Origin of the sequence: Aeromonas enteropelogenes (genome assembly GCF_020097295.1) — a bacterium.
GTDB classification, from domain to species: domain Bacteria; phylum Pseudomonadota; class Gammaproteobacteria; order Enterobacterales; family Aeromonadaceae; genus Aeromonas; species Aeromonas enteropelogenes.
The window spans coordinates 2532618-2763303 of record NZ_CP083625.1; the positions used below are offsets into that span (position 1 = coordinate 2532618).

The following is a 230686-nucleotide window of genomic DNA, read 5'->3' on the forward strand; positions in this document are numbered from 1 at the left end:
GTTTCAAAGCGTTCGTGGCCGAGCACAGACCCGCGCTCGAGATCGACAAGGTCACTACGGGCGAGCACTGGCTGGCGAGCCAGGCCAAGGGGCTGGGACTGGTGGATTCCCTCTGCACCAGCGATGACTATCTGCTGGCGCAGGCCGGTCACCACAAGGTGGTGGGCATTCGCTATCGCAAGCCCAAGAGCCTGACACAGAAACTGGGTCAGCAAGGCGCGCAGGCGCTGGAAGCGGGCCTCGGCCGCCTCTGGCAGCAGAGTCCCTGGCGCTAGATCGGGTGCTTTGCGTGTGCGTCTGAGGGGCGGACACGCGGGCCAACCAGCAGGCCAGTCGGAGAGATCCGGCTGGCCTCTCTTTTTATTGAGGGAAAGCTGGGAATGAAGTTGCCTCCATTGAATCCCCTTGCTACAACTGAACGCTTTCCCCTCTTCATCGTTGCCCCCGTGGGGCAGGGAGCATAGGCCATGCAATGGAGCACCTTAAGGCAATTTACCCCTCTGGTCTGGATCGTCATCCTGGGTACCTTCATGGTGCGTACCAGCTACTACATGGTGTGGCCGTTTCTCTCCATCCTGCTCTATCGGGACTATGGGTTGTCGGCCACCCTGATAGGTTTGCTGCTGGGGGGCTCGATGGCGCTTTCGACCTTGGTCAGCTTCTACGGCGGCTGGCTCTCTGATCGCTTCGGGCGGCGCAACATTTTACTGGCGGGCTGTCTGGTAGCGATGAGCTGCTTCGGGTTGCTCGGCTTCTCTCACGTCGTCTTCTGGCTCGGTATCGGGGTGATGGGCAGTGGTCTGGCGTCAGGGCTCATTGATGCCCCCGGCAAGGCGTTGATGGCCGACAGCCTGGCCTCGGCCAAGGCGCGGGAGCTGGCGCTGCATCTGCGCTACTTCCTGCTGAACCTGGGGGCGGCACTGGGGCCGCTCCTGGGGGTGACTCTTGGCATCAATGCTCAGCAGGAGACCTTCGTGGTGCTGTCGCTCAGTTATCTGCTGCTGGGGCTGGCCTTTGTCTGGGGCTTTCGTCAGGTGGCCGCCACCGGCAAACGCAGCACCAGTGGTCCGGGTTTGCGCGATGCCATCAGGGTCTTGCTGGCGGATCGGGCCTTTTTGCTGCTGGTGATGGCCAACCTCCTGATGGTGCTCGTCTACTCCCAGTTTCACTCGCCACTGGTGCAGTATCTGACCCGCGCCGGCATGCCCGAGGTGGCGGAGCTGGTGGCCCTGCTGGTGACCACCAATGCCTTGACCGTGGTGCTGCTGCAGTTCCCGCTGCTGCGGCTGCTCTCGCGCTGGCCAGTGCGGGTTCGGTTGCATATCGGCATGGCCCTGTTTCTCGCGGCCCAGCTGTTGTTTGCCATGGGGGATCCCCTGGTGCGCAGCCACTGGTTTGCGGCCGTGCTGCTGCTCAGTCTCGGTGAAACCATCCTCTTTCCGCTGCTCAACGTGCTGATCGATCAAATGGCGCCCGGCCACCTCAAGGGGAGCTACTTCGGGGCCAGTGCCCTGGCGGGTCTGGGCGGTGCGGCGGGAGCCTTGCTGGGGGGCTGGATCATCGAGCGGTGGAGTGGGCAATGGCTCTACCTGCTGATGACCCTGCTCTGTGTCGTGACCTTCATGCTCTATGAATGGGGAGCCAGGTTGCAGGGGCGCAGGCCGTCGTCCCCCGTGCTGGAGCAGGGTTAAGAGATCAGTGGGTGTTGCCCGGGGTGACCTCCTTGAGCGCCTTCTTGGCGGCATACATGCGTTCGTCGGCAAGGCGGATGAGACTCAGGCCATCGTCGTAGCGCTCCGGGCCTGTCTGCACTATGCCGATGCTGAGGGTGATGTCTTCCAGCTGTTCCTTGAGAGTCTTGGTGAGCCGCTTGAGGTAGATGTCGCGAGCCTGTGATTCGCTGCAGTTGGGCAGGATCAGGCAGAATTCGTCCCCGCCATAGCGAAAACAGCTGTCTTCGGTACGAGAGACTTTGCGAATGCAGTTGCCCACGACCCGCAGGATCTCGTCCCCCCGCTGGTGCCCCTCCGTGTCATTGATTTGCTTGAAGTTGTCTATGTCGAGATAGGCGATGGCCACGGGCTCGGCACGGCGCTGGCAGGTGCGCAGGGTCAGCAGCAAGCGCTCCTGCAGATGGCGCACATTGAGCAATCCGGTCAAGGCATCGGTGCGATTGAGCTCCTCCAGCTGCTGGGTACGCTCGCGCACCTTCTCCTCCAGCAGTCTGGCGTAGTTGTCCGATTTCTCCTTGGAGGATTCGATCTCCGATACCAGGCTGCGGATATAGGTCTCGAATACCAGGGTGATGTCGAACAGAAACAACTTGTCGAGAGCGGTCAGCATGGCGACGCGATCCGCCTCTTCGCCTATCTGGTCGAAGATGTCTTCAATGAGCAGCGCCTTGAGGGTGTTGATGGCGGCAAGATAGAGCTTGGGTTCCACCCCTATCCGCTTGTGTACCAGCCCGATCCGCAGCCGGTTGTTGACGTACTCCAGATCGTAGAGACCGCTGAACAGGTCGAGGATGTAGCGACGCTGGGCCGTGCGCAGCCGGGTCAGGGTATCGGCGTCGCCGATCAGCAGAGCAATCTCGGTGATGGCGGTCTGTTGCTGGTAGAACTGATCCACCAGAGTATCGATACGGGGTTCTATATTGCCGTGATAGCTGCCGAGCAGGTTGGCATCCCGTTCGGTGAACAGCAACAGCGCTTTGCGATGGGCAATTTCGAATTCGGTGATGCGCATCTGTTCGAGCAGGGTCTGTTCGGTTGGATTCATTGTTATCCTCTGTCCATGGCGACGCCGTCGTCCGGCGGGGAATGCGGTGCAGATAAAGCTGTGATGACAATTGATATTGTAGTCAGTTGAATGAGAAGGGGCCTTAATGACCCCCAAACTATGAGGGCCATGGTGTGGACTATGAGTCGATGGAGGATAAAAAGTAATTAAAAACAGAGCATTAGAAAGTAAGGACCTTGTCGGCGGCGAGCGTCCACTGGGCCAGCATCGGCAGGGTGCCCACCTCGATCCCTTCGATGAGCGGCAGCGCCGTAATGCCGCGCGCATCGGTACAGGTTTTGCACAGCCGTATAATCACCCCCTGGGCCAGCAGGATCTCCAGCATCTGGCGTAGATTGTACCCCTCGGCCGGGGCCTGACCCGCCAAGGCTGCGCTCACCGCGTCCGACATCAGAAACAGTTTCAATGTGGCGCCACCCTGTTCATTCAGGGCGATGGCCAGTCGCAGGGCATTGAACAGGGATTCACTGCCGTAGGGGGCACCGTTGGCGATTACGACAATATCTTGCTTCATAACAGACTCCAGCTTGCAAAAGCGACATTGTAGAACCAACGGGAGAGGGATGGCGTGACTCAGTACAACTTCTGTCGCACCTGTTTCCCGTCGTCTTGACCCGGCCCCGGATCGAGGTTTTTATGGGCAGCTCGAAAAGCAGATATAACCGGGTGGATCCTGATGTGGAAGATGATAGGTGCGAGCCTGCTGTTGCTGGCGGGCCAGGCCTATGGCAGCCAGGCTGTCGGCTGCAAGGCTCGTTTGAAGGCAGTCGATGAACAACTGGTTGAGGCTAAAGTTCAAAAAAATGGCGACAGAGTAGCTGGGCTGGAGCGGGCAAAACGCAATATTCAGGCCTACTGTAGCGACGAAGGGCTTTACCGGGAGCAGCAACAACGGGTGGCAAAGATGCAGCAAGAGGTGGATGCGTATCTGAGTGAATTGCAACAAGCGCGTGTTGCCGGCAGACCGGACAGGGTAGCCGACAAGCAAGGCAAGCTCGATGCCTCCCAGCTTCGCCTGCTGGAGGCCGAACGCGAGCTGCTGGCGCTGCAGCAGCTGATTGGAAAGTCCTGAGCAGTAGCCGAAAGACACAATGAACAAGGCCGGGATATCCCCGGCCTTGTTGCATTCTATTGCCTGTGCATCCGCACGAACTTTTCCATCAGCTGTTCTTCCGTTTCCACATGGACGGGGTCCCGGAGGATGCAGTCCATGTGGCGCAGATGCTGATGCCGGTGCTACTGCCGGTGCATCCGCACGAACTTCTCCATCAACTGATCTTCGGTTTCCACATGAGCGGGATCCCAGATGATGCAGTCGATAGGGCAGACGCTGATGCAGGTCGGCTTCTCGTAGTGACCGACGCACTCGGTGCAGCGACTGGGGTCGATCTCGTAGATCTCCTCACCCAGGCTGATGGCCTGGTTCGGACACTCGGGATCGCACATGTCACAGTTGATGCACTTGTCGGTGATGAGCAGGGACATCTCAGGCGGCCGAGTGGGGCTGACGGGTGTCCTCGCGCTCGCCGAGGTTGCGCAGCAGGATGCCGTAGTCAACGTCCACTTCCTTCGGTACCGGCACGTAGACCACGTGGCCGTTGCCCGGCGCGGTGTCGATGAGTTCGCCCTTGCGGTTTTGCATCTGCTCCAGATTGAAGCTGAGGTTGCCCTGCGGGGTCATCAGCTCCAGGCTGTTGCCCACCAGGAACTTGTTCTTCACCTCAACCTCGACCATGTCGCCGTTGCGACCTGTGATCTCGCCGACGAACTGCTGGGTGTCGGAGACCGAGTAGCCATAGTCATAGTTCTGGTATTCGCTGTGGTTGTGACGGCGCAGGAAGCCCTCGGTATAGCCGCGGTGGGCCAGGTTCTCGAGGGTGCCCATCAGGCTGCGGTCAAACGGACGGCCGGCTACCGCATCGTCGATGGCCTTGCGATAGACCTGGGCGGTGCGCGCGCAGTAGTAGAAGGACTTGGTGCGCCCTTCGATTTTCAGCGAGTGCACGCCCATCCTGGTCAGGCGCTCCACGTGCTCGACGGCGCGCAGATCCTTGGAGTTCATGATGTAGGTGCCGTGCTCGTCCTCGAACGCGCTCATGTACTCGCCCGGACGGTTGGACTCTTCCAGCAGCACCAGGGCATCGGTCGGTTTGCCGGCGCCCAGGGTCGGGTCGACCTTCTGCACGGCAATGGGCTCCTGGCGGTGGACGATTTGGCCCACCTCGTCCTCCTTGCCCTCATGCACCTTGTACTCCCAGCGGCAGGAGTTGGTGCAGGTGCCCTGGTTGGGGTCACGCTTGTTGATGTAGCCGGAGAGCAGGCAGCGGCCGGAGTAGGCCATGCACAGCGCCCCATGGACGAACACTTCCAGCTCCATCTCCGGCACCTGCATGCGGATCTCTTCGATCTCGTCCAGCGACAGCTCGCGGGAGAGGATGGCACGGGTCAGGCCCATCTGATGCCAGAACTTCACCGTGGCCCAGTTGACCGCGTTGGCCTGCACCGAGAGGTGAATGGGCATATCGGGGAAGGCTTCACGCATCATCATGATGAGACCGGGGTCGGACATGATCAGCGCATCCGGGTTCATCTCCACCACAGGGCGCATGTCGCGGATGAAGGTCTTGAGCTTGGAGTTGTGGGGCTGGATGTTGGCCACCACATAGAACTGCTTGCCGAGGGCATGGGCTTCGTTGATGCCGAGCTGCAGGTTCTCGTGATCGAATTCGTTGTTGCGCACCCGCAGGCTGTATCGGGGCTGGCCGGCATAGACGGCATCGGCGCCATAGGCGTAGGCGTAACGCATGTTCTTGAGGGAACCTGCGGGAGAGAGCAATTCTGGTTTAAACATGTCGGACTCTTATGTCTGATTGCAAATCAGGACGGCGCCACCTGATGGCGTCGTATGGGTTGAGCGGGGCTCGAGCAGCTTCTCGATGCGCCACGACCCGGCGGTGTCTCCATGCTGCACGTTCACAGGGGAGGCACCGGAAACACGGGGTGCGAGATTGTACTCGTCCCTACGTCATCATGCAATTTAGCAGGGGACGCCGGGAAGGCGCGAGCTGGCATGCTTGCCGCGTTCTGGGGATAGATCCTGGGGGCAGATCAGTGAGCGAGGTGCACTCGGGGAAAGTGGCTGTTCATGAAGTGGCGGGGGACGCGGCCATTGCCGGCCTTGGCCAACCATTCCCAGTTCAGCTTCGGGGAGCCTGCCTTGAAGCGCTGGTAGGCAACCCCCTGATGCACCGTCAGGAACAGGGTGGTAGGCAGCCCCAGCTTGTTGCTGTAACGCACCATCAGATCCCCCTGATAGCGGCTGACCCTGAGCTTGAGTGCCTGCAATGTGAGTCCGTTGGCATGACCATCCTGGTCCCAGACTTCAAACATGATATGAAGACTCCAATGAAGATGTATCCACGATGCGCAATAGCCAGGGTTTTGACAAGTGTCAGATCTGACAGCAAGCAGAGGATAGGCGAGGAGCCAAAAAGCGAAAACCCGGCGCAGGGCCGGGTTTTCTTGAATGATGGTGGAGGGAGAAGGATTCGAACCTTCGAAGGCAGAGCCGTCAGATTTACAGTCTGATCCCTTTGGCCGCTCGGGAACCCCTCCACAGGGGCACTACACAAATTGTTCAGGAAGATGGTGGAGGGAGAAGGATTCGAACCTTCGAAGGCAGAGCCGTCAGATTTACAGTCTGATCCCTTTGGCCGCTCGGGAACCCCTCCACGGGGTATTTTCCTGATTGTTGCACTTGAATGGTGGAGGGAGAAGGATTCGAACCTTCGAAGGCAGAGCCGTCAGATTTACAGTCTGATCCCTTTGGCCGCTCGGGAACCCCTCCCCAAGTGCGAGGCGCATACTAACAGATCCTTGGGCTTTGTGAACCCCTTGCGCACCCTTCTGGCAGTAAAAAGTGACTGTTCGTCGATTTTTTGATACATCCCGCTCAAATTTCATGCTTATCAGCAAGTTGTGTGCTGTTTTTCTGCACAATATGCATCGGTTGCCTGTTCTGCGGGAATGAAAAACAGCATAAAAAAACAAGGCCGCCCTTAATCGGCGGCCTTGTGCTGCAAGGCAGGCTCAGCGCTGGAACGGGTAGACGGAGCCGAGTTTGAGGATCTGGGTCAGCTCGTCCAGTGCATTGCGGGACTCCAGCACCAGGGCCGGATCCCGCAGATCGTCCAGGGTCAGGCGATCGCGGTAGTGACGTTCCACCCAGGCGTCCAGACGGGCGAACTGGGCATCGTTGATGAGGCAGGCCGGATTGACGGCGGCCAGCTCCTCGTCATTCATGGCGACCCGCAGTCGCAGGCAGGCGGGTCCGCCGCCGTTGCGCATGCTCTGCTTCACGTCCATGTAGTGCACCTGCTTGATCGGGGTGCCCTGAGTCAGCAGCTTGTCCAGATAGGCTGACACAGCCGGGTTGTCGCGACACTCGGTGGGGGCGATGATGGCCATTTCGCCCGAGGGCAGGGTCAGGATCTGGGTGTTGAACAGATAGGATTTCACCGCATCCAGCACGGAAACTTCCGCCGTCGGCACCTCGATGAAGTGCAGGTCCCCTTCGCCAAACTTGGTGCGCACCTCGGCCAGCGCCGACTCGGTATTGAGGAACGCCTGCTGGTGGAAGAAGAGCACGTTCTGGTTGCCCACCGCGATCACGTCGTTGTGGAACACCCCCTGATCGATCACATCCGGGTTTTGCTGGATGAACACCACGCTCTCGTCACCAAGGCCATGGAGACGGGCGATGGCCTGGCTCGCTTCCAGGGTCTGACGGGCCGGGTAGCGCTTGGGCGCGGGGTGGGAGAGATCAAAGGCGCTGCGACCGTAGACGAACAGCTCGACCCCCGCCTCGCCATAGGCGCGGCACAACCGGGTGTGATTGGCGGCCCCTTCATCGCCGAAGTGATCGTTTTCCGGCAGGTGGAGGTGGTGGCTGAAGTGGCGCTCGTTGTTGAACACGGCGCGCAGGATCCGGCCGGTAACCTCGGGCTCCAGGGAGCGGTGGAATTTGTTGGTCAGGTTGGCAGGGGTGAAGTGGATGCGGCCATCCTGGGTGTCGGCACTCGGTGATACGGTGGCGGCGTTGGCTGTCCACATGCTGGAGGCCGAATAGCAGGCCGCCAGTACGGCAGGGGCCTGTTTGGCAGCCTGTTCCAGCACCCTGGCATCGTTGCCGGTAAAACCGAGGCGGCGCAGGGTGGCGAGATCCGGCCGCTCCTGCGGGGCCAGCACCCCCTGGGTCATGCCAAGTTCGGTCAATGCCTTCATCTTGCGCAGCCCCTGTTTGGCCGCCTCCTTGGGATTGGAGGCTTCCTGGGCATTGCTTTGGGAGGCGACGTTGCCGTAGGAGAGGCCGGCGTAGTTGTGGGTCGGGCCGACCAGACCGTCGAAATTGACCTCGAAGTGCTTCATTGAGTACATCCTTTCGATTTTTATGATGGGTAGCGGTTCCTTCCGCGCGCAATGCGTCGGGGTGGGGCCATTATAAAGAGATTTTATGTTTTTGTAACAACCCGATAACCATCCTCTGTTTTTATGTCGTTTCAGATATAAAAAGAGGAGCGGTATGGCAGAAAATTGAAAAAGCGGTTGCGTCTGGCCCGCACCCTTCGCATTAATAAATAAAGAAGCATGGTAGTTCGGGCTGGTCTGGCAAATTTGTTCACAAGATTGCTTTTTCTCGTCAAATCTCTTATACAGCCCCACAAAACCGCACACCAACCCCGTCGGGTGCAATGAGGATAATAGTTACAGCATGGGCAAATCACTGGTCATAGTGGAGTCTCCGGCCAAGGCCAAGACGATCAACAAATATCTGGGCAAGGACTACGTGGTGAAATCCAGCGTCGGTCATGTTCGCGATCTGCCTACCAGCGGCAGTGCCAGCACCGAGCCCAAGAAACCTGTCATTCGCGGCATCAAGTTGAGCGAATCCGAGAAGGCGGCCAAGGAGCGCAAGGCCCTGTTCGCCCGTATGGGTATCAATCCGACCGCGGGCTGGCAGGCCAACTACCAGATTTTGCCCGGCAAGGAGAAGGTGGTCAGCGAGTTGCAGAGTCTGGCCGAGAAGGCCGACACCATCTATCTCGCAACCGACTTGGATAGAGAGGGGGAAGCGATCGCCTGGCACCTGCGCGAGATCATCGGTGGCGATGACAGCCGCTACAAGCGCGTGGTGTTCAACGAGATCACCAAGAGTGCCATCCAGGAGGCCTTTGCCCAGCCGTCCGAGCTCAACATCGATCGCGTCAACGCCCAGCAGGCCCGTCGTTTCCTCGACCGGGTAGTGGGTTACATGGTCTCTCCGCTCTTGTGGAAGAAGCTGGCTCGCGGCCTCTCCGCCGGCCGGGTGCAGTCGGTCGCGGTGCGTCTCATCGTCGATAAAGAGCGCGAGATCAAGGCGTTCGTGCCGGTGGAGTTCTGGGATCTCAACGCCGATCTGCTGACCGGTGATAAAGCCGATCTGCGGATGGAAGTGGTCAGCCGCAATGGCGCCGACTTCAAGCCGGTGACCCAGGCCGAGACCTTCGCCGCCGTGGCGGCCCTGGAAGGGGTCGACTACAAGGTGGTGAACCGGGAAGACAAGCCGACCGGCTCCAAGCCGTCCGCTCCCTTCATCACCTCTACCCTGCAGCAGGCGGCCTCCACCCGTCTGAGCTTCGGGGTGAAGAAGACCATGATGATGGCCCAGCGTCTCTATGAGGCGGGTTACATCACCTATATGCGTACCGACTCCACCAACCTCAGCAAAGAGGCGGTCGACGCGGTGCGTGAATACATCGGCGGGCAGTATGGCGCCGCCTATCTGCCGGCCGAGCCGAATCTTTACGGCGCCAAGGCCAATGCCCAGGAGGCCCACGAGGCGATCCGCCCCTCCAGCGTGCAGGTGACTGCCGAGATGCTGGAAGGGATGGAGCCGGACGCCATGCGCCTCTACGACCTCATCTGGCGCCAGTTTGTCGCCTGCCAGATGACACCGGCCCAGTACGACTCCTCGACCCTGACCGTCAAGGCGGGCGAGTTCGAGCTCAAGGCCCGTGGTCGCACCCTGCGTTTCGCCGGGTGGACCAAGGCTCTGCCCCCCATGGGTCGCAAGGGCGAAGACAGCCAGCTGCCGGCGGTGACTGTGGGTGAGGTGCTGAAACTGGTCAAGCTGGATCCGCGCCAGCACTTCACCAAGCCGCCCGCACGCTTTACCGAAGCGGCGCTGGTGCGCGAGCTGGAGAAGCGCGGCATCGGCCGTCCGTCCACTTACGCTTCCATCATCTCCACCATCGTTGATCGCGGTTATGTGCGGGTCGAGAGTCGCCGTTTCTTCGCCGAGAAGATGGGGGAAATCGTCACCGACCGTCTGGTTGAGAACTTCGTCGAGCTGATGAACTACGAGTTCACCGCCAAGATGGAAGACAAGCTCGATGGCATCGCCGAAGGGAGCCTGGAGTGGAAGAAGGTGCTGGATGCCTTCTACGCAGAATTTACCCAGGAGCTGGCGCAGGCTGACAAGGCACCGGAAGAGGGGGGCATGCGTGCCAACCAGATGGTGCTGACCGACATCGATTGCCCGGATTGCGGTCGCAAGATGGGGATTCGCACCGCCACCACCGGCGTCTTCCTCGGCTGCTCCGGTTATGCCCTGCCGCCCAAAGAGCGCTGCAAGAAGACCATCAACCTGGTCTCCGCCGACGAGTTCGTCTCCGCTACCGATGGTGACGAGGCGGAAACCGACGCCCTGCGCGCCAAGCACCGCTGCGGCGTTTGCGGCACGGCGATGGATGCCTACATCATCGACGACAGCCGCAAGCTGCACGTCTGTGGCCGTAACCCTGATTGCGACGGCTACGAGATCGAGAAGGGCCAGTTCAAGCTCAAGGGCTACGAAGGGCCGAGCATCGAGTGCGATCGCTGTGGTTCCGAGATGCAGCTCAAGAACGGCCGCTTTGGCAAGTACATGGGCTGCACCAACGAGACCTGCAAGAATACTCGCAAGATCCTGAAAAATGGCGATATCGCACCGCCGAAAGAGGATCCGGTGCCGCTGCCCGAACTGAAATGCACCCAGTCCGACGCCCACTTCGTGCTGCGTGACGGGGCGGCCGGTCTGTTCCTGGCGGCCAGCAATTTCCCCAAATCCCGCGAAACCCGCGCTCCCTTGGTGGAAGAGCTCAAGCGCTTCAAGGATCGCATCTCGGCCAAGCACAAGTACCTGGCTGAAGCACCGCAGACCGACCCGGACGGCAACCCCGCCATCGTGCGCTTCAGTCGCAAGACCAAGGAGCAATACGTGATGAGCGAGGTCAACGGCAAGGCAACTGGCTGGACCGCCCACTACGACAACGGCACCTGGCAACAGAGCTTGCCAAAAGCGAAGAAAGCCTGATGAGCAAGAGGCCCCGATACGGGGCCTCTTTGTTTATTGGAGGCGATATACTGAGAGCCGGCTGCAAGGAGTGCAGCGTTGGAACAAGGAGGTTGTGATGGAGATTAGCGAGATCCGTCCGGGCATGAATTATCTGACCCGGGAAGGAACCGCCTATGTGCTGGAAGTAGACAGGCAGAGCCTGCTGGTGCTGGTGCAGCGTGAGGATGAAACCATTCCGGTGCAAGTGCGCAGCGATGCCATCCTGGCCCTGCTGGAGTAGCGTCGCCCCGTCGTCTCGTCAAAACGGTAACAGAAAGAGCAGCTCGGCGAGATCGGGCTGCCACTGCCACTCCCGCATCCTGACTCGCCCGCCTATCACCACGACGCCCTCCTCTTGCAGGCGCCCGGTCTGCTCTGCAAATCCGTTCGATCCTTTTGGCAGCGAAATGGTGCCGCCGGCCCCTATCACCCTGTGCCAGGGCAACACCTTGTCGGTTTCCCGCAGCACCTTGCCCACCAACCTGGCGCGCCCTGGCAGGCCGGCCAGATCGGCGACCTGACCGTAGCTCGCCACCTTTCCCGGCGGGATCAGGGCGATGATGGCCTCGATACGGGCGACCTTGTTGGTGGGCAAAGGGGCGGTCATGGACATGGTGTCAGGTTCCCAAAAAGCAGAAGCGCCATTGTGGCGCTTCTGCTGCTTGCCTGACAAGCCGCTCAACCAAAGGTCTGGCTGATCCGCTTGAGCTGCTTGGCCCGTTCCAGCAGTTGTTGGCTCGACGCATCCACGCACTGGATCTGCTCGCTATTGGCCCGGGAGTACTGGGAGATCTGGTTGATGCTGCGGCTGATATCTTCCGCCACCGCCTGCTGCTGTTCGGCGGCGGCGGCGATCTGGGCCGAAAACTCCGATACCTGCTCAATTTCATCGAGCACGTCGTGCAGGCTGCTGGAGCCCTGGCGGGTCATCTCGGCGCAGCGACGAGTCTGTTCCAGATTGCTCTGCATCATGACTTTCCACTGTCCCAAGGTTTGCTGGATCTGGGTGATGCTGCCCTGGATCTGCTCGGTCGCCTTGTGAGTGCGGGTCGAGAGGGTGCGTACCTCGTCGGCGACCACCGCAAACCCGCGCCCCTGCTCGCCGGCGCGTGCCGCCTCGATGGCGGCGTTGAGGGCCAGCAGATTGGTCTGATCGGCGATGCCCTGGATCTCCACCATCACGGTACCGATCCGCTCAGACTCGCTGGCCAGCTCCACGGCGGAGTGGAAGGCCTGCTCGGCCTGGCGGGTGAGCTGCTCAATCTGCTGTTCGGTCTGGCCGAGCTGTCGATCGGTATCCATGCAGTGGTTGCGGGCCTCGCTCACCTGCTGATTGGTATCCTGGATGTTGCGGGCGATCTCCTGGGCTGTGCTGGCCATCTGGGTCATGGCGGTGGCCATCTGCTGAGTCTGGGCATCCTGCTCCGTGATGTCGTGATAGGCCTGGTGGGAAGCCTGTTGCAGGTTGGTTGCCAGGGTCTGCAGCGGATGAGTGGCATCATTGACCCGCCCCAGCACGGTCCGGATGCGGGCCTGCCACATCTTGAGGTGGAAGTCGGCGATGGCGCCGGGTTTGTCCCCCGAGTAGATGAGCCGGGTCAGGCTGTCATATTCGTGCTCCAGCTGACGCAGGTAGCGGGGCAGGGCGAACAGCTCGCGCCAGTAGGCGACGGAGAGGAGAAGCAGGGGCAACAACATCCACAAAGCACCCAGCCAGCCATGCCAGTGGACGGCCGCCGCCAGGATGGCCAGCAGCAGGGCGGGCACCAGCAGATGACGCACCCTGGTCAGCGAGACGTTCAATCTGGCATGACCCTGCTCGCTTCTGAGCAGGTTGCGATAGGTGAGGGTGGCAATCTCCTTGTGACGGGGATCCGGCCGGGTGCGTACCGACTGGTAGCCGCAGATCTGATCCCCTTCATAGATGGGAGTGACATAGGCATCGACCCAGTAGTAGCGGCCATCTTTGCAGCGATTTTTCACCATACCACGCCAGGGTTTGCCCTCCTTGAGACGCAGCCACAGATCGGCAAACGCGACCTTGGGCATATCGGGATGACGCACCATATTGTGGTTCTGGCCCAGCAACTCTTCGCTGCTGTAGCCGGCGATCTCGCAAAAAGCGGGGTTGGCGTAGGTGATCACGCCGCGGAGATCGGTCGTGGAGACGAGCTGCACATCGGCAGGAACGTCCACTTCGCTATCCACAGTGTGGACCTCTCGGTTAGTCATGATCATGCGCCCCTTTTGTTATTGATAATGAAGTTTTTAAGTGTGGCATATCCGACCCGGAGTGCTTCTTTTCCATATGAAGGGTAGGGTGGTTTCGTTGGGCGCCGAATTTTGTCAGGATATGGTGAGAAAAGGTAGAGGAAAGTTGTATTTTTGTTGGTGGTTTATAAAAAAAGGCGGCCAGCAGGCCGCCCAAAAAGAGACAACATTACCTCTGTGGCATCCGGTAGCGCACCTGCTGCTGGTCAAGGATCTGCAACTGTCCCGGCAGACGGGCAGCGAAATGATCCCATGCCTTGTGGACCGGATTGCTCCAGGCCACTTCGGCAGTCGCCAGCATACGCGGAAACAGCATGTAGTCGAGGCGATCACGGGAGGTGATCAATTCTGACCACAGGGGGCTCAATACCCCGAGGATGTTATCGTTGGCATGGAAATCTGCCGGAGCCGGGTCGCATGCGTAGACCTGCTCCAGGTTGAGGGTGCCCGCCCAGTAGAGGCCAGGCTCGTGAATGTCCTGGCTCCAGGCAAGATCGAGATAGAGATACTGGGCCGGCGCCATGACCACCGGATAACCGGCGGTGGCGGCATCGAGCCCTGCCTGGAAGCTGGTCCAGGCGAACACGGCGGCATCCCGGCTCACCTTGTCGCCATGCAGTATCTCCTCCCAACCCAGCATCTGCTTACCCTTGCCGGCCAGATAGCGCTGGCAGTGGCGCAGCAGATGGCCCTGCAGCTCGCGGCACTCCTGGTATCCCTGTTGTGCCATCAGTCGCTGGCAGGCCGGGCTGTCGGTCCAGACGCCGGTTGGCACCTCGTCTCCGCCCATGTGTACCTGGGGGCCCGGGAACAGCTCGCACACCTCGTCGATCACCGTCTCCAGGAACTGGTAGGTACCCGGCAGCGCCGGGTTGAGCACGTTGTCGTCGAAATGCTGTACCGACAGGTAGCGGGAGCGATCTTCTTCCTCAGTCAGCAACTCGGGCAGCGCCTTGATGGCCGCATGGCAATGACCCGGAATGTCGATCTCCGGGATGATGGTGATGCCGAGCCCGGCGCCGTAGGCCACCAGTTCGCGCACTTCGCTCTGGGTGTAGTAGCCACCGTAAGGTTCGGGGCCGCCGCTCAGCTGGGGATCCACCGCCAGCCCATGGCCCCGCCAGGCTCCTTGCTCGGTGAGCGCCGGGAAGGCCTTGATCTCGAGGCGCCACCCCTCGTCATCGGTGAGATGCCAGTGGAAGCGGTTGAACTTGTAAAGGCTCATCAGCTTGAGCAGACGCTTGATGGTCTCGGTGCTGTGAAAGTGACGGGCGCAGTCGAGAAAGATGCCGCGAAAGCCAAAACGGGGGGCATCCTCCAGCTTGACGCAGGGCAGGCTCTCGCCGTGTTGCAGGTACCACTGGGCCAGGCTGACCAGACCGTGGCGCCAGCCCGCCTCGCCCGCTGCACTGATCACTATCTCCTCTGGCGTGATGGTTAGGTGATAGGCCTCGGGCGCAAGAGGGGCCTCGATGAGGCGGATCCCGGCATCGTGATCCTGATCCAGGGCCAGCCCGGTGAGCTCGTTGAAGTGGGCCAGCAGGGCGCTCAGGTTGCCCGGTCCGCTGACGTGGGCACGCTCCGCCAGCCTGAAATTCCCCTCCAGCAGGGCGAGCTGGGCCGGTTGCGGTACTATGCCGCATAGGGGCTCCACCGGTGGCAGGTCGGGTTCACTGACGGCGGGGGCATCCAGCGCAATATCCTGCCCGGCCAGGGTGACAGGCTGCAGGCTGGCGCCCGTGGCGGCCTCCGGCAGGCTCAGGAAAAATCCCTGCGGCATGTCGGAGAGCCGCTTGATGGGGGTATTGCGGCAACAAAAAGTCAGCTCGCTGTTGCCCCCTTGGGGCGCCAGCACCTTGTAACTGCCGCTCTGGCGCTCAAGCCGGCCCCCCTGTACCGACGCGGGGTCGATGTGACGCGCCAGGCAGAAGTGGAGCTTCCACTGGGCGTCCGGCAAGTGGGACAGATTGAACCGGAACCAGACATCTTCGCCATCACGTCGGACGACCTGGGTGTGGATCAGGGGTGTAGACATGGATATTCCTCCGATTGGGCAAACAGGATGGCGCCGTCAAGGGCATCGGCCTTGGGGGGCGCAAGGTTGAAACGGGCGAGGCGGGGGGCGAGACGCATGCCGATGCCACCAAGCAGGGCGATCCGGTGCGCGCCAAGCTGCTGCATGCCATCCAGCAGCTGCGCCAGCTGGGTACAGGTTTCGTCAAGCAGCTGGCAGGCGAGCTCGTCGCCATCGCTGGCGGCATCGAATACCCAGGGGGCGAAGTGGCCATACTCGGCCGGGATGGCGCGAGCCGCCCAGCGCACCACCTGGGCCTGATCCCGCTTGAAGTGATCCATCAGTCGCACGGCCAGGGTGCTGGGGGGCAGAATGCCGTCGTGGCAGAGCAGGGATTGCTGGAGGGCGCGCAGCCCCAGCCAGGCGCCGCTGCCTAAGTCAGAGATGGGAAAACCCCGCCCCGAGCAGGTGCGGATCTGCCTGCCCTGATAAATGAGGCCGGCCGAGCCGGTACCGGCGATGAGGATGGCCCCCTCCTGGCCGCCGAAGGCACCGAGACAGGCACCGAAGGCATCGGAAGTCAGCTTGACGCTGGCAAAGGGAAAGGGCATGGCCAGCATGGCGTGATAGCAATCTGCCAGCTCGGCGGAGGCGAGCGCGAGGCCCACTCCCATCTGCTGTTCGCACTCGGGGCCAAGTCCGGCCGCCTGCCGGGCGCTGGCGATGGCCGCCAGCACGTTGGCGTGGGCATGCAGGATGCCGAGCTCCAGATTGGAACCGGCGGCCCGTCCCTCGCCCAGGAGTTTGCCCGCCCGGTTGCGAATACGGGCGCGGGTGTGGGTGCCACCGCCATCTACCCCGACCCAGTACTCAATCATGGTGACCTCCCAGCGCGCTTTGCCAGCTAATAGCCAGGGCAAACCAGGCTGGCTGTATGGAGGAACCACGGCTCTCCCCAGTGTCAATGATGCTTGAGCCGATCTCAATCATGGTGGCCTCCCTGCACGCTCTGCCAAGTGATGGCCAGGACGAACCAGGCGGAATGTATGGAGGATCCACTGTTCTCCCCACTGCCAATGATGCTTGAGCCGATCTCAATCATGGTGGCCTCCCTGCACGCTTTGCCAAGTGATGGCCAGGGCAAACCAGGCGGCGTGGGGGATCCACTGCTCGCCCCAGCGCCAGTTTTGATCGAGCCGCTCCTTGTACTCTTGCGGAATAAAGGCGACATCAGCCTCGTCATCGAAGCCGGCAGTGATGCCGTTGCAGATCCCGCCCTGTGCATTGGGGTAGCCGGCGGTGTAGCTCGGGTTGTTGATACCGTGGCCCGCCAGCATGCAGGCATTGAAGGGGTTTTGTCCCAGGATCCAGTCGAGCTGGTGCTGACCGAAATTGAGCAGGAGCTTGCGCTGGCGAGGCAACTGGGTGGCGGCGGAAAAGGCCATGGTCGCAAGGGAAGCCAGTCGGGCGTTCTCCCCCTGCCACCAGTAACCGGATTCGTTGTGGTGGGGCATAAAGAAGCTGATACGCGGCGCTTCGCCAACCCCTTTCACATACTGGCGAGCGAGGGAGAAGGGGTTGCCCGCCCGGGCGCACAGCGCCAGCTCGGCGGCCAGTGCCTGCTCGATCACGCTCTGTACCGCGGCCTTGCGCTCCCGATCCGGTTCTACCCCCAAATATTCAAGCAGCGCCAGCACCGGCAAGCCCGCTTCGGCGGCGTGGTAGTAGGGGCGCGAGCCATTCTGGTTGGCGGACCAGTAGTGGCCAAGATCCGGGTGGCTGTGCTGGCGGGCGCACAGCTTGCCGGCCCGATCCCGCGCCTCGCCGAGCCACTCTGGCCCCAGCGTTTTGGTCAGCTCGACCGCCGCCAGCAGGGCGCAGTAGTCGTCGATGATGTTCTCGCAGCCATCGTCCAGATAGGCGTGGTTGTGCTCGCGCAGGTGCAGGTAGCCGCGCCGCGCCGCCTCGGCATAGCCGCTTGCATCGATATCGCCGCTGATGCTCTCGCGCGCGGCCCGGGCCAGTGCGGCGATGGCCATGCCCCCGCCCTGACGAAAGCCCGCCTGCCAGTCGGCGGATTTGATCCCCTGCTGGGTGGCGTAGGCACACAGTTCCCGCTGCTCGGGATCCTTGCTCCACTTGTCGAACAGGGTCATGTAGAAAAAGCCGCTCTCATCCTGCATGCGGCAGAGGAAATCGGCACCGTGCAGCGCTTCGTCATTGAGTCGCTTGCACAGGTTGATGCCGTCGATGTCGCGACGTGTCGCCAGCAGCTCGCGGCACTTGAGCAGGGCCCACACCACCATGGGGGTCTGCTGGGGATTGAGGTAGTTTGCGTAGGAGAGGTGGCTCAGATACTTGCTCATGTCACCGCTGGCGTCGAACCAGCCGCCGTGCACATCCCGGCACTGGTCAGTGCCAAACAGGCGGGCGTTGCGGTCGGCCCGATCGAAGGTGCCGCTGGCGCGCTGTCCCTTGAAATAGTGAATGACATCGGAGAGGCAGCGGCTCGCCAGCAGGTCGGGGCCGATGGCAAAGCGGGCGGAGCGCACTATGCCCTGAGCGGTGATCGCCTCCAGCCGGTAGTGGCCGGGCTCCTTGCAGGGGGAGAAATCGGCTTTCCAGTAGGCCCGCCCCTGCCACCCATCCACCCGACCGGCCGGTTGCAACGGGGTTTCAAACAGCGTCTGGCCATCATCGAGGCGCTGCAGCCGGACATAGCCGCCGAGATCGTGGGGGGAGCTGGTTTGCAGCAGGGCGATTTTCTGGGCGTCGCAGTCGTAACCCACCTGATTGATCAAAAGTTCCATCAAGGTTTACTCCAAAGGTTCTGCGGTCGGGGGGATGCATGGCCCAGGGCCAGAGTCCCCGAATCGAGGCAGGCCGGGCAAGGCTGCCCGGCCAGGGTGTGGCACATCACTCGTACAGGTAGCAGCGGACAAAATGGTTGCTGGCAAGTTGGGTGATGGGGGGCAGGCTCTCCTTGCAACGGGGCATGGCCTGGTTGCAGCGCCCGGCGAACGGGCAGCCGCAGGATTCCGGCGTCCAGAGCGGGATCTCCCCCTTGCGACCCCCCTCCAGCTCGGCGTGGATGCTCTTCTCGGGATCCGGCACCGCCGAGATGAGCAGCTGGGTGTAGGGGTGCTGGGGGTGGTGCAAAATTTCGTCCACCTCACCCCACTCCACCATGTGGCCCACATACATCACCGCCAGATCCTCGGCCACGTAGCGAGCGGTGGCGATATCGTGGGTGATATAGAGCATGGAGACGCCGAGCTCGTTCTTCATCTGCTCCATCAGGTTGAGGATGCCGATGCGAATGGAGACGTCGAGCATGGAGGTGGGCTCGTCCGCCAGCACCACTTCCGCCTCCACCGCCAGGTTGCGGGCGATGTTGACCCGCTGGCGCTGGCCGCCGGAGAGCTGGTGCGGGTACTTGGCCGCCGTCGCCTTGGCCGGGGTCAGCCCCACTTTTTCCAGCAGGGTGTAGACCATCTCCGGCAGATCTTTTTTGTCGATCACCTTGCTGTGCAGCAGCAGGGGACGGGCGATGTGGTGGTAGATGGTGTGGGTCGGGTTCAGTGAACCGAACGGGTCTTGCCATACCATCTGCACACTCTGGCGATAGTCGAGCAGGGCGGTGCCCTTGTTGAATTCCTCCAGATCCCGGCCGCGATAGAGGATGCGACCGGCGCTCAGCTTGTACATCTTGGCGATGATCTTGGCGATGGTGCTCTTGCCGGAACCCGATTCACCCACCACCGCCAGGGCACGACCTCGGTGCAGGTTGAAGGTGATGTCGGAGAGGGCCCGCATCTTGCCACTCTTGATGGCATTGGAGTTGATGGGGAAGTCCTTGTAGAGGTGCTGGACTTCGATGATGGGGGCATCGGTGTTGGCGATTTGCATGACAGACATCCTTAACAGCCAGCGGCCTTGTCCAGATAGAACACGGGCTCTTGTTGTTCATCCTGCGCCTCATGGAGGTGGCAGGCAGTTTGTTGACCGGGGCGGATCTCGGCCAGCCGGGTGTACTCCTGGCGGCAGCGATCGTGCACCTTGCTGCAACGGGCCTGGAAGCGACAACCCACCGGCACCTCAAGCAGGTTGAGCGGGGTGCCCGGGATCCCCTCCAGCACCTTCTTCGGCCCGTGCAGGGGCGGGAAGGAGTTGCCGAGCCCCTTGGTGTAGGGGTGCAGCGGCGCGGTCAGGATTGCCTTGGACGGGGCCACTTCCACCAGCTCGCCGGCGTACATGATGCCGATGCGATCGCAGAACTCGACCATGAGTGAGAGGTCATGGGTGATGAACAGGATGGAGAAGTTGAACTTCTCTTTCAGGGCATAAACCTTCTGCAGGATCTCCCGCTGCACCACCACGTCCAGCGCCGTGGTCGGCTCGTCCATGATGAGCAGCTCGGGATTGAGGGCCATGGCGATGGCGATCACCAGTCGCTGGCGCATGCCGCCGGAGAACTGGTGCGGGTAGTCCTTGAGCCGGCTCGGGTGGATGTCGACTATGGTGAGCAGCTCCTGGGCGCGCTTGATCGCCTCGTAGCGGGTCATGCCCCGGTTGTGGGCCAGCAAGACGTCGCAGAACTGCTCCTCCATGCGTAGCACGGGGTTGAGCGCGTTCATGGCGGACTGGAACACCACAGAGACCTGGCGCCAGCGGTAGGAGCGCAGCCGCTCGTCACCGTAGTGGAGGATGTTCTCCCCCTTGAACAGGATCTCGCCGCCACTGATGTAGGCGGGCGGCTTGTGCAGCCGGGCCACCGAGAAGGCGACGGTGGACTTGCCGCAGCCCGACTCGCCGGCGAGACCGAAGATCTCGCCCTGCTTGATATCGAAGCTCACCGAGTTGACGGCGCGCACGTCGCCGTTTTCGGTGATGTAGTCGACGCAGAGATTGCGTACCGACAGCAGGGGTTGCTGGTTCATGCTGTCTTCTCCTGTGCTGTGGCAACCGGCGTGGTGACCGGGGCCGCGAGTTTCTTCCAGCGGCTCAGTCCTTTGTGGGAGCGCAGCTGCGGGTTGGCGATTTCATCGATGGCGAAGTTGAGCATGGCCAGTCCCGCGCCCAGGGTGGCGATGGCAAAGCAGGGGGCCAGGATCTCCCACCAGGCGCCGATCAGGATGGCGCTCGAGGTCTGGGCGTTGTAGAGCATGATGCCCCAGCTCACCACGGTGGGGTCGCCCAGACCCAGGAACTCCAGGGTCGCTTCGGTGACGATGGCGTAGATGATGGAGCCGATGAAGCTCACCCCGATGATGGAGATGAGGTTGGGCAGAATTTCCACCAGGATGATGCGCCAGGCCGGCTCCCCCAGCACTTCGGCGGCGATGACGAACTCTTTCTCCCGCAGGGCCAGGGTCTGGGCCCGGATGACCCGCGCGCCATAGGCCCAGGAGGTTAATCCTATGATGACGGCAATTACCGTCGGCGACGCCTCCCCGATAAAGCTCGCCAGCACCAGTAGCAAGGGGAGGTTGGGGATCACCAGCACCACGTTCATCAGGAAGGTGAGGCACTCGTCCACCAGGCCGCCGAAGTAGCCGGCGGTGATGCCGATGGCGACCGCCAGGGCGCAGACCAGCAGACCCGCGCTAAAGCCCACCATCAGGGAGACGCGCGCCCCGTTGGTGAACTGGGCCCAGATGTCGTGGCCCATGCGGGTGCTGCCCATCACGAACTCGGCACTGGGGGGCTGGTGGGGGCGTGCAACCCGCTTGGTCGGCTCGTTGCTGGCCAGCAGGGGAGCAAAGATGGCCATCAGCACGAAGGTGACGACGATGGCGAGGCCGAAGGCTGCCTTCTTGTTGCCCAGTAAAATCTTGAGAATGGTCGGCATACGCATCTTATTTGCCTCCTGTACGCAGACGGGGATCCAGGAAGACGTAGAGCACGTCGGCCAGGAAGTTGAAGCTGAGCATGGTGATGGTCATGATGAGCAGCTGCCCCTGAATGAGCGGGTAGTCGCGAGCCAGAATGCCCTGATAGAGGGTCAGGCCCAGCCCCGGGTAGTTGAAGATCACCTCGGTGATGAGGGAGCCACCGATGACGAAACCGAGTGCCATGGAGAGGGCGGTGACGCTGGGCAGGATGGCGTTGCGGGCGCCGTAGTTGAAGATCACCCGGTTGCTGGAGAGCCCCTTGGCCTTGGCCATGGTGATGTAGTCTTCGCCCAGCAGGTTGATCATGTTGTTGCGCATGGTGATGAGGAAGCCCCCCACCTGCACCATGGCCAGGGTACCGACCGGCATGATGGCGTGGAGCAATATGCTCTTGATGTGCTCCCAACCCCAGTCAGGCTTGATCTCCGGACTGTAGGCGTAGCCGATGGGCAGCCACTCCAGGCTCACCCCGAACAGGAAGAGGGCGAGCAGGGAGACCACTACCGGGGGGATGGCCTGCATCACCAGGGTGAGTGGCGAGAGGATGCTGTCCATCCGGCCACCGCGATACCAGGCGGCGAAGATGCCGACGATGGAGCCGATGGAGAAGCTCAGAATGGTGGAGGTGCCCACCAGAAACAGGGTCCAGCCGATGGCGCGACCCAGCACGTCAGAGACCTGCTGCGGGTAGAAGCGCACCGAGGTGCCGAGATCCCAGGTGAAGACGCTCTTCACATAGGTCAGAAATTGGGTGCCGATGGGGCCATCCACGAAGCCAAAGGTGGCTTTGAGGGCCTCCAGGGCGGCCGGTTCCATCATGGCGCCGGCGCGGGCAAACATCACGGAGACAGGATCGCCTGGCATGGCGCGGGGTAGCAGGAAGTTGATGGTGGCGGCTACCAGGAAGGCAACCAGATAGAAGGAGAAACGTCTCAGTATGAATCCCATGATAGTACCTTTTACTGCAAGCCTGCCCCGCATCGGGTATAGCTACCCCAACCCCGGCAGAACCGGGATAAAGGGGGATGAACGGGGAAGATGGCCCCCCGCAGGGGGCCGGGATTGATTAGCTGTTTGGCTTGAGGGACAACACGTGCAGCAGACGCTCGGGTGTGTCCGGGTGGAGCTGGGGTTTGGCAACCGGGTTGTCGGCACTGAACCAGCCATTGAAGCGCTTGGTGCTGTACTCGTACCAGGTCGGGTTGTTGAACACAGGGATGATGGTCTGGTTGGCACCGACCTTCTCCTGGATGGCGAACATGATCTCCTTCTGCTTGGCCGCATCGGCGGTCTGGGTGAAGTCGTCGATCAGCTTGTCCAGTGCCGGATCCTTGTAGCGGGGGGCCGCGAAGCGGTTGCCACGCTCACCCATGTTGCGGGAGTGGAACGCGGTCTCGAAGTACTTGTGCGGGTTGGCACCGGCAAAGTAACCCTGCAGCGCCACGTCGAAGTCGCCGGTGATCAGGTTCTCGGTCCACACGGTGGCTTCCGGGGTGGCAGTCTTGGCATTCAGGCCCAGTGCCTGCAGCCCTTCCACGCCGATCTGGACGGTATTGACCCAGTCGGTCCAGCCGTTCGGTACCAGCACCTTGAACTCGATCTTCTTGCAGCTCGGGGTGTCGAGGAACTTGTCGCCGTCACAATCCTTGTAACCTGCTTCCTTCAGCAGTGCCTTGGCCCCTTCCAGATCGAACTTGTTGAACTTGCCGTACTTCTTGTCCACTTCCGGGTTGTTCCAGGAGTCGAATGCCTTGCCAAGGCCGGACGGATATTCGTTGACGGTCGGGTAGCCGTAGCCCGCGATGTCCACCATGGACTGGCGGTCCATCGCCATGGAGAAGGCACGGCGGAAGTTGATGTCGTTGAAGGCTTCGTGGTTGCCCGGGTTCTTGGTCTGGAAGTTGACGTTGAACGCCACTGTGCCGGAGGCCGGGAACCAGTACTTGTTGTTCTTCGGATCGTTGCCGACGTAGAGACGCTCGATATCCGGCACGAAGGAGCCGAACCAGTCGATGTCGCCCTTCATGACGGCGGCCAGCACCTGGTCGTTGGTGGCCATCTGCGGCATGCGGATACAGTCGATGGCGAGGTTGTCGTTATCCCAGTAGTGCGGGTTGCGGCACTGGGTGTAGAGCTGGGCGGAGAAGTTGTCCACCTCGGTGAACGGGCCGGTACCGACCGGCTTGTCGTTGGTGAAGGCGACCGGGTCTTTCACCGACTTCCACTGGTGCTCGGGCACGATGGGCACCAGCACTATGTCGTTCACCACGTTGGTGTTGACCTCGGTCAGGTCGAAACGGACCTTGTTGGGGGCCAGCTTCTCGACATTCTTGATCTGGGTCCAGATAGAGCGCTCATCCAGGGCCTTGTTGGCCTTCACCAGGTTGAAGGAGAAGAGGATGTCGTCTGCATCAAAGGCTTCGCCGTCAGACCATTTCACCCCGTCACGCAGATCGAAGGTGACGGATTTGAGGTCATCGCTGAACGCATAGTTGGTGGCCAGACGATAGACGGGTTTGCCACCCTGCATATCGTTGAAGATCACCAGCGGCTCATAGATGAAGTGACGGGTGGTGTGCAGCAAGCCCGCTTGCAGGAAGGGGTTGAAGTTCTTGACCCAGGCGGTTTCCTGTTGCGCGACCATGGTCAGCACGGTTTTGTTTTCTGCGGCCATGGCGTTGCCGGCGGCACCGGCGAGCATCATGGTGCCCAGCATTACAGCGGTAGAGATTTTGGATACTTTGGCAAGCATATGTTTTCCTTTCTTATTTTTTGGCATTCCTGAGGGATTCGCCTTGTTTTGTGTGAGCACCGGCTTCGCATGCTGAGGAAGTCGGCCCTCCATGTTGGTCGGGCTGTGCACCCTTGTCGTTCTGTTTTCCAACGCTCTTAGCAAAACAGAGTTAACAGGAAAACAACAACTATTGATTTCGTCGTTTTCGTAAAAATTGACGGGGTTACGTCAATTTCGTCAAAACACGTTTTTATCTGATTAATATCATATGGTTATGTTATTTGGTTTCGCGTAAAAAGTGCCCGTTGCCAGACCAGTTATGACAATTTTGTGAATTGGATCCGCTCGCTGTGGCGGCGTGGGCAGAACCTTTAATTTGTGCAAAAAAGAAACGGGATGGGCCGGTGTGAGCCGGCTCACATCCCGTCTTCCATCACTGCTTGCGATTGGCCAGCTGGCGCAGGGTCTGGGCGCTGTGCTGCAGCTGCTGGCGCTGCTGTTCGTTCAGCGGGCAGTGCCCCAGCACGAATTCCGTGGTGGCGACCACCGTCTTCCAGCGCGGGGATTTGGGCAGGGTATCCAGGCTCAGATACTTGTCGAGGGTACGGGTCTGCGGGCTGGATCTGTCCATGTAGACTCGCCACAGCTTGCTCTTCTCCGCCAGCACTATCTTGCCCTTGCCGGTGCCCTGCTGCCAGGCGTCCAGCGTCAGCTGCATGGTCTCGACCAGGGCGCGGCGCAGGGGTTCGTCATCCTGCTGACGAATGAGATTGTCAGCCAGGGAGCGGAACTCGCCGCCGAGCCGGCTCAGCTCGCCGAGCAGTTGATCGTCCTCGATGATGGCCTGGCGTGACAGGTTCTTGAGGGCGTTTTCCAGCGCCATCACCCGGTTGTCATCCTGGCGCTGGCCTGTGCTGAGGGTGAGGGCGATGGCCGCCTGTCCTCCCAGACTGATGGGCAGGGCGCGGGCGTTGAGCCTGTCCTCGACCCCCGCCACCAGGAAGGTCAGGTCCCGCTCGCCGGCCGGTTCCGGCCACTGCTGCTTGAGCGGGCTGGCGAGCCACTCGTCGAGGGCGTGCCCCTCCATGGCCTCGGGCTCCTGGCCCAGCAAGCCGGCCAGCACCCGTGAGGCAAACAGCACTATGCCTTGCTGGTCGATGAAGATCATGGGGTCGGCCCCTTCCCCGAGCAGGGTCAGCAGCCGTTGCTGATCCTGATGGAGCCGCTCCTGCAGGGTGAGGCGGTGCTCTATCTCCTGCTTGAGCAGGCGGTTCTCCACCAGGGAGGCGCGCCCCGCCTTGGCCTCCAGCAGCGCCTTGACCCGGGCGAACAGCTCCTCCTTGCAGAAGGGTTTGACCAGATAGTCGTTGGCCCCGGCGCCAAACCCCTCTTCGATATCCTTGGGCTGGTTGAGGGCGGTGAGCAGCAGCACCGGCAGCTTGTCCTTCGGGTGCTGCTCGCGCAGCCGGCGGCAGACATCGAAGCCGGAGAGGGTGGGCATCATCACATCAAGCAGCACCAGATCGACGGGCTCCCGGGCCAGCTTGGCCAGCGCGTCGTGGCCATCGCTGCTGGGCAGGATGCGATAGCCGCAGGGCTGCAGCAGGTGGCGCAGGATGTGCAGGTTGATGGGCTCGTCGTCCACCACCAGGATGAGGGGAGCATCCTGCGGGGGCGGGGGCAGATCCTCGCTACCCCACTCCGGCAGGATCAGGGGCTGCTGGCGCACCAGCTGGTGCTCAATCTGGCGATTGCCCTGCAGCTGGCCTGCTGTCTGGCCGATGGCGAGCGGCAGGGTAAAGGAGAAGGTGGAGCCGACGCTTGGCTCGCTTTCTACCAACAGTTCTCCGCCCATCAAATGCACCAGCTGGCGGGTGATGGAGAGGCCAAGGCCGGCCCCCTGCTTGCCCGCCTCCGGGCTCATCTGCACCAGCGGCTCGAAGATGTGTTCCAGATGTTCCGGTGCGATGCCGATGCCGGTATCGGTCACCTTGATGCGCAGCATCTGCTCCTCGACGACCGCACTCAGCACCACCTTGCCCTGAGGCGTGTATTTGATGGCGTTGCCCACCAGGTTGTAGAGCACCTGTTCGAGGCGCTGCTCGTCGGCCAGCACCGGCGGCAGCTCGGCGGGGCTGATGTCCACCAGGGTAAGGGGCTTGGCCTGCACCAGATGCTGGCAGAGATCCAGCACCAGCCGGATGACCCCTTTCGAGGAGACGGGCTGGGGGTGGATCTCCAGCTGGCCGTAGCGCATCTGGTGGTAGTCGAGCAGATCATCCACCAGTCGGGCCAGACCGTCGGCACTCTTGATTATGAGGCCAAGCTGTTTCTGCTGGCCTTCGGTCAAATCCTGCTGGCTGGCGAGCATGGATTCCGCCATCCCCTTGATGCCGTGAATGGGAGTGCGCAGCTCATGGGAGGTGTTGGCCAGCAGCTCATCCTTCAGCTTGTCGGCCTGCTGCAGGCTGAGGTTCTGCCTGTGGGTCAGCTTGACCTGCTGTTGCAACTCCTGGGTTTGCCGCTCGATGAGCTCGATCTTCTCCTTGACCGAACGCTGCATATGGCGAAACGACTGGGCCAGCCGGTCGATGTCGTCGTCGGTGCGGGCGATGGTGATGGGGTGATCCAGGGCGCCATCGGCCACCTGCTCCGCCGCCGCAGTGAGAGAGCGCAGCGGCGCCGTGATGGAGTGGGAGAGCCAGCGGGAGAAGAGGATGAGCAGCAGCAGGGAGCCAGCTCCCAACAGGACCACCAGTGCTTCGAGCTGGCGGATGGGGGCATAGGCTTCCCGGGTCGAAATCTCGGCGATAAAGGCCCACTCGGTATCGAATACCTTCACCTGGGTGTAGGCGGCCAGCACCTCGTCTTCATGGTAGGAGAGAAACTGGCCAACTCCCTGCTCGCCGGAAAGGGCCTTGGTGACGAGGGGGGTCTGCAGCGGCCGGAAGTGGGGGCTGAAGCTGTTCTCGACGCTGAACTCGGGGGCCAGCCAGGCATCGGCGCGCATCCGCTTGTCGGGGCCGATGAGGATGGTTTCACCGGTCTCCCCCAGCCCTTCCCGCTCCGCCATGATCTGGTTGAGCTTGTCCGGCAGCAACTCGAAGATCACCACGCCGCGCACATAGTCGTACTGCATCACGGGGGCGGCCAGGTAGGCGACCACCTGGCCGGTCAGCTCGTTGCGACCAAAATCGGTGAACTCGAAGATCTGCTGCGGCTTCTGGCCGCCGTCGAGGCGACGCTTGATCTTGGCGAAGGTCTGGCCGAGGCCGCTGCCCTGATAGGGACCGGAGAGCAGATTGGTGGCGAAGTTGACCTGTTTGGTGACCGAATAGACCACATCACCATTGAGGTCCACCAGAAAGATGTCGCTGTAGTCGGACTTGCGCACCATGTCGGCATAGCCGCGGTGAAAGCGCTGGTGGACCCGGCCATACATCTCGTCGGCCAGGATCAGGGCGCTGATGGAGGGCTCGGTATTGACCTTGGGATCCGGTTTTTGCAGTTGATCCCAGGATCCGGGCACATAGCGGGACTGGGCCCGGGTACGTGCCTCCTGGGAGCTGGTGCCCAGCTTTTCGAAAGCGCCGGTAAAGCCGTAGAAGCGGCCGATACTGTTGCCCGCGAAGTCCTGCTGGGAGAAGTTGATGATCTGCTCTTTGAGGTTTTTGAAGTAATCCTCGAGCTGACTCTTCTTGATGTTGCGAACGGAGACCAGATGGTTGGAGGTCTGGGTGGTGAGATCCTTGCCGTGGCTGTAGAGGAAGAAGAGAGTGATGACCAGGAAGGGCACCATGCCCAACATGAAAAAAGCCAGCATTAACCGCGGTCTGAGTCCACGCAGCGTGAAGATCCATTTCATCTTGTGATTTTCAATTGAGAATCCGGTTACTAAGCTGTGCCAGTCTCGAATGAAAGCATAATCATTTCAATGGCTTTATCCCAAATTCGCTTGTCTGGTCACAGCCTGACGGGGAAAATTTCAGCAACCCGTTTAAACCCTGAGCAAACAGTCGCGGGCGGGGTTAAAAGTGCGAAAAAAGGGTTGTGCTGACGCTCGGGGTACGTATAATGCGCCTCGTTGTCAGGCAACTGGCAAGAAAGCAGTGACGCGGGAATAGCTCAGTTGGTAGAGCACGACCTTGCCAAGGTCGGGGTCGCGAGTTCGAGTCTCGTTTCCCGCTCCAATCTTCCATCGCACCAACGATGGATATCACTCTCAAGACAACCAGTCTTGTCAGCATGGCGCGTTAGCAAAGCGGTTATGCAGCGGATTGCAAATCCGTTTAGTCCGGTTCGACTCCGGAACGTGCCTCCATCTTCTTCCTGTCTTATCTTTATCGCACCATGCCGCGATAATCGATCCAAGCTCAATACCCTTGTTGCATCAGCAGCTGTTCGCAGCCCATCTGCTTCCACTCGCGCTGCAGGTAGTGAGTCACCTCCGTCATATCCTGTCCCCGATATTGAAACTGTATGTCTGCCCTGTGCGCATCTATATCCGCCATTCGCTGTTTCAGGGTGCCGCATTGCCATACGCTGACGGCGGGAGCGCCCTTGTAGGCGAGCTCGATGGCGTCATCCCGGTTCAGCTGCCAGTCCTGCCACTCTGACCAGAGCAAGATGCCCATGATCCCAATCATCACCACTTCTGCGGGTTTCATCGTACCAACTCCATTTTGACGACCAGCATATTAACTCTGGTCAAGAGGGGCCGTTTTGTCAGCTTTTGTTGCTTTTAGGTTAAGCAATGTAACTTAATTCCAATTTGTCATTTATGGTGCATTAATTGAGAAAAAATGAACAAATTGATGTAGTAATCCTACAAATTGTGGAGTAATCTTTACCCAGTGGTCTTACCAGTGAGGCGTCATATCATGTTTCATCCTTATTCCCTGACTCAGATTATTCTTCGTCGCACCTTTGTGCTGCTGGTTGGCATCCTGGCATTTCCCGTGATGTTGTTTCGTCGCGATCGTGCGCGCTTTTACAGCTATCTGCACCGGATTTGGAGCAAAACCAGCACCAAGCCGGTGTGGCTCAAGATGAGTGAGCGGGGCAACCGGATCTTCTACTAAGGCCCCACCTTGATGACAAAAGAGACAGCTTCGGCTGTCTTTTTTGCATTTATTGCCTCTGGAAGCGCAAATAGCCTCCAAAAGGGTAAAATGAGGTCTATATGGCGCCCTTGAAGCGTTTGGATCTATGTCTGGTAGAGGAGGGCGAGTGGCGCAGCGGTACAATCCGGCCTGCGGGATCCTGGGTAGAGTGGTGACTCATTCATCCGAGGAGCTTTTTATATGTCCGATATTTTCAAGGCCGCATTCATCTTTGTCGCCCCGGGGGCAGATCCTGCCGAGCACGCTTCCTGGGTCCAGACAGAGAAAGTCCATGTGAAGACGATCGCCGTGCCCGATTACCAACGAGGCTGTGAACTGCTCGATGAGCTCTATCGGGAGGGGATCCGGGCGGTGGAGCTGTGCGCCGGGTTCGGCCACCAGGGGGTTGCCGCCATGGTCGAGGCGGCGGCAGGGCGCATGGAGATCGGCGTGGTGCGCTTCGATCGCCATCCCTGTCTCAATCATGTCAGCGGTGATACCCTCTTCCTGTCCGCGTCTGAACCGAGCCAGTGAGAAACATCGCCTTCCATCATGCAGTGCCGTAAATTTCAGCCCGCTCCCGATCTGGCCCCCTGGTTGGCGCAAGGTTGGGAGTGGCGCCTTGACCAACACCAGCCGATGCCGGAGATCTTCCCCGGCACCGGAGCCGAGATCCTGTTCAATCTGGGGGATCCCCTTACCATCACGAGCCTCTCTCCATCAAGTTTGCCCCGCACCGTTGTCGTGGCCACGGGGGCGGCCGTGTTGCTCTGCCCACGGCATGTGCGCCTGCGCTTTGCCGCCCACGGTCAAATTCATCTGCTGGGGTTGCGGCTGCGCTCTTCGGCCTGCTTCGACCTGTTTGGCGTGCCTATGGAGCATCTTTGCGATCAGGTGCTGTCGCTCGATGAGCTGGGGATTGATGTCCCTGAGGTTGAGCCCTTGGTGGAGCAGGGGCATGGGGCTCTGGGCCACTGGCTACGCCAGCGAGTCGCAAGGCGCTTGGAGCGGGATCTTGCGTTGGTGCGAGCCATAGAGCGGCTCTATTACGGCACGCCGGCGACCGAGTTGCAGCAGCAACTGGGGATGAGTCCGCGCACCTTTCAGCGGCGCTTGCGCAACCATGTCGGGGTGGATGCCCGCTATTTTCTGCGCACCGCCCGCTTTCAAAGAGCGCTGCGCCAGCTGCTATCGGGCGCTCCGTCGCTCGATACCCTGCTGGAGCAGGGGTATTGCGATCAGCCCCATTTCATCAAGAGCTGTCACTTCTTTACCGGTCGCTCGCCCGGGCAATTGCTCACCCCGGAGCACAAGCGCCTCAACCACTACAACCCGCAAGTAAACCGGCTGGCCGGTTATCTTTGAAAGCGCTGATCGTTCGGCGCTTTCCCGTATGTTTCATCTTGCCCGTTCGTTTTACCTTGTGACCTTGTCGCCTCTTTTTTCATTGTGCTTGCCAGGATGTGCTGGCAGACCCGTTTTGGGATGGCCGGGCATGACGCCCTATTTACCTTCCCGGTGGTAATGCCTGCACCTCGGGCGCCGCCTTCTTGTTAACGGCCCGGAGCAATGAAAAATCAGCATATTCCTTTTAAAACAGTGTGTTGCTTATTGTGTTTTTTGTAGATGTCTCTGTTTTGTATTTTTTTTGAAATCTTTTGCTCGCCACGCCGGTTCTATTGCAGGTAACCGGTCACGACAGGCTGGAGACATCACACTCAACAACAAGGAATAGCAACATGAACGTTAAAAAAAGCACTGCCATTGCCTCTGCCATGACTGGCTTGCTGGTACTCGGAACCCAGTTCATCGCGGCCCCGGCGATGGCGGCCGAGGCAAAGGAGAAATGCTACGGCGTGGTCAAGGCCAGCAAGAATGATTGCGCCACCAAGACCAGCTCCTGCGCCGGTACGGCCAAGGAAGACGCCATGGGTGATGCCTTCGTGGTGATGCCAAAAGGGCTGTGCGAGAAGCTGGTCGGTGGTTCGCTGCAACCCAAGTAAGTGCCATGCGGCAGGGGGCTTCGGCCCCCTGTGTTCTCTCTGGCAGGTGAAAGCGAGTGTTGCCATGAATCCTTTGATTGGAATCGGATTGAGAACCCCCCATTACGACGGGATCCGGCAGACATTGCCGACAGTCGGCTGGCTGGAGGTTCACAGTGAAAACTACTTCGAGCGCCACAGCCACGGCTTTCAGGTACTAAGCGAGCTGGCCAGGCACTATCCCGTCAGTCTGCATGGGGTCGGCATGTCCCTGGGCTCGGCCGACCCGCTCGACCGGCGCCACCTTCAGCAGCTTGCGGAGCTGGTTGCGGCCATCAAGCCGGTCAGGGTGTCCGAGCATCTGAGCTGGGGCAGCATAGACGGGCGTTATTTCAATGATTTGCTGCCAGTACCCTATACTCGGGAGGCACTGGCCAGGATGAGTGACAAGATCCAGCAGGTGCAGCAGACCCTGGGTTGCCAGCTGCTCATCGAAAACCCTTCTTCCTACCTGCAATTGGCGGGCGAGATGAGCGAATGGACGTTTCTGGCCGAGCTGCAGCGGCGTAGCGGCTGCGGCATCCTGCTCGATCTCAACAATCTCTACGTCAGTGCCTTCAACCACGGCTTTTCCTGTGACGACTACCTGGCGGCCATCGACCTCGACACAGTGGGCGAGATCCACCTGGCCGGGTTTACCGAGAAAAAGCTGCCCGAGGGTTCTCTTTACATAGATACCCATAGCGCCCCCGTGGTAGCCCCGGTCTGGGAACTTTACCGCGATATTTGCCGCCAGCGGGCCATTCCTACTCTGATCGAATGGGATCTGGCGATCCCGCCGTTGCCGCAATTGCTGGCAGAGGCGCAATTAGCCAGCGACATACTGGCGCAAACCGTGACGGCCGCCCGGGAGGTGTGCCATGGCTGAGCTGGCGCAGGTGCAACAGTTGTTCGCCGAGGGCCTGCTGGGGGAGGCGGAGGGGATTGCGCCCCATATCTCGTCGCGGCTCTTTTCGGCCGAGTCGGTGCTGCAGGTTTATCGCAACCACTTCATCCTGAGCCTCGGCGAGGTGCTCGCCAGCAGCTACCCCGCGGTCAAGGCCATGGTAGGGGAGGAGTTCTTTGCCGCCGCAGCCCGCGGCTTCGTGCTGGCCGAGCCGCTGGAGGAGGGAAGCGTGATGCACTATGGCGCCGGTTTTGCCGACTGGCTGGCCGCCCTGCCGACCACAGCGGCCCTGCCCTGGCTCGGGGAACTGGCCCGTTTCGAGTGGTTGCTGGAGCGGGGAAGTCTGCTCCCGCTCGACTCCCGCAGCTGGCCCGCCGACCGTATCGCCAGTCTGAGTGAGCACGACTGGGAGAGGCTGGTGTGCCTGCCCGCCAGTGATCTGCTGCTGATGGCGAGCGATTATCCGGTGCTGGATCTCTGGCAGATGGCCATTCATGAGGGGGCCGAGGTGACGGCGCTCGATGCGCCGGCCTGGCTGGCGCTCAAGAAGCAGCCTGACTGCCGGGTGATGCCACTGTCGCTGGCTGCTGGCGAGTGGGCCCTGTTGCAGGGGTGCCTCACGGGCCGGCGGCTGATTGAACTGCTCGAAGAGGATCCCGGGGCGAGCGAGCATCTGGCTCGCCTGATCACCCTTGGTCTGCTGGTCGATGTGGAGGTGTTGCCATGATGGCAAACAAATGGATGCCGATCGCGCTGGGCGATCGGGAGTTACCCGGCTGGCTGACCGGTGTCGTGCTGTTGCTGGCCAGATGCTGGGTGGCCCTGGTGTTTTTCAACGCCGGCTGGCTCAAGCTGACGAGCTGGGACTCCACCCTCTATCTGTTCGAGTTCGAGTACCAGGTGCCCCTGCTGCCCTGGTTGTGGGCGGCCTTGCTGGGCACGGCGGCGGAGCTGGTGCTGCCGCTGTTTCTGCTGGCCGGCCTGCTGACCCGTCCGGTCGCCCTGCTGCTGTCTGGCTTCAACATCATGGCGGTGATCTCCTATCCGGCATTGTGGGCCGGGGGCTTTCACGATCACCAGTTGTGGGGCTGGATGTTGCTGACGCTGGTGATCTGGGGGGGCGGCAGCCTGAGCCTGGATAGCTGGCTGAGCAGACGCAGGGGGTGACCCTTCTCACACTTCTGCCATGACAAAGGGCGCCATCAGGCGCTCTTTGTCATGATGGCGCGGGCGCAAGAGGCGCCAGGCAAGATCGGGTGGCAAGGAGAAAGAGATGAACATTCGTCAGGCAAGAGCGGCGGACATTCCCGCTTTGGTGAGGCTGCGCATGGCGCTGTTTTGCGAGGTGGGGGAGCTCATCTCACCCGACGCGGATCCTTCTCTCTTTCACGCCACCCTGGATTATTTCACCCGTGCCAGTGAGGAGGGGAGCGCCCTCTCCTGGGTAGCTGAGTTCGATCATCAGATAGTGGCCGCCGGCACCCTGGTGTTGTTCGTGCGCCCGCCCTATCCCGGCAATCTGGTGGGCAGGGAGGCTTATCTGCTCAACATGTACACCCTGCCAGCGTGGCGAGCGCGGGGGATCGCCACCGCTCTGCTCGACGCCATAACGGCCCATGCCCGGGCCATGGGACTTGGCAAGGTGTGGCTGCATGCCAGCGATGCCGGGCGTCCTCTCTACGAGCGGATCGGTTTTGTTGCCAATCCGGCCTATATGGAGTGGCAATCGCCCGCAATATGAGGTATCAAGCTCCCCCCTTGTTTCCCGTGGCGCTGGCGGTTGGCACGACCTCGCAGGCAAGGTACCGGGGTGAGGGGGCAACTATGCTCATGGAACAAATTGCCACCCTCTTCTCTATCCATTGCGATATCCACTGAGTGGTTTGGCCGGGTGGGGCCAGTCTGGAGGATAATTTTCGATGTTCAATAGCAAACTGAAAGCCGAGCTGCAGCAGTGCCGGGAGCAGCTGCTGGAGCAGCAGGGATTTTTCGAGGCGGTGCATGGCAGCGTGGCCACCATCACCTTCACGCCGGAGGGCACTGTGCTGGCGGCCAACGATCTCTTCCTCGACGTAATGGGTTTTGCCGAGTCAGAAGTGGTCGGTCAGCATCACAAGATGTTTTGCGACAAGCAATATGCCCAGAGTACCGAATACCAGCAGTTCTGGGCCGAGCTCAAGCAGGGTCGCACCCGTTCCGGGGTATTTATGCGCCTCAACCGGCGGGGTGAGCCGGTGTGGCTGGAGGCGACCTATTTTCCGGTCAAACTGCGGGGTGTCGTGACCCGGGTGATCAAGATCGCCAGTGACGTGACCGAGCAGCAACTGAAGTTGCAGAGCCAACAGGCGGTGGCATCGGCCCTCGAGCGCTCCCTGGCTGTCATCGAGTTCTCCCCGCAAGGGGAGGTGCTGACTGCCAACAGCAACTTCCTGCACACCATGGGCTATACCCTGGCGCAGCTCAAGGGCAAGCATCACAGCCTCTTCTGTGACGATACGTTCTTGCGCGAGCAGCCCCACTTCTGGGATGAGCTGGGCCGTGGCCAGTTCAAGTCCGGCCTCTTCTGCCGCCTGAACAGCCAGGGTGACAAGGTGTGGCTGGAGGCAACCTACAACCCGATCCTGGACGAGCGGCGCAAGGTGGTGAAAGTGATCAAGTTTGCCAGCGACATCACGGAGCGGATCAACAAGAGCCACGCCGTGCGCGAGGCCACCATGCTGGCCCATGATGCGGCGCACGAGACCCTGAGCTGTGCCGAGCGGGGAGCGAGCCTGCTCTGTGGGGTAGTCGATACCTCCAACCTGATTGCCAGCCAGCTGGCCCACAGCATAGAGCTCATCAACCGGCTCAACGAGCAGTCACGCAGCATAGAGGCCATCGTCGCCACCATCAGCAGCATTGCCGATCAGACCAATCTGCTGGCCCTCAACGCGGCCATCGAGGCGGCCCGTGCCGGGGATCAGGGGCGAGGCTTTGCCGTGGTGGCCGACGAGGTTCGCCAGTTGGCGGCGCGCACCTCCCTCTCGACCGACGAGATTGCCAAGGTAGTGCAGAACAACCGCGATCTGACCAGCCGGGTCACCGCCGAGATGAGCGGGGTGGCCGATAGCGCCGAACTTGGCAAGCAGCAGGTCGGCGAGGTCAACCAGGTGATGAGCGAGATCCGCCGGGAGGCGAACAACGTCTCCCGCACCGTCTCGGATCTCGCCATCTGATCCCGTCTCCGGATTAAGGGCTGACCAAAAAAACATCGGTCAGCCCCTCAATCTGAACGCCTCCTGTATCGCCTCCTGATTGAGAATTGTCCTCCTGTCATGGCTTGATTAGGCTTGCGCCCTCATTAATCCGGAGCAGGAGAAGCACAAGATGGCGTTACAACGCAAAGGGCGGGCAATGGCCCTGTTGGCAGTGGTTGCAACCATGGGGCTGAGTGGCTGCATGGGGCAGATGGGTCTGTCCAGCATGGTGACCAAGGGCAACCTGAGTGTGGTGGATAACCGCTACGGCCGTGCCGGCGTCTTCATCCTGCTCTCCCCTGTCTATGGTCTGGCGGCCACCGCCGATCTGTTCGTATTCAACACCATCGAATTCTGGACCGGCAAGAACCCCATCACCGGCAAGTCGCCGGCCCTGGTGGATCAGAAGCTGGATGCGGTGATCAAGGTGAACCAGCATCTGGACTCCTCCCTCAAGACAGTGCCGCTGGCCATGCTGCCGCAAGGGGTGAGCGAGGTGGAGATAAGCTATCTGGACGAGACCACCGCCCAGATGGAGGTGCACTATCTGGATGGTCGCAGCAGCATGATGCGCGGTGAAAAGCGCGGCGAGCAGCTGGATATCTACTTCGATGGCCGCCTGGTGTCGACCCTGAACCAGGCCGAGCTGGAGAAGATGAGCGCCGCCCAGAAAGCCGCCGTCTGATCCCGGCGCGAGCCGACAAGCGGGCACCTGGCCCGACAAAAAAACGCCCCGCTGTTGCGGGGCGTTTTGCATGGTGACTAGCGGGTCTGCTTGCGGTGGGGCGGGGTGAGGATCAGCCCCAGCAGGCGGCGCAGATGGGTGAGCTGTTCGGTCAGCTGGACATTGAGCCAGAGGTAGCCATTGATGGCCGCCTCGTCGTTGGCGGGCAGGGCTATCTCGCGAGCCACCTGGTGCAACCGGGCGATGGCGGCCTCGGCGCCGCGGCCATCGCCGCTTTTCACCATCAGGGAGAGCTGGTGGAGCACCTCCTCGGTGGCCTGGTGACAGGCCTGCAGCTGGGCCGTGCTCTGCATCAGAAAGTGGCTCTGGCGATCGTTCCAGTAGGTGTTGGCCAGCATCTCCAGGGTGCAGAGCAGGTTGCGCATGCTGGTCTGCACCGCCTCGAACAGCGGGGCACCGAGGCGGGTCTCCTTGGCCGCCGGAGCCAGCAGGGGGCGCAGCCCGACCATGGTGGCCAGCAGCTTGGAGTGACTCTGCTTGAGCCTGGGTCGTTCCAGCACGTTGGGGGAGAGGTGGGTGTGATAGAGGCGACCGGATTGCTGCAGGATCTGGTGCATCTGCAGTCGCCAGTGGCTGTAGGCGCGCTGGGGGTAGATGCTGCAAAACAGCAGCGCCAGCAGGGAGCCGAGCACCACGTCGCCGCTGCGCCACAGGGCGGTCTGGATCTCCCCCGGCTGGGCCCCGATGGTGACCGCCAGGGTGATGCCGATGAGCAGCCCCACATAGGGGCGCTTGCCCAGCGCCAGATAACCGCACAGGAACATGATGGCACCGCACCAGGCCAGGGTCAGCGGCAGGGAGTAGATCTCCAGATAGAGCGCCACCACCCCGCAGCTGGCGCCGAAGATGGTGCCGATAACCCGCTGCAGAGCGCGGGCCAGTACATTGCCCCAAAAGGAGATGGGTCCCATCACCACCACCAGGGTGATGAGGGGCCAGGTGCTTTCGGGTAGTTCCAGCTCGCGGGTCAGCAGGAAGGTGAGCATGAAGGCGAGCGCGATGCGCAGGCCGTGGACGATGCGATAGTGGCCATAGACCAGGATGTCGAGGCGGGAGAGGGGAGTATCAAGACGCACTGTCAGTCTCGTATCAGGTTGATGGCGGGGCCCGGCTCCTCCCTGCTGCGGGCCCCGCGCTTTCTCAGGCCAGTCGGCCCTGGAGCGGGTGGATCCAGACCCGCTCCCCGATGGCGATCCCGGGTTGGGAAGGCACGATTTCGATGAGGCAGTTGGCATCGCTCATGGAACTCAGGATGCCTGAGCCCTGGGGGCCTGTGGTGCGCACCCGAAGCTCTCCATTGCCATCCTGATGGAAGACGCCGCGCAGAAACTCGGTGCGCCCCGGTCGGCTCTTCATCCGCTCGCTCGCCAGGGCCGACAGGCGCAGCGGTTGCCAGCTGCGCCCCTGCAGGCGGGCGATGGCGGGCTCGACAAACTGCAGGAAGCAGATCATGGCGGCTACCGGGTTGCCCGGCAGGCCGAAGAAGGGGGTATCCCCCAGCTTGCCAAAGGCCAGCGGGCGGCCGGGGCGCATCTGGATGCGCCAAAAATCAATGTGGCCCAGCTCTGCCAGCACCCCCTTGATGTAGTCGGCGTTGCCCACCGAGACGCCCCCCGAGCTCAGCACCAGATCGGCACTGGCGGCCGCCTCGGCGAGGCGCTGGCGCAGCACGGCCTGATCATCGGGGATGATGCCAAGATCCATCACCTCGCAGCCGGCGCCGCGAATGAGCGCCATCAGGGTGAAGCGGTTGCTGTCAAAGATGTGGCCGGGGGCGAGCGTTTCGCCCGGGGCCTGCACCTCGTCCCCGGTACTGAACAGGGCGACCTTGAGGGGCGTGCGCACCGGCAGGGCAGCCTGACCCAGGGAGGCCGCGAGCCCGAGCTGGGGGGCGCCGAGGCGGGTACCGGCCGGAATGGCGACGGCCCCTTTGGCCAGATCCTCTCCGGCCTGGCGTACGTTCTGCCCAGCCTTGATGGGGGCCTGAATGGTGACCCAGCCATCGGCCATCACCGTCTCTTCGCGCATCACCACGGTGTCGACCCCGGGAGGCACGGGGGCGCCGGTCATGATCTGCACCGCCTGACCTGCCAACACAGGTTCGTGGCGCTGCTGGCCTGCCAGCACTTCCCCCACCAGTTGCCAGCGGCCGGCGGCGAGATCGTCACTGCGCAGCCCCACCCCGTCCATCGCCGAGTTGGCGTGGGGTGGCACATTGATGGGGCTCACCAGATCGGCAGCCAGCACGGCACCGTGGCACTGCGTCAGCGGCGTGAGGGTGCTGCCACTGCTCGGCGTCAGGGCCGCCAGTATGGTGTCGCGGGCGGCCTCGACCGACAGGAAGCCGTTGCCGGCACCCTGCTCCCGGGTCTGGCAGCCTGCCAGGTAGTCGCAGACGAAGTCGGCGATGGCATCGAGATCATTGATGTCGAGCCTGGGCAGGGTGGTGTCTGTCGGTTGATCGCTTGCCACGGCGATGATGTCCCTGTCGTCGGGGAACAGCAGAGGCTTGCCGATTGCCGCCCGATGCAGCTCTATCTTGGGGAAGTGCTCGTGTTTGAACCCTTCCACCAGCAGCAGATCGAGGCAGGTCTGGTCGAAGCTGGCCAGCAGCTCGCGAAAATCGGCCTCTGCCAGCTCGGTCTCAATGATGCGTGCATGACGGCGGCGGGAGGCGACCATCATCTGGTTGGCCCCTGCCTTGCGCAGGCGGTGGCTGTCCTTGCCCGGCTGATCGATATCGAAGTCGTGGTGGGCGTGCTTGAGCACCCCGAGGCGCAGGCCCCGTGCCACCAGCAGGGGGATCAGCTGTTCCAGCAAGGTGGTCTTGCCGGTCCCGCTCCAGGCGGCGAAGCCGAGCAGGGGGAGGGTCGGGGCTGGGGTCATTGGGCGGCTCCTTGTTGGGATTCGGTGGCCGGGGTCAGCAGGCGCGTCTCGTAGGCGGCCAGTTCGGCCGGGCTGTTGAGGTTGATGAAGGCATCCGGCTGATCGGCAAAGCTCACCACTGCCATCTGGTGGCGAGCGAACCAGATATCTATCTTGCGCTCCCCCTCGGCCAGGGCCTGGCTGAGGGAGGGGAGCAGGGATTTGTGCAGCAGGGCCACCACGGGTTGCAGCCAGTCGCCGTCATGGGCCACCACCAGTTCGGTGGTCGGGGTGAGGGCGGCGCGAAAGCGGCTCATCAGATCAAGGGGCAGGGCGGGACCATCGCAGGGGACGAACAGCACCCAGTCGTGGCGGGCGGCGGCAAGGCCCACCTGCATGCCCGCCAGCGGGCCCAGATAGTCGTCGCTGTCATCACTGATGACGGGGGCCAGCGCCTGGTAGCGGGGCTGGTTGCGGTTGGCGTTGATCAGGATCTCGTCGACCTGGGGGCGCAGCCGGCACAACACGTGGTCGATGAGGGGACGGCCCGCCAGCTGGACCCATCCCTTGTCTTCGCCCCCCATGCGGGTGGCGCGGCCACCGGCCAGGATCACGGCCGAAACGGGGAAGGGGTCAGAGTGGGGTTCGCTTCTTGAAGTCATGTCGCTCGATGATTTTTAAAGGGGTGGTCTCTTGCAGTTGACCGCGAGCGAGAGTCCACTCTCGCTCGCACAGATCGGTCAGGGCGTTGCTCTGGTGGCTGATGACCACCAGGCCGCAGCCATGTTCCCGCAGATCTTGCGCCAATGCGGCCATCAGGGCAACCGAATGTGTGTCCAGGTTGGCGGTGGGTTCATCCATCAGCAAAAAGGCGGGCTGCAGCGCCCAGGCTCGGGCCATGGCCAGACGCTGGCGCTCGCCGCCGGAGAGGATGCTGATGTGCTCACGGGCCAGCCCTTCCAGCTCGACCCGGCGCAGCGCCTCGAACACCCGGATCTCGCTCTCCGCCTGCTTGCCAAGCGCCCATGCGATGTTGTCGTGCACGCTGCGATCGAACATGTAGGGGGTCTGGTGCAGATAGGTGACCCGGCCGGGGCCCACGTCCCGCTTGAGCAGCTGGTTGAGCCGGCGCTGCCAGCGGCCGGGCAGGTTGGTGTGGCCCCGGGTGGGGCGCAGCAGGCCGGCCAGGATCTTGAGCAAGGTGGTCTTGCCCACGCCGTTGGCGCCGTGCAGCCAGATGGTGTCCCCGCGGGCGATGGAAAGCCGCTCGATCTCGAACAGCTGGCGTTCGCCAAAGCACATGGAAAGGTGATGGGCGGTCAGGGCCATGGGCGGGCTCCGTCAGCGGTCAGCAACAAGGGGAACCTCTTTCTCAATTCTTCAGATAGCTGTGGCCGCGGCAGGCGGTCAGCAGCAGGTTGAGCAACAGCGCCAGACTGAGCAGCACTATGCCGAGCGCCACCCCCTGGGTAAAGGCGCCCTTCTGGGTCTCCAGCGCGATGGCGGTGGGGATGTTGCGGGTAAAGTGGAGAATATTGCCCCCCACCATCATGGAGCAGCCCACCTCGGTGACGATGCGGCTGAAGGCGCCGATCACCGCCGCCAGCAGGCCAAAGCGGCACTCGTGCATCAGGCCGAGCAGCGCCTTGGGCCAGGAAACCCCCAGGGTGAGGGCTGTTTCCCAGGCGCGGCGATCGCTCTGGATAAAGGCGGCGTGGGCCATGGTGGCGATGACGGGGAAGGCGATCAGCATCTGTCCCACCACCATCGCCTGCTGGGTGAACAGCATCTTCCAGTCGCCGAAGGGGCCGGCCCGCGACAGCAGCATGTAGAGCAGGAGGCCTATCACCACGGTCGGTACCGATTGCAGGGTATTGATGCAGGAGAGCCAGAGCCAGCGGCCGGGCAGCGGCAGGTAGGCCAGCGCGAAGCCCAGCAGCAGGGCCGGCAGCAGCACCAGCAGCAGGGCTAGCCCGGAGACGGAAAACGAGACCCCCACCACCTGCCACAGTTCGCTATCACCGCTGAACAGCAGGGCGAGGGCCGCCAGAGTCGTGTCGAGGAGTGTCGGCATCAGCGCGCTCCCTGACAGGGGGGCTGTGCCCCCCTCATATCACACAGGGAGGTCATCACTTCCCGTTGGCATCGGCCACGAACAGGGCCTGACCGGCCACCTTGAAGTCACCGATCAGCTTCTGGCCGTGGTCGGAGACCAGCCAGTTTTGCAGGGCGCGGGCGCCGTCGGTGTTGAGGTCGGGATAACGGGTCGGGTTGACCAGGATCACCTGATAGGGGTTGAACAGACGCTTGTCCCCTTCCAGCAGCACGGCGAGATCCAGCTTGCTCTGGTAGGCGAGCCAGGTACCGCGGTCGGTCAGGGTGTAGGCGCCAAGCTCGGAGGCCATGGTGAGGGTCGGGCCCATGCCCTGGCCGATGGATTTGTAACCGGCAAACTCGGGTTTGACGTCAGCGGCCTGCCACAGGGTCTTCTCCTTGATGTGGGTGCCGGACTCGTCACCGCGGGAGATGAAGGTCTGGCCCTTCTCCTTGATGGCCTGCAGTCCCTTGGCGGCATCCTTGATCTGACCCAGACCCGCCGGATCCTTGACCGGACCCACGATAACGAAGTCGTTGTACATCAAAGGGGTTGGATTGATGCCAAAACCGGCATCGACGAAGGCCTTCTCGGCGGAAGGGGCGTGGGTCATAACCAGATCGGCGTCGCCGTTTTCCCCCATCTTCAGGCTCTGGCCGGTACCGGCAGCCATCACCTGCACCGGGTAGCCGGTCTCGGCGGTGAATTTGGGCAGCAACCAGCCCAGCAGGCCGGACTGCTCGGTGCTGGTGGTAGTGGCGAGGCGAACCGGCGGTTTCGGGCTCTCGGCCTGGGCGGCCGTGGTCAGCAGCAGGGCGGCGCAGAGGGAGAGTGCGGCGCGTTTCAAATTGGCATTCAGGGTCATGGTGATGCAACTCGTTCGGGTGAATGGGAGGCCTCTGACTAGCAAACAGGGTGCCAAACATGTTCCACGCCCCCCTTTTTTCATCTTTTGCTGAGTGAAAACAGCAGTTTATTGTATCTTTTCAGATTATCTGACGGGCGTTATTTACTAATTGGTATTGGTGCTTCGTTCCGGGTAGGACAAAATGTCTCACTCGCGTTCCGACTATCGGGACATTCTCCGACCTTGAGTGCATTTGAGGAATTTTTTTCATGACAGCCCCGCTCAACCGCTGGTCCGCCCTCTCCCTGCTCATCGTGGACGATGAACCCGGCATGCGCAGCTTTCTGGCCAAGGCACTGGCCAAGCGCTTCGCCCAAATCGAGACGGCCGCCAGTGTGGAAGAGGCCGAAGCCCTGCGCAGCCGCCTCCATTTCGATCTCATCATCGCCGATATCCGATTGCCGGGCCGCTCCGGCATCGAGTGGCACGAGGCGGTCGATCCCGGTACCCGCCGCAGCGACATCATCTTCATGACCGGCTTTGGCGACATGGAGACCGCCCTCAAGGCGCTGCGTCTCGGTGCCAGCGATTTCATCCTCAAGCCGTTCAATCTGGAACAGATGATCCAGGCGGTGGACCGGGTGATCGAGCGCCGCCAGATGGAGCGGGAAAATCTGCTGCTGCGCCGGGAGGTGAGCAAGCTCTTTCCCCCCACCCTGATCGGCGACAGCGCCAAGACCTGCGAGCTCAAGACGCTCATTGCCAGAGTGGCCCCCTCCAACGCCGCCGTGCTGGTGGAGGGGGAGTCCGGCACCGGCAAGGAGCTGGTGGCCCGGGCCCTGCACCAGCTATCCGGCCGCATGGGGGCCTTCGTGCCTCTCAACTGTGCCGCCATCGCCCCCGAGTTGCTCGAAAGCGAGCTGTTTGGCCATGTGCAGGGGGCCTTCACCGGTGCCCGCAAGGGGCGCGACGGCCTGTTTAGGGTTGCCCATCAGGGCACTCTCTTTCTCGATGAAATCGGCGAGATGCCGCTCGCCATGCAGGCCTCCCTGCTGCGAGCGCTGGAGCAGAAGGCCATTCGTCCGGTCGGCGCCGAGCGGGAGCTCGCGGTGGATGTGCGCATCGTGGCCGCCACCAACCGCAACCTGAAGACAGAGGTGGATGCCGGGCGTTTTCGCGAGGATCTCTTCTACCGCCTCAACGTGGTAGCCCTGCAGGTGGCGCCCCTGCGCGAGCGGATCGACGACATCCCGGCCTTGGTGCACCACTTCACCCGCCAGCTAACCGCCGAGATGGGGATGGGGTCGCTGAACTGGACCCACGAGGATGTGGTGGCGATGCAGGCCTACCCCTGGCCCGGCAACGTGCGCGAGCTGCGCAACCTCATCGAGCGCTGCCTGTTGCTGGGCAAGCCCCCCGCCGAGTATTGGCGCAGCAGCCAGCCTGACAGTAGTGCCGGCAAGGGGGAAGAGGGGTATCCGCTGGAGTGGCCGCTGGCTGAGGTGGAAAAAGCCCACATCCTGCAGGTGGTGGCAAGCTTTGATGGCAACAAGTCGGCCGCCTCCCGGGTACTGGGGGTAGCGCGCAAGACCCTGGAGCGCAAGTTCAAGGAGTGGGCCATCGAATGATCCCCAAGAGCCGCTGGTGGCTGCCATGAGGTGGACCCAACTCCCGCGCTGGCTGCGCACCAAGGTGCGCTGGCGCCTGCTGCTGCTTACCTCGGTGCCCATCATGCTCACCCTGGTGGGCCTGATGGGGCTCACCCTCTACTGGACCCTCACCTACAGCTGGCAGAACCTGCTCACCAATGTGCGCGGCGATCTCGGGGTGGCCCATCACGCGGTGCGCGTGCAGCAGCAGCGTCAGGCCGAGCACCTGGAGCACCTGCGTGATGCCTGGACCTTCCAGACCAAGCTGCGCCAGAACCCGGCAGAGCTGCAATCCTGGGTGATGCCGCTGGCGGCCAACTACGACCTCGATTTTCTGCACCTGCGCACGGGGGCCGAGCTGGATCAGCTGGCCCCGAAACAGCGGGCCACCCTGAGCACGGGGCGCAGCATCAGCCACTTCGTGGTCTGGTCGCGGGAGCAGTTGCTGGCCCACTCGCCGGCATTGGCCAGCCGCGCCGTGCTGGACAGGGAGTACAGCGCCGCTAACGGCCAGGAGACCCGGGGGCTGGTCAGCCTGACCCTGACGCCCGTGATGGCGCGGGACGGCTCACTCTGGGCCGTGCTGGAGGGGGGCGAGCTTATCAACGGCAGCACCCGGCTGGTGGACGAGCTCAAGAGCCAGGTGTTTGCCAAAAATACCCTGCCGGAGGGGAGCATAGGCACGGTCACCCTGTTTTTGGGGGATCTGCGGGTCAGCACCAATGTGCCCGCCAGCAGCAGTCGCCAGATAGGGCGGGCGCTCGGCACCCGGGTCTCGGCCCCGGTGCGCGAACAGGTATTGGAGCGGGGGGAGGTGTGGATCGATCGCGCCTTCGTGCACGACGCCTGGTATGTCTCTGGCTATGAGCCGCTGCTGGGGGCCAATGGCGAGCGGATCGGCATGCTCTATGTCGGCTTTCTGGAGTGGCCCTTTATCCGCACCTACCTCACCAACCTGCTGGAGCTCGGTTCCGGCGTGGTGTTGCTGCTGCTGATCTCGGGTCTTCTGGTCTATCGCGGCGCACGGGATCTCTTCACCCCCATCGAGCGGATGCACCGGGTGGTACGTCAGGTGCAATATGGCAAGTCGGCCCGGGTGGGGCCGCTGGCACTCGATCCCGATCACGAGCTGGCCCAGCTGGGACGCCAGTTTGACGCCATGCTGGACCGCCAGGAGGCCCATCAGCAGCAGATGGCCCGCAGTGCCGACGAGCTGGAGCAGAAGGTGGCCGAGCGTACCCGAAGTCTCGAGCAAAAGACCGCCGAGCTGGAGGAGCACATCCATATGCTGACCCAGGCACGCCAGCAGCTGCTTATCAGCGAGAAGCTGGCGGCCCTCGGCGAGCTGTGCGCCGGGGTGGCCCACGAGATCAACAACCCGCTCGCAGTGATCCTCGGCAACGTGGAGCTGATGAAGCTGGAGCTGGGGGAGGCGGCCGAGCCCGTCAGCGAGGAGTTGGCCCTGGTGCTGACCCAGATCGAGCGCATTCGCGCCATCACCCGCAGCCTGTTGCAATACTCTCGCCCCGGCGATTACGAGACGGCGCCGGTGTGGCAGCACCTCAATCCCATCATCGAGGAGAGCCTGACCCTGGTGCGCTCCGCCCTGCGCCAGCAACAGGTGGAGCTGGTGGCAGATCTGCAGGCCCAGCAACCCATAGAGGCGGATCGCCAGCAGTTGCTGCAGGTGCTGATAAACCTCTTGGTCAACGCCAGCCACGCCCTGGGCGAGCGGGGCCAGATCCGGGTCGAGAGCCGTGACTGGCACAGTGAAACGGGCCAGTTGCTGGGGGCCGAGGTGCGGGTCATCGACAACGGCAGCGGCATCGAGGCCGCCATCATGGACAAGATCTTCGATCCCTTCTTCACCACCCGCGCCACCGGCACGGGTCTCGGGCTTGCCCTAAGCCACCGCATCATCAGCCGTTGGGGCGGGGAGCTGTTGGTGGACTCCACCCCGGGGGAGGGGAGCTGCTTTACCATCCGACTGCATAGCCATGCCCTGCTGCCCGCCGGCCGCGAACCGGCCCAGCTGGAGGGGTGGCGCATCGCGCTGGGAGCGGAAGGGCGTGAGCCCGATATCGCAGGGGACGAGCCAGCCGCAGGGCAGGCAGGTTCACCAGAAGGCGGGCCAAGGGAAGGGCCAAAGGAAGGGTAAGCACCTTCACCCCTCAAACAGACGGGCCTGCCAGATTGGCAGGCCCGTTTTCGTGGTAGGGGCAAGGGATGACGAAAGCGGATGGCCCTATTGCGGGCTCCACACCAGCTTGCCGGTCTGGGTCAGATCGTAGCCGCCAAGGCGGGAGGCCAGCTCGCGTCCCTCGGGGGATTGCAGCCAGCCGATGAGTTGCTGCAACAGGTTGCGAAAGAAGACCCCCTGCGGCATCACCAGATCGAAACACTCCTGGGAGAGCGGCATAAACTCCAGGCCAAACTCGGTCGCCGTGCTCTGGGCCCCCGGCCCCACGTCGGCATCGCCGCGACTGATGGCGGCGGCCAGCTCCCGCTCGCTGTTGACCTGCACCGTGCTCTCAATTCGGGTCAGGGACTCCCCCTGGGTTTGCAGCCACTCAAACAGGGCCCGCTGGCTGCCGGCCCCCTCCTGGCGCAGCGCCCAGCGCCACTCAAGGGTTTCTCGGGCCTCCCTCGGCCTGGCCCCGCGTCGCAGCACCAGCCCCTGGGCGCGGCGAAATCCATGAACGATCACCCATTGGCGATGGCCCTGATACTGCTGCACCAGCGCCGGGTGGCGCAGGTGGGCCTCTTCGGCCTGACCCCAGTGGATGGCGCACAGGTCCACATGGCCGCGGGCCAGCATCGCCAGTCCCTGGCGAGTGCCGCAGGGGGTGTACCCCACCAGCGCCTGGGTGCCAAGCTGCTGGGCCAACCGGCTGCTGGCGTAGTGGAGCAGCACGTCGTCCGAGCCTGCCAGCAGCAGCCGGTCGTTCATCACCCCCTCGTGGCAGCTGCCGAGCAGCCAGCGATCCAGCAGGGATCGCGGAAACAGCCACTTGCCGGTGGCCTTGGTGGCGGGGATGCGCGCCTCGTTGGCCAGCTGATAGACCTTCTTCTCGTTGAGATCGAGGTATTCGGCCACCTGCTTGACGTTCATAAACTCATTCATGGTTCAGTCCATCAGCCTGTTGCATGGCGGGTAGAAAACGGATTTTGCTCATGATCAGCCGGGCTCAATCCCGCTGGCCACGGCCGGACGGCCCCTGGGGCAGCACCGGCGGTTTGTCATCCAGCACCAGATGCTGCTGGCCGGTAAAGACCTGGAAGTGGCGCCCCTTGGCGCGGGCAATCATGGTGATGCCGAGCTGGCGGGCGAGATCCAGCCCCATCTGGGTGACGCCGGAGCGTGACAGCAGCACGGGAATGCCCATCTGCGCCACCTTGATCACCATCTCGGAGGTGAGCCGCCCCGTGGTGTAGAAGATCTTGTCGGCGCCGGTGTCGCCTGCCATCCAGAGCTCGCCGGCCAGGGTATCCACTGCATTGTGGCGGCCCACGTCCTCGACAAAGGAGAGGATCTCGGCTCCGCGGCAGAGGGCGCAGCCGTGCACGGCACCGGCCATCTTGTAGGTTTCGTTATGGGCGGATAGCGCCTTGAGCAGGGCATAGAGGGTGCTCTGTTTGAGCTTGGGCGCGGGCAGCACCACCCCTTCTAGCTTCTTCATCACGCTGCCATACATGGTGCCCTGGCCGCAGCCCGAGGTGACCGTCTTCTTCTCGAGAGACTTGTCCAGATCCTCGGCCTGCTGGCTGCTGACCACGGCGGCGGCCTCGCTATCCCAGTCGACGATGACCGATTCGATGGCCGAAATATCCTCGATAAAGCCCTGGTTCTTGAGGTAGCCCAGCACCAGCGCCTCGGGGCGGGCCCCCAGCGTCATCAGGGTCACTATCTCCTTCCAGTTGAGGTAGACGGTGAGTGGGCGCTCACAGGCGATCTGCTGGGTCTGCAACTCCCCCTGCTCATTCATCACCTCGACGGCCATGGTGAGCTGGGCGGCAGCATTGCTTTTGATAAAGGTCGGTGTCATGGGGCCCTCGTGACCGGTTGACAGGATCAGGATGGAGGGACACAGCAAGTTTTGTTCCAAGTTAATGCAGGTGAATTGGGATGATATAAACATGTGCATATTTCGGAGATGAGAGTTTATGTGTGCAAATCGTCATTTCTCTGAAAAAGTAAGTAGACATTCTTTTCATATAAAATCGATAGGGTTAGACTCGACTTAAAAAATTAATTTTAAATTCTAATAGCGTTATGATCTTCAATTAAAACTGTTAGGCATAAAATATGAGCTTTGATCTTGTTTTAATAAAACCGTGTAATAATTCAATAGCAAATCTTTCAGAGGTTGAAGACGTCATGCCCCTTGGAAGTAAAGAGTTGATTTCTACAAAAGTAACTCAATACTTCCCCAATGCAATAGAGGGTGTTTGGATATCTGATGAATTCTCTGTAGAGGCTTTTGTTAGTGGTGAGCCTGTAACATCAGTTCATATCACTATACACTTTGGTAATGGATGGTCAAAAAACAGTGAGGCTAAACTATTAAGTATGATTGCAGCAATCTGTCGAAGTATAGATGCTTCAACCTTTTCATTATCTGATAATACAAAGTTAGCTCCATAATGTAGAATTTGGATATTGAATCAACCTGTAGCAGTGGGAAGGATTGGTATGGAAGTTTTTAACGAAATACTTGATGATTACAGCGAATATTGTCACCAGAGACTCCAAGCAGAGTTTGGATTGTATTCGCCAGAGACGTACGATCCTATCTATTTGTATCAGCGTTACAAATGTAGAATTATTGAAAAAAGAGCTCGCTTAGTATTTGAATCAAAGGAACTGTCTATCCCTAAGGAGCACAAAATTGCATACGAAGGTATTATTGAATCGATAAAAGTTGGTGAGTGTCTCAAGAAATATCAAAGTAGAAAGCTAAAAAATCTGCACTACGATGATGACATGTTATCTCATTGGGGAATTCAGCACTTTCATCTGAGCCTAGGTGTGGAGAGAGATGGTTTTGTAACCAGAACTGGAGAACTTCTATTTATTCATTTCTCTGCTCATGAAGCTCATATATTAGGTGTTTTTGACCATAGTTCATGGTGTGACTTGAGCCTTATACAGATTATGCATGATAATTGGCCTAATCAATTAGCTATTTTTAAAATAAATAGTAATGTCACACCTCTAACAATATCAGACTACAAAACTTTACGTAAAAAGCACTACAATGTAAACGTGACTGTTAGTGATGGTACTGAATACCTTTGTCCTGGTATGGGGGTGACAGCTAATGGAGCTCCACTTCATGCTGTGTTTAATTCAGATAAAGTTATATTTATGTTCAATCAATATTTTGAATTTATAAAAGCAAATATAGAGCATATTTTGGAGTCCGACCCAAGTAAAAGGAATAGTGAAACTGTAACTATTGGTATGGAGTTTTTGCATGATAAAAATATCATCGCATACAAGGTCAAAGAAACAGGGTTTATATTTACACTATGTGAACAATAAGTTACTGTTAGTTTGGTTTCAATATGTTATCTCGTCTATTTTATTTGATCGTATTTTGTATGTTGGGCGAAATCGTAGGTTGGTGCTGAACGAAGTGAAGCCCAACGTTTACCGCGGAATATTTCAAAAGCAATCATCGGATAATTCGGTCTTATTTGATTATTGCCATTCCCTCGAACAAGCACTGGCGGATTGGTTTTACGCCGCATGTTGGGCTTCGCTGCGCTTAGCACCAACCTACGCCCGCGCCAACCTACGTCCTGCACGACGTCTGACCAGCATCAAAGCCCCAATCAACCACCAGACCTGCCTTGGCCCCACTCTTGCTATGTTTTCTCCCATTAAGGCCGTGGCCGCCCTGAACTGACCGCTGTGATTGCCCCAAGCAAGGGCGAAACAAGGGGGGAGGGCGGCCCGGCAGAGACCTTCTGATGGGAGTCGTTACCGTGCAAGACACTATAAATACCCTGTCCCACCAGCGCTGGCTGCGGGTCGAACTGCAGGCCATCGACAGCCAGGTTGGCCGTTGGCAGAGCCGCCGTTTCGAGATTGCGGCGCTCCACCCCGCCGAGCCCGAGGCCGCCGGTGCCTTGTCCCTCACCCTGTTTCGCGACGAGCGGGGGGATTATCGCTTCAACCTGAGCTCGGGCGCGCCGCGCCTCTTTGTCACTGGAACCCGCGTCGATAATGACTTTGTCGCCGATGGCCTCACTTTGAGTCAGACCGTGGCCGCCGCCTATATGGACGGCGAGCGCCAGGTGCTCTCCTGCCCGCTGCCGGAGGCGCTGCAGGCCTGGACCGAGGCCTTTATCGGCCGCCACGGCGAGCTGCTGGAGGCCCGTCGCAAGGGCAAGAAGGGCAAGGGACGGGCCCAGGATCAGCTGGGGGTCGATGGCGCGCCTCAGGGCAACTGCGGCGCCGTCAAGGCCACCGGCCCCGATGGCCGCGAGCATGGCAGCGACGTCGGAAGCCGCTCCCATGAGTGAGTTTTTCAAGCGCTGGTCGGCCCGCAAACGGGAGGCGCAGCAGGCTGCAAACGAACAGCCGCAGCCGCTCGATATGGAAGGTGTATCCGCACCCCAATCCGACCTTGTCGAGCCGAGCGCATTAGAAAATACGCTGCCTTCAGCTGAAGTAAGCACTGACAAGGGGAGTGCCCCTTGCGCCGGTTCCAATCCCGCCGCCGAGCCTTCTACCGCCGTATCGGACAAGCCCGCCTTGCCGGACAGGGAGGCGCTGCGCGCCATGTTTCGCAGCCATCAGCCCGATGGCCTCGATGACTACACCCAGGATTTCAGCCAGCCCGAGCTGTTGCCTGCCGCCCTGACCGCGGGGCTGCGCAACTGGCTGGTGGCCCCTACCTCTGAGCAAGAGGCCGACCAGACTGCACCATCGCCAATCACGCCAGGTGAAGAGGCGGATGACGCAACTTCACCCGCAGCGGCGTTGCCACAAGACCATGACAAGGGTCGGGACATTTTGGCTAACGAGGTAGGACAAAATGTCCCAGCCAATAAGGCGGGAATGGAACCTCTGGGATCCTGACTCCCTGTCAGTCACTTTTTTTCCGGGGGAGTTGGCTCGTCTCTTGCTCTCCCATGAGACCAACAAGCACACCATCCCATGAGGTGGTGCGCACAGGAGTGCATGTGAGCATCGAACAATACAACTCAAGCCTGAGCCCCGCCAGCGCTGCGGGGAGCAATGAGCGAGCGCGCGCCTATGCCTTGCGCCACACGGTTAAGACCGACAACCTGATCCCGGCCACTGTCTCCTACCAGAGTCAGGGCCGCTTGCTGCTGGTAGGGCCGGAGGATCGTATCCGCCGCGCCGCCAGCCTCTTGCCGCAAGGGGCGATGCCGACCTTGCTGGTGAGCGAACAGGTCCATGACGCCGGGGCGGCGGATCTGGAGGCCATCTTCGCCGCCACAGCCTCCCTCGAGGCGCTGACCCTGCGCGAGCCAGCGCTCAAGGGGTATCTGGGCCAGTTTCAGTTGACCGGTCTTAACGGTCAGGGGGAGCGTATCTCTTTGGCCGAGCTCTGCTTTCCGGCCCAGGCCGCCGGTGGCCACGCCAGCTTTGATCTGGTGGCCGATCTGGGGGCGACACCGCTGTTTGCCCTGGAGCGCCCGCCCGTGGGTTATCAGCATCTGGCGGATGATGCGGGTCTGGCGGAGCAGCTTGGCGAGCTGTGCGCCCTTACCGGGGTGTTCGACAAGCCGCGCTATTTTCGCCTCGATCCGGAGGCATGCGCCTTCACCGCCCGTGGCGTGCCCGGTTGCAGCCGTTGTCTCGATGTCTGCCCAACCGATGCCCTCAAGCCCGTCAATGGTCGCATCCAGATCGATCCGCATCTTTGTCAGGGCTTTGGCAGCTGCGCCTCCGCCTGCCCGACCGGGGCGATCGCCTATCACCAGCCCGATGCCAATACCAGCGGCGACTATCTGTTTCGCCTGCTCAAGCACTATCGGGAGGCGGGCGGCGAGCATCCCGTGCTCTTGATCGCAGGGGAGAGCGAGCGCAGCGACGTCGAGGCGAGCCTTGCCGCCCTGCCCAGCCACTGGCTGCCGGTCTGGGTGGAAGAGGTAGCGAGCCTCGGGCTCGAGAGCTGGCTGGCGGCCCTGGCCTATGGCGCCAGCGCGGTGCGCATTGCGCTCGGTGACGATACCCCGGCCAGCGTGCGCGCCCTGGTGGAGCGGGAACTGGCCAGTGCCGCCGTGCTGCTGGCCGGCGCCGGATTGAGCGAGGATCGCATCGCCATCCACTCCCTGCAGGCGGTGGTGCAGGCGAGCGACCAGGGGACGACCAATGTGGCCGGCTCCTTGCTGGACAAGCCGCTCAAGGGGGAGAAGCGGGAGACCCTGTTTGCCGCCTTCGACGCCCTCTGGCAGGCCCACGAAGGGGGTCGCGAGCCCTTGGCGGTGCCCCACGGCGCCCCTTATGGCGCAGTGGCACTGCAAGAGGCGGATTGCACCCTCTGCATGGGCTGCGTGGCGGTCTGTCCGACTCGCGCCCTGCATGCGGTGGGTCACGAGCCCGGCCTCAACTTTATCGAGCATGACTGCATCCAGTGCGGCATGTGCGAGAAGGCGTGCCCCGAGCAAGCCATCGCGCTTGTGCCGCGCCTGCAGCCTGTGCCCGAGGCGCGCCGCGCCGTGCAACACCTCAAGGCGGAAGAGCCGGCCTGCTGCATTCGCTGCGGCAAGGCGTTTGCTCCTGCCTCCCTCATTCGCCGCATCCAGCAAAAACTGGCCGGTCACTCCCACTTCCAGAACGAGGCCGCCAAGCGGCTGCTGATGTGCGAGGACTGTCGGGTCAAGGATGTGTTTGAAGCCATGGCGGCGGATCCCGCCGCCCAGCTCAAACTGTGAGGGCCAATATGTATCAGCAACAAGATGATAACCAGAGCACCCTGCCCATGACAGATGCCATGACCCCTCTCGAGAGCAACAGCGCCGAGCTCTATGCCCTGCTGGCAAGCCTGTGGCGCGCCGCCCCCAAGGGCGAACAGTTGCAGTGGCTGCGTGACCTTGAGCCTGTTCCCGGTCCCTTTGCTCGGGGCCTCGGGCTGGTGCAGCTCGCCGCCAGCAGCCACGACGAGGGCTCCCTGGCCGAGGAGTATCAGGATCTATTTATCGGTATCGGCCGGGGGGAAATCGTCCCCTTCGCCTCCTGGTATCTCACCGGCTCCCTGATGGAGCTGCCGCTCGCGGTGCTGCGCGCCGATCTGCAATCCCTGGGGTTCGAGCGCCAGAGCGGGGTGTGCGAGCCCGAAGATCACCTGGCGGCCCTGTGCGAGGTGATGGCGGTGCTGGTCAGCGAACAGCACCCGGAGCGCAACCGCTTCTATGAGCGCCACCTCGCTCCTTGGGTGATTAAGTGCTGCCACGATCAGCAAAAGGCCAAGGGAGGCTGTTTCTACCGTGCGGTGGGGTTACTTGCCGAAGATTTCTTCAAGCTGGAAAACGAATTGCGCCTGCCGTTTGGCGCCCGGGTGGTTACTCGCCCATAACCATATGACAGATACCGTTCGTAGCAATGTCGGCCCCCGGGCCGGCCATAACAAAAACAAGAGTCGGAGAGAACAAGATGAGCGATGACAAGCTGCAAGATCCGTCACGACGCAACCTGATCAAGGGTGTCGGCGTGGTCGCCACCATAGGGGTATTGGCCGGTGCCACCGGCCGGGTGGTGGGTAAAGAGGTGCTCACCCACGACACCGAGCCGGACAAGGGCTATCGGGAGACCCCCCATGTTCACGACTTTTATCGCACCCTGCGCGGCACCGACTGAGCCGGCTCAGTGAAGGAGATCTTATGAAACTGACGAAACGTGCCGAGCCGGCAACTTCCGCCGACCAATCCAGTGCCGCCACCTCCCGTGGTCAGGGGCTGACCCGCCGCGCCTTTATGGTCAACTCCGGTCTGGTGGCCGGTGGTGCCGTGGCCGCCGGCTGGCTGGCACCGGCCATGATGCAGCGAGCCGAGGCCAAAACCGTGGCCGCCGACGTGCCGGTCGAGGTGAAACGCACCATCTGCTCCCACTGTTCGGTGGGCTGCGGCGTTTATGCCGAGGTGCAAAACGGGGTCTGGACCGGTCAGGAGCCGGCTTTCGATCACCCCTTCAACCTCGGTGGCCACTGCGCCAAGGGGGCGGCCCTGCGCGAGCATGGCCACGGTGAGCGTCGCCTCAAGTACCCGATGAAGCTGGTGGGGGGCAAGTGGCAGCGCATCAGCTGGGATCAGGCCATCGAAGAGGTGGGCAACGAGGTGTTGCGTCTTCGCAAGGAGTCCGGCCCCGACAGCATCTTCTGGCTCGGCTCCGCCAAGCACTCCAACGAGCAGGCCTACCTGTTTCGCAAGATGGCCTCCCTGTGGGGCACCAACAACGTGGATCACCAGGCGCGCATCTGCCACTCCACCACGGTCGCCGGTGTGGCCAACACCTGGGGCTATGGCGCCATGACCAACAGCCTGAACGACATGCACAACAGCAAGTCGATCATGTTTATCGGTTCCAACCCGGCGGAGGCCCACCCGGTCGCCATGCAGCACATCCTGCTGGCCAAGGAGCGCAACGGCTGCAAGATCCTGGTGGTGGATCCGCGCCGCACCCGCACCGCCGCCAAGGCGGACATGTACCTCTCCCTGCGCCCGGGCACCGACGTGGCCTTCATCTGGGGCATGTTGTGGCACATCTTCAAGAACGGTTGGGAAGACAAGGAGTTCATCCGCACCCGTGTCTTTGGCATGGACGAGGTGCAAAAAGAGGTGGCGCGCTGGACCCCGGCGGAAGTGGAGCGGGTGACTGGCCTCAGTGAAAAAGAGGTCTACGGCGCCGCCAAGCTGCTCTCCGACAACCGTCCGGGCTGCGTGGTCTGGTGTATGGGCGGTACCCAGCACACCACCGGCAACAACAATACCCGTGCCTACTGCATCCTCGAGCTGGCTCTTGGCAACGTGGGCAAGAGCGGTGCCGGTACCAACATTTTCCGCGGCCACGACAACGTGCAGGGTGCCACCGACTTTGGCGTTACCTCCGACTCTCTGCCCGGCTACTACGGCCTGGAAGAGGGAGCCTGGAAGCACTGGGCCCGGGTGTGGGATGTGGACTTCGAGTGGCTCAAATCCCGTTTTGACAACAAGGCCTACAACGGCAAGCTGCCGATGAACAACAACGGCATTCCGGTCTCCCGCTGGGTGGATGGGGTGCTGGAGAACGCCGACCTTATCGAGCAGGGCACCAACATTCGCGCCATGTTCTACTGGGGCCATGCGGTCAACTCCCAGACCCGTGGTCCCGAGATGAAGAAGGCGATGCAAAAGCTCGACATGATGGTGATCGTCGACCCGTACCCGACCGTGGCGGCGGTGATGAACGATCGCACCGACGGCGTCTACCTGCTGCCGGCCACCACCCAGTTCGAGACCTATGGTTCCGTCACCGCCACCAACCGCTCCATGCAGTGGCGCGACAAGGTGATCGAGCCCCTGTTCGAGTCCAAGGTCGACCACGAGATCATGTATCTGTTGAGCAAGAAGCTGGGCTTTGCCGATGAGCTGTTCAAGCACATCAAGGTGGAGAACAACCAGCCGCTCTTGGAAGACATCACCCGCGAGTACAACCGTGGCATGTGGACCGTCGGTTACACCGGCCAGAGCCCGGAGCGCCTCAAGGAGCACCAGCAGAACTGGCACACCTTCCACAAGACCAGCCTCAAGGCCGAAGGTGGCCCGGTCAGCGGCGAGATCTACGGTCTGCCCTGGCCCTGTTGGGGTACCCCGGAGATGAAGCACCCGGGCAGCCACATCCTCTATGACACCAGCATTCCGGTGTCAGAGGGGGGCGGCGGTTTCCGTGCCCGTTTCGGTCTCGAATATCAGGGCGTCTCCTTGCTGGCAGAAGACTCCTGGCCCAAGGGTAGCGAGGTGGAGGACGGTTACCCCGAGATCACCGCCGATCTGATGAAGCAACTGGGCTGGTGGGACGAGCTGACCGATGCCGAGAAGAAGGAAGCCGAGGGCAAGAACTGGAAGACCGACCTGTCTGGCGGTATCCAGCGCGTCGCCATCAAGCACGGCTTCGTGCCCTACGGCAACGCCAAGGCGCGCTGCGTGGTGTGGACCTTCCCGGATCAGGTGCCCAAGCACCGCGAGCCGCTCTACACCCCGCGCCGGGATCTGTTGGCCGACTACGCCACCTGGCCCGATGCCAAGAGCCTGTGGCGTCTGCCGACCCAGTACGCCTCGGTGCAGGAAAAAGATGTCAGCAAGGAGTTCCCCATCATCCTCACCTCCGGCCGTCTGGTCGAATACGAGGGGGGCGGTGACGAGACCCGTTCCAATCCCTGGCTGGCGGAGCTGCAGCAGGAGATGTTCGTCGAGATGAACCCGGCGGATGCCAACGATGTCGGCGTACGCGACGGTCAGGATGTCTGGGTCGAGGGGCCGGAAGGTGGCCGCGTCAAGGTGAAAGCCCTGATCACGCCGCGGGTGAAGCCGGGCCTTGCCTTTATGCCGTTCCACTTCGGCGGCCACTTCGAGGGCAAGGATCTGAGATCCAAATATCCGGAAGGGTCAGACCCTTACGTACTGGGCGAGTCGGTCAACATAGTCACCACCTATGGTTATGACCCGGTTACCCAGATGCAGGAGACCAAGGTCACCCTGTGCCGTTTTCGTAAAGTAGGAGCCTGATCCCATGGCCAGAATGAAATTCATGTGTGACACCAAGCGCTGCATCGAGTGCAACGGCTGTGTGACGGCGTGCAAGAACGAGAACGATGATGCCCTCGAGTGGGGCATCCAGCGTCGCCGGGTAGTGACCCTCAACGATGGCCTGCCGGGGGAAACCTCCATCTCGGTGGCCTGCATGCACTGCACCGATGCCCCCTGCATGGCGGTCTGCCCGGCAGACTGCTTCTACCACACAGACGACGGCATAGTGCTGCACAACAAGGATCTCTGCATCGGTTGTGGTTACTGCCTGTTCGCCTGTCCGTTCGGGGCGCCCCAGTTCCCGAAGACCGCCGCCTTTGGCGATCGGGGCAAGATGGACAAGTGCACCTTCTGCGCCGGTGGCCCGGAGGAGGATCACAGCGAGGCGGAGCGCCAGAAGTACGGTGCCAACCGCATCGCCGAGGGCAAGCTGCCCATGTGTGCCGAGCTCTGCTCCACCAAGGCGCTGCTGGCCGGTGATGCCCAGGTCATCTCCGACATCTTCCGCGAGCGGGTGGCCTATCGCGGCGCCCCTCACGCGGCCTGGGGCGGGGATGAGCAGGATCTGTTCCACGACGCCAGCAAACCCCGCGATGGCAGAGGCAAGGGGCTCAAGCTTGGCAAGCAGGAGGGCGGCCAATGAGACACTGGCTGACAGCGCTGCTGACAGCCTTGCTGCTGTTCAGCGCGCCTGGCTTCGCCGATGCCCAGAAGGAGACGATCGGCTTTGCCGGCGCCGACTACTGGCGCGCGGTGAAGGACGGGCAGGAGGGGACCACCACCTCCCGCTCGCCGGAGCACGGGGTACTCATCTCGGTGCCGGGTCAGCTCTGGTTTGAGGTGAAGACCAAGTGGGTATCGCCGCTGGGGGCCATCGCCATTTTCGGGTCGCTCGCCATGTGCGGCCTGATGTACTGGGTGGTGGGGCCGACCAAGCTCTCCAAGCCCAGAACCGGGCGCAAGCTCAAACGCTGGAGCAGGATGGACAGGGCCCTGCACTGGACCACGGCTGCCATGTTCCTGACCCTCTCGGGGTCGGGGCTGGCGATCATCTACGGCAAGTACTTCATCAAGCCGGTGGTGAGCATGGGGGTGTGGGAGAACTGGATCTGGTTCGCCAAGGTCTTCCACAACTACGTGGGCCCGCTCTTCTTCCTCTGCCTGCTCGGGGTGCTCATCAAGTGGTTCCGCCACAACATCGTCAATATGGTGGATGTGCAGTGGTTCCTGAAATTTGGCGGCATGCTGGGCAAGCACAAGGGGAGTCACCCCTCGGCGGGCTTCTCCAACGGCGGCGAGAAGGCGATCTTCTGGCTGCTGATCTGGTTTGGCGGCATCGTGGTGGCGACCGGGCTGTTTCTGGACTTCCCCATCTTCGGCCAGCTGCGCCGCCAGATGGAGTGGGCCAGCTTCATCCACATCGTCGGGGCCCTGATCCTCATCTGCGGCTTCATCTTCCATATCTATATGGGCCTGTTCCAGCTGGAAGGGGCGCTGGAGGGGATGGTGACTGGCGAGGTGGACGAGACCTGGGCCAGGGAGCACCACGATCTCTGGTATGAAGAGGTCAAGCACAAGCTGGATGAGCCCAAAGAGGGCAAATCCGGTTAAACAGACGTTGTTTAAACAGGGGCGCTGCGGCGCCCCTTCTTTTGCTCTCCATCCGGGGAAACAAGGCTATGTCGGTCTGCGGGTTGGATAGTTCGACACAACTTTCTCGCCCTGGCCCCTGGCAGGAGGGCAGGGGTATGCCCAAGCTCACAAAATCGAATAGATAAACGTCATATGATTGATTTCATTATGTGTCTCGCTCTCCTGCCGAACGGCAACTTCATGTAAATCAACGAGAATGACTATGGCTACCGGACAATATCTGCTGTGGAAAGATGCACAGGGACAAGATTTTCGCCCCGTTGCACTGACAGGCACCGATCTGCTCAACGATCGCAATCTCAACAAGGGCACCGCCTTTACCGAACAGGAGCGGGCCGACTTCGAGCTCGACGGCCTGCTGCCACCCCAGGTGCAAACGTTTGAAGCCCAGCTGGAGCGGGTCTATCAGGGCTTTCTGAGCGCCTGCAACGATATCGAGAAATACCAGAACCTGCGGGCATTGCAGGATCGCAACGAGACCCTTTTCTATGCCCTGCTGTCGCGCCATGTGGAGGAGATGACCCCCTACATCTATACCCCGACAGTGGGCAAGGCGTGCCAGGAGTTCAGCCACCGCTTCCAGAAGCCGCGCGGCCTCTACATCACCCCGAAAAACGTCGAGGACATGGGCTCCCTGGCCCGCCATCTCGATGCCAAATCCGTGCGCATTATCGTAGTGACCGACAGCCAGGGGATCCTGGGGATCGGCGATCAGGGGGTGGGCGGCATGGGCATTCCCATCGGCAAGCTCTCCCTCTACACCCTGGGCGCCGGGATCCATCCCGCCTGCTGCTTGCCCATCGCGCTGGATGTGGGTACCGACAACCAGGCGCTGCTCGATGACCCCATGTATCTGGGTCAGCCCCACAAGCGCATTCGTGGCAAGGAGTATGATGACTTCATCGACAAGTTCGTGGCCGGGGTCAAGCGCCACTTCCCCAATGCGGTGCTGCAGTGGGAAGACTTCAGCAAGTCCAACGCCTTCAACAATCTCTCCCGTTATCAGCAGTCGCTGCCCTCCTTCAATGACGATATCCAGGGCACGGGGGCCGTGGTGCTGGCGGGCATCATAGGGGCGGTCAAGGCCAAGGGCGAAAGCCTGGGTCAGCAGAACTATCTGGTCTATGGTGCCGGTGCCGGCGGGGTCGGGGTGGCGGACCAGATCTGCGCCGGCCTCATCCGCGAGGGCATGGATCCCCAGGCTGCGCGGGATCGCATCTATATCCTGGATACCCAGGGGCTGGTGTGTGACAACCGTGAGGGGCTTGACGAGTACAAGCGCCGCTATGCCAAGCCGGGCCTGTTGCTGTCGGGCTGGGACACCGAAGTCCCCGGCAAGGCGAACCTGACCGATGTGCTGCGCCATGTGCCCATCACTGTGTTGCTGGGCACCAGCGGTGCCGGTGGTGCCTTCAAGGAGCAGCATATCCAGCTGATGCTGACCCATTGCGAACGCCCAATGGTGTTCCCGCTCTCCAATCCGACCGCCAACTGCGAGGCGCTGCCGGAGGACATCTATTGCTGGAGCAAGGGCAAGGCCATCGTCGCCACCGGCAGCCCGTTCAAGGATGTGCACTACGAGGGGCAGGATTACCGGGTGGGGCAGGGCAACAACGTCTTCATCTTCCCGGGAGTGGGGCTGGCGGCTATCGTCAGCCAGATCCGCGAGATAAGCCCCGACATCTTCACCACCGCCGCCTTTGCGCTGGCCGAGTGTGTGAGCGAGGTAGATCTGGCGCAGGGGGCGGTTTATCCGCGCATTCGCGAGCTGCGCAGCATCTCGGTGCACGTGGCGACCGCCGTGCTGAAAGACATAGTACGCAAGGATCCCGGCCATCCGCTGATCGGCCAGGATCTGCAGCAGCACATCCTGAGCCACATGTGGGAGCCGGTCTACCTGCCCTATCGCCGGGTGTGATCCGGGCAAGCTTGAAATGAAAGGGGGTGGCCATGGCCACCCCCTTTGTTTTGTTACCCAGGCTGTCACCGGCGCGGTCAGCTGCGCAGTGGCAGCCAGTGCCCTCCCTTGCTGCGGCAAGCGGTGTCCTGCCACTGCTGGCTGGCTTGGCCTATGTAGAGCTGCTCGCGGTAGTCGCGGCACCAGAGGCCATTGGGATGGCGAAAAGTGCGCAGCGGCGTGACGCTGCCCGAGTGGTGGTTGGCGGGGTTGAACCAGGTAAGACTCTGGCCCTTGGGGCGGGTTTGCAGTGCCTCGGCCAGGGCCTGGTTGGCCAGCGCCACGTCCTGCTTGTCCATCTGGTGGTAGAGCGGGGCCGACTGCTGGGCGGCACAGCCGAACAGCCACAAGGAGAGGCAGATCAACAGATAACGGTTCATGGCTGCTCCTTGGTGCTAAAGCCCTGTTGGATTAGGGTTTGTTCCTGAGCATCGGTCAGGGTCTGGTCGCGATCGTCTACCGTACCATCCCCCCGCAGCTTGTTGCCGTCAGCATCGACGGCGTCCACGCCGTTGTCGTCGACCGTGCCATCGCCCCGGATCTCGTTGCCGTTGGCATCGATGGCATCCACGCCGTTATCGTCGAGACCGCTGTCATCCAGGCCGTTGCCGAGGCCACGACCACCGCCATGACGCTCACCGCCGGCGTGACGATCCCCTCCGGCATGTTGCTCGCCACCGGCATGGCGATCTCCTCCTGCATGTTGTTCTCCACCGGCGTGTTCACCCTGACCATGGTCATCGCCGCCATGGCTACTGCCGCCGCTGTTGCTGCCTCCACCGCTGTCGCTGCCTCCACCGCTGTCGCTGTCGCTGCCTCCGCCGCTGTCGCTGCCTCCGCCGCTGTCGCTGCCTCCGCCGCTGTTGCTGCCTCCGCCGCTGTCGCTGCCTCCGCCGCTATCGCTGCCGCCACTACCACTGCTGCTGTTTCCACCACCACCTCCGCTGCCACCCCCACCGCTATTGCCATCGCCATCCTTGTTGTGAACGATCAACTCATTGGCGATATAGCTGTGGCTGCCATCGAGGATCAGGTTGAACAGTGCCGTGGTGGGCGGGGCGTCAATCCAGCAGAGGGACTCCACCAGCAGCAGGGCGGGTTGCGGAGCCAGCGCCAGGTTGCCTGCGCTGCCGGTTTCCGACCAGCCCAGCAGGTGCATGCCGGTAAAGAGCGGCAGCACGGCGAGGGTCGGGTTTTCGGTGCGGGTCATGGCCGGTGCGATGGCCGCCCAGCCGCGGGTGGTCAGGAAGGGGTGCTCGGCGGTGAAGAAGGGGGCCAGCTGGTTGAGCCCGTAGAGCCGGCGCTCCCCCAGCAGTACCCGCTCGACCGCGAGGATGCGGTTGCTGCGTCCATATTGATCCCGCACCCGTTCACCGGCCTGCAGGGTTTCGATGGGGCGCTCCTCCCCGTCGGCCATCAGGATGCGGGTGCCGGCCACGAAGCAGGACTTGGCATAGGCCTGATTCACCTGCCACTGATGGTGGCTGAAGTCATAGCTGTACGGGGTGGCAAACAGGGCCAGGGCGATGGCCGAACCCACCAGCAGTCTGCGCTGGCTGGGTTTGAAAGCGGGCAGTGACATGGGGGACTCCTTGTCCGGCTGGGTTCACGTCATCAAGTATAGGGCGGGCTGATGGAGGGGTAGGGGAGCCATTGACAAACAAAACAGCATGGAAAAACGATTGGCGACGGCCATAAAAGTGCGTAAAATCGCATCCTCGATGCTTGTAGCAACGAATCCCGCCTAAAAAGCCAGTTTCATGCCCTCCTCAAGCAGTAAAAGGTAACAAATGACGCCAATTGGCTCATTCAGTGCCTTGAAAAAGTCTTGTGATAACTGAAAAGTGTCAAATATCCCTGTCAGTTATCAAAAAATTAAGGACATCCATGTTTTCCTTAGTCAAGCAAAGCGTCGCCGGGCTGCAAATCCTGTTTGTCGCCTTCGGTGCCATGGTTCTGGTGCCCCTGCTCACCGGACTTAACCCCGCCATGGCCCTGCTTGGCGCCGGTGTGGGAACCCTGCTGTTCCAGCTCTGCACCCGCCGTCAGGTTCCGATCTTCCTCGGTTCCAGTTTCGCCTTTATCGCTCCCATCATCTATGCCACCCAGACCTGGGGTCTGCCATCCACCATGTTCGGCCTGTTTGCCGCCGGTTTCATGTATTTCATCCTGGCTGCCATCATCCGGGCTCGCGGCATGGGGTTTGTGCACAAATTGTTGCCGCCGGTGGTGATTGGCCCGGTGATCATGGTGATTGGCCTCTCCGTTGCCCAGGTTGCCTGCAACATGGCGATGGGCCGTGCCGGTGGTGAACAGGTAGTGCCTGCTACCACGGCGCTGACCCTGGCGGGCATCTCGCTGGCGGTGACCCTGATTGCTGCCGTGTTCTGCAAGGGCTGGATCAAGCTAATCCCCATCCTGTGCGGTGTGATTGCCGGCTATGTCTCTGCCGTGCTGATGGGCCAGGTGAGCTTCGATGGCATGGCCAATGCCCCCTGGCTGGCGCTGCCCCACTTCGAAACTCCCGAGATCAACTGGGCTGCTGCGCTGTTCATGCTGCCGGTGGCCATCGCCCCCTGCATCGAACATATCGGTGGCGTGCTGGCCATCGGCGGGGTGACTGGCAAGGATTACACCAAGAATCCCGGTCTGCACCGCACCCTGGCCGGTGACGGCATCGGGGTCTGCTTCGCCGGTCTTATCGGTGGCCCTCCCGTCACCACCTACGCGGAAGTGACCGGCGCCGTGATGATCACCCGCAACTTCAACCCGGTCACCATGACCTGGGCCGCCGTGTTCGCCATCATTCTGGCCTTCTTCGGCAAGTTCAATGCTCTGCTCACCTCCATCCCCATGCCGGTGATGGGCGGTATCATGCTGCTGCTGTTCGGATCCATCGCCGCCATCGGTCTCAAGACCCTGGTGGAGTCCAAGGTGGACCTGGGGTTGTCGCGCAACATCGCCATCGTGGCCGTGACCCTGACCGTGGGTGTCGGCGCGCTGGAGATGAAGATCGGTGACTTCGCCCTGGCTGGCGTGGGCCTGGCGTCCGTTGCCGCTATCCTGCTCAACCTCATCCTGCCCCAGCACTCCGAAGAGGGTGCCATGGAGTCCGCCAAGGATTGAGTGGCAAGTAGTTGATTATTAGCATTGAAGGCCACCCTTGGGTGGCCTTCTTTATTGATGCGCTCCGGGGGAGTAATCAGGAGCACCATAAAAGATGAGAGGCAAGAAGACGCCGGGCAGTCAGGCTTGCCGGGAGTTGCCTGACCAGGGGGCGACCAGTTTGCACCAGGGGCCGGTTATCTCGCAGTGTCCGGTCTCTTCAGTCGTCTGCCACCCCAGGCGATGGTAAAAAGCCAAGGCCGCAGTATTGCGAGTTGCCACCTTGAGACTGGGTTGGCGCCGCGCACTGGCCAGGCCCTGTTCGAGCAGTGCTCGCCCTATCCCCTGGCCGTGCCAGTCTGCGCTGACATAGAGGTGATGCACAAAGTCATCGGGTTGCCAGATGGCAATGAAGCCACACAGATATCCCCCTCGCTCTGCCACCCAGATGGTTTCTCCCTGGGTCTGGGTTGCAAAATCGTCTGCTCTGAAGCAGGCTGGATCGACCCAGTGAAAGGTGTCCCGACGGCTCTTGAGAAACAGGTTGGCAAGATGGTGCCTGTCTTCTGGTGCCATGAGTCGGATCATGATGATCTCCCTGTTGAGGTGGTTGAGCGCTGGCAATACTTTGCAGCACGAAGCAGATAAGAAGGGTGTGATTAAGCGCTGTCCATTGTCTTTGCCCTGAGGCTATACTGCCGGAGTCCCCTGTATGGATGGCTTGAGGATCGCTGATTTATGGAAAATAAACAGATAGAAGGCAACATTTTTGTTCCTGCTCACATCGACGATGTCTGGCATGCCTGGACAACCGAGAGCGGTCTGCGCAGTTTTCTTGCTCCCGAGTGCCTGATGGTGGCGGAACCGAATGGTCCTTTCGAGATCTATTTCAGGCCAGATGCCCCACTGGGAGAAAGAGGCAGCGAAGGGTGCAGGGTGATGGCGGTCATGCCCTATGACCTGCTCAGCTTCAGCTGGAATTTCCCACCTTTTCTGTCTCATATCCGCCAGCAAAAAACCCAGGTCAGCCTGCGTTTCGTGCCCGAAGGGCAGGGTACCCGGCTTTATTTCCTGCAAACCGGCTGGGCCAATGATCCTGACTGGGAGCAGGGCTATGCCTATTTCAGGGAGGAGTGGCTGGAACTCAGCCTGCCAAGGTTGCAGTACCGGTTTACCCACGGGCCCATCGACTGGAACAATCCCCCCGACAAATCCCAGCTCAAATCCCTGGCCCAGTAAGCCGGACATAAAAAAAAACCGGCCAAAAGGCCGGTTGAAACAGTTCAGGCTTGTCAGGTGACAAACGTAACCAGTGGATGAGAGAGGTTTCCACTCCATGTGAAGTCCTGCCCTCTTGATTACGTGACGTCACTTTATGTCATGGTCACTGAATCGAGGCTGAACCATGGCATGATCCTTGCCCTGACAGGCTTTGCTCAGATCTTGAGTCCCATCGACTGGCGCAAATAGGCACCCGCGCCGAGCAGTCCCGGACCTTCATGGGTGATCAGAAATACCGGGATATCCTTGAGGTAGGATTTGAAACGCCCCTTGTCTTCAAACGCCACCCGAAAACCCGATCCGGTAAAGAACTCCTGGAAGCGCGGCACTATGCCGCCCGCAATATAGACGCCGCCAAAGGTGCCCATGTTGAGTGCCAGGTTGCCGGCAAAACGGCCCATCAGCACGCAGAACAGGCTCAAGGTGCGGCGACAGTCCAGGCATGAGTTGGCCAGGGCGCGCTCGGTAATGTCTTTCGGCGCCAGTGATTCGGGTTCGCGACCATCGGATTTCACCAGGCCGCGATAGAGATTGACCAGCCCCGGACCAGAGAGGAAGCGCTCGGCCGAGACATGACCCAGTTCACCACGCATCACCTGCAAAACGGCGTCCTCCTCTTCGCTGTTGGCGGCAAAATCCACATGCCCCCCTTCGCCCGGCAGGCTCAGCCACTGCTCACCCGCCTTGACCAGATGGGCCACGCCAAGGCCGGTGCCAGCCCCATAGATGGCGATGGGTTTGCCTGCCACGGGGGCCCCTCCGCCCAGCTGGATGCGATCCGCTTCCGGCAGCACGGGAACGGCCATGGAGACGGCGGTAAAGTCGTTGATCACCAGCAGGCGTTCAAGACCGAGATTGGCCTGCATCTCCTTGATAGAGAATTCCCAGCTGTGGTTGGTCATCGCGACCCAGTCACCATTGATGGGGCAGGCGATGGCGATGCAAGCCTCGCTTACTTTTGCTGCGTGCTCATCCAGATAGAGGCGTACGACGGATTCGAGAGAGGGGTGGGCAAGACCTGAATAGGTTTTTGCCTGGGAGATAGTGCCGGTGGCCAGCTCACACAGGGCCAGACGCGCATTGGTACCGCCGACATCGCCGACCAGCGCATGGGTATGCTGCATAACAACTCCTTCGTTACAGGCTTTGGACGACCGTTGGCGTCCCGAGATTATTGTTGGATTGTGACGGACCATTCTATCCGAGCTCGGCCCCGCTCACCCACCGGAACGGCACAAACGTGCGCCTGCTCACAGTGTTGTTGCTTTGCAACATTTGTAAGCGCTTTCAGGGCTAGGTGACGTTTTGTAACGAAAAGTACGAAATAATTAGAGATGAGTCATACTTTGTATGGCAGGTGTTAGTTGCGATAACCACTTGTCTTGTATAGTCATCAAGTTGATTGGAAACCTGCTTAGCCGTAAGTTGAGTGCAAAGACACTGAAGCTAAATTACAAAAAATGCCTGGTGGTGATGATGAATACCCTTGATAAAATTACAAACAACTTGGAAAGTTTCAGTAAATCAGAACGCAAGGTCGCCGAGGTGATCCTGGCGTCTCCCCAAACTGCCATTCACTCCAGCATCGCCGCCCTGGCCAAAATGGCCGACGTCAGTGAACCGACCGTCAACCGTTTTTGTCGTCGTCTCGATACCAAGGGTTTTCCCGATTTCAAACTGCACCTGGCCCAGAGCCTGGCCAATGGTACACCCTATGTGAACCGTCACGTAGAGGCGGAAGACGGCCCCGATACCTATACCGCCAAGATCTTCGAATCCACCATGGCCTGCCTGGATGCGGCCAAAAACAGCCTGGATATCTCAGCCATCAATCGCTGCGTCGATATCCTGACCCAGTCCAAGAAGATCAGCTTCTTCGGCCTTGGCGCCTCTTCGGCCGTCGCCCGCGATGCCCAGAACAAATTCTTCCGCTTCAACATCCCGGTAGTGAGCTTTGATGACATCGTCATGATGCGCATGAGCTGCATCAACAGCTCAGAGGGGGATGTGGTGGTGCTCATCTCCCACACCGGCCGCACCAAGGCGCTGGTCGAGATTGCCGCGCTGGCCCGCGAAAACGATGCCACCGTCATCGGCATGACCGCCAAGGATTCGCCGCTGGCCCGCGAGTGCAACCTGGTGCTCTCCATGGATGTGCCGGAAGACACCGATGTCTATATGCCGATGGCCTCCCGTATCGCCCAGCTGGCGCTGGTGGATGTGCTGGCGACCGGTTTCACCCTGCGCCGGGGGATGAAGTTTCGCGAAAACCTGAAAAAAGTGAAAGAGGGACTGCGCGAATCCCGCTTCGATACACCGCACTCTTCCTGAATCGTCGGGGGGTGACCCCCGGCTGTCTATGCCACCCTGCTTTGGTGTAGTATTGTAATTTAATAACAAAAGCCACCCAGATGGCTGGCAAACGGATGCCTGTCGGCATCCGCTTGATGGGGCAGAATTTCAAGTCATATCAACTTCATATTGGAGTCTTTCATGCCTAGACGTACAAAGATTGTAACCACACTCGGTCCGGCTACCGACCGCGAAGGGATCCTGGAAGGGATCATCCGCGCCGGCGCCGACATGGTGCGGATGAATTTCTCTCACGGCACTCCTGAAGATCATATCCAGCGCGCCAACCAGGTGCGTGACATTGCTGCCAAACTCGGCCGCCACGTGGCCATCATGGGTGACCTGCAGGGCCCGAAAATCCGTGTTTCCACTTTCAAGGATGGCAAGATCTACCTGGCCATCGGTGACAAGTTCGTGCTGGACGCCGCCCTCGGCAAGGGTGAAGGCTGCCAGGAGCAGGTGGGGATCGACTACAAGAGCCTGCCTAATGACGTGGTGCCGGGCGACATCCTGCTGCTGGACGACGGTCGTGTGCAACTGAAAGTCGAACGTGTCGAAGGTACTCGCATTCACACCACAGTGACTGTTGCCGGCCCGCTCTCCAACAACAAGGGCATCAACAAGAAGGGGGGCGGCCTCTCCGCGCCGGCCCTGACCGAGAAAGACAAGGAAGATATCAAGACTGCCGCCCGCATGAATGTGGACTACCTGGCAGTCTCCTTCCCCCGCTGCGGCGATGACCTGCGCTACGCCCGCGAGCTGGCCCGCGAAGCCGGTTCCAACGCCAAGATCGTGGCCAAGGTCGAGCGCGCCGAAACCGTCGCCACCGACGAGGCGATGGAAGACATCATCCTTGGCTCCGATGCCGTCATGGTGGCTCGTGGCGATCTGGGCGTCGAGATCGGCGACCCCGAGCTGGTGGGTGTGCAGAAGAAGCTGATCCGCTACTCCCGTCGTCTGAACCGGGTGGTGATCACCGCGACCCAGATGATGGAGTCGATGATCAATGCGCCGCTGCCGACCCGTGCCGAGGTGATGGACGTCGCCAACGCCGTGCTGGACGGCACAGATGCAGTGATGCTCTCCGCCGAAACTGCCGCCGGCCAGTTCCCCATCGAGACAGTGACCTCCATGGCCAGCGTCTGCGTGGGCGCCGAGAAGCACCCGAGCCTGAACGTCTCCAACCACCGCATGAGTTACACCTTCACCTCGGTGGAGGAAGCCGTCGCCATGTCCACCATGTATGCGGCCAACCACCTGGAAGGGGTCAAGGCGATCGTGGCGCTGACCGAATCCGGCACTACGCCGCTGCTGATGTCCCGCATCAGCTCCGGTCTGCCGATCTTCGCCCTGTCACCGCACAACAAGACCCTGGCCTGGACCAATCTCTACCGCGGCGTGACCCCGGTGCTGTTTGATGGCGACGAGACCAAGCCGGTCTACGAAGTGTGCCGCGACGCGCTGGACGTGCTCAAGGCCAAGGGACTGCTGCAAAGCGGCGACATGGTGTTGCTGACCCACGGCGACAAGATGGAGACCGTCGGCAGTACCAACACCTGCAAGGTGATGATGGTCGAATAAGGCCTTTCATCCGCCAATACAACCAGAAAGCTGTTCACCGCGAGGTGAGCAGCTTTTTTATATTCGTCTGCCGGGCCGGTTACGAGGACTCATTGGCGGGAGAGGCCGGGGATAGTGTGGGTCTCTGGCCTAAGCGGCACCCCACGGCTAAAACATGGTATGGTTTGCTGTCACTGCTGAAGACAGATTGCTTGTTACACCGCGAAGCATACGAGGAGATCTGGCATGAATCCGGGTAAAAAATGGTTGATGGCCCTGTCGCTGGGGCTGGTGTTGTCACCGGCTCACGCGGACTGGGCCAAGTTGAAAGAGGCGGCGTCCGATCTCGGCACTGCGGTCAGCGAGACCAGCAAGGAGGTCTGGCAGGATGTCAGCGATTTCTCCAAAAAGAGCTGGGCCTCCGTCTCCGCCTGGGGCGAGGATGCGTTCAATACCGCCGGTGTCTGGACTGACAAGAGCATCGCCACCGGCAAGGAGTGGCTGGCGGTCGCCGACAAGAAGCTCGACGAGATGCTCGAACCCGAGACCCCGGAAGAGGCGCGCCTCGCCCTCAACACCATGGCCGATACCGCGCTGGTGAGGTTGTTCAACGAGCAACCTTCGGCCAAGTTGCTATTTGACAAGGCATATGGTTATGCGGTGTTCGATTCGCGCAAGTTCTCCCTGATGCTCCATACCAATCAGGGGGCCGGGGTGGCAATCGATCGCACCATGGGCAAGCACACCTACATGAAGATGTTTGGTGCGGGTATTGCCGCGGGTCTGGGGGGCAAGTTTTACCAGCAGGTGATCCTGTTTGAAGACAAGGCGCGATTTGATGCCTTCGTCACCCAGGGATGGGAAGCGACCTCGGAAGTGGGGGCCGTCGCTGGCAAGGAGAGCGCCGAGCTCACCGCCAAGTACAACGGTGGCATGGCCATCTACCAGATCGGCGAGAAGGGGTTGCTGCTGGACGCCAATATTTCCGGCTCCAAATACTGGATCGACAAGGATCTGACCCAGTGATTGCGCAGGCTTTGAGCAACCGCATCTTTTTCTTCGCTCACAGTGAATTGTTGTCTGTTTAAATGACGCAACTTGCAGTAAAAAGAGGGCCATCGGCCCTCTTTTTCATGGGCGCAAGCAGGATTTGTCAGCAGAACAAGGAGAGTGGCATGACACAAGCAGCAGAACAGGACGGGATGGACGCGGCCCCGAGCTGGGACAAGCAGAGCGTCTATCTGCGTCTGCAGGATGGGATCCCCATGGCCTTCTGGGTCAAGGGGGAGCAGGTCTCTCCCCTCGAGCCCAACCCTGAAGGATCGCAATATCGCGGGCATTTCGGCTGGGGGCGTGCTGATGAGGCGACCATGGCCCTGGCGGATGCCATCGTTGCCAGGCTGGTGGTGGAGAGACTGATCCCTCCCGAGCTGGCGGCGAGCCGCGCGGGTTACCTTCACAACGAAGTGCTGGTCAAGCTGCCCGCCGGGGAACACTACGATCTGCATCTGAGCTATCTGAGGCTGTTGCTGGGCGAGGGGGCCGTGCCGCGGCCGTAACTGGCGCCGGTTCGTCATCGCCCTCTGCGACCACCCAATCCCCTGGCCTGAGGACATTTTTCCTAATTGGCACTCTTATTGCTTGGTGCCTGTCAGCGTCAATGATTTGTCTGGGGATGAAAAATGGAAATTAGTGCAAGCAGCCTGATGCAAGAGATGCAGGCCCTCAAGATTGAGGCAGGCGCCACACCGCTGACACAACCCGGTCGCCAGGTGACTTCCGATTTTGGCCAGTTGCTGCAGCAGGCACTTGGCAACGTCAACGAATTGCAAGGGGCTGCCAACGATCTGCGCACCCGTTTCGATATGGGTGACAAGTCGGTGGATCTGTCGGAAGTCATGATCGCAGGCCAGAAGTCCTCCATTGCCTTCGAGGCAACGGTACAGGTCCGCAACAAGATGGTCGATGCCTACAAGACCATCATGAACATGCCAGTGTAAGGATTTGAATCGTGGCTACTGACCAAAACGGCGAACTGCTGATGAACGATGAGGGCACCGCCGCCCTCGATGAAAATGAGCAGAAGAGTTCGGCGCTGGGCTTTCTGTCCAACACCGACGTGCTGCGGCAAATCACTCTGATCCTGGGGCTGGCCATCTGCCTGGCCATCGCCGTCTTCATTCTGTTGTGGGGCAAGGAGCCGGACATGCGTCCCCTCGGCACCTACACCACCCAGGAACTGGTCAAGACCCTCGATTTTCTCGATCAGCAGAAGATCCCCTATCAGGTGGATGGCAAGAGCGTGCTGGTCAGTGCCGAAAACTACCCCAGCATCAAGCTGGCCCTGACCCGTGCCGGTCTGGTCAATGCGAGCGACATGACCAATGACGGCGAAGATATTCTGCTCAAGGATTCCAGCTTCGGCGTCAGTCAGCGGATGGAGAGCGAGCGCCTGAAATTGAGCCGCGAGCGCCAGCTGGCCAGCGCCATCGAGCAGTTCCAGAGCGTGGCCAGTGCCCAGGTGCTGCTGGCCATCCCCAAAGAGAACGTGTTTGCCCGCAACGAGCGCAAACCCAGCGCGACCGTGGTACTCAAGCTCAAGGGCTCCGCCCTCAATCAGGGGGAGGTGGACTCCATCGTCGACATGGTCGCCTCCGCCGTGCACGGCCTGGTGCCGACTCGCGTCACCGTGACCGATCAGAACGGCCGTTTGCTCAACTCCGGCTCCCAGGATCCCGTCTCTGCCCAGACTCGCAAGGAGTTTGCGATGCAGCAGAAGCAGGAGCTCGAATACAAACAAAAAATTGACGCTATCCTGATCCCGGTGCTTGGCGCCGACAATTATACGGCGGAGGTCGATCTCTCCCTCGACTTCTCCCAGCAGGAGCAGACCCGCAAGACCTACAATCCCGACTTGCCGGCGGTGCGCTCCGAAATGACTCTGGAGGAGAATAGCTCCAGCGGCAGCAACGGCGGCATCCCGGGGGCCCTCTCCAACCAGCCCCCCGCCGCCTCCAACATTCCCGAACAGGCGACCGGTGGCGAGTCCGGCTCCGCCGCCTCGGGCCGTTCCCGCAAGGAGGCGACCCGCAACTTCGAACTCGATACCACCGTCAGCCACACCCGTCGCCAGATGGGGGGCATTCGCCGCATGACCGTCTCGGTCGCGGTGGATTACAAGTCGGTGACCGGTACCGATGGCAAGGTAACTCGCGAGGCGCGCACCCAGGCCGAACTCGATACCCTGCGCCGCCTGCTCGGCGGTGGCCTCGGCTTTGATGTGACCCGGGGTGACACCCTGGAAGTGGTCGCCATTCCGTTCAACCGTCCCGAGCTGGAAGTAGTGGGTGAGCCGCCGCTCTACGAACAGCCCTGGTTCTGGCGCGCAGTGCGCATCGCTGCCTCTGTGCTGGTCATCATAGTGCTGATCGTCACCGTGGTGCGCCCCATGCTCAAGCGCCTGCTCTACCCGGATGCCAAGCCGGAAGGAGAACTGGATTTCGACAACCACACCGTGCTGGGTGGCGACGACGAGCTGAGCCTGTTGGCGGCCCAGGCGGAAGCCGAGCCCGTGTTCGGACTGCGCGATGGTCAGCTCAAGCTGCCTGATCTGCACCGGGATGAAGACTTGCTCAAGGCGGTCCGTGCGCTGGTGGCGAACGAACCGGATCTGGCCGCTCAGGTCATTAAAGAATGGGTAACCAAAGATGCCTGAAGAGAATAAAAGCCAGGTCACCGGTAACGATATCACCGAAAGCCAGCGTCTGATCCTGGATCAGATGTCCGGCATGGAGATGGCGGCGGTATTGATGCTGAGCCTCAACGAGGAGGATGCCGCCCAGATCTTCCGCCACCTCGAACCCAAGCAGGTGCAGCGGCTCGGCATGTCGATGGCCTCCATGTCCGACTTCAGTCACGATCGGGTGGCGGCGGTGCACCGTCAGTTTATCGACGACATCCAGAAGTACACCAATATCGGTATCGGCAGCGAAGACTTCGTGCGCAAGGCGTTGGTGGCGGCCCTTGGCGAAGACAAGGCGAGCAACCTGGTGGATCAGATCATCTTAGGGTCAGGTGCCCGCGGCCTCGACTCCCTCAAATGGATGGATGCTCGCCAGGTGGCCAGCATCATCCAAAACGAGCACCCGCAGATCCAGACTATCGTGCTCTCCTATCTCGAGCCCGAGCAGTCCGCCGAGATCCTGAGCCAGTTCCCGGAGCAGGTGCGCCTGGATCTGGTGATGCGTATCGCCAACCTGGAAGAGGTACAACCGGCGGCACTGCAAGAGTTGAACGACATCATGGAGAAACAGTTCGCCGGTGCGGCGGGCGCCCAGGCGGCCAAGATGGGCGGCCTGAAGGCGGCGGCCAACATCATGAACTATCTGGACACCAACATCGAAGGCCAGCTGATGGACTCCATCCGCGAGTCGGACGAGGAGATGAGCCAGCAGATCCAGGATCTGATGTTCGTGTTCGAAAACCTGATCGATGTGGACGATCGCGGCATCCAGACCATGCTGCGGGAAGTGCCCGGCGATCTGCTGCAACGGGCCCTCAAGGGCTCCGACGATCAGATGCGCGAGAAGATCTTCAAGAACATGTCCAAACGGGCCGCCGAGATGCTGGCGGACGATCTGGAGGCCATGGGCCCGATCCGGGTCTCCGAAGTGGAGGCCGCCCAGAAGGAGATCCTCTCCATCGCCCGCCGTCTGGCGGATGCCGGCGAGATCATGCTGGGCTCCGGTGGCGGCGACGAGTTCCTCTAAGCCATGATCAACAAGTGGTATGGTGATGGCGGGCCAGCAACTGGTCGCGACGAGGAGCGCTGCTGAAAGATGAACAACAAACTGCGTGGCTATGTGCGCCCGGACAACGATAACACCCAGGTAGAGACCTGGGGCTGGCCCGAGATGGAGGTCGAGTCCGAAGTCGAGACCAATGCGCTGGGACTCTCCCCCGACTGGTACCAGCAGGAAGAGGAGGTGGTGGAGCCGGAGCCCGAACAGGAGCCGACTCCCAGCATCACCGCCGAGGAGCTGGAAGCCATTCGCCAGGCTGCCTGGGAAGAGGGAATGGCCGAAGGCCGTGAGGCAGGATTTGCCAAGGGGCTGGAAGAGGGCAAGCTGGAGGGACTGCAACAGGGGCATGCTGCCGGCCTCGAACAGGGGCGCGAGGAGGGGCTGGCCATGGGCCGCGAGCTGGTGGAGCAGGAGATAGCCCACTGGCAGGAACTGGCCTCCCGATTGGCCAATCCCCTGAATGAGCTGGATCAGGCCGTGGAGCAGCAGCTCATCGCCCTGGTACAGCAGCTGGCCCGTGCGCTGATCCGCCATGAGGCCGAGACCTCGCCCCGTCTGCTGCTGGAGGCGCTCAAAGAGGGGCTGGCCCTGCTGCCCGCCGCCGAGCAGGGGGTCACCCTGATGCTCCATCCCGACGATGTGGTACGGATCGAGCAGGCGTTCGGGGCCGAAGAGTGCGCCAAGCGCCACTGGCGACTGCAAAGCGATCCCACCCTCTCCCCCGGCGATCTGCAGCTGGCGACCGAACTCTCCAGTATTGATCTGACCCTGGCTGGGCGTATTGATCAGCTGCTGCGCAACTTTCTGCGGGACAACGCATCCCGGGATCCCCATTCATGACAGCGTCCGGGTTGGCCGAGGCCGGCCCGGGCGTTTTTTCGTATCAGAGGAGGCCAGATGAGCGGCTCGTTGCTCAACCGGTTGCAAGGGTATCGGGTTCGCGATAGCGCGCCCAAGCCGCCCGTCGCCGGAAAATTGACCCGGGTGGTGGGGCTGACTCTGGAAGCCATAGGTTGTCGCGCCGCTATCGGGGCCCTCTGTCGCATCGATACCCTGGATGGCACTCTGGAAGCGGAAGTAGTCGGCTTTTCCGGTGATCGCCTCTACCTGATGCCGAGCGAGCAGCTCAAGGGGGTGATCCCGGGAGCCCGTGTGGTACCCATCACCGAGGAGCACGGCATTCCGGTCGGCATGAACCTGCTCGGCCGGGTCATCGATGGCATCGGCCAGCCCCTCGACGGCCTCGGTCCCATCCTCTCCTCCCACTCGGTGCAGTTCGCCCAGCATCGCATCAACCCGCTTTCCCGCCGTCCCATTCATCAGCCGATGGATGTGGGGGTGCGCGCCATCAACGCCGTGCTGACCGTGGGTCAAGGCCAGCGGATGGGGCTGTTCGCCGGCTCCGGCGTCGGCAAATCCGTGCTGCTCGGCATGATGACCCGCGGCTCGGTGGCGGACGTGGTGGTGGTGGGCCTCATCGGTGAGCGGGGCCGGGAGGTGAAAGAGTTTATCGAAGAGATCCTGGGGGAGGAGGGGCGTGCCCGCTCCGTGGTGGTGGCGGCCCCTGCCGATGCCTCGCCCCTGATGCGCCTCAAGGGGTGCGAGACGGCGCTCGCCATCGCCGAGTATTTTCGCGATCAGGGGCTCAACGTGCTGCTGCTGATGGATTCGCTCACCCGCTACGCCCAGGCTCAGCGCGAGATCGCGTTGGCGGTGGGCGAGCCCCCGGCGACTAAAGGGTATCCACCCTCTGTGTTCGCCAAATTGCCGGCGCTGGTGGAGCGGGCGGGCAATGGCAGCGACGGCCAGGGCTCCATCACGGCGTTTTTTACCGTGCTGACGGAAGGGGACGATCTGCAGGATCCCATCGCCGATGCGGCGCGAGCCATCCTCGATGGCCACATAGTGCTGTCGCGCGAACTCGCCGATTCGGGCCACTATCCGGCCATCGACATCGAGAAATCCATCAGCCGGGTCATGCCCATGGTCACCTCGCCGGAGCACATGGAGCTGGCGCGCACCCTCAAGCAGTTCTACTCCCTCTATCAGCAAAACCGGGATCTCATCACCATCGGCGCCTACAGCCAGGGCTCGGATCCCCGCATCGACCGCGCCATCATCCAGAAACCCTATCTGGATCAGTTCTTGCAGCAGGGCATGCGCGAGGTCATCCACTATGACGATGGCCTGCAAGCCTTGCAGATGGTGGCCATGCCGCTGATGCGCTGACGACGGATGAGGGGAGAGAGCGGCGATGAGTAAAGGGTTGGTGTTGCTGGCCGAACGGCTGGTCGAGGCCGAACAGCAGTGTGCGCTGGCGCTGGTCAAGGCGCAGCAGGATCTGAAGCTGTTCATGGATCAGCAAAACGCCCTCAACCAGTACCGCCAGATCTATCACCAGCAGTGGACCGATCGCGGCCTACAGGGGATCAGCGCCCAGCAAAATACCCAGTATCACGCCTTCATCAACAAGCTCGAACAGGCCGCCACCCAACAGAGCGAAGGGGTGCAGCAGGTGCGCCAGGCGCTGGAGCAGCGGCGGGAAGCCTGGCTGGCGGCCCAGCAGCGGCGCAAGGCGGTGGAGCTGCTGCTGGAGAAGCAGGCCAGCCGCGAGCAGCAGAAGGCCCAGCGTCAGGAGCAGAAGATGCTGGATGAGTACGCCATACTGAGGCGTTTCCATCAATCTGGCCTGTAACTTGCTTTGAACTGAACATTGCCGGTAGCCCTGACGTGGGCACCTCCAGAATTCAGGGATCCCATCATGATGCAGACAGTGTTGACACAGGCGCCTTCGACTCTGACGAATGGCTTGGAAAATGCCTCCCTGAACGGCGTGGCGGAAACCGGCGGCAGCGATGGCGGCAACCCGTCCGGACAGAGAGGGGATTTCGCCACCGAGATCGCCAAGGTTCAGGGGACGGGCTCGGCGCCAGAGCGCGTAAAGAGTGCCCCCGAGGCTTCTTCTTCCCAGACAGCCAAATCTTTGGCGACCGATGAGGTGTCGTCCGAGGTGGAGGCTGCCGGCTCTGACAAACCCGCCAAATCCGATAAATCCGACACGAAAGCAGAGGATCTACCCGCCAGCGATTTTCTGCTCCGTCTGCAAGACTCCCTCAAGCTCGACACCACCCTGGTCACGGCGCCGGCGGTGCCCTTGCCTGCACAAGTGGTGGCGGAACAAGACGCGGCTATCGACCTCGCTTTTGTGGCGAACGGCAATCTCTTGCCGCAAGAGGGGGAGGGTGACGTGCTGGCCGATAACGACGGGCTCTCGTCATCAGCGGGCAAGCTGGCCCATACCCTGGCTGCCAAAGGCGGCGAGACGGCCCAGTCGGCTTCAAACGCCATGCCTTCCTTGTCGTCAGCCCTGACGGAGGGAAGCCTGCCTACCGCGTCCTTGGCGGATGAAGCCGAGGCTGTGCAGTCCAAGATGGTCCCGGCAGATGAAGGAAAATCCATATTGGCTGATGCCGTATTGGAGGGGGAAGATGACAAGGTCTCTCTCAAGGATGATCCGCGACTTTCTGGTGCCGTGAAAGGGGACAAGCCCCTCTCCGCCCAGGAGCGTCTGGCCCAACTGGCTGGTCGCCTGCCCAGCGAGGAGCAGACGCCTCCCCTGAAGCAGGGTGAGGCAGTGCAGGGGAAAGAGGGCGAAGAGAGCAAGAGCAAACCCGACATCCCCCCCATGGCGAGCAAGGTGTCACCTGGCCAGGGCGCGCCCCTGCAGGGGCCGGCCGCGGCGGCCAGGGCGTTCGGTGAAGGCATCAAGCAACCTGATGCCAGCGTGCAGGCCAGCGCCTCCGAGGCTCGGAGCAAGGGAGAAGAACCCGCGCAGAGTGGCCAGCAGGCCGCACCCGCCAATTCAGCCAGCAGTGATGCCAGCGCGGCCAAGGCGGCCAGCGCCAATGCCGCGGTACAGAGCAGCCCGGTGGCCGCCAGCGATGCAGGCACCACACCTCCTGTGATGACGGCGCCGCAACAAGCACTGGCCCAGGCTCAACCCCAGGGGCCCCAGGCTCCGCTGTCGACCATCTCGGCCGGTATCCAGCAGATGGAGGTGACAGGTAGCAGCGAGCTGCGCAAGGCGATGGCCCAGGAGGTGAAGCAGAAGGTCGCCGAGGCGAGCAAGAGCCGGTCGGGCGCCGCCTCCGCCAGCACTGGCAATGACGCCCAGAGCGTGCAGCCGGGGCAGGGTAGCCAGCCGCAACCCCAGGTAACGGAGAGCAAGGGGCCAACCATGCCGGAGGCTGGTGTGCGCCGTGAGCCGCAATCCTTGCCTCATCTGAACCTGGCCAGCAAGGATGCTCCCGCCGAGCTGCACCAGAAGGTCAATGTGATGCTGGCGGACAAGCTGCAGCAGGCGGAGATCCAGCTCGACCCCCTCGGCCTTGGCAAGATGAAGATCCAGATCCAGATCGGGGCTGACAGCCAGGCGAACGTCCATTTTGTGGTACAACATGGTCAGACTCGCGAGATGCTGGAGCAGACCATTCCCCGGCTGCGCGAAATGCTGGCCGGCCAGGGTATCCAGCTCGGCCAGACCCAGGTGCAGCAGCAGGCGCCCCAGCAGGGTCAACAGGGGCAGCAAGGCTTCAGCGGACAGGGTCAGCAGGGCCAACAGGGTGGCCAGTCAGGCGCTTCCGAGGGACAAGGTGGCGTCGAGGTGGCGAGTTCCGGCCGAAGTTTGCTGGCGGAATCGACAAACGGTTCCGGAATTGATTTCTATGCTTGATGCAATCCCGAGTAAGTTTATGATACCGAACAAGTTTGAGACTAGGGTGGACAAGGGATGGCTGACGATAACGAACTGACGCTAAAAGACCCCGCTGCGGGCAAGAAAAAAAAGCTGATCATTATCATTGCCCTGGCCGTCATCTTGCTGGCCGGTGGCGGTGCAGGGGCCTGGTTTATGCTCTCCGGATCTGACAAACCGGCAGAGGGTGAGCAGAGTGAGCAGGCCGATGGCGCGGCGGCCAAGGATGCGGCGCCCCAGCCGTCACTCTATGTCGGCATGCCCCGCCCCTTCGTGTTCAACGTGGCGGGGGCGCAGCGGGATCGACTGGTGCAGATCAAGATCCAGCTGATGGTGCGCGGCACCGCCGACGAGGCTCTGGCCAAGCAACATATTCCACTGATCGAAGGGACCCTGCTGAGGGTCTTCAGTGCCGCACCCGCCGAGCAGTTGATGACCTTCGAAGGCAAGGAGAAGCTGCGCAAGGATTCACTGGAAGAGTGCCGTCGGGTGCTCAATGACCTGGTCTCTTCCCCCGTTATCGAACAAGTGCTGTTTACCGGCTTTGTAATGCAATAGGTGAAGCGTGAGCGATCTGTTAAGTCAGGACGAAATTGATGCCCTCTTGCACGGTGTCGATGATGTCGAAGAGGAAGAGATAGGGGCGGCGGGGGATCCCGGTGTCGCCCAGTTTGACTTCTCCTCCCAGGACCGCATCGTCCGTGGCCGGATGCCGACCCTTGAGCTGGTGAACGAGCGTTTCGCCCGCCATATGCGGATCAGCCTGTTCAACATGATGCGCCGTACCGCCGAGGTCTCCATCAACGGCGTGCAGATGCTGAAATTCGGCGAGTATGTCCACACCCTGTTCGTGCCGACCAGTCTCAACATGGTGCGCTTTCGTCCCCTCAAGGGCACGGCGCTCATCACCATGGAGGCGCGTCTGGTCTTCATCCTGGTGGAGAACTTCTTCGGCGGCGATGGTCGTTACCATGCCAAGATCGAGGGGCGCGAGTTCACCCCGACCGAGCGACGCATCATCCAGATGTTGCTCAAGCTGGTCTTTGAGGATTACAAGGATGCCTGGGCGCCGGTGATGGACGTGGGCTTCGAGTACCTCGACTCCGAGGTGAACCCGGCCATGGCCAACATCGTCAGTCCCACCGAGGTGATCGTAGTGAGCTCGTTCCACATCGAGCTGGACGGCGGCGGTGGCGACTTCCACGTCGCCATGCCCTACTCCATGCTGGAGCCCATCCGCGAGCTGCTGGATGCCGGTGTCCAGAGCGACAAGGGCGACACCGACGTGCGCTGGAGCAAGGCCCTGCGCGACGAGATCATGGACGTCAAGGTGGAGCTGAGGGCCAAGTTGCTGGAGACCGAGCTCACCCTGCGCGAGCTGATGGAGCTGCAGCCCGGTGACATCATCCCGGTGGAGATGCCGGAGAACCTGCTGGTGTTCGTGGAGGATCTGCCCACCTTCCACGCCAAGATGGGTCGCACCAAGGACAACGTGGCGCTCAAGATCACCGACAAGCTCAAACGCCCGGAAGGGGTCAAGACAGAGATGCATCTGGTGACCCGGGGCGGTGTACGCATCGATGGAGAAGCCGAGCTGGAAGAGCTCGAGCGCAGCATCGAAGATCAACAGCCATAATCGGCCCCTGAAGCGATTCAGGGGTCACGAAGTAGCATAAGGAACCAAGATGAGCGGAACTGATGAAGAGGATCTGATGGCGGATGCCTGGGCTGCCGCGCTGGAGGAGCAGGTGACGGCGGAAGCCAAACCGGCCCCCCTCGAGGAGCTGAAGGACGATGCGCCAATCAGTGCCGAGGAGCGGCGCAAGCTCGACACCATTCTGGATATTCCGGTCACCATCGCCATGGAGGTGGGCCGCAGCCAGATCAGCATTCGCAACCTGCTGCAGCTGAACCAGGGCTCCGTAGTGGAGCTGGATCGCGTGGCGGGCGAGCCGCTGGACGTGCTGGTCAACGGCACCCTGATCGCCCACGGCGAGGTAGTGGTGGTGAACGACAAGTTCGGTATCCGTCTGACCGATGTCATCAGCCAGATAGAAAGGATTAAGAAGCTCAAATGACAAGATTCATTGTGTCGCCGATACGGGCTCCCCGGATGCTGACCAAGAAGTTCGGCATTCCTTCTGTGTTGGCCGATGCCATTAGTCAGATTGAACGGATCAAGAAACTCAAATGATGCGCCTGCTCCTGTTACTGCTGTTGCCCCTGACTGCGCTGGCCGACGTCGGTGGGGCGGCCAATCCTCCCAGCCTGAGCTCCTGGCTGCTCTCCAGCCTGATGGTGATCGGCCTCATTTTGGTGCTGGGCTTTCTGCTCAAGAAGAGCAAGATTGCCAACGCCATGGGGGGCGGGCAGATGCGGGTCATCGCCAGCCTGCCGGTCGGCTACAAGGAGAAGCTGATGGTGGTCAAGGTGGGGGAGCAGCAGCTGCTGATCGGGGTCACCCCGCAGCAGGTCAACTTCCTCTATCGTCTGGAGGAGCCGCTGGACGAGAGCCAGCCCCAGGCGTTTTCCCAGCAGCTCGGCAAATTGATGGGCAAGCATGAACAAAACTAACTGGATCTGGCTGCTGGTCGGCCTGCTGTCACCCCTTGCCATGGCCCAGGACGGCGGCATGTCGGCGGTGACCGTCAAGACCATGGCGGACGGCAGTCAGGAGTACAGCCTGACGCTGCAAGTGCTGGCCTTGATGACGGCGCTCTCCTTCTTGCCGGCCATGGTCATCATGATGACCTCCTTTACCCGCATCGTCGTCGTGCTCGGCATCCTGCGTCAGGCCATCGGTCTGCAGCAGAGCCCCTCCAACCAGGTGTTGATCGGCATCGCCCTGTTCATGTCGTTCTTCATCATGTCGCCGGTGCTGGATCGCATCAACAACGAGGCGCTGCAGCCCTATCTGGCGGAGACCATCCAGGCCAAGGAGGCACTCGAGCGAGCCCAGTTGCCCATCCATCAGTTCATGCTGGCCCAGACCCGGGTCAAGGATCTCAATACCTTCATGGAGATCGCCAACGTCCAGGTGGCCAAGCCCGCCGACGTGCCGCTGCGGGTGCTGATCCCGGCCTTCGTCACCAGCGAGCTCAAGACCGCTTTCCAGATTGGCTTTATGCTGTTCCTGCCGTTTCTGGTCATCGACCTGGTGGTGGCCAGTATCCTGATGGCCATGGGGATGATGATGCTCTCCCCGATGATCGTCTCCCTGCCATTCAAGCTGATGCTGTTCGTCATGGTGGATGGCTGGAACCTCATTCTGGGATCGCTGGCCAACAGCTTCGGACTGGGTGCCGGCTAAGCCGGCCAAGCGCAAGGAGCCCTGCATATGAGTCCGGAAACTTTTGTCGACGTCTTTCGTGAGGCGCTCTGGCTGGTGAACATCATGGTGAGCGCCGTGATCCTGCCCAGCCTGTTCGTCGGCTTGATGGTGGCCATCTTTCAGGCGGCCACCTCCATCAACGAACAGACCCTGAGCTTCCTGCCCCGTCTCATCGTCACCCTGTTTGCCCTGGGGGCGGGAGCCCACTGGGGCCTGCAGAGCCTGATGGACTTCTTTACCCTGATGGTCAGCCAGATCCCCGAGGTGGTGGGATGACCTACACAACCGCTCTTATCATGGAGTGGTTGTCTTCCATCCTTTGGCCACTGGCGCGGGTGAGCAGCCTCCTGATGGTGATGGCGGTGTTCGGCAGTCGCCTGACGCCAGCGCGCGTGCGCATGGGGCTGGCGCTGGCCATCACCTTTCTGATCTCGCCGCTATTACCCAAGATGCCGCCGGTCGAGCTCTTCTCCGTCGGCAGTTTTCTGGTGCTGGCCCAGCAGCTGCTCATCGGTGTAGCGCTGGGTCTGATGACCCAGTTTCTGATGGAGAGCTTCGTGATGGCCGGCCAGGTTATCGCCATGCAGACCAGCCTGGGTTTTGCCACCCTGGTGGATCCCATGAACGGCCAGTCGGCTCCCGTGGTAGGCCAGTTTTATCTGATGCTGGCGACCCTGGTCTTTCTCGCGGTGGATGGTCATCTCATCATGCTGCGCCTGGTGATCTTGAGTTTCGAGACCCTGCCGGTGTCGGATAGCGGGCTGTCGCTCCCCTCCATCCGGACCCTGATCGGTTTTCTCGGGGTCATGTATCAGGCCTCTCTGGTGATGGCGCTCTCCGCTATCGTTGCGCTGCTCCTCATCAACTTCGCGTTCGGTGTCATGACCCGGGCGGCGCCCCAGCTCAACATTTTCAGCATCGGCTTTGCGGTCAGCATGATGTCGGGTCTGCTGATCCTCTGGCTCACCATCGGCGGCTTCCTCGGTCATTTCGATACCATGTGGGAGAGGGTGCAGGAGGTCAGCTGCGAGCTGATCGGCACCCAGTGCTTCGGAGGCACCCATGGCTGATACCGATCAGGAACGTACCGAACAACCCACGGGCAAACGACTGCAACAAGCCCGTGAAAAAGGGCAGATTGCACGCTCCAAGGAGCTGGGAACCGCCAGTGTGCTGCTGGCTGCCGTGTTCGGATTGCTGATGATCAAGGCTTCCCTGGCGACCGCCATGATCAAGGTGCTTACCATGGGCTTCACCCTGGATCGGGAGCAGGCCTTCGATCCCTCGGCCATGATCGCCATGGTGCCGGCCCTGTTGTCGGAATTGATACTTCCCTTGGGGATGCTGTTTGCGCTGGTGGCCATCGCCGCCTTCGTCGGCAATATCTTGATGGGGGGGATGAACTTCTCCACCGAGGCCATGATGCCCAAGTTCAGCAAGCTGAGCCCCATCAACGGCTTCAAGCGGATGTTCGGCGTGCAGTCTCTGATTGAATTGGTCAAGTCCATCGCCAAGGTGGTCTTCATCAGCCTGTTCGCCTGGTGGATGCTGTCGAGCCAGTTCAACCACCTGCTCAACCTCTCCCTGGAGGGATTCCCCGGCGGCATCATAGACGCGCTGGAGCTGTTTTTGTGGATGCTGATCATCCTCTGCTGCGCCCTCATCCCCATCGTGGCCATCGACGTGCCGTTCCAGCAGTGGAACCACATGCGTCAGCTCAAGATGACCAAGCAGGAGGTGAAGGACGAATTCAAGGACAGCGAGGGCAAGCCCGAGGTGAAGGGGCGGATCCGCCGCCTGCAGATGGAGATGGCGATGCGCCGCATGATGGGGGAGATCCCCAAGGCTGATGTGGTGATCACCAACCCGACCCACTATTCGGTGGCGCTTCAGTATGAGGCGGGCAAGCCCGGAGCGGCGCCCAAGGTGATCGCCAAGGGTACTGACGAGATTGCGATGAAGATCCGGGAAATCGCGCGGGAATACGAAATCCCCATCATGCCCTCTCCCGAACTGACCCGGGCCATCTATCACTCCACCGAGCTCGGGCGCGAGATCCCGGAAGGGCTGTTTGCCGCTGTGGCCCAGGTGCTGGCCTATGTCTTCCAGCTCAAGAAATTCCGCCGTGGCCAGGGGCGTCGTCCGCAACCGCTGGCCAAGGATCTCCCCATCCCGCCTGAATATCGCAAATGACAAACTTCTGACGTCGTCAAAATAAAATCATTCAAAATCAATACATTGAATTGTTGGCTCAATGTTTGCTTTAATTTGCCATCTGCGAGTTGAAATTGAGAATGGCGATGGAATTCAAGGCATCATTGGGCCGCTTAAAAGAGTACAGAGGGCTGCTTGGCAAAGGGTTTGGCACCCCCTTGCTGGTGCTGGCATCCCTTGGCATGGTGGTGCTGCCCATCCCGCCGCTGATGCTGGATATCCTCTTCTCCTTCAACATCGCCCTCTCCATCGTCGTATTGCTGGTGGCCGTTTATACCCGGCGCCCCCTGGAATTTGCCGCCTTCCCGACCGTATTGCTGGTAGCCACCCTGTTGCGACTGGCCCTCAACGTTGCCTCCACCCGGGTGGTGCTGCTGGAAGGTCATAACGGCAGCGCGGCGGCAGGCCATGTGATCGAGGCCTTCGGCAACGTGGTGATCGGTGGCAACTATGCGGTCGGCATCATCGTCTTCCTGATCCTCATGATCATCAACTTCGTGGTGGTCACCAAGGGTGCGGGACGGATTTCAGAAGTTAGTGCCCGCTTCACCCTGGATGCCATGCCCGGCAAGCAGATGGCCATCGATGCCGACCTGAACGCCGGCCTCATCAATCAGGAAGAGGCGAAGAAGCGCCGTCAGGAAGTCACCCAGGAAGCGGACTTCTACGGCTCCATGGATGGTGCCTCCAAGTTTGTGAAAGGGGATGCCATCGCGGGCATCATGATCCTCTTCATCAACATCCTGGGTGGTTTCATCATAGGGATGGCCCAGCACAATCTGACCTTCGGCGAATCGGCCGAAATCTATACCCTGCTCGCCATCGGTGATGGCCTGGTTGCCCAGATCCCTTCGCTGCTGCTCTCCATCGCCGCCGCCATTATCGTAACCCGCCAAAATACCGATCAGGACATGGGCACGGCCGTGCTGGGCCAGCTGTTCGATAATCCCAAGGCGCTGATCATCTCTGCCGCCATCCTGCTGATGATGGGCCTGGTGCCCGGTATGCCGCACTTTGCCTTCCTGAGCCTGGGCGGCCTGGCGGCGCTGGGGGCCTGGTGGCTGTTGCGTCGCGAGAAGCTGGCTGCGGCCAAGGCGGCCAAGGGCGAGCTGATGCCAGCCAGTGCAGAACAGCCCCACGAGCAGAAAGAGCTGAGCTGGGACGACGTAATGCCGGTGGACATCATTGGTCTCGAGGTGGGTTATCAGCTCATCCCGCTGGTGGATCGCAATCAGGGCGGGGAGCTGCTCAACCGGATCAAGGGGGTGCGCAAGAAGCTCTCCCAGGAGCTGGGCTTTCTGGTGCCGGCGGTACACATTCGCGACAACCTGGATCTGGCACCCAACCAGTATCGCATTACCCTGATGGGGGTCAGCACCGGCGAGGCCAATGTCTACTATGACAAGGAGATGGCCATCAACCCGGGTCAGGTCTTTGGTCAGGTGCAGGGGATTGCCACCCGGGATCCTGCCTTCGGGCTGGAGGCGGTGTGGGTCGCCAAGGAGCAGGTCTCCCATGCCCAGACCCTGGGCTATACGGTGGTGGATACCGCCACCGTGGTGGCGACGCATCTGAGCCAGATACTCGCCAACCATGCGGCTCTACTGCTGGGTCATGACGAGGTGCAACAGCTGCTCGACATGATCGGCAAGCATCAGAGCAAGCTGGTGGAAGGGTTGGTGCCCGAGGTGATCAGCATGGGCAACCTGGTGAAGGTATTGCAGAATTTGCTCAATGAGGGCGTGCCAATTCGCGACATGCGCACTATCCTGCAGACCCTGGTCGAATACGCGCCGCGTAGCCCGGATCCGGAAGTGCTCACGGCCGCCTGCCGGATTGCCCTGCGCCGCCTCATCGTCCAGGAGATTGCCGGTCCCGATCCCGAGCTGCCGGTGATCACCTTGGCTCCAGAGTTGGAACGTATATTGCATCAATCACTGCAGGCAGGTGGTGGTGATGGAGCAGGGATTGAACCTGGCCTGGCGGAGCGGATGCAGCGCTCGCTGGTGGAAGCCACACAACGGCAAGAGCTGGAAGGTCAGCCGGCCGTGCTTCTGACATCGGGGATATTGCGCAATACCCTGGCCAAATTTGTCAAGAATGCCATTCCTGGATTACGTGTTCTGTCTTATCAGGAAGTGCCTGACGACAAGCAGATTCGCATCGTCAGTGCGGTGGGACAGAACTAGTTAGCGGAGACGACGGGTGAAGATTAAGCGGTTTTTTGCCAAGGACATGCGAACGGCTCTGGCCGAGGTCAAGGAGACTCTCGGGCCCGATGCCGTCATCATGTCCAACAAAAAGGTCACCGGTGGGGTGGAGATAGTCGCGGCTGTCGATTATCAGTCCCAGGTACCGGGGCCCAAAGATGCGCCAGTTCGCCGTCAGTTGAACGATGAGAGCGTCAATATTTCGTCTGCCGCGCGGCAGATGAATCGCCCCGAACCTGCCCAGCCTCAGGGGCAGAACGAACATTATGCCGATACCCTGGCTGCCCTGCTGGCCCGCCAGCAAAAGCTCAAACCGGCCAGCCAGGCACCACTTGGTGGCCAGCAGTCCGCCGGTCTGGCGGCGGCCAGTAGTGCTCCCAAAACCCTGGCCGAACAGGGACAGTGGGGGGCGGCTCCCGAGCCTGCCAGGCCCAAGCCCCGGATGGCGGCCGGTGGGCGTTCTTCTCAGCCTGCCCAGCGGGATCAGGAGATGGAAGGGATGCGCAAGGAGATGGCCAGCATCCGCAAACTGCTGGAGCACCAGATCTCCGGACTGATGTGGCAAGAAGTGGAGCGCCGCGAGCCGATGCGGGCTTTGCTCATCAAGGAGCTCAAGAAAATGGGCTTTGATGACGCTTTTGCTGATCAGCTGGCAGGTCTCATCCCGGAAGACATGCCCATTCATCAGGCGATGGCCCAGCTGGCCGAGGTGCTCACCGCCCAGCTCAAGATCAGTGAAGACGAGATCTTGCGCCAGGGCGGGGCCGTGGCCCTGCTTGGCCCGACCGGGGTGGGCAAGACCACCACCATCGCCAAACTGGCGGCCCGTTTTGCCATGAAGTATGGCGCGGAGCAGGTGGCGCTCATCACCACCGACAACTACCGGATCGGTGCCCATGAACAGCTGCAGACCTATGGCCGCATCATGGGCTGCCCGGTTCGCCAGGTGCGGGATGCCGAGGAGCTGGCCAATGCGCTCTATCAGTTCCGTCATCGTCGTCTGGTATTGATCGATACCGCCGGGGTTGGCCAGCGGGATGTGCGGTTGACCGAACAGCTCGATACCCTGGTCAAGAACGCCAAGGTACGGATCCGCAACTATCTGGTGATGTCGGCGACCTCGCAACGCCGGGTGATGCAGGAAGCGGTAGACCATTTCCGGCGGATCCCGCTCAGCGGCTGCATACTTACCAAATTGGATGAAAGTCTGAATCTGGGCGAAGTGATTAACGTGTGTATCCAGAACGCCTTGCCGATCAGTTACATCACTGATGGCCAGCGGGTTCCGGAAGATATTCAGGTTGCCGATGCGGCGCAGCTCGTCGGCGCGGCCATGGGTTCGCTGGAGCGAGAAACGCAAGAGCCCTATTTCTGGGGCACGGGCTTTGGCGAAGCCGAAGATTCGGAGTTTTATGAGTAACATGTATATGGATCAGGCAAGTGGTCTGCGCAAAATGCGTCAAAACAATCGAGTGAAAGTGATCGCCGTGTCCGGCGGCAAGGGTGGCGTGGGTAAAACCAACGTGACACTGAACGTGGCGGGCGCCATGGCGGCACAAGGCAAGCGGGTGATGGTGCTGGATGCCGACCTGGGTCTTGCCAACGTCGACGTCATGCTGGGGCTGAGGGTGCATCGCAACCTCTCTCACGTATTGGCCGGCGAGTGCACCATAGACGACATCATCGTTGAGGGGCCCTACGGCATGATGATAGTGCCGGCGACCTCGGGTACCCAGTCCATGGTGGAGCTTACGCCGGTGCAGCATGCCGAGCTGATCCGTGCCTTCAGCGAGATGAAGACCCAGGTCGACGTGTTGCTGGTGGATACCGCAGCCGGTATCTCCGACATGGTGCTGAGCTTCACCCGTGCGGCCCAGGACATCATGGTAGTGGTGTGTGATGAACCCACCTCCATCACGGATGCCTACGCTCTCATCAAGATCCTCTCCAAGGAACACGGGGTGTTCCGCTTCAAGGTGGTAGCCAACATGGTGCGCAGCCTGCGGGAAGGACAGGAACTGTTCGCCAAGCTGACCCGGGTGACGGATCGTTTCCTGGATACCTCTCTCGAGCTGGTGGCCTGCGTGCCTTATGACACCAACCTGCGGGCGGCAGTGCGCAAGCAGAAGCTGATTGTCGAGGCGTTTCCGAAGTCGCCGGCCGCCTTGGCCTTCCGGGCCCTTGCCAATAAGGCTGCCAGTTGGCCGGTGCCGAACCAGCCGGGCGGTCACCTGGAGTTTTTCCTGGAAAATCTGTTGCAAAAACCGGCCACCACACAGGAAGGTTCCCGTGAATAAAGCCCAAGCGTACTTGCGTCATCAGGATTCCTATGCGCTGGTGGAGCGTCACGCTCCTCTGGTCAAACGGATTGCCCAGCACTTGTTGGCTCGCCTGCCAAGCAGTGTCTTGCTGGATGACCTGATCCAGGCAGGTATGATTGGGCTGCTTGAAGCCTCCCGCAATTTTGACGGCAGCAAGGGCGCCAGTTTTGAAACCTATGCCGGGATCCGCATCCGCGGCGCCATGCTCGACGAGATCAGGCGTGGTGACTGGGTGCCTCGTTCCGTGCATCGCAACAGCCGGGCGATCGCCGAAGCCATCGAGAATGTGGAGCAGTCGCAGGGGCGGGATGCGCGTGATACCGATGTCGCGGCTCATATGGGGGTCTCGATCAACGAGTACCACGCCATGTTGCAGGATGTTTCTTGTGGAAAAATTATCGGTATCGAGGATCTCGGGGTCAGTGAAGATGTGATCGGGCAGCCCGATGATACTCCTGCCGGCTCCGGATTCGATGAATTGGCCGCAGAACGATTTCAGATTGAATTATCGGAGCAAATTGGTCGCCTGCCAGAGAGAGAAGCCCTGGTTCTCTCTCTTTACTACGACGAAGAGCTGAATTTACGCGAGATTGGCGAGGTTTTGAGCGTCAGTGAGTCCCGGGTGAGCCAGATCCATAGTCAGGCAATGCACCGACTGCGCGCCCGTTTGCGAGATTGGCATCTATAAGTGTCTGTACTGGCTACACTGAGGTGAAACACTAAGGCATAATCCGCAGGACACAACCCGTTTTTAGCATCATGTAAGTGAGCCGCCGAGGCGGCTATTTAGGAGGGAATTTTGGACAAGAACATGAAAATCCTCATTGTTGATGACTTTTCAACGATGCGCCGGATTATCAAGAACTTGCTGCGCGATCTGGGATACAACAATACCCATGAGGCGGATGATGGCAATACCGCATTGCCGATGCTGAAAAATGGTGATTTCCAGTTTGTGGTAACCGACTGGAACATGCCCGGCATGCAAGGTATCGACCTGCTCAAGGCCATTCGTGTCGATGACAAACTCAAGCACCTGCCGGTATTGATGGTAACGGCGGAGGCCAAGCGTGAGCAGATCATCGAAGCCGCTCAGGCTGGGGTCAATGGCTATATCGTCAAGCCTTTCACTGCTGCGACGCTCAAGGAAAAGCTCGATAAAATTTTTGAACGCATTGGCTAAGGGGTGGCAGGGATGATGGCCAAAACGAGAGCAATGATTTCGCTCGACCAGGCAAGGATGCTTGTTGCTCATCTGGAGCAAGGCGAATTTGAGTTGGCCGACGATTTGCTTGCGCAAGTGTGTGCCCCCAATGCCTCCGATCTGTTCGACAAGGTCGGTCAGCTGACACGACAACTGCACAATTCCCTGCAAGAATTTCGTCTCGATCCCCGTATTCCCGATCTGGCTACTCACGAAATTCCGGATGCGCGGGAGCGCCTCAGTTACGTCATCGACATGACGGACAAGGCTGCCAACCGCACCATGGATGCCGTAGAAGCCAGTTTGCCGATAGCGGATCGCCTCAACGACAATATCCAGCTGGTGTTGCCAAACTGGAATGCATTGATGTCCCGTGACATGAGCGTGGGCCAGTTCAAGGCGTTATGTCACCAACTCGATGATTTTATTAAGGCTTCTGAGGCTGATGCCGATAAATTACGGCAACTGCTGACTGAAATTCTGATGGCACAAGATTTTCAGGATTTGACCGGGCAGATGATCCGCAAGGTCATCAAGCTTGTTCAGGAAGTTGAAACAAAATTAATAGAAATGCTGACCATGTTTGGTGAAGCCTCTGCCGAGCATTCAACTCGTAGCCTTCCTGTCAACGGGATTGAAGCAGAAGGTCCCATCATGAACCCGGAAGCGCGTTCCGATGTGGTTAATGGTCAGGATGATGTGGACGATCTGCTGTCTAGCCTGGGATTCTAATGGAGTGACGCATGGCCTTCGAAGTTGATGAAGACATACTGCAAGATTTTTTGGTCGAAGCCTCCGAAATATTGGAACAGTTGTCTGAGCAGCTGGTCGACTTGGAAAAACGGCCAGATGACAAAAACCTGTTAAATGCCATCTTCCGCGGTTTCCATACCGTGAAAGGGGGCGCCGGGTTCCTGTCGCTGGGAGAACTGGTTGACGTATGCCACGGTGCGGAAAACGTCTTTGATATTTTGCGCAACGGCAAGCGTACCGTCACCGCAGAGCTGATGGATGTCATTCTGCAGGCACTGGATGCGATCAACGTTATGTTTGCCCAGGTCCAGAATCGCGAAGCACCAAGCCCTGCCTCCGACGATCTGCTCCATGACCTGCATGAGCTGTGCAAGCCTGAAGGGGAAGAGCAGTTGATCACTTCGGGTGGTGGTGCTGTGCCTGCTGTGGCAGAACCGGAACCCGTAGTAGAACCTGAGCCCGTTATGGCTTCAGAGCCTGACGTCGCGGCTCCCATGGTTGACGATAATGAACCCGCACCGGTCAATGGCGGTGGTTCAATAGATGAAATTTCTGCGGACGAATTCGAACGTCTGCTGGATGAGTTGCATGGTGTCGGCGGAGCACCGACCAAGGTCGTTTCGGCCTCGGCCCCCGCTCCCGTTGCCAGCGATTCCGGTGATATTACCGATGATGAGTTTGAAGCTCTGCTGGATCAGCTTCATGGCCAAGGCCAGCATGTTGGGGCGCCAGACATCAATCCGTTGAAATCGGTTCAAAAGGAAGTCGATGAACTGATTGATGATGACGAGTTTGAGCGCCTGCTGGATGAACTGCATGGCCGCGGCCAGGGGCCGCAGAGCACAATGGCATCTGCAGCCAAGACCTCTTCACCTGTAACATCATCGGCGGCGCCCGCACCTGCTGCACCGACACCTGCTCCAGTCGCCAAACCGACTCCAGCCGCTCCGGCGAAATCGGTCGAGACGCCCGCCAAAGCGGCACCAGCGCCTGCGAAGGCGGCTGCGCCGGCTGAAAACAGCGCGGTACAAAGCGATACCACGGTACGAGTCGACACCAAGACCCTAGACGTCATCATGAACATGGTGGGAGAACTGGTGCTGGTGCGCAACCGCCTGGTGAGCCTGGGGATTGCCAGCAATGATGAAGAGATGTCAAAGGCGGTCGCCAACCTTGATGTCGTGACTGCCGACTTGCAGGGGGCGGTCATGAAAACCCGCATGCAGCCCATCAAGAAGGTGTTTGGCCGCTTCCCCCGGGTTGTGCGCGATCTTGCCAGAACCCTCAAGAAAGAGATCGAACTGGTGATGGTCGGCGAAGATACCGACCTGGACAAAAACCTGGTTGAGGCGCTGGCGGATCCGCTGGTGCACCTGGTGCGCAACTCTTGCGATCACGGCGTCGAGATGCCGGATGTGCGCGAGAAAGCGGGCAAGCCGCGTCAGGGCACCATCACCCTGAGCGCTTCCCAGCAGGGAGATCATATCCTGCTGTGTATCGAAGATGATGGCGCAGGTATGGATCCCGAAAAACTCAAGTCCATCGCCATCAGTCGTGGTGTGCTTGATGCGGATACCGCCGCCCGCATGAGCGATAACGATGCCTATAACCTGATCTTTGCCCCCGGTTTCTCGACCAAGTCGGAGATTTCCGATATTTCCGGTCGTGGGGTCGGCATGGACGTGGTGAAGACCAGCATCGTCAGCCTCAATGGCTCCGTGCATATCGATTCCACCTGGGGCAAGGGCACCCGTCTTGAGATCAAGGTGCCACTGACACTGGCCATTCTGCCGACCTTGATGGTAGAGGTTGGGGAACAGACCTTTGCGCTCCCCCTTGGTTGCGTGAACGAGATTTTCCATCTGGATCTGAACAAGGCCAACATGGTCGATGGCCAGCTCACCATCATAGTGCGCGAGAAAGCTATTCCGCTGTTCTACCTGCACAAATGGCTAGTGCGGGGGCCCAACAAGCGTTCCCGTCAGGATACCGGCCATGTAGTCATCGTCCAGATCGGTACCCAGCAGATCGGCTTTGTGGTCGACAGCCTGATTGGTCAGGAAGAGGTGGTCATCAAGCCGCTGGACAATCTGCTGCAGGGGACGCCGGGCATGGCAGGGGCAACCATCACCAGTGATGGCGGTATCGCCCTGATCCTGGACGTGCCGAGTCTGCTCAAGGCATATGCGCGTAGACATTAATCACCCAGCTCCGAGGAGTTAGAAAAATAACAATGGCAGTCAAGGTATTAGTTGTCGACGACTCGAGCTTTTTTCGCCGTCGAGTGAGCGAAATCATCGGTCAGGATCCCATGCTGACGGTGATCGATACAGCCCAGAATGGCCGTGAGGCAGTCGAGAAGGCGATGTCACTGCGTCCTGACGTGATCACCATGGACATCGAGATGCCCGTGATGGATGGCATCAGCGCGGTGCGGGAGATCATGGCCAAGTGCCCGACTCCCATTCTGATGTTCTCCTCACTGACCCATGAGGGTGCCAAGGCGACGCTCGATGCCCTGGATGCCGGTGCGCTCGATTTTCTACCGAAGAAATTTGAAGATATCGCCCGGGATAAAGATGAGGCGGTCAGGTTGCTGCAACAGCGGGTAAAAGAAATCTCCCGCAAGCGTTTCATGATGAGCTCGGCAGCTCGTCCCAAGGCTCCCGAGCCCGCGACTCGCAGCCCGCTGGGCGGGGTTGCTCCGACTCGTGGTATTGAACGTCAGGCGGAGCCGACCCGCGCAGCTCCCGCTGTGGCGTTTAAACGTAGTGGCAAGAGCTACCAGTTGGTGGCCATCGGTACCTCGACCGGTGGGCCCGTTGCTTTGCAAAACGTGTTGACCAAGTTGCCAAAGGATTTCCCTCATCCGATTTTGCTGATCCAGCATATGCCGGCGACTTTCACCGCCGCGTTTGCTGCACGCCTCAACGGTTTGTGCCAGATTGGTGTCAAGGAAGCCGAAGATGGTGACGTGCTCAAACCGGGACACGCCTATCTGGCGCCGGGTGGCCGGCAGATGCTGCTGGAAGGCCGAGGTGCCGGCGCACGCATCCGGATTGTCGATGGCAATGACAAGGTGAACTACAAGCCTTGTGTCGATATCACCTTCGCCTCTGCTGCCAAAACCTATGCTGACAAGGTGTTGGCCATCGTCCTGACTGGGATGGGTGCTGATGGCCGGGATGGCGCACGCCTGCTCAAAGAGCAGGGATCCACCATCTGGGCTCAGGATGAAGCGTCCTGCGTGGTATATGGTATGCCCCAGGCCGTTGCCAAGGCAGGCATTGCCAGCGAATCACTCCCTCTGGACAAGGTAGCCCAGCGTATTCTGGTCGAGTTGGGGCGCTGATCATGGGCCTGCTCGGTCTGCTCCTTGCGCTGGGAGCCATTGCCATTGCCCAGGTTTGGCATGGTGGCTCCCTGCTCACTCTGGTTGACGGACCCGCGTTTCTCATCGTGGTGGGCGGCACAATCGGTGCCGTGACACTGCAGACTCCCGCAAAATACATCATGCTTGCCATCCGGCAGACGTTATGGATGTTTTCCCCGCCCCATCAGGATCTCGCAACCCAGGCCGAGCGGTTGCAATCCTGGGCCGCCTTTGCCCGGCAACAGGGATTGTTGGCGCTTGAGAACCAAGCGGAGCAGGAAGAGGATGAATTTACCCGTCTGGGGCTCGGCATGATAGTCGATGGGGTCTCGACGGAAGATATCCGCATGTTGCTGGAGGCGGATATCGATATCGAACAGGAACGCAACGAGCATGCCGCCAGAGTGTTTGAAGCCATGGGGGGATACAGCCCGACTATCGGCATCATAGGTGCCGTCCTTGGGCTTATCCAGGCCATGTTTCATCTGGAAGAGCCGTCAGCGCTGGGGACGGGCATCGCGGTTGCGTTCGTGGCGACCATCTATGGGGTGGGGTTTGCCAACCTGATTTATCTGCCGCTCGCCAACCGGCTACGGGCTTTTCATTATCATTACGCGCTGTTCCAGGAGCTGACCCTGGAGGGGTTGATTGCCATTGCCCATGGTGAAAACGGCCTGCAGGTTGAACGGCGCCTCAGGGCCTATCTGAAAGGAGAGTAGCCATGCGCAATCGCTATCGGTTGCACTTGCAGGGGCGTGAACACCTCGATCGCTGGCTGGTCTCCTATGCCGATTACATGACGCTGATCTTTGCCCTGTTCGTGGTGCTCTACTCGGTCGCGCTGGTCAACAAGGACAAGTATCGCGCCGTCATCGATGGCATGAGCCAGGCATTCAGTGTCATGCAATCTCCCAAAGATGGTTTGCTGGAAGGACAAGGGGATTCACTGCTCTCCAACCCCGTTTCTGCGGCCCCCTCCATTCTGGATGGCGCCACGGCGCCAGCTCCGTCGCTTGCGCCTATCTCGGGGGTGCCGATACTGCAGGATGGTACCACGCTGGCCAAGCTCGACCTGCAACTGCAGGAGAACATGGGCTCTCTGGTGGACGCGGGGATCGTCAAGCTGACTCAGGATGAAAACTGGCTGACCATCGAATTGAGTGCCGGGCTGCTGTTTGGCAGCGGTAGCGCCTTTTTGGGCACAAATGCGGCTCCCGTCATTAATACCATTTCAAGTATTCTCAAACCGGTCGATAACTATGTGAGAGTCAGGGGTTATACAGATAACCAACAGATTCATAATGAAATTTTTCGTTCAAACTGGGCTCTCTCAGCCGCCAGGGCCGAAGCGGTACTCAATGGGCTGATTGCCAATGGCATCGCACCCGAGCGGCTTGCTTTCGAGGCATATGGCGAGTTCTCACCGTTTGCCGACAATGGTAGCGAACAGGGGCGAGTGCAGAACCGCAAGGTGGTGGTGGCAGTATCCAAGTTTGCATGGGTACCGCCCGCACCGGCCAAGGTCTCGCCGGTGACCGTTGAACCCGTGCTAGAGGTTCAGAAGGCGGTGGATGCAGGAGAGGTCAGGGTGATCGCCTTGCCCGGTGGCGGCATACGTATAACAACAAGGCAGGATTGATACAGTGATTGTTTGGACGGTTGCCAACCAGAAAGGCGGGGTGGGGAAAACCACCACAGTGGTCTCGCTTGCCGGGATCCTGGCCCAACGTGGCCAACGAGTGCTGCTGATTGACACAGATCCGCACGCCTCGCTGACATCTTATCTGGATTATGATTCCGATCGCCTGGATGGCACTCTCTATGAACTCTTCCAGTCGGTGAAGCCGACCGCCGAACTGGTCAATAAACTGACTCTCAGAACCAAGTTCGAGAATATCCACTTGTTGCCGGCCTCCATCACGCTGGCGACCCTGGACAGGGTCATGGGCAATCGGGAAGGGATGGGGCTGGTGCTAAAGCGGGCTTTGCTGCGCATTCAGGATCAATACGATTACGTGTTGATCGATTGCCCGCCTGTGCTGGGGGTCATGATGGTCAACGCGCTGGCGGCCTGCGATCGCATCCTAGTGCCGGTCCAGACCGAATTTCTTGCCCTCAAGGGGCTGGAGCGCATGATGAAGACATTCGAGATCATGCAGCGTTCCAAGCGGGACAAGTTCCGTTATACCGTGATCCCGACCATGTTTGACAAGCGTACCCGTGCCTCCCTGATGACCCTGAAATCGATCAAGGAGCAATACGGTGATGCGGTGTGGAACGCGGTGATCCCCATCGATACCAAATTCAGGGATGCCAGCTTGCTGCATATTCCGCCCTCCATCTATTCACCTGGTAGTCGGGGAACCTATGCCTACGAGACACTGCTCAACTATCTCGATGCTCTTGAACGGCAGCGGGCGCAGGAGGTGATGGCATGAGAGATACCATTCAAGTCCGTGCAATGGACGACTATTTCCACTCCCTGCTGCTGGATGAAGCCCTCTCGCTGGATGAGGCCGACGAGCCTGAGCTGGCTCCCGTGGTGCAACTGCAGCGCCAGAGTGTGGTTGAACCACAGGTTGAGGCCGCTCCTTATCTGGAGGCGGATGCCCGCCTGGCCCAGTTGAGTGAATTGCTGGCGCAAGTGGGTCAGGTGCAGTTCGAAATTGACGCCCTGTCCCATGAGGAACCCGCCAGCGAGCCGCTTGAAATCGTCGCCGAAGAGTCCTTGCTGCCCGTCGAGCCTGCCTGGCCTGAAGAGGTGGTGGAGGTCGCGGAACCTGTGACCACTGTCATCACCGAGACGGCGGTGGAACTTGCGCCCGAACCGGTCCCCGAGCCGGTCAGCTGGCAGAATATCGACAGCGGCAATGAGTTTCAGGCCCTGTTTTTCGAAGTCGCCGGGGTGACCTTTGCGGTTCCCCTGACCGATCTTGGCGGGATCCACCAACTGGGGGAGGTGACCTCCCTGTTTGGTCAGCCATCCTGGTACAAGGGGTTGATGACTTCCCGCGAGCAGAAGATGAATGTGGTCGATACGGCTCAGTGGGTCATGCCGGGTCAGCATCTTGAGATGGACGAATACAAGTATTTGATTATGCTTGGGCAATCCCCCTGGGGCCTCGCCTGCCATCATCTCAGGGGAACCGAGCTGCTGCACCGGGATCAGGTAAAATGGCGCCATCAGGCGGGCAAGCGCCCCTGGCTGGCGGGCATGGTCAAAGAGAAAATGTGTGCCCTGCTGCATGTCAGCGAATTGCTCCTGTTGCTGGAGCGCGGGGTAAACATAGAAGGTCGCTGATAACTTCTGCAGTCGAGTTGTTTTATTGCTAGTTTTTAGCAGTAGACGTTTATATAAAAGGAATAAAACATGACAGAAAAGCGCAATATTGCACAGAATCTGGCCGAAGATGAAGTGCTGCAATGGGTAACCTTCCAACTGGAAAACGAGACCTACGGCATCAACGTGATGCAGGTTCAGGAAGTGTTGCGCTATACCGAGATCGCGCCTGTGCCTGGGGCTCCGGATTATGTGCTCGGTATCATCAACCTGCGTGGCAACGTGGTGACTGTCATCGATACTCGTTCCCGCTTCGGTCTGCCGTCCGGGGATGTCAGTGAAAACTCCCGTATCGTCATCATCGAGGCTGAAAAGCAGGTGATCGGCATCATGGTGGACAGCGTGGCGGAAGTGGTTTATCTGCGTTCTTCCGAGATCGATGCCGCACCTGCGGTAGGGACCGAAGAGAGCGCCAAGTTCATCCAGGGGGTGAGCAACCGTGATGGCCAGTTGCTGATCCTGGTCGATTTGAACAAGCTGCTCTCCGATGAAGAGTGGGACGAGATCGGTTCTCTCTAACAAGAAGGTGATGTTTTGATCATTGAGATTGTTGCCTTGGGGTTGTCCCTGATTGCACTGGCGTTTGCCTGTTTCATCTGGTTCAGGAGCAAACGAAGCAAGCAGGAGTCCGAGGCCAGCGTGGCGGCGCTGCAGGGCCAGCTCGAGAGTCTGCGCAAGCAGATGATGGAGCTTCATACCGGGGCCATCGGCATGGGCCAGCGGTTGCAGTCGGTGGAAGGAGCAATGCAGCAGATCAACGATCGTCAGCAGGAGCTGACCCTGCAGGATCCGGAACGCCGGCTTTACAGCCGTGCCGCCAAGATGGTCGAGCTGGGCGCCGATATCGACGAGGTCATGAGCGAGTGCGAATTGCCGAAGGCAGAAGCTGAGCTCCTGATTTCATTACGAAAAGGGCGCTCTTGATGAGTCAGGAAGGCAACTGCCTTCCTGATTTGTTTTGGCCATTTTTCTAAGCGTTTGTGGCGCGATCTTCGCCACAAATCCTGCTGATTATTGGCATCTTTGAAAAGACCCCCTCCAATACTGTGTTAATATGCAGGCCGCTTCTTTCCACCTGACAACATCCTCATGCTGCTTCAAGTCAACAATCTGAGCTGCGTGCGTGAAGATCGCACCCTGTTTGAACATCTCTCCTTTACGGTAGCGCCTGGCGATCTGCTGCAAATCGAAGGTCCGAACGGAGTCGGCAAGACCAGCTTGTTGCGTCTGCTGACCGGGTTGTCACAGCCATTTGCCGGCGAGGTGTGCTGGAACGGAGAGAACATTCGCCACTGCCGCGATGAATATCATGCCAATCTGCTCTATCTGGGCCACCATGCCGGGGTCAAAGCGGCATTGACACCGTTTGAAAACCTCAAGTTCTATCAACAGTTACATCACCCTCAGCAACAGGACAGCGACCTGTGGCAGATCCTGGCCCGGGTGGGACTTGCCGGTTTCGAGGAGAATCCAACTGGCCAGCTCTCTGCCGGTCAGCAGCGTCGGGTCGCCCTGGCCCGGCTGTGGTTGTGTGACAAGCCGTCACTCTGGATCCTGGACGAGCCGTTTACCGCCATCGACAAACAGGGGGTCAAGGTGCTCGAGCAACTGTTCCTGGCCCATGCGGAGCGGGGGGGCATGGTGATCCTGACCACCCACCAGGATCTCACCCTGATGCAGGGACGTTTGGAAACCCTGTCGCTGACCCCTCTGTTGCAGGAGTAAGCCCATGCTGCGCGCCGTTATGCACCTTATTCACCGTGAACTGCTGATAGCCTTGCGCCAGCGCTCCGATATTCTCAACCCGATCTGGTTTTTCCTGATCGTCATCACCCTCTTTCCCCTTGGCATAGGGCCGGAGCCCAAGTTGCTGGCCCGTATTGCTCCGGGGATCATCTGGGTGGCGGCCCTGTTGGCGGCCATGCTGTCGCTGGAGCGGCTGTTTCGCGATGATTTCAGCGATGGTTCGCTGGAGCAGATGATGTTGATGCCTCATCCACTCGGGCTGCTGGCGCTGGCCAAAGTGGTTGCTCACTGGCTGTTGACCGGCTTGCCCTTGCTGCTGATCTCCCCCTTGCTCGCCATCTTGTTGTCGCTGGACATGAACACCTATCTGGCGGTGGTGGCGACCCTGGCACTGGGTACTCCAGTACTGAGCCTGCTCGGCGCAGTCGGGGTGGCCCTGACTGTCGGTCTGCGCAAGGGCGGTGTCCTGCTCAGCCTGCTGATCCTGCCGCTCTATATTCCGGTACTGATCTTTGCAACATCGGCCATCGATGCGGCTGGAATGAGCTTGCCCTATGGCGGCCAGCTCGCTATTTTGGCCGCCATGCTGGTGGGGGCCCTGACCCTGACCCCGCTGGCGGTCTCGGCAGCCCTTCGGGTAAGCCTCAACTGACCCGTGGTCAGCCAGATTGCAGAAGTCCCGAATGGGACGCTGTTTGAAAAAATTAAGTTGCGGTGGATCAAGGAGAGGCTCGCTTATCGCTTTCGGGGTATTTGATGTAAACCCGTGACAGGTATGGTAGGCCTCGCCAAACGATTAATAACAAAAGGTTTTGTGAGCTATGTGGAAATGGTTGCACCCTTACGCCAAACCGGAGCGGGCCTACCAGCTGGCTGGTACCCTGTTGCCTTGGTTTGCGGTGATTAGTCTGCTCTCGTTTATCAGCGGCACTATCTGGGGATTGGCATTTGCCCCCGCCGATTATCAGCAGGGGGATTCTTTCCGGATCATCTATATCCACGTGCCTTCCGCGATCCTCTCTATGGGGGCTTACTCCACCATGGCCGTCGCTGCCTTTATCGGACTGGTATGGCAGCTGCGCATGGCCGACATGACGGTGGCCGCCATCGCGCCGGTCGGGGCCGTGTTCACCTTCATCGCGCTCTTTACCGGTGCCGCCTGGGGCAAGCCCATGTGGGGCACCTGGTGGGTATGGGATGCCCGCCTCACCTCGGAGCTCATCCTGCTGTTCCTCTATCTTGGTGTCATCGCACTCTACAACGCCTTCAGCGACAAGGTGCTGGCAGGCCGCGCCGCTGGCATCCTGGCGCTGGTGGGGGTAATCAACCTGCCCATCATTCACTACTCGGTGGAGTGGTGGAACACCCTGCACCAGGGCGCCACTATCACCAAATTCGACAAGCCCTCCATTTCGGCCGAGATGCTGTGGCCCTTGCTCATCATGATCCTGGCATTTGCCACCTTCCTCGGGGCCTTGACCCTGATGCGTTTTCGTAACGAGCTCTTGATGCGGGAGTGGCATCGCCCCTGGGTCAAAGAGATTGCCGAGCAGGAGAAGTAAGCATGCACTTTGCCTCTTTCAGTGATTTTCTGGCGATGGGCGGCTACGCCTTTTACGTCTGGCTCTCCTTCGGCCTGACCCTGCTTTGCCTGGTCGGTATCGTCATTTCTACCCGTATGAAAACCCGCAGCCTGCTCGGCGAATTGCGCAGCAAGCAGGCACGCGAGGCCCGTCGCAAGGCGGCCCAGCAGATGGAGAACACCCTATGAACCCGAGACGAAAAAAACGCCTCACCATCATCCTCGCCATCACCCTGGGACTGGCGACCGTGAGCGGCCTGGTGCTCTATGCCCTCAGCCAGAATATCGATCTCTTCTATACCCCGAGCGAATTGGTTGAAGGGAAAGGACCGGACAAGATCAAGCCGGAAGAGGGGCAGCGTCTGCGCATCGGGGGCCTGGTGGTGCCCGGTTCGGTGAAGCGGGATCCCCAGAGCCTCAGGGTGGCCTTCCAGCTGGTGGACAATGGCGGCCATCTGGTGACGGTCGAATATGACGGCATCCTGCCGGACCTGTTCCGCGAGGGGCAGGGTATAGTCGCGCAGGGCACCCTCAAGGATGCCACCACGGTGGAAGCCTTCGAAGTGCTGGCCAAGCACGATGAAAACTACATGCCGCCGGAAGTGGCGGAAGCCACCAGCGGCATGCACTACAAGCCGGAATATACCGACGCGCAGTTGAAGGGCTCCAAGCAATGATCCCCGTCGCTTTCGTTTCATCGTTTCGTCTCCGTGCCCCTGTCAGGGGCACGGCTCACCAGAAAGGAACCCGTCCATGATCCCGGAATTAGGACAGTTTGCTCTGATCATGGCTTTTGCCACCGCCCTGCTGCTGGGGAGCTACCCGCTGCTTGGCGCAAAATGGGGCCGTCTTGGCATGATGTCGGCGGCTCGCCCGCTCGCCTATGCCCAATTTTTGCTGTTGTTGTTGTCGTTCCTCTGCCTGACCTGGGCTTTTATCGACAATGATTTCACCGTGCAGTATGTGGCCACCAACTCCAACAGCCGCCTGCCACTGGCTTATCGTATCTCCGCCGTGTGGGGCGCCCACGAGGGCTCCCTGCTGCTGTGGGTGCTGACCCTGGGTGGCTGGACCGCGGCCGTTGCCCTGTTCAGCCGCCGTCTGCCGCTGGATGCGGTGGCACGGGTGCTTGGCGTGCTCGGCCTCATCTCGGTCGGCTTTACCGCCTTCGTGCTGTTCACTTCGGATCCCTTTACCCGCACGCTGCCCTACTTCCCGGTGGATGGGCGTGACCTCAACCCGCTGCTGCAGGATCCCGGTCTCATCTTCCATCCACCCATGCTTTACATGGGATACGTGGGCTTCTCGGTCGCCTTTGCCTTTGCGATTGCCTCCCTGATGACCGGGCGCCTCGATGCTACCTGGGCCCGCTGGTCCCGTCCCTGGACCATGGCGGCCTGGGTCTTCCTGACGCTGGGTATCGTGCTCGGCTCCTGGTGGGCCTACTATGAGCTCGGCTGGGGTGGCTGGTGGTTCTGGGACCCGGTAGAAAACGCCTCCTTCATGCCCTGGCTGGCGGGGACCGCGCTGCTCCATTCGCTGGCGGTGAGCGAAAAACGCGCTACCTTCAAGGCCTGGACCGTGCTGCTGGCCCTGTCGGCCTTCTCCCTGAGCCTGCTCGGCACCTTCCTGGTGCGCTCCGGCGTGCTGGTGTCGGTGCATGCGTTTGCCTCTGACCCGACCCGCGGCCTGTTCATTCTCGGCTTCCTGCTGGCGGTGATTGGTTCCTCCCTGCTGCTGTTCGCCTTCAAGGGCTCCCATGTGAAGAGCCACGGCAAGCACGAGCTGTGGAGCCGCGAGACCCTGCTGCTCGCCAACAACATCATGCTGGTGGCGGGTCTGCTCACCGTGCTGCTGGGCACCCTGTTGCCGCTGGTACACAAGGAGTTGGGACTTGGCAGCATCTCCATCGGGACGCCCTTCTTCAACCACATCTACAGCTGGCTGATCATCCCGTTTGCCCTGCTGCTGGGGGTTGGCCCGCTGTTTCGCTGGCGTCGTCAGGAGCTTGGCGAGCTCAAGGGCAAGGTGATCCTGGCCCTGCTGCTGAGTCTGGCGGCCGCCTTGCTGTTGCCGCTCGCTTTTGCCGAGGCATTCAAGCCCTGGGCTGCGGTGGGCATTGGCCTGGGTGTCTGGATCATCGTCACCAGTGCCCAGGAAACCTGGGCCCGTGCCACCCACAAGCACAGCTTTGCAGTTGGCGTGCGCCGCCTTGGCAACAGCCACTGGGCCATGATCCTGGGTCACGTGGGCCTTGCGGTCAGCATCATCGGCATTGCCTGTACCCAGAACTACAGCATCGAGAAGGACCTGCGGATGCAGGCCGGAGACAGAGTGCAGTTTGCCGATTACGAGTTCGTCTTTACCGGCATTGCCGAAAAGAACGGCCCCAACTACGACGGCTTCAAGGGCGTGCTGGAAGTGCACAAGAACGGCAAGCATGTCGGTACCCTCAAGCCCGAGAAACGGGTCTATACGGTGAGCCGCATGCCGATGACCGAAGCCGCCATCGATGCCGGCGTGACCCGGGATCTCTACGCCGCGCTCGGCGAGCCCCTCGACAACGGGGCCTGGGCGGTACGCATTTACTATAAGCCATTCGTTCGCTGGATCTGGTTCGGTGGCGTCTTCATGGCCATCGGTGGCGTGCTGGCGATGCTCGACAAACGCTACCGCTTCGGCCGTCGTGAAGAGGAGGTGAATGCATGACTCGCAAGACCTGGCTGTTTCTGATCCCCTTCGTGGTCTTCCTGTTGGGGGCCGTGTTCCTGTTCAAGGGGCTCTACTCCGATCCCACCAAGCTCGAATCCGTGATGGTGGGCAAGGAGGTGCCCGAATTTACCCTGCAGGACATCTACGATCTCGACAAACGGTACGATCGCAACATCTTCAAGGGGCGCCCCATGCTGCTCAACGTCTGGGCGACCTGGTGTCCGACCTGCTACGGCGAGCACACCTACCTCAAGCAGCTGGCGGGGCAGGGGATCACCATCGTCGGCATGAACTACAAGGATGAGCGGGACAAGGCGATCAAGTGGCTGGAAGAGCTCGGCAACCCCTACCAGATCAACCTGTATGATCCCGATGGCATGCTGGGGCTGGATCTGGGGGTGTATGGCGCGCCGGAAACCTTCTTCATCGACAGCCAGGGGATCATTCGCTACCGCCACGTGGGGGACATCAATCCCCAGAACTGGGCCTCGACCCTCAAACCCATCTTTGATGCCATGAAGTGAGGGCGCCCCGGATGAGAGTATTGATTGCATCCCTGTTGTTGCTGCTGGGTCTGGGCGTGCAAGCCCCGGCCATGGCCGCCATCGATGTCTACACCTTCGACAACGACAATCAGGAGCAGGTATTTCGCGAGCTGACCAAGGAGCTGCGCTGCCCCAAGTGCCAGAACCAGGACATCGCCGACTCCAACGCCGGGCTGGCCAAGGATCTGCGTGACAAGACCTACCAGATGGTGCGCGAGGGCAAGGACAAGGAGGAGATCGTGGACTACATGGTGGCCCGCTATGGCAACTTCATCCTCTACAACCCGCCGTTGATGGCCTCCACCCTGATCCTCTGGCTTGGCCCCCTGCTGGTCATCGTCATCGGCCTTGCCGTGGTGGTGATGCGCAGCCGCCGTCCCCCCGTGGCCGACAAGCAAGTGGATAATCACCTGAGCGAAGAGGAGCAGCGCCGCCTGGCCAAGCTGCTCAAAGAGGAAGAGAAACAATGACCGCCTTTTGGATAGTGATCGCGGCTCTGTTGGTGCTGACGAGTCTGGCGCTGGTACTGCCCCTGTGGCGCGGCGAGGGCAGGCAGAGCATCAGCCGTTCGGCCCTCAACAAGCAGCTTTATCGTCAGCGTCTGCTGGAAATTGGCGAAGAACGGGAACAGGGGGTATTGGCGGAGGAGCCGGACTCGCTGGTCGAACTGCAGCGCAGCCTGCTGGACGACATTCCCGATGTGGAGCAGACCGCCCGGGCTGGCAAGAGTCTGATCTGGATCCCGGGTGTACTGGTGCTCCTTATCGTGAGCCTGGGACTCTACTACAAGCTGGGCGGCTGGCAGGAGGTAGCCCGCTGGCAGGATGCCAGCAGCCGCATCGGCGAGCTCAGCAATCGCATTCTGGTGGAGCGCAATGCCGAGGTGACCGAGCAGGATCTGCTGGACTTCACCCTGGCCCTGCGCACCCGCTTGAAAGACGAGCCGAACGATTACCGCGGCTGGCTGCTGCTGGGTCGCCTGTCACTGGATGGCAACGATCCCGAGATGGCCCGTGAGGCGCTGGCTCATGCCTATGATCTGGCACCCCAGAAAGCCATGGTGGCGGTACCTTACGCTCAGGCCCTGATGATGACCGGGGACGAAGCCCAGGCCGACAGCCTGCTGAAGGCGGCTATTGCCGAGGAGCCGGCCAATATCGAGGCGCGTTCCGTCTATGCCTTCATGGCGCTGCAAAAAGAGGATTTCCAGACCGCGCTGGCGCGCTGGCAGGCCATGCTGCCGCTGATGGAAAAAGGGACGCCTCGCTATGTGATGGTGGAGCGCTCCATGGAATACGCCAGGGCGCAGCTCAAGGCGCGTGGCATCGCGGCGGCGCCAGTAGCCGAATCTGCCGGGCAGACACAGGCTTCCCAGAGCCAAGTGAAGGAGGGAGAGTTCCCCCTGCACATCACCCTGGCCGAGGGCATTCAGTTGCCGCCTGATGCCCATCTGTTCGTGTTTGCGGTGGTGCCCAACGGGCCGCCCATGCCCATCGCGGTGAAGCGTATCGCCGGCCCCACTCTGCCTCTTACCCTCTCGCTCGGGGACGGGGATGCCATGATGGAAGGGAGCAAGCTGGAAGCCTATCCCGAGCTGCAATTCAAGGCGCGGCTCTCTCGTGGTGGCAACGTCATGAACAAGGAGGGGGCCTTCGAAGGGGTCTCTGCAACAGTCAAAACGGCGACTATCCCATCAGCGCCGATTGACATCCGTATCGATCACGCCCTCTAATATACCTCTCTACCCGGCTCCCATCATGGGAGCCGGGTTGCCTATAATTCTGATTAATCAAAATAAAAATCTAGGACTTCCATATGTATCTGCGTTCAGGGGCCGTGCTGGCAGCCCTCTTGATAACAGGTTGCGCCGGCGGGCCGCCCAAGCCCGGCCCCGAGAGCCTGGATCTCGATCCCGGCATGAATGTGCCGGGGGCAACCAGTACGGCGGCCGATCCCCGCGATCCCTTCCAGGGGGCCAACCGGGCGATGTGGGCGGTCAACTACGACGTGCTTGAGCCTTATGTCGCCCGTCCCGTGGTGCATGCCTACGCCAACTATGTACCCGAGCCGGTCAAGGTCGGCATCGAGAACTTTGTGGAAAACTTCAACGAGCCGAGCAGCATGGTCAACCACCTGCTCTCGGGCGATCTGAAGGGGGCGGGCACCAACCTGGGCCGCTTTACCCTCAACACCACTGTAGGTCTGCTGGGTATCTTCGATGTGGCCAAACACGCCGGGCTTGAGCGCGACAAGCTGGAGCTCTCTACCGTGTTCGGGCGCATGAACATTGGCGAAGGGGCCTATGTCATGGTGCCCGTTTATGGCCCCACCACCACCCGCGAGATAGTGGGGGATACCATAGACGTGCTCTACTTCCCCTACGCACTGCTCACCTTCCCGCTCAAGGTGGCCCACTGGGCGCTGGATGGACTGGGCTCCCGTGCCAAGCTGATCGATCAGGAGCGGATCATCGACAACGCACTCGACCCTTACGCCCTGACCAAGGACTTCTATCTGCAGTACAACGAGAACAAGGTCACGGGCAACCAAGGGGCTCCCAAGCAGAATGAAGCCAGTGGCGATGATGCCAATCTGGACGAGTATCTGGATGAAATAGATCAGTAACTGTACATACTTGAACACATGTACAAAAGAGGGCGCCTCCAAGCGCCCTCTGTGTTTTCATCGCTGGATGTCAGACATAAAAAAACACCCTGCAATGCAGGGCGTTTTGGCAAGAGCGGCTATCAGGCAGCTAGATTCTTGGCCACGAATTCCCAGTTGACCAGGGCCCAGAAGGTTTCCATGTATTTCGGGCGCAGGTTGCGGAAATCGATGTAGTAGGCGTGCTCCCACAGGTCGACAGTCAGCAGCGGGGTAGTACCGGCTTCGGTCAGCGGGCAACCTGCGTTGGAGGTGTTGACGATGGCCAGGGAGCCGTCAGCCTTCTTGACCAGCCAAGTCCAGCTGGAACCGAAGTTGCCGATGGCAGACTTGGTGAAGGCATCTTTGAACTCGGCGAAAGAGCCAAAGGATTTGGTGATGGCGTCGGCCAGGGCGCCAGTGGGCTCGCCACCGCCGTTCGGGGAGAGGCAGTGCCAGTAGAAGGTGTGGTTCCAGATCTGGGCTGCGTTATTGAAGATACCGCCGCTGGAGGTCTTGATGATCTCTTCCAGAGACTTGCCTTCAAACTCGGTACCCGGCACCAGGTTGTTCAGGTTGACCACATAGGTGTTGTGGTGCTTGCCGTGGTGGTATTCCAGAGTTTCCTGGGAGATGTGCGGTTCCAGAGCATTGATTGCATAGGGCAGAGCGGGAAGTTCGAATGCCATTTTCTACTCTCCATTGGCTGGACCGTGCGAAAGCGACGGTTGCAAGACATTGCGTGCTCTTTTCTTATTTGAAAAGAGATGTTTATAAAATGATGAGGCAGGATAGCCCAAAGCCAAGGGATTGTAGCAGCATCAAAGATGGGCTAACAACTCCTGATTGGCGCCATGATCGCGATCAATGCAGGCGCAATTCCCTGTGCAATTCATATGCACATTTCCCTTTGTGAGTTTGTGCTCAGGCCAGATTGCAGTAGAATGGCCGCCGAAATCGCTCTAGTGAGGCATCTATGGAAACTATTGAAAAGATTAAGCAGCAGCTGGCTGACAACCCCATCATCATCTACATGAAAGGGTCTCCCAAGCTGCCCAGCTGTGGCTTCTCTGCCCAGGCCTCCCAGGCGCTGATGTCCTGTGGCGAGCCGTTTGCTTATGTCGATATCCTGCAAAACCCGGATATCCGTGCCGAATTGCCGAAATTCGCCAACTGGCCGACCTTCCCCCAGCTGTGGGTCGAAGGCGAGCTGATCGGCGGCTGCGACATCATGATCGAGATGTTCCAGGCCGGCGAGCTGCAGACCCTGATCAAGGAAACTGCCGCCAAGTACAAGAAAGATGACGCGGCCGCCGAATAAGGCTGCTTCAATATCATGAAAAAGGGGAGCCAATGGCTCCCCTTTTTATTGTGGCGGTACTATCAGGCGATCCGCTCGATACGCGCCATATAGAAGCCATCGAAACCGGTGGCGGCGGGGCTCACGGTGTGATCGTCACGAAGCCGGAAGTTGTCGTTGGCTGCGAGGAACTTGTCCACCTGCTGGCGGTTTTCCTGGGGCAGGATAGAGCAGGTCGCGTAGACCAGCAAACCGCCGACCTTCACCATCTGGCTGTAACGCTGCAGGATCTCTTCTTGCAGGGCCACCAGCACCGGCAGGCGCTCGGCGGTGTCGCGCCACTTGGCATCCGGATTGCGCTTGAGTACGCCAAGACCTGAGCAGGGCACGTCGAGCAGCACACGATCTGCGCTCTCTTTCAGGCGCTTGACGGTCTTGCTGCTGGTGATGACCCGGGTCTCCACGTTGTGAGCCCCGGCACGGCGGGCGCGCTGCTTGAGGTTTTCCAGCTTCCACTCTTCCACATCCATCGCCAGCAAGCGGCCCTTGCCGTTCATCATGGCGGCCAGATGCAGGGTCTTGCCACCGGCACCGGCGCAGGCGTCGATGACGCGCATGCCCGGAGTGACCTCCAGGGCGGCAGCCACCAGCTGGGAGCCGGCATCCTGCTGCTCGAACCAGCCATCGGCGAAGGCGTTGGTGCGGAACAGGGCGGCATCCGAGGTGACCTGCAGGGCGCTCTCGACCACTTCTACCAGGACTGTGGTGACATGTTCTTTCGCCAGTGCGGCCTGCAGCTCATCCTTGTTGCACTTGAGGGTGTTGACCCGCAGGTAGCGCTTGGGCATGGCGGTAAGGGCGGCACGCTCGGCAGGCCAGGCTTCGCCCAGTTGCTCGCTGCCGAGTTTTTCCAGCCAGCCAGGGCAACCATCCATCAACACCGGATTCTTCTTGGCTTCGGCCAGACGACGGCGAAACGCCTCTTCGTTGAAGCGATCCAGGGTCGGATGGTTGGGCTGGGCAATCTTGTGGAAGGCGTGCCAGCTGTGCAGCAGCGGCCAGACGTTCTTGGCGGCCTGACGGACCTGAATGCCGGTCAGGGCGCAGTAGAGACTGAGACGACGCAGCAGGTCGCCGGTGACCAGGGCAATCCTTGCCTGTTCTTGCGGTTTGAGATCGATGCCGGAGAAGTGACGGGCATAGGCGCGATCGAGGGTCAGGCCCTGCGCCAGTACATCGTCAACGATGGCAACGACCAGATCCCCGAAACGGGGCAACAGTGGGGATTTGAGCATGAGATTAACCTTGGCCAGATAAGGATGAACCGCCTTCTCGCGAGCGCGGTTCTAAAACGGATAAATCCGCGCAATGATAGGGGTTAGATCAAGTTGGTGCAACTCTCCCCGTTTGGGAAATATACTGGTCGCCAAACTGGTTCAATTGGGCCAGTGACAAAATAAACTAGATTTCAGTTCAGGCAGATGCATTTAAAAGGATTACAAAAGATGCAGTTGATAAGACATTCCTCCCTGGCGCTAATCGTCGCCACCCTGATGACGTCGACCAACCTGGTGGCCAAAGAGTGGGACACGGTGGCGGCACGCGCCACCGCAGCAGATGGCTATGAAGTAAGGGCCAACCAGTTCCGGGTGGTCAAGGTTTCTCTTGATTACATAAGTAGGCTGGCTGCCGGGGAGCGCCAGCTGAAGTTGCCGTTGCCCGACGGGGGAGAGGTGACATTCGTCCTGCAAGCCTACGATCTGTTGCCTGCGGACCTGGCGGCCAAATATCCCGATATCCAGACCTTCAAGGGACACAATCCTGCAGCGCCGCAAGAGACGGGGCGGTTTGACCTTGGCCCGCAAGGTTTCCATGCCATGTTCAGCCATCAGGGCAAGACGGTGTTTGTCGATCCGTTGCGCAATGCAGAAGGCTATGCCGTCTATTACCAGCAGGATGCCTATAGCCGCCTGGATGAAGAGGCTGACAAGGTGATTGGCGGGGAAGCCAGGAGCCTGGTGCGCAAGGTGCAAGTTGAGGGTAACGTGCGCAAGCATTACACCATCGCCATCTCGGCGGCGGGAGAGTATACCCAATACCACGGCGGTACGGTTGCGTCGGGTTTGTCAGCCATCGCAACCCTGCTCAACCGGGTTAACGAGGTGTATCAGCGTGACGTAGGGGCCGAATTTCAGCTCGCCAGTGGCAACGACACCATCATCTATACCGATCCGGCTAGCGATCCCTTCTATAACGGTGAAGATCCTGCCGGCTCGGGTAGAACCGATCTGGATATCAACATTCAGGTGCAGCAAGATGCCCTTGGTCGAGGATTGGGGAGCTTTGATATCGGCCATGTGGTCAACACTGGTGGGGGAGGCCTGGCCAGCCTGGGGTCGCTCTGTACAGTGAACAAGTCGGCGGGCATGACGGGTTCGGACACTCCGGTGGGGGATGCCTTCTTTATCGACTATGTGGCACACGAGATCGGCCACCAGTTTGGCGCCGATCATACCTTCAACGGCACCACCGGCAGTTGTGGTGGCGGGAACCGGGCCGCCAGCCAGGCGTGGGAGCCCGGTAGCGGCAGCTCCATCATGGCCTATGCCGGGATCTGCGGGGAAGAGAATATTCAGGCTCACAGCGATCCCTATTTCCACAGCAAGTCCATCGAACAGATGCGCGCGCACATGGCCACTGTGCCCGGTTGTGGCGCCACGTTGAATCTCACCAACAATGCGCCGCAGGCGGTGGCGGGCGCCGACTACATCATTCCGGCCAATACTCCGTTCATGCTCAAAGGCGCCGGTGCCGATCTGGACAATAACCCTCTCACTTACACCTGGGAGCAGATCGATCTGGGGAACGCGTCCAGTAGTGCGAGCGAAATGATCGACGACGGTACCCGTCCGCTGTTCAGGTTTGTTTCGCCGACCAGCTCGCCGGAGCGGATCCTGCCCAGTCTGGCATCCCTGTTTTCGGGTACTCTGGCCAAGGGCGAAGCCTGGCCAACCACCAACCGGGATCTCAACTTCCGGCTCACAGTGCGTGACGGGCAGGGCGGGGTCGCCAGTGACGACATGAAGGTACAGGTCGTCAACACGGGCGCGGCTTTTCGCATCATCAGTCCGATAGGGACCCCGGTCACCGCGGGGGGCGTGCAAACGGTCAGATGGGAGGTGGCCGGTACGGATCAAGCCCCCATCAGCTGCCGCAAGGTGGATCTGCAACTGACCCGTGATGAGGGGGACAGCTGGGTGAGTCTGGCCAGCGCTCAGCCCAATACGGGTTCGGCCAATGTCACATTGCCGGCCGGTGCCAGTGGTACAGCCCGTTTGAAGGTGGCCTGCAGTGACAACATCTTCTTTGCCATCAGTCCGTTCCGCTTATCCGTGGTACAAGGCGGTGAAAGCTCGGGTGGTAGCAGCGGTGGTGGCGGTGGTGCGCTCGGTTTCTGGACATTGGCGCTGGCCCTGCTGGGCTGGCAGCGGAGGCGCAGATGAGGATCAGCGGCTTGCTGTTATTAACCCTGCTTGGCGGATGTCAGGCCGATGCCGATACGCTGGAGCAGGCGATCAGTGCCAGTCTGGCCAAGCAGGATTATCGACTGATAGTGCGGGCTGGGCGCGGTGAGGTGGCTCCCGGCATTGCGGCCAGTGAGCAGGAGGCGGCCAAGGCGCGCTGTGGCGTGCGTTATCTGGATGGTCTGGGTGATGTTATCAAGCCAGAGCAGAAAGAGGTCCACGCCAAGCTGAGCGCCTATGCGGCCGAGTATAACCGGCGCATGCTGGTCCATTGTCCGCAAGTTCCGGCCGGTCACCAGCAATGACTGGTGGCTGTTGGTTTGTAAAAGGGAGGCTTGTGCCTCCCTTTTGTTTTCCCTGGGGCTAATTGACCTCTCCGAGACTTGTACCCATGGCGTGCTCGTCGCACAATGCCGCATGCATCGCCGCGTTCTGGCGGAAAGTACAGAAGGAAAATCAAGATGATGGATGTGGCTGATCTGCGCCGCGAATATACCCGGGGCGGATTGCACCGGGCCGATCTGCCGGCCGAACCACTGACGTTGTTCGAAAAGTGGCTGGCTCAGGCCTGCGAGGCCAGATTGACGGATCCGACCGCCATGGTGGTGGCTACCGTGGATGCCGACGGCCAGCCCTGGCAGCGTACCGTACTGCTCAAGCACTACGACGCCCAAGAGATGGTGTTCTACACCAACATGGGCAGTCGCAAGGCACATCAGCTGGAGGGTAATCCCCGCATCAGCCTGCTTTTCCCCTGGCATCCCCTGGACAGGCAGGTGCACGTGACTGGTCGGGTGGAGAAGCTTGGCACCCTTGAGGTGATGAAGTATTTCCACAGCCGTCCCAAGGACAGCCAGATAGCCGCCTGGGTCTCCAAGCAGTCGACCCGCATCTCGGCACGCGGCGTGCTGGAAGCCAAGTTTCTCGAGCTCAAGCAAAAATTTGCCAGCGGTGAAGTGCCCCTGCCGAGTTTCTGGGGCGGCTACCGGGTGGTGATCGACACGGTCGAATTCTGGCAGGGGGGCGAGCATCGCCTGCACGATCGTTTCTACTACACCCGCGAGGGGGATGGCTGGCATATCGAGCGTCTGGCACCCTGATTATTCAACCTGGTTTCAACCCCCGTTTCACAAGGAGTGTGTATGCGTCTGTATGGTGATTTGCGATCCGGCAACTGCTACAAGGCATGGCTGCTGGCCCGCTGGCTCGAGTTGCCCCTGACCTGGGTCAATGTGGATATTCAGGCGGGGGATACCCGAACTCCCGAGTTTCTGGCGCTCAACCCCAACGGCAAGATCCCGGTGCTGGCCATCGGTGAGGGGGATGCGCTGGCCGAGTCCAATGCCATTCTCTTTTATCTGGCGCAGGGCTCCGCGCTCTGGCCATCGGACCCTCGCCAGCAGGCGGAAGTGCTCAAGTGGATGTTCTTCGAGCAGTACAGTCACGAGCCCTATATCGCGGTCGCCCGTTTCATCGTCCACTATCTGGGCCGACCGGAATCCCAGGAGGCGCGACTCGATGGCCTCAAGGCTGGCGGTGAGAAGGCACTGGCGGTGATGGAGCGGCAGCTTAAGCAAAGCCCCTATCTGTGCGGCGAGGCGCCGACCATCGCCGATATCGCTCTCTACGCCTACACCCATGTGGCGGAGGAGGGGATTTTCTCTCTGCAGGGGTGGCCGGCCATTCGCGCCTGGATCGACCGTATCGAGTCACACCCCCGCCATCTGAGCCTGCCGGCTGCCTGTCAGGCAGAGTAAGACGAGTCGACCAAACCATCGGGCGCACCCAGGGGGCGCCCGGCATTTCCATCTCATCCCTTTGTGTTGAAGAGCCTGGCCACGGGTCGATCCGAGTTCATTTCCTCTCCCTCGCCAGAGGTATGTTAATCGTTTTCCTGAGTGCACACTCCCATTTCTGGATAAAGGCGCTCAGGCCGCTCGCCACTTGTGTGGAATAATGGCCGCTCCGCTGTACGAGGAGTAACGCTGTATGTTGAGAACCGAGCGCCCTGGCGACATGTTGCCGGTCTATGAGCTGGTGAGCGCCGCCTTTGGCCGTTGCGATGAGGCCGAGCTGGTCAACCGTCTGCGCGAATGCGGCGCCGCCGTGGTGACCATGGTCGAGGAGGAGGAGTACGAGTTCATGGGACACCTGATGCTGAGCCCGATCACCATTGCGGGTGAGGAAGGTCCCTGGCTCGGGCTGGCTCCGGTGGCGGTACATCCCGACTGGCAGGGGCAGGGCATAGGTTCGGATCTGATCCGCGAAGGACTGGATACGGCGCTGGAGATGGACTGGAAGGCGGTGGTGGTGCTCGGTGACCCGGCCTATTACAGCCGCTTCGGGTTTCGTCCGGCCAGCGAGTTCGGCCTGCACTGTATCTACGAGGTGCCCGCCGACTGCTTTATGGCGATGGAGCTGCAACCGGGGGGCCTCGAGGGCGTTGCCGGGGAAGTGCTCTACCACCCCCTGTTTGATGAACTGCCTGATGAAGTGGCGGAAGAACACCGGGAAGCGTGTGAATAGCAAAAAGCCCTCGATGAGGGCTTTTTTCATCTGCATTGATGGGGATCAGGCCATGATGTCGAGCAGGTTGCCCCGCTTGTCGCCCTGACCGACCATCTCTCCCATCTGCTGGCCGAGGGGGCTCTGCCTGAACTGCAGGTAGTCGCCGAGCTGCTGTTGCTGCTGGTGGCGCGCTTCCATCCGGTAGATATCGGCGGCCGTCGGGGTGCTCTGCCCGTCGCTCTCCTGGCCGCTGGCTTGCAGATAGCGATCCACCGCGGCCTTGTCCTGCTGCTGCTCGGTATAGGAGACGGCCAGGGTGCGGCGGGTAGTCTCCTTCTCCTCCTGCTTCGCCACATACTCATCTTTCTTGTCCAGTGCCTTGTCGCGGCCCTGGCTGATCTGCTCCGGGGTCAGCTTGGGATAGGCGTTGTCATAACCGGGCAACGGCATGGGACGAGTGCTGATCTGCATGGGATACCCTCTCTCTTGAACCTGTCTGCTTGAGCAATGACCGCATGATACGAGCTTTTACTTGTGCAAAAAAGCATCATCAGGTGCGCCGTCAAGAGTGGGTTCAGCTTCGAAAGCTGGTTGTGGAGCAGGCAAGAAGTGAAAAGAGCCGCTGGGTCGGCCTGGTTGGCAGCAGATGATGTGAGGTCGGTGGCCACAGAGAGAAAAAAGGCGCCCGAAGGCGCCTTTTGTCACAGCGAGGGATCAGCTGAAGAACCAGTAACCGCGGTTGACCAGACGGGTCAGCAGCTGCAGGAAGCCGGCCTGATCGGCAAGTTCCACCATGTCGGCCTGGGTGACCATGTCCTTGTCGCACAGCAGCGAGATGGCCGCAGCATCCTCGCTCGGCAGGCTCCAGGCTTCGCCGTCGATGTAGCAGGTCTGGCTCTCGCCGCTGAACCAGACAGAGCGCAGCCCCGGCACCTTGATGGCGGGCTCGCCCTGGGTCAGCAGATCGGCCACCTCGTCGGCGCTGTAGTCCGGCTCCACCGGATTGACGTCCAGATCGTGCTTGGCCTCGGAGATCATGGTACCGAACCACTCCTTGAACAGGGTCTCGTCATCGAGGACCTGTTGCATCAGCTCGCGCAGGCGGTGCAGCTCGTGGGGCTGGATTTCGCCGTGGCGGGCGCGGGGCTTGAGGTCAGGATCACCGTAGCGCTCGGTACGCAGGTCGTTGTCGATCAGATGGTCGGCAAAGGAGGAGATAAGCGCCTTGGCGTCCGGTGCACGGAAGCCCACCGAGAAGTTCAGGGAGGGCTCGATGGCGTAGCCCTCGTGGGGGAATCCGGGCGGAATGTAGAGGATGTCGCCCGGCTCCATGATGACGTCGATGATCGCCTCGAACGGCTCGCAGTGCAGCAAGGCTGCGTGGGCGGCGAACTCATTGCGCGGTGTGGCATCGCCGACGCGCCAGTGGCGCTTGCCCTGACCCTGGGTGATGAAGACGTCGTAGTTGTCGATATGGGGACCGACACCGCCATGGGGGGTGGAGAAGCTCACCATCACATCGTCAAAACGCCAGCCCGGGATGAACTGGAACGGCAGTGCCAGCTCGTTGACCTCGGGCGCCCAGTGGTTGCAGGCCTGCACCAGTATGGTCCAGTTCTCCTCACCCAGGTGATCGTAGGATTCGAAGGGGCCGTGGGCTGCCTCCCACTTGTTGTTGAAGCGGGTGACGAGGCGCGATTCAATCACCTCTTCCATGGCCAGACCCGCCAGCTCGTCCGGGCTGATGGGATCCTGAAAGTCGGTGAAGCCGCCCTTGATAAGGAGCGGGCGCTTCTGCCAGTAGTGCTCAAGGAAGTGAGCGATATCCAGATTGAGTTGGTACATGGTGCTTCTCGTATCTTGTGAGAGAGGGCTTGCCCAAGACGGGCTTGGGCAAGACCACTCGGTTGAACATGGCTACGTCGTTGAACATAGTGACGCAGGTCGAAAATAGTGACCCAGATCGAAAATAACAGGGGCCCTGTGGCAGAGCATGCACAGGGCCCCTGTTCATTGGTTATCCGCTTATTTCAGCAGATCGACCAGACGCTGGGCGTCGCCGATATAGTTGGCCGGAGTGAGCTTCTTCAGCTCGACTTTCACGGCTTCCGGCAATTCCAGGGTGTCGATAAAGGTACGCATGCCTTCGGCGTCCACGCGGCGGCCACGGGTCAGCTCTTTGAGCTTCTCATAGGGCTTCTCGATGCCGTAGCGGCGCATCACGGTCTGGATCGGTTCGGCCAGCACTTCCCAGTTGGCGTCCAGATCGGCGGCCATGGCGTCGGCGTTGGCTTCCAGCTTGGAGATCCCCTTCAGGGTCGCCTGATAGGCAATCAGGGAGTAACCCACTGCCACCCCCAGATTGCGCAGCACTGTGCTGTCGGTAAGGTCACGCTGCCAGCGGGAGATGGGCAGTTTGCTCGCCAAGTGCTGGAACACGGCGTTGGCCAGACCCAGATTGCCTTCGGAGTTTTCGAAGTCAATGGGGTTGACCTTGTGCGGCATGGTGGAGGAGCCGATTTCGCCGGCGATAGTGCGCTGCTTGAAGTGGCCCAGGGAGATGTAGCCCCACACATCGCGGTCAAAGTCGATGAGGATAGTGTTGAAGCGCGCCATGGCGTCGAACAGCTCGGCGATGTAGTCGTGCGGCTCGATCTGGGTGGTATAGGGGTTCCAGGTCAGGCCAAGGGAAGTGACGAACTCCTCGGAGAACTGGTGCCAGTCCACATCCGGATAGGCGCTGAGGTGGGCGTTGTAGTTGCCCACGGCGCCGTTGATCTTGCCGAGGATCTCGACCGCCATGATCTGCTTGAGCTGGCGCTCCAGACGGTAGGCGACGTTGGCCATCTCCTTGCCCATGGTGCTCGGGGTGGCCGGCTGACCGTGGGTGCGCGACAGCAGCGGCATGTCGCGATACTCGGCGGCCAGGCGCTTGATCTCGCCGATGAGCTTCTCGCAGTAAGGCTTGATCACCTCTTCCCGGGCGGTTTTCAACATCAGGCCGTGGGAGTTGTTGTTGATGTCTTCGGAGGTGCAGGCGAAGTGGATGAACTCGCTGACGGCAGCGAGCTCGGGGTTCACTTCCACCTTCTCTTTCAGGAAGTACTCCACCGCTTTCACATCATGGTTGGTGGTGCGCTCGATCTGTTTGATGCGCGCGGCGTCGGCTTCGTTGAAGTTGCTGACAATACCGTCGAGCAGGGCACTGGCGGCCGCGCTCAGGGCAGGGACTTCCGGGATCCCGGCGTGGCTGGCCAGTTTCTGCAACCAGCGCACCTCGACTTCGACGCGAAAACGCAGCAGGCCGAATTCGGAGAAGATGGGACGCAGGGCATCGGCCTTGTCGCCATAACGACCGTCAATCGGGGAAACAGCAGTCAGCGCTGACAGCTCCATGTGGTGAACTCCTGATGTGTGTGGGGGATTCGAATCCACTCGCGCGCTTGCAGTGGTTATCAAGGCTGATGTGCGGCTGTTCACCTTGATGTCGACCTCTCTGCCCGGGCGCGAGCGATGATTAGTAACGTTTGGCCAGTTCGACCATCTTCTTGCGGGCGAAGATGATTTGGGTGCGGCTGCCGCCCAGCTGGCGCCACAGCACCACGGCGCGAATACCGGCCAGCAGCAGGGCGCGCACCTTGTGTTGCACCAGCGGCTGTTGCAGGAACAGCGGGGTGCCCGCTACCTGGATGCGCGGCCCGATGGGGCTGATAAGATCGCTGTAGATGCTCGCCATGTTGGCCAGGATCTGCTCGTCGAGCAGATCGAAATGCTGTTGCTGGCGGCCGATCTGGCTGATCCGCTCGCCCAGCATGTTGAGAATGTCCTTGCGCTTGGCCAGCTTGCGTTCCAGCGCAATCAGACTCACCACGTAGCGGGTCAGCTCGGCGTTCTTCTGGCTGCCGTCGGCGCCCAGCTGGTCGACCAGGGCGCGGTAGCCGTCGCGAATGGCCAGGTGATTGCCGAATACGTCCAGCGGCTGCTTGGGATCGGTAACCAGGATGCTTTGCAGGCTCTCGCGCAGGGAGGCCTCGTCGCAGGTACCGTCACGGGCCACCTTCTGTACCAGATAGGCGGCCTGGCAGATGCCGGCGAAGGCCATGGTTCTGTCTTGGAATTTGTCGCTCATAAGTTCACGGCCCTATTTCATTCACTGGCTGATATTGCAGCAGGCCATGATCCGGCCTTGGAATTTGTCGCTCACGTATGCTGCCTTCTATTTGTGCTGTTCAACCGGATGACGGGTTTCGGGGCGCTGGCGCCAGGCTTTGCCCCGAAACGGCAGTCTCATCCCTTAGACCGGATGGCTGAAACGCTGTTCGATAATGCCACCGCCCAGGCACACTTCCCCGTCGTAGAAGACGGCGGATTGGCCCGGGGTGACCGCTGCCTGCTTCTCGTCGAAGATCACCCGGATGGTCTCGTCGTCGATGGGCTGGATCAGGCAGGGGATATCCTGCTGGCGGTAACGGGTCTTGACGGTGCAGCGGCGCGGCTCGCGAATGGGAGTGCGATCCACCCAGTGCAATTGGCTCGCGATGAGGCCGTCGGAGTAGAGACGGGGATGTTCGCCCTGGGCGACCACCAGCACGTTGCGCTCCACTTCTTTGTCCACCACGTACCAGGCCTCTTCGGTGGCATCCTTGCGGCCACCGATGCCGAGCCCCTTGCGCTGGCCCAGGGTGTGATACATCAATCCCTGGTGGGTGCCGATCACCTTGCCATCCACGGTCTCGATGTCACCGGGCTGGGCAGGCAGGAACTTGGCCAGGAAGTCCTTGAACTTGCGCTCGCCGATAAAGCAGATACCGGTGGAGTCCTTCTTCTTGGCAGTAATGAGATCCAGCTGCTCGGCGATGCGGCGCACCTCGGGTTTTTCTAGATCCCCGACCGGGAACAGGCTTTGGCCCACCTGCTTTTCACTCAGGGTGTAGAGGAAGTAGCTCTGATCCTTGTTGGTGTCGAGACCGCGCAGCAGGCGCGGACGGCCGGTGCTGTCGTCACGGCGCACATAGTGGCCGGTGGCGATGTAGGTGGCCCCCAGCTCTTCGGCGGCAAATTCGAGGAACGCCTTGAACTTGATCTCCTTGTTGCACAGGATATCCGGGTTCGGCGTGCGCCCCGCCTTGTACTCTTCCAGGAAGTGCTCGAACACGTTGTCCCAGTACTCGGCGGCGAAGTTGATGGTGTGGAGTTTGATCCCCAGCTTGTCGCAGACGGCCTTGGCATCAGCCAAATCCTGGGCGGCAGAGCAGTACTCGTCCGTGTCGTCTTCTTCCCAGTTCTTCATGAACAAGCCTTCGACCTGATAGCCCTGCTGCTGGAGCAGGTAGGCCGAGACGGAAGAATCCACGCCGCCGGACATGCCGACGATCACCTTGATTTGGCTGTTGTCTGTCATTAGTCGAAGTTACCAGTTCGTTTAAACGGGGCGTATTCTACCAGAGTTTTGCGCCCCCGGTCACATCTCCATGCCGCCGTTCCCATCAGGAACCCGATGGCAGGAAATCGTTTTTCTCTTCATTACCCCACGAGTCGGCAATCGGCGTCAAATGGCCTCAGATAAAGGCCTTGAGCGCAGAGAGGGGCAAGCGGGTGCCCGCCAGATAATCCTGGATGCACTGCCACACCAGGGGGCTGCGCAAAGAGGATTTGCACTCGCCAAGCTCCTCTAGTGTCAACCAGTGGCAGGCCAGCACGTCGCCGTCGGGATCCTCTGGATGGTGCTGCCCCGGGGCTTTTTCAAGGTCGAACACCATGGCGATGCGCACATAGGTGGCCTCGCTGTCCGCCGGCTTGTAGAGATAGGTCCCCAGCCAGGCGGTGGGGCTGGCGATGAGCCCGGTCTCTTCCTTCAGCTCGCGGCAGGCCGCTTCAAGCAGGTTTTCCCCCGGCTCCACATGGCCGGCAGGCTGATTGAAGCGCCGCTGACCCCTTATCTCCTCTTCGACCACCAGAAAACGGCCCTGCCAGTGCACCAGGGCGGCGACGGTGAGGCGGGTGGGCAGCGGTGGATGATCGCTCATAGGGACTCCTTGTCTCGTTGATTCATTCAGGATTGGCCGCCGCGGGCCGGCCGGCGCGCGCTGCCCCGGCCACCGCTGCGGGGCTTGTTGCCGGCAGGGACCGGGTTTGTGGTTTGAGTTTGCCCCCGTGGTTTGCTGCCTGCGGGGCGTGCCGCCCGGGGGCTATGCGGTTGGCCGGTCTGGCCGCTGCGACGGGGCGGTGGGTTAAGGGGAGCCAGTTCCGGCGCCGGCAGGCTGCGGCTCTCGCCGGGCGCCAGATCATCGAGGGTCCAGTCGCCAATGGCGTAGCGGATAAGACGCAAGGTGGGGTGGCCGATATGGGCGGTCATGCGTCGCACCTGGCGGTTGCGCCCCTCGATGATCTTGATCTCGAGCCAGCAGGTGGGGATCTCCTTGCGCTCGCGAATGGGCGGATTGCGTGGCCACACGTCGGGTTCATCCATGATGCGCGCCCCGGCGGGCAGGGTCATGCCGTCGTTAAGCTCCACACCGGCGCGCAGGGCCTTCAGTGCCGCTTCGCTCGGCACTCCTTCCACCTGGACCCAGTAGGTCTTGGGGGTCTTCTCCCCCGGCTGGGTGAGGCGTGCCTGCAGCTTGCCGTCGTTGGTGAGCAGCAAGAGCCCCTCGCTGTCGCGGTCGAGCCGGCCTGCGGCATAGATGCCGGGCTCTTTGATGTAATCCTTGAGGGTTTCCCGCCCGGCCTCGTCGGTGAACTGGCAGAGCACCATGTAGGGCTTGTTCAGCAGCAGTAGCTTGCGATCGGCCGGGGCCACCTGTGGCTTGCGGGGAGCGGAGGAGACTCGGGGCCCCTTGTCACGAGGTGGGCGCGCAGAGAGGGAGAGGCGGGAGCGGGCAGATTTCATCGGATACACACGTCAAACGAACAATGGCAGCGAGTGTATCACAGGGGCTTGTCGGCGAGATGAACGGGGGCGCTTTTCAGCCGAGCAGGCTCTCGATGACGATGGCTTGGCGCGCAGGGGCTGAACTTGCTTTGAGCAGGGCGCTGGCGATGACGTCGTCTAGCATGGCGCGGGCCAGCCGGGTGAGGGGAAGCAGGGTCTCGCGCGGGCTACCGGCGGGGATCGCCAGCAGGATGAGGGTCTGCACCGGCCCTATCCGGGAGCCCCACTCGATGGGGGCCTTGCTGGCCAGCAGGGCCAGCGCGGGCCGGGTCACCCTTGAGCTCAACACATGGGGCATGGCCAGCCCCGGGCGTATGATGGTGGCGGCGATCTGTTCGCGGGCGGTCAGCTCGTCGGCCAGCCCGGCGCTGTCGGTGACCAGCTGCGTAGGCAGCAGATCGATAAGCTGCGAGAGGGCCTGGGCCTTGTCCAGCCCTGTCTGGCAGTGGCCAAGCTGGGCCAGGGTAAAGCAATAGTCGGGCAGGGCGCCGGCCAGGCGCTGCTCGGCCAGGGCGGCGGTTGCCGGGCGCACCAGTGGCTGGCCCAGCTCGCCGCACCAGCAGGTAAAGGCCATGTGGGCCAGCTCGGCGTCGTTCCCCTCTATCTGCAACTGGCAGAGATCCCCGGGCTGGATGGCCAGGGTGAGCAGGGAGAGCTGGTTGCTCACCGTTACGGTTTGGCGGCGGGTGAGATTGGCGCCGCGAATGCAGGATTTGAACATCCCTGCCAGCCGACTCAGTTGCTTGGCCTGGGTGATGCTCATGCCCTGATGGCAGTAGAAGGTGATCTCGCGGGTCAGCATCAGGCCTGCAGCGGCAGCCCCCTGAGCACGGCCTGGGCATTGATCAACACTGTCTCGAGGCGCACCTGATGGGTGCGACAGCCGAGAAAGCGCTCTTTTTGCTCGATCTCGATGTCCGAGGCGATCAGCACCAGTTCGGCGGCGGCGATGTCCCGGGCGGTCAACATGTTCTCCATCCCCATGGCTCCCTGGGTCTCTACCTTGATCTTGAGGCCAAGGGCGGCGGCGGCTTTTTGCAGGGCCTCGGCGGCCATGTAGGTGTGGGCGATGCCGGTGGGACAGGCGGTGACGGCGACGATCTTCATCAGCTCTCTGTTTTGTTGGCAAAAGGGTGCCACAAGATAGCGCCAACTCCGGACCCTTGCCAAAGGTGGGGGCTGAAAATGGGATCTGGAGTGGGACCTGACCTTGTGTCTGTACACCTAGTGTGCAGGGGCGGGGTCATTTGATAATGGCTGAGACTGATAAAAAACCGGCCCGTCAACTGGACGGGCCGGATGGACACAAGAGCGTGTATGGAGTAGGAACTTTGTCCCTTAGGCGGACTGGGTCGCCAGCTCGGCGGCTTTCAGCTCACGCTTGAGGCGGCGGATCTTGCGCTCTTCCGCGATGGCCACACAGGCCATCAGCACCAGACAGGCGGCTGCGGCAATGTCGAGCGCGGCGAAGGTGCCGCTCCAGCCGGTCAGGCCGAAGATGGGGGTACCGTCGGCGATCATGCCCAGACCCAGTTTGGCGAAGCTGTCACCGATGAGGTAGGCGAAGGTACCCTTGACGCCATCGGCCACACTGATCCCCTGCTTGGGTACGAAGCCCACGGCGGCCACGCCGATCAGCAGTTGCGGACCAAACACCAGGAAGCCCAGCAGGAACAGGGAGCCCAGGAACATGAACTGGGTGGTGGCGTGTTGGTAGAGACCCAGGGTGGCGATGATGAGCGCCAGCGCCACGCAGGCCACCAGACCACGGCGACCGTTCGCCAGATCGGAGAGGTAACCCCACATCAGGGTGCCGACCAGGGCGCCCACTTCGAAGAAGGTAAAGCCCTGGATGGCGACGTCCTTAGAGAAGCCGAGCTCCTGGTGGGCATAGACGGTGGACCACTGGTCGATACCGATGCGCACCACGTAGAGGAAGATGTTGGCAAAGCAGAGCAGCCAGATCACCTTGTTCATCAGCACGTACTTGACGAAGATCTGCCACTTGGTCAGCTTCTGCTCTTCGGTGGCAACGTCTTCTTCGCTCGCCGCTTCGTCAAACAGCTCTTCCACCTTGCCAAGGCCGTAGGCTTCCGGCGAGTCGCTACCAAAGCGCAGGCCGATAAAGCCGACGATCAGCGCAATGATGGAGGGGAAGATGAACATGCCGAGCACGTTGCCATCGAACAGGTAGTTGGCGCCGAACAGCGCCACACCGGCCGCACCGGCGCCGCCCACGTTGTGGGAGAGGTTCCACATGCCCAGATAGGTGCCGCGCTTGTTACGGGGGGTCCACTTGGTGATGGTGGAGTAGCTGCAGGAGCCGCCACAGCTCTGGAAGAAGCCGCTCAGGGCGTAGAAGAAGATCATCAGGTAGAGGCTAAAACCCGTGCCACCCATGCTGGCACTGAAGCCCAGCATGCACAGGGCGGAGAGGATCAGCATCAGCGGCAGGAACTGCTTGGTGTTCTTGCCGTCGGCATAGTAGGAGAGGATGGTCTTGCCCACGCCGTAGGTGATGGAGAAGCCGAGGCCGATCATGCCAAGCTCGGTCATGGAGAGACCGTAGGTCTGGATCATGTCGTTCTGCGCAATGTTGAAGTTCTTGCGGATCAGATACATGGTCAGATAGCCGATGAATACAACCAGATAGGATTGCATAAACGGCTTGAACCAGAGTTTGCGCCGGGCTTCGACCGGCAGATCCAGGGTGGGCACCCGGACCTGTTGGAGCAGTTTCAACATCTTCGTTCATCCTCTGCGAGATAGACGCTATTTCCGCCGTGCCTCCCGCCTGTTTATTGGTCGTTGTTCAAGCGTTGGAAGAGGTCACGTCATGAAAAGGGGTGGCAAGCGAGGCGTTCGGCCGTCGCTTTGTCCATATGAACCCGGGCCTGCACGGGAGCTGCGGGGCTTTCGCCACGAGCTGTGCGGGTCACGACATCAGGTGAGCTGACTCTAGTCAGGGGGGAAATAAATGGCTTGAGAGCCATCCCTAGCAGGGGTAGGAAATTTTCCTAGTTTTGTCCGATTTCGCCATCAAGCGTGAAGAGGATCACATTGCGCCAAGGGCAATCGGAGCTGAGCGGGCCGGGATGAGTAGAGGGTGCAACCATTCTTGTTTGAGCCGTTTATCCACTAATGCAAAGAGGCCACCCTGGGGTGGCCTCTTGTTATGACTGACGGTCACTGACGGGGGAGCGCTCAGGCTGCTTTGGCGAGCATGGCCTCGTCGCTCTTCTTCATGCGAAGTTTTTTCAGGGCAACTGCCACCACGCCGGTGACGATGGCGCCGCAGATCATGCAGAGCAGGGCCAAGAGCGGCTTGTTGACCGCACCCAGCAGGGCCACGATCGGGCCACCGTGAGCGACGCTGTTGGTGATGCCAAACAGGAAGGCCATCACGGCGGCGGTCATGCTGCCCAGTACATTGGCCGGAATGACGGCGAGCGGGTCGCGGGCGGCAAACGGGATGGCGCCCTCGGAGATCCCCACCAGACCCATGGCACCGGCGGCCTTGCCCGCTTCGATTTCAGAGGCATCGAAGATGCCGAGCTTGCGACCGAGTACGGTGGCCAGCGACATGCCAAGGGGGGCGACCGGGATGGCGCAGGCCATGGCGCCCATGAACTGGGTCTGTCCGGAGGCGATCATGCCCACCGAGAACAGGAAGGCTACCTTGTTGACCGGGCCACCCATGTCAAAGCCGGCCATGCCACCGAGCACAATCCCCAGCAGTACCAAGCTGCCACCGCTCATGGAGAGCAGCATGGCGTTCAGACCCGTCATCATGTCGGCGATGGGGGCGCCGATGATGAAGATAAAGACGGCGGCGATAAAGAGCGACCCGACGATGGGGGCGATCAGGATCGGCACCAGCGGCTGCACCATCTTGTGGTACTGGCGAGTCGCAATCCAGCGCACCAGATAGCCGACCAGGAGGCCCGCTATGATGGCGCCGATAAAACCGGTGCCGGCGTCGGCGCCGTAGAAGCTGCCGTTGTTGGCGATCCAGCCGCCGATAAATCCCGGCGCCAGCGCCGGACGATCACCGATGGCGTAGGCGATATAGCCCGCCAGGATGGGGATCATCAGGGTAAAGGCGGCCACGCCCACGTTGAGGATCTGGTTCCACATGCTCCCTTCCGGGATCTGCATGCCGCTCGGGGTCGGGTTGCCGCCGATGGCGAGCGACAGGGCAATGAGCAAGCCCCCCGTGACTACAAACGGGATCATATGGGAGACGCCATTCATCAGATAGCGGTAGAGATCCGAACTGCCGCCGGCACTCTTCTCCTCGCTCTTGCGCTCATCCTTGTCCGCAACAAAGGCGGGGGCCTTCAGGGCCTGCTCGATCAGCCCCTTGCCATCCTTGATGGGCGCTTTGACGCCGGTTTTGATAAGCGGCTTGCCATTGAAGCGGGCCATGTCCACCTGCTTGTCGCAGGCCACCACGATGGCGCTGGCGCGGGCGATTTCGTCCGCGGTCGGGCTGTTTTTGACGCCGATGGAGCCGTTGGTCTCCACCTTTACTTCGTAACCGAGTTCACGGGCGGCGCGCTCCAGGGATTCCGCCGCCAGATAGGTGTGGGCGATACCGGCCGGGCAGCCGGTGACGCCGATGATCAACCCCTTGCTGGTGGTCGCAGTGACGGCTTGCTCCTCTTTTTTCTCAAGCAGCAGCGCCAGTGCCTCGGTCGGGGTCCTGGCCGCCAGCAATGCATCGATAAAGCCCTCTTCAATCAGCTTGGCGGAGAGCTCGGCCAGCACCTCGATATGGTGGTTGGCGCCCCCGTCGGGGGAGGCGATCATGAAAAAGAGGTGGGACGGCTTGCCATCCTCGGCGCCGTACTCGATGCCGGCGCGGCTGATGCCGATGGCCACCGCCGGGGTGCTCACCGCCGTGCTCTTGGCGTGGGGCAGGGCCACTCCTTCCTCGAAGCCGGTGTTACCGAGTTCCTCACGTGCCCACAAGTCCTTGATAAAGGCCTGCTGGTTGCTGACCTTGCCTTGCGCCGCCAGCAGGGCGGCCATCTCGTGGAAGACCCCCTCCTTGTGCGTCGCTTTCAAATCGAGATTGATCAGATGTTCATTGATCAGTGTGGTGATCATGGTGCTCTCCCCGCTCCCTTGATGGAGCTGTTGGTATGCCGCCCTTGTGCGGTCGGCATGCAGACAAAACTTGACCTGGCTATTATCGCGCCGGGGAGTCAGTCACCCTATCGGACAAATGTGCGAATAACTGGATTTTTGTGCGGTTATGGCCTGAGTGTGACCCTGATCTCACCGCAGAGCAGCTGACAAAATGGGTCTGAATTGAATCGATGAGTGATTTTTTATTTTTAAAAATCAGCACCTTGAGTTTTATTCTTTCAACGTGCTTTTGTGATGGAGGGGGATGTTATCCGGCCAGGAAACGGTGTGAAACTATAAATTTGTGAGGTGAAAAGAGAGCGTGGGGTGTGAGCTGACGCACATAAATGGCGGTGATAAGGCGCTTGATAAGGGGAGGCCGGCGAGGGGATAGGTGGAGAAATGGGTTGGACCATCAGAGGGGGATAGACCACCTTTGTGGGCATGTGGAGCCATAGGAATGGTGCCCGTAGGGTGCAATAAACGGAGTGAATTGCACCGCTGATATGGTGGCTGGAAGGTAGAGGTGTAATGCGCTGCGCTTATTACACCCTACCGGGTTGATTACGCGAATATCCGAATACGCTTCGTGATTCGAATCTGCGAGCCATGAAATAAAATGATTCGAATGATTTTTTGTGTTATTTATTAATGCTAATTATGTTGATTGACTCTTGCGCTTTTTATTTAACAAGCCTTTATTAAATTCATCAACCATAGTTTCAGTTCTAATGAAGTCTCTAATTTTTTCTCGAGTACTCACACTATATTTAGATAATATGCTCTCAAGCTTTACTGCGACTTCTTCAATATGTTCCACAAATTTCTCATTATCATTTAAAATGGCGAAAACTTTTTCTTTTAATAACCTCTGGCTTTTTGGTGGGGCATCAAGCAAAGTTGGGTGATTCCAATGTTTTCTTACCAATGCATATAGTATGTAAAATCTAAATATTCCACGTGACCTGTCGATCTTGGATGTTCTCAAAAGAAAGTCGAACTTATATAATGCTAATGCTGCAACGTGATATAGTTCAACATTATGTTTTTTAGAGAATATTTTATCTCTAAACTCTTTTCTAATACCTCTGTGATCTCTTGCGGCTCTATGTGGTTGAAAGAAGAACATGGCTGCGGCCACTTTCATCAAGTCAGAGGGCCGGAGGATTCTTGTACGCTCAACAGAAATATCTCGATATTGATTATCTCGTCTCTCTATAAATATTCTATCTTCGCTGCTTTGAGCTGCGCAGTATTCTTCCAAATCTTTCATGAATGGTAGTAGGGCCCAAAATTGGTCTTCTCTAACTTCATTTTGACGATTTGTGCCTATAATAATGCTAGAAATAAAGTCTGTATTGCTACACCCTATTAATCGTAAGGGGACAGATATTTTATCTACATTATCGTGAATGTGTGAAAGAATATTTGTTGTTTGGCATCCATTGACAATTTGGTAATCTTCTAGATTAAAAACGTCACCTTTTCTATCTATACTTTTTGATACAACAGTAATACCATTGTTTTTAAAAACAAAAGATTCATGCCCCCCTGCTTCCAGTTCTGCAATTATTGATTTATTAATGTCAGAGTCAGGGTTGAAATCTCTTACATTATCATAAAAAATTGAACGATTTATATGTCTGATACCATCTTGATCTGGCTCACCAAGAGCGATTTTTAAAATTTCGGATGCTGGTACATAACCAATGTATGCCTCATCCACACTTTCGTGAGTGGGCATTGTTATTGCTTTCTGGAAATTTATACTCGCGGATGTAGAATTTGTCGCTGAGCGAAATCCATTTTGAATTACTTTAGCACCGACACACTCAATGAGTATACTACTAAATATATTCAACTCATTTAGACGAATTTTATTTGTCTGGATTAGTCCGTTGATTAATTCAGAAATGGCGCCTGAACCAGTAGTGCAGTAATAACATTTTAGTGCTGGACTGGTTTTGGCTGCTGCATTATATATCTCGTCTTTTACATCGAACAGGCTTTCTATTTGATCACCTTTTATCAACTTTTGCTCAGTAAAGAAATCATATACAGCATCAAGGAATTTTGAAATCTCGCCATAATCAAGACTATCCGAGATTTTTGATTGGAAAAAATGAAATTCAGAGGAGTGGTTTTTCCCGATGGAAAGGACTTCGGCCGCCTCATCAACATCAGTACAGAGCTTACCTTGAATAGATATAGCAACACCATCAATCCCAAATTCATCGCCTTTTAGATGCGCCTTAAATGGATCAATGTTTTCACCGAGAACACCGTTCTCGATCGAAAATATTGACATTACTTCAAAAAGTTCTGAGTCATTCATTTCCTCATGTGGATTCATTTCCCTAAAGGTTTTTATTTGAGCTCTTATTATTGGATTGATAGCCATATGTTCTCTTGTTTTTGTTGTTGAGGTCCGTAGGTTCGATTAGCGAAGCGTAATTGGACTCTTGCGAAAATATTATCGAGAGAGAGGATAATTTATCCTGTCCCAACAATAAACCCACTTATTTATTACCTAACTACTGAGATATTCTTTAACCTCCCCTGAAAATGGTGGTAGGCATTGTCGTTATTAAATCCATCCACATTCTGGTTGGAGAAGATTAGCGGGATACAACTTATACCAGCGCCTGTTTCTGCGCTTCGACCACCCACGTATTGATCAGCACCATGTTAGAGATGGAGCATAAAACTCACGCTACCGCCCCTGAGTTTCAGCCCTCAGTCTGCTGTTTGTTACCTGCTGGTGGCCCGGTAAGGCTGGGTGGCTGCCCGTGCTGGAAACAATGCTGAGTCATAAAGATGACTCCAATGAAGCTTTGGTTGCCAAGTGGGGCATATTAACCAAGACGGTGGGGGAGCAAAACAGGGAGCCGATAAAAACCGGCTATAGATCAATAAATAAGTTATTAGCCGATGATTATTTGCTCGCCCATGACTGGCGAAAGTGGTTATCGGTGGAGCTCGATGGGCAAAGTGGTATCTGGTTACCGGCCTTGATGTGAGGGATTTTTTGGCGTTGCCTTGAATGACTGTCGCCTCAGGTTGCAACCCTAACTGATCGCCACCGATAGTCAGGCAATAAAAAAGCGCCCGAGGGCGCCTTTTTATTATGAGAGGAGGTTAGCCGATCAGGCTGGCCCACAGGTCATATTCATCGGCTTCGTCGATGCGCACCTTGACCATGTCGCCGGGCTTGAGGCTGGTTTCACCGTTGAGGTAGACCAGACCGTCGATCTCGGGGGCATCGGCGGCGGAGCGGCCGGTGGCACCCTCTTCATCCACTTCGTCGATGATGATGGTCATCTCCTGGCCGACCTTGCGGGCGAGCTTGCGGATGGAGACCTGCTGTTGCAGCTCCATAAAGCGCTGGAAGCGCTCTTCCTGTACCTCTTCGGGCACGGGATCCGGCAGTTCGTTGGCCTTGGCGCCCTCGACCGGGCTGTATTTGAAGCAGCCGACCCGATCCAGCTCCGCCTTGTCGATAAAGTCGAGCAGCATCTGGAAGTCCTCCTCGGTCTCGCCCGGGAAGCCGACGATAAAGGTGGAGCGCAGGGTGATCTCGGGGCAGATCTCGCGCCACTTCTGGATCCGCTCCAGGGTGCGCTCGACGGTGCCGGGACGCTTCATCAGTTTCAGGATGCGCGGGCTGGCATGCTGCAGCGGGATATCGAGGTAGGGCAATACCTTGCCATCGCGCATCAGGGGGATGACGTCATCCACGTGCGGATAGGGGTAGACGTAGTGCAGACGCACCCAGATATCGAGCTTGGCCAGCTCTTCGCACAGGGCGACCATGCTGGTCTTGACCGGCATGCCGTCGTAGAAGCCGGTGCGGTGTTTTACGTCGACGCCGTAGGCGGAGGTGTCCTGGGAGATCACCAGGATCTCCTTCACGCCGGCCTCTTTCAGGCGCTTGGCCTCGGCCAGTACCTCGCCGATGGGGCGGCTCACCAGATCCCCGCGCATGGAGGGGATGATGCAGAAGGTGCAGCGGTGGTTGCAGCCTTCGGAAATCTTCAGGTAGGCGTAGTGACGGGGGGTCAGCTTGACGCCGTGGGCCGGCACCAGGCTGGTAAAGGGGTTGTGTTGCGGCTTCTCCACGTATTTGTGAACGTGGCCCAGCACCTCTTCATAGGCGTGGGGACCGGTGATCTCGAGCACCTTGGGGTGGATCTCGCGGATCTGGTTCTCTTTGGCGCCAAGGCAACCAGTGACGATCACCTTGCCGTTTTCGGCCAGGGCTTCGCCGATGGCTTCCAGAGACTCCTGCACCGCGCTGTCGATAAAGCCGCAGGTGTTGACGACGACCAGCTCGGCATCGTCATAGCTGGGCACCACGTCGTACCCTTCGGTACGCAGCTGGGTCAGGATGCGCTCGGAATCGACCAGGTTTTTGGGGCAACCCAAGGAGACGAATCCTACTTTGGGGGCCTGTTTTGTGTTGGACATCGCTCAATCACTCTTAGGTGGCTTTACTTCAAGGGCGCGGATTTTACCTAAATGGCTAACCAAAAACTATACAGCTGACACACTGGAGCGGAACTATCTCTGTCATCCGGGGTGATAACGGCGCGGTGCGCGTTCCCCGTGACGACCCGGTGGCACAGATATCTTGTTGAGCCATATGTTATTTGAGCCGGGAGAGTAGAGTAGATTCACTATACTTCCAGCAGATAAAGGGATGGGGGAAGGAATGGACAACTCATTTGGTGATCGCATGCAGAGTATGCACGCCACCCTGCGCCAGCGTTTTGACAAGCTGAGCCGGGTGGCCATTGCGATCTACGATCAGCATACGGATCAGCTCAAGACATTCAGCCACAGCACCGACGGCCCCTCTCCCCTGATGCAGTACGAGATCAAGTTGAGCGACGTGCCCTCCCTGAATTATCTGGCCACTCATCAGCAATCCCGCGTGCTCGATACCCTGGCATCCTTAAAAGGCTCCCCCGCGGAGCACAGCCGCAAGCTGCTGGAGGCGGGGTATGCCTCCAGCTATACCGAACCGCTGCTGTTCAATGACAGGCTGTTTGGCTTTCTGTTCTGCGATGCCAGGGAGCCGGATTATTTCAGTGTTCCCCTGTGTAACGAGCTGGCAGCTTATGCCCAGATGCTGGCGGCCATCATAGCGGTGGAGTTTTTCTCAATTCAGACCCTGAACGGGGCCCTGACTACGGCGCGGGAGTTCAGCCGCTATCGGGATGAGGAGACGGCCAACCACTTGCGGCGGATGTCGGCCTATGCCCGCCTGATCGCCAGGACCCTGGCCCCGAGCCATGATCTTAACGATGAAGAGGTGGAGTTCATTCATCTCTTTTCGGAGCTTCACGACATCGGCAAGATTGCGGTGCCCGATGCCATCTTGCTCAAGCAGGGCAAGCTGACACCGGAGGAGTTTGCTGTCATGCAGACCCACACCCTCAAGGGGGAGGAGATGATAGCGCTGATGATCAAGGAGTTCGGCCTCGATGGCATTCATCACATCGACATGTTGAAGCACATCATCACCCATCATCATGAGCGCTTCGATGGCACGGGCTATCCCTATGGGCTGATCGGCGAGGCCATCCCGCTGGCCGCACGGATAGTGACGGTGGCCGACGTGTTTGATGCCCTCACCAGCAGGCGCCCCTACAAGGAGCCCTGGGATTTCGACACGGCCTTTCATTATCTGGAAGAGTATGCCGGCAGTCAGTTTGACCCGTCTTGTGTTGCGGCGGCGCTGCACAACAAGGCGGCCTTTCTTGCCATCCATCAGCAGTATCAGGATCCGGCCTTCACGCTCGGAAAAACGGTAGAGCAGGCCAATCCGGCATGATGAAAGGGGGCACTGTCAGGTGCCCCCTTCTCCTTTCTCTATACGGCCTGTGCTGGTTGCCCGATAACCTTTGGGGACATCAGGGTTTGGGCGGCGGTTCGCTTATCTGATGCAGGTGATCCGCGCAGGCGCTCGAGCAGCCGCAGGGGCGTATCTCTTTATCCCCCCGCTTTTGTGCCAGCTTGTGCTGACGCCACCAGATGATGGTGCCCATGGCGACGATAAGGACAAATGAGGCGAGCAGGCTCAACAGCCAGATTGACATGATTTCTCCTCCCTGTGGTGGCAGCAGGGATGATCAACTCCCCGGCCCTTGTTTTGAGTATTGCGGCAATGGCCATGTGCCGCCCCGCTATTTCGCTGGCAGGCGTGTGCCCCCGGCTGCTGGCTGGCGGGACGGATCCCGTGGATGGCTGGTGCGCTTTGATGGTGTCGTGACGGACGGCCCTGACTTGCCTCTGTCAGCGGTATCAAGTTGGCGGGGGCCAGCAGTGCAGGCAGGGGCAAACGGCCCGAACGGCACTGCATGACCCGGATGTCGGCGGTCAGCAGGCGACCCAGCATCTGCTGGCCGATGTTGCGCACCATCACCTGGTCGACGCCATGTTCGGCCAGCGTCGCCAGCAGCGCCTGTTTGCCGCTGCATCCGGCCGTGGCCGCCGGATTGGCCAGAGTGACCAGTACGGCTCCATCAGGGCCCAGGATTTGCAACTGCTCGGCACGACTGAAATGGCCGGCCAGCAGGCCCTGGCTCAGCATGATGGCACTGTTGCCGGGGGTTGTTTCATGGTTCATCACGATCTTCTCCACTGGTTTCGTGGCCGGGTTCGGCAGGCTGCATCATCAGCGCTTTGCCCAGGCTCAGACATTCCACCACCTTGTAACGACCTTTTTTCAGGATATTGGCCAGGGTCTGGCGGGAGACGCCCATCACCTGCGCGGCCTCCTGCTGCTGCATCCCCTGCAGGTCGACCAGTCGCAGGGCCTCGAATTCATCGGCCGCCAGGGCGACTTGCTCCAGTTGGTGCATGGGGCGGCCATTGGGTTTGAAGCAGCTGTTGGCGGGGCGGCCACAGATCTGGCGGGCAATCTTGGGTCTTGGCATGGTGGCTCCTAAATGGCATATGCCATTTATACGCTTGTAATTAGCATATGCCAATTATTTTGTCGGATTGAGTCATGGATGACGTCGTTGCGAAGAGGGAAGAGAGATGCATGAAGAGGGAGAAACAACACGGGCCCAAACCGAAGTTTGGGCCCGTGGGGGCATGTCGGGATTTTCGCCGCTTGCTTACGCGGCTTCAGATTGGCGAGTCACTCCGGTGGCTTCACTGCCATTGGCAAAACGGTCGGCCCACAGGGCGATGACGCCATCGCCGGTCACGTTGCAGGCGGTGCCGAAGCTGTCTTGCGCCAGGTAGAGGGCGATCATCAGGGCGACGGAGGCTTCACTAAAGCCGAGCATGGAGGTGAGCAGGCCCAGAGCCGACATCACGGCCCCCCCCGGTGCGCCTGGTGCGGCGATCATGATCACCCCCAGCATCATGATGAAAGGCAGCATGGTGCCATAGCCCGGGATCGCCAGATGCTCGGAGAGGAACATCACGGCGGTGGCGCAGGTCACCAGGGTGATGGTGGAGCCGCTCAGGTGAATGGTGGCGCACAGAGGCACGGTGAAGTTGGCGATCCCCTCGCTCACCCCGTTGTTCTTGCTTGAGCGCAGGGCGACCGGGATGGTGGCCGCGCTGGACATGGTGCCCAGGGCTGTGAAGTAGGCGGGCAGCATGTTCTTGATGAGGGTAAGCGGTGAGCGGCCAAGGGCCAGACCGGTACCGATGAAGAGTACGGAGAGCCAGATCCAGTGCATCAGGATGGCCATCACCAGCACCACGCCAAAGGTCTTCAGAGTGGCAAATACAGTGCCGACTACGGTCATTTCGGCGAAAACACCGGCGATGTAGATGGGCAGCAGCGGGATGATCACCTTGGCCAGCAGGCGGTCGATGATGTCTCGGCCCTGATCGACTACCTTACGCAGGTCGGTGGCCTGGGTCGCGCTGATACCGATGCCGAACACAAAGGCGGCGACCAGGGCGGACATCACTCCAAAAAATGGCGGGATCTCCAGATTGAGGTAGGAGGCGAGCTCGGTAGCGGTTTCTGCTGTGGGCTCGGCGGCGCTGGTCAGCTGCGGGATCAGGTGGCTGGCCACGGTGAAGGCGAACAGACCCGCGAGTATGGTAGAGCCGTAGGAGAGGGCAACCGTCTTGCCCAGCAGCTTGCCGGAGTTTTTCGGCAGGCTGGCGATCCCGCTCATGATGAAGAACAGGATGATGAGCGGGATGGTGAAGGTGATCAGCTGGCCTATGACTGTCTTGGCCGTGAACAGCACGCGCGCCACCCACTCAGGGGCGTAAAGACCGAGCAAGAGGCCGGCAAGGATGCCAGCAATGAGTTTGAGGACAAGTTTCATAATAAAATCCGCCTGAATATGTATTGTCTGGTTTGTTATTTAATTTCTATATTAATCGTGTTTTTTTAACATTAAATCCGTGCTATGTCTGCCTATTTCGTTAAATCTCCGAGTTAAATATTGTCAATCACCCCAAACACCGAGTGGAACCCTTTGGACTCAGTTGCCGGAAATATGTGATGAATTAATTCGTTAGGGGATGGGGTGCGGGATCCGCTGCAGGTAGAGAAGGGGTTTCGGTTGCCCTGCCGCAGAGGGGGGCTGACAGTGAGTCGGTACTAATGGCAGGCTTGCTTGCTCGATAACCAGCTGAATCCTGTCTCTTGCCTGGGTCATATCATCTTGTGGCAAACGGATGCACAGCAGAGCCCCCGGTTTGAGCAGGCTTGCCAATCGCTGCAATTGGGTGGTAAGGGTGGAAACATGGTGGCCAAACTGGCCACTGATCCAGATGCCGTCATAGGGCAAAACTGAATGTATCTGCTCGATATGACAGACGCGTACCGCTTGTCCGGTTTGTTGCGAGGCGAGCTTGGCTTGTACCAGTCTGGGCTCGCAGGCGGTCACCACATGGCCCAGTTGGCGAAAATGCGCCAGATCTTCGCCGCTGCCGCAATTGGCGTTGAGCAGGTGAGCCTGTTTGGGTAGGGCGGCGAGAAAGTGGGCGCACACCGTCTGCATTTGGGCAGAATATGGCGCCGACAAGGGGCTGACGGGGTGTGACACTGGGGGACCTCCAACAAAGGGGGGCATACTCTAGCAAACTTGGCTGTGACCAGCCAAAGGTTGTGGCGTCAGGGGAAGGTTATGGGCGGGTGCTGGCCGGGCCGTCAACCAGCTGCAACATGGCGAAGATACTGTCGAGCAGGAAGTCTGCTTCCTTTATAAGGTCAATTCTGGCCGGAAAGTGCAGCCAGTTGACTATGTAGCCATCCAGGGTGCAGTGCACCAGGGTGGTGGCCCGCTTCAGATCCAGGGTCGCCGGCAATTGCCCCTTGCGGATGGCATTGGTGAGGGCCGTCTCCAGATCCTGGAAGAAGTTGCCCGACTCGCTGCGGATGTGTTCGCGCAAAGAGAGCGTCTCGCCATCGAGCGATTCCAGATTGAACAGTATGGTGAACATCTGCTGGTGAGCCGGATCCGTGGTGATACGGACAAGGACCCCTTTGAGAAAAGTTCGCAGTTTACCCAGGGGATCGGGCTCCTGCTCGGAGATGCAGGCATCGAGCTGGTGGGAGAGCGGCTCGCACAGCTCCTTCCACAGTGAGAAGAAAAGCTCTTCCTTGTTCTTGAAGTGCCAGTAGATGGCACCGCGAGTCAGCCCGGCGGCCTTGGCGATATCGGTCAGGCTGGTTCTGGCCAATCCCTGGGCACAGAAGAGCGCCAGTGCGCTCTTCATGATATGGCAACGGGTCTGCTGCGCCTCTTCTTTGGTTCGTCTGGCCATGGGGTGATACACCTCGATATAAGCAAAATGCCACTTACATACATTTATGAATGTATGTATATTGCCTCATCTTCCGATTTTTTTCCAACGGGGCCGTCTGGCCCTGCCTGTTCATTGACTGGCTGAGATTAAGGTGTTTCATGCATAAACATATTCTTGCTCGTTCGGTGGGCCTTGCCTTGCTGGCAACGGGCCTGCTGGCAGGTTGTGGTGACAAGGACGGGATGCCGCAAGGGCAGGGGGGCATGCCTCCGGCTGCGGTCGATGTCGTCACGCTGCAAAGCGGGCCGCTGCAACTGACCACAGAATTGACCGGCCGCAGCGCAGCGCTGCGTATCGCCGAAGTTCGCCCCCAGGTGAGCGGTATCCTGCTCAAGCGTCTCTTTACCGAAGGAAGCGACGTGAAGGCGGGCGATCTGCTTTATCAGATCGATCCGGCCATCTACCAGGCGGAAGTCGCCAGCGCCAAGGCCAATCTGGCCAAGGCCGAGGCCAACGAGCGCAGCGCTCGCCTCAAGGCCAAACGTTATCAGGAACTGCTCAAGGTCAAGTCCATCAGCCGTCAGGATTATGATGACGCCGATGCCAGCTGGAAGCAGGCCCAGGCCGAGATCATGGCGAGCAAGGCAGCCCTGCGCACCGCAGAGATCAATCTGGGCTACACCCGGATCACGGCGCCCATCAGCGGCCGCATCGGCAAGTCCGCAGTGACCGAAGGGGCCCTGGTGACTGCCCAGCAGGCCAGTGCACTCACCACCATTCAGCAGCTCGACCCCATGTATGTGGACGTGCGCCAGTCCACCGCCGATCTGCTGCGCCTCAAGCGGCTGGTGGCCGAGGGCAAGCTGACCCAGGACGAGCAGAAGGGAGCCAGGGTGAACTTCCAGCTGGAGGATGGCTCCAGTTACGGGGAAGCAGGTTCACTGCAATTCTCCGATGTGACCGTGGACGAGAGCACCGGCATGGTGACCCTGAGGGTCATAGTGCCCAATCCTCACCAGTTGCTGCTGCCCGGCATGTTCATGCGCGCCACCTTGCAGGAGGGTGAGCGGGCACAGGGGTTATTGGTGCCGCAAACTGCCGTGAGCCGTACCCCCAATGGCGGCGCGACCGTGCTGGTGGTGACAGCCGACAACAAGGTCGAGCTGCGCAATGTCCAGCTGAGCCGGGTCGTCGGCAGCAACTGGGTGGTGGAGTCCGGCCTCAAATCAGGCGAGAAGGTGATCGTCGCCGGTCTGCAGAAAGTGCGTCCGGGTGCCGAGGTCAACCCGACTGAGCAGGCGGCCACTGTGTCTGCCGCCCAGACTCCGGCCAACAAGTAGGATGGAGTAGTCACTTCATGGCTCGATTTTTTATAGACAGACCCATTTTTGCCTGGGTGATTGCGCTGGTGATCATGTTGGCGGGCAGCCTGGCCATCATCAAGTTGCCGGTGGCCCAGTACCCGAGCATAGCGCCGCCGGCGGTGAGCATCTCCGCCAGCTACCCCGGCGCTTCCGCCAAGACGGTGGAAGACTCGGTGACCCAGATCATCGAACAGAACATGACAGGGCTGGATCACCTGCTCTACATGTCCTCCCAGTCTGACTCCGCCGGCCGGGTGTCGGTGACCCTGACGTTCCAGCCGGGTACCGATCCCGATATTGCCCAGGTACAGGTGCAAAACAAGCTGCAACAGGCGATGTCGCTGTTGCCACAAGAGGTGCAGCAGCAGGGGATCCGGGTCCAGAAGACCTCCAGCAGCTTCCTGATGGTGGCTGCGTTCATCTCCAGCGATGGCAGCATGAACAACGACGATCTGGCGGATTATGTGGTCTCCAACATCAAGGAGCCCCTGAGCCGTCTGGACGGTGTGGGCGAGATCACCCTGTTCGGTAGCCAATACTCCATGCGAGTCTGGCTCGACCCGCACAAGCTCAACCGGGTACAGATGACCCCGGGGGACGTGCAGGCCGCGATCAAGGCGCAGAACGCCCAGGTGGCCTTTGGCCAGCTGGGGGGCACCCCTGCGGTCAAGGATCAGCAGTTCACCGCTACCATCATGGGGCAGACCCGTCTCTCTACCCCAGAGCAGTTCAACAACATTCTGCTGCGGGTGAATCAGGATGGTTCCAAAGTCCGTCTGAAAGATGTGGCACGGGTCGAGCTGGCGGGTGAGAGCTATGATGCCGATGCGCTCTACAACGGTCAGCCGACTGCCGCCATCGCCATCAAGCTGGCGACCGGTGCCAACGCGCTGGATACCGCCGAGAAGGTGCAAGCCAAACTGGATGAGCTCTCCGAGTACTTCCCGGCCAACATGGAGATCGTCTATCCCTACGACACCACGCCGTTTGTGAAGATCTCCATCGAGGAGGTGGTGCAGACCCTGATCGAGGCGATCATCCTGGTGTTCTGCGTCATGTACCTGTTCCTGCAGAACTTCCGCGCCACCCTGATCCCGACTATCGCCGTGCCCGTGGTGCTGCTCGGTACCTTCGGCGTGATGGCAGCCTTCGGTTTCTCCATCAACACCCTGACCATGTTCGGTATGGTGCTGGCCATCGGCCTCTTGGTGGATGACGCCATCGTGGTGGTGGAGAACGTGGAACGCCTGATGAGCGAGGAGGATCTCTCCCCGCTGGAGGCGACCCGCAAGTCGATGGATCAGATCACCGGCGCCCTGGTGGGGATTGCTCTGGTGCTGTCGGCGGTGTTCGTGCCCATGGCATTCTTCGGCGGGTCGACCGGTGCCATCTATCGCCAGTTCTCGCTCACCATCGTTTCGGCCATGGTGCTCTCGGTGCTGGTGGCCCTGATCCTGACGCCAGCTCTGTGTGCCACCCTGCTCAAACCGCTGAAACATGGCGAGTTTGCGGCCCAGCGCGGCTTCTTCGGCTGGTTCAACCGGGCCTTTGATGCCAGCGCCAGCCGCTATCAGAACGGGGTACGCAAAGTGATCAAGCAGGGCGTACGCTACAGCCTCATCTATGGCGCCATGCTGGTAGTGCTGGGTGTGCTGTTTATGCGGATGCCCACTTCCTTCCTGCCGGAGGAGGATCAGGGGGTCGTCATGTCCATGGTGCAACTGCCGGTCGGTGCGACCAAGCAGCGTACCGAGGTGGTGTTGGCCCAGATGCGCGATTATTTCCTCGAGAACGAGAAGGACAATGTGGAGTCGGTGCTGACGGTAGCGGGCTTCAGCTTCGCCGGTAGCGGTCAGAACGCCGGCATGGCCTTTATCAAGCTCAAGGACTGGAGTGAGCGGGAGAGCCCGGATCGCAGCGCCAATGCCATCATTGGCCGCGCCATGGGGTATCTGTTCAGCATCAAGGAGGCGCAAGTTTTTGCCTTCAACCTGCCGTCGATCCCGGAACTCGGAACGGCCACCGGTTTTGACTTCTATCTGCAGGATCGTGCGGGACTGGGCCACGACAAGCTGATGGCGGCGCGTAACCAACTGCTCGGCATGGCGGCGCAGGATCCGAACCTGGTACGGGTACGCCCGAACGGGATGGAGGATACTCCCCAGCTCGATATCAAGCTCGACTATGAGAAGGCATTGGCGCAGGGGCTCTCCATTTCGGATATCAACAGCGCCCTGTCGACGGCCTGGGGCTCATCTTATGTGAACGACTTCGTGGATCGCGGCCGGATCAAGAAGGTCTACATGCAGGCCGATGCCCCCTTCAGGATGAATCCGGAAGATCTCAAGCTGTGGTATGTGCGCAACAGCGCTGGCCAGATGGTGCCGTTCTCTGCCTTTGCCACGACGGAGTGGAGCTTTGGCTCGCCGCGTCTCGAGCGTTACAACGGTGTGCCGGCCATGGAGATCGTCGGTGAAGCTGCACCCGGCAAGAGTACCGGTGATGCCATGGCGGCTATCGAGCAGATGGTGAAACAGCTGCCAGAAGGGGTGGGTATCGAGTGGACCGGGCTCTCCTTCCAGGAGCGCCAGGCCGGTTCGCAGGCCCCTGCGCTCTATGCCATCTCTCTGCTGGTGGTGTTCCTCTGCCTTGCCGCCCTCTACGAGAGCTGGAGCATCCCCTTCTCGGTGATGCTGGTGGTGCCGCTCGGGGTACTGGGCGCCATTCTGGCCGCGACTCTGCGCGGGCTGGAGAACGATGTCTACTTCCAGGTGGGCCTGCTCACAACCATCGGCCTGTCGGCCAAGAATGCCATCCTGATCGTCGAGTTCGCCAAGGAGCTTTATGACAAGGGGATGGGGCTTGGTGAGGCAGTGGTGGAGGCGGCGCGTCTGCGTCTGCGTCCCATACTGATGACCTCCCTTGCCTTCATCCTCGGCGTATTGCCGCTAGTGATCAGTACCGGTGCCGGCGCCAGCAGCCGTAACGCCATCGGTACCGGCGTGATGGGGGGGATGATCAGTGCTACTGTCCTGGCCATCTTCTTCGTGCCATTGTTCTTCGTGCTGGTTATGCGCTACTTCACCAAACATTCTTCAAAAGAGGCGCGTTTGGCTGCGGTGGGTGAGACGAAACATGACTGATGGATACTAGTTGGTTTGAACTGATAGGTGGCTAATAAATCGCCAACCTTGTCAGATTTAATTGGTCTTTCAACAGGGCAACCTCAGGGTTGCCCTGTTTTTTGCTCTGATTAAGGTATCAATTGGTTATCAATAGCAGTTGTTTGTGGCATGTGCGTCAAGTTTGTTCAATTGAACGTGTTCTCTATTGAATCCTTATTGAAAACCCTCATAGTGAGTAGTTTTTACTGTTCAGTTTGGTCTGAAACGGGATAGAATCCGGACTCCAATCGGGCTGAGACTGTTGGGTATATCAAATTCCTCATGAGAATCCTCTTGAACAAACTTGAGGGTGGGAAACGTACCGACAGTCAGGACAACAAGAAATGCTGGAGGACACGATGACCAACAGCAGACACAATCTGGTTAAAAGCAGCAAACTGGGGGCTGTAACTCAGGGGCGGTAGCCATAGCTTTTGCTATAAAAATGCATAAATTATGCACACACCAGATACTTTCTACGGATATGGCTCACGATTGGTTTTAGTTATTAGGGCTGGATTGCTGGCCTCATTTGTAGGTTAATCCCTTGTTTTCATTGTTTGTAAGAGCTCGCATATCGATGAAAATTCTCGTCACCGGTGGCGCAGGCTTTATCGGCTCTGCTGTCGTGCGTCACATTATCGACAATACCTATGATTCCGTGATTAACCTCGATAAACTCACCTATGCAGGTAATCTGGAATCCTTGTCCAGCGTTTCTGACAGTGAGCGGTATGTGTTTGAGCAAGTGGATATCTGCAATCGCGGTGAACTGGACCGGGTATTTTCTGAACATCAACCGGATGTAGTGATGCATCTTGCCGCCGAGAGCCATGTCGATCGCTCCATCACGGGTCCTGCCGACTTTATTGAGGCCAATATCGTCGGTACCTATATGCTGCTGGAAGCTGCGCGGACTTACTGGAATGGTCTAGACGATACACGCAAGAGTGCGTTTCGTTTTCATCATATCTCTACTGATGAGGTGTATGGCGACCTGCCTCATCCGGATGAAGTCAGTGGTGGTGGGCAGCTGCCACTCTTTACCGAAACTACCCCGTATGCCCCCAGTAGCCCCTATTCCGCCTCCAAGGCATCTAGCGACCATCTGGTGCGTGCCTGGCGCCGTACTTACGGCTTGCCAACCATAGTCACAAACTGCTCCAACAACTACGGTCCTTACCAATTCCCCGAAAAACTCATTCCGCTGGTCATTCTCAATGCGCTGGATGGCAAACCGCTGCCGGTCTATGGCAAGGGCGATCAGATCCGTGACTGGCTCTATGTGGAAGATCATGCCCGTGCGTTGTACAAGGTGGTAATAACCGGTGTAGTAGGTGAGACCTACAATATCGGTGGCCACAACGAGAAGCAGAATCTGGAGGTGGTACATACTGTCTGCGATCTGCTGGACGAGATGGTGCCCAAGGCAGGCTCCTACCGCGATCAAATCATCTATGTGACGGATCGCCCCGGCCATGACCGCCGCTATGCCATCGATGCCAGCAAGATGAGCGCCGAGCTTGATTGGCTACCGCAAGAGACCTTCGAATCAGGTATCCGCAAGACAGTGCAGTGGTACTTGGATAATCAGCAATGGGTGAACAATCTTAAGAGTAGTACCAATCAACCCTATATTTAGCATAACTACTAATTTAAAACCAAAGAGGTTGTTTTGTTATTAATAAATAGAACTGATTTTAGTGAAAATATAAAATTAAAAAAAGTATTTTTTTATATTTTTTTTATTTTTCTTTTTATCATGTCATTATTTTTACCCGCTATCATATTAGTCAGCATTATGCTTTTTATTGGTGTTGTTTATAAAATAAACAACATATCATATTTTTCCATATCATATTTTTTTGCATTTATTGCTACACTGCTAGATCCTTCCATATTAAATGTTTATGATATGGCAAGAATATATTCATATATAATTGGCTATGGTCAAGAATATGTGAATAGTAGCAAGCCATTCCGTAATTTATTTGGTGTTATATATAACATTTATGATGTAGAGCCTCAAATATATTCTTTTGTTTGTGTTTTTTTAGGTTTTTTTATAACGTTTAAAGCTACGGATAGATACTGGGCTTCCTTTTATAATAATGAAAGTGATTTTTTTTCTTTATTTTTTTTGGTACTTTTGAATTTACCATTAATTTTTCTTACATCATACGAAAATATATTATCATTCTCGCTTTTATATCTTTCATCATTCTATGTTTTTGAGCGTAATTATATACGTGGCGTATTAATTAGTATAATGGCAATGATGATACATTTAGCTGTCTTACCTATTATGTTATTTGTCTGGTTTATTGCTGTTTTTGTTAATAGTGTTAGAGTGGCGTTCATTTTCGGCTTATTTTTTACTGTGTTTCTTTATGTATTTACATACATAAATCTATCCAATGTAATGACATGGTTGCCCGATATAATATTATACGCTCAATCAAGATATATAAATTATATTGGTGGGCCATTTGGTGATTATTATGGGATTAGCGATTTTTTTCTGATTATATCGTGTAGCATTAAAATACTACTTGCGGTTTATTTGATAATTAAGTTGAAGCAAGAGTGCTCTTTTTTTGTAAAAAGCAGACTGCTTCATAAGCTACTAATGCTATCAAGTTTTATGATTCCTGTTTTATTGTTTTTCTTGTTGTTTCAAATTACGGCACAAAGGTATATATATTTCGGAATGTTTTATATGTTGCCAATTTTAATGGTTTATTTATATAGTTCTAAAATTTGCAAATCACATAAATACATCGTGATCTATATGGTCGTCTTAGTAATTTTATCACCAAGGAATATGTATAGGCTATTGGACTATAATAATGGTTTTAGATATGACTATATTACAAAAGGACTGCTGGACTCATTTTTACTTTCTTATCCTGAGGCTCAGGAAGCTGATGCATCTGGCTTAAATCGAATCTAATGCGCACAGAAAAACTATTAAGATTAAGAGAGGGGAATATGACACATTTAGAAGAAGCAAAAAAAGTAATACATGATGAAATTAATGGTATATTGGAAGTAGAGAAAGCTCTGGATAAATCATTTAATATGATGATAGAGGCTATATTAGCTTCTACTGGACGAGTTGTCATGTGTGGAATGGGGAAGTCAGGACATATTGCAAAAAAAATATTCGCAACTCTGGTTAGTACTGGGACTCCTAGCATGTTTATGCATCCGGCTGAAGCATTTCATGGTGATCTAGGGATGATACAACCAGAAGATATTTTTTTTGCAATTTCTAATTCTGGGGAAACAGAAGAAGTTACCAAATTACTACCATTCATAAAAGGGAACAAAAATTTACTTATTTCAATGACAGGGTCTGCTGATTCAACAATAGCGAGGGCATCTGATTTTCATATAAATATAAGCATTGAAAGAGAGGCATGTCCGTTAAACTTGGCGCCAACTACATCAACAACGGCGTCCTTGGTTTTAGGTGATGCTATGTCTGTAGCTCTAATGAAAGCGAAGAATTTTGGACCTGAAAACTTTGCCAGATACCACCCTGGAGGAAGTCTAGGCAGAAAGCTATTGTGTAGTGTTGGTGATGTATGTCTAAATGCAAATTATGTATCAGAAACGGATAGCTTATTAGATATATTGGGCGTGATGGCATCTTCTCCTAGTGGTGCGGTATTAGTCGGTAATCCTGATAAGTTACTTGGGATTATTACTGATGGTGATATTAGAAAAAGAATCGCAAACTATAAAAATCTTGATGTGATGAAAGTTAATGCCAAATATTTAATGACGGAAAAACCAAAAACAATTTTATCTAAAGTTAAGTGTGGGGATGCAGATTATAAAATGAAACAAGACGGAGTTAATTCGCTTGTTGTCATTGATGGTGAACGTGTTATTGGTATTTATGATAACCTCAATAGGAAATGATCATTATGAAAGTAGTTGCATTTGTACCGGCTAAAGGATCTAGCACTAGAGTTGAAAGTAAAAATTTGAAATTATTAGATGGTAAACCTCTTTTTCTCCATACACTTGAAAAATTGGTAGCATCAAAAATATTTGATGAAGTTTATCTTGATACTGAGTCCGAGGAAGTGATATCGGCAGCATCAGAAGTAAAGTGTGGAATATTGAAAAGAGATGCGAAGCTTGCCAGCAATAAAACTGATGGTAATAAGTTGTTCATGAATGAAGTGAATAGTGTGGAGGCGGATATATATGTTCAAGTTTTATGTACCAGTCCTTTTATTTGCACTGAAACAATAAAAAAAGGCATTGAAAAACTGAAAGGCGACAATGAGTTCGACTCTGCTGTATTGATAAGAAAGGAAAAACAGTACACCTGGTCTGAAAATGGGCCTACATATGATATTAGTAATATACCTAATAGTGTTGATCTAGATTGTACTATAATTGAAACTATGGGGCTCTATATTGTCAAGCGAGAAACCGCGCTAAGAACAAATAGAAGGATTGGAGATAAACCATATCTATTAAAGGCCTCACTATTAGATTCAATAGATGTTAATTGGCCTGAAGATTTTGAGTTGGCAGAGCTAATTGCTGCAGGTCAAAGAGAAAAAAATAGAAAATTACTAGGGAATATCAAAAATCAGTTGACTAGTTGCATGCTGTCTGACTTGCTTGATGATTTTGGATATCCTTACCAAGTTATTAAAGGTTTGAAGCCAAATGTCTCAGATGCGAAATTGTTAGGTAGAGCAAAAACCTTAAAACTAAGAAAGCTAAATGATGGAGAAGATTTTAGAGGGATTTATAATGCTCTACATAGCTATGATACTATCATTCCTGATGATATTATAATTGTTGAAAATGAAATGCCTGAATATGCATATTTTGGAGAGTTGAATGCTAATTTAGCTATTCGTTCAGGTGCGGCTGGTGTCATTGTGAATGGTATGACAAGAGATCATCAAGAGGTCACTTCTACAGGATTACCAGTGTTTGCACAAGGGTACTCATGTCAAGATGTGAGAAAAAGAGCTACACTAGACTATTTTAATAAAAAAATAACAATCCAAGATGTATCAATAGAACCTGAATGCTTGGTCTTTGCTGATTCTGAAGGGGTTATTATCATCCCTAAAGACATTGAGGATGAAGTTATTCTGGAAATTTACAAACGTTCAGAAAATGAAAAGAAAATTCTTTCTGAAATAGCTAGTGGTGTCGATGTTGATACGTTGACTAAAAAATATGGATTCTTTTAATTTATTATATTTATTCAGTAGTTAAGGAGGGAGAGATAAACCGTTATCTCATAAAACTATGAATACAAAAGTTGTCATATTTAACTATAATTTACCAGAAGAATCCGATATTATATACAATAAGCTTATCCTTGATGGTTTTTTGAAAAAGGACGTGTTTCTTGTCGATAATGGTTCAGATAAGGCTGTTAAAGCTGAGAATACAAATTTCTCACTTCCTATAAATGTGCGTTTTACGGGGCAAGCATTTATGTTCTTAACATATTTGCTGAAATTCATTGAATTTGACAATGTTCTATTAGTTACAACTAGTGCTGGATTAAAGGATGATATTAATTATTTAGATGAATTGAATGCACTAAAAAATGATTTCAATGGGCAAGAGTTTGGCTTTATCTCTGCGTCATTGAATGGCGGATTAACAGATACAAATGCACCAGAACAGAGCGTTGATAATATTACAAGTAAGTATAAAGAAGTTTATGCATATCAACCTATAGCCACTCTCGTTAGTAAACGTTTGCTTGAGTTGTGTTCTGCTACGAATAGTGCATATTTCAATTTGGATTTAAAAAGAGGATGGGGAATTGATAGAGAGTTGCAATATATTGCTAATAAAAATAACTTAAGGTGTTTTGTCTCAAGGGATTTCACTGTTGAATGGAGGACTAACTTAACATACAATAAAAATATGGCTGATGAGAGTAAAAGCTCTTACCACGGTAATGCTCTTCAAGAAATGCAAACTGTGCTAGTTAAAAAATATGGTTTAAATTGGGAGGCTCTTTTTAAAGAGAGCTTTTATAAAGGCAAGATCGATTTTAAAGAAAAAGTAAAGTCATCCATCAAAGGTGTATTAACTAAATTTAATTTATATCAACACTTCAAATAGTTCACTCTTCATTTGCAATTATTTATATAATGTTGTTCTTATAATAATTTGTGAGGAGTGCTATAAATAATAACTGTGTTTTGATAAGGGTAAAGATTTAGTTGTTACTAGACACCGGTCTCAAACCGGTGTTCTATTTCTTCACATTCAGGTAATGTGCTTCAGCTCTGCGGTCGGCCTGACTTATTATCCCTACAAGCTGTTTATGCAACTGGAGGGGATTGAGCACTGAACGACCAAGATACGCCAGGTCGTATAGTAACGGCTCTATTGAATGTCTGCATCGCTTGCTGCTTGATGAGCACTTCCGCATCAAGGCCGGGTGATGGAAATGAAACACTTTATAACCTGTTCACTGTGTTGTTTCTTAAATCGATGCAGTTTAAATGGAATTGACTGAGGAGATGGTGATCACCACGATTCTCTTCAAGTCAGCATCATGGGCAAGGCACTTCAACCCATTACCAGCTGGTCTGCAACAAGTATCTAATTTCTTGAGGTTCCAGTTCTATACCGACCAGACTATATTGCCCTGATGTTCAAGGGAAGAGCCGCGATTACTCAAGGGCTACTCGACACCCAGTTCGAGTTGATGAACGTGCCACTGTCCCGTACAACACATAACTGTGTCAACAAGTTAGCCCGTCCCAATGGCTTATTGACTGGCCTCCAGAGTCCATTAATTACCCACCTGGTTATCAATTCGACCGGCCTGAAGGTGTTTGGTAACGGCTAGTGGAAACTCAGAAAATACGGCGCCGAGAAACGCTGAGTCTGGTGCAAGTTGCGCACGGCAACTCGCAATATCGTAGCTGTAGAAGTGCCGTTGGAGAATGTCCATGTGCGCCGACATTGCTCAATCCACTGCGGCACAAGTTGGGCCATGTTTATGTAAGTCAACCATCAGCTGATAGTCAAAGGGGGGGGGCCTCTTGCATCCCTCTTCACGAGAGCCTTGGACTATATAAAAAGGGACACCCAAAAAATAAGGCTGTGCTGGTGATGTGAAAGGACGGTCTGGCTCATAGGAAGAAGATATAGATGTATCACCGTTACTAGTTGGCGGAAACGACAATATCTCGATTTAAACTGTTCTTGGTGGGCAAAAATTAGTCTGCAAAAATACAACGGTCAGGTTGTAGCGGTTTCTTGTGGTCGCGGAAGTTGTTCCTGAAATTTGATACGATTCTATTCACCAAATTTTGACTTAATGGTCTTGACTAGTCTGCTAATAATATTACTTTGAAGTTTCATCTTCCATAGAATGGGTTTATTTTCCATATAAAATCTATAAAAAACAAGTTTACAGTTTGTTTACATCTTAATGATGTCCAAAATAGGTACATAGAGGCGTAATGTCAAAAAATGTTGAACAAAACAGTTGCGAGCATACTTATTGTCATTATTGCACAACTCATTACTTTTATAACACTCCCTATTATCGGTAATAATATTGGCTCAGAGGCTTTTGGTGAGTATAGTTCAGTTGTATCAATAGGGAGTTTTATAGGTACATTAATATTTTTTCGCAGTGAACTTGGTATTGTTAATAATGATGAAAAAGAAAGCTATAATGTTTTAAATTTTTGTCTACTGTTTTTATTTATAATAGTTGTTTTTCTAACTGCCTTTATGGCGATGTCAATTCCGGTTTCTATTGCTTTATTTTCCATTTCATTATTTGCTAATACGGTATGTATTAATTTCCTAACCAATAGAGGAGAGTACATATATAGTTCTTTTCTGAAATTATTTATATCGATAACTTTTTTTTCTATTTTCCTTTGGTTAGATAAAAAAATAGATATTTCTATTTTGCACTCTTTGTCAATGTTAGTTCCATCTTTAGTTGTTATATTATTTTTTTATGAGCGTGGACACTATTCTAGATTGAGTCTTTCTTTATTCAGAAAAAGCTCAAAAAGGTTTTGGATATATACGACGCCTTCATCATTTTTTTCATCTATAATGTTGTATTCATTGCCTATAATGATAGGGTTTATTTTTGGAAAAATATCGCTAGGAATATTTTTTATGATGTATAAAATATTAATGGCACCAATTACATTAGTCGGTTTCTCAGTTGGGCAAATATTAAGAAAAGAATTTTTAATTATAAAAAACAACCATGAATTACTTAGGGATAGATTTAATAAAGTTCTATTTATGTTGTTTTTTTCTTCTATGATATATACATCATCTGTTATACTTGGATTGGAGATGTTTATTCGTGAATGTATGTCTGCGGAGTGGTTGGATGTGGTGTACATTTATAAGTATTATCTAATTCTTCCTGCTGTTTTAATAATTTACGTTCCTATCTCACAACTATATTTAGCCTTAGAAAAACAAAATATTGACCTTATATTTCAAGTCGTGTCAGTTGTAATTTTGTCTATCTTATTTTTTTTGGGGGTGAAAAATGATATAGATTTTCAAAACTTTGTATTTTACTATGCTATCTCTAATGCATTTATTTATCTTGTTTCAATATTATATCTCTTTAAAAAAGCTAATGAATCATAAAATTTACAGCATAGCTATAGTTCATTCTGGAAATGCAGCGTTGCCAGAGCTCGCCCATTATCAGAGTAGCCTCTCATCTTCGTTTTCTGTCGATATTGTCGATATAAATGATAACCCAAAACTGGAGTGCTATGATGTGGTCTGGTGTATTATGGGGAATTTAAACTATAAAAAAATAAAAAATCAGATATTGATTCATGAATACGCATCATCATCAATACCTCCTTTTGCTAAAGTAAAGAATATTATTAAATCCATAAAATATAAACAGTGTGATATACGAATATTTCTGAATAAAACGGTTGAATCACACTTTTATTTTAATAAAGCCTCATCTAAGGTTATATTATATAGAGATATGGGTGTTTCGGATTCATTTTTAATAAATAGATACATATCACATTCAGATAAAAAATATGATTTAATATATATTGGTAGTTGTTCTAAAGCTCGTAATATACCATTCTTTTTGAAAAGAATATTTAATGTCTTTCCAATGATTAAAGTAGCTATTGTTGGAAAGGTTGAAGAGTGGTTTAAACAGGAAATGATGAAGTATAATGACAACATAGAGTATTTAGGGGTTGTTGAGCATGATGCTATTCCTAGTTTATTGAATTTATCTAAAGGGGCCTTAAACCTTATTCCGGATGTATTTCCTTATAATGAGCAAACATCTACAAAGCTGATTGAATATGCATGTTTTGGCATTCCTATTGTGACGACACAGTCTAAATGGTCTATTGATTTTTTATCTGATAAGGGAATACCTTATATTGACTTAGATGCGTATCTTTGTGGTGGAAATTTAAAAGAAATACCGCATCATAACCATTTTGACTCTTGGGATGAAATAATAGCCAAGAGTAATGTTGTTGAAAATATTGAGAAGTTACTTTCGGAGAAAAAATTATAAATTATATTTCTTTATAATTATCTTGTAATGTTATAAGAGCTAAAGAGCTAAAGAGCTAAAGAGCTAAAGAGCTAAAGAGCTAAAGAGCTAAAGAGCTAAAGAGCTAAAGAGCTAAAGAGCTAAAGATTAGTGTTTGCAATTAATTTAAACTTACAAATAAAGAGTTATCTTTATGTTGAATGTCGCTCACATTATCACCAAGTCGGAAATAGGTGGTGCTCAGACTTGGGTTAAAGATCAAATGCAATTGTTTGATGGAGATTTTAATCATTATCTTATTACAAATAAACCTGGATGGTTAAGTAATAATATTAGGTGTAAAGATATTCTGTATGTTGAAGGTATCGAATCTAAATGTAATTTAGTAACATTATATAAGATCATTTCTTTTATAAAGAAAAATAATATTGATATATTAGTAGCCAGTTCTGCAAACGCAGGTTTTTACGCTCGTTTATGTAAACTGTTTACAAGTTGTCGTATTATTTATATTTCTCATGGATGGTCTTGCATCTATAATGGGGGCAAACTAAAAGGAATTTATATTTTAGTGGAGAGAGTATTATCTTTTTTGACCGATATTATAATATGTGTGTCAAAAAAAGATAAAAAGAACGCATTAGATATTATTAAGATAAGGCCGAATAAACTTACTTATATTCGAAATGGCGTGTTCTTGAGTTCAACAAACGCATCTTCAAAGATAATATGTCAGAATGAGAGTAAAGAGTTCAAAGTGCTCTTTCTAGGACGATTATCGGCACCCAAAAGATGCGATATTTTAATAAATGCAATAAATAATATCCCCAACATTAAACTGGATATTATCGGTGATGGTCCATTGCGTAGTGAGCTATCTTGTGCTAAAAATATAGAATTCTTGGGGGAAATTCCAAACTTTAATAATTTTAATAATTATAATCTGTTCGCATTGATTTCTGATAGTGAAGGTCTTCCTATGTCTGCATTGGAAGCAGCATCTAACGGGATACCTTTATTGCTCAGTAATGTAGGTGGTTGCCCTGAGTTGATTAAAGATAATGGATTATCTGTTGAAAATAATGTGCATGCTATATCAATAGCAATTAGAGAAATAATGTCAAATTATGAGATTTATAAAAAAGGCGCTTGTATTTTGTCTCCCTTTTTTAATATAGAGTTATCAAAATCTGACTATTTTGAAGTCTACACGAACCGTAAATTAAAAATCTAATGATTGAAAATTACTATGAAGTGGTAATATATAAAATTGAGGGTTACTCAATATTAATGCCATAACCATAAATGGTTATGGCATAAATGCAAGTTTTATTATTAGCATATCTATGAGGTGTCCATTGAGTTACCAACGCCGTCATTCACGCTGGTATGAGCGTACTTTATTTAGTTCTCCATCTTTGTTTTTATTTGGCGCCCTGTTTTCTGTGTGTTTACCTGCGCTAGAACGATGGGGGTGGGGTTATTGGGACGAACTTAATATAGTAAGGATCAACACTCTGGGGGGGGCTTTTTTGGCTTTCTTGCTGACAGTAATTGTTTTGCATCGGTTCTTGCGTTACCCTGGGGCTAGCCCTGTTGCTTATATGATACCAACGGTAACTACAATGTATGGTTTGCTTGTTGGTGTATTGTTTTTCTTGCGTCTTCCCTACAGTCGCCAAGTGTTGTTTGAGTCATACATGGTTGCGTTACTATGTTGTTGGATAGTCTACTTTATTGGTCGACGTTATCGGACACCAAAGTATGCTTTACTACCTTTTGGTGATTATCAATCGTTAGCTAGTCAAGGGGCTGTAGAATGGCGTCAATTAAATGAACCAGATCTTGGCGCTGTTCGTTTTGATGCTGTAGTTGCTGATTTGCGGGATAGTAAATTGACTGAGAAGTGGGAGCGCTTTCTGGCTCGTTGTGCTTTAGCACATATTCCAGTGTATCATATCAAGCAGGTAAGTGAAACTCTTACTGGGCGCGTTAAAATAGATCATCTTCATGAAAATCAACTTGGCTCTTTATTACCTTCCCCTATTTATGCATTTTTTAAAAGAATGTTGGATATTGTAACCGCATTGATTGCAATTCCAGTAGTCTCTCCTGTCATGCTTATAACAGCGGTTTTGATCAAGTTGGAAAGTCCTGGTGCTGTGATTTTTTCTCAAAACAGGGTTGGCAAAGGAAATTGTGACTTTAAAATATATAAATTTCGTAGTATGTGCCAAAATTCCGAGGATAATGGGGCTCAGTTTGCTCAAGCCGACGATATGCGTGTAACTCGCGTAGGTAAAGTGATCCGCAAGCTGCGTATCGATGAATTGCCGCAGTTCTTCAATATACTGAAAGGGGATATGAGTCTGATTGGGCCTAGACCAGAGCAACGGGTCTTTGTCGATCAATTTGAACGTGAGATCCCATTCTATATGTACCGCCATATTGTGCGCCCCGGGATCAGTGGCTGGGCACAGGTGGTACATGGCTATGCGGCTGATGCTGATGATACCCGCATTAAAATTGAACACGATTTTTATTACATCAAGCATTTTTCCCTGTGGCTTGATGTGTTGATTGTATTCAAGACCATTCGGACTATCTTGACTGGCTTTGGGGCAAGATAAGTGTGCTGTTTTTTGTTTGGTGCAGGACAACTGGCTCAGGCACTGTTAGGTATCGACCGCCAACCATGTGGATCGTTAATTCTGCTACCTAGAGCCAGCTACCCAACTTGCGATAGTCAGACATTTCAGACGCAAGAGCTGCAATATGGCCTACCCTCCGTGATCATCAATGCTGTTGCTTATAATGATGTTGAGCAGGCTGAGCGTGATCCCGTCGCGGCGATGGCTGTCAATTATCATGCAGTTATTGCTTTGGCCCGCTGGGCCAAAATGCATAATTCCCTGTTGGTTCATTTTTCGACCGATTATGTCTTTGATGGTAGTGGTGACGTGCCCTGGCGGGAGAGTGATCACCCTGGTCCGTTGAATGTATATGGCCAGAGCAAATGGCTTGGCGAGCAAGCGATAGTTGCTAGTGGTTGCCGTTATCTGATTATTCGCACAAGCTGGTTACATAGCCCTTGGCGCCATAATTTTCTCAAGACCATGTTGCATCTTGGGCAAAGTCACGATGAGTTAAGGGTGGTCTGCGACCAGATTGGGGCGCCCACCTCTGCGGCGATGCTGGCAGAGGTGGCACTCCACGCGGTCGAGCAGATCTTGGTGGAGCCCGCGTTGGCGGGACTTTATCATGTGGCTGCGAGTGGAAAAGTCAGCTGGTATGATTACGCCCGCTTTATTTTCAGCGAGGCCTATACGCTTGGCCTGATAGGCAATGAGCCTCAGGTTAAGCCGATTACCAGCCAAGATTATTCCGGTATAGCAAAGCGACCCCTTAATTCTCTTCTTGATACGCAGCTTTTTCAGCAGACGTTTGGTCTGGAATTGCCGGATTGGCAACAAGGGGCCAGGTTGACGCTGCAAGCACTGCTAAAAGAGCAACAATGATGGACACTTTGTGCGACAGGCCCTCTCGTAAAGGGGTCATCCTGGCGGGTGGCTCAGCCACGCGCCTCTATCCCGCCACGCTAGCCGTGAGCAAGCAATTACTGCCGGTCTACGATAAGCCGATGATCTATTACCCTTTGTCGGTACTGATGTTGGCTGGGATCCGCGAGATATTAATCATTAGCACTCCCGCCGATCTTCCTCGTTTTCGACAGTTATTGGGAAATGGTTGCCAATGGGGACTAACTTTCTGTTATGCCGAACAAGCCGCTTCGGCAGGAGTCGCCGAGTCGTTGTTGATTGCAGAGCCCTTTTTGGCTGGCACTCCGGTTTGTTTGATCTTGGGTGACAACCTGTTTTATGGTGCTGAGCTGCCTGCTCAACTACGTCAGGCTACAGCCGATCGCACTGGCGCGAGGGTGTTTGCTTATCGGGTCGATGATCCGAGCCGTTATGGGGTTTTGACGATAGATGAGCAAGGAGCTGCGATCGCTATCACCGAAAAACCAACCCTGCCAGCCAGCCATTATGCGGTGACCGGCCTCTATTTTTTTGATGAGCATGCAGTTGAGTTTGCCAAGCAATTAAGTCCGTCAGCCCGAGGGGAATTGGAGATCACTGATGTCAATCGTCGCTATCTGGAGCTGGATCAGTTGCAGGTCTCATTTCTAGGGCGTGGTTGTGCCTGGCTGGATACTGGAACCCCTGATAGCCTGCAAGAGGCGGGGCAGTTTATTCAAACTTTGGAAAAGCGCCAAGGCTTGAAGGTGGCCTGTCCTGAAGAGATTGCCTGGCGTCAGGGATGGATTAATGATGAGCAGCTGCGTGAGTTAGGCGTGTCATTAGCGAAAAGTAGTTATGGGCATTATCTACTCCGTTTACTTACTCCTCGCTTTGGCATGACTCATGTAAATAATTAACCAGTATAGTTCTTGTACGAAAAAATGGTGATGAGAATGATGCAATGAGGTTTCGTGCAACAAATTTAGCCGAAGTGATGATTTTGACGCCAGAAATATTTTCTGATCATCGTGGTAATTTTCGGGAGTGTTTTCGCCAAGAAGAATTTGAACAATATTCTGATCGTTATTTATTTGTACAGGATAACCTGAGTCATTCCATAGGGGGGACATTACGAGGCTTGCATTATCAACGTTCACGACCACAAGGAAAGTTGGTACAAGTTATAAACGGTAGCATCTTTGATGTCGCTGTTGATATACGCCCAGCATCTCCCACTTATGGTCATTGGGTTAGCCATATATTGAATGCAGAGTTGGGAGAACTAATGTGGATCCCTCCGGGGTTTGCTCATGGTTTCTATGTGATGAGTGAGAGCGCGGATGTCTTTTATAAGTGTACAGATTATTATCTGCCGGGTGATGAGGCATGTATTCGCTGGGATAGCCCCGCGCTTGCAATAAATTGGCCGTTATCTACTCAGATGCCATTGTATTTATCTGATAAAGATCGTCTAGCCCCCAATTTTGTAGGTGTCACTTAGTTATACCACCGTCGTTACACGTTTTAACCTTTACAATCAAGTGAGAAGAGATGAACGAAAAAACGTCTGTTATTCCGAACCAGTGGGTACAAGCTCCCGCATCAGATGAGATCGATCTGCGAGAGCTGATATTGGTATTATGGCGTAAAAAACTATTGATTCTATCGGTTACCCTATTGTTTGCTATTGCAGGTGTTGGCTACGCCATGACTGCACGTCAAGTATGGACTAGTCAGGCACTGATTAGTGAGCCATCGATCGAGCAGGTGAATAATTTTCAGTTGCGTATGGATCAACTGAAAAATAGTTTGCCTGTGAATTCCTCCGTAGATATGGATTTTTCTACCCTAAAGCGCCCGGCGCTCTATCAGAGCTTTGTTGCGGCGTTTAACAGTATGAATAACAAGCGTACTTTTTTAATTGAGCAGGGAATTTTTGCAGACGAACTAGAAAAGGCTGGAGTGACAGATCGTCGTGGTGAGCGAGCCTTGATGAACAAATTGGGGGAGGCTATTGTGGCCAAGCCATTTGATAAGACCGGTACTGATATTACCCTCAGCTTTTCGGCAGACACTGCTGAGCTGGCACAACAACGTTTGGTTAAATACATCGAGTTTGTTCAAAACAAACAGATTTTAGATAAAAATGCGGAACTCAGAAGTCTTTGGAAAAACCGTATTAAGGCACTGACGTCTCAGTATGAAATCATCAAAACTGATACCCTGAAAGCTCGTCAGGATGATATTCGCCGAACTCAGTATAGCTTGCGCATAAGCCAAGCTGCCGGAGTGGAAAAACCGCTAGAACGTATGAATAATGAAGACATATTCAACATCGATCTTGGTAGCAAAGGTTTGGCTGAAAAGTTGAAAATTCTGGAGGAAATAAAAAATCCTGAAGTATTGAATGAAGATTTGGGTAAAATCCGCCAGCAGCTCAATGGGTTGAAAGCGTTGCAATTAACGAATGCTTCTTTTGACTCTTTCATGATGCTCGACTCACCAGAAGAACCATATACTCGTGACAAGCCCAAGCGCCCACTTATTGTTGTGTTGGCAACCATGCTTGGTGGAATGTTAGGTGTTGCGATCGTTCTTGTGCGTCATGCCTTTCGTAGGCCAGAAGCGGCATAATGTTAGTGGTTGATTGAGTAGAGGGGGCAATGAGCTCCCTCTCTTTTTATCGGTGTCTTTTGCTTCTTCTATGTTGAGCTGGCCTAAGGAGTTGGGCTGTGAAGTTAACGAAAGTTACGACGGTTTTATGTGCACTGTATTGGCTGCTGGGTATGCATTTTTTTATGCACAATCCCGGTGGTGCTGGACTCTATCTGCCCTTTAATGCATGGGGATGGATTTTTGCCAGCCTGATGATTGGTATGGGGTTGTGGCAGGTGACTCTGCGTCAACGTATCACTTTTTCTCCATTGCAGGTTGCACTATGGTTTGGGGCCTTGCTGCTGCTGTTGCCCATGGCTTACCCTGGATTTGAGCTGAAAGATTATGCCATTCCCCGTTTACTGGGGTTATTTGCTGGCCTTCTGTTTCTATTTGGCCTTTACCAGTGGAGATTGACGCGCCCGCAGCGTGATAGCTTGCTTTATCTCATATTGGTTGCCATAGCGATAGAGGCCCTGTTTGGCCTTGTTCAGTTTTATCTGCTGACTCCCGGAAACTGGATTGGGTATGACACCAAGGTAAATCGTCCCTACGGTATTTTCCAGCAACCTAATGTGATGGCCAGTTTTATGGCAACGGGGATGGCTCTGGCGATCTGGTTGGAGTTACGAAGTGATGACTCACGAGTACTGATGGGTTTGCGTTATGGTGTCATATTCTCAACTGTATTACTGTTGGTGGTGTTGCAATCTCGAGTAGGCCAGTTGGGTGGATTTTTGGCGCTGCTTATGTTGCTGCCACAACTTAGGCAACAACGAAAAATTAGACTCATATTGGGCCTTGTGTTCTTGGGCATTATTTTAGGCCTTTTATCCCAGTATTTGATGGCAGGCGTAAAGCGTGGGTTGGAGATCTACCAGTCTGGCGGAATGCGCTCTATTTACTGGCCCTACGCATTGAAGCTGGTGAGTGAACAACTTTGGACAGGATGGGGCTACGGTAGCTTCGAGTCCGTTTTTCTCTATCATTATATGGCCGATAAAGCAGTGAATCCGGCCATGGTACAAATTGAGTTCAACCTGGACCATCCCCACAATGAATTCTTGTATTGGGCTGTGGAGGGAGGACTCGTTCCTATGCTCGGTATGCTGATAATGGGGGGCGCGTTGTTATGGCGTCTTTCGTGTGCACCGGGGAAAAATGCCATGGCCATGCTGGCTCTGGTGACTCCTGTTCTGCTTCATTCCCAGACGGAATACCCCTTTTACCATGCCATCGTATTGTGGTGGTTGCTATTAACGCTGATCTATTTAATTGATGCAGAAGTGGAAGAAGTGAATGTAGCAACCAGAAGCGAAACAACTTGGTGGGAGTGGGTTTATCGACCCTGGTTCTTGCTGCGTTTTGTGGCGATTACCATCCCTTTATTGGTTGTTCCCTTTATGCTAACAGCTCTGCATACCGCCTGGGTGGTGACCAAGTATGAAAGAGGGGGCTATAAGGAACCGACTCTCCTACTGGATATCGTCAATCCCATGGCGTGGTTGACTCGGGTTGAATTTGATGTCAATTCGGTGCGGTTGATGGTGGGTCTGCAAACCAATAACAAGGCTGAACTGGAGGCCTATCTGGAGTGGGGGCAGGCTTTTGTACAACATACGCCACGGGCCAATATTTACGCCAACATGGTTGTTGCCCTTAATGCCCTCGGGCGTACGGATGAAGCAAACACCATGCGTCGGGAAGCTCTGCAACTCTATCCTGATGATCCTCTGCTCACAAAATCAGCGGCCAAGTCGGTGATCACCGGCGTTGATCAGCCTGCTGAAAGTGATGCCAGGGCTAAATAAAGTAATTGTTGAGCTACCAAAGCCTGCTTCTGTCAAGAGCAGGCTTTTTTTGTTGTCGTGCTTGAGGGGCGGCTGTCATATTCTTCTGGTCGGGATGGCTGTGTCGGGTAATGATGCTTGATGCCTGCCATTAATCGCAAAGGTTACCCCAAAAGGAGTGGGTGAGTATTCAACGGATTGATTTTAATAGGTTATTGCCAGGGTTTCATTTGGTTGCTATATATTGAAGTTCTGCCTTGCAATAGCGGCATGCAAATCAGAGATGAGCAAAACACAAGTGTTTAATATGCTGGTGATGTTAAAAAGGAGCTGTGTTATCTAGGGCGAATGATTGCTTGGCATCTGTTGTTGCATTGCTTCAGCGCCCCTATGGCTATGCTGAATGGAGTATTAATGGAGTATGTAATAGTGTGCTTTGCGATGAATCCGATGGTCATTTCTGATTGACGCCGAGCTTTTTCTTTCTATGGTTTTGTTATCAATCGTGGTTGCTGTCGATAGACTATGGTAAAAATGGACTCTAATACAGAAAAACTGTATGTCGTTATGAATTGTCCATGCTATTCTGAAACTGTTATCCCTGTGATCGATTTTTTGTGAGGAAATAATGAACGAGTTTCTGAAAGTTCTGCTGAACATTCGCAGTCTGCGTGCCGCTATTCGTGAGCTGCCGTTTGAGCAGCTGCTGGAAGCTAAAGAGAAGTTTGATCTGGTTTATCAAGAGCGCGCCGATTCTGTTGAGCAGGAGCGTGCCGAGCAGGAAGAGCGCCAGCGCAAACTGAATGAATTCACCGAAATGCTGCAGCAAGCAGGTATTGATCCCCGTGAATTGCTGGCTACTGCGGCTGCTCCGGCTGCTACTGGCGCCACCAAGAGCAAGCGTGCTCCGCGTCCGGCCAAATACAAGTATGTAGAAGATGGCCAAGAAAAAACTTGGACTGGCCAGGGCCGTATGCCTAAAGCCATTGCAGCTGAAGTTGCACTGGGCAAAGATCTGAGCGAGTTTCTGATCTAATTCGTTGCGCCAAGCAATCTGATAATGCCGCCTTTGAGCGGCATTATTTTTGTGCGTTATTAATGTTAACCGATGTCTCTATTCGTTATTTGATTCTCTCTTGACTCCTTTGCATTCCTTTTCTTTTGGCTTTTCCTCCCCAGGATAAATATCTGTGTCGTGATTAATTTCATGATGCGTTCCGGTATCGGCGAACCATGTAGTTTTGCAGGAGACAAAAGAAGCTGTACATTCGTAGCCATCACCGCTTGCGTCTATTGCACGTTATCTCTGACTTTTTTGATGGGGTTTGGTAGAAGAAAAAAGGATGGGATGTTGAAGAACCGGCACACTCGCCAAGGATAATGAGTAATGTGCGGGGGAGTGGCAATAATAAGGCCCCGATCTGGCAACAACGCGGGGCCTTATGTTTATTGGGCGAGTGGGGCGTCTGTGCCCCCAATGGCCTGGTAAATTCTGGTCATCACGTTGAGTTGCTCTTTTTGTTGGGCGAGCAGGCTCTGTTCTGCCTCCCACAAGCGATTCTGCTCATCCAGCCAGGTCTGCACACCGGTGGCGCCCGCCTCGAAGCGCGCTCGGGCCAATCGTTCAGACTCGTTGGCATAACCCAGCTGTTCCTGGAGATAGGCGAGTCGTTGCTGGCCATGATGGCGGGCTGTCAGATTGTCTTCGACTTCGACCAGCGCCGTATAGAGCTGCTTGCGAAACTCGGTCTCGGCGATCTGGTAATCAAGCGCTGAGCTGTCGATGGCGAGCCGGGTGCGGTTGTACTCAAGGAATGGAAGAGCCAGGCTTGCCCCCAGCGTCCCGACCGGATTTTGCAGCACCTGAGCCAGCCTGTCCGACGCCGTGCTGGCGTTGCCGGTCAGGGTCAGCGACGGGTAGAAGCTGGCGCGAATCTCATCCCCCTTGGCGAGGGTTTTGCGCAGTCGCAGCTCCGCCGCCTTCACATCCGGGCGACGGGCCAGCAGATTGGCGGGAATGCCGACAGCCAGTTCGGGGATGGGCTGAAGTGCAAGGCGGGTAGGGGCATACGCCAAGGGGCCGCTGTTACGCCCCAGGAGCAGCCTCAGGGCGTTGCCGGCCTGCTCTTGCTGGGTTTTCAGCGACGCCAACTCGGCGTGCTTGCCAGCCACCTGTTGGCGAGTCTGGGCCAGATCGAGCCGGGTTATGGCGCCGGCGCGGTACTTGGCCTCGGTCAACCGTTCGGTGCGCACCAGGTTGGCCAGTTGCTGCTCGCCAAGGGTGATGGCCGAGCCGAGATAACCCAGCTGCCAATATTGCTCCAGCGTCTTGCCAATCAGTATCAGACGGGTGCTGGCCAGATCCTGTTCGCTGGCGGCTGCCTCCCAGCTTGCCTGATCCCGCACCGATGCCAGCTTGCCCCACAGGTCTACCTCATAACTGAGGCCGAGAGCGGGCCCGAGTGTGCTGCTGGAACTCCCCGTCTTCAGGTTCTTGTTAGCGCTGGCATCAAGGCTGCCAGTGACCGAGGGGGTGAGGTTGGTATCGGCCTGCTCTGCTCCAAGCTGTGCGTTTTTGAGCTTGAGTGCGGCGACGTGCATATCCGGATTGGCGGCCAGCACGGTCTCGACCAGGCGGTCGAGCTGAGGGTCATGGAATCCCTGCCACCAGGCCCCTGATTGCGCTACCTGTTGGGTGTCATACGCCTGTTGCCACTGGGGCGCGATAGCTAGCTCGGGTCTTTGATAGCTGCTGTGCTGGCTGCAGCCGCCGAGGGCCACGCACAGAGCCAACCAGGATAATTTGTACATTGTTATTCCCTCGCCAGTGCGACCACGGGGTCGAGCCGCGCCGCATTGCGCGCTGGCAGATAACCGAACAGGATCCCGATGAGTGACGAACAGCCGAAGGCCATCAGGATGGAGAAGAGCGAAAACTGCATCTGTATGGTGTCGACCAGCAGGGAGAAGACCACACCAATCCCGAGTGCGAGCGCGACACCGAAGATGCCCCCCAGCAAGCTGACCATCACGGCCTCGATCAGGAACTGCTGCAAGATGTCCGATTGACGTGCCCCCACGGCCATGCGAATGCCGATCTCGCGGGTGCGTTCCACCACGGAGACCAGCATGATGTTCATTACCCCCACGCCGCCGACGATCAGCGAGATCACGGCGATGGCCGAGACCATCAGGGTCATGGTGGCCGTGGTTTTCTCCACCGACTTGATGATGCTGTCGCTGCTGAAGGTGAAGAAATCCTTCACTCCGTGGCGCTTGGTGATCAGCTCGATCACCGCCTGTTCGGCCAGCGCCGGCTGGATGCCATCCTTGACCCGTATGGTGATCTGGCTGAAGTGGCGCTGGGAGATGAGGCGGCTCATCACGGCGCTATAGGGGAGCCAGACATTGACCGACTGGCTGCTGGGGCCAAAGCCGGTCTCCTGGGAGACGACCCCAATGATGCGTACCGGCAGGGTGCCGACCAGTACCACCTTGCCGATGGGATCATCCTTGCCGAGCAGGCTGGGAATGCTCTTCTGGTCGACCACGGCCACCGCCGAACGCTGTTGTATGTCTCGCCATTCCAGTAAGCGACCACTTACCAATGTCATGCCCTTGACCTTGAAGTAGTCGTTGCCGACCCCGGTTACGTTGCCGCTGCTGGTCTTGTTGCGATAGCGAAGTTGCCCCGAGCTGATGATCTCCGGGCTGGCACCTGCCAGATAGGGTTGTCCCAGCAAGGCATCGAGATCCCCCTGGTTGAGGGTCTGGATGCTGGCCATCTTTTCATCTCCCCATCCCTTGCCCGGGAAGATCTCTATGGTGTTGGTTCCCATCGCATTGATCTGCTCGATCACCTTGGTGCGGGCTCCCTGGCCGAGGGCCACCACGCTGACGACCGCCGCGATGCCGATGATGATGCCCAGCATGGTGAGAAAGGTGCGCATCCGGTGGGCCAGCATGGCATGCAGTGCCATCCGGCCCGCTTCCCGATAGCGATCCCAGTCAAGGCTGTCTCCCCCCTGACTGGTAACGGGGAGGGGGATGGCCGATGGGGAAGCCTGTTCGCGCTTGCCACTGTCCTGCTGAATGCGGCCATCCTTGAGGGTGATGATGCGATCCGCATGGTTGGCGACCCCCATGTCGTGGGTGACCAGAATGATGGTGTGGCCTAGGGCATGAAGCTCCTTGAGGATGGCCATCACCTCCTTGCCGCTTTGGCTGTCCAGCGCACCGGTCGGTTCATCGGCCAGGATCACCTCGCCGCCATTGGCCAGTGCCCGGGCGATACTGACTCGCTGTTGCTGGCCGCCGGAGAGCTGCCCCGGGGTATGGTGGCGACGCTCGCCAAGACCCAGTCGCTCCAGCAGCTGTTTTGCCCTGGCTTGACGAGCCTGACGTTCTGTGCCGGCATAGACGGCGGGGATCTCCACGTTGGCGGCGGCGTCCAGATGAGGCAGCAGGTGATAGCGCTGAAAGATAAAACCAAAGTGATGGCAGCGCAGGCGCGCCAGTGCCAGGGCATCCAGGGTGGCCGTGTCCTGGCCACGAAACAGGTACTGGCCGCTGCTGGGCCGATCGAGACAGCCAAGCAGATTCATCAGGGTCGACTTGCCGGAGCCGGAGGCCCCGACGATGGCGATCATCTCGCCAGCCTGAATGGTCAAGTCGAGGGGATGGAGCACGGTAACTTCCTGCTCGCCGCTCTGGTAACGGCGCTCGACCCCTTTTAGCTGGATCAGGGGCGGCTGGTTCAGCGGCTCACTCATAACATCATGCCTTCTTCTTTGTCCGCTATGGGCGCGCCGTGGTTGAGCTGCACTTCGTCCTGCTCCGTCAGCCCGCTCACCACCTCGATGCGGATCTCGTCCTTCATCCCGGTCTTGATACGGCGAGTCTCACCGGGAGCGCCGTCCCTGACCAGGGTTACCTCATATTCGTCGTTAGCCACCTGCTTGCCGAGCGCGGTCTGCGGCAGAGTGAGCACCTGCTTGCGCTCGCCGAGCACTATGGTCACCTGGGTGGTCATGGCCACGCGCAGAGCATGATCCGGATTGGGCACATCAAACAGGGCGTAGTAGTAGACGGCAGCATTGCTGGTGGTACTGGTGGTGGTGACCTGTTCGTTGATGTTGGTGGGGGCCAGCTCCACGGCTCGCAGGGTGCCCTGATAGCGGGTGTCCGGATCGCCTATCAGGGTGAAATAGACCGGCATGCCCGCTTTCACCTTGGTAACGTCGGCTTCCGAGATCTGGGCCTTGACCGTCATGGTGTCGAGATTGGCCAGTTTCAGCAGGGTTGGCACCGTCTGGCTGGCGGCCAGGGTCTGACCCTGACGGGTGACTATGCTGATGACGGTGCCATCCATGGGGGCCAGGATCTTTGTGTAACCCAGCTCGGTCTGGGCCCGTTCCACCTTGATACGGGCACTGTCGATATTCGCCTGGCTGTTTTGCAACTCGGCGCGCGTGACGGCGAGTTGGGCTTCGGCACTCTCCAGATCGGCACGAGAGCTGGCCTCCTGTCTGAACATCTCTACCTGACGGCGCCAGGCCAGCTCGTACTGTTTGAGCTGGGCTTGCTTGATCTTGAGTTGGGCGAGGTTGCTGGCGAGCTCGGCTTCGGCCGTTTTCAGATTGTTCTGGGCGATAAGAGGGTCAATCTCGGCCAGCAGATCTCCCTTGTTGACCTGAGCGCCATCCTCGACGGCCAGGCGGGTCACCTGACCGGAAACCTGTGCCCCCACATCCACCTGCTCGATGGCCTGCAACACGCCGCTAGCCAGCACGGTTTGGCTAATATCTTCCCGGGTGACTTTGGCGGTGAGCATCTCGGTGGCCGATTGGCTTGGCCAAGCCAGCCAGCCGATGAGGGCCGCGGCGAACAGGGTAGAGAGCGCCAGGGCTGTGCGCTTGGGACTTGGGGTCATGGATCACCTGACTGAAAACGGAATAAGAGAAGTGCCGCGAGTATCCTGCAGCAAAGCCTTGCCAATGAACAGTCAGAAATATGTAAGCAAAATTATGCGCTTATCTGTCAGTAAGCGAAGTAATTGGGAAGGGGAAGCTGATAGACGGGGATTGAAAGAAAAAAGCCCCGCCATCAGGCAGGGCTCGGGAGAGTTCAGGCTGTGGCTCAGGCCTTGGCCAGCAGCTCCATGACCCAGGGCAGGCCCTGCTTCTTGCGGCTGACGAAGCCCGGATGGAAGCAAGATTCGGTGGGGACCTTGGGATGGGTGGTAAAGTGAATGCGGCTGGCGGCAGCGGTAAGGTCAGTCACCATCAACACGAAGAAGTCGAGCCCTTCGCTTGCCACGCGCGCGGCCATCTCTTGCTGCAGTGCCGGGAGATGCTCGGTCAGCTGCTGCTCACTGCCCACCTCGATCTGGCTCATGATGAAGCTGCAACCTTCGGCCTGGAACGCTTTCTCGTCCTGTTGCAGCAACTGGGCCGGAGTCAAGCCGCTCAAATCGGTCTTGGCTATCAGCAGCTGCTGGCCGAATTCGGCCAGAGAGACCTCGGCCAGCGCGGCCAGGCGCTCGCAGGCGACCTTGTCCTGCTCTGTGGTGGTGGGAGAGGTGAGGCAGAGGGTGTCACTCATGATGGCACCCAGCATCAGGCGGGCCTGGCTGCGGGTCACTTGACCCTGTTGGCTCAGCAGCTCGAAGGCGATGGTGCAGGTGCAGCCCACGGCGCGGATCCAGGCATCCAGCGGCGACTGGGTGATCAGGGTGCCGAGGCGGTGGTGATCCACCAGGCCCAGTACGTTGGCCTGGGCCAGGGTCGCGGGGCCCTGTTCCAGATCACTGAAATCCACCAGCCAGACATCTTCACCGGCAAGATCCCGGGTCAGCAGTTCGGGTTCGGCAACGCCGGCTTGCTCCAGGATGAAACGGGTTTCGGTGCGCAGGTCGCCCAGGCGCCATGGGGTGGCTTGACGCCCCTGGGCATTGAGCCAGTCGGCGATGACCAGGGCGCTGCAGATACTGTCGCTATCAGGATTCTTGTGACCAAAAACGTGGATCATAGACAAAGCCTCACAATGGGATACCCAAAAAGGGGCGAGTACTATGCGAAATCCCGGAAATGAAGGCAACCTGAACCCCTTTGGATGTTGCTGCCTGCTTGGCCTTACTCGCACTTTCATTGATCTGGGTCGGTGATCCGGTGACTCAAGGTGGCTGTGAACAGGCACCATGACGCCCCTTGGCGCGGGTCGTCATGGTGCAGGGAGGAGGAGAGCCGTGTGGGAGATCAGGCCCGCAACAACTCGCGCGCATTGGCCAGGGTAATGTCAGTGATCTGATCGCCCCCCAGCAGGCGGGCCAGTTCATTGAGGCGGGCCGGCTGATCGAGGGCACACATCTGGGTTTCGGTGGTTTTGCCATCGGTATGCTTGCTCACCACCATATGCTGGTGGCCATTGCCCGCTACCTGGGGCAGGTGCGTGACCACCATCACCTGGGTCGACTCGCCGAGCTGGCGCAACAGGCGCCCCACCACGGCGGCGGTCGGGCCGCTGATCCCCACGTCTACCTCATCGAAGATCAGGGTGGGAGTGGAGACCTTGCGGGCGCTGATCACCACGATGGCGAGGCTGATACGTGACAGCTCGCCGCCGGAGGCCACCTTGCCGAGCGGCTGGATGGGCTGGCCCGGGTTGGTGGTGACCATGAACTCCACCCGATCGATCCCCAGAGGCGAGAGACTGCTCTGGGCATCGGGGCGCACCTCGATGGCGAAACGGCCATCTGGCATCGCCAACTCGTGAATGCTGGTGGTGACCTGGGCGGCCAGCTCCTGCGCATAGCGCTGACGGCTCTGACTCAGGGCCTCGGCCGACTGCAGAAACGCCTGGCGGGCGGAGGCCAGTTCATCTTCCATTCCTTCGAGGCGCTCTTCATCAGAGTTGAGGCGGGCGAGATCGCAGGCCAGCTCCTGATGGTGCAGCGCCAGATCCGCCGGTTTGACATGATGCTTGCGGGCCAGGTTGATCGCTCTTGAGAGGCGGCTCTCCAGCTCGTTGAAGCGCTCGGGATCCAGCTCCAGCCGATCCAGATAGCTGCGCAGCTCGCTATGGCTCTCCTGCACCTGGATGAGAGCATTGTTCAGCATCTCCAGCACCGGATTGAGGCGGCTGTCCATGCCGACCAGCCCTTCAGCCTTGTCAACGGCGACCTGCAGCAGGCCGGCGATGGTGGTGTCATCGTTGTCATAGAGCAGATCCAGGCAGAAGCCGCACTCCTGCATTAGCTCGGTGCCGTTGGCCAGGCGCTGGTGCTCTTCCTCTATCTCTTCAAACTCCCCCGGTTGCAGGGCAAATTCATCGAGCTCCTGCACCTGGTATTCGATGAGCTGGCGGCGGGCTTCCCGTTGCTGCTGCTCGGCTTTCAATCGGTTGAGCTCGTTTTGCAGCTGGCGCCATTGTTGGTAGTGCTGGCGTACCTCGTCGAGCAGCAGGTGATGGCCGGCGTAGCCATCCAGCAGGGCGAGCTGGTAGTCCGGCTTGAGCAGCAGCTGGTGGGCATGCTGGCCGTGCACGTTGACCAGCAGTTGGCCGAGGTTCTTGAGCTGGGTGAGGGGCACGGGCACCCCGTTGATGTAGCTGCGCGAGCGCCCCTCGGCGGAGATGACCCGGCGCACTATGCACTCCCCTTCGTTTTCCAGCTCGTTGGTGGCAAGCCAGGCGCGGGCGGCCGGGTTGCCATCGAGCTGGAAGCGGGCACTGACTTCGCTTTTGTCGCTCCCCGGGCGCACCATGCTGGCCTCGGCCCGCTCGCCAAGGCACAGGCCGAGGGCGTCGATGGCGATGGATTTGCCGGCGCCGGTCTCGCCTGTGATGCAGGTCATGCCCGGTTGCAAATCGAGTTCGAGAAACTTGACGATGGCGAAGTTGTTGACGGTCAGCTGGGTCAGCATAGTCTCATCCTGTATGGGTCAACATTACTGTTTATGCATCCAGTATATACTGGTCTTATATACAGTAAAGAGGCGTTGCCATTTTTAACAGGACAGGCCACCAGACGGGTGGCCTGCGGGATTGCAGAAAAGTGAAGATTAGTGGAAGGCTGACATCAAATCTGGGTGGGCGGCGATCACCTCGTCCAGTGCTTGTTCCAGTCGGTGGCCGCTGGTAATGAGGGGATTCAGTACCAAGGCACGCCAAGCCGTATGGCGATTGCCGGTGATGGCGGCCTCGATGGTGAGCTGCTCGAACTCCTTCATCAACTGCAGCAGGCGCAAGGTGTCTTGCGGGAAGGGGGCCACATTAAGCGGAAGCGGACCCGACTTGGTGATGAGAGAGCTCACTTCCACGGCACTCTCGTCCGGCAGACCGCTGATAGCGCCGTTGTTGCGGATGTTGACGTGCATGATGATACGCTTGTCGTTGTGGATGGCACTCATCAGCTCACACGCGGCCTCCGAGTAATACTGGCCGCCGCGTCCTTCCAGCGCTTTGGGCTTCTCGGTGAGATCCGGGTTGCGATAGAGCTCGAACAGCTGCTGTTCGATGGTCTTGACCACCTCACCCCGGGTGCCTTCGCCGCTGGCTTCCCCGAGCTCCTGTTTGAGGATATCGTCGCTCATATAGTAGTAGCGCAGATAGGCACAGGGGATCATGCCCAGATTGGCCAGCAGATCCTTGGGCCAGGCAAAGGGGGGGATATTGCGCGGTACCAGCGGATCGTGTCCTTGTGCGATCCGGGCAATCACCTCGCCGAGTTTGTTCTCGCCCTGATGCTGAATCTGGCGCACGAAGATGAAATGGTTGAGTCCGGCCACCTGCATGATGAACTCCTGCTCGTCATGACTCTCCAGCAGAGTGGCGACCCCTTTTTGCATGATCACTGGCACGTTGCACAGCCCAACCGCCTTTATCTTGCTGTGGCGCAATACGGCTTCGGTCACCATGCCCGACGGGTTGGTGAAGTTGAGCAGCCAGGCATCGGGGCAGAGGCGTTCCATGTCGGCGGCGATCTGCAGAGCGATGGGGATAGTCCGGCAGGCGTTGGCAAAGCCGCCCAGTCCGTTGGTTTCCTGGCCGATCAGACCGTATTTCAACGAAATCCGCTCATCGCTGATGCGCGCTTCCAGGCAGCCGGCGCGAAACTGGGAGCAGACGTAGTCGGCCCCGTACAGTGCCTCTTCCCGATCCAGCCGGGTTTCAACCCGTACCGCCAGCCCTGCCTTGGCCAGCATGCGGCGGGTGAGGGCTGCGATGATCTCCATTTTCTCGCGGCCATCGTCGATGTCGACTAGCCAGAGTTCGTGCAGCGGTAACTCGTGCTGACGCTGGATCAACCCTTCGATCAGCTCCGGGGTGTAGCTAGAGCCTGCACCGATGATCACAATCTTGAGTCCGTTTTTCATTGTCCACCTCATGAACAGGGATAGGGATGGACCCTATTAAAGGGGGAGCCTGGCGGGCGGACAAACGAAATAAGGGGCAGTATGGATTAGCCTGTTTAATGTATAAGGAGAAATGTCATACTGATGACCTGCGTCGCAACCAGCGTCATTACGAGGTTATCCATGCTGGTACAACAGAATACCCTGGCCCTGCTGCACACCTTCGAGAGCACTGCCCGTTACCTCAGTTTCACTCGTGCCGCCGAGGAGATGAACCTCACGCAGGGGGCCATCAGCCACCGCATTCGCCATCTAGAAGGGTTGTTGGGTTTTCGTCTGTTTATTCGCCTGACCCGCAAGTTGGAGTTGACTGAAGAGGGGGCACGACTGCTGGCGACCCTGAGCCATTCTCTGCGCCAGATCAACGAAGAGATTGAAGATATCCGGGCTCAGGATCTGCGAGGGACGCTCCATGTCGGTGTTGCTCCGACGCTGGGGCTCAATTGGCTGATGCCAAGGCTACCCCGTTTCCAGCAGCGCTGGCCCGGGCTGAACGTGATGATGCGGGTTCGGGCCGGGGCGGTGGATTTCAACGAGGAGCGGGTGGATCTCGCCATCTACTACGGTGCGATCCGCTGCAGTGATCTGCACCGTGAGCTGTTGATGGAGGAGCGTCTGGTACCCGTCTGCTCCCCTGCCTATGCCGAGCGGCTGGGGTTGCTGCAGGAACCGGCACGGTTGACTGAGGCCTGTTTTATCCATGCCTCGGAATCGACCGATGTGCAGCAGCTCTTCTCGGAGTGGCGCCTCTGGTGCGATGGTTCTGGTATGACATTGCCCTACGATCAGTGTCACTACGGTTTCAATCACTATCAGATGGCCCTGCAGGCGGCGCAAGGTGGCATGGGGGTCGCTATGGGGAGGGAGGTACTGGTGCGCAACTTGCTGGAGCAGGGCGTGCTGGTGGCGGTAGGAGGTCCGGCGGTGGCTGCCGGGCGCAATTATGAGCTGATCTCTCCATTGGAGAACCGCGAGCGACCGCGCTTTCGTGCCTTTAGCGACTGGCTGCGCAGTGAAGTAGCGCTCAGCCAGTCAGCTCATGACCTTGCCCTTTAAAACAGCTTGCTGCCCCAGCCGAGCTTGTTGCGCAGTACGTGGAAGTAGCTGTAATCGAGAGGATGCACCAGATGCAGCTGGTGGTGGCTCTTCTTGATGAGGATCTCGTCCCCCGGGTGCACCGCCAGGGTCACCTGGCCGTCGCAGCTCACCTGCATGGCGTCATCCTGATTGTCGGGCGAGACCAGCAGGCGCACCTCGCTGTCGGCATCCAGTACGATGGGACGACTGCTCAGAGTATGCGGGAACATCGGGACCAGCGTGATGGCGTTGAGTTTGGGGGTGAGGATGGCGCCACCGGCTGAGAGTGAATAGGCGGTGGAACCGGTTGGAGTGGCCACTATGATGCCATCCGAGCGCTGGCTGTACATGAAGCTGCCGTCGATATAGACCTCGAACTCGATCATGTGGGCGATCTTGCCCGGGTGCAGCACCGCCTCGTTCACCGCCAGGTTGCTCGACTTGCGCTCCCCGTGGCGATAGACGGACGCCTCCAGCAGGAAGCGGTGCTCGCTCTTGTAGTGACCGGAGAGCACCTGCTCGAGGGGCAGCAGGTAATCCTGGGGGGAGAGATCGGTCAGAAAGCCGAGGTTGCCCCGGTTCACCCCGATCACCGCCACATCGAAGCGTGACAAGACCCGGGCAGCTCCCAGCATGTTGCCGTCACCGCCGACCACGATGGCAAGATCCGCCTGCTGGCCCAGTTGTACCAGATCCATCACGTCTTCTTCGAGGATCGAGAGGGTCTGGGCGACCCGGCTCTCGACCAGCACCCGGAAACCGCGGGTCGTCAGGTACTGATGCAGGCCGGTCAGCGTCTGGTTGGCTCCCTCATGATGGGGTTTGCCAATCAGGGCGATGGTTTTGAACGGAGAATCCATAGTCTGTCTGATCCACAGGGGTATTGCGGGCCAGTATACAGTGGTTTGTCCCGCTTGTGAGCCGCCCATATGGGATGGAGGGTCTCTATCCCCTTGAACCAGATGGCGAAAGCGTGAACGGGGTCGCAAGGAAAGGCGCACATCCGGCGCCATGAATGACCTTTTTCCCTTGAAAGCCGGGGATCCATCCCCATAATAGCGCCAACATAGTCGGTCTGTTGCCGTCTGGTCGCTCAGCCAGAGGTCAGGCCCTCATAAGTAACCCCGCAATTGGAGATGTCATGAACCACGAAGAGCAAAAGGTTGAAGCGATGGAGCAAGTTGAAGCCCAGCCAGTCGAGCCGACCGATGTAGACAGTGAAGTGACAGCCGAGCAGGCACGTATTGCCGAACTGGAAGCACAGCTGGAAGCGGCCCAGCAGGCCTCTGCCGAAGAGCGCGAGCGTGCCATTCGTGCCGTCGCCGAGATGGAAAACCTGCGTCGCCGCGCGGCCCAGGATGTCGAGAAGGCACACAAGTTTGCCCTCGAGAAGTTTGCTGGTGAACTGCTGCCGGTGCTGGACAACCTGGAGCGCGCCATCGAGCTCGCCGACAAGGAAAACGACGCCCTCAAGCCGATGATCGAAGGTGTCGAGTTGACCCTCAAGTCCATGCAGAGCGGCGTGGCCAAGTTCGGTCTGGTGGCGCTGGATCCGACCAACCTGCCGTTTGACCCGAACGCCCACCAGGCGATGAGCATGGTGCCGAGTGCCGACGTGGCACCCAACACCGTCATCGCCGTGATGCAAAAAGGCTACGAGCTGAACGGTCGCGTCATCCGTCCGGCCATGGTGATGGTGTCCAAGTCTGCCGACTGATCATCGTATCCTCACCAAGCCCGCCGCTTGGCGGGCTTTTTGTTTGTCGCGACGCTGTTGCTGGTCGCAAGGGGGGCAGCAAGCCTCCTTTGGCAAGGCACCAGGTGTTCACAGCGGATAAAGAGTGCGGTTTTTTAGGGAGAGGGGCTTGAAGCGGCATCTGGCGACCCCATATAGGGAACAAGGCCACGGCGGCACAAAAAATTTGATGCCGGGAGCTTGAAAGCCGAATTGGCAGCCCCCACCTAGCCGTTAACGCATTGAGGCGAGTCTCTCGCCGGTTTATTCAAAGTATTTGGAGATTTCTCAAATGGGTAAAATCATCGGTATTGACCTGGGTACTACCAACTCCTGCGTCGCTATTCTGGATGGCGACACTGCTCGCGTGATCGAAAACGCAGAAGGTGATCGTACTACTCCGTCCATCATTGCCTATGCCGATGATGGCGAGATCCTGGTTGGTCAGCCGGCCAAGCGTCAGGCCATCACCAACCCGAAAAACACCCTGTTCGCCATCAAGCGTCTGATCGGCCGTCGTTTCGAAGATGACGAAGTGCAGCGTGACCTGAAAATCATGCCGTACGCCATCGCCAAGGCCGACAACGGTGACGCCTGGGTCGAGGTGAAAGGCAAGAAGATGGCACCGCCGCAGATCTCTGCCGAAGTGCTGAAGAAAATGAAGAAGACCGCCGAGGACTACCTGGGCGAGCCGGTGACCGAAGCGGTCATCACTGTTCCGGCCTACTTCAACGACGCCCAGCGTCAGGCCACCAAGGATGCCGGTCGCATCGCGGGTCTGGACGTCAAGCGCATCATCAACGAGCCGACTGCGGCTGCGTTTGCCTACGGCGTGAACAAGGTCAAGGGCGAGCGCAAGGTTGCCGTATATGACCTGGGTGGCGGTACCTTCGATATCTCCATCATCGAGATCGACGAAGTGGAAGGCGAAACCACCTTCGAAGTACTGGCTACTAACGGTAACACCCACCTGGGTGGTGAAGACTTCGACAACCGCGTCATCAACTACCTGGTTGACGAGTTCAAGCGCGAGCAGGGTATCGATCTGCGTAACGACCAGCTGGCTCTGCAGCGTCTGAAAGATGCCGCCGAGAAAGCCAAGATCGAGCTCTCCTCTGCCCAGCAGACCGACGTGAACCTGCCGTACATCACCGCAGACGCCACCGGTCCGAAGCACATGAACATCAAGGTGACCCGCGCCAAGCTGGAATCCCTGGTGGAAGACATGGTGAAAGACTCCCTGGAGCCGGTTCGTGTCGCCCTGAAAGACGCCGGTCTGGCGGTTGGCGAGATCGACGACGTCATCCTGGTGGGCGGTCAGACCCGTATGCCGCTGGTCCAGAAGACCGTTGCCGAGTTCTTCGGCAAAGAGCCGCGTAAAGACGTCAACCCTGACGAAGCTGTGGCCATGGGTGCTGCCATCCAGGGTGCCGTACTGTCCGGTGACAAGACCGACGTACTGCTGCTGGACGTGACCCCGCTGTCTCTGGGTATCGAGACCATGGGTAGCGTGATGACTGCGCTGATCGAGAAGAACACCACCATCCCGACCAAGAAGTCCCAGGTGTTCTCTACCGCCGAAGACAACCAGTCTGCCGTGACAATTCACGTGCTGCAGGGTGAGCGCAAGCGCGCCAGCGACAACAAGTCCCTGGGCCAGTTCAACCTGGAAGGCATCCGCCCGGCACCGCGTGGTCTGCCGCAGATCGAAGTGACCTTCGACATTGATGCCAACGGTATCCTGCACGTCTCCGCGAAAGACAAGGAGACCAACAAGGAGCAGAAGATCACCATCCAGGCCTCTTCCGGTCTGTCTGATGAAGAGATCGAACGCATGGTACGCGAGGCCGAAGCCAACGCGGCCGAAGACAAGAAGTTCGAAGAGCTGGTGCAGACTCGCAACCAGGCTGACGGTCTGGTCCACTCCGTGCGCAAGCAGATCACCGAAGCCGGTGATGCCCTGCCTGCCGACGACAAGACCAAGATCGAAGCCGCGGTCAGCGAGCTGGAAGCTGCCCTCAAGGGTGACGACAAGGCTGCCATCGAAGCCAAACAGCAGGCTCTGCTGGAAGCGTCCCAGAAGCTGATGGAAATTGCCCAGCAGCAGGCTCAGGCACAAGGCACAGCCGGTGCTGATGCCGGCCAGTCCTCCTCTTCTACCAAGGCTGACGACGACGTGGTCGACGCCGAGTTCGAAGAAGTGAAAGACGACAAGAAGTAAGCCCTACCCAGATGGGCGAGGTCCGCTTCGCCTATCGGCTTAAGTCTATGAATTCACGGGCGTTGGGTGACCAACGCCCGTCTGCATAACTGCTAACAGGATGAGTATGTCGAAGCGCGATTTCTACGAAGTGCTGGGGGTATCGAAAGATGCCGACGAGCGCGAGATCAAGAAGGCGTACAAGCGTCTGGCCATGAAGTATCACCCTGATCGTAATCAGGGCGATGCCAATGCCGAAGAGAAATTCAAAGAGGTCAAGGAGGCTTACGAGGTCCTGACCGATGCCAACCTGCGTGCCCGTTACGATCAATACGGCCATGCCGGTGTCGATCCGAGCCAGGGTGGCGGCGGCCACGGTGGCTTTGGCGGCGGCGCCGATTTCGGCGACATCTTTGGCGATGTGTTCGGTGACATCTTCGGTGGCAGCCGTGGCGGTGGTCGTCGCGGCCCGGCCCGTGGTGCCGATCTGCGCTATACCATGGAACTGACCCTGGAAGAGGCGGTGCGCGGTGTCTCCAAGGAGATCAAGGTCCCGACTTTGGTCCACTGTGAGGTGTGTAACGGCTCCGGTGCCCACACCGGGAGCTCTGCCCAGACCTGCCCGACCTGCCACGGCTCCGGCCAGGTACAGATGCGTCAGGGTTTCTTTGCAGTACAGCAGCCCTGCCCCCACTGTCACGGTCGCGGCAAGATCATCAAGGATCCGTGCCGCAAGTGCCATGGCGAAGGGCGCTACCAGAAGACCAAGACCCTGTCGGTCAAGATCCCGGCTGGCGTCGATACTGGCGATCGCATCCGTCTCTCCGGCGAAGGGGAGGCGGGGGAAGCCGGCGCACCGGCTGGCGATCTGTATGTGCAGGTGCACGTCAAGGAGCACGAGATCTTCGTGCGTGACGGCAACAACCTCTACTGCGAAGTACCCATCAGCTTCACTGCGGCAGCCCTGGGTGGCGAGATTGAAGTGCCGACCCTGGACGGCCGGGTCAAGCTCAAGGTGACCCCGGAGACCCAGACCGGCAAGATGTTCCGCATGCGTGGCAAGGGCGTCAAATCCGTGCGCTCCGGCCAGGTCGGGGATCTGATGTGCAAGGTGGTGGTGGAGACCCCGGTCAAGCTGACCGAGCAGCAGAAAGAGCTGCTGCGTCAGCTGGACGAGTCGTTCAGCGGTGCCGCCGCCAAGACCCACAAGCCGAAATCGGAAGGCTTCTTCGAAGGGGTGAAACGCTTCTTCGACGACCTGACCAGCTGATCCTCAGCCCATCCCAGCAAAGCCGGCCCCAGCGCCGGCTTTCTTTTTGCCTGCTCTTTGCCAAAGCCCAGTGTATCTGTGTCAATCTGCGGTGCTGGCATGCCAGAACACCTGCTTGATATGAGGGTGAATACTCAGCTTTTGCATCAGGGCATCGAGCTCGTCGCCGTCGATGGAGGTGGCGAGCAGCACCGCCGAAATCTCCAGGTCCCGCTCGCCGAACGGCGCTATATCCAGTTCGCTCAAGGGGTAGTCGGCCCGCTCCAGCATCTCTTCCAGCCAGTGCAGTACCTCTTTTTGATGCTCGCGGGAGGTGAGCGCCGTCACCTTGCAGGTCACCTCGGTATCGAGATTGTCTACCGGGCGGCGGTTGATCTGGTTGACCAGAGGGCGCAGCAGGGTGTTGGCGGCCAGTACGAACAGGGCGCCGAGCACCGCCTCCATGGCGAGACCGGCACCGCAGGCCGCCCCGACGGCGGCAACGCCCCACAGGGTGGCTGCCGTGTTGATGCCGCGGATATTGCCCGATTCGCGCATGATGACGCCGGCGCCGAGAAAGCCGATGCCGGAGACGATATAGGCCACCACATGAACCACGCCATAAGTACCGCCGTGCAGGTCGTGGATGCGCTGGGCCAGATTGACGAACAGGGCCGCGCCCACGGCGACCAGCACGTTGGTACGAAGGCCGGCGGTACGCTGGCGATACTGGCGCTCCAGCCCCACCAGGCTGCCCAGCACGAAGGCCAGCAGCAGGCTGGCCAGGGTGTCGCCCAGGGCGATCACATCGAGTTGTTGCCACATTCTCATGGTTTGCTCCTTCCGGTTGCGAATGGCCTTGCTGCAGGCAAGTGGCTCTGTTGAGCGATCCCGTTGCCAGCGGCTGGCCGTCCGTGCGCCAGCGACCATGTCGTCGTGAAAAGGGCGCACGGATACGAGACCCGCCCATGGAGGATGCAAGCGGGTCGTTGGAATGGATGGAAAGGGGCCGACAGGGGCGGCCCCGGATGTCAGGTCAACTGAACACGGTCTCGGGGTCGCGACGGGGACGCAGCTCCCAGCGAACCGGATGCTGAACCCCGACCTGATGCACGAACTGCACCAGATAACGACGCTGGGGCGGAGTGCAGTCGAGGCTCAGTACCAGCTCCCGGCTACCGCTGCGCCCCGGTCGCAGAGACTGCAAGGGATGCAGGCCCGCCGGTTGCAGGGTGTGATTGACCATGTCGAGCACCTGCTCCATATCGGCGCGATCCTGGCAGCGGATCTGCAGCCGGTAGTGGTGGCGATGTTGCCTGCGGCGCAGCCAGAGCGGCAGCAAACCACGGCCCAACCTGCTCAGCAGGGGATGGATCCGGACGGTGACAGACGATGTTGAAACAAAACGCATAGCAGCCTCCTTGTGGGAAGCAGAAACTATGCAGGCAAGGTGTCCCGGCCTTGGCCCGGTCACCTGACGTCAAGTGTAAAAAGAGAAAGGGGAGTGGATTTCCGCTTCTCGCAGGGCTGCGAGCAAGCGGCAGAGGAAGACCTGCGGTTAGCTCGCGACCCGGGTACCGACGACGAGGGTCGGTCTACAACTGTCACTTGATGAGTTGCCCACTGATGGTCTCCGCTATTGATAAGAGGCTGGGATCATAGCCAACTAACCAGGCCGGGTAAACCTTCAGGCCCTTTTGGCAACATCTTGCAACAAATCGGGCGTTGCCAGGGCCATGCCTGCCTCTTCATGCGGCACCTCGAATCCAGGTTATTTAAACCCCATTCGCTTGAGGAGCATGGCCGCCGGGCAGAACCCGGTGAACGCGCTCTGGATCAGGTTGACCCCGACGAAGACGCTCAGCCAGACAAAGCCCGGGTGAATCCAGTGGGTCAGTGCCAGCGACAGCAGCAGCATGCAGCCTGCGACTATCCTCACGCCATTGTCTACCGTCATCTGTTGCTCCTTTCCTTGGTGGTGGCTGATCTTTAAATTAGATATTGCTAATTTAGTTTTTATTTATAGAATAAAACCAAATATAAGCAACTACTAATTTACTGCTTATGACACAGTTCGATGAGATGACCCGCCACGCGAGCGCGGCGGCTGCGTTACTCAAGGCCTTGGCTCATCCGGAGCGGTTGATGGTGCTCTGTCAACTGGTGGAAGGGGAGAAAGGGGTCGGCGAACTGCTGGCCCACAGCCAGCTGGGGCAGTCGGCCTTCTCCCAGCAATTGTCGGTATTGAAGCGTCACGGGCTGATCCAGTCCCGCAAGGTCTCCCAGCAGATCTTCTACTCGCTGGCGAGCGAGGCGGCGGTCGATGTGCTCGGGGCGCTGCAAGCCCATTTTTGTCACTCTGAAAATAAGGAATCTTGATGATGGAAACGCAATGGCTGCTCTCCTTGGGCGGGGGCATGCTGGCCGGATTGGCCGCTCTGATCCTGTTGTTGTGCAACGGCCGGGTCGCCGGGATTAGCGGCATTCTGGCGGGTGCTCTGCAACAAAAGCAGGCCTGGCGCTGGCTCTTCTTGCTGGGACTGGGGGCGGGAGCCTGGCTGGCTCTGACCCTGGGGTGGGCCAAGATGCCCGACTTCACGGCCCTGCCTGGCTGGCCGCTGGTGCTGCTGGCGGGTCTGCTGGTCGGCGTCGGTTCCCGCCTTGGCAATGGCTGCACCAGTGGTCACGGCATCTGCGGCATGGGTCGCCTGTCCCGCCGCTCCATCGTGGCCACCCTCACTTTTATGACGACCGGTATAGTGACCGTGTTTTTGACTCACTATTTCTTCTAAGAGGCTGATTGCCATGAATTTGCTGACAAGTTTGCTCGCCGGTTTGCTGTTTGGTATGGGGCTGGCCATCTCCGGCATGGTGGATCCGGCCCGGGTCACAGGGTTTCTCGACCTGGCGGGCAATTGGGATCCCAGCCTGGGATTCGTGATGGGGGGCGCCCTGCTGGTGTTTACTCCGGGTTATCTGCTGCTGGTCAAGCCGCGGCGCCTGAGCCTGCTGGGCAATCCCATCGCCGTGGTGCCCAAGCCGGTGCTGGATCGTCGTCTTATCGGTGGCTCGGCCCTGTTTGGTATCGGCTGGGGGTTGGTGGGGATTTGTCCCGGGCCAGCCTTGAGTCTCATTTCCAGCGGCCAGCCCATGATATTGTTGTTCATTGCGGCCATGGTGGCCGGGATCTTGCTGGTCGACAAGGTATGGGTGAGGGCGAGCCAGCCTCGCATTGCCTGATGACATAGCGCGAATCACCATCCAGGGAAGGAGGATTATCATGGGCAACATCCGTTTGCTGGGGGCCGTACTGCTGGTCATGACATCTCCCCTGGCTGGGGCCGCCGAGGCTGGTAGCGTCGAGGTTCTGACCGTCTCTCCTCGCCAGATCAGCGACTGGCTGATGCTGGATGGCACCGTCAGCGCCATCAATCAGGGCACGGTGGCCGCCCAGACCAGCGGCCGTGTCTCCCGCATGCTGGTGGATGTGAACGATGAGGTGCAGGCGGGGCAACCTCTGCTCGAGATCAGCGGCAAGGAGCAGTTTGCCGCCGTCACGGGTGCGCAGGCGCGACTGGCGCGGGCACAGGCCCAGCAGGTGGAGGCCGAGCGTCAGCTCGCCCGCTTCCAGGCCCTCATCGTCAAGGGAGTGATCACCCGCGCCCAGCTCGACACGGCCCAGGCCAGCGATCGCGCCGCCCGCGCCGAGGTGAATGCCGCCGAGGCGGCCCTCACCCAGGCCCGCGAGGCCTATGGTTATACCCGCATCCTGGCGCCCTACGCCGGGGTCGTCACCAAACGGTTGGTGGAGCTGGGGGAGACGGTGGCTCCCGGCACCCCGCTGCTCTCGGGCTTCTCCCTCGATGCCTTGCGAGTGGAACTGGAGCTGCCCCAGTCCGCCCTCACTCTGGCCGGTCAACCTGTGGATGTGCAGGTATTGCTACCGGATGGCAAGGCCGTTACGCCCCTCAAGCTGACCCGCTTCAACTACGCCGACAACCAGAGCCACGCCTTTCGCCTGCGCCTCGATCTGCCGCCAAAAACCGCCGGGGTACTGCCCGGCATGTGGCTCAAGGTGCAGCTGAGGCGCGGTGAGCGCCAGGTGCTGCAGCTCCCGGCCCAGGCCCTGCTGCGCCAAGGGGAGTTCAATGGCGTCTACCTCAGGCAGGGAGAGGGCTGGGCCCTGACGCCGGTGCGGGTCGGCGATTGCTGGCAGGGGCAGTGCGAGATCCTGGCCGGCCTGCAAGGGGGTGATCGGGTCGCGGCAGATGCCTGGGCGCGCCAGCAGGAGGTTGCTCATGAGTGATCACAAGCTGGGACCGGCCGGGCGACTGGCGGCGCTGTTTCAGGGCTCGGCCATCACCCCGCTGCTGGCGCTGGTGGGGCTCTTGCTCGGCCTCTTTGCGGTGCTGGTGACTCCCAAGGAGGAGGAGCCGCAGATCGATGTCACCTTCGCCGATGTCTATATTCCCTTTCCGGGCGCTAGCCCCGCCGAGGTCGAATCCCTCGTCACCACCCCTGCCGAACAGGTTATTTCCCAGATAAAGGGGATAGACACCCTCTACTCCTTCTCCCGCCCCGACGGCGCCCTGCTGGTGGTGGTGTTCAAGGTGGGGGTGAGCCGCGAGCAGGCCATCGTCGATCTCAACAACCAGCTCGATTCCAACCGGGACTGGCTGCCCCAGGGGCTTGGCGTCGGCCAGCCGCTGGTCAAACCCAGGGGGATCGACGATGTGCCCATCGTCAGCCTGACGCTCTGGAGCAAGCAGCTGGGGGCCGCCGAGCTGACCCGGGTCGCCCACGAGCTGGAGACCGAGCTCAAGCGCCTGCCCGGCACCCGCGATATCTACAGCCTGGGCAGCCAGCGCGCCGTGCTGAGGGTGATGCCGGATCCGGCCGCCCTCAGTGCCCATGGCATCAGCTGGGGGGAACTCAACCAGCGTCTTGCCGCCGCCAACCAGGTGGGTAGCGAGCAGGCCGTCGTGCAGGACAACCGGGAGATTAAGGTACAGGTGGGCCAGTTCCTGCAAAGCGAGCAGGAGGCCCGCGAGCTGGTGGTGGGGCTCCATGAAGGCAAACCTGTCTACCTCGGCAATGTGGCCCGAGTGTCGCTTGGGGAGGAGACCCCGACCCAGCGCAGCTGGATGGGGCAGGGGGATCGCAGCTATCCGGCAGTGACCCTGGCCATCGGCAAACAGCCCGGGCAGAACGCGGTCGAGGTGGCCAAGCGGGTGGAGGCCCGGGTCGATAGCCTCAAGAACCGGCTCATCCCGGCCGGGGTCGAGGTGACGGTGACCCGTGACTACGGTGTCACCGCCGAGACCAAATCCAACACCCTGATCGGCAAGCTCATCTTCGCCACCACCGCGGTGGTGCTGCTGGTGCTGGTGAGCATGGGCTGGCGCGAGGCGCTGGTGGTGGGCATCGCCATCGTTATCACCCTGGCGCTGACCCTGTTTGCCAGCTGGGCCTGGGGCTTTACCCTCAACCGGGTGTCGCTGTTTGCGCTGATCTTCTCCATCGGCATCCTGGTGGATGACGCCATCGTGGTGGTGGAGAACATCCACCGCCATCGCGGTCTTGGCAAGGGCTCCCTCAAAGCACTTATTCCGGGCGCGGTGGACGAGGTAGGGGGGCCGACCATTCTCGCCACCCTTACCGTCATCGCGGCCCTGCTGCCCATGGCCTTTGTCAGCGGTCTGATGGGCCCCTACATGAGCCCCATCCCCATCAATGCCAGCATGGGGATGCTTATCTCCCTGCTGGTGGCCTTTATCTTCTCCCCTTGGCTGGCCAACCACCTGCTCAAGCGCGAGGGGCATGTCGCCCACGGGGAGGCCAAGGCCAGCCTCTTTCACCGACTGATGACCCCTTTCCTGATCGGTGAGGGCGCCAAGGGGGCCAGACGCAAACTCTGGCTGGGGGTCTTGCTGCTGGTGGCGGGCGCCGCCGCCATGCCGGTGGTGCAGTGGGTGGTGCTCAAGATGCTTCCCTTCGACAACAAGTCGGAATTCCAGCTGGTGCTCGACATGCCGGAGGGGGCGACTCTGGAGCAGACCGAGCGCACCCTGCTGGCGGTGGGACGGGAGCTCGCCAGGGTGCCCGAGGTGAAGGATTATCAGGTCTATGCTGGCACTGCTGCCCCCATCAACTTCAACGGACTGGTGCGCCACTACTTTATCCGCAGCGGTGCCAATGTGGGGGATATCCAGGTCAATCTGGTAGACAAACACGAGCGCCATCGCAGCAGCCACCAGATTGCCCGGTCGGTGCGTGCCCCCTTGCAGGCCATCGCATCCGCAGCCGGCGGCAACCTGAAAGTCGTGGAGGTGCCCCCCGGCCCGCCGGTCTGGTCATCCATCGTCGCCGAAGTGTATGGCCCCACGCCGGAGCTGCGTGAAGCGGCGGCGCGCGACGTGCAGGCCCGCTTTGTGGAAACGGCGGATCTGGTGGATGTGGACATCTATCTGACCGACCCGCAGCCCAAGTGGCGGCTGGTGATCGATCGCAGCAAGGCGGCCCGCTTCGGGGTCGAACTTGGCGATCTGGTGGCGACCCTCAACGGCGGCGTGGGCTATCAGGATGCCAGCTGGCTGCACGGCCAGGGCGCCAAGTACCCGGTGCCCATTCGCCTCGAGCTGGCGGCCGGTGACAAGCGGGATCTGGCCGGCATCCTGGCGCTCAAGGTGCGCAGCCAGAGCGGGCAGCTGGTCCGGGTATCCGAGCTGGTGAGCCGCCGCGACGAGGTGGCTCCCTCCTACATCATGCACAAGAACATGCGGCCCATGGTGATGGTGGTGGCCGACATGGGGGGCCACGCCGACAGCCCCCTCTACGGCATGTTTGCCGCCGGGGAGGGCATCGAGTTGCCCCAGTACTATGTGCAGCAGCCCGATAAATTGGGGGAGGTGGCCCTCTTGTGGGACGGGGAGTGGAAGATCACTTATGAGACCTTCCGCGACATGGGGATCGCCTACGCCGTGGGAATGATCCTCATCTACCTGCTGGTGGTGGCCCAGTTCCGCTCCTATCTGGTGCCCCTTATCATCATGGCGCCGATCCCGCTCACCCTGATCGGGGTGATGCCGGGCCATGCCCTGCTGGGGGCCCAGTTCACCGCCACCTCGATGATCGGCATGATAGCGCTGGCCGGGATTATCGTGCGCAACAGCATCTTGCTGGTGGATTTCATCGAGCAGCAGCGTAGCGCCGGCATGGTGTTCGAGCAGGCGGTGATCGGCGCCGCCCAGGTGCGAGCCAAGCCTATCCTGCTGACGGCGCTGGCGGCCATGATAGGAGCCCTGTTCATCCTCGATGACCCCATCTTCAACGGCCTGGCCATCAGCCTCATCTTCGGCATTCTGGTCTCCACCCTGCTCACTTTGGTGGTGATCCCGCTGCTCTACTACAGCCTGCTGTCACGTCGTCATCAGGAAACCTGATCAATCCGCAAACCGAGAAACGAAGGGAGGTCCATGACCTCCCTTCGTTTCTCTATGCGCCGCTCGGCATTACGGGGTGGCGAAGGCCAGGGTATCGCCGTGCAGGTAGAGGTGCGCCTTGACCTGGGCGAAGTAGCTGCGATCCGTCTTGTTCATGTGGCCGACCACCAGCTCCTGCAGGATGAAGTTGAGGAAGGCGTGGTTGTCCAGCTCCTCCATCGATGCATCCGCCAGCGCCTGTGCCTGGGCCAGCAGGCGTCTGTGCTCCTCCTTGTGCTGGGCCTTGTCATGGAAGTCGATGGCCTCGAGCAGTGTCTCTTCAAAGGCGAAGTGGCGGCGGGTGGCATCAAACAGCGCCTGCAGGGCCTGCCTGAATGCCTCCGGCTCCTGCTCGCGGGTTTTCATTCGCCTCAGCAGCCGGTTGGCCAGCACGAACAGCTGGTGGTGTTCGGCATCGATGCGGGGATGTCCGCACTGGTGGCTCGCATTCCACTGCAGGGCTCCCTGATCGAGCGCCAAATCCGGTGCATAGAGGCTCACCTGGCCGCGCCCGCCGTGCTTGGTCTGGTACATGGCCAGATCGGCGTGGTGCATCAGCTCCCTGGCCGTGCGGCCATGCTCGGGATAGAGGGCGATCCCTATGCTGTTCGAGATCCGCAGCTCCCGGCCGCAGCTCAGATAGTAGGGGGCGAGCAGATCTCGCTGGAGTTGCTCCGCCCGCGGCAGCGCCTCGGCCACCATGATCAGCAGCGCATCCCCCACCTCGTGGCCCAGGGTGTCGTTGATCGGCTTGAAGTGATCCAGATCGATAAAGAGCAGGGCCAATGGCTGGGCCTGATGCTCCGTCAGCGCCTGATTGAGCCGTTTGTGCAGCAGGCGGCGGTTGGGCAGGTTGGTGAGGGGATCGTAGAAAGCCAGACGCTCCATGGTCTGGGCGACGGCGGCCTGCTCGGTGATGTCCCGGGTGACACCTATGATGGCATCGGGCTCGCCTGCCTCGTTGCCATGCAGGGTGGTGACCGTTTCGGTCGTCAGGCTCTGCCCATCCTTGTGGTGAAGTTCGAGGCGGATGACACGCCGGGTCTGGGCATGATCCCCACGCTGCCAGGCCGCCAGCGCCAGATCCAGCTCCTCGTCCAGGCGCTTGATCGATGCCTCCGGCATCACCTGGGGCAGAGAGAGGCTCATGGCCTCTTCCCGGTTCCAGCCACAGAGCTGGCTGATGGCCGGGCTCAGGTAGTTGAAGCGGCGGGAGCTCACCTCCATGGTCCAGATCACGTCGGCGCTGTGCTCCGCAACAAAGCGGTAGTGACGCTCGCGCTGCGCCAGTCGCTGGGTGAGTTGCTGGCGCTCACGGCTCTCCCGGCGCAGCCTCAGGTAGAGGTAGCAGAAGACGCTGACCAGGGTCAGCAGGGAGAAGCCGATCAGCAGGGCAAGGGAGATGCGCTGCTCCAGTTTGCGCAGTTGTCGGTTGTCCTGTGCCTTGTCCGGGTTATAGAGGAAACGGCCCAGATCAGGCTGGTTGGCGATAAGGCCGAGATTGAGATAGGTGTGGGCAATCTGCTGCCAGCGTCCCTCGTACATGTAGCCTATCTCCACCAGATTGGGCTGGAGCAGCCGCTCGGTTTCGTCGGCTTCGAAGGCAAGTTGCTCGCGACCTGAGCCGCTGGGATGGCGGCTGAGCAGCCAGTTGATCACCTCTTCCTGATGTTCCATGGCGTAGCGCCATCCCTTAAGGCTGGCCTGATGAAAGGCCAGCACCCGATCCGGGTGCATCTGGAGTTCGCGCTCAGAGGTAAACAGGATATTGCCGTAGAAGTCGATCTCGCTGTCGATGGGGCGCAGGAGGCGATAGGGGAGCCCCTGGCGTTGCAGCTGGTAGGCATCGTCTGTGCCGTAAGTGGCGATGGCGTCAGCTTCCCCTTGCAGCAGGGCAGAGCTCCCCCTTTGGTAGGGCACCAGGGTGGGTGCGGCATCCGGATAGCGGGTGTGCAGATAGGCGATCAGTTCCCTGGACGAGGGATCCGGGCTCACGCGTTTTTGTGCCAGATCGGAGAGGTGCAGGATATTGCTGTCCGGCAGGGTCAGGATGGCCAGGGGGGAGTGCTGCATCATGGCCGCCAGGGCGACGACCGGTTTGCCGGCGACGCGGGCCAGCAAGAGATCGCTGTTGCCAATACCGTAACCGGCCTGGCCCGAGAGCACTGAGTCTGTGGTGTCCATGCCGGGCTCTCCTTCGCGCAGTTCGACCTGCAAACCGGCATCCCGATAGAAACCCTTGAACTGGGCGGCATAGTAACCGGCGAACTGGAACTGGTGATGTCCGTTGAGCTGCAGTGTGAGCTGTTCGGTGGCGAACAGTTGAGGGGAAAACAGGAGAAGAGTGGTGGATCCGAACAGCAGGCTGACAAACCGGGAACATCGATGCCAGGCAGGGAAAAGGAGGGCGTGGGCTCGAGTCATACAGGGGTCCCCTCGATAGCGGCTGCTATCGCCAGAGTAATCAATTCCATTGGGGGGGGATAGGGGGCAGGCGCACCTTTAGGAGCAAAATGAGACTGCCAATATGTCGTTTTTGTGTCGTTCATCACGATTGGAGTTGGAGTATCGTTATTTTGGCTACAAACGAACCCCTTAAAGGCCCGGTTGCAGGCCTCTTGTTGTTCAAGACTGGTGCGTTTGACCCTGATTTTGCGCTGACTTTGTACTGAATGACGCTTTTTTTCAAGTAATCCGTCAATAAATGAGCGAACGGGGCGAGATAGTCATTTGAGTGTTGTTTGCCTGTGTCTGGCATGTTGACCGGGTGTAGAAAAAATGGAGTGAAATGAGCCCGTAACGACACCGCAAGCCGGGACGGGATAGGGGGGCAAAGGAGAGGGGCCGGGTGGTATCATGGGCCTCTCTTTTTCGTTACGAGGCAACGGCATGGCTACTCTGCGTCTGCTTATCTCCGATTCCCACGATCCCCACTTCAACCTGGCTGTGGAGGAGTGCATCTTCCGCCAGATGGACCCGCACCAGCGGGTGCTCTTCCTGTGGCGCAACGCCAATACCGTGGTGATCGGCCGCGCCCAGAACCCCTGGAAGGAGTGCAACACCCGCCGGATGGAAGAGGACGGGGTGATCCTGGCCAGGCGCAGCAGCGGCGGTGGCGCCGTGTTCCACGACCTTGGCAACAGCTGCTTCACCTTCATGGCGGGCAAGCCCGGCTATGACAAGAGCATCTCCACCGCCATCGTGCTGGATGCACTCAAACGGCTCGGGGTGAGCGCCTTTGCTTCCGGTCGCAACGACTTACTGGTGGCTACTCCGGATGGGGATCGCAAGGTGTCGGGCTCGGCCTACCGGGAGACCCTGGATCGCGGTTTTCACCATGGCACCCTGCTGCTGGACGCCGATCTCGGCCAGCTTGCCAACTACCTCAATCCCGATCCCAAGAAGCTGGCGGCCAAGGGGATCACCTCGGTGCGCAGCCGGGTCGCCAACCTAAGCGAGCTGCTCCCCGGTATCGACCATCAACAGGTGAGTCAGGCCCTGTGCGAGGCGTTTTTCAGCCATTATGGTGAGCAGGTTCAGCCCGAGCACATCTCCCCCGAGCGGATGCCAGACTTGCCGGGTTTTGCCGAAACCTTCGCCCGCCAGCGCAGTTGGGAGTGGAACTTTGGTCACGCCCCGGCGTTTACCCATCTGCTGGAGGAACGCTTTGGCTGGGGTGGGGTAGAGCTGCATTTCGATGTGGAGAAGGGGGCCATCAGTCGTGCCCGGCTCTTTGGCGACATCCTGGATCCTGCCCCGTTCGAGCTGCTTGGCGAGCGTCTGATCGGCTGCCCCTATCAACCCGAGGCGCTGGAGGCGTGCCTGCAACCCTGGCTTGCGGCCTACCCGTCCCGGCACGATGAGTTGGCCGAGTTTGTCACCTGGTTGCGGACGGCGCTGCGTTGATCGACTTGCCAGCCAAAGTGTGAGCCAGGTAACAAAACGTGAAGGGGTGCTCAAAAGGCCCCTTTCTGCCAGCCCCCGTCATCACTCATTCATGACAAAAAGTAGGGGAGCCCATTAGATATTGTCGCTGTTGATGGTGTGATCCGAGCGGTATAAGAACCGCACACTTGCAGTACTAATGGTATAAAAATGAGTGACCTGGTTTATCTGAAAGATGAAGGCGTCAACGCCGTTCACCCCGATTTTGCTGCCCGTTTTGCCACCGTCAAAGCCAATTTTTTCTCACGCGATCCCGATCTCTGGCCTGTGTTCCGCGAACCCGGTTTTGCCACCCTCAATGAATTTCGTCGTCGCGGTCTGGCCCCCGATGCCCGCCTGAATGCCTGGCCGGACGGCCGCGCCCGCCTCGCCGATCTGTGCGAGACCATGCCGGTGCCGGCGGCCATGCGTACCCCGGGCGAGCCCATGGCCGAACTGCTGTTTGCCGGTGCCCTGTCCAAAGACTGGGAGAACCCCTCGAGCGTCGAGAACGTCATCACCATGTCGGCGGATCCCGCCATCTACGGTGCCCAGATGGGCATTTTGGCCAATCCCAACCTGGTCTACTCCGAATACGCCGGGGTGGCCGAGGAGCTGGAGAAGAAGGTGGTGCGCCAGATTGCGCTGCTGGCGGGTTACGACCCCGAGCGGGCCACCGGCATCTTCACCCAGGGGGGGACCTTCTGTAACCTCTACGGCTACCTGCTCGGCATTCGCAAGAGCCTGCCCGAGGCCAAGCACAAGGGGCTCGGCCACTATCAGGACTACCGCATCATCAACTCTCAGGGCGGCCACTACTCCAACATCACCAACCTCTCCCTGCTCGGGGTGGACATCGAGAACAAGACCATCCGCATCCAGGTCGGCGAGAACAACGACATCGATCTGGTCGATCTCGAGCGCACCCTGACCGCCTGTTTTGCCTTGAAGCACGTGGTGCCCACCATCATGCTCACCATGGGCACTACCGACACCTTCGGGGTGGATCAGGTCAAACCCGTGGTGGACCTGCGGGATCGCCTGTGCGAGCGCTTCGAGGTGGCGGTCAAGCCCCACATCCACGTGGACGCCGCCATCGGCTGGTCGATGATCTTCTTCCTGGATTACGACTTTGCCGCCAACCCGCTGGCCATCAACGCCGCCACCCTGGCTGGTATCGAGCGCAACGTGGCGCGTTTTGCCGAGCTGAAATATGCCGACTCCTTCACCGTCGACTTCCAGAAGTGGGGCTATGTGCCCTACACCTCGAGCCTGGTGATGATCAAGGAGCAGGACGATCTCAAGGCGATGGAGAACGACCCGGAGAACTTCTCCTACTTCGAGCGCGACATCCAGGGCCACACCCATCTGCAGTCCACCATAGAGTGCTCCCGCGGGGCGAGCGGCCTGTTCGGCGCCTACGCGGCCCTCAACTACCTGGGAGTCGAGGGGTATCGCATCGTGCTGGCCCACTGCCTGCAAAACGCCAACTACTTCCGCTTCCGTCTGAGTCAGCTTGGCAACGTCAAGCTGGTGGCCCAGGAGAACCAGGGACCGAGCGTGGGCTTCAAGATCTACAACCCCGAGTGGGTGCAGGATCCGGAGGCCGAGTTCGCCTTCGAGCTGGCTCGCAGTCCCGATCCCGCCTACAAGGCGCGGCTGGCGCGCAACACCGACTGGCACCGCCAGATCTTCAAGGGGCGCGGCAAGGTGGGGCTCTACACCAACTGGGTCGAGGCGGTGGCCCGCTCCGATTACGACGCGCGCGGGCGTTACTCCTACATTGCCGGAGAAAAGGCGGTGTTTATGAACCCGGCCTGCGGCCGCGAGCAGATCGACGCCTTTATCGAACACCTTCGCGGATAAGCAGGGGGCGTTATTGCCAGTCACAGGTTGACAGCGGGCTGCGTCGAAAACGCGCCAAGTAACGCGCCAAGTAAAAAGGGCAAGCCAATGGCTTGCCCTTTTACATTGTCGTAGTGCCGGGATCAGAGGGCCAGCAGCCGCTCGTTTTCGACGATCTCGATCCCTGCTGGTTGGCGGGCGAGCATGAGCATGGCGTGAGCCACCTGATGGGCCTCGATGGCACGCCAGCGGGTCAGTTTGCCCCGCAGCAGCGGGCGAAACAGCGGGTAGATAGCCTGAAAGCACTGCTCCGAGAGGCGGGGAGGGGAGCGATGGCCGAGCAGCATGGCGGGGCGCACGATGGCGAGCCGCTGCCAGGGCAGGGCCAGCAGGGCCTGCTCCATCTGTCCCTTGGTGCGCGGATAGAGGGCCGGGGAGTCGGGATTGGCCCCCAGGCTCGAGACTACCACCAGGCGCTGACAGCCGTGGCGACGGGCCAGATCGGCAAATGCCAGCACATAGTCGAGATCGACCCGGCGAAACGCCTCGGCAGAGCCTGCCACCTTGCGGGTCGTGCCCAGGGCGCAGAAGGCGAGATCCACCGGCTGGGGCAGGGTCACCTCCGCTAGCTTGTCGAAGTCCACCGGCAACCAGTGGTGGGGGGCTTCCCCCGGTTTGCGACAGAGCAGGGTCAGCTCATGCTCGACGGGCATCTGCTTTGTCAGCTCGCGGCCGATCAATCCGCTGGCCCCGGCTATCAGAATACGGCTCATGGCGTTCTCCCTGGCATCGTGTCTTTGATAAAACAAAACCGGCGCGAGGCCGGTTTTGCGATATATCAGAGCGGGGTATTGAAGGCTGCGGGCAGCGGGAAGTCCCCCGTCACCGTGGTGAGCCTGTCATTGGCGAAGGTCAGAGTGAGCTCCTTGCGCTCTTTCTCACCGCGCCCCGGCTGGAATTCATAGAGATAGTACCAGGTGTTGGGATCGAAGCCGTCGCGCAGCATGGGGGTTCCCAGTACATAGCTGACCTGCTCGCGGGTCATGCCCTGGCGCAGTTTGTCGACCTGTTTTTGTTCCACATAGTTGCCCTGGGGAATATCGATACGATAGACCAGGCTGCAACCGGAGAGGGTGAGGGCGGTCAGGGCCGCGGCAATCAGGTGTTTCATCCGCATATCGAGTTCAGATCATCCATACAGTCTTTTTTGGCTCGGCAAATCATACCGACTCCCTCCACGGAAGTAAAAAGCCATTGATCCATCAGCCAATAAAAAGGGCCGCATTGCGACCCTTGCTGAGATGGTGCAACCATGACCCGGTTACATGGCCGCACAGAAGATGGCGACGATCTCCTCGTGGCTCGCCTGTTTCGGGTTGGTGAAGCCGCAGGCATCTTTCAGGGCGTTGCTGGCCAGGGTGTCGAAGTCATCGACCTTGACGCCGAGCTGTTCGAGGCCGGCCGGGATCTTGACATCGCGGGCCAGGGCCTTGATGGCCTCGATGGCGGCGGCAGCGCCCTGCTCGTCGCTCATGGCGCTCACATCCACGCCCATGAAACCGGCCACATCCTTCAGACGGGTGGCGCTCACCTGGGCGTTGTAGGCCTGAACATGGGGCAGCAGCACGGCGTTGCAGACCCCGTGTGGCAGGTCGTAGAAGCCGCCGAGCTGGTGGGCCATGGCGTGCACGTAGCCAAGGCTTGCGTTGTTGAACGCCATGCCGGCCAGGAACTGGGCATAGGCCATCTGCTCGCGGGCGTGCAGATCATCGCCCTGGTTGACGGCGGTGCGCAAGTGTTTGGCAATCAGCTGGATTGCCATGACGGCGCTGGCATCGGTCACCGGGGTAGCGATGGTGGAGACATACGCCTCGATGGCGTGGGTCAGGGCATCCATGCCGGTGGCGGCGGTGAGGCCAGCGGGCTTGGCCAGCATCAGCTCGGGGTCGTTGACCGACATCAGCGGGGTGACGTGCTTGTCGATGATGGCCATCTTCACGTGACGGGCCTCGTCGGTGATGATGCAAAAACGGGTCATTTCGGAGGCGGTGCCGGCCGTGGTGTTGATGGCGATCAGCGGCAGTTGCGGCTTGGCGGAGCGATCCACCCCTTCGTAGTCCTTGATGTTGCCGCCGTTGGCCGCCACCAGGGCGATGCCCTTGGCGCAGTCATGGGGGGAGCCGCCCCCCAGAGAGATAACGCAGTCGCAGCCATTGGCCTTGATCATCGCCAGACCCGCTTCCACGTTGCTGGTGGTGGGGTTGGGCTTGGTCTCGTCAAATACCACGCTGTCGATGCCGTTTTGTGCCAGCAGACCGGTGAGCTTGGCCACTACGCCGATTTGGTTGAGGATCTTGTCGGTGACGATCAGTGCCTTGCGGTAGCCGTAACCCTTGATGTCGGCCGCCGCCTCTTGCAGACAGCCTGCACCCATCAGGTTGATCGCGGGGATATAGAACTTGAATGTTGCCATGATGGAATTCCTGTCGTTAGCCATTAAGTGGTATGCGGGCTTCAACATAGCACCCAGAGAGGGGATGGAAAGGGGTCAATGGTATCTGTTTTACAACTTTATGGACTCGATCACGTACTGGCAAAACGGGGTACGACAGGGATTGACAAGGGGGAGAGACAAATGGCGACACGAAAAACGTTTTCCAATTAATTCATCAAGTTAGCAAACGTTTTGCGTGCAATTTGCGGCTGTCAATGCATGGAAGTGTGAGGCGCTTCAAGGAATTGGCAGACGCTTTCGCCCATAGTTGGCCCTTCCCCGAACAGGGGAGCAGGCTTGAAACCTATTATTAAGAATCATCTTATCGTGCGCCCGGACCATGTTTGGCAGGGGGCAACCAGGAGTCCACTATGTCTGATGTTTTTCACTTGGGTTTGAAAAAGGCTGATCTGCAAGGCGCCACCCTGGCGATCGTCCCCGGTGATCCCGAGCGCGTGAAGCGCATCGCCGAGCTGATGGACAACCCTGTGCTGCTGGCCAGCCACCGTGAATTCACCACCTGGCGCGGCGAGATGGACGGCAAGGCCGTCATCGTCTGCTCCACCGGCATCGGCGGCCCGTCCACCTCCATCGCCGTGGAAGAGCTGGCCCAACTGGGGATCCGTACCTTCCTGCGCATCGGCACCACTGGCGCCATCCAGCCGCACCTGAACGTGGGCGATGTGATCGTCACCACCGGCTCCGTGCGTCTCGACGGTGCCAGCCTGCACTTCGCCCCGATGGAATTCCCGGCCGTAGCCGACTTCGAGTGCACCACTGCACTGGTCGAGACCGCCAAGGAGCTGGGCTCCAAGCTGCACGTGGGCGTGACCGCTTCCTCCGACACCTTCTACCCGGGTCAGGAGCGTTACGACACCTTCTCCGGTCGCGTGGTACAACGCTTCCAGGGCTCCATGAAGGAGTGGCAATCCATGGGCGTGCTGAACTTCGAGATGGAGTCCGCCACCCTGCTGACCATGTGTGCCAGCCAGGGCCTGCGCGCGGGCATGGTGGCCGGTATCATAGTGAACCGTACCCAGCAGGAGATCCCGAACGCCGAAACCATGGCGAAGACCGAATCTGATGCCATCAAGATCGTGCTGGGTGCTGCCCGCAAGCTGATCTGATCGCCCTCTTTGTAACGAAGAGTACCGAGTGGGGGGTGGGGGCCGTTGCGAAAGCGCGGCCCCTATCTTTATCCACCGTTTTTCCCGTTTCCCTGTTCTCCCGTCCGCTCACCGTCTACTTTCTCATCCACTCGCTTGTCAGAAGGGGCAGGCACACCTTGCCGCCATGGACTCACCGCTCACCGGGTGGACAAAATCGAGTTCGCTGGCGTGCAGCATCAGCCTTGGCGCCGTTTGTGTGCCGGGCCGCTCCATGCCGCCATAGAGATCGCAACCCAGGATAGGGTGGCCCAGCCACTGGCTGTGAATGCGCAGCTGGTGGGTGCGCCCCGTCTCCGGCACCAGCCTGACCCGGGTCAGGGGAATGGCACCCTGCTCTCCCTGGCGCATCAGGCGTTCCGCTACCTGAAAGCGGGAGCGGGCCGGTTTGCCGCCGTTATCGCAGATCTTCATCAGGGGAAAGAGCGCCGGATCCTTGGCGATGGGCGCTTCGATCACCCCCTCGTCTGCCGCCAAGTAGCCGCACAGCAGGGCATGATAGGCCTTGTTCACGGCGCGCTGGCTGAACTGGTGGCAGAGTGCGGCATTGATAGCCTTGTTTCGAGCCACCACCATGATGCCCGAAGTGCCAAAGTCGAGGCGGTGTACCAGAGTACAGCCGGGATACGCCTGCACCAGCCGATGGTGGACCGAGTCGAGGTTCTGCGGGTTCTTGCCCGAGAGGCTCAGCAGGCCGCTCGGTTTGTTGATGAGCAGCAGGTGTTCGTCTGCAAACAGGATCTCGATGGCAGCCTCGCAGGGCGGGGCGATAAAGGTATCGACGATAACGGACATAAGGGACGCGGGCTGGAAAAGGGGGAGGGCATCATACCCGAACGGACGGCGTGCGGCGAATCGGGGAGGAGGGCTGGCTGATGTGCGCGGTAACTGCTTGATTAGTCGGGAGGGAGCCATTTTGTGACTCCCTCCCGAGTTAATCCGGCCGCCGCTTGTTAAGGTATGGCTCCCTGTCATGTTGTAAGGAGTCTGTCCATGGCGTTGCCCGTTATTCTCGATTGTGATCCCGGCCACGATGATGCCATCGCCCTCATTCTGGCGCTGGCCAGCCCCGAGCTGAAGGTGCTGGCAGTGACCACCAGCGCTGGCAACCAGACGCCGGACAAGACCCTCAACAACGCCCTGCGCATCCTCACCTTGCTGGGCCGCCAAGACATTCCGGTAGCGGCGGGGGCGCCAAAGCCTTTGGCCCGAGAACTCATCATCGCCGACAACGTGCACGGGGAGTCGGGCCTGGATGGCCCGAAATTGCCGGATCCCGCCTTTGCCCCACAGGCAATGACGGCACTCGAATTGATGGTCAAATGCCTGCGCGAGAGTCCCGAACCCGTGACCCTGGTGCCGACCGGCCCGCTCACCAACATAGCCCTGCTGCTGGCGGCTCACCCCGAGCTCAAGTCCAAAATAGCCCGCATCGTGCTAATGGGGGGCGCGGCCGGACCGGGCAACTGGACCCCGGCGGCGGAATTCAATATTTATGTGGACCCAGAAGCGGCCGATATGGTGTTCCACTCAGGTATTCCCATCACCATGTGCGGCCTCGATGTGACTCACGAAGCGCAGGTGATGGACGAGGATATCGAGCGGGTGCGCGCCATCGCCAATCCGGTGGCCCAGTGCGTGGCCGGTCTGCTCGACTTTTTCATGATCTACCACCGGGATCCCAAGTGGGGATTTGCCGGAGCCCCGCTGCATGATCCCTGCACCATCGCCTGGCTACTGGCCCCCGAGCTGTTTCAGGGCATCGAATGCCGGGTCGATATCGAGACGCAGGGGGCACATACTAGCGGCATGACGGTGGTGGATCGCTACTGTCTCACCGGCAAGCCGGCCAATGCGCTGGTGTTGCTGGGGCTGGATCGCCCGGGCTTTATCGACTTGCTGGTCACGCGGCTGCGCGCCTTTGACTGAGCACAGACTCACTCTCAACAGAAGGGACAGGGAATGTGGAAGACAGGGTTGGCACTGTTGGCCGGGTTGCAACTGAGCGGCTGTGCGTCGCCGTTCGAGCGGATGTGGCAGGGACTGGCCACCTGCGATCTCGCCGAGCTCTATGTCGATGGCGAGACCGGGCAGGCGGCCAATGCGCAGCTCAGGAAGTACGTCCCCTACAAGGTGAGCGACGGCTTTGCCTGGTACAAGCTGCATGAAGAGTTGCACGGCTTGCCGGTGGTCGGTTTTATCGTGCCGGCTTCCACCTTCGAGGTGCACGCCCTCTTTATCGATACCCCCATCGCCAACGCGCGGCGGCTGACCCACAACGCCTATGGCAGCGAGTTTGCTGACGAAACCCTGCACGACGAGGGCAAGGCTCCCCTGCTGCTGCGCGACCCCAACAACCCCAAACGCACCATCATCGACTGCACCCGTGGTGAGTCGGAAGGGGAGCAGGGGGATGCAACCCTGCCCGAATAGGGGCAATTCGGTGCACAAATCCGGCGCACAAAAAAGAGGGGCCAGCCCATCCGGCTGGCCCCTCTTGTGATCTTTTAACCCAAGCTCAGGGATAGCTCAGGGTCTCCTTGATGACCGGCAACCTGGCGGCAATCCACTCGGGATTGATGGGGCCCCAGTCGCTGATGCGGTAGTGCCCCTGCAGATGGCGGGCCCCCTCGGTTTGCTCGAAGCCGCAGCAGATATCGAGATCCGCCAGCGCCGCCAGGGTGTCCTGGGCAGTGCGCCGCGGCATGCCGGTGGCCGCCATGATGGCGGGGACCGTATCCGTGCCCTGGCTGATCAGCCAGGCCACGTAGAGGCGGCGGTAGAAGCTGGTGCGGGTCTTGCTCGATTCCGTCATATCTCGTCCTCGAGGCGATCGAAGTAGCGCCAGGTGGCCAGCGCAGCCTTGCCCATCACCAGGGCCCAGACACCGAACCAGAACCAGCGGAAGAAGCTCCAGGTGGAGGCGTCGGGCTCTGTGCTCTCAATCTTGGTGACATTGGGGAACATGGAGAACATGTTCACGCGCCAGCCGTAGGAAGTAATGATGGCCAAGCGCTTTTCGAACTCCATGGATTTGGCCTTGGCCTGGACGTCGGCGGCGTTGAACTTGAAGTAGAAGGGCCAGCCCCACTCGGTATCTTCGTTGCGGAACACCCGGATCTGCTCACCGGGACGCTCGGTGTAGATGTAGTAGACGTCGGTGGTGGGGCCATCGGCCGGGTTTTTCTTGCTGATGGGGCCATCCTTGTCGGTACGTTTCACCTCGACCCCAGTGATGGTGGCGATGGTGTGCTCCGGCAGGTAGTAGTCGAGCCAGGTGGCAGAGAGCAGGGCGATCAGGCCCAGCAGAATAAAGGCGGGTTTCTTGAATTTCAGGCTCATGGATGTGCTCGCGTGAGGGGGAGTAACGTGCCTCTACCATACTCACATTTGGCGGAGCGGCCTAGCCCCTTATGGCACCACAAGCCAAAAAATGGCGTTTAAAACAGAAACAAACCCTTCACCTTGGCAACAAAAAAGGCCCTTGCGGGCCTTTGAAAACGGATGGCTATTACAGTTGGAACTGGGCAAGTTGCCTGCGCTGCTGCTCGGCCAGCTGGGAGAGCTCCTGGCTGGCGCTGGCGCTCTGGCTGATCCCGGCAGAGCTCTGGCTCACTATCTCGTGAATGTTGGAGATGTTGCGGCTGATGTCCGCGGTGACGCAGGACTGCTCCTCGGCGGCGGTGGCCACCTGGGCGTTGGCGTCATTGATTTGCTGCACCGCGCCGGTGATCCCGCCAAGCAGGCTCTGTACCTCGGCCGCGAGACGCTGGTTGTGCTCAAGGATGGTCAGGGTCTCCTGCACCCCCTGGTTGGCAGAGAGGGACTGGCTCTGCAATTGCTCTATGATGCCCTGGATCTCCTTGGTGGACTCCTGGGTGCGAGCCGCCAGCATCCGCACCTCGTCGGCTACCACCGCGAAGCCGCGACCGGTTTCCCCGGCGCGGGCGGCCTCAATGGCGGCGTTGAGGGCCAGCAGGTTGGTCTGCTCCGAGATGCCCTGAATGACTTCAATCACCTTGCCGATCTGCTCGGACTGGGACTTGAGCCGGGCCACTACGGCGGCGGCGCTCTCCAGACTGCTCGCCATGCGATCGTTGGCGGCAACGCTCTCGCCAAAGAGAGTGAGCCCCTGCTCGACCCGGCTGTTGGCATCGCGGGCCAGATCGTCGGCCACGGCGGCGTTGTGGTTGACGTTGTCGGCGGTGCTGGAGAGTTCGGTGACCGCCGAGGCAACCTGTTCGATCTCGCCACGTTGCTGCTGGGCGTTCGCCTCGGCCTGGGTCATCACGGCGGCGAGCTCAGTGGCGGCGGAGGCCACATTCTGGCTGATGCCGGTCAGGGTCTGGATGGTGTTGCCGAGCTGGCTCAGGGTGAGGTTGATGTCCCGCGCCAGGTGGGTCACTTCGTTGTTGCCCTCTTCACTGGCACGGACGTTGAAGCGGCCCTGGGCCATGGCGCGCATCACCCCCTGCAGCTGACTGATGGGTTGCACGATATGGCCTGACAGCCACCAGCCGCAGGCCAGGGCCGCGATCAGGGCGGCGGCCGTCAGCAGCAGGGCATGGAACAGCGCCTCATCATAGTGTTTCTGCTCCCGGACCAGTTCGTCCTGGATCAGCTGGTTGATGTGGGCGGACATGCCGTCGATCTCCTTGTTCAGCTGCTCGCCCAGCTGGCGGAAATGGAGGCGGGCCGCCTCAAAGGCAACCGGATCCGCATTGCCCTGATGTTGCAGTGCCAGCAGCGGCATCATCTTGCCGCGCAGATGATCCAGATAGGCTTGCAGCGCCGCCATTACCTGGCGGTTATCCTGCTCGGCCCCCTCGATCACCAGACGGGCGAGAATGCCCCGGATCTCTTGTTCGGCTGCGTTGAGGCTGGCGGGCAGCTCGGCGAATTGCTTGGCGTCGTAGAGGCCGTAGATGGCATTGGTGCGCATCCGGTAGGCGGCATGGATCAGGGTGGCAATGTCATCCTTGTGGCGGATCACGCTGGCGGTGGTGTCATTTATCTCCCGAATGGCATTGTCGACTTCCTGTTTGCTGAATCCGGCGGTGATGACCATCAGCAGACTGGCAAGGAGTAATGGAACGAGAACTTGAAGGCGAATTGATAGATTATTCAATGACATAAAAGGCTCTAATCGGAAGAATGGCAAAGTTCGGCATCTTACACAGACGCGACAAGGGTTGTCACAGACTTTGTTGCCGACGTTGGAGGTAGTTACAGTTTTTTCTTGTGGTAAAAGAGCGAGATAGACGACACTGTCTGGCCAACTTGGTATAAGTTCGACCAATCTGATTGGATTGGGTCTGTCAGTTCCCGTTTTGTCCCTGTTCTATGCGTTCCATGGAGGTGTTGTGTGTCCAGCTGGATTGATCCGGCCATTCTGGCGTTGTTTATTCCCACTTTTTTCTTTGTCTCCGTGACCCCCGGCATGTGCATGACCCTGGCGATGACCCTGGGCATGAGCCTGGGGGTGCGCCGGGCCCTGCACATGATGTGGGGTGAGCTTATCGGGGTGGGGCTGGTCTCGGTGCTGTCGGTGATCGGGGTGGCGGCCATCATGCTCAACTACCCGGGGATCTTCGCCGCGTTCAAATACGTGGGGGGCGCCTATCTGATGTGGCTCGGCATCCAGATGTGGCAGGCCAAGGGCAAGATGGCCATTCCGGCGGATCTCTCGGCGGGCCAGCAGACCAGCGCCATGGGACTGGCCATGCAGGGCTTCGTGACTGCCATCGCCAACCCCAAGGGGTGGGCCTTCATGATCTCCCTGCTGCCTCCCTTTATCTCGGCCAGCAAGCCGATGGCACCGCAGATCTCGGCGCTGGTGGCCCTTATTCTGCTCATCGAGTTCTCCTGCCTGCTGCTCTACGCCAGCGGTGGCCGCACCCTGCGCCACTTCCTCGCCAGGAGTGGCAACGTCACCCTGATGAACCGCATCGCCGGCACCCTGATGTTGGGGGTCGGCGTCTGGCTGGCGCTGGGTTGACAAAAAGTGCATGAAAAATGCCCCCCTCTTTGGCAAAAAGAGGGGGGCATTTTTGTGGGGGGCGTCAGGCCTTGCGGGTGAAGCGTCTGACCCAGGGGTTGGCGCTCACCCCGTGCAGAATGACGCTCAAGATAATGGTGCAGAGCACGGTGGCGATGACGGGCAACTGGCCCGTCAGGGCCGGCTGATGCTGCAGCACCATGACGGCGAAGACGATGCTGGCGAGCCCCCTTGGCCCGAACCAGCCGATAAAGAGCTTGAGTTCCAGGGATTGACCCGTGCCCAGCAGGCTCAGCCAGACCGGCACCATGCGCAGCAAGGTGAGGCTGGCGGCGCCATAGAGCCAGTACTGCCATTGCAGCAGGATGGGCAGCAGCGGCATCATGATGGCGCCAAACACCATCCAGATCACCACAGAGAGCAGATCTCCGTACCCTTCACAGCTGTCCATGTAGGCGTGCTTGTGCTCTCCCAGCCGATGGCCGATCAGCAGCCCCCCGACAAAGGCGGCGATAAAGCCGCTGCCACCCAGGGTCTGGGCCAGGGCAAAACAGAGCAGGGCCAGCCCCGGCATGGTGAGCTGGCGCCACAGCGGCAACTGCCAGCCATTGAGATAGGAGAGTTTGAGCAATCGGATGGTCAGGGTGCTGAGCACGAAGGCCACCAGCACCCCTATGCCTATCTCCTCCAATAGCAGGGTCACGGCCAGGGTGGCGGTGCCCGCGTGTTGTTCGGTGGGGGCGATCAGGGCGAGCAGCAGCAGGAGCACCGGTACACAGATGCCATCGTTGAGGCCGCTCTCCTGATTGAGCCCCTCCCGCACCGCTGCCGGTACCGCCGGATTGCTCACCACCGCCTTGCCGAGCGCCGCATCGGTCGGAGCCAGTATGGTGGCGAGGATCGCCACCTCCAGCAGTGGCAGTTCGGGAAACAGCAGGCGGCCGAACAGGGTACCCGCCAGCAGGGTCAGGGGCAGGCCGATGAGCAGCAACCGTACGGGGAGCTGGCGGTTGGCCAGCAGCACCTGCCAGTTGGTGTTGGCGGCGTCGTTGAACAGCACTATGACCAGGGCCAGCTCGGCCAGCAGTTTGAGCCCTTCACTGTCGATATCGAGGGAGAGCAGGCCCAGGCCGCCAGAGCCCAGCACGCCGCCCATCAGCAGAAACAGCAGGGGGCCGTTGATGAGCTTTGACTCGAAGCGTCCGGCAATCAGGCTATAGAGCAGTAAAAAGGCGGCGAGCACCGCCAGGTTCTGGTAGATCACAGACGCTTCCATGGGCTCTCCTCCTCGTTACTCCCTGCCATCATAGGGACGTCAATCGGTCAGGCAGTCCGGATCGAACACATATTTCCCCTCCAGCCAGCCCACGATCTCGTCGACGCAAGCCTGGTCACGAAACGGCAGGTAGCGCGCCTTGAGGTGGCTTATTTGCTCCGGGGTGAGTTGGGCCAGGCCTATGTCCTGAAACAGCGGCAAGTCGGCGTCGATCATCGCCGAGATCTGCGGACCGCAGGTGGCGTTGAGGGAGGCGTGCAGCGCCTTGTCCGGATCATACTGCTTGCCGAGCCGATAGCTCATGGGCAGGGTGGCGAGCGGCAGGGCCGAGAGGGCGGGCTGCTTCATGGGATTGACCGCATGACCGCTGACCAGATCCGCAAGCTCCGCGGGGCGGTTTTCGAAGGCGCGCAGATGCAGGAAGTTGCTCGCCTTGCTGCCATCGTTGACCGGATAGTTGTCCCAGAGGAAGGGCTTGCGCCCGAGCAGCCCGGTCACCTGTTTAAGGTGCGCCGCCGGGTATTCGCTCGAGCAGACCCTGGGGCCGGTCCAGAAGATCTCGAAGCGGCGGTCGAGCTGCTCACCGATATCTTCCAGATAGCGGGGAGGCATGGCGCCAAACACCTTCTCCAGCACGGGATCAGTCGAGTAGTAGCTGGGGCAGAAGATGAGCCGGCTCGCCTTGCTGTGAGCCGCGATGTCGTGGGCGATGGTGAGCTGATGATGGGCGAGATCCGGGGTATCCCCCTTCATGTCGTCAAACAGCACCGCCAGAATGTCGGGCTGGAGTGTCTCTTCGATGAGACGCACCTTCTCGAGTAGCGCGGGACGCTTTCGCTCGTAATCGTGGTGGGCCCCCATGGGGCTCAGGCCCACCCCGAAGGCGAGACCGTTGTCACGGCACTGCCGGGCGAGGCGGGCCAGGTCTGCCAGCTGTTGTTCTGGCCAGGGCTGGGCCCAATGCTTGCGCAGATAGCCATCCTCTTTCGGGGCATAGATATAGAAACCATAGCCGTGGCGAGGCAGCCACTGGGCATAACGGGCGCGTGCCTGCCAGCTCCATCCCTTGCCAAAGAAGCCTTCGATCACCCCCAGATTGGGGAAGGGGGCCTGGGGGCCGGACAGCATGTTTTGATATGGCATAACTTCTCTCCCTTCTCGTTTGGAGGTCGGGACCCGGGGTTACACCGGATCTTCTTCCTGGAAACGCACCCCGATTTTGCTCGGCACGCTCTCGTCCATTTCGGCCACGGTCCAGATCAGGCCCTGCCATTCGATGTTGTCACCGACCACCAGATTATCGCCCAACAGGGAGGCAATAAAATCCCCCAGCGTCTGATCCGCCACCTCGCTCACATCCAGCCCGTAGAGGGGGGCAAGATCGATGAGGCGCGCGGAGGCTTCCAGCAGGAAGTCACCGAAGAAGCGCGGGCCCAGATCCTGCTCCGGCGCCTGGCTGAACAGCTGGCCGAGGGCGGGGAGGTCGTGCTCGTGACCGATGACGCAGAGGATGTCATCGGCCAGCAGGCAGGTACTGCCCGAAGGGTGCAGCAATTCGCGGCCGCGAAACAGGGCGCTGACCCGGGTGCCGGCGGGCATCTTGAGATCCCTCAGCGGCGAGCCGATGCACCACTTCTCGGCTCCCAGCCGGTAGACGAAAGTCTCCCACTGGCTGTCGAGGTCGATCTCGAGGCCGGAGCGGTTGATGGGGGACGGGGGCGCTGGCACCTCGACTCGTGCCAGCCTGGAGGCCAGCGGCAGGGAGCTGCCCTGCAGGATGAGGGAGACCAGCACCACGAAGAAGGCCACATTGAAATAGAGCTGGGCATTGGGCAGCCCCGCCATCATGGGGAAGACCGCCAGAATGATGGGCACGGCGCCGCGCAGCCCCACCCAGGAGATGAACCAGCGCTCGCGGGGGGCAAAGTTCTTGAACGGCAGCAGACCAATCCAGACCGAGACGGGGCGGGCAAACAGGATCATCCACATCGCCAGCGCCAGGGCCGGCAGGGCGATGGGCAGCAGCTTGTGGGGGGAGGCGAGCAACCCCAGCACCAGGAACATGCCGATTTGGCTGAGCCAGGTCAGGCCATCCAGCACCGACAGCGTGCTGCTGCGACTGCGCAGGGCGAGGTTGCCGAGCAGCAGACCGGTGAGGTAGATGGCGAGGATGCCGCTACCCCCCACCGCCGTGGTGAGGGCGAAGATCAAGAGGCCACCGCTGACGGTGAGCAGGGGATAGAGGCCGGGGGCCAGTTTGGCGTTGTTGATGAGCTTCCACAACAGCCAGCCGCCGGCCAGGCCGATGCCGGCCCCCATGCCAAATTGCTGGAGCAGTTGCAGCAGCAGGAAACCGGCATCCAGCCCCTGCTGGGCGGTGGCCAGCACCTCGATCAGGGTGACGGTGAGAAACACTGCCATGGGATCGTTGCTGCCCGACTCTATCTCCAGGGTCGCGCTGACCCGCTCGTTGAGGCTGCGCCCGCCAAGCAGGGAGAAGACTGCCGCCGCATCGGTGGAACCGACGATGGCGCCGATCAGCATCCCTTGCAGCAGATTGAGGTCAAACAGCCAGGCGGCAGCGAGGCCCGTCAGGCCCGTGGTGATGGCAACGCCCACGGTGGCAAGCGACAGAGCGGGCCAGAGTGCCACCCGAAACGAGGAGACCCGGGTGCGCATGCCGCCGTCGAGCAATATGATGGCCAGCGCCAGGTTGCCCACCAGATAGGCGACCGAGTAGTCGGCGAACTGGATGCCACCGGGTCCATCTTCCCCCGCCAGCATGCCGACGGCGAGAAAGATCACCAGGATGGGGATGCCGAGGCGGGAAGAGAGAGCACTCAGCAAGACGCTGGCTCCCACCAACAGGGCACCGATGAAGAAGAAACTGTTGATGGTGACGGCATCCAAGGGCGAACTCCTTCCTGGCTGGTGTAAAGTAGGCACATTATATGCAGCAAATGTGACAATGTGGCGATTTTGTGTCTCGAATTTGCAATTCATTACATTTCTCCGCCTCTGGCCGGACGCAGTCTGTCGGTATGCCTATGAATCCCTTTCCTCGACCCCGCCGACATCCTGCCATCCCGGAAGCGGTTTTTGTCCTATTTCTTTCCCCTCTCAATTCGCGTCGTCCGCCCGATATGTGCCCCCCGTCCGGTTTTCGAGATGACTACTGCTTGAAGTGTTAATAAAAAACCGTTTTCTCAGCGAACTGAGGTATATTCCGGCCATGATGCAATTGACGCTTGGATCGGAATAATAATGTTACAACTCAGACGGTTATGGTGGCTCCTAGCCCTCTTGATGGTGACCTCGCTGCTCCTGGTCGCACTGTTTGAGTGGGGCCCCAGACGCCATCTGGTGATAGTGCCGAGTGACAACTGGGAGGTCGCTACCATCGACGATCGCCCCACGGGGGGCGACTCGGTAGCAACTCTGGCGGCGCAAGGCACCGGGATGACGTGCGAGCTGGGGAGCCAATACCGCTGGCCCTACTGCGAACTGGCGATCACCCTCACCGCCCCCGAACAGGGGATCGATCTCTCCGATTTCGATAACCTGATCCTGCAGCTGGAAGGAGAGGGTCCGAGTGACGTCGCCTGGCGTATCTATCTGCGCAACTACCACCCCGACTACTCCCGGGCCGGGGATCCTGTCTCCCACAAGGTCAACGCCATCCTGTTCGACCCCAAACAGTACCCGGGGCGGGTCGAGATCCCCCTCAAGCTCTTTACCCCCACCACCTGGTGGCTGACCGACTACGACATTCCCCTGATGCAGCAGGGGCAGGATCTGAGCCGGGTCTTCGCCATCGAACTGGCGACCGGCTCCGGGGCGGCGCCGGGCCACTATCAGCTCAAGGTGGAGACGCTGATCTTCGAGGGGCCCTGGATGTCGCCCACCCTCTTTTATCGGGCCCTCTTCATCGGCTGGAGCCTGTCGGTGATCTCCCTGCTGCTGATGGATTATCTCGGGATGCGGCGGCGCCTGGCGAAGTTAAGCAGGCAAGCCAGGCAGACCATGGCGCGCAACCGGGATCTCGAGCTGGAGTACCGGATGGCCAGCAACCAGGTGCGATATGACCCCCTGACCGGGGCATTGAGTCGCTATGAGGGGGAGTCCCGGCTGGTGCACCACGGTGGCGAGATGACTCTGGTGTTTATCGATATCGACCACTTCAAGCAGATCAACGACAGTCATGGTCATCCGGTGGGTGACGAGGTGCTCAAGTGCCTGGTGAGCGAGTTGCTGCTGCAACTGGAGGATGGGGACATGCTCTGTCGCTGGGGTGGGGAGGAGTTCGTATTGCTGCTGCCCGGGCGCTCATTGGCCTGGGGCCAGGCCCTGGCCGAGCGCCTGCGTCTGGCGATGGTCGAGAGTCGCAACTGGCCGCTTGGGGTGGCAGTCACTGCCTCGTTCGGGGTGGCGAGCCGCCGGCCTGACGAGCCGCTGCTCAAGACGTTGCAGCGCGCCGACATGGCGCTCTATCGCGCCAAGGGGGCGGGGCGCAACCGGGTAGAGGTCGCCGACTGAGGCGGATAAAAAGCGGCGGCCAGTCGCTGCTGGCCGTCTGTGAAGCTTGGTTGTGGCCCGGGATGCCGCCATCCATCGGGCAGGGTTTATTCGCGAAGTCAGTCGTCCTCGTCATCCTTCACTTCGCGGATCTTGTCCTTGTACTTGGGCAACTGCTTTTCCAGCTGTTTCATGTCCTTGATGGCATTGAGAAACAGCCCGAGCAGGAAGAGCAGTGGCAAACCTATCCAGAGCCATAAATTCATAATGTCGTCCTCTCGTCACTCTCGATAGTCACATAACGGGCCAGGATCTCGTCGAGATGGGCCAGTATGGTCTCCTTGCCTTCAATATCCGCCTGTTGCAGGCAAAGTGCCAGCGCATCCGGTTCGAGGCGCAGCTCCCGCGATTCGGGGGCAAAACTCAGATGCCAGGGTTCATAGGCAACGCCCTGGCCAGCCCCGACCGGCTTGTCATACGGCAGGAAGAAGCCAAAATCGTTCATCCGCTCGCCGAGCCATTCGCTCAGGTCGGCAAACCAGCCCTCCTCCTCGTACTCCCAGGGCTCCAGCGCCAGCCTGGTATTGGCGGGCAAGCAGTCCGGATCGTAGATATCGAGATCCGTGCCCCAGTGATGGCGGCTGGTGCCCGGCAGGGCGCTCCAGCGCAGGATGGCGTGCAGCCGCTCCTCGTCGCTCAGTTGCAGGGCATCGATGGGCTGGCTGGCGGCATCCAGCAGCGGCCGCTCGCCGCGCCACTTGCCGTTCCAGATGGCGAGCTGGCGCTCGAAGCTGCGCCAGCTGGAGGCTGCCTGCAGGTTGAAGCCGTCGTGGGCCGCTGCCACCTGCATGTCGTTGAAGGCCGCTGCGGTGGCGGCGGTCAGGCGATGGGGCCCGCGCCCCATCAGGATAAGATGGCTCTCGTCGAGCCCCAGCAGTTGATCCTGGGTCATATCACAGTCCCTCCGATGGGTCTTGGAAGAGAAAAGCGTTGCTGGTCCGGGTTCACGCCAGCAACCGCGTCAGTACCCCTTGATACATGTCCGCCAGGAGATCCAGATCTTCGGCCTTCACGCACTCGTTCACCTTGTGGATGGTGGCGTTGACCGGACCCAGCTCAATGACTTCCGCCCCGGTGGGGGCGATAAAGCGCCCATCAGACGTTCCCCCCGTGGTGAGCAGAGCCGGCTGCTGGCCGTTGACCTGCTCGATGGCGCCCACGGTCGCCTCAAGCAGGGCGCCGGTGTCGGTGAGGAAGGGCTGGCCGGAGAGGGTCCACGTGAGCTGATAGTCGAGGCCGTGTCGGTCCAGCAGCGCCTCGACCCGCTCGCGGATATCCGTGTCGGTGAGTTCGGTGCTGAAGCGGAAGTTGAACTGGACGTGCAGCTCTCCCGGAATGACGTTGGAGGCGCCGGTGCCGGCCTGGATGTTGGCGATCTGGAAGCTGGTGGGGGGGAAGTAGGCGTTGCCCTCATCCCATACGGTGGCGGCAAGTTCCGCCAGCGCTGGCGCCGCCTTGTGGATCGGGTTGTCCGCCAGATGGGGATAGGCCACGTGGCCCTGCACCCCGCGCACCAGCAGATCGCCGGTGATGGAGCCGCGTCGGCCGTTCTTCACCACGTCGCCCACCTGATTGGTAGAGGAGGGCTCGCCGACGATGCACCAGGTGATCTTCTCCTGACGCGCCTCCAGGGTGTCGATTACCCGGGTAGTGCCGTTGATAAAGGGCCCCTCTTCATCTGAGGTGATGAGAAAGGCAATCGACCCCTGATGATCCGGATGTTCGGCCACGAAGCGCTCGGTGGCCACCACCATGGCGGCCAGCGACCCCTTCATGTCGGCGGCGCCGCGCCCGTACAGCACGCCATCCCGGATGGTGGGCTCGAATGGCGGGGTGTGCCATTTATCGAGCGGCCCGGCCGGCACCACGTCGGTGTGACCGGCAAAACAGAATAGCGGCCCTTCGCTGCCACGCCGTGCCCACAGGTTGGTGGTGTCCTCGAACACCATGGGTTCGATGACAAAACCAAGACGAGCGAGGCGTTCGCTCATCAGGGTCTGGCACCCTTCATCCAGCGGGGTAACGGAGGGGCGGCGGATCAGATCCTTGGCCAGTGCGATGACGTCCGACATCGGTGTTCCTTAAAAGCAGAGGTTAACGAGAGAAGAGGGATTGGTAGTGGTCAGCCTTGAACCCCAGGGTCAGTTCGCCGTCGCAGTCCAGCAACGGACGCTTGATCATCGCCGGGTGCGCCAGCAGCAGGGCTCGGGCCTTGTCGTTGTCGAGCCCCAGCTTCTCCTCTTCCGGCAGGGCGCGGAAGGTGGTGCCACGGGTGTTGAGCAGGGCTTCCCAGCCGAGTTTGGCGAGCCAGCCATCCAGCGCGGCCGGATCCAGGCCATCGGCCCTGTGGTCGTGAAAGCGGTAGTCGACGCCAGCCTCATCCAGCCACTTGCGGGCTTTCTTGATGGTGTCGCAGTTTTTGATGCCATAGAGGGTGGTGGCCATGGGGAGTCCTTGTCTGCGGGCACGGGCCCTGAAATCGGAAACTTGAGATCGATACGGGAAATCAAGGAGAGGCACGATTCTGGCATTGTGGCGATCCCAAGGCAATCACCGGGGAGCGTCAGTTGGCCGTTGCAGAGCGGAAAATAGCGGGCAGCCAGGGGACTGATATCCAAAACGCGCCATCGGGCGCGTTTTGGAGGAGGGAAGGTGCGGCAGGATCAGTGCAGCGTGGTCCACTCGTGATCAAAGACCCGGGCACGTTCCCAGGGGGCATCCGGCAGACTGGAGGAGAGGCCGGTATATTTGCCCACATCGTCCACCACGATGGCGGAGAGGATCGGCAGATTGTTTTCGGTGCAGTACATGCGAATACGCTGCAGCAGGGTGCGCAGCTCGTCCTGGCACTGTTCCAGCCCGGCCTGTCTGGCCAGTTTGGAGTAGCGAATGGTGGTGCGTTCCCTTGCAGACTCGATGAGGATGTCCCACAGCTTGTAGTCGCAGCTTGAAGTCTCTGCGGTGGCTTGGCTTGTCATAACTCTCTCCGGTGCGAAATGGTCGCTAGGTGTCGATGCGCATCTTGGCGGCTTCAGGGCTCTCTGATGTTGATCCAACGCAAAAAAGAGACCAGTTATGTCGCACGATTCGTGAATAATCTCAGGCAATATGCATGAATCAGTTTAAATATCGAAATTTTGTTAACTGACCGACATATTATGCTGCTAAATGGCGGCGAGTTCACCTTTATTGATGGGGATCAAAGGCTGCTGGCAGAGGGCACACTAGATTTCGCTTTTCGATAAATCTGTCAGGAGTCTGTGTTGGAACTTCTATTCGTCCTGTTCGTCCTGGTGGCCGTGGTTTACGGCATCATCAAGGATTACAACCCGCAAGCCGTGCTGGCGCTGGCGGGCATGGCCATTTTCACCCTGGCCTACTGGCTGGGACTGCACCCCATACTGCCTGCCGACAAGAGCACAGGCTTCGCCCTGTTCGACCTGTTCGAGGTGTTCAAGGGGATCTTCTCCTACCGCGCGGCGGGCCTCGGCCTCACCATCATGGCAGTGGCCGGCTTTGCCACCTACATGTCCCATATCGGTGCCTCTCAGGCGCTGGTGCGGGTGGCGGTCAAACCGGTGGCGGGCATTCAGTCCAGCTACCTGATGCTGGCCATCTGCTACCTGGTGGCGGTGTTCGTCTCCCTGTTCGTCACCTCGGCGACCGGCCTTGGCCTGCTCTTGATGGTCACCATGTACCCGGTGATGCGCAACCTCGGCATCAGCCCGGCCTCCGCCTGCGGCGTCATCGCCACCTCCCAGGCGTTCGAGATTGGCCCGACCCAGACCAACGCCATCTTCTCGGCCGGCCAGTCTGGCATGGATCCCACCAGTTACTTCGTCGACTACCAGATCTGGTTGGTGGCCCCCATGCTGCTGGTGACCATGGTGCTGCACTTCTTCTGGCAGCGTCACTGCGATCGTAAAGATGGCTGGGATCCGGCCTTGCATCGCGGCGAGCACGCCGAGCTGGACGAGAAGGGAACGGACGAGGTCAAGGCGCCGACCTGGTATGCCCTGCTGCCCATCATTCCCTTCGTGCTGATGATGACCTTCTCCAAGCTGCTGGTGAGCGATATCAAGATGAGCGTGGAAGTGGCCATGCTGCTGTCGGTCTTCATCGGCATGTTGTGCGAGCTGCTGCGCTCGCGCTCGGTGCGTACCTCCTTCGCCGGCCTGTCGAGCTTCCTCGACGGCATGGGCAAGGTGTTCGGCCCGGTGGTGGCGCTCATCGTCTGCGCCGAGCTGTTCGCCGAGTCCCTCAAGGCCATCGGTGCCATCGACACCCTGCTGCATTCTGCCAGCGACGCCGGCATCGGCAGTGGTCTGATGACCCTCGTCATGGTGGGCCTCATCATGGTAGCGGCGGTCATCATGGGCTCCGGCAACGCGGCCTTCCTGAGCTTCTCTACCCTGGCTCCCGCGGTGGCGGCCAAGTTTGGCGTGCCGGCGGTGACCATGTTGCTGCCGATGCAGCTGGCCTCCAGTATCGGGCGCAGCATCTCCCCCATCGCGGCCGTGGTGATCGCCTGTGCCGGCATCGCCAAGGTGTCGCCCTTCGTGGTGGTGAAGCGCACCAGTGTGCCCATGGCGGGGGCGCTGATCACCGCCCTGACACTCAACTACCTGCTGTTTATGTAATGGTTTTTTGACGGTATTGGCGAGGCGGGCAGCCAGGCTGCCCGCCTCTTTCACTCTGTTGCCGACGATGGCCCCCTCATGGGGGCCGTTGCATGGAGAAGATGATGACCGATGTAAAAACACCCTTTTCCCTTGAGACCTATCTGGCGGATCTGGCCCCCCTCATCAACCTGGATTGCGGCACCCGCACCCCGGCCGGAGTGGCCAGGGTCGCCGACATCATGACTGAGAAATTCGAGTCCATCGGCTGGCAGGTGCGCCGTCACCAGTTCGCCGCCGAATGTGGCCCCTGTCTCGAGATCACCAATGCGCCGGGCGCCGATCACTACGATGTGATGCTGATTGGCCACATGGATACCGTCTTCCCCGAGGGGACGGCGGCCAAGCGGCCGCTGAAAATCGAGGGCAATCAGGCCTTTGGCCCCGGGGTATCGGACATGAAGAGCGGCCTGCTCTCCCTCTGGTATGCCCTCAAGGGGATGGACCCGGCGGTGCTGGCCAAACTCAGGGTGCTGGTCTGCTGCAACTGCGATGAGGAGATTGGTTCCCCCTGGTCGAAAGCGTGGCTGGTGGAGAAGGCTCGCCAGAGCGCCTGCGTGCTGGTGGCTGAGGCGGCCCGCCCGAACGGGGATCTCATCAGCGCCCGCAAGGGCAATGCCAAGTACCGGATCACCTTCCATGGCAAGGCCTCCCATGCGGGCTCTGCGCTGGCAGAAGGAATCTCGGCCATCACCGAGCTCGCCAACTGGGTGCTCGCCATCAACCAGCAGGTCAACATGGAGACGGGCACTACCATGAACGTCGGGGTGGTACAGGGGGGCACCGGGGTCAACGTGGTGCCGGACTATGCCGAGGCCATCGTCGACCTGCGTTTCTGGAGCAATGAAGAGGCGGCCGCCGTGCACGACAGGCTCGGCTTTATGGCCAAGAACCCCTTCCTGCCGGGTTGCCGGGTCGAGGTGGATCGCCAGACCTTCAAGCCAGCAATGCGCCCAAGTGGCGACACCCAGGCGCTGATGGCACTGGTGGAGGCGGCGGCCAAAGAGGAGGGGATCCCTTTCAACTGGCTGGAGGCGAGCGGCGGCTCGGATGCCAACTTTACCGCCGCGGCCGGAGTGCCGTCGCTGGATGGCTTTGGCCCCATGGGCGGCGGTTTTCACTCCGAGGCCGAGTTTTTGCTGCTGGACAGCATAGAGCCGCGCATTCGCCTGCTGCAGCGAGTGCTGGGCAAGCTGGCCAAATAGCCCTGCGCAAGGACCATGAAAACGGGAGGCTGATGCCTCCCGTTTTTTATCCCTGCGATTGGCCAGAAGGGCGTGGCTCACGCCTCCTCTTCGGCCAGGTAGGCGAGGGCTCCCTCCTGCGCCACCTGCCAGCGACCGAGCCACACGGGGGCGCTGAACCCGGGGCCATCGGTCACCATGGTATGAAACTCCCCCTGTTCGCCGCAGGCATCGAAGCCTTGGTTTGCGGCCAGCTGCTGCAACTCGGCGATGGTTTCGCCATCGAGCTCCCGGCCGACCCAGTCGGGCGTCAGGAAGCTGGTATCGACGCAGGAGAGGTGTGCCACTATCCCGCGGGTCAGCAAATCCGCCAGCAAGTCGTCGCGGGATTGTTGCCAGAGCGGGGTATGAACCGTTATCCCGAGCGGGCGGCAGCGCTCGCGGATCCAGTTGCTGGCACCTCCCACGCTGTCGATATCGCCGGTGACCACCCCATCGATGGTCCACTCCTGCCGTAGTTGGGCCAGCGCATTCTCATAGCCTCGCTCGAACGGTGCCTCGATGGTGACCAGCCGGTGGGGGAGCGCGAGGGCGGCCGCCTGGCGGCGAATCTGATGCAGTGGATGGGCGAGAAAGCGGGGCGAAGGCGGAGCAAAGGTCACCAGTGCCACCACCTGATGGCCCTGTTCACGGGCATGACAGAGGGCCTGCATGGCATCTTTGCCACCGCTCCAGAGCAGGATGACGCGAGACATGGGGTTCCATTTTGGTGAAAAAAGAGAGAAAGCATGCTACTAGGGCGTCGACTGCTTGGCAAAGCAGCACGGGCCCAAAATGACAAGCCCCCGATGACGGGGGCTTGCGGGATGGGAGTGTCCGGTTACAGCAGTATGCTGGTCAGGATATAGCCCAGAGTACAGGAGGTGATCACCCCGATAAGACCCGGGATGATGAAGCTGTGGTTGATGATGAACTTGCCGATGCGAGTGGTGCCGGAGCGGTCGAAACCGATACAGGCCAGATCGCTCGGATAGGTCGGCAGCACGAAGTAGCCGTAGCTGGCCGGCAGGAAGGCGATCAGCAGCTTGGGCTCGACACCCAGCGCCAGACCCATGGGGGCGATGGCGGTGAGGGCTGCGGCCTGGCTGTTCACCAGCTTGGAGATGAGGAACAGCACCAGGGCGTAGGTCCAGGGCTGGGCCTGCACCACGTGGGCCAGGGTCTCTTTGAGCAGCGGCATGTGGGCCTGGAAGAAGGTTTCGCTCATCCAGGCAACCCCGAACACGGAGAAGATGGCGACCATGCCGGCCTTGAACACGGCACCGTTGGAGATCTCGCCCGGCTTGACCTTGCAGACCATCAGGATGAAGGCGCCGGCGATCAGCATCATCATCTGGATCACCAGGTTCATGGAGAGGGGACCTGTCTTCTCCTTGATGGTGAAGACGGGACGCAGACCCTCATAGGCACCCAGCATCACCACGGCGGCGATGGCGGCGAAGAAGATCCAGGTCGACCAGTAGGCCTGTTTCGGGAACTTGGTGTTGAGCAGGGTTTCACCGCCGCCATAGATGAAGGCGCGCTGTTCCGGATCCTGGATCTTGGCCTGGAACTCCTCGTCCTTGTCCAGATCCTTGCCGCGACGCAGGCTCCAGAGGGCGGCGACGATGACGCCGGTCAGGGAGGAGGGGATGGCGACCATCAGGATGTCCAGCAGACCATAGGCCTGGCCGATGCCGTGGGCCGCCGCCAGGATGGAGACCATGGAGACCACGGCCACCGAGACAGGTGAGGCGCAGATGGCCATCTGGGAGGCAACGGAAGCCACCGCCATCGGACGCTCGGGGCGGATGTTCTTCTGCAGCGCGATGTCGGCGATGATGGGGAACATGGTGTAGACCACGTGGCCGGTACCGCACAGGAAGGTGAGGGTCCAGGTGGTGAGCGGAGCCAGTATGGTGATGTATTGCGGGTGGCGGCGCAGCAGGCGCTCTGCCACCTGCATCATCAGGTTGAGACCGCCGGCGGTCTGCAGGGTAGCGGCACAACCGATCACCGCCAGAATGGTCAGCATCACCTGTACCGGCGGCTCGCCCGGCACCAGACCAAACACGAAGGTCAGCAGGAACAGACCGATACCACTGATGAGACCGAGTCCCATGCCCCCAAAGCGGGTACCCAGCAGCAAACAGCCGAGTACTACCAAAAATTCCATCAAGATCATTCCATTACCTCGTGTAATTGAATCCATGCCTGAGTTGTGTCGGGCTCATGGATCTGAATAGCCCGTTTTTTATTTAGCCCTAAAGGGTTAGTCGGTATTTTGCCCGCCGGAAAAGGGCAAAAAATTGAGATACTTCAATAAGTCGACGTTTTCTGATTTAACGCCTTAAAAACCACGTATTAACTTAATTGTCATTTTGCCGTGCCGGAGCAGGTACGTATGACACTTGTGGTCTGGCGGAAAGTGGATAAATACCGTGCGACCTTGCAAAACCCAAGGACAGGATGGGGCCAGCGGCCGGGGAGGGGAGAAGCAGATAGCAAAAAGCCGACCCTGGGGTCGGCTTTGTCGACAAAGGCCTGTAATCAGAACTCTGCGGTGCGTGGGGTACGCGGGAAGGGGATCACGTCGCGCACGTTGCCCATGCCGGTCACGTAGACCACCAGACGCTCGAAGCCCAGACCAAAGCCGGAGTGCGGCACGGTACCGTAGCGGCGCAGGTCGCGATACCACCAGTAGTCTTCCTTGTTCAGACCCATCTCGGCCAGGCGGGCATCCAGCACGTCCAGACGCTCTTCACGCTGGGAGCCACCGATGATCTCGCCGATGCCCGGGGCCAGTACGTCCATGGCGGCAACTGTCTTGCCGTCGTCGTTGAGACGCATGTAGAAGGCCTTGATGTCTTTCGGGTAGTTTTTCACCACCACCGGAGACTTGAAGTGCTCCTCGGCCAGATAGCGCTCGTGCTCGGAGGAGAGATCGATACCCCAGGAGACCGGGAACTCGAACTTCTTGCCGCAGTTTTTCAGCACTTCGATGGCGTCGGTGTAGTCAATCTGGGCGAAGTCGGAGGCGACGAAGCGCTCCAGACGGCCGATGGCGTCCTTGTCAACGTGCTGGGCGAAGAACTCCAGATCGTCGCGACGCTCGGTCAGCACGGCGTTGAAGACATACTTCAGCATGGCTTCGGCCAGGGCGGCGTTATCTTCCAGATCGTTGAACGCCACTTCCGGCTCGACCATCCAGAACTCGGCCAGGTGACGACTGGTGTTGGAGTTTTCGGCGCGGAAGGTCGGCCCGAAGGTGTAGACCTTGGAGAGGGCGCAGGCATAGGTTTCGGCGTTCAGCTGGCCGGATACGGTCAGGAAGGCCTCTTTGCCGAAGAAATCTTCGTTGTAGTCCACCTTGCCTGCGTCGGTACGCGGCAGGTTTTCCAGATCCAGGGTGGAGACGCGGAACATCTCGCCGGCACCTTCGGTGTCGGAGGCGGTGATGAGCGGCGTGGCAACCCAGATGAAGCCCTGCTCGTGGAAGAAGCGGTGGATGGCCTGTGCCAGGCTGTTGCGCACCCGGGTCACGGCGCCAACGATGTTGGTGCGCGGACGCAGGTGGGCCTGCTCGCGCAGGTACTCGATGCTGTGGCGCTTGGCGGCCATCGGGTAGGTGTCCGGGTCTTCGACCCAGCCGACCACCTTGACGTCGGTGGCCTGCAGCTCGAACGCCTGGCCGCTGCCTTGGGATTCGGCAACGACGCCGGTCACTTCCACGGAGCAGGCGGTGGTCAGACGCAGCACTTCATTCTCGTAATTGGCCAGGGTATTGGGAACGACGGCCTGTACCGGATGGAAACAGGAGCCATCGGAAATGGCCAAAAATGAGATCCCCGCCTTGGAATCGCGGCGAGTCCGGATCCACCCTCGTACAGTCAGGGTGGTGCCAACCGCATGTTTACCGGTCAGCACATCTACTACGGATGCGTGCGTCATCGAAATATTGTCTCCAGCTTGTTCTTGCAGCGCTATGGGTCTGGCCCGGGCATTCAAGGGCCCATCATGGCAGACTAAGCCGTTAATCTTACCCGTGCAGGTTTGATAAACAAGCAAAAATGTCGGACTCTGCTGGGGTTTGCAGCATGTTTTGCGCGAGACGAGAGTCATCAACGCAGGAGAGGCGGGTGAAAGAGCGACGACGTGGGCCGGATTGGCTGACCAGGGTATTGCGAGGGCTGGTGGTGCTCTGCTGGGGGGGCTTTATCGTGCTGCTCTCCCTCTATCACTATGCTCGCCCCGAGATAGCCTACGGCTTTCTGGTCTATGGCGGCATTGAAGTGCGAAACTACTGGGAGCCGGCGTTGACTCCCTGGCTGGTGTACGGATTGTGGGGATGTTGCGCCCTCACCCTGGGGGTCTTGCTGCTGGAGCGCAAGCGCAGCCGGCGCCGGGACGATGCCCGTCATATCAATCTGGCCATCCTGCTGCTGATTTTGCTGGCCAGCCTGCTTTTTTATTACGTCGGTTAGCCTGCTGCCCGGTCGTTCTCTTCGTCCGGCTTCTTGGGGCGCTTGCCCAACTGGCGCTCCACGCTGTCGAGCATCTGGTTGTAGGCGAGCGCCACCCGGCCAATCTCGTCACCGTCGTCCCCCTCCAGGCGGTGGCCGAAGTCGTGCAGATCGGTGGCCTCCTCCATGGAGCGGGTCAGCTGGTTGAGGGGGCGAACGATCCAGGTGCGAATGACCCAGAGGGTGAGCAAGAGCCCCAGGCCGAAGATGACGGTGAGGCTCAGCGCCGAGGTGAGGATGTTCTGCTCGACCCGGGTAAAGAGGGAGTCGAGGGAGTAGTCAAAGCGCACCGCCCCCAGCACGCTGTTTTCCGCCACCTGGTGGCAACTGGTGCAGTCTGTGCCGCGAAAATCCTTTCTGGCCAGCAGCGGTTGGGTCACCACCAGCCGACTGTGCATGCCGTCATGTACCACCTCCAGACTGCCTTTCCCCGCCAGTGCCAGCTCATCGAACCTGTCTTTGGGCTGCTCGCTCTCGAAGCCGGAACCATACTGCTTGCTCACCCCCTCGCCGCGCACGATGCGGGCATCTTCCACATGGGCGTGCTCCAGAAACTTGGTGCGCAGGGTATCGCGGGCATCCATCTTGCCGGTCAGCATCAGCATGTTGAGGCCGTCGAAATAGGCTTCGGTTTGCTCGCGGCTCTGCTCCTTGATCAGGGTCAGGATGAGGTCGCGCTCCCGTACCGCCTGATAGGCCGCGGAAAAGACCAGCACCATGGAGAAGATGAACAGCAGGAAGAAGTTGATTTTGGCAGCAATGGAGAGGCGCATGGAGAGTCGATCTGTATGGTAAAACCGGTACAGTCTACCCTCCCGTGCGCCTCAGGTCTGGTGTTTTGCTCACATTCTGGCTAATGGACTCAGATTAAGTTGCCATTGCAATGCAACAAATGGCGATGCTCGTCCGTCAGCCTCAATACTCACCCTGATGGATGGCCTCATGAATCGCGCGGGTCAGCACGCCGAGCTCTTCAGGAGTGATGACAAATGGCGGCATCAAGTAGATGAGCTTGCCAAAGGGGCGGATCCAGGCCCCAAGTGACACGAACTTGCGCTGGATGCGTGCCACGTCCACCCGCTCCTTCATCTCCACCACGCCGATTGCGCCGAGTACCCGCACGTCCGCCACCGCCGGGTGCAGGGTCAGCTCGACCAATTCGGTGCGCAGTTGGTGCTCGATGGCGCGCACTCGCTCCTGCCAAGGCGAGGCCAGCAGCAGCTCGATGGAGGCATTGGCGACCGCACACGCTAATGGATTGCCCATAAAGGTGGGGCCGTGCATGAAGACCCCCGCTTTCCCGTCGCAGATGGTGCGGGCGACATGTTCGGTGGTCAGGGTCGCCGACAGGGTGAGGTAGCCCCCGGTGAGCGCCTTGCCCAGACACATGATGTCGGGGCTGATGCCGGCCCAGTCGCAGGCAAACAGTTGGCCGGTACGGCCAAAGCCGGTGGCAATCTCGTCGGCAATCAAGAGCACGCCGAACTCGTCGCACAGGGCGCGCACCCACTGCAGATAGCGCGGGTGGTAGAAGCGCATGCCGCCCGCCCCCTGGACTATGGGTTCGAGCACGATGGCGGCGATTTCCTCATGGGTGTCTGCCATAAGCGTCGCCAGCTCCACTACGCACTGCTCGTCCCACTCGGCGTGAAAGCGACAACTGGGGGCCGGGACGAAATAGTGCTCGGGCAGGAAGCCCTGGTAGAGCTCGTGCATGCCGCCATCCGAATCGCACACGCTCATGGCGCCGAAGGTGTCGCCGTGATAGCCGCCGCGCAGGGAGACAAACCTGGCACGCGGCGTGCCCCTGGCGTGCCAGTACTGCTGGGCCATCTTGAGCGCCACCTCCACTGCCACCGAGCCGGAATCTGCCAGAAACACCCGATCCAGTCCGGCCGGGGTGATCGCCACCAGTTTGCGACAGAGCTCCACCGCCGGGGCATGGGTCAGGCCGCCAAACATCACGTGGGACATCTTGCCGAGCTGGGCGGTGGCGGCCGCATCGAGCTCAGGCACCTGATAGCCGTGCACGCAGGCCCACCAGGAGCTCATGCCATCCACCAGTTCGCGGCCGTCGCTGAGGGTGAGGGTCACCCCCTTGGCGCTGGCCACTTCATAGCAGGGCAGGGGATGGGTGAGGGAGGTATAGGGGTGCCAGACGTGGTGCAGGTCGAATTCTTGGTTGGTCATTTGTTGTTCTGTTGTCAATTTGTTGGATCTGGTCGGTGTTGACAGTCTACGCCTGCTCTCTACACTAGCCAACAATTTCAGCCACTTGGCCCTGCGCGCACTTTTGCTCGCCCGGGCCCGGTGGCGGATTTTGCACGCACTCCAGGGAGGCAGCGCAGGATCCCACCTATCACAACCGGAAGCCATGTATGAATGCTCTCACCCGGGGCGGCCACGCCCTTCGTCACGACTGGACCCTCGCCGAGGTTCAGGCCCTGTTTGCCCTGCCATTCAACGATCTGCTGTTCCAGGCCCAGACGGTGCATCGCGCCCATTTCGATCCCAACGAGGTGCAGGTGAGCACCCTGCTCTCCATCAAGACCGGCGCCTGCCCGGAAGATTGCAAATATTGCCCCCAGAGCGCCCGTTATCACACCGGGCTCGAGGCCGAGCGGCTGATGGAGGTGGAGAAGGTGCTGGAGAGGGCCCGCGAAGCCAAGGCCAACGGGTCGTCGCGTTTTTGCATGGGGGCGGCCTGGCGCAACCCCAAAGAAAAAGACATGCCCTATATCCTGCGGATGATCGAGGAGGTGCGCGGGCTCGGCATGGAGACCTGCATGACGCTAGGGATGCTCACCGCCGATCAGGCGGCGCGCCTCGGCGCCGCCGGCCTTGATTACTACAACCACAACCTCGACACCTCGCCGGAGTTTTACGGCGACATCATCACCACCCGCACCTATCAGGACAGACTCGATACCCTGGAGCACGTGCGCGGCGCCGGCATGAAGGTCTGCTCCGGCGGCATCGTCGGCATGGGGGAGCAGGCCAAGGATCGGGCGGGCCTCTTGATGGCGCTGGCCAACCTGCCGCGCCACCCGGAGAGTGTGCCCATCAACATGCTGGTCAAGGTGAAGGGGACGCCGCTGGAGAACCAGGAAAACCTGGATCCGTTCGAATTTATCCGCACCATCGCCGTGGCGCGCATCATGATGCCGGCCTCCCATGTGCGCCTCTCAGCCGGACGGGAGAAGATGAACGAGCAGATGCAGGCCATGTGCTTTATGGCGGGGGCAAATTCGATTTTTTATGGCTGCAAGCTGCTGACCACCCCGAATCCGGACGAAAACAGCGACATGCAGCTCTTCAAGCGGCTCGGCATTCGCCCCGCCCAGCGGGCCCAGAAGCCGGATCAGGTGCAAGAAGAGGAGCTGCTTGCCGAGGTGAGTCGCCAGAGCGAGCCAAGGGATCTCTTCTATGACGCCACCAAAACGAAGACCCCCAGTGCCAGCGGCGTTCGCTCATGAACGCCCAGGTTGTAAAGGGCCCCTTCGCGCTGGGGGAGGCGCTGGCAGCGCGTGAGCAGGCCGCCCTGCTACGCAGCCGCGTTGCCAGCGACGGGGCGAGCGGCGGGCGACTCAGGGTGGCGGGACGAGAGTACCTCAACTTCTCCGCCAACGACTATCTGGGGCTGGCGGATCACCCCGCCATCAAGGCCGCCTTCAAAGAGGGCATCGAGCGCTATGGCGCCGGCGCGGGCGCCTCGCCGCTGGTGACTGGCTACAGCCGGGCTCATCAGCAGCTGGAAGAGACGCTGGCCGAGTGGCTCGGGCTGGAGGCGGTACTGCTCTTTAACTGCGGCTTTTCCGCCAATCAGGCGGTGCTGAAAGCCTTGCTCGGCAAGGATCATTTGCTGTGGCAAGACAGGCTCAACCACGCCTCCCTGCAGGAGATGGGCAGCCAGCTTCCCTGCAGGATGAAGCGCTTTGGCCACAACGATATGGCGGCCCTTGAACGTCAACTTGAGCCAAACCGCGGGCTCATCGTCTCGGAGGGGGTGTTCAGCATGGACGGAGATCAGGGCCCCTGGGCTGAACTTGCAACATTGGCCGCCCAAAGCGGCAACTGGCTGATGATCGACGATGCCCACGGCCTCGGCGTGCTGGGATCCGAGGGGCGTGGCACCCTGGCGGTCCAGGGGGTGGATCCTGCCCGAGTGCACATCCAGATGGGCACCTTTGGCAAGGCGCTCGGGGTAGCTGGCGCCTTTGTGGGCGGTAGTCGCGAGCTGGTGGAGTATCTGGTGAACTTCGCCCGCCACTATGTTTACAGCACCCATATGCCGGCTGCCCAGGCCTGTGCGATCACTAAAAGCATCGAGCTGGTGCGCGGGGCCGACGAGTCCCGTGCCCATCTTGTCCGCCTTATTGCACGTTTTCGGCAGGGGGCGCAGGCATTGGGTTGGCAGCTTGGCACAAGCGATACCCCCATCCAGCCGCTGCTGGTGGGGGAGAGCAGTGCCGCCCTGCAATTGGCCGAGCGGCTGCGGGGGGGCGGCGTCTGGGCTGGTGCCATCCGTCCGCCCACTGTGCCGGTCGGCACGGCGCGTCTTCGCATCACCTTGAGCGCCGCTCACCGCGATGAGGATATCGATCGGCTGCTTGATGCCCTCGGCCCTTGCCCCTTTGTCTACAGCGCGGGAGGCACTCGGGATGCATGAGCGTTTTCAGTCGGTCGACAAGGCCCGCCTCGCCCGCCGCTTCGGCGCCGCTGCCCGACACTACGATGCCCACGCTCGCTTTCAGCAGGAGGTGGGGCAGGCGCTGCTGGGGTTGATGCCGCAGGGGTCGACCTGTCTGGTTGGCTGTGATGTGGCCCGCGCCGGGCTGGATCTCGGCTGCGGCACCGGATATTTTCTGCCCGCACTCGCCGATCGCTGTCAGAGCCTGGTGGGGCTGGATCTCGCCCCCGGCATGCTGGCCCGGGCCTTGGAGCGCGGCAGCGGCGCCCGCCTGGTGTGTGGCGATGCCGAGCAGTTGCCCTTTGCCGACGAGGCGTTTGATTGGGTCTTCTCCAGCTTGGCCCTGCAGTGGTGCGAGCGGCCGGCCCAGGCCTTTGGCGAGCTGATGCGGGTGCTCAGACCCGGTGGCCAGCTCTTTTTCTCCACCCTGCTGGACGAGTCGCTCTGGCAACTGCGCACCGCCTGGCAACAGGTGGACGGCCGTGCCCATGTCAATCGCTTCCTCAGCCTGCCACAATTGGAGCAGGCGCTGGCGGCGGCCGGGGTCACCGCTCCCCGCTTGCAGTGCCAGACCTGGGATCTTGCCTATCTTGACGTGACCCAGCTGCTGCGCGATCTCAAGGGGATAGGGGCCAACGAGGTCAACGACAACCAGGCCAACAGCGGCGCCGGTCTGAGCGGCCGCGCCCGCTTGCAGCGCCTTGGCCAGGCCTACGAGGCCTTTCGCCAGCCGGATGGCCAGCTGGTCGCCAGCTATCGGGTCTGTCTTGGCCGGATCGACAAACCGGTCTGACGCGAAGCGGATGTTGGAATTGCGGCGTGGCAGGGGCAGTGAGCTCGCTGTCACGCCAGGGAGAGAACAAGATGAAATCATTTTTTATTACCGGCACCGATACCGACGTGGGCAAGACCCTGGTGGCCCGCACCCTGCTTAGGGAGTTCAGCGCCCAGGGTATCCGCTGCGCGGGTTACAAGCCGGTATCGGCGGGCTGTGCCCGCACTCCGGACGGGCTGCGCAATCTCGACGCCGTGCTCTTGCAGGAAGCGGCGAGCCTCGCGCTGCCTTACGATCTGGTCAATCCGTTTGCCTATGAGCCCCCCATTGCCCCCCATATCGCCGCCAGCGAGGTGCGCCAGCCCATCGACATACAGGGGATCAGCGAGGGGCTGCGCAAGATTGAACAGGCCGGGGCCGAGCTGACCGTGGTGGAAGGGGCGGGAGGCTGGTATCTGCCGCTGGATCGCCAGCATCTGATGTCGGACTGGGTGAAGCAGGAGAACATGGCGGTGATCATGGTGGTGGGGGCCAAGCTGGGCTGTCTCAACCATGCTCTGCTCACCTTTGCCGCCATTCGCAACGACAACCTGCCGGTGGCGGGCTGGGTCATCAACCGGCTGCATGGCGCCATGAGCCACTATCAGGAAAACCTGGACACCTTGAGAGGCTTGATACCTGCTCCGTTTTTGGGTGAAATCCCCTTTGTAAACAATCCACTTGAAGCGAATTTGCAGGGACGGCTGGATATCTCCCCACTGCTGTGACGACACATTCAGCGAACATTCATCGAATTTTCCTAGAATGTGGGCATTAACATGGGCAGGAGAGATCCGTTTTCCCCGTCCGTGTCCCTTATTTTCACAAGGAGTCTATATGAAGCGAATAATGCTATTCCTGGTGACCAACCTGGCCGTCATGCTGGTGCTGGGGGTGGTACTCAACATCCTGTTCTCGGTTCTGGGGATCAACAAGTCCAGTATTTCCGGTCTGTTGGTATTCTGTGCCGTGTTCGGTTTTGGGGGCTCCTTCATCTCCTTGCTGATGTCCAAGTGGATGGCCAAGCGCAGCTATGGCGTCCAGGTCATCGAACAGCCCCGCAACGAGACCGAGCACTGGCTGGTGAGCACTGTGGCCCGTCAGGCCCGTGAAGCCGGCATCAAGATGCCGGAAGTGGGTATCTACGATTCCCCCGAGATGAACGCGTTCGCCACCGGCGCCCGTCGTGACGACTCGCTCGTCGCTGTTTCGTCCGGCCTGCTCTACAGCATGAGCCGCGATGAGGCGGAAGCCGTGCTGGCACACGAGGTGAGCCACGTGGCCAACGGCGACATGGTGACCCTGACCCTGATCCAGGGGGTGGTGAACACCTTCGTAATGTTCTTCGCCCGTATCGTGGCCGGCGTCATCAGCAACTTCTTCAGCTCCAACAACGAGGAAGAGAGCAGCAGCACCGGCGGTTTTGCCTACATGATCACCGTATTCGTGCTGGAGATGGTGTTCGGCGTGCTGGCCTCCATGATCGTCATGTGGTTCAGCCGTCAGCGTGAGTTCCGCGCCGACGCAGGCGCCGCCAAGCTGGCCGGCCGCGACAAGATGATCGCCGCCCTCGAGCGCCTCTCCCGCGGTGCCGAGCCGCAGATGGAAGGCGCCATGATGGCCTTCGGCATCAACGGCAAGCGCTCCATGAGCGAGCTGTTCATGAGCCACCCGCCCATCGAGCAGCGCATCGCCGCCCTGCGCGGTTAAGCGACCTGCCATGAAAAACGGCTGCCCTCGGGCAGCCGTTTTGCTTTTAGGCCCCGGACTCAGAGCTTGAAGTGGGCCATCTCCTGGCGCAGCAGCCGTGACAGCTGCTTGAGCTTGGCCGCCTCCTGGGAGACGTGGCGCGCCGCCTCGCCCGACTGTTCGGAGAGGGAGGTGATATTACCTACGGTGGAGACCACCTCGTTGGCGGCGGTAGATTGCTCGCGCAGGGTGTGGCTGATCTCCCCCATCAGTCCGGTCAGGTTGGCGGCGTGGCTCTGGATGCTGGCGATAGCCTCACCGGTCTGGTTGGCCAGGCTCACCCCGCGCGAGACGTTGTTGACCGTGAGCTCCATGCTGCGGATGGAGGTGTCCGCCCCGCTCTGGATCTTGCCTATCATGCCGGTGATCTGCTGGGTCGAGGCCGCCGAGCGGCTGGCGAGGTTGCGCACCTCGTCGGCCACCACGGCAAAGCCGCGCCCCTGCTCCCCGGCCCGGGCCGCCTCGATGGCGGCATTGAGGGCCAGCAGGTTGGTCTGGTCGGCGATGCCGCGGATCACCTCGATGATGTCGGAGATCTGCTGGGTATGGTTGTTGAGGTCGGCAAGGCTGCTGGCGGCATCCCCCACCGTGCTCGAGATGTTCTCTATGCTGTCGAGGGTCTGCTTGATGACGCCGGCGCCCTGTTCCAGGGTATCGGCGGAGACCTTGCTCAGCTCGTCGGCGTGGGTGGCGTTATCGGAGAGGTGGCTGATGCTCACCACCAGCTCTTCGATGGCGGCCGCCATGGTCTGGGTGCTGCTTTGCTGGGAGGTGGCGAAGTGGGCTGTCTGCTCGGCAATCTGGGCAATGCTGTCGGCCGACTCCGACAGCTCGCCGCTGGAGTGGGAGACCTGGGCAATGATCCCCTTGAGGGTGGTCTGCATGCCGGCCAGCAGCGCGATCAGGCTATCTTTGGCCCCGTTAGGTACCTTGATCGGGCGAGAGAAATCCCCCTGTGCCAGATTGTTCAGTTCGCTTCTGAGCTGATCGACCGAGGTTCCGACCAGATCGAGCAGCGCCTTGTAGGTGCGCCACAGGAAGAACATCAACACCAGACCCAGGGCGATGAAGAGGTAGCGCAACATGGTCGCAAGGCTTGCCGCGTCATCCACCGCTTGCTGGGTGCGGGTCTCCATCAAGACGTAGAAGTCGTCGATGGGAGACATGATGCGCCCCTTGTTCTGGTGATAGGCCTTGTCATGCATCATGGCGATCGCCTGTTGCTGGTTGGCGGCCAGATCCCCGTCCTGTTGCTGCACCAGCTTGAAGGCGGCCACCTCGGTGTTGACCAGGGCATCGGAGTTGTTCTTGGCCTCGTTGAGTTTGGCCATCTCCTCTTCGGTAAAGCCGGTGTCCTTCATCAGATCGATGAGGCTGCGGCGCAGCCCGCTGTCGGGTCGCGGGTTCTGGCCCGTGGCGGCGACAAAATCCCAATAGATGCGGTTGTAGCCTTGCGGCCGGTTCTGCTCCCCGTTGCGAATGGCCAGGATCCGCATGTACTGCTGTTCGTAGGCGGGATCCTTGGTGATCACATAGGTGCGGGCCAGCCGGGTCAGATCGTCGGAGGATTGCCGAAGTTCGTCGGCCAGCAGATAGGATTGGTAGCGTTGCTGATAGTTGTGTTCGAGCCTGCTTTCCGACCAGCTGTAGGCAAAAAATACCAGTGACAGCAGGATCAGGGTGACAACCGACAGCAGCAGGTTGAGCTGAAAGGCGGGTCTGTTTTGTTCCATGGTTTGAGCGTTCCTTATTCGCGCCAAAGATACCCCCTTGGGCAGACGGCAGAACCCGCTGTCTTGATGGGGTTTTATTTTTGTTGTGAGTATAGGTGGCTGGTCGGATGGAGCAGGGCGCAGGCCAAGAAAAGCGATGTGACGCCGGGAGAGAGATTACGAAGCAGGGAGTTGAAGCAGGGAGATAAAGAGGGAACGCAAGCGGAACAAGGGCGCCGGGAGCCAGGCTCCCGGCCTTGTGATTAACGGGGGCCGATCACCAGATCGGTGAGCGGCACGGCGCAGCAGGTGAGGATCTTGCCTTCGGCCCGCTCGGCGGCCGTGATGGCGGGGGCATCCGGGTGCTCCACCTCGCCCTCGAGCAGGGTCTGCTTGCAGCTGCCGCAGATCCCTGCGCGGCAGCTCCAGGGCAGCTCCACACCCTGCTTGTGGGCCTGATCCAGCACGGTGCCCTGATTGTTGCCGGCAAAGGCGCGCTCGCCGATGCGCAGCTGCACCGCCTGATGGGGACGAGCGACCGAGAGAATGGCGCCACCAAAGCTCTCCTGCTGGATGCGTTCGGCGGCAACGCCCAACCCCAGCAGGCGAGCCGTGGCATCGGCCATAAAGCCGTGGGGACCGCAGACAAACACTTCGCGTCCTGCCAGATCTTTCACCTGTTTGAGGTGTTCATCGGCAAGCCGTCCCTTGAGCCCCTGCCAGTGCTCATCGGGCTGGCTCAGGATCAGGGTGAGGGTCATCCCCTGGCGCGCCATGGCGTGCAACTCGTGGGCGGCCGGAATGTCCGCCTCGCTGCGGCACAGGTGCATAAAGTGAACATCCCCGAGCTCCCCGCGCAAGCCTAAGGTACGGGCGATGGAGAGCATGGGGGTCACCCCCGAACCTGCCGAGAGCAACAGCAAGGATCGTCCTGCCCCCAGGTGAAATTCCCCGGCCGGGTCGCTTGCCAGCAGACGGTCACCCACCTGCAACTGCTGGTGCAGCCAGTGGGAGATGCGGCCATCGGCCACCTTTTTGACGCTGATGCTGTAACGCTCCGGCTGATCCGGGGTGGCGCTCAGGGTATAACGGCGTTGAATGCGCTCGTTTTTGATATCCAGGCTGATGGGCAGGTGCTGGCCCGGCAGATAATCCGGCAAGGGTTCGCCGTCGGCTGCCTCGAACCAGAAGGTCTCCAGATCCCGGGCCAGGGGCTCGCGGGCCACGCACACCAGCTCGCGCTTTTTCGGGGCCGCGTTGGGATAGACGGGGGGGCGGGCGGTCTCCAGCACCTCTATCTCGCTGCCCGCCTCGATCCACCCCTCGTTGAGGGCCACCAGATTCTGGCCAAAATAGACCTCCCCATCCTCACCCCGGCGGTAACGGGTGAGGGTGGCCAGCGGCTCTTTCAGGGCATTGAAGCGATCCGTGCCAGGCTCCACCGTGGTCATGATGCAGCGACTGCACGGCTTGGCCACCAGAAACTCCACCTCGCCGATGCGGATCCGCTTCCAGCTGTCCTCCTCGAAGGGGCGAGTGCCGCTTGCCACCAGGTTGGTGCGAAACTGGCTCATCTGGTGCAGAGCATCGGATCTCAGGTTGAGATCCTCAAGCGAACCCTGGCTGATGAGCAGCAGGGGGTAGCCGTCGGCAAAGCTGACCCGGGTGCCTGTCTTCTCCCGAAAGCGGTTGGACTCTTCGCCAAGCCAGAGCAGTTGCACCGGCTCGTTTGCCACCCGGCTTAGCCATGCATCGGCCAGGGCGTGGGTGTGCAGGGCATTGAAGTTGTCCTTCCAGACGCCGGTGGCCTGCGGGGTCAGGCTGAACTCGGCCTCCAGCAATGTGAGCGGCTCGAACCCCGGATAGCGCAGCAGCAGGCCGCCATCAATGGGGGTGGCCTGCACTTGTTGCAGCTGGGGGTGGGTGCGGGCTGTGATGAAGGTGCCATCGGGCTTTACCACCATGTAGCGGCGATCCCCCAGCAGACCCTCCTCGGTGACCCGGGCGCGGGTCAGCGCCATGCCTGCCGTCGATTTGACGGGATAGAGATGAATGCTGTCGAGGGTTGGCATGTCCGGCTCCTTGTGACGTGGCTGCGTTGCCCGGGAAGAGGGCAACATAACGGTTTATGGCGTGAGCGGCAATTGCGGCAGGTTGCGGATTTTGGGGCTGGCGATGGCAGGCCGCAGGCGCGTTCACGATGACGACCCGTTTGCATGGGTGCTACATGGGTCACAATTCGGACGCGATTGCCCATAAAATGCAACATTTTTTGATCCCGATCGGCCAAGGCGTACAAAAAACAGTCCACTATCGAGTCAGCTTCCAGTTTCTGACGCTTTCGCTTCTTCCCCCTCCGGCCACCGTCTGCCCAGGCTACACGGTATCAAGCGCACTCGGATGGGGCCTGTCCCACAACAAGAAGAAAGCAATGTATGAGCAAACAACTGGATATGACCCCATTGCCGGATCTCTCCCTGAAAACGGGAACAGGCCCGGTGCGTACCCGGCTACCCGTTTGGCGGCCGGCCCTGCCACCCTGCAATCACGCCTGCCCGGCCGGTGAAAACATTCAAGCCTGGCTCTCCCTGGCCCAGGCCGGGCGCTTTGAAGCGGCCTGGCAGACCCTGATCGAAGAAAATCCTCTGCCTGCCGTCCACGGCCGAGTCTGCTATCACCCTTGCGAGAGCGCCTGCAACCGCGCCCAAGTGGACGAAGCCGTCTCCATTCATGCCATCGAACGCTTTCTCGGTGACGAGGCGCTGGCCCGGGGCTGGCAGCCGGCGCCTCCCGCGCCCGCCAGCGGCAAGAAGGTATTGATCATAGGCGCGGGCCCCTCCGGGCTTTCTTGCGCCTGGCACCTCAACCGGCTCGGTCATCAGGTGGAGATCCGCGAGGCGGGCCCGCTCGCCGGCGGCATGCTGCGCTTTGGCATCCCCGCCTATCGATTGCCCCGCGACGTGCTGGATCGTGAGGTGGCCCGCATCCTGGCCGCCGGGGTGACGCTGACCCTCAACCACAAGGTGGAGGATGTGCTGCGTGAGCGCGATGAGGGGGGCTTTGACGCTGTCTTTATGGCCATCGGTGCCCATCTGGCCAAGCGGGTCGACATTCCGGCCCGGGAGGCGGGCAAGATCCTCGATGCGGTGAGCTTTCTCGAGCAGGCAAGCCTGGCCGAAGAGCAGGGGCTGCCGCTTCCCAAACTGGGGCGCCGGGTAGCCATCTATGGTGGCGGCAACACCGCCATGGATGCGGCCCGCACCGCTCGCCGCCTCGGGGTGGAGGAGGCGATGATCATCTATCGCCGCGACCGGGATCATATGCCGGCCCACGCCTTCGAGGCTGATGAGGCCGAGGAGGAGGGGATCAAGATCAACTGGCTGCGCAGCATCCGCCAGCTCGACAACACCAACATAGAGGTGGAGGTGATGGCGCTGGATGCTGAGGGCAAGCCGGTGCCTACCGGCCAGTTCGAGACTCTGGAAGCTGACTCTCTCATTCTGGCGCTGGGTCAGGAGGTCGACCTCTCCGTACTGGAGAGCATCCCTGGCGTGCGGGTCAACCGGGATGGGGTGGTGCAGGTTGGCGAAAACCTGATGACCGACGTACCCGGTCTCTTTGCCGGCGGCGACATGGTGCCCTCCGAGCGCACCGTCACCATCGCCACCGGCCACGGCAAGAAGGCGGCGCGCCATATGGATGCCTGGCTGCGGGGGCGCCACTACCAGAAGATGCTCTCCTATCCGCTGGTGGGGCCGGAGCAGTTGCAGCTCTGGTTCCAGACCCATGCGCCCGCCAGCAGCCAGCCGGTGAAACCGACCTGGGCGCGGGACGACTTTGGCGAGATCATCGGCGGGCTGGACGAGACGGCGGCCCGCTACGAGGCGGCGCGCTGCTACTCCTGCGGCAACTGCTTCGAGTGTGACGGTTGCTACGGCAGTTGCCCCGAGCAGGCCATCGAGAAACTGGGGCCGGGCCACGGTTATCGGGTGGATGCCGAGCGCTGCACCGGCTGCGGCGCCTGCCACGACCAGTGTCCCTGCCACGCCATCGAGCTGCGCCAACCACAGGAGTCCCTATGAAACATGAACTGATCATGGTTGACGGCAACGAGGCCGCAGCCCGGGTGGCGTACCAGCTGAGCGAAGTGTGTGCCATCTACCCCATCACCCCGAGCTCGACCATGGCGGAGCTCGCCGATGCCTGGGCGGCGGAGGGGCAGACCAACCTCTGGGGCAACATCCCCACTGTGGTGGAGATGCAGAGCGAAGGGGGGGCGGCCGGTACGGTCCACGGCGCCCTGCAGGCGGGGGCGCTCGCCACCACCTTCACCGCGAGTCAAGGGCTGATGCTGATGCTGCCCAACATGTACAAGATCGCAGGCGAATTGACCTCGGCGGTGTTTCATGTGGCGGCCCGTTCGCTGGCGGCCCAGGGGCTCTCGATTTTTGGCGATCATCAGGACGTGATGGCGGCGCGCAGCACCGGCTTTGCCATGCTCGCCTCCGGTTCGGTGCAGGAGGCGCAGGATCTGGCGCTGATTGCCCACAGCGTCACCCTGCAGTGCCGGGTGCCCTTCATTCACTTCTTCGACGGTTTTCGCACCTCCCACGAGGTGAACAAGATAGTGGCCCTGCACCGGGACGAGATCCGCGCCCTTATCGACAACGACTGGGTGCGCGCCCACCGCGCCCGGGCGCTCAACCCGGATCATCCTGTGATGCGCGGCACTGCCCAGAACCCGGATACCTACTTCCAGTCCCGCGAGAGCGTCAACCCCTTCTACGAGGCGGTGCCGGCCCGGGTGCAGCAGTGCATGGAGAGCCTTGGCAAGCTGACCGGTCGTCACTACCAGCTGGTGGAGTATCACGGCGCCCCCGATGCCACCGACGTCATCGTGCTGATGGGCTCAGGGGCGGCCACCGCTCGCACCACGGTGGATTGGTTAAACCAGCAGGATCGCAAGACCGGGGTCCTGGTGGTGCGCCTCTATCGCCCCTTCCCGGTGCAGGCACTGCTCGATGCCTTGCCCGAGAGCGTGCGCCGCATCGCCGTGCTGGATCGCACCAAGGAGCCGGGCGCTGGCGGCGAGCCCCTACTGCTGGATGTGCAAAGTGCGCTTATCGATGGCTTGCAACGAGGCCTTATCAAGCGCCTGCCCTGGCTCAGTGGCGGTCGCTACGGTTTGTCTTCCAAAGAGTTCACCCCCGCCATGTGCGCCGCCGTGTTTGAGGAGCTTGCATCCGATGCGCCGCGCCCGCGCTTTACCGTGGGGATCGTGGACGACGTCTCCGGCCTCAGTCTGGCCTGGCACCCCATCGGCGATCTGGAGCCCGCGAGCCGGGTGCGGGCACTGTTCTTTGGCCTTGGCGCCGATGGCACGGTCGGCGCCAACAAGAACAGCATCAAGATCATCGGCGAGCTGGAGGGCTTCCACGCCCAGGGCTACTTCGTCTACGACTCCAAGAAGTCGGGCTCGCGCACCGTCTCCCACCTGCGCTTTGGCCCCGAGCCCATCGACGCCCCCTGGCTTATCGAACAGGCGAGTTTTATCGGCTGCCACCAGTGGGGCTTTGTGGAGTCGGTGGACTTGCTCGAACACGCCGCAGAAGGGGCAACCCTGCTGCTTAACGCGCCTTTTGAGGCCGATGCGGTGTGGGATCAGCTGCCCGAGCGGCTGCGCGCCCGTATTCGCGCCCTCAATATCCAGCTCTACTGCATCGACGGGGATAGGGTGGCCGAGCAAAACGGCATGGGCAATCGCATCAATACCGTGATGCAAACCTGCTTCTTCGCCCTGGCCGGCATCTTGCCGCGGGATGAGGCGATTGCGCTCATCAAGGAGAGCATCGAGAAGAGCTATGCCCGCAAGGGGCCCGAGGTGGTGGCGCGCAACTTCGCGGCGGTGGACGATACTCTGGCTCACCTCTACCGGGTGAGCATTCCGGACGGGGAGGACAAGGCGGGCGACTATCCGCTGCCCCTGGCCCCCGGCGGCAGCGAGTTTGTCCAGCGGGTCACAGGCGAGATGCTGGCGGGGCGCGGCGATTTGATCCCCGTCTCCATGCTGCCGGTGGATGGCACTTACCCCACCGCTACCAGCCGCTTCGAGAAGCGGGATATCGCCCGCGAGATCCCTATCTGGCATTCGGATATCTGCATCCAGTGCGGCAACTGCGTCTTCGTCTGCCCCCACGCGGCGCTGCGGGCCAAGTTCTATCACCAGGACTGGCTGGCGAGCGCCCCCGAGGCGGCGCAGTCGGTGCCGGTGACCGCCAGGGGCTTTCCCGACAGCCGCTACACCTTGCAGCTCTATCCGGAGGATTGCACCGGTTGCGGCCAGTGCGTGCAGGCCTGCCCGGTGCGAGCCGGCGCCGATGAGGAGCACGAAGGCGAGCGCGCCATCGTCATGATGGACAAGATGCCGCATCTGGCTGGCCAGAAGCAGGCACTGCACTGGTTCGAGAGCCTGCCGTGGCCTGCCCGCGAGCGGGTGGATTTCTCCACGGTGCGCGGTGCCCAGTTCCTCGAGCCCCTGTTCGAGTTCTCCGGCGCCTGTGCGGGCTGTGGCGAGACGCCCTATCTGAAGCTGCTGACCCAGCTATTTGGCGATCGCATGCTGGTGGCCAACGCCACCGGCTGCTCCTCCATCTATGGCGGCAACCTGCCCACTACCCCCTGGGCCAAGAATGGCGAAGGCAAGGGGCCGGCCTGGTCCAACTCCTTGTTCGAGGACAACGCCGAGTTTGGCTTTGGTTTTCGTCTCACAGCCGATCAGCACCACGCCCAGGCGATGGCGGCGCTGCAGGCCATGAAGGGGGATCTCGGTGAGACACTGGTCGATACTCTCATCAATGCCCCGCAGCGGCTGGAGTCGGAGATCCGCGCCCAGCGGAGCCGGGTGGCGCAGGTGCGCGAACGACTGGAGGAGGTGCGATCAAGCCGGGCTCAGGAGCTGCTCTCGCTCATCGATCAGCTGGTGCGCCGCTCGGTCTGGATCATCGGCGGCGATGGCTGGGCCTATGACATCGGCTCGGCAGGGCTCGATCATGTGCTCGCCTCCGGGCGGGATGTGAACGTGCTGGTGATGGATACCGAGGTCTACTCCAACACCGGCGGCCAGATGTCGAAATCGACGCCGCTCGGTGCCGTCGCCAAGTTTGCGGCGGGGGGCAAGACGCTGGCCAAAAAGGATGTGGCATTGCAGGCCATCTCCTACGGCAACGTCTATGTGGCTCGCATCGCCTTTGGCGCCAACCCGCAGCAGGCGCTGCAGGCCTTGCGCGAGGCAGAGGCCTATCCGGGCCCGTCCCTTATCATCGCCTACAGCCACTGCATCGCTCACGGCATCGATATGGAGTTTGGGCTGACCCAGCAAAAACGCGCCGTGGCCTCCGGTCACTGGCCGCTGATGCGCTACAACCCTGTGTTGCGCAGTGCGGGGCAGAACCCCTTTAGCCTCGACAGCCTGCGCCCCTCCATCCCGCTTGCCGACTACCGGGCCGAGGAGACCCGTTACCGGGTGCTGGCCCAGAGTCATCCGGAAGAAGCGCTGCGGCTGATGCAGGTTGCCCAACAAGTGGCGTGGCAGAAATGGGCCACCTACGAGGAGATGGCTACCCGCGGGGCCAGCCAGTTTCATCCGCCGGTGTGATGGTTGGTTTTAATCGATATAACCAAGCGGGCCAATGGCCCGCTTTTTGTGTTGGCTAAACATCTATTTGTAAAAAAATTGCTATTTATACATTTCTAACACGGCATTCATATCTGTATTTATTGAAAATAAGTAGTAATGGTGTTGATATGTTGGGGGATTACTTGATAGAAAATCCCATCTAAGAGGATTTTTATTGGCCATGCAATGACTAGATTTAATTTTTATGGAGGTATGCTTGAGTATTGGTGAAATAGTATCGATAACTAAAGATATCGTGCTTGCATTATGTGGTGTTGGAACTTTTTCTCTAGCTGTTTATGGTGTGAAAAACTGGGCTCGTGAGCTTAAAGGTAAAACTGAGTTTGAAGTATCACGGCAGTTTATTCGTGCGGTATACAAGTTTCGAGATGAAATAGAATATTCTCGTTCTCCAATGACTTTGGCGAATGAATATCCTTTAGAATATGACCCAATGAATAAAAACGAGAAATATCAAGCAGAAGCTTGGGCACATGTATTTTCAAATAGATGGAAGCCTGTTGTAAATGCAGTGTTGGAACTTGATGCACAGGCCTTAGAGGCTGAAGCCCTTTGGGGGGCAGAAGTAAAGCAACTTGTAAATGATCTTAGGCGCAATGCTCAATTACTACGCGTCGGAATGCAAGCGATTATTGATAATGAAATGAACGGTAATCAAACTTTTCAATCTAATCCTAATTTGGCAATGCAAATGAGAGGGCGAGTATGGAAACAAAGTCATGATCATGGTGATGAAATAACGGAGTCTATGATATCCATTGTAGGAAAGCTGGAAAACTTTCTGCGCCCATATTTAAAACGAAATTAATTTATTAATGTGTGTGTAAGGGAGAGTTTTTCTCCTTTTTATATAGGTATATATGTTTTTATTTCGGATTTATGTCCTAATAAAGGCTTTCTTTTCCTCACAAGGCAGGTAAGCTGCGGGGCAAATAGCGTCAAGCAGGAGAAGGGGACGATGACAGAACAACATATATCCGGGACGATCGGCATTCTGGGGGCGGGGTGGCTCGGGCAGCCGCTGGCGCAAGCCCTGCTGGCAGCTGGCAAACAGGTGGCGGTGACGGTCAGCAGCGCCGAGAAGGCGGTCCGTCTGCAGGGGGAGGGGATCCATGCCCATCCGCTGACGATTTCTGCCCATATGCCCGTCGCTGATAAAAAAGAGCAGTGGCCCATCCCCTGCGAGACCCTGGTGATCTGCG

211 protein-coding genes, 5 tRNA genes and 1 pseudogene (2 of these 217 only partly in view) are annotated in these 230686 nt (G+C 59.0%); 130 read left to right on the forward strand and 87 right to left on the reverse strand.

All coding sequences use genetic code 11. From position 1 onward, the window contains the following. Both sohB and LA321_RS11975 read left to right on the forward strand, forming a co-directional pair. Positions 1–275 carry the end of a protease SohB gene (gene sohB, locus LA321_RS11970; protein ID WP_042072224.1) on the forward strand. 733 nt of this gene lie to the left of the window's left edge, so 275 of the gene's 1008 nt are visible here — the last part of the coding sequence; its start codon lies beyond the left edge, outside the window; it ends in the stop codon at positions 273–275. A gap of 192 nt (positions 276–467) precedes the next feature. Next, a complete protein-coding gene (locus tag LA321_RS11975) occupies positions 468–1691 on the forward strand; it encodes an MFS transporter (protein WP_042072223.1) in 1224 nt (407 codons plus the stop codon). 4 nt (positions 1692–1695) lie between these two features. Here LA321_RS11975 and LA321_RS11980 read toward each other — a convergent pair whose 3' ends face one another. Both LA321_RS11980 and LA321_RS11985 read right to left on the reverse strand, forming a co-directional pair. Further along, the gene (locus LA321_RS11980; RefSeq protein ID WP_042072222.1) at positions 1696–2778 is read right to left on the reverse strand and encodes a protoglobin domain-containing protein; all 1083 of its coding nucleotides are present in this window, start codon (positions 2776–2778) and stop codon (positions 1696–1698) included. Between the two features lie 181 nt (positions 2779–2959). Then, entirely contained in the window at positions 2960–3313 is a 354-nt protein-coding gene (locus tag LA321_RS11985; protein WP_042072221.1) for a DsrE/DsrF/TusD sulfur relay family protein, read from the reverse strand. Between the two features lie 162 nt (positions 3314–3475). Here LA321_RS11985 and LA321_RS11990 point away from each other — a divergent pair, with 162 nt between their 5' ends. After that, on the forward strand, positions 3476–3871 hold the full coding sequence (locus LA321_RS11990) for a DUF1090 domain-containing protein (RefSeq protein WP_042072220.1): 396 nt from the start codon (positions 3476–3478) through the stop codon (positions 3869–3871). A 164-nt stretch (positions 3872–4035) separates the two neighbouring features. Here the strand turns inward: LA321_RS11990 and LA321_RS12000 are convergent, their stop codons facing one another. The 7 genes from LA321_RS12000 to astB form a co-directional block, all read right to left on the reverse strand. Beyond that, a complete protein-coding gene (locus LA321_RS12000; protein ID WP_017787727.1) occupies positions 4036–4284 on the reverse strand; it encodes a YfhL family 4Fe-4S dicluster ferredoxin in 249 nt (82 codons plus the stop codon). A 1-nt stretch (position 4285) separates the two neighbouring features. Beyond that, complete coding sequence (gene trhP / locus LA321_RS12005; protein WP_042024772.1) at positions 4286–5650, reverse strand: prephenate-dependent tRNA uridine(34) hydroxylase TrhP; 1365 nt, start codon at positions 5648–5650, stop codon at positions 4286–4288. Positions 5651–5907: 257 nt separating this feature from the next. Then, entirely contained in the window at positions 5908–6189 is a 282-nt protein-coding gene (locus LA321_RS12010; protein WP_042072218.1) for a hypothetical protein, read from the reverse strand. Between the two features lie 140 nt (positions 6190–6329). Further along, positions 6330–6414, reverse strand: a tRNA-Tyr gene (locus LA321_RS12015). Positions 6415–6445: 31 nt separating this feature from the next. Continuing rightward, a tRNA-Tyr gene (locus LA321_RS12020) sits at positions 6446–6530 on the reverse strand. A gap of 31 nt (positions 6531–6561) precedes the next feature. After that, positions 6562–6646 (reverse strand) — tRNA-Tyr (locus tag LA321_RS12025). A gap of 242 nt (positions 6647–6888) precedes the next feature. Next, positions 6889–8226 carry an N-succinylarginine dihydrolase gene (gene astB / locus LA321_RS12030; RefSeq protein ID WP_042072216.1) on the reverse strand — a complete coding sequence of 446 codons (1338 nt, stop codon included), beginning with the start codon at positions 8224–8226 and terminating at the stop codon, positions 6889–6891. A 343-nt stretch (positions 8227–8569) separates the two neighbouring features. Between astB and topA the strand changes: the two genes are divergently transcribed. After that, complete coding sequence (gene topA, locus LA321_RS12035) at positions 8570–11191, forward strand: type I DNA topoisomerase (RefSeq protein WP_042072215.1); 2622 nt, start codon at positions 8570–8572, stop codon at positions 11189–11191. Positions 11192–11288: 97 nt separating this feature from the next. Beyond that, the gene (locus LA321_RS12040) at positions 11289–11453 is read left to right on the forward strand and encodes a hypothetical protein (protein WP_167335334.1); all 165 of its coding nucleotides are present in this window, start codon (positions 11289–11291) and stop codon (positions 11451–11453) included. 18 nt (positions 11454–11471) lie between these two features. Here the strand turns inward: LA321_RS12040 and LA321_RS12045 are convergent, their stop codons facing one another. The 11 genes from LA321_RS12045 to LA321_RS12095 all read right to left on the reverse strand — a co-directional run bounded on the left by LA321_RS12045 (position 11472) and on the right by LA321_RS12095 (position 27990). Beyond that, positions 11472–11825 carry an MGMT family protein gene (locus tag LA321_RS12045; protein ID WP_042072214.1) on the reverse strand — a complete coding sequence of 118 codons (354 nt, stop codon included), beginning with the start codon at positions 11823–11825 and terminating at the stop codon, positions 11472–11474. 65 nt (positions 11826–11890) lie between these two features. Further along, the gene (locus LA321_RS12050) at positions 11891–13444 is read right to left on the reverse strand and encodes a methyl-accepting chemotaxis protein (protein ID WP_042072415.1); all 1554 of its coding nucleotides are present in this window, start codon (positions 13442–13444) and stop codon (positions 11891–11893) included. Between the two features lie 208 nt (positions 13445–13652). Next, a complete protein-coding gene (locus LA321_RS12055) occupies positions 13653–15518 on the reverse strand; it encodes a beta-N-acetylhexosaminidase (protein WP_042072212.1) in 1866 nt (621 codons plus the stop codon). Then, entirely contained in the window at positions 15503–16375 is an 873-nt protein-coding gene (locus LA321_RS12060) for a BadF/BadG/BcrA/BcrD ATPase family protein (protein WP_042072211.1), read from the reverse strand. The genes LA321_RS12055 and LA321_RS12060 overlap by 16 nt, the downstream gene beginning before the upstream one ends. Before the next feature lie 216 nt (positions 16376–16591). Beyond that, complete coding sequence (locus LA321_RS12065) at positions 16592–18307, reverse strand: glycoside hydrolase family 9 protein (protein ID WP_042072209.1); 1716 nt, start codon at positions 18305–18307, stop codon at positions 16592–16594. 106 nt (positions 18308–18413) lie between these two features. After that, positions 18414–19406, reverse strand: a complete 993-nt coding sequence (locus LA321_RS12070) for an ABC transporter ATP-binding protein (RefSeq protein WP_042024780.1) — start codon at positions 19404–19406, stop codon at positions 18414–18416. Positions 19407–19417: 11 nt separating this feature from the next. Next, positions 19418–20437 carry an ABC transporter ATP-binding protein gene (locus tag LA321_RS12075; protein ID WP_042024781.1) on the reverse strand — a complete coding sequence of 340 codons (1020 nt, stop codon included), beginning with the start codon at positions 20435–20437 and terminating at the stop codon, positions 19418–19420. After that, positions 20434–21354 (reverse strand): ABC transporter permease, encoded by a 921-nt coding sequence (locus tag LA321_RS12080; RefSeq protein ID WP_042024782.1) that lies wholly within the window; start codon positions 21352–21354, stop codon positions 20434–20436. Before LA321_RS12080 ends, LA321_RS12075 begins: the two co-directional genes overlap by 4 nt. Before the next feature lies 1 nt (position 21355). Beyond that, positions 21356–22339, reverse strand: coding sequence for an ABC transporter permease (locus LA321_RS12085; RefSeq protein WP_026456977.1), 984 nt, complete (start codon positions 22337–22339; stop codon positions 21356–21358). A 118-nt stretch (positions 22340–22457) separates the two neighbouring features. Continuing rightward, positions 22458–24143, reverse strand: a complete 1686-nt coding sequence (locus tag LA321_RS12090) for an ABC transporter substrate-binding protein (protein ID WP_042072207.1) — start codon at positions 24141–24143, stop codon at positions 22458–22460. A 415-nt stretch (positions 24144–24558) separates the two neighbouring features. After that, positions 24559–27990, reverse strand: a complete 3432-nt coding sequence (locus tag LA321_RS12095; protein WP_042072206.1) for a hybrid sensor histidine kinase/response regulator — start codon at positions 27988–27990, stop codon at positions 24559–24561. A 249-nt stretch (positions 27991–28239) separates the two neighbouring features. On the opposite strand from LA321_RS12095, the gene LA321_RS12100 reads away from it, so the two are divergent. Both LA321_RS12100 and LA321_RS12105 read left to right on the forward strand, forming a co-directional pair. Then, positions 28240–28315 (forward strand) — tRNA-Gly (locus LA321_RS12100). 57 nt (positions 28316–28372) lie between these two features. Further along, positions 28373–28446: transfer RNA gene (locus LA321_RS12105), tRNA-Cys, on the forward strand. Positions 28447–28498: 52 nt separating this feature from the next. Here LA321_RS12105 and LA321_RS12110 read toward each other — a convergent pair. Further along, a complete protein-coding gene (locus LA321_RS12110; protein WP_026457176.1) occupies positions 28499–28792 on the reverse strand; it encodes a hypothetical protein in 294 nt (97 codons plus the stop codon). Between the two features lie 213 nt (positions 28793–29005). Here LA321_RS12110 and LA321_RS12115 point away from each other — a divergent pair, with 213 nt between their 5' ends. From LA321_RS12115 to LA321_RS12160, 10 genes are all read left to right on the forward strand, one after another. Further along, on the forward strand, positions 29006–29206 hold the full coding sequence (locus tag LA321_RS12115; protein WP_042024786.1) for a YbfA family protein: 201 nt from the start codon (positions 29006–29008) through the stop codon (positions 29204–29206). Positions 29207–29428: 222 nt separating this feature from the next. Next, positions 29429–29761, forward strand: a complete 333-nt coding sequence (locus LA321_RS12120; protein ID WP_042072204.1) for a DUF6506 family protein — start codon at positions 29429–29431, stop codon at positions 29759–29761. Between the two features lie 18 nt (positions 29762–29779). After that, a complete protein-coding gene (locus LA321_RS12125) occupies positions 29780–30592 on the forward strand; it encodes a helix-turn-helix domain-containing protein (protein ID WP_224212210.1) in 813 nt (270 codons plus the stop codon). Between the two features lie 374 nt (positions 30593–30966). Next, positions 30967–31230, forward strand: a complete 264-nt coding sequence (locus LA321_RS12130) for a BufA1 family periplasmic bufferin-type metallophore (RefSeq protein WP_026457179.1) — start codon at positions 30967–30969, stop codon at positions 31228–31230. A gap of 64 nt (positions 31231–31294) precedes the next feature. Further along, on the forward strand, positions 31295–32137 hold the full coding sequence (gene bufB, locus LA321_RS12135) for an MNIO family bufferin maturase (RefSeq protein ID WP_042072201.1): 843 nt from the start codon (positions 31295–31297) through the stop codon (positions 32135–32137). After that, complete coding sequence (locus tag LA321_RS12140) at positions 32130–32882, forward strand: HvfC/BufC N-terminal domain-containing protein (protein ID WP_042072200.1); 753 nt, start codon at positions 32130–32132, stop codon at positions 32880–32882. The genes bufB and LA321_RS12140 overlap by 8 nt, the downstream gene beginning before the upstream one ends. Beyond that, positions 32879–33322 carry a DoxX family protein gene (locus LA321_RS12145; RefSeq protein WP_042072199.1) on the forward strand — a complete coding sequence of 148 codons (444 nt, stop codon included), beginning with the start codon at positions 32879–32881 and terminating at the stop codon, positions 33320–33322. Before LA321_RS12140 ends, LA321_RS12145 begins: the two co-directional genes overlap by 4 nt. Positions 33323–33428: 106 nt before the next feature. Further along, positions 33429–33896: a GNAT family N-acetyltransferase gene (locus LA321_RS12150; protein ID WP_042072197.1), complete on the forward strand. Its 468-nt coding sequence runs from the start codon at positions 33429–33431 to the stop codon at positions 33894–33896. Positions 33897–34074: 178 nt separating this feature from the next. After that, positions 34075–35370: a methyl-accepting chemotaxis protein gene (locus LA321_RS12155; RefSeq protein ID WP_042072196.1), complete on the forward strand. Its 1296-nt coding sequence runs from the start codon at positions 34075–34077 to the stop codon at positions 35368–35370. Positions 35371–35521: 151 nt separating this feature from the next. Further along, on the forward strand, positions 35522–36076 hold the full coding sequence (locus tag LA321_RS12160) for a DUF3332 domain-containing protein (RefSeq protein ID WP_042072195.1): 555 nt from the start codon (positions 35522–35524) through the stop codon (positions 36074–36076). A gap of 77 nt (positions 36077–36153) precedes the next feature. Here LA321_RS12160 and LA321_RS12165 read toward each other — a convergent pair whose 3' ends face one another. From LA321_RS12165 to LA321_RS12190, 6 genes are all read right to left on the reverse strand, one after another. After that, on the reverse strand, positions 36154–37212 hold the full coding sequence (locus LA321_RS12165; protein ID WP_042072193.1) for an FUSC family protein: 1059 nt from the start codon (positions 37210–37212) through the stop codon (positions 36154–36156). Between the two features lie 64 nt (positions 37213–37276). Next, positions 37277–39022, reverse strand: a complete 1746-nt coding sequence (locus LA321_RS12170; RefSeq protein ID WP_042072192.1) for a bifunctional molybdopterin-guanine dinucleotide biosynthesis adaptor protein MobB/molybdopterin molybdotransferase MoeA — start codon at positions 39020–39022, stop codon at positions 37277–37279. Beyond that, the gene (mobA, locus tag LA321_RS12175; protein WP_042072191.1) at positions 39019–39663 is read right to left on the reverse strand and encodes a molybdenum cofactor guanylyltransferase MobA; all 645 of its coding nucleotides are present in this window, start codon (positions 39661–39663) and stop codon (positions 39019–39021) included. Before mobA ends, LA321_RS12170 begins: the two co-directional genes overlap by 4 nt. Further along, the gene (locus tag LA321_RS12180; protein ID WP_042072189.1) at positions 39635–40330 is read right to left on the reverse strand and encodes an energy-coupling factor ABC transporter ATP-binding protein; all 696 of its coding nucleotides are present in this window, start codon (positions 40328–40330) and stop codon (positions 39635–39637) included. The genes mobA and LA321_RS12180 overlap by 29 nt, the downstream gene beginning before the upstream one ends. 43 nt (positions 40331–40373) lie before the next feature. Then, positions 40374–41075, reverse strand: a complete 702-nt coding sequence (locus LA321_RS12185; RefSeq protein WP_042024799.1) for an ABC transporter permease — start codon at positions 41073–41075, stop codon at positions 40374–40376. 55 nt (positions 41076–41130) lie between these two features. Next, positions 41131–41961, reverse strand: coding sequence for a substrate-binding domain-containing protein (locus LA321_RS12190; RefSeq protein ID WP_026457780.1), 831 nt, complete (start codon positions 41959–41961; stop codon positions 41131–41133). Between the two features lie 251 nt (positions 41962–42212). On the opposite strand from LA321_RS12190, the gene LA321_RS12195 reads away from it, so the two are divergent. After that, positions 42213–43571 (forward strand): sigma-54-dependent transcriptional regulator, encoded by a 1359-nt coding sequence (locus LA321_RS12195; RefSeq protein ID WP_042072188.1) that lies wholly within the window; start codon positions 42213–42215, stop codon positions 43569–43571. A 25-nt stretch (positions 43572–43596) separates the two neighbouring features. Further along, positions 43597–45750, forward strand: coding sequence for a sensor histidine kinase (locus LA321_RS12200; protein ID WP_042072187.1), 2154 nt, complete (start codon positions 43597–43599; stop codon positions 45748–45750). Between the two features lie 87 nt (positions 45751–45837). Here the strand turns inward: LA321_RS12200 and LA321_RS12205 are convergent, their stop codons facing one another. Together LA321_RS12205 and LA321_RS12210 are read right to left on the reverse strand one after the other, a co-directional pair. Beyond that, complete coding sequence (locus LA321_RS12205; RefSeq protein ID WP_026458090.1) at positions 45838–46704, reverse strand: helix-turn-helix transcriptional regulator; 867 nt, start codon at positions 46702–46704, stop codon at positions 45838–45840. 76 nt (positions 46705–46780) lie between these two features. Continuing rightward, positions 46781–47638: a formate dehydrogenase accessory sulfurtransferase FdhD gene (locus LA321_RS12210; RefSeq protein WP_042072414.1), complete on the reverse strand. Its 858-nt coding sequence runs from the start codon at positions 47636–47638 to the stop codon at positions 46781–46783. Positions 47639–47898: 260 nt separating this feature from the next. Between LA321_RS12210 and LA321_RS12215 the strand changes: the two genes are divergently transcribed. From LA321_RS12215 to LA321_RS12270, 12 genes are all read left to right on the forward strand, one after another. Then, positions 47899–48237 (forward strand): hypothetical protein, encoded by a 339-nt coding sequence (locus LA321_RS12215; protein WP_156141111.1) that lies wholly within the window; start codon positions 47899–47901, stop codon positions 48235–48237. 48 nt (positions 48238–48285) lie between these two features. Further along, positions 48286–49137: a hypothetical protein gene (locus LA321_RS12220; protein WP_042072185.1), complete on the forward strand. Its 852-nt coding sequence runs from the start codon at positions 48286–48288 to the stop codon at positions 49135–49137. Continuing rightward, positions 49127–49504, forward strand: coding sequence for a hypothetical protein (locus LA321_RS12225; RefSeq protein WP_156141109.1), 378 nt, complete (start codon positions 49127–49129; stop codon positions 49502–49504). Before LA321_RS12220 ends, LA321_RS12225 begins: the two co-directional genes overlap by 11 nt. Before the next feature lie 64 nt (positions 49505–49568). Next, complete coding sequence (locus LA321_RS12230; protein WP_042072184.1) at positions 49569–50123, forward strand: DUF3305 domain-containing protein; 555 nt, start codon at positions 49569–49571, stop codon at positions 50121–50123. Beyond that, positions 50116–50682 carry a DUF3306 domain-containing protein gene (locus LA321_RS12235; RefSeq protein ID WP_042072182.1) on the forward strand — a complete coding sequence of 189 codons (567 nt, stop codon included), beginning with the start codon at positions 50116–50118 and terminating at the stop codon, positions 50680–50682. Before LA321_RS12230 ends, LA321_RS12235 begins: the two co-directional genes overlap by 8 nt. A 104-nt stretch (positions 50683–50786) precedes the next feature. After that, positions 50787–52508: a 4Fe-4S dicluster domain-containing protein gene (locus tag LA321_RS12240; RefSeq protein ID WP_042072180.1), complete on the forward strand. Its 1722-nt coding sequence runs from the start codon at positions 50787–50789 to the stop codon at positions 52506–52508. 8 nt (positions 52509–52516) lie between these two features. Beyond that, entirely contained in the window at positions 52517–53149 is a 633-nt protein-coding gene (locus LA321_RS12245; RefSeq protein ID WP_042024808.1) for a TorD/DmsD family molecular chaperone, read from the forward strand. A 77-nt stretch (positions 53150–53226) separates the two neighbouring features. Next, entirely contained in the window at positions 53227–53430 is a 204-nt protein-coding gene (locus LA321_RS12250) for a transcriptional initiation protein Tat (RefSeq protein ID WP_026457913.1), read from the forward strand. A 23-nt stretch (positions 53431–53453) separates the two neighbouring features. Further along, on the forward strand, positions 53454–56333 hold the full coding sequence (locus LA321_RS12255; RefSeq protein WP_042072179.1) for a formate dehydrogenase subunit alpha: 2880 nt from the start codon (positions 53454–53456) through the stop codon (positions 56331–56333). A 4-nt stretch (positions 56334–56337) separates the two neighbouring features. Beyond that, on the forward strand, positions 56338–56997 hold the full coding sequence (gene fdh3B, locus LA321_RS12260; RefSeq protein ID WP_026457829.1) for a formate dehydrogenase FDH3 subunit beta: 660 nt from the start codon (positions 56338–56340) through the stop codon (positions 56995–56997). Beyond that, positions 56994–57965 (forward strand): formate dehydrogenase subunit gamma, encoded by a 972-nt coding sequence (locus LA321_RS12265; RefSeq protein WP_042072177.1) that lies wholly within the window; start codon positions 56994–56996, stop codon positions 57963–57965. The genes fdh3B and LA321_RS12265 overlap by 4 nt, the downstream gene beginning before the upstream one ends. A 244-nt stretch (positions 57966–58209) precedes the next feature. Next, positions 58210–59925, forward strand: a complete 1716-nt coding sequence (locus LA321_RS12270; RefSeq protein ID WP_042072176.1) for an NAD-dependent malic enzyme — start codon at positions 58210–58212, stop codon at positions 59923–59925. A gap of 77 nt (positions 59926–60002) precedes the next feature. Here LA321_RS12270 and LA321_RS12275 read toward each other — a convergent pair whose 3' ends face one another. Together LA321_RS12275 and LA321_RS12280 are read right to left on the reverse strand one after the other, a co-directional pair. Continuing rightward, positions 60003–60344, reverse strand: coding sequence for an RT0821/Lpp0805 family surface protein (locus tag LA321_RS12275; RefSeq protein WP_042072175.1), 342 nt, complete (start codon positions 60342–60344; stop codon positions 60003–60005). Next, complete coding sequence (locus LA321_RS12280) at positions 60341–61546, reverse strand: hypothetical protein (protein ID WP_042072173.1); 1206 nt, start codon at positions 61544–61546, stop codon at positions 60341–60343. Before LA321_RS12280 ends, LA321_RS12275 begins: the two co-directional genes overlap by 4 nt. Before the next feature lie 305 nt (positions 61547–61851). Between LA321_RS12280 and LA321_RS12285 the strand changes: the two genes are divergently transcribed. Further along, positions 61852–63090 (forward strand): uracil-xanthine permease family protein, encoded by a 1239-nt coding sequence (locus LA321_RS12285; protein ID WP_042024813.1) that lies wholly within the window; start codon positions 61852–61854, stop codon positions 63088–63090. Positions 63091–63210: 120 nt separating this feature from the next. On the opposite strand, the gene LA321_RS12290 is transcribed toward LA321_RS12285, so the two are convergent. Further along, a complete protein-coding gene (locus LA321_RS12290) occupies positions 63211–63657 on the reverse strand; it encodes a GNAT family N-acetyltransferase (RefSeq protein WP_042072172.1) in 447 nt (148 codons plus the stop codon). 150 nt (positions 63658–63807) lie between these two features. Between LA321_RS12290 and LA321_RS12295 the strand changes: the two genes are divergently transcribed. Then, complete coding sequence (locus LA321_RS12295) at positions 63808–64308, forward strand: SRPBCC family protein (protein WP_042024815.1); 501 nt, start codon at positions 63808–63810, stop codon at positions 64306–64308. 197 nt (positions 64309–64505) lie between these two features. Here the strand turns inward: LA321_RS12295 and glk are convergent, their stop codons facing one another. After that, on the reverse strand, positions 64506–65546 hold the full coding sequence (gene glk / locus LA321_RS12300; protein WP_224212211.1) for a glucokinase: 1041 nt from the start codon (positions 65544–65546) through the stop codon (positions 64506–64508). A gap of 280 nt (positions 65547–65826) precedes the next feature. Between glk and LA321_RS12305 the strand changes: the two genes are divergently transcribed. From LA321_RS12305 to LA321_RS12515, 43 genes are all read left to right on the forward strand, one after another. Next, a complete protein-coding gene (locus LA321_RS12305; RefSeq protein WP_167334817.1) occupies positions 65827–66681 on the forward strand; it encodes a MurR/RpiR family transcriptional regulator in 855 nt (284 codons plus the stop codon). Between the two features lie 162 nt (positions 66682–66843). Beyond that, complete coding sequence (gene pyk / locus LA321_RS12310) at positions 66844–68283, forward strand: pyruvate kinase (protein WP_026456067.1); 1440 nt, start codon at positions 66844–66846, stop codon at positions 68281–68283. Between the two features lie 225 nt (positions 68284–68508). Then, entirely contained in the window at positions 68509–69288 is a 780-nt protein-coding gene (gene befA, locus LA321_RS12315; RefSeq protein WP_042072170.1) for a beta cell expansion factor BefA, read from the forward strand. A 149-nt stretch (positions 69289–69437) separates the two neighbouring features. Beyond that, positions 69438–69821: a hypothetical protein gene (locus LA321_RS12320; protein ID WP_042072169.1), complete on the forward strand. Its 384-nt coding sequence runs from the start codon at positions 69438–69440 to the stop codon at positions 69819–69821. Between the two features lie 123 nt (positions 69822–69944). Further along, on the forward strand, positions 69945–70262 hold the full coding sequence (fliE, locus tag LA321_RS12325) for a flagellar hook-basal body complex protein FliE (protein ID WP_026456070.1): 318 nt from the start codon (positions 69945–69947) through the stop codon (positions 70260–70262). Positions 70263–70273: 11 nt separating this feature from the next. Then, positions 70274–71977 carry a flagellar basal-body MS-ring/collar protein FliF gene (gene fliF, locus LA321_RS12330; protein WP_042072168.1) on the forward strand — a complete coding sequence of 568 codons (1704 nt, stop codon included), beginning with the start codon at positions 70274–70276 and terminating at the stop codon, positions 71975–71977. Further along, positions 71970–73031: a flagellar motor switch protein FliG gene (gene fliG, locus LA321_RS12335; protein WP_026456071.1), complete on the forward strand. Its 1062-nt coding sequence runs from the start codon at positions 71970–71972 to the stop codon at positions 73029–73031. The genes fliF and fliG overlap by 8 nt, the downstream gene beginning before the upstream one ends. Positions 73032–73100: 69 nt before the next feature. Next, positions 73101–73904 carry a flagellar assembly protein FliH gene (gene fliH, locus LA321_RS12340; RefSeq protein ID WP_042072167.1) on the forward strand — a complete coding sequence of 268 codons (804 nt, stop codon included), beginning with the start codon at positions 73101–73103 and terminating at the stop codon, positions 73902–73904. Positions 73905–73961: 57 nt separating this feature from the next. Continuing rightward, positions 73962–75293, forward strand: a complete 1332-nt coding sequence (fliI, locus tag LA321_RS12345) for a flagellar protein export ATPase FliI (RefSeq protein ID WP_026456073.1) — start codon at positions 73962–73964, stop codon at positions 75291–75293. Between the two features lie 25 nt (positions 75294–75318). Beyond that, complete coding sequence (gene fliJ, locus LA321_RS12350) at positions 75319–75759, forward strand: flagellar export protein FliJ (RefSeq protein WP_026456074.1); 441 nt, start codon at positions 75319–75321, stop codon at positions 75757–75759. A 66-nt stretch (positions 75760–75825) separates the two neighbouring features. Further along, complete coding sequence (locus tag LA321_RS12355) at positions 75826–77796, forward strand: flagellar hook-length control protein FliK (RefSeq protein ID WP_042072165.1); 1971 nt, start codon at positions 75826–75828, stop codon at positions 77794–77796. A 57-nt stretch (positions 77797–77853) separates the two neighbouring features. Beyond that, on the forward strand, positions 77854–78375 hold the full coding sequence (gene fliL / locus LA321_RS12360) for a flagellar basal body-associated protein FliL (RefSeq protein ID WP_042072164.1): 522 nt from the start codon (positions 77854–77856) through the stop codon (positions 78373–78375). Between the two features lie 7 nt (positions 78376–78382). Then, positions 78383–79453 carry a flagellar motor switch protein FliM gene (fliM, locus tag LA321_RS12365; RefSeq protein WP_042024822.1) on the forward strand — a complete coding sequence of 357 codons (1071 nt, stop codon included), beginning with the start codon at positions 78383–78385 and terminating at the stop codon, positions 79451–79453. Positions 79454–79502: 49 nt separating this feature from the next. Continuing rightward, positions 79503–79895, forward strand: coding sequence for a flagellar motor switch protein FliN (gene fliN, locus LA321_RS12370; RefSeq protein WP_011705280.1), 393 nt, complete (start codon positions 79503–79505; stop codon positions 79893–79895). Positions 79896–80007: 112 nt separating this feature from the next. Next, positions 80008–80391: a flagellar biosynthetic protein FliO gene (gene fliO, locus LA321_RS12375; RefSeq protein WP_042072162.1), complete on the forward strand. Its 384-nt coding sequence runs from the start codon at positions 80008–80010 to the stop codon at positions 80389–80391. Next, on the forward strand, positions 80378–81127 hold the full coding sequence (fliP, locus tag LA321_RS12380) for a flagellar type III secretion system pore protein FliP (protein ID WP_042072161.1): 750 nt from the start codon (positions 80378–80380) through the stop codon (positions 81125–81127). Before fliO ends, fliP begins: the two co-directional genes overlap by 14 nt. 27 nt (positions 81128–81154) lie before the next feature. Next, entirely contained in the window at positions 81155–81424 is a 270-nt protein-coding gene (gene fliQ, locus LA321_RS12385; protein WP_042024825.1) for a flagellar biosynthesis protein FliQ, read from the forward strand. Further along, a complete protein-coding gene (fliR, locus tag LA321_RS12390; RefSeq protein WP_026457794.1) occupies positions 81421–82218 on the forward strand; it encodes a flagellar biosynthetic protein FliR in 798 nt (265 codons plus the stop codon). Before fliQ ends, fliR begins: the two co-directional genes overlap by 4 nt. After that, the gene (flhB, locus tag LA321_RS12395; protein WP_042072159.1) at positions 82211–83341 is read left to right on the forward strand and encodes a flagellar biosynthesis protein FlhB; all 1131 of its coding nucleotides are present in this window, start codon (positions 82211–82213) and stop codon (positions 83339–83341) included. The genes fliR and flhB overlap by 8 nt, the downstream gene beginning before the upstream one ends. A 107-nt stretch (positions 83342–83448) precedes the next feature. Next, the gene (flhA, locus tag LA321_RS12400) at positions 83449–85551 is read left to right on the forward strand and encodes a flagellar biosynthesis protein FlhA (RefSeq protein WP_042072158.1); all 2103 of its coding nucleotides are present in this window, start codon (positions 83449–83451) and stop codon (positions 85549–85551) included. 16 nt (positions 85552–85567) lie between these two features. Next, positions 85568–86992, forward strand: a complete 1425-nt coding sequence (gene flhF / locus LA321_RS12405) for a flagellar biosynthesis protein FlhF (protein ID WP_042024827.1) — start codon at positions 85568–85570, stop codon at positions 86990–86992. 1 nt (position 86993) lies between these two features. Continuing rightward, a complete protein-coding gene (locus LA321_RS12410) occupies positions 86994–87869 on the forward strand; it encodes a MinD/ParA family protein (RefSeq protein WP_185378279.1) in 876 nt (291 codons plus the stop codon). Beyond that, complete coding sequence (locus LA321_RS12415; RefSeq protein WP_042024829.1) at positions 87862–88581, forward strand: RNA polymerase sigma factor FliA; 720 nt, start codon at positions 87862–87864, stop codon at positions 88579–88581. Before LA321_RS12410 ends, LA321_RS12415 begins: the two co-directional genes overlap by 8 nt. Before the next feature lie 123 nt (positions 88582–88704). Continuing rightward, the gene (gene cheY / locus LA321_RS12420) at positions 88705–89076 is read left to right on the forward strand and encodes a chemotaxis response regulator CheY (protein ID WP_425278690.1); all 372 of its coding nucleotides are present in this window, start codon (positions 88705–88707) and stop codon (positions 89074–89076) included. Positions 89077–89088: 12 nt separating this feature from the next. Next, entirely contained in the window at positions 89089–89829 is a 741-nt protein-coding gene (locus tag LA321_RS12425) for a protein phosphatase CheZ (protein ID WP_026457228.1), read from the forward strand. Positions 89830–89840: 11 nt separating this feature from the next. Continuing rightward, a complete protein-coding gene (locus LA321_RS12430; RefSeq protein ID WP_042072157.1) occupies positions 89841–92051 on the forward strand; it encodes a chemotaxis protein CheA in 2211 nt (736 codons plus the stop codon). 32 nt (positions 92052–92083) lie between these two features. After that, entirely contained in the window at positions 92084–93202 is a 1119-nt protein-coding gene (locus LA321_RS12435) for a protein-glutamate methylesterase/protein-glutamine glutaminase (protein WP_042072155.1), read from the forward strand. A 2-nt stretch (positions 93203–93204) separates the two neighbouring features. After that, on the forward strand, positions 93205–93942 hold the full coding sequence (locus LA321_RS12440) for a flagellar motor protein (protein ID WP_042072154.1): 738 nt from the start codon (positions 93205–93207) through the stop codon (positions 93940–93942). Between the two features lie 2 nt (positions 93943–93944). Then, entirely contained in the window at positions 93945–94862 is a 918-nt protein-coding gene (locus LA321_RS12445) for an OmpA family protein (protein WP_042072152.1), read from the forward strand. A 4-nt stretch (positions 94863–94866) separates the two neighbouring features. Then, complete coding sequence (locus LA321_RS12450) at positions 94867–95661, forward strand: ParA family protein (RefSeq protein WP_026456541.1); 795 nt, start codon at positions 94867–94869, stop codon at positions 95659–95661. Beyond that, positions 95658–96524, forward strand: coding sequence for a chemotaxis protein CheW (locus LA321_RS12455; RefSeq protein WP_042072150.1), 867 nt, complete (start codon positions 95658–95660; stop codon positions 96522–96524). Before LA321_RS12450 ends, LA321_RS12455 begins: the two co-directional genes overlap by 4 nt. A gap of 69 nt (positions 96525–96593) precedes the next feature. Further along, a complete protein-coding gene (locus LA321_RS12460) occupies positions 96594–97082 on the forward strand; it encodes a chemotaxis protein CheW (protein ID WP_026456542.1) in 489 nt (162 codons plus the stop codon). 18 nt (positions 97083–97100) lie between these two features. Then, positions 97101–97487, forward strand: coding sequence for a DUF2802 domain-containing protein (locus LA321_RS12465; protein WP_124240523.1), 387 nt, complete (start codon positions 97101–97103; stop codon positions 97485–97487). A 165-nt stretch (positions 97488–97652) separates the two neighbouring features. Continuing rightward, positions 97653–98288 carry a cytochrome c biogenesis heme-transporting ATPase CcmA gene (ccmA, locus tag LA321_RS12470; RefSeq protein WP_042072149.1) on the forward strand — a complete coding sequence of 212 codons (636 nt, stop codon included), beginning with the start codon at positions 97653–97655 and terminating at the stop codon, positions 98286–98288. A gap of 4 nt (positions 98289–98292) precedes the next feature. Then, on the forward strand, positions 98293–98961 hold the full coding sequence (gene ccmB, locus LA321_RS12475; RefSeq protein ID WP_026456545.1) for a heme exporter protein CcmB: 669 nt from the start codon (positions 98293–98295) through the stop codon (positions 98959–98961). A gap of 169 nt (positions 98962–99130) precedes the next feature. Continuing rightward, positions 99131–99871, forward strand: coding sequence for a heme ABC transporter permease (locus LA321_RS12480; protein ID WP_042072147.1), 741 nt, complete (start codon positions 99131–99133; stop codon positions 99869–99871). A 2-nt stretch (positions 99872–99873) separates the two neighbouring features. Further along, on the forward strand, positions 99874–100080 hold the full coding sequence (gene ccmD, locus LA321_RS12485) for a heme exporter protein CcmD (RefSeq protein WP_005298845.1): 207 nt from the start codon (positions 99874–99876) through the stop codon (positions 100078–100080). After that, complete coding sequence (ccmE, locus tag LA321_RS12490) at positions 100077–100568, forward strand: cytochrome c maturation protein CcmE (protein ID WP_026456547.1); 492 nt, start codon at positions 100077–100079, stop codon at positions 100566–100568. The genes ccmD and ccmE overlap by 4 nt, the downstream gene beginning before the upstream one ends. 76 nt (positions 100569–100644) lie before the next feature. Continuing rightward, entirely contained in the window at positions 100645–102600 is a 1956-nt protein-coding gene (locus LA321_RS12495) for a heme lyase CcmF/NrfE family subunit (RefSeq protein WP_042072146.1), read from the forward strand. Then, the gene (locus LA321_RS12500; protein WP_026458715.1) at positions 102597–103127 is read left to right on the forward strand and encodes a DsbE family thiol:disulfide interchange protein; all 531 of its coding nucleotides are present in this window, start codon (positions 102597–102599) and stop codon (positions 103125–103127) included. Before LA321_RS12495 ends, LA321_RS12500 begins: the two co-directional genes overlap by 4 nt. Positions 103128–103138: 11 nt before the next feature. Then, a complete protein-coding gene (locus LA321_RS12505; RefSeq protein WP_042072145.1) occupies positions 103139–103618 on the forward strand; it encodes a cytochrome c-type biogenesis protein in 480 nt (159 codons plus the stop codon). Beyond that, positions 103615–104880, forward strand: a complete 1266-nt coding sequence (gene ccmI, locus LA321_RS12510; RefSeq protein ID WP_042072143.1) for a c-type cytochrome biogenesis protein CcmI — start codon at positions 103615–103617, stop codon at positions 104878–104880. Before LA321_RS12505 ends, ccmI begins: the two co-directional genes overlap by 4 nt. A gap of 83 nt (positions 104881–104963) precedes the next feature. Next, positions 104964–105773 carry an MlaA family lipoprotein gene (locus LA321_RS12515; protein WP_042072142.1) on the forward strand — a complete coding sequence of 270 codons (810 nt, stop codon included), beginning with the start codon at positions 104964–104966 and terminating at the stop codon, positions 105771–105773. A gap of 122 nt (positions 105774–105895) precedes the next feature. On the opposite strand, the gene sodB is transcribed toward LA321_RS12515, so the two are convergent. Then, a complete protein-coding gene (gene sodB / locus LA321_RS12520) occupies positions 105896–106480 on the reverse strand; it encodes a superoxide dismutase [Fe] (RefSeq protein ID WP_026455806.1) in 585 nt (194 codons plus the stop codon). 287 nt (positions 106481–106767) lie between these two features. Between sodB and LA321_RS12525 the strand changes: the two genes are divergently transcribed. Beyond that, on the forward strand, positions 106768–107112 hold the full coding sequence (locus LA321_RS12525; protein WP_026455805.1) for a Grx4 family monothiol glutaredoxin: 345 nt from the start codon (positions 106768–106770) through the stop codon (positions 107110–107112). Positions 107113–107174: 62 nt separating this feature from the next. Here the strand turns inward: LA321_RS12525 and LA321_RS12530 are convergent, their stop codons facing one another. Continuing rightward, positions 107175–108386, reverse strand: coding sequence for an RsmB/NOP family class I SAM-dependent RNA methyltransferase (locus LA321_RS12530; RefSeq protein WP_042072140.1), 1212 nt, complete (start codon positions 108384–108386; stop codon positions 107175–107177). A 210-nt stretch (positions 108387–108596) separates the two neighbouring features. Between LA321_RS12530 and LA321_RS12535 the strand changes: the two genes are divergently transcribed. From LA321_RS12535 to LA321_RS12555, 5 genes are all read left to right on the forward strand, one after another. Then, positions 108597–110594: a reprolysin-like metallopeptidase gene (locus LA321_RS12535; protein WP_042072139.1), complete on the forward strand. Its 1998-nt coding sequence runs from the start codon at positions 108597–108599 to the stop codon at positions 110592–110594. After that, entirely contained in the window at positions 110591–110920 is a 330-nt protein-coding gene (locus LA321_RS12540; protein WP_042072138.1) for a hypothetical protein, read from the forward strand. Before LA321_RS12535 ends, LA321_RS12540 begins: the two co-directional genes overlap by 4 nt. A 156-nt stretch (positions 110921–111076) precedes the next feature. Then, positions 111077–111715: a pyridoxamine 5'-phosphate oxidase gene (pdxH, locus tag LA321_RS12545; RefSeq protein ID WP_042072136.1), complete on the forward strand. Its 639-nt coding sequence runs from the start codon at positions 111077–111079 to the stop codon at positions 111713–111715. Positions 111716–111757: 42 nt separating this feature from the next. Then, the gene (locus tag LA321_RS12550; RefSeq protein WP_042072135.1) at positions 111758–112372 is read left to right on the forward strand and encodes a glutathione S-transferase family protein; all 615 of its coding nucleotides are present in this window, start codon (positions 111758–111760) and stop codon (positions 112370–112372) included. 232 nt (positions 112373–112604) lie between these two features. Further along, positions 112605–113141 carry a GNAT family N-acetyltransferase gene (locus LA321_RS12555; protein WP_042072134.1) on the forward strand — a complete coding sequence of 179 codons (537 nt, stop codon included), beginning with the start codon at positions 112605–112607 and terminating at the stop codon, positions 113139–113141. Between the two features lie 45 nt (positions 113142–113186). On the opposite strand, the gene LA321_RS12560 is transcribed toward LA321_RS12555, so the two are convergent. The 12 genes from LA321_RS12560 to LA321_RS12615 all read right to left on the reverse strand — a co-directional run bounded on the left by LA321_RS12560 (position 113187) and on the right by LA321_RS12615 (position 127588). Further along, positions 113187–113594 carry a hypothetical protein gene (locus LA321_RS12560; RefSeq protein ID WP_201940274.1) on the reverse strand — a complete coding sequence of 136 codons (408 nt, stop codon included), beginning with the start codon at positions 113592–113594 and terminating at the stop codon, positions 113187–113189. A 243-nt stretch (positions 113595–113837) separates the two neighbouring features. Continuing rightward, positions 113838–114968, reverse strand: a complete 1131-nt coding sequence (locus LA321_RS12565; RefSeq protein ID WP_042072132.1) for a ribosomal protein uL16 3-hydroxylase — start codon at positions 114966–114968, stop codon at positions 113838–113840. 180 nt (positions 114969–115148) lie between these two features. Next, entirely contained in the window at positions 115149–116519 is a 1371-nt protein-coding gene (purB, locus tag LA321_RS12570) for an adenylosuccinate lyase (RefSeq protein WP_042072130.1), read from the reverse strand. Positions 116520–116640: 121 nt separating this feature from the next. Next, positions 116641–117252, reverse strand: coding sequence for a high frequency lysogenization protein HflD (hflD, locus tag LA321_RS12575; protein WP_026455796.1), 612 nt, complete (start codon positions 117250–117252; stop codon positions 116641–116643). Positions 117253–117417: 165 nt separating this feature from the next. Continuing rightward, on the reverse strand, positions 117418–118524 hold the full coding sequence (gene mnmA / locus LA321_RS12580; RefSeq protein WP_026455795.1) for a tRNA 2-thiouridine(34) synthase MnmA: 1107 nt from the start codon (positions 118522–118524) through the stop codon (positions 117418–117420). Positions 118525–118681: 157 nt separating this feature from the next. Then, positions 118682–119149 carry an NUDIX hydrolase gene (locus tag LA321_RS12585; RefSeq protein ID WP_042024848.1) on the reverse strand — a complete coding sequence of 156 codons (468 nt, stop codon included), beginning with the start codon at positions 119147–119149 and terminating at the stop codon, positions 118682–118684. A 26-nt stretch (positions 119150–119175) separates the two neighbouring features. Beyond that, positions 119176–120012: a 23S rRNA pseudouridine(2457) synthase RluE gene (gene rluE, locus LA321_RS12590; RefSeq protein ID WP_042072129.1), complete on the reverse strand. Its 837-nt coding sequence runs from the start codon at positions 120010–120012 to the stop codon at positions 119176–119178. A 76-nt stretch (positions 120013–120088) separates the two neighbouring features. Next, positions 120089–120856 (reverse strand): PTS sugar transporter subunit IIA, encoded by a 768-nt coding sequence (locus LA321_RS12595; RefSeq protein ID WP_042072127.1) that lies wholly within the window; start codon positions 120854–120856, stop codon positions 120089–120091. Continuing rightward, positions 120856–121161: a PTS fructose transporter subunit IIB gene (locus tag LA321_RS12600; protein ID WP_042072126.1), complete on the reverse strand. Its 306-nt coding sequence runs from the start codon at positions 121159–121161 to the stop codon at positions 120856–120858. Before LA321_RS12600 ends, LA321_RS12595 begins: the two co-directional genes overlap by 1 nt. Positions 121162–121392: 231 nt before the next feature. Beyond that, positions 121393–122799, reverse strand: a complete 1407-nt coding sequence (gene uhpT, locus LA321_RS12605) for a hexose-6-phosphate:phosphate antiporter (protein ID WP_042024852.1) — start codon at positions 122797–122799, stop codon at positions 121393–121395. 459 nt (positions 122800–123258) lie between these two features. Then, entirely contained in the window at positions 123259–125166 is a 1908-nt protein-coding gene (locus tag LA321_RS12610; RefSeq protein WP_042072125.1) for a PTS fructose transporter subunit IIABC, read from the reverse strand. Between the two features lie 679 nt (positions 125167–125845). Further along, on the reverse strand, positions 125846–127588 hold the full coding sequence (locus LA321_RS12615; protein WP_082043431.1) for an AIPR family protein: 1743 nt from the start codon (positions 127586–127588) through the stop codon (positions 125846–125848). 388 nt (positions 127589–127976) lie between these two features. Here LA321_RS12615 and LA321_RS12620 point away from each other — a divergent pair, with 388 nt between their 5' ends. Continuing rightward, a complete protein-coding gene (locus tag LA321_RS12620) occupies positions 127977–128207 on the forward strand; it encodes a hypothetical protein (RefSeq protein WP_156141103.1) in 231 nt (76 codons plus the stop codon). A 118-nt stretch (positions 128208–128325) separates the two neighbouring features. Here the strand turns inward: LA321_RS12620 and rimO are convergent, their stop codons facing one another. Further along, entirely contained in the window at positions 128326–129654 is a 1329-nt protein-coding gene (gene rimO, locus LA321_RS12625) for a 30S ribosomal protein S12 methylthiotransferase RimO (RefSeq protein ID WP_042072122.1), read from the reverse strand. A gap of 244 nt (positions 129655–129898) precedes the next feature. Here rimO and LA321_RS12630 point away from each other — a divergent pair, with 244 nt between their 5' ends. Continuing rightward, on the forward strand, positions 129899–131023 hold the full coding sequence (locus LA321_RS12630; protein WP_042072120.1) for an HD domain-containing phosphohydrolase: 1125 nt from the start codon (positions 129899–129901) through the stop codon (positions 131021–131023). 79 nt (positions 131024–131102) lie between these two features. Here the strand turns inward: LA321_RS12630 and LA321_RS12635 are convergent, their stop codons facing one another. The 6 genes from LA321_RS12635 to LA321_RS12660 all read right to left on the reverse strand — a co-directional run bounded on the left by LA321_RS12635 (position 131103) and on the right by LA321_RS12660 (position 134943). Next, positions 131103–131288, reverse strand: coding sequence for a hypothetical protein (locus LA321_RS12635; RefSeq protein WP_042072118.1), 186 nt, complete (start codon positions 131286–131288; stop codon positions 131103–131105). Beyond that, the gene (locus LA321_RS12640) at positions 131270–131818 is read right to left on the reverse strand and encodes a NifB/NifX family molybdenum-iron cluster-binding protein (protein WP_082043430.1); all 549 of its coding nucleotides are present in this window, start codon (positions 131816–131818) and stop codon (positions 131270–131272) included. Before LA321_RS12640 ends, LA321_RS12635 begins: the two co-directional genes overlap by 19 nt. After that, positions 131808–132128 carry a DUF134 domain-containing protein gene (locus LA321_RS12645; protein WP_042024872.1) on the reverse strand — a complete coding sequence of 107 codons (321 nt, stop codon included), beginning with the start codon at positions 132126–132128 and terminating at the stop codon, positions 131808–131810. Before LA321_RS12645 ends, LA321_RS12640 begins: the two co-directional genes overlap by 11 nt. Before the next feature lie 186 nt (positions 132129–132314). Next, positions 132315–133496 carry a dicarboxylate/amino acid:cation symporter gene (locus tag LA321_RS12650; protein WP_042072117.1) on the reverse strand — a complete coding sequence of 394 codons (1182 nt, stop codon included), beginning with the start codon at positions 133494–133496 and terminating at the stop codon, positions 132315–132317. A 192-nt stretch (positions 133497–133688) separates the two neighbouring features. Then, the gene (locus LA321_RS12655; RefSeq protein WP_407929429.1) at positions 133689–134222 is read right to left on the reverse strand and encodes a class I SAM-dependent methyltransferase; all 534 of its coding nucleotides are present in this window, start codon (positions 134220–134222) and stop codon (positions 133689–133691) included. Positions 134223–134301: 79 nt separating this feature from the next. Beyond that, positions 134302–134943, reverse strand: a complete 642-nt coding sequence (locus LA321_RS12660) for a TetR family transcriptional regulator (protein ID WP_042072115.1) — start codon at positions 134941–134943, stop codon at positions 134302–134304. A 140-nt stretch (positions 134944–135083) separates the two neighbouring features. Between LA321_RS12660 and LA321_RS12665 the strand changes: the two genes are divergently transcribed. From LA321_RS12665 to LA321_RS12755, 18 genes and pseudogenes are all read left to right on the forward strand, one after another. Further along, positions 135084–136265, forward strand: coding sequence for an efflux RND transporter periplasmic adaptor subunit (locus LA321_RS12665; protein ID WP_042024877.1), 1182 nt, complete (start codon positions 135084–135086; stop codon positions 136263–136265). Positions 136266–136282: 17 nt separating this feature from the next. After that, positions 136283–139432 (forward strand): efflux RND transporter permease subunit, encoded by a 3150-nt coding sequence (locus LA321_RS12670; RefSeq protein ID WP_042072114.1) that lies wholly within the window; start codon positions 136283–136285, stop codon positions 139430–139432. 601 nt (positions 139433–140033) lie between these two features. Beyond that, positions 140034–141095, forward strand: coding sequence for a dTDP-glucose 4,6-dehydratase (gene rfbB, locus LA321_RS12675; RefSeq protein ID WP_042072112.1), 1062 nt, complete (start codon positions 140034–140036; stop codon positions 141093–141095). A 33-nt stretch (positions 141096–141128) separates the two neighbouring features. After that, entirely contained in the window at positions 141129–142406 is a 1278-nt protein-coding gene (locus tag LA321_RS12680; RefSeq protein WP_156141101.1) for a hypothetical protein, read from the forward strand. Between the two features lie 38 nt (positions 142407–142444). Next, positions 142445–143383: a KpsF/GutQ family sugar-phosphate isomerase gene (locus LA321_RS12685; RefSeq protein WP_082043437.1), complete on the forward strand. Its 939-nt coding sequence runs from the start codon at positions 142445–142447 to the stop codon at positions 143381–143383. Between the two features lie 5 nt (positions 143384–143388). Continuing rightward, entirely contained in the window at positions 143389–144687 is a 1299-nt protein-coding gene (locus LA321_RS12690) for an RraA family protein (protein ID WP_082043436.1), read from the forward strand. 58 nt (positions 144688–144745) lie between these two features. After that, positions 144746–145579 (forward strand): hypothetical protein, encoded by an 834-nt coding sequence (locus LA321_RS12695; protein WP_042072110.1) that lies wholly within the window; start codon positions 144746–144748, stop codon positions 145577–145579. Positions 145580–146076: 497 nt separating this feature from the next. Continuing rightward, a pseudogene (locus tag LA321_RS12705) lies at positions 146077–146717 on the forward strand (IS5/IS1182 family transposase); the annotation flags it as partial. A gap of 227 nt (positions 146718–146944) precedes the next feature. Continuing rightward, a complete protein-coding gene (locus LA321_RS12710) occupies positions 146945–148105 on the forward strand; it encodes a lipopolysaccharide biosynthesis protein (RefSeq protein ID WP_156141099.1) in 1161 nt (386 codons plus the stop codon). After that, complete coding sequence (locus LA321_RS12715; protein ID WP_167335333.1) at positions 148095–149021, forward strand: glycosyltransferase; 927 nt, start codon at positions 148095–148097, stop codon at positions 149019–149021. Before LA321_RS12710 ends, LA321_RS12715 begins: the two co-directional genes overlap by 11 nt. A gap of 172 nt (positions 149022–149193) precedes the next feature. Continuing rightward, positions 149194–150234 (forward strand): glycosyltransferase, encoded by a 1041-nt coding sequence (locus tag LA321_RS12720; protein WP_082043429.1) that lies wholly within the window; start codon positions 149194–149196, stop codon positions 150232–150234. 124 nt (positions 150235–150358) lie between these two features. Continuing rightward, positions 150359–151630 carry a sugar transferase gene (locus LA321_RS12725; protein ID WP_224212212.1) on the forward strand — a complete coding sequence of 424 codons (1272 nt, stop codon included), beginning with the start codon at positions 150359–150361 and terminating at the stop codon, positions 151628–151630. Continuing rightward, the gene (gene rfbD, locus LA321_RS12730; protein WP_082043427.1) at positions 151631–152518 is read left to right on the forward strand and encodes a dTDP-4-dehydrorhamnose reductase; all 888 of its coding nucleotides are present in this window, start codon (positions 151631–151633) and stop codon (positions 152516–152518) included. Further along, entirely contained in the window at positions 152515–153438 is a 924-nt protein-coding gene (gene rfbA / locus LA321_RS12735; RefSeq protein ID WP_082043426.1) for a glucose-1-phosphate thymidylyltransferase RfbA, read from the forward strand. Before rfbD ends, rfbA begins: the two co-directional genes overlap by 4 nt. 44 nt (positions 153439–153482) lie before the next feature. Then, entirely contained in the window at positions 153483–154022 is a 540-nt protein-coding gene (gene rfbC / locus LA321_RS12740) for a dTDP-4-dehydrorhamnose 3,5-epimerase (protein ID WP_082043425.1), read from the forward strand. A 50-nt stretch (positions 154023–154072) separates the two neighbouring features. Then, positions 154073–155155: an LPS O-antigen chain length determinant protein WzzB gene (locus tag LA321_RS12745; RefSeq protein WP_042072108.1), complete on the forward strand. Its 1083-nt coding sequence runs from the start codon at positions 154073–154075 to the stop codon at positions 155153–155155. Between the two features lie 152 nt (positions 155156–155307). After that, positions 155308–156987 carry a PglL family O-oligosaccharyltransferase gene (locus LA321_RS12750; RefSeq protein ID WP_042072399.1) on the forward strand — a complete coding sequence of 560 codons (1680 nt, stop codon included), beginning with the start codon at positions 155308–155310 and terminating at the stop codon, positions 156985–156987. A gap of 607 nt (positions 156988–157594) precedes the next feature. Continuing rightward, complete coding sequence (locus tag LA321_RS12755; protein ID WP_042028392.1) at positions 157595–158002, forward strand: H-NS family histone-like protein; 408 nt, start codon at positions 157595–157597, stop codon at positions 158000–158002. Between the two features lie 410 nt (positions 158003–158412). Here the strand turns inward: LA321_RS12755 and LA321_RS12760 are convergent, their stop codons facing one another. The 6 genes from LA321_RS12760 to LA321_RS12785 form a co-directional block, all read right to left on the reverse strand. After that, positions 158413–159777, reverse strand: a complete 1365-nt coding sequence (locus tag LA321_RS12760) for an efflux transporter outer membrane subunit (RefSeq protein WP_042072106.1) — start codon at positions 159775–159777, stop codon at positions 158413–158415. Between the two features lie 2 nt (positions 159778–159779). Then, positions 159780–161738 (reverse strand): MacB family efflux pump subunit, encoded by a 1959-nt coding sequence (locus tag LA321_RS12765; RefSeq protein WP_042072099.1) that lies wholly within the window; start codon positions 161736–161738, stop codon positions 159780–159782. Beyond that, complete coding sequence (locus LA321_RS12770) at positions 161735–162898, reverse strand: efflux RND transporter periplasmic adaptor subunit (protein ID WP_042072098.1); 1164 nt, start codon at positions 162896–162898, stop codon at positions 161735–161737. Before LA321_RS12770 ends, LA321_RS12765 begins: the two co-directional genes overlap by 4 nt. Positions 162899–163104: 206 nt before the next feature. Continuing rightward, a complete protein-coding gene (locus tag LA321_RS12775) occupies positions 163105–163995 on the reverse strand; it encodes a manganese-dependent inorganic pyrophosphatase (RefSeq protein ID WP_042072096.1) in 891 nt (296 codons plus the stop codon). A 227-nt stretch (positions 163996–164222) separates the two neighbouring features. After that, entirely contained in the window at positions 164223–165887 is a 1665-nt protein-coding gene (recN, locus tag LA321_RS12780; protein ID WP_042072094.1) for a DNA repair protein RecN, read from the reverse strand. Positions 165888–166025: 138 nt separating this feature from the next. Continuing rightward, positions 166026–167339, reverse strand: coding sequence for a 6-phospho-beta-glucosidase (locus tag LA321_RS12785; protein WP_042072093.1), 1314 nt, complete (start codon positions 167337–167339; stop codon positions 166026–166028). 162 nt (positions 167340–167501) lie between these two features. On the opposite strand from LA321_RS12785, the gene LA321_RS12790 reads away from it, so the two are divergent. Then, positions 167502–168434, forward strand: coding sequence for a LysR substrate-binding domain-containing protein (locus tag LA321_RS12790; RefSeq protein WP_042072091.1), 933 nt, complete (start codon positions 167502–167504; stop codon positions 168432–168434). On the opposite strand, the gene nadK is transcribed toward LA321_RS12790, so the two are convergent. Then, positions 168431–169315 (reverse strand): NAD(+) kinase, encoded by an 885-nt coding sequence (gene nadK, locus LA321_RS12795; RefSeq protein ID WP_026457306.1) that lies wholly within the window; start codon positions 169313–169315, stop codon positions 168431–168433. The two genes, LA321_RS12790 and nadK, sit on opposite strands and share 4 nt — an antisense overlap. Before the next feature lie 281 nt (positions 169316–169596). On the opposite strand from nadK, the gene grpE reads away from it, so the two are divergent. The 3 genes from grpE (at position 169597) to dnaJ (ending at position 173660) form a co-directional block, all read left to right on the forward strand. After that, complete coding sequence (gene grpE / locus LA321_RS12800) at positions 169597–170172, forward strand: nucleotide exchange factor GrpE (RefSeq protein WP_042072090.1); 576 nt, start codon at positions 169597–169599, stop codon at positions 170170–170172. 310 nt (positions 170173–170482) lie between these two features. Next, positions 170483–172411 carry a molecular chaperone DnaK gene (gene dnaK / locus LA321_RS12805; protein ID WP_042028401.1) on the forward strand — a complete coding sequence of 643 codons (1929 nt, stop codon included), beginning with the start codon at positions 170483–170485 and terminating at the stop codon, positions 172409–172411. Between the two features lie 106 nt (positions 172412–172517). Continuing rightward, positions 172518–173660, forward strand: coding sequence for a molecular chaperone DnaJ (dnaJ, locus tag LA321_RS12810; protein ID WP_042028402.1), 1143 nt, complete (start codon positions 172518–172520; stop codon positions 173658–173660). Between the two features lie 81 nt (positions 173661–173741). Here the strand turns inward: dnaJ and LA321_RS12815 are convergent, their stop codons facing one another. The 3 genes from LA321_RS12815 to LA321_RS12825 all read right to left on the reverse strand — a co-directional run bounded on the left by LA321_RS12815 (position 173742) and on the right by LA321_RS12825 (position 175596). Beyond that, positions 173742–174470 (reverse strand): MgtC/SapB family protein, encoded by a 729-nt coding sequence (locus LA321_RS12815; RefSeq protein ID WP_042072089.1) that lies wholly within the window; start codon positions 174468–174470, stop codon positions 173742–173744. Positions 174471–174675: 205 nt separating this feature from the next. Beyond that, positions 174676–175050, reverse strand: a complete 375-nt coding sequence (locus tag LA321_RS12820; RefSeq protein WP_042072088.1) for a hypothetical protein — start codon at positions 175048–175050, stop codon at positions 174676–174678. 360 nt (positions 175051–175410) lie between these two features. Then, positions 175411–175596 (reverse strand): YgaP family membrane protein, encoded by a 186-nt coding sequence (locus tag LA321_RS12825; RefSeq protein WP_042072087.1) that lies wholly within the window; start codon positions 175594–175596, stop codon positions 175411–175413. 107 nt (positions 175597–175703) lie between these two features. Here LA321_RS12825 and LA321_RS12830 point away from each other — a divergent pair, with 107 nt between their 5' ends. The 5 genes from LA321_RS12830 to LA321_RS12850 are packed head-to-tail and all read left to right on the forward strand — an operon-like array spanning position 175704 to position 181081. Next, on the forward strand, positions 175704–176018 hold the full coding sequence (locus LA321_RS12830) for an ArsR/SmtB family transcription factor (protein WP_042072085.1): 315 nt from the start codon (positions 175704–175706) through the stop codon (positions 176016–176018). After that, positions 176018–176431 carry a YeeE/YedE family protein gene (locus LA321_RS12835; RefSeq protein ID WP_042072084.1) on the forward strand — a complete coding sequence of 138 codons (414 nt, stop codon included), beginning with the start codon at positions 176018–176020 and terminating at the stop codon, positions 176429–176431. The genes LA321_RS12830 and LA321_RS12835 overlap by 1 nt, the downstream gene beginning before the upstream one ends. A 13-nt stretch (positions 176432–176444) precedes the next feature. After that, complete coding sequence (locus LA321_RS12840) at positions 176445–176879, forward strand: YeeE/YedE family protein (protein ID WP_042028409.1); 435 nt, start codon at positions 176445–176447, stop codon at positions 176877–176879. A 40-nt stretch (positions 176880–176919) separates the two neighbouring features. Then, positions 176920–177945: an efflux RND transporter periplasmic adaptor subunit gene (locus LA321_RS12845; RefSeq protein WP_042072083.1), complete on the forward strand. Its 1026-nt coding sequence runs from the start codon at positions 176920–176922 to the stop codon at positions 177943–177945. Further along, entirely contained in the window at positions 177908–181081 is a 3174-nt protein-coding gene (locus tag LA321_RS12850) for an efflux RND transporter permease subunit (RefSeq protein WP_082043424.1), read from the forward strand. Before LA321_RS12845 ends, LA321_RS12850 begins: the two co-directional genes overlap by 38 nt. Positions 181082–181150: 69 nt before the next feature. Here the strand turns inward: LA321_RS12850 and LA321_RS12855 are convergent, their stop codons facing one another. After that, positions 181151–183544 (reverse strand): ABC transporter substrate-binding protein, encoded by a 2394-nt coding sequence (locus LA321_RS12855; protein ID WP_042072080.1) that lies wholly within the window; start codon positions 183542–183544, stop codon positions 181151–181153. A 465-nt stretch (positions 183545–184009) separates the two neighbouring features. On the opposite strand from LA321_RS12855, the gene LA321_RS12860 reads away from it, so the two are divergent. Both LA321_RS12860 and LA321_RS12865 read left to right on the forward strand, forming a co-directional pair. After that, a complete protein-coding gene (locus LA321_RS12860; RefSeq protein ID WP_042072398.1) occupies positions 184010–185026 on the forward strand; it encodes a lipoate--protein ligase A in 1017 nt (338 codons plus the stop codon). Between the two features lie 189 nt (positions 185027–185215). Continuing rightward, the gene (locus LA321_RS12865; protein ID WP_042072079.1) at positions 185216–186910 is read left to right on the forward strand and encodes a pyridoxal phosphate-dependent decarboxylase family protein; all 1695 of its coding nucleotides are present in this window, start codon (positions 185216–185218) and stop codon (positions 186908–186910) included. Between the two features lie 122 nt (positions 186911–187032). Here the strand turns inward: LA321_RS12865 and LA321_RS12870 are convergent, their stop codons facing one another. The 3 genes from LA321_RS12870 to yiaY form a co-directional block, all read right to left on the reverse strand. Continuing rightward, positions 187033–187662, reverse strand: a complete 630-nt coding sequence (locus tag LA321_RS12870; RefSeq protein ID WP_042072078.1) for an NAD(P)H-binding protein — start codon at positions 187660–187662, stop codon at positions 187033–187035. A gap of 65 nt (positions 187663–187727) precedes the next feature. Beyond that, on the reverse strand, positions 187728–188066 hold the full coding sequence (bamE, locus tag LA321_RS12875; RefSeq protein ID WP_026457574.1) for an outer membrane protein assembly factor BamE: 339 nt from the start codon (positions 188064–188066) through the stop codon (positions 187728–187730). Between the two features lie 144 nt (positions 188067–188210). Next, positions 188211–189362: an L-threonine dehydrogenase gene (gene yiaY, locus LA321_RS12880; protein ID WP_042072077.1), complete on the reverse strand. Its 1152-nt coding sequence runs from the start codon at positions 189360–189362 to the stop codon at positions 188211–188213. 392 nt (positions 189363–189754) lie between these two features. On the opposite strand from yiaY, the gene udp reads away from it, so the two are divergent. Continuing rightward, positions 189755–190510: a uridine phosphorylase gene (gene udp / locus LA321_RS12885; protein ID WP_042072075.1), complete on the forward strand. Its 756-nt coding sequence runs from the start codon at positions 189755–189757 to the stop codon at positions 190508–190510. Between the two features lie 138 nt (positions 190511–190648). On the opposite strand, the gene LA321_RS12890 is transcribed toward udp, so the two are convergent. Beyond that, the gene (locus LA321_RS12890; protein ID WP_042072074.1) at positions 190649–191344 is read right to left on the reverse strand and encodes an RluA family pseudouridine synthase; all 696 of its coding nucleotides are present in this window, start codon (positions 191342–191344) and stop codon (positions 190649–190651) included. Positions 191345–191542: 198 nt separating this feature from the next. Between LA321_RS12890 and rihA the strand changes: the two genes are divergently transcribed. Further along, positions 191543–192478 carry a pyrimidine-specific ribonucleoside hydrolase RihA gene (gene rihA, locus LA321_RS12895; protein WP_042072072.1) on the forward strand — a complete coding sequence of 312 codons (936 nt, stop codon included), beginning with the start codon at positions 191543–191545 and terminating at the stop codon, positions 192476–192478. Between the two features lie 33 nt (positions 192479–192511). After that, the gene (locus LA321_RS12900; protein WP_042072071.1) at positions 192512–192982 is read left to right on the forward strand and encodes a hypothetical protein; all 471 of its coding nucleotides are present in this window, start codon (positions 192512–192514) and stop codon (positions 192980–192982) included. Between the two features lie 85 nt (positions 192983–193067). Here the strand turns inward: LA321_RS12900 and LA321_RS12905 are convergent, their stop codons facing one another. The 3 genes from LA321_RS12905 to LA321_RS12915 all read right to left on the reverse strand — a co-directional run bounded on the left by LA321_RS12905 (position 193068) and on the right by LA321_RS12915 (position 195683). After that, a complete protein-coding gene (locus LA321_RS12905) occupies positions 193068–193364 on the reverse strand; it encodes a winged helix-turn-helix domain-containing protein (RefSeq protein WP_026456774.1) in 297 nt (98 codons plus the stop codon). Further along, on the reverse strand, positions 193361–193891 hold the full coding sequence (locus LA321_RS12910) for a DUF1523 family protein (protein ID WP_042028425.1): 531 nt from the start codon (positions 193889–193891) through the stop codon (positions 193361–193363). Before LA321_RS12910 ends, LA321_RS12905 begins: the two co-directional genes overlap by 4 nt. Positions 193892–194060: 169 nt before the next feature. After that, a complete protein-coding gene (locus LA321_RS12915; protein WP_042072070.1) occupies positions 194061–195683 on the reverse strand; it encodes a methyl-accepting chemotaxis protein in 1623 nt (540 codons plus the stop codon). A 231-nt stretch (positions 195684–195914) separates the two neighbouring features. On the opposite strand from LA321_RS12915, the gene LA321_RS12920 reads away from it, so the two are divergent. After that, a complete protein-coding gene (locus tag LA321_RS12920) occupies positions 195915–196547 on the forward strand; it encodes a LysE family translocator (RefSeq protein ID WP_042072069.1) in 633 nt (210 codons plus the stop codon). Positions 196548–196611: 64 nt separating this feature from the next. Here LA321_RS12920 and LA321_RS12925 read toward each other — a convergent pair whose 3' ends face one another. From LA321_RS12925 to LA321_RS12935, 3 genes are read right to left on the reverse strand one after another with little or no spacing between them, the layout of a single operon-like run. Then, entirely contained in the window at positions 196612–197823 is a 1212-nt protein-coding gene (locus tag LA321_RS12925) for a cation:proton antiporter domain-containing protein (protein WP_042072068.1), read from the reverse strand. Positions 197824–197862: 39 nt separating this feature from the next. After that, on the reverse strand, positions 197863–198966 hold the full coding sequence (locus LA321_RS12930) for a beta-N-acetylglucosaminidase domain-containing protein (RefSeq protein ID WP_042072067.1): 1104 nt from the start codon (positions 198964–198966) through the stop codon (positions 197863–197865). A gap of 39 nt (positions 198967–199005) precedes the next feature. Then, positions 199006–200733 carry a potassium/proton antiporter gene (locus LA321_RS12935; protein WP_042028431.1) on the reverse strand — a complete coding sequence of 576 codons (1728 nt, stop codon included), beginning with the start codon at positions 200731–200733 and terminating at the stop codon, positions 199006–199008. A gap of 354 nt (positions 200734–201087) precedes the next feature. On the opposite strand from LA321_RS12935, the gene LA321_RS12940 reads away from it, so the two are divergent. Further along, positions 201088–202359, forward strand: coding sequence for a GGDEF domain-containing protein (locus tag LA321_RS12940; protein WP_042072065.1), 1272 nt, complete (start codon positions 201088–201090; stop codon positions 202357–202359). Between the two features lie 98 nt (positions 202360–202457). Here LA321_RS12940 and LA321_RS12945 read toward each other — a convergent pair whose 3' ends face one another. The 5 genes from LA321_RS12945 to LA321_RS12965 all read right to left on the reverse strand — a co-directional run bounded on the left by LA321_RS12945 (position 202458) and on the right by LA321_RS12965 (position 205376). Continuing rightward, a complete protein-coding gene (locus tag LA321_RS12945; protein ID WP_124240348.1) occupies positions 202458–202604 on the reverse strand; it encodes a hypothetical protein in 147 nt (48 codons plus the stop codon). Beyond that, the gene (locus LA321_RS12950) at positions 202601–203290 is read right to left on the reverse strand and encodes a M15 family metallopeptidase (protein ID WP_042072063.1); all 690 of its coding nucleotides are present in this window, start codon (positions 203288–203290) and stop codon (positions 202601–202603) included. Before LA321_RS12950 ends, LA321_RS12945 begins: the two co-directional genes overlap by 4 nt. 52 nt (positions 203291–203342) lie before the next feature. Beyond that, entirely contained in the window at positions 203343–204470 is a 1128-nt protein-coding gene (gene dapE / locus LA321_RS12955; protein WP_042072062.1) for a succinyl-diaminopimelate desuccinylase, read from the reverse strand. A gap of 22 nt (positions 204471–204492) precedes the next feature. Beyond that, positions 204493–204843, reverse strand: a complete 351-nt coding sequence (locus LA321_RS12960) for an ArsC family reductase (RefSeq protein WP_042072061.1) — start codon at positions 204841–204843, stop codon at positions 204493–204495. 218 nt (positions 204844–205061) lie between these two features. Next, positions 205062–205376, reverse strand: a complete 315-nt coding sequence (locus LA321_RS12965; protein ID WP_042072059.1) for a hypothetical protein — start codon at positions 205374–205376, stop codon at positions 205062–205064. Positions 205377–205661: 285 nt separating this feature from the next. On the opposite strand from LA321_RS12965, the gene dcuC reads away from it, so the two are divergent. Both dcuC and LA321_RS12975 read left to right on the forward strand, forming a co-directional pair. Further along, the gene (dcuC, locus tag LA321_RS12970; RefSeq protein WP_042028438.1) at positions 205662–207038 is read left to right on the forward strand and encodes a C4-dicarboxylate transporter DcuC; all 1377 of its coding nucleotides are present in this window, start codon (positions 205662–205664) and stop codon (positions 207036–207038) included. Between the two features lie 104 nt (positions 207039–207142). Then, positions 207143–208282 (forward strand): M20 family metallopeptidase, encoded by a 1140-nt coding sequence (locus LA321_RS12975; protein ID WP_042072058.1) that lies wholly within the window; start codon positions 207143–207145, stop codon positions 208280–208282. A gap of 77 nt (positions 208283–208359) precedes the next feature. Here the strand turns inward: LA321_RS12975 and LA321_RS12980 are convergent, their stop codons facing one another. From LA321_RS12980 to asnS, 3 genes are all read right to left on the reverse strand, one after another. Then, the gene (locus tag LA321_RS12980) at positions 208360–209016 is read right to left on the reverse strand and encodes a Dph6-related ATP pyrophosphatase (protein WP_042072056.1); all 657 of its coding nucleotides are present in this window, start codon (positions 209014–209016) and stop codon (positions 208360–208362) included. 125 nt (positions 209017–209141) lie between these two features. Further along, the gene (locus tag LA321_RS12985) at positions 209142–210485 is read right to left on the reverse strand and encodes an anaerobic C4-dicarboxylate transporter (RefSeq protein ID WP_042025567.1); all 1344 of its coding nucleotides are present in this window, start codon (positions 210483–210485) and stop codon (positions 209142–209144) included. 365 nt (positions 210486–210850) lie between these two features. Then, entirely contained in the window at positions 210851–212251 is a 1401-nt protein-coding gene (asnS, locus tag LA321_RS12990; RefSeq protein WP_042025569.1) for an asparagine--tRNA ligase, read from the reverse strand. Positions 212252–212439: 188 nt separating this feature from the next. On the opposite strand from asnS, the gene LA321_RS12995 reads away from it, so the two are divergent. After that, entirely contained in the window at positions 212440–212784 is a 345-nt protein-coding gene (locus LA321_RS12995; protein WP_042072055.1) for a hypothetical protein, read from the forward strand. Here the strand turns inward: LA321_RS12995 and LA321_RS13000 are convergent. After that, positions 212781–213596: a HAMP domain-containing protein gene (locus LA321_RS13000; protein WP_042072053.1), complete on the reverse strand. Its 816-nt coding sequence runs from the start codon at positions 213594–213596 to the stop codon at positions 212781–212783. The genes LA321_RS12995 and LA321_RS13000 overlap by 4 nt on opposite strands. Before the next feature lie 142 nt (positions 213597–213738). After that, entirely contained in the window at positions 213739–215013 is a 1275-nt protein-coding gene (gene bioA / locus LA321_RS13005; RefSeq protein WP_042072052.1) for an adenosylmethionine--8-amino-7-oxononanoate transaminase, read from the reverse strand. Between the two features lie 188 nt (positions 215014–215201). On the opposite strand from bioA, the gene bioB reads away from it, so the two are divergent. The 5 genes from bioB to htpX all read left to right on the forward strand — a co-directional run bounded on the left by bioB (position 215202) and on the right by htpX (position 220037). Then, the gene (gene bioB / locus LA321_RS13010) at positions 215202–216299 is read left to right on the forward strand and encodes a biotin synthase BioB (protein ID WP_042072051.1); all 1098 of its coding nucleotides are present in this window, start codon (positions 215202–215204) and stop codon (positions 216297–216299) included. Further along, positions 216296–217492 (forward strand): 8-amino-7-oxononanoate synthase, encoded by a 1197-nt coding sequence (bioF, locus tag LA321_RS13015; RefSeq protein ID WP_042072050.1) that lies wholly within the window; start codon positions 216296–216298, stop codon positions 217490–217492. The genes bioB and bioF overlap by 4 nt, the downstream gene beginning before the upstream one ends. Then, the gene (gene bioC, locus LA321_RS13020; RefSeq protein WP_042072049.1) at positions 217485–218306 is read left to right on the forward strand and encodes a malonyl-ACP O-methyltransferase BioC; all 822 of its coding nucleotides are present in this window, start codon (positions 217485–217487) and stop codon (positions 218304–218306) included. The genes bioF and bioC overlap by 8 nt, the downstream gene beginning before the upstream one ends. A gap of 71 nt (positions 218307–218377) precedes the next feature. Beyond that, positions 218378–219055 (forward strand): dethiobiotin synthase, encoded by a 678-nt coding sequence (gene bioD / locus LA321_RS13025; protein WP_042072047.1) that lies wholly within the window; start codon positions 218378–218380, stop codon positions 219053–219055. A 109-nt stretch (positions 219056–219164) separates the two neighbouring features. After that, positions 219165–220037, forward strand: coding sequence for a protease HtpX (htpX, locus tag LA321_RS13030; protein WP_042025577.1), 873 nt, complete (start codon positions 219165–219167; stop codon positions 220035–220037). A 59-nt stretch (positions 220038–220096) separates the two neighbouring features. Here the strand turns inward: htpX and LA321_RS13035 are convergent, their stop codons facing one another. Then, positions 220097–221809 carry a methyl-accepting chemotaxis protein gene (locus tag LA321_RS13035; protein WP_042072046.1) on the reverse strand — a complete coding sequence of 571 codons (1713 nt, stop codon included), beginning with the start codon at positions 221807–221809 and terminating at the stop codon, positions 220097–220099. 242 nt (positions 221810–222051) lie between these two features. After that, positions 222052–223860, reverse strand: coding sequence for an MOSC N-terminal beta barrel domain-containing protein (locus LA321_RS13040; protein WP_042072045.1), 1809 nt, complete (start codon positions 223858–223860; stop codon positions 222052–222054). A gap of 363 nt (positions 223861–224223) precedes the next feature. Here LA321_RS13040 and LA321_RS13045 point away from each other — a divergent pair, with 363 nt between their 5' ends. The 4 genes from LA321_RS13045 to LA321_RS13060 all read left to right on the forward strand — a co-directional run. After that, on the forward strand, positions 224224–225870 hold the full coding sequence (locus tag LA321_RS13045; protein ID WP_042072043.1) for an NAD(P)-binding protein: 1647 nt from the start codon (positions 224224–224226) through the stop codon (positions 225868–225870). Beyond that, the gene (nifJ, locus tag LA321_RS13050; protein ID WP_042072042.1) at positions 225867–229442 is read left to right on the forward strand and encodes a pyruvate:ferredoxin (flavodoxin) oxidoreductase; all 3576 of its coding nucleotides are present in this window, start codon (positions 225867–225869) and stop codon (positions 229440–229442) included. Before LA321_RS13045 ends, nifJ begins: the two co-directional genes overlap by 4 nt. Positions 229443–229680: 238 nt before the next feature. Next, positions 229681–230292 (forward strand): hypothetical protein, encoded by a 612-nt coding sequence (locus LA321_RS13055; protein ID WP_156141093.1) that lies wholly within the window; start codon positions 229681–229683, stop codon positions 230290–230292. 150 nt (positions 230293–230442) lie between these two features. Next, positions 230443–230686: the 5' portion of an NAD-dependent epimerase/dehydratase family protein gene (locus LA321_RS13060; protein ID WP_042072041.1), read on the forward strand. It continues 590 nt past the right edge of the window; 244 of the gene's 834 nt are visible here — the first part of the coding sequence; it begins with the start codon at positions 230443–230445; the stop codon falls past the right edge of the window.

What these genes read in the sequence shown, in the direction of transcription:
- LA321_RS11975 (WP_042072223.1), top strand. Translation starts at nt 468, where the DNA reads ATGCAATGGAGCACCTTAAGGCAATTTACCCCTCTGGTCTGGATCGTC.
- LA321_RS11980 (WP_042072222.1), bottom strand. Translation starts at nt 2,778, where the DNA reads ATGAATCCAACCGAACAGACCCTGCTCGAACAGATGCGCATCACCGAA.
- LA321_RS11985 (WP_042072221.1), bottom strand. Translation starts at nt 3,313, where the DNA reads ATGAAGCAAGATATTGTCGTAATCGCCAACGGTGCCCCCTACGGCAGT.
- LA321_RS11990 (WP_042072220.1), top strand. Translation starts at nt 3,476, where the DNA reads ATGTGGAAGATGATAGGTGCGAGCCTGCTGTTGCTGGCGGGCCAGGCC.
- LA321_RS12000 (WP_017787727.1), bottom strand. Translation starts at nt 4,284, where the DNA reads ATGTCCCTGCTCATCACCGACAAGTGCATCAACTGTGACATGTGCGAT.
- trhP (WP_042024772.1), bottom strand. Translation starts at nt 5,650, where the DNA reads ATGTTTAAACCAGAATTGCTCTCTCCCGCAGGTTCCCTCAAGAACATG.
- LA321_RS12010 (WP_042072218.1), bottom strand. Translation starts at nt 6,189, where the DNA reads ATGTTTGAAGTCTGGGACCAGGATGGTCATGCCAACGGACTCACATTG.
- astB (WP_042072216.1), bottom strand. Translation starts at nt 8,226, where the DNA reads ATGAAGCACTTCGAGGTCAATTTCGACGGTCTGGTCGGCCCGACCCAC.
- topA (WP_042072215.1), top strand. Translation starts at nt 8,570, where the DNA reads ATGGGCAAATCACTGGTCATAGTGGAGTCTCCGGCCAAGGCCAAGACG.
- LA321_RS12040 (WP_167335334.1), top strand. Translation starts at nt 11,289, where the DNA reads ATGGAGATTAGCGAGATCCGTCCGGGCATGAATTATCTGACCCGGGAA.
- LA321_RS12045 (WP_042072214.1), bottom strand. Translation starts at nt 11,825, where the DNA reads ATGTCCATGACCGCCCCTTTGCCCACCAACAAGGTCGCCCGTATCGAG.
- LA321_RS12050 (WP_042072415.1), bottom strand. Translation starts at nt 13,444, where the DNA reads ATGACTAACCGAGAGGTCCACACTGTGGATAGCGAAGTGGACGTTCCT.
- LA321_RS12055 (WP_042072212.1), bottom strand. Translation starts at nt 15,518, where the DNA reads ATGTCTACACCCCTGATCCACACCCAGGTCGTCCGACGTGATGGCGAA.
- LA321_RS12060 (WP_042072211.1), bottom strand. Translation starts at nt 16,375, where the DNA reads ATGATTGAGTACTGGGTCGGGGTAGATGGCGGTGGCACCCACACCCGC.
- LA321_RS12065 (WP_042072209.1), bottom strand. Translation starts at nt 18,307, where the DNA reads ATGGAACTTTTGATCAATCAGGTGGGTTACGACTGCGACGCCCAGAAA.
- LA321_RS12070 (WP_042024780.1), bottom strand. Translation starts at nt 19,406, where the DNA reads ATGCAAATCGCCAACACCGATGCCCCCATCATCGAAGTCCAGCACCTC.
- LA321_RS12075 (WP_042024781.1), bottom strand. Translation starts at nt 20,437, where the DNA reads ATGAACCAGCAACCCCTGCTGTCGGTACGCAATCTCTGCGTCGACTAC.
- LA321_RS12080 (WP_042024782.1), bottom strand. Translation starts at nt 21,354, where the DNA reads ATGCGTATGCCGACCATTCTCAAGATTTTACTGGGCAACAAGAAGGCA.
- LA321_RS12085 (WP_026456977.1), bottom strand. Translation starts at nt 22,339, where the DNA reads ATGGGATTCATACTGAGACGTTTCTCCTTCTATCTGGTTGCCTTCCTG.
- LA321_RS12090 (WP_042072207.1), bottom strand. Translation starts at nt 24,143, where the DNA reads ATGCTTGCCAAAGTATCCAAAATCTCTACCGCTGTAATGCTGGGCACC.
- LA321_RS12095 (WP_042072206.1), bottom strand. Translation starts at nt 27,990, where the DNA reads ATGAAATGGATCTTCACGCTGCGTGGACTCAGACCGCGGTTAATGCTG.
- LA321_RS12110 (WP_026457176.1), bottom strand. Translation starts at nt 28,792, where the DNA reads ATGAAACCCGCAGAAGTGGTGATGATTGGGATCATGGGCATCTTGCTC.
- LA321_RS12115 (WP_042024786.1), top strand. Translation starts at nt 29,006, where the DNA reads ATGTTTCATCCTTATTCCCTGACTCAGATTATTCTTCGTCGCACCTTT.
- LA321_RS12120 (WP_042072204.1), top strand. Translation starts at nt 29,429, where the DNA reads ATGTCCGATATTTTCAAGGCCGCATTCATCTTTGTCGCCCCGGGGGCA.
- LA321_RS12125 (WP_224212210.1), top strand. Translation starts at nt 29,780, where the DNA reads ATGCAGTGCCGTAAATTTCAGCCCGCTCCCGATCTGGCCCCCTGGTTG.
- LA321_RS12130 (WP_026457179.1), top strand. Translation starts at nt 30,967, where the DNA reads ATGAACGTTAAAAAAAGCACTGCCATTGCCTCTGCCATGACTGGCTTG.
- bufB (WP_042072201.1), top strand. Translation starts at nt 31,295, where the DNA reads ATGAATCCTTTGATTGGAATCGGATTGAGAACCCCCCATTACGACGGG.
- LA321_RS12140 (WP_042072200.1), top strand. Translation starts at nt 32,130, where the DNA reads ATGGCTGAGCTGGCGCAGGTGCAACAGTTGTTCGCCGAGGGCCTGCTG.
- LA321_RS12145 (WP_042072199.1), top strand. Translation starts at nt 32,879, where the DNA reads ATGATGGCAAACAAATGGATGCCGATCGCGCTGGGCGATCGGGAGTTA.
- LA321_RS12150 (WP_042072197.1), top strand. Translation starts at nt 33,429, where the DNA reads ATGAACATTCGTCAGGCAAGAGCGGCGGACATTCCCGCTTTGGTGAGG.
- LA321_RS12155 (WP_042072196.1), top strand. Translation starts at nt 34,075, where the DNA reads ATGTTCAATAGCAAACTGAAAGCCGAGCTGCAGCAGTGCCGGGAGCAG.
- LA321_RS12160 (WP_042072195.1), top strand. Translation starts at nt 35,522, where the DNA reads ATGGCGTTACAACGCAAAGGGCGGGCAATGGCCCTGTTGGCAGTGGTT.
- LA321_RS12170 (WP_042072192.1), bottom strand. Translation starts at nt 39,022, where the DNA reads ATGACCCCAGCCCCGACCCTCCCCCTGCTCGGCTTCGCCGCCTGGAGC.
- mobA (WP_042072191.1), bottom strand. Translation starts at nt 39,663, where the DNA reads ATGACTTCAAGAAGCGAACCCCACTCTGACCCCTTCCCCGTTTCGGCC.
- LA321_RS12180 (WP_042072189.1), bottom strand. Translation starts at nt 40,330, where the DNA reads ATGGCCCTGACCGCCCATCACCTTTCCATGTGCTTTGGCGAACGCCAG.
- LA321_RS12185 (WP_042024799.1), bottom strand. Translation starts at nt 41,075, where the DNA reads ATGCCGACACTCCTCGACACGACTCTGGCGGCCCTCGCCCTGCTGTTC.
- LA321_RS12190 (WP_026457780.1), bottom strand. Translation starts at nt 41,961, where the DNA reads ATGACCCTGAATGCCAATTTGAAACGCGCCGCACTCTCCCTCTGCGCC.
- LA321_RS12195 (WP_042072188.1), top strand. Translation starts at nt 42,213, where the DNA reads ATGACAGCCCCGCTCAACCGCTGGTCCGCCCTCTCCCTGCTCATCGTG.
- LA321_RS12200 (WP_042072187.1), top strand. Translation starts at nt 43,597, where the DNA reads ATGAGGTGGACCCAACTCCCGCGCTGGCTGCGCACCAAGGTGCGCTGG.
- LA321_RS12205 (WP_026458090.1), bottom strand. Translation starts at nt 46,704, where the DNA reads ATGAACGTCAAGCAGGTGGCCGAATACCTCGATCTCAACGAGAAGAAG.
- LA321_RS12210 (WP_042072414.1), bottom strand. Translation starts at nt 47,638, where the DNA reads ATGACACCGACCTTTATCAAAAGCAATGCTGCCGCCCAGCTCACCATG.
- LA321_RS12215 (WP_156141111.1), top strand. Translation starts at nt 47,899, where the DNA reads ATGAGCTTTGATCTTGTTTTAATAAAACCGTGTAATAATTCAATAGCA.
- LA321_RS12220 (WP_042072185.1), top strand. Translation starts at nt 48,286, where the DNA reads ATGGAAGTTTTTAACGAAATACTTGATGATTACAGCGAATATTGTCAC.
- LA321_RS12230 (WP_042072184.1), top strand. Translation starts at nt 49,569, where the DNA reads ATGGGAGTCGTTACCGTGCAAGACACTATAAATACCCTGTCCCACCAG.
- LA321_RS12235 (WP_042072182.1), top strand. Translation starts at nt 50,116, where the DNA reads ATGAGTGAGTTTTTCAAGCGCTGGTCGGCCCGCAAACGGGAGGCGCAG.
- LA321_RS12245 (WP_042024808.1), top strand. Translation starts at nt 52,517, where the DNA reads ATGTATCAGCAACAAGATGATAACCAGAGCACCCTGCCCATGACAGAT.
- LA321_RS12250 (WP_026457913.1), top strand. Translation starts at nt 53,227, where the DNA reads ATGAGCGATGACAAGCTGCAAGATCCGTCACGACGCAACCTGATCAAG.
- LA321_RS12255 (WP_042072179.1), top strand. Translation starts at nt 53,454, where the DNA reads ATGAAACTGACGAAACGTGCCGAGCCGGCAACTTCCGCCGACCAATCC.
- fdh3B (WP_026457829.1), top strand. Translation starts at nt 56,338, where the DNA reads ATGGCCAGAATGAAATTCATGTGTGACACCAAGCGCTGCATCGAGTGC.
- LA321_RS12265 (WP_042072177.1), top strand. Translation starts at nt 56,994, where the DNA reads ATGAGACACTGGCTGACAGCGCTGCTGACAGCCTTGCTGCTGTTCAGC.
- LA321_RS12270 (WP_042072176.1), top strand. Translation starts at nt 58,210, where the DNA reads ATGGCTACCGGACAATATCTGCTGTGGAAAGATGCACAGGGACAAGAT.
- LA321_RS12275 (WP_042072175.1), bottom strand. Translation starts at nt 60,344, where the DNA reads ATGAACCGTTATCTGTTGATCTGCCTCTCCTTGTGGCTGTTCGGCTGT.
- LA321_RS12280 (WP_042072173.1), bottom strand. Translation starts at nt 61,546, where the DNA reads ATGTCACTGCCCGCTTTCAAACCCAGCCAGCGCAGACTGCTGGTGGGT.
- LA321_RS12285 (WP_042024813.1), top strand. Translation starts at nt 61,852, where the DNA reads ATGTTTTCCTTAGTCAAGCAAAGCGTCGCCGGGCTGCAAATCCTGTTT.
- LA321_RS12290 (WP_042072172.1), bottom strand. Translation starts at nt 63,657, where the DNA reads ATGATCCGACTCATGGCACCAGAAGACAGGCACCATCTTGCCAACCTG.
- LA321_RS12295 (WP_042024815.1), top strand. Translation starts at nt 63,808, where the DNA reads ATGGAAAATAAACAGATAGAAGGCAACATTTTTGTTCCTGCTCACATC.
- glk (WP_224212211.1), bottom strand. Translation starts at nt 65,546, where the DNA reads ATGGTCCGTCACAATCCAACAATAATCTCGGGACGCCAACGGTCGTCC.
- LA321_RS12305 (WP_167334817.1), top strand. Translation starts at nt 65,827, where the DNA reads ATGAATACCCTTGATAAAATTACAAACAACTTGGAAAGTTTCAGTAAA.
- pyk (WP_026456067.1), top strand. Translation starts at nt 66,844, where the DNA reads ATGCCTAGACGTACAAAGATTGTAACCACACTCGGTCCGGCTACCGAC.
- befA (WP_042072170.1), top strand. Translation starts at nt 68,509, where the DNA reads ATGAATCCGGGTAAAAAATGGTTGATGGCCCTGTCGCTGGGGCTGGTG.
- LA321_RS12320 (WP_042072169.1), top strand. Translation starts at nt 69,438, where the DNA reads ATGACACAAGCAGCAGAACAGGACGGGATGGACGCGGCCCCGAGCTGG.
- fliE (WP_026456070.1), top strand. Translation starts at nt 69,945, where the DNA reads ATGGAAATTAGTGCAAGCAGCCTGATGCAAGAGATGCAGGCCCTCAAG.
- fliG (WP_026456071.1), top strand. Translation starts at nt 71,970, where the DNA reads ATGCCTGAAGAGAATAAAAGCCAGGTCACCGGTAACGATATCACCGAA.
- fliH (WP_042072167.1), top strand. Translation starts at nt 73,101, where the DNA reads ATGAACAACAAACTGCGTGGCTATGTGCGCCCGGACAACGATAACACC.
- fliI (WP_026456073.1), top strand. Translation starts at nt 73,962, where the DNA reads ATGAGCGGCTCGTTGCTCAACCGGTTGCAAGGGTATCGGGTTCGCGAT.
- fliJ (WP_026456074.1), top strand. Translation starts at nt 75,319, where the DNA reads ATGAGTAAAGGGTTGGTGTTGCTGGCCGAACGGCTGGTCGAGGCCGAA.
- LA321_RS12355 (WP_042072165.1), top strand. Translation starts at nt 75,826, where the DNA reads ATGATGCAGACAGTGTTGACACAGGCGCCTTCGACTCTGACGAATGGC.
- fliL (WP_042072164.1), top strand. Translation starts at nt 77,854, where the DNA reads ATGGCTGACGATAACGAACTGACGCTAAAAGACCCCGCTGCGGGCAAG.
- fliN (WP_011705280.1), top strand. Translation starts at nt 79,503, where the DNA reads ATGAGCGGAACTGATGAAGAGGATCTGATGGCGGATGCCTGGGCTGCC.
- fliO (WP_042072162.1), top strand. Translation starts at nt 80,008, where the DNA reads ATGATGCGCCTGCTCCTGTTACTGCTGTTGCCCCTGACTGCGCTGGCC.
- fliP (WP_042072161.1), top strand. Translation starts at nt 80,378, where the DNA reads ATGAACAAAACTAACTGGATCTGGCTGCTGGTCGGCCTGCTGTCACCC.
- fliQ (WP_042024825.1), top strand. Translation starts at nt 81,155, where the DNA reads ATGAGTCCGGAAACTTTTGTCGACGTCTTTCGTGAGGCGCTCTGGCTG.
- fliR (WP_026457794.1), top strand. Translation starts at nt 81,421, where the DNA reads ATGACCTACACAACCGCTCTTATCATGGAGTGGTTGTCTTCCATCCTT.
- flhB (WP_042072159.1), top strand. Translation starts at nt 82,211, where the DNA reads ATGGCTGATACCGATCAGGAACGTACCGAACAACCCACGGGCAAACGA.
- flhA (WP_042072158.1), top strand. Translation starts at nt 83,449, where the DNA reads ATGGAATTCAAGGCATCATTGGGCCGCTTAAAAGAGTACAGAGGGCTG.
- LA321_RS12410 (WP_185378279.1), top strand. Translation starts at nt 86,994, where the DNA reads ATGTATATGGATCAGGCAAGTGGTCTGCGCAAAATGCGTCAAAACAAT.
- cheY (WP_425278690.1), top strand. Translation starts at nt 88,705, where the DNA reads ATGAAAATCCTCATTGTTGATGACTTTTCAACGATGCGCCGGATTATC.
- LA321_RS12425 (WP_026457228.1), top strand. Translation starts at nt 89,089, where the DNA reads ATGATGGCCAAAACGAGAGCAATGATTTCGCTCGACCAGGCAAGGATG.
- LA321_RS12430 (WP_042072157.1), top strand. Translation starts at nt 89,841, where the DNA reads ATGGCCTTCGAAGTTGATGAAGACATACTGCAAGATTTTTTGGTCGAA.
- LA321_RS12435 (WP_042072155.1), top strand. Translation starts at nt 92,084, where the DNA reads ATGGCAGTCAAGGTATTAGTTGTCGACGACTCGAGCTTTTTTCGCCGT.
- LA321_RS12440 (WP_042072154.1), top strand. Translation starts at nt 93,205, where the DNA reads ATGGGCCTGCTCGGTCTGCTCCTTGCGCTGGGAGCCATTGCCATTGCC.
- LA321_RS12445 (WP_042072152.1), top strand. Translation starts at nt 93,945, where the DNA reads ATGCGCAATCGCTATCGGTTGCACTTGCAGGGGCGTGAACACCTCGAT.
- LA321_RS12455 (WP_042072150.1), top strand. Translation starts at nt 95,658, where the DNA reads ATGAGAGATACCATTCAAGTCCGTGCAATGGACGACTATTTCCACTCC.
- LA321_RS12460 (WP_026456542.1), top strand. Translation starts at nt 96,594, where the DNA reads ATGACAGAAAAGCGCAATATTGCACAGAATCTGGCCGAAGATGAAGTG.
- ccmA (WP_042072149.1), top strand. Translation starts at nt 97,653, where the DNA reads ATGCTGCTTCAAGTCAACAATCTGAGCTGCGTGCGTGAAGATCGCACC.
- ccmB (WP_026456545.1), top strand. Translation starts at nt 98,293, where the DNA reads ATGCTGCGCGCCGTTATGCACCTTATTCACCGTGAACTGCTGATAGCC.
- LA321_RS12480 (WP_042072147.1), top strand. Translation starts at nt 99,131, where the DNA reads ATGTGGAAATGGTTGCACCCTTACGCCAAACCGGAGCGGGCCTACCAG.
- ccmD (WP_005298845.1), top strand. Translation starts at nt 99,874, where the DNA reads ATGCACTTTGCCTCTTTCAGTGATTTTCTGGCGATGGGCGGCTACGCC.
- ccmE (WP_026456547.1), top strand. Translation starts at nt 100,077, where the DNA reads ATGAACCCGAGACGAAAAAAACGCCTCACCATCATCCTCGCCATCACC.
- LA321_RS12495 (WP_042072146.1), top strand. Translation starts at nt 100,645, where the DNA reads ATGATCCCGGAATTAGGACAGTTTGCTCTGATCATGGCTTTTGCCACC.
- LA321_RS12500 (WP_026458715.1), top strand. Translation starts at nt 102,597, where the DNA reads ATGACTCGCAAGACCTGGCTGTTTCTGATCCCCTTCGTGGTCTTCCTG.
- LA321_RS12505 (WP_042072145.1), top strand. Translation starts at nt 103,139, where the DNA reads ATGAGAGTATTGATTGCATCCCTGTTGTTGCTGCTGGGTCTGGGCGTG.
- ccmI (WP_042072143.1), top strand. Translation starts at nt 103,615, where the DNA reads ATGACCGCCTTTTGGATAGTGATCGCGGCTCTGTTGGTGCTGACGAGT.
- LA321_RS12515 (WP_042072142.1), top strand. Translation starts at nt 104,964, where the DNA reads ATGTATCTGCGTTCAGGGGCCGTGCTGGCAGCCCTCTTGATAACAGGT.
- sodB (WP_026455806.1), bottom strand. Translation starts at nt 106,480, where the DNA reads ATGGCATTCGAACTTCCCGCTCTGCCCTATGCAATCAATGCTCTGGAA.
- LA321_RS12525 (WP_026455805.1), top strand. Translation starts at nt 106,768, where the DNA reads ATGGAAACTATTGAAAAGATTAAGCAGCAGCTGGCTGACAACCCCATC.
- LA321_RS12530 (WP_042072140.1), bottom strand. Translation starts at nt 108,386, where the DNA reads ATGCTCAAATCCCCACTGTTGCCCCGTTTCGGGGATCTGGTCGTTGCC.
- LA321_RS12535 (WP_042072139.1), top strand. Translation starts at nt 108,597, where the DNA reads ATGCAGTTGATAAGACATTCCTCCCTGGCGCTAATCGTCGCCACCCTG.
- LA321_RS12540 (WP_042072138.1), top strand. Translation starts at nt 110,591, where the DNA reads ATGAGGATCAGCGGCTTGCTGTTATTAACCCTGCTTGGCGGATGTCAG.
- pdxH (WP_042072136.1), top strand. Translation starts at nt 111,077, where the DNA reads ATGATGGATGTGGCTGATCTGCGCCGCGAATATACCCGGGGCGGATTG.
- LA321_RS12550 (WP_042072135.1), top strand. Translation starts at nt 111,758, where the DNA reads ATGCGTCTGTATGGTGATTTGCGATCCGGCAACTGCTACAAGGCATGG.
- LA321_RS12555 (WP_042072134.1), top strand. Translation starts at nt 112,605, where the DNA reads ATGTTGAGAACCGAGCGCCCTGGCGACATGTTGCCGGTCTATGAGCTG.
- LA321_RS12560 (WP_201940274.1), bottom strand. Translation starts at nt 113,594, where the DNA reads ATGCAGATCAGCACTCGTCCCATGCCGTTGCCCGGTTATGACAACGCC.
- LA321_RS12565 (WP_042072132.1), bottom strand. Translation starts at nt 114,968, where the DNA reads ATGTACCAACTCAATCTGGATATCGCTCACTTCCTTGAGCACTACTGG.
- purB (WP_042072130.1), bottom strand. Translation starts at nt 116,519, where the DNA reads ATGGAGCTGTCAGCGCTGACTGCTGTTTCCCCGATTGACGGTCGTTAT.
- hflD (WP_026455796.1), bottom strand. Translation starts at nt 117,252, where the DNA reads ATGAGCGACAAATTCCAAGACAGAACCATGGCCTTCGCCGGCATCTGC.
- mnmA (WP_026455795.1), bottom strand. Translation starts at nt 118,524, where the DNA reads ATGACAGACAACAGCCAAATCAAGGTGATCGTCGGCATGTCCGGCGGC.
- LA321_RS12585 (WP_042024848.1), bottom strand. Translation starts at nt 119,149, where the DNA reads ATGAGCGATCATCCACCGCTGCCCACCCGCCTCACCGTCGCCGCCCTG.
- rluE (WP_042072129.1), bottom strand. Translation starts at nt 120,012, where the DNA reads ATGAAATCTGCCCGCTCCCGCCTCTCCCTCTCTGCGCGCCCACCTCGT.
- LA321_RS12595 (WP_042072127.1), bottom strand. Translation starts at nt 120,856, where the DNA reads ATGCTGACCCGCGAGATCACCTTCTACTGCCATCAGGGCATGAGCATC.
- LA321_RS12600 (WP_042072126.1), bottom strand. Translation starts at nt 121,161, where the DNA reads ATGAAGATCGTCGCCGTCACCGCCTGTCCCACCGGCATCGCCCACACC.
- uhpT (WP_042024852.1), bottom strand. Translation starts at nt 122,799, where the DNA reads ATGTTGAAACTGCTCCAACAGGTCCGGGTGCCCACCCTGGATCTGCCG.
- LA321_RS12610 (WP_042072125.1), bottom strand. Translation starts at nt 125,166, where the DNA reads ATGATCACCACACTGATCAATGAACATCTGATCAATCTCGATTTGAAA.
- LA321_RS12615 (WP_082043431.1), bottom strand. Translation starts at nt 127,588, where the DNA reads ATGGCTATCAATCCAATAATAAGAGCTCAAATAAAAACCTTTAGGGAA.
- rimO (WP_042072122.1), bottom strand. Translation starts at nt 129,654, where the DNA reads ATGTCCAACACAAAACAGGCCCCCAAAGTAGGATTCGTCTCCTTGGGT.
- LA321_RS12630 (WP_042072120.1), top strand. Translation starts at nt 129,899, where the DNA reads ATGGACAACTCATTTGGTGATCGCATGCAGAGTATGCACGCCACCCTG.
- LA321_RS12635 (WP_042072118.1), bottom strand. Translation starts at nt 131,288, where the DNA reads ATGTCAATCTGGCTGTTGAGCCTGCTCGCCTCATTTGTCCTTATCGTC.
- LA321_RS12640 (WP_082043430.1), bottom strand. Translation starts at nt 131,818, where the DNA reads ATGAACCATGAAACAACCCCCGGCAACAGTGCCATCATGCTGAGCCAG.
- LA321_RS12645 (WP_042024872.1), bottom strand. Translation starts at nt 132,128, where the DNA reads ATGCCAAGACCCAAGATTGCCCGCCAGATCTGTGGCCGCCCCGCCAAC.
- LA321_RS12650 (WP_042072117.1), bottom strand. Translation starts at nt 133,496, where the DNA reads ATGAAACTTGTCCTCAAACTCATTGCTGGCATCCTTGCCGGCCTCTTG.
- LA321_RS12660 (WP_042072115.1), bottom strand. Translation starts at nt 134,943, where the DNA reads ATGGCCAGACGAACCAAAGAAGAGGCGCAGCAGACCCGTTGCCATATC.
- LA321_RS12665 (WP_042024877.1), top strand. Translation starts at nt 135,084, where the DNA reads ATGCATAAACATATTCTTGCTCGTTCGGTGGGCCTTGCCTTGCTGGCA.
- LA321_RS12670 (WP_042072114.1), top strand. Translation starts at nt 136,283, where the DNA reads ATGGCTCGATTTTTTATAGACAGACCCATTTTTGCCTGGGTGATTGCG.
- rfbB (WP_042072112.1), top strand. Translation starts at nt 140,034, where the DNA reads ATGAAAATTCTCGTCACCGGTGGCGCAGGCTTTATCGGCTCTGCTGTC.
- LA321_RS12685 (WP_082043437.1), top strand. Translation starts at nt 142,445, where the DNA reads ATGACACATTTAGAAGAAGCAAAAAAAGTAATACATGATGAAATTAAT.
- LA321_RS12690 (WP_082043436.1), top strand. Translation starts at nt 143,389, where the DNA reads ATGAAAGTAGTTGCATTTGTACCGGCTAAAGGATCTAGCACTAGAGTT.
- LA321_RS12695 (WP_042072110.1), top strand. Translation starts at nt 144,746, where the DNA reads ATGAATACAAAAGTTGTCATATTTAACTATAATTTACCAGAAGAATCC.
- LA321_RS12710 (WP_156141099.1), top strand. Translation starts at nt 146,945, where the DNA reads ATGTTGAACAAAACAGTTGCGAGCATACTTATTGTCATTATTGCACAA.
- LA321_RS12715 (WP_167335333.1), top strand. Translation starts at nt 148,095, where the DNA reads ATGAATCATAAAATTTACAGCATAGCTATAGTTCATTCTGGAAATGCA.
- LA321_RS12720 (WP_082043429.1), top strand. Translation starts at nt 149,194, where the DNA reads ATGTTGAATGTCGCTCACATTATCACCAAGTCGGAAATAGGTGGTGCT.
- rfbA (WP_082043426.1), top strand. Translation starts at nt 152,515, where the DNA reads ATGATGGACACTTTGTGCGACAGGCCCTCTCGTAAAGGGGTCATCCTG.
- rfbC (WP_082043425.1), top strand. Translation starts at nt 153,483, where the DNA reads ATGAGGTTTCGTGCAACAAATTTAGCCGAAGTGATGATTTTGACGCCA.
- LA321_RS12745 (WP_042072108.1), top strand. Translation starts at nt 154,073, where the DNA reads ATGAACGAAAAAACGTCTGTTATTCCGAACCAGTGGGTACAAGCTCCC.
- LA321_RS12750 (WP_042072399.1), top strand. Translation starts at nt 155,308, where the DNA reads ATGCATTTTTTTATGCACAATCCCGGTGGTGCTGGACTCTATCTGCCC.
- LA321_RS12755 (WP_042028392.1), top strand. Translation starts at nt 157,595, where the DNA reads ATGAACGAGTTTCTGAAAGTTCTGCTGAACATTCGCAGTCTGCGTGCC.
- LA321_RS12760 (WP_042072106.1), bottom strand. Translation starts at nt 159,777, where the DNA reads ATGTACAAATTATCCTGGTTGGCTCTGTGCGTGGCCCTCGGCGGCTGC.
- LA321_RS12765 (WP_042072099.1), bottom strand. Translation starts at nt 161,738, where the DNA reads ATGAGTGAGCCGCTGAACCAGCCGCCCCTGATCCAGCTAAAAGGGGTC.
- LA321_RS12770 (WP_042072098.1), bottom strand. Translation starts at nt 162,898, where the DNA reads ATGACCCCAAGTCCCAAGCGCACAGCCCTGGCGCTCTCTACCCTGTTC.
- LA321_RS12775 (WP_042072096.1), bottom strand. Translation starts at nt 163,995, where the DNA reads ATGATCCACGTTTTTGGTCACAAGAATCCTGATAGCGACAGTATCTGC.
- recN (WP_042072094.1), bottom strand. Translation starts at nt 165,887, where the DNA reads ATGCTGACCCAGCTGACCGTCAACAACTTCGCCATCGTCAAGTTTCTC.
- LA321_RS12785 (WP_042072093.1), bottom strand. Translation starts at nt 167,339, where the DNA reads ATGAAAAACGGACTCAAGATTGTGATCATCGGTGCAGGCTCTAGCTAC.
- LA321_RS12790 (WP_042072091.1), top strand. Translation starts at nt 167,502, where the DNA reads ATGCTGGTACAACAGAATACCCTGGCCCTGCTGCACACCTTCGAGAGC.
- nadK (WP_026457306.1), bottom strand. Translation starts at nt 169,315, where the DNA reads ATGGATTCTCCGTTCAAAACCATCGCCCTGATTGGCAAACCCCATCAT.
- grpE (WP_042072090.1), top strand. Translation starts at nt 169,597, where the DNA reads ATGAACCACGAAGAGCAAAAGGTTGAAGCGATGGAGCAAGTTGAAGCC.
- dnaK (WP_042028401.1), top strand. Translation starts at nt 170,483, where the DNA reads ATGGGTAAAATCATCGGTATTGACCTGGGTACTACCAACTCCTGCGTC.
- dnaJ (WP_042028402.1), top strand. Translation starts at nt 172,518, where the DNA reads ATGTCGAAGCGCGATTTCTACGAAGTGCTGGGGGTATCGAAAGATGCC.
- LA321_RS12815 (WP_042072089.1), bottom strand. Translation starts at nt 174,470, where the DNA reads ATGAGAATGTGGCAACAACTCGATGTGATCGCCCTGGGCGACACCCTG.
- LA321_RS12820 (WP_042072088.1), bottom strand. Translation starts at nt 175,050, where the DNA reads ATGCGTTTTGTTTCAACATCGTCTGTCACCGTCCGGATCCATCCCCTG.
- LA321_RS12825 (WP_042072087.1), bottom strand. Translation starts at nt 175,596, where the DNA reads ATGACGGTAGACAATGGCGTGAGGATAGTCGCAGGCTGCATGCTGCTG.
- LA321_RS12830 (WP_042072085.1), top strand. Translation starts at nt 175,704, where the DNA reads ATGACACAGTTCGATGAGATGACCCGCCACGCGAGCGCGGCGGCTGCG.
- LA321_RS12835 (WP_042072084.1), top strand. Translation starts at nt 176,018, where the DNA reads ATGATGGAAACGCAATGGCTGCTCTCCTTGGGCGGGGGCATGCTGGCC.
- LA321_RS12840 (WP_042028409.1), top strand. Translation starts at nt 176,445, where the DNA reads ATGAATTTGCTGACAAGTTTGCTCGCCGGTTTGCTGTTTGGTATGGGG.
- LA321_RS12845 (WP_042072083.1), top strand. Translation starts at nt 176,920, where the DNA reads ATGGGCAACATCCGTTTGCTGGGGGCCGTACTGCTGGTCATGACATCT.
- LA321_RS12850 (WP_082043424.1), top strand. Translation starts at nt 177,908, where the DNA reads ATGCCTGGGCGCGCCAGCAGGAGGTTGCTCATGAGTGATCACAAGCTG.
- LA321_RS12855 (WP_042072080.1), bottom strand. Translation starts at nt 183,544, where the DNA reads ATGACTCGAGCCCACGCCCTCCTTTTCCCTGCCTGGCATCGATGTTCC.
- LA321_RS12860 (WP_042072398.1), top strand. Translation starts at nt 184,010, where the DNA reads ATGGCTACTCTGCGTCTGCTTATCTCCGATTCCCACGATCCCCACTTC.
- LA321_RS12865 (WP_042072079.1), top strand. Translation starts at nt 185,216, where the DNA reads ATGAGTGACCTGGTTTATCTGAAAGATGAAGGCGTCAACGCCGTTCAC.
- LA321_RS12870 (WP_042072078.1), bottom strand. Translation starts at nt 187,662, where the DNA reads ATGAGCCGTATTCTGATAGCCGGGGCCAGCGGATTGATCGGCCGCGAG.
- bamE (WP_026457574.1), bottom strand. Translation starts at nt 188,066, where the DNA reads ATGCGGATGAAACACCTGATTGCCGCGGCCCTGACCGCCCTCACCCTC.
- yiaY (WP_042072077.1), bottom strand. Translation starts at nt 189,362, where the DNA reads ATGGCAACATTCAAGTTCTATATCCCCGCGATCAACCTGATGGGTGCA.
- udp (WP_042072075.1), top strand. Translation starts at nt 189,755, where the DNA reads ATGTCTGATGTTTTTCACTTGGGTTTGAAAAAGGCTGATCTGCAAGGC.
- LA321_RS12890 (WP_042072074.1), bottom strand. Translation starts at nt 191,344, where the DNA reads ATGTCCGTTATCGTCGATACCTTTATCGCCCCGCCCTGCGAGGCTGCC.
- rihA (WP_042072072.1), top strand. Translation starts at nt 191,543, where the DNA reads ATGGCGTTGCCCGTTATTCTCGATTGTGATCCCGGCCACGATGATGCC.
- LA321_RS12900 (WP_042072071.1), top strand. Translation starts at nt 192,512, where the DNA reads ATGTGGAAGACAGGGTTGGCACTGTTGGCCGGGTTGCAACTGAGCGGC.
- LA321_RS12905 (WP_026456774.1), bottom strand. Translation starts at nt 193,364, where the DNA reads ATGACGGAATCGAGCAAGACCCGCACCAGCTTCTACCGCCGCCTCTAC.
- LA321_RS12910 (WP_042028425.1), bottom strand. Translation starts at nt 193,891, where the DNA reads ATGAGCCTGAAATTCAAGAAACCCGCCTTTATTCTGCTGGGCCTGATC.
- LA321_RS12915 (WP_042072070.1), bottom strand. Translation starts at nt 195,683, where the DNA reads ATGTCATTGAATAATCTATCAATTCGCCTTCAAGTTCTCGTTCCATTA.
- LA321_RS12925 (WP_042072068.1), bottom strand. Translation starts at nt 197,823, where the DNA reads ATGGAAGCGTCTGTGATCTACCAGAACCTGGCGGTGCTCGCCGCCTTT.
- LA321_RS12930 (WP_042072067.1), bottom strand. Translation starts at nt 198,966, where the DNA reads ATGCCATATCAAAACATGCTGTCCGGCCCCCAGGCCCCCTTCCCCAAT.
- LA321_RS12940 (WP_042072065.1), top strand. Translation starts at nt 201,088, where the DNA reads ATGTTACAACTCAGACGGTTATGGTGGCTCCTAGCCCTCTTGATGGTG.
- LA321_RS12945 (WP_124240348.1), bottom strand. Translation starts at nt 202,604, where the DNA reads ATGAATTTATGGCTCTGGATAGGTTTGCCACTGCTCTTCCTGCTCGGG.
- LA321_RS12950 (WP_042072063.1), bottom strand. Translation starts at nt 203,290, where the DNA reads ATGACCCAGGATCAACTGCTGGGGCTCGACGAGAGCCATCTTATCCTG.
- dapE (WP_042072062.1), bottom strand. Translation starts at nt 204,470, where the DNA reads ATGTCGGACGTCATCGCACTGGCCAAGGATCTGATCCGCCGCCCCTCC.
- LA321_RS12960 (WP_042072061.1), bottom strand. Translation starts at nt 204,843, where the DNA reads ATGGCCACCACCCTCTATGGCATCAAAAACTGCGACACCATCAAGAAA.
- LA321_RS12965 (WP_042072059.1), bottom strand. Translation starts at nt 205,376, where the DNA reads ATGACAAGCCAAGCCACCGCAGAGACTTCAAGCTGCGACTACAAGCTG.
- LA321_RS12975 (WP_042072058.1), top strand. Translation starts at nt 207,143, where the DNA reads ATGACCGATGTAAAAACACCCTTTTCCCTTGAGACCTATCTGGCGGAT.
- LA321_RS12980 (WP_042072056.1), bottom strand. Translation starts at nt 209,016, where the DNA reads ATGTCTCGCGTCATCCTGCTCTGGAGCGGTGGCAAAGATGCCATGCAG.
- LA321_RS12985 (WP_042025567.1), bottom strand. Translation starts at nt 210,485, where the DNA reads ATGATCTTGATGGAATTTTTGGTAGTACTCGGCTGTTTGCTGCTGGGT.
- asnS (WP_042025569.1), bottom strand. Translation starts at nt 212,251, where the DNA reads ATGACGCACGCATCCGTAGTAGATGTGCTGACCGGTAAACATGCGGTT.
- LA321_RS13000 (WP_042072053.1), bottom strand. Translation starts at nt 213,596, where the DNA reads ATGCGCCTCTCCATTGCTGCCAAAATCAACTTCTTCCTGCTGTTCATC.
- bioA (WP_042072052.1), bottom strand. Translation starts at nt 215,013, where the DNA reads ATGACCAACCAAGAATTCGACCTGCACCACGTCTGGCACCCCTATACC.
- bioB (WP_042072051.1), top strand. Translation starts at nt 215,202, where the DNA reads ATGAATGCTCTCACCCGGGGCGGCCACGCCCTTCGTCACGACTGGACC.
- bioF (WP_042072050.1), top strand. Translation starts at nt 216,296, where the DNA reads ATGAACGCCCAGGTTGTAAAGGGCCCCTTCGCGCTGGGGGAGGCGCTG.
- bioC (WP_042072049.1), top strand. Translation starts at nt 217,485, where the DNA reads ATGCATGAGCGTTTTCAGTCGGTCGACAAGGCCCGCCTCGCCCGCCGC.
- bioD (WP_042072047.1), top strand. Translation starts at nt 218,378, where the DNA reads ATGAAATCATTTTTTATTACCGGCACCGATACCGACGTGGGCAAGACC.
- htpX (WP_042025577.1), top strand. Translation starts at nt 219,165, where the DNA reads ATGAAGCGAATAATGCTATTCCTGGTGACCAACCTGGCCGTCATGCTG.
- LA321_RS13035 (WP_042072046.1), bottom strand. Translation starts at nt 221,809, where the DNA reads ATGGAACAAAACAGACCCGCCTTTCAGCTCAACCTGCTGCTGTCGGTT.
- LA321_RS13040 (WP_042072045.1), bottom strand. Translation starts at nt 223,860, where the DNA reads ATGCCAACCCTCGACAGCATTCATCTCTATCCCGTCAAATCGACGGCA.
- LA321_RS13045 (WP_042072043.1), top strand. Translation starts at nt 224,224, where the DNA reads ATGAGCAAACAACTGGATATGACCCCATTGCCGGATCTCTCCCTGAAA.
- nifJ (WP_042072042.1), top strand. Translation starts at nt 225,867, where the DNA reads ATGAAACATGAACTGATCATGGTTGACGGCAACGAGGCCGCAGCCCGG.